We start from the raw sequence: 227,212 nt of genomic DNA, 5'->3' as shown, positions 1-227,212 counted from the left end.
GGCAGTTGACAAACTCATACGGACAGCATCGCGCTCTGGTATGAGGCTTCGTACGACAGACCGATAACCCGCTCGAGCAAGGGGACAAGAGCGGGAAATAATCGATCAACGCTGGTCACGAGCGGTCAACTCGACATCGGCCCGACGTCGCGAGGAGCAGGACGGCCCGGCCTCCCCGGCACGCCTTCGGCCGTCCGAAGCCGGCGGTCCGGGCGTGCCGGGCCGGACCCGGAGCACCTCAACCCGAACCCCAGAGAATCACTCACCGTAACAGTCAGACCAGGAAGGAGCGGGCGCCCCGTTCCCCACGCCGTTCAGATAGTGATCGCCGATGGCCCGCATGGTGGGACCGGTGGGGCCCCGGTCCACCAGCGTCAGGACGTTGCGCCAGAACCGGTCGACGCCGTCGGCGTCGGTGAGCGCCAGCACCCGCTCGCCGGCGAGGAGGGCGGCCCTGGCGGTGACCGCGCCGGCCATCGCCACCTGGGCGGCCGTGTCCGCGCACCGCTCGTGGTCGAGCCCCCGCCCCGCCGCGAGGGCGTCCGTCATGGCCGTCGTCGCCCGGTCGGCCACCGCCGAGGCGGTGTGCAGGGCGAGGGCGAGCTCCCCGTAGGCCAGCAGGAGGTCGGCGTCGTCGTACGGGGGCCGGGTGCGGCGCGCCGGGCGGCTGAGGTCCCTGGCCTCCGCCAGCGCCCCCTCGGCCACGCCCAGCGCGACCTGGGTCAGCATGAGCCCGAGCGCGTGCGGGGCGAGCGCGGCGTGGGGCGGGGTCATGTCCTCGTCGCGGCCGGCGGGGCCCAGCACGTCGGACGCGTCGACCGGCACGCCGTCGAAGTGGACGGTGCCGGCGCCGGCGAGCCGCTGGCCGAGCCGGTCGTGCGCCAGGCCGCGGCCGACTCGCGGATGCCGCGCGTCCACGACCACGACGACCGGTTCGTGCGTGACGGCGCAGACGGCGTCGAGCACCAGCCGGTCGGCCTCGTCCACCGCGGTGGGCAGGGCACGGTGCCCGTCGAGGACGAGGCGGCCGTCGTCGGCCGGGGTGAGCGCGGGGCCCGGCAGGTCGCCGTGGGGAAGCGGTCGGGATGCGGCGGTGTCCCCCGCCCACAGCCACTGCTCCCGTACCGCGCGCGCCTCCAGTTCGGCGGCGTGCTCCGGAGCGGCGAAGAAGCGGGCGCTCCAGGACAGCACGTAGTGGCGGCCGAGCAGTTCACCGATCGAGCCGTCGGCGGCGGCGATGCGGCGGACGACGGCGGAGGCGTCGCGCCAGCCCATCCCGCGGCCGTCCGGCACGGGCGGGGCGAGAACGGCCGGCAGTCCGGACTCCCGCAGCCTCGCGACCTCGTCGGAGGGCGGCTTGCCGGCCCGCTCGCGGTCGATCGCGTCCACGGCGAGATCGTCGGCGACCTCGTCGGTGACGCGCCGCCAGAAGTCCCCGGCGGTGGTGATCACCTCCATCTCCCCCACGATTCCCCATTTCCCTATTGGATTGATAGGGAATCATCCTGTGGGAGTGACCGGCCCGGGGCAAGGGAGCATTCAGCCATCGGACGTGCCCGTCCCAGGAAGCGGGACGGCTAGGGGTTGGTCCAGGCGGCGGGGGCGTCCGTCAGCCGCATAACGCCGTCGGGCAGCCGACCGGAGACGACGTCCGCGAGGGACACGCCCTCCAGGATCTGTCGCACATTGGCGCGCAGGGCGATCCACAGCGGGAGCAGGGCGGTAGCCGGGCCGGTGTACGACAGATCGGGGGGACGCACCCCCTGTACCGACACCAGCGGCCCGTCGACGGCCCGGATGACGTCCGCGATGCTGATGCCGTCCGCCGGCGCGGCCAGCCGGTAACCGCCGTTGGCGCCGCGCCGGCTCGTCACCAGGCCCTCCCGGCGCATGTCGTTGAGGATGCCCTCCAGGAACTTGTGCGGGATCTCCTGGGCGTCGGCGATCGACTCCGCGGTGAGCGGACAGGCCCCCGGGGCGGCGGCGAGCTGCAGCGCGGCACGCACCGCATAGTCCGCCCTGGCCGAGATCCGCATGCCCACATTATCCAGCACGGCCGTACGGCGCCGGACGGGGCGCGACAGCGGGCTCTCCCGTGTTAACGAAAATGTCGGACTTTATTAAATAACGGGTCGTCAGATCAGTCTTACCATGATCAAGGCGCGGAGATTCCGCCATGGTCATGAGCTTCCCCTCCACCCGGCCTGCACATGAGCCACGCATTCCGTTCATGCCGTGGACAAGGTGCTCTCCGCGCTCGGCAGTACCTCATCCGTTCGCCGGCAGCCGCGCCACCGCGCTACTCGACAGGGCCTCAATGAAACGTCAGGGCTGGTCCATCCGCCGCAAGTTCACGGCGCTTCTCCTGCTTCCACTGGTGTCACTGGCCGCACTCTGCGGCTACGCCGCCCACCTGGCTCTCGGCAACGCGCTGACCCTCTCGCGCGTCGACACCATCGGCAACCACCTCGCCGCCCCCCTCGGCCGGGCCGTGGTGGCCCTCCAGAGCGAACGGCGCGACGCGGTCGTGGCGGCCACCGCACCGGACGGCGACCCCGCGTCGCTGGCCGCCGGGCGTGCGGCCAGCGACGCGGCGATAGCGGCGTTCCTGAAGGAGGCGCACGACGAGGAGGTCCGCAGCGCGGAGAGCGACTCGGTGCGTGAGGGCGTCGACCGCGCCGAGAAGTCCCTCGCCACCCTGAGCGACATCCGGCGCGGAACCGACGCGGGCACCAGTTCGCCGGACCAGATCATGGCCGCCTACACCGGCATCAACGAGGACATCGCCGAGGCGCTGCGCGCCATGACGATCCTCCCCGACCAGGACGCCCAGGAGTTCGGCCAGGCCCTCTACACCCAGGTGCCCGCGGGCGACCTCCTCTCCCGGGAGGACGCGCTGATCTCGGCCGCCGCCGCCACTCCCGACCGCCGGCTGAGCGCCACCGCCTACCGCACCCTCGTCCAGACCATCGGCGCCCGACGGCTGCTGAGCGCCGAGGTGCTCGCCCGGCTTCCCGCCGCCCAGCGCAAGCCGTTCCTGGAACTCGCCGCCCCCGGCGGGGCCATGACCGAAGTAACCGCCCTGGAGGACAGCCTCATCGACGCGGGCCCGACCGCCCGCGCGCTCCCCTTCACCATCGCGCAGTGGCGTGCCGCCTACGACACGGCGGCCAAGGTGAACAGCACGACCGCCCTCGACTACATCGACCTGGTCTTCACCCGCACCGGCCCCCCGGCTCACCGCGCCTTCGTCGAACTCGTCGTCGCGGGAACGCTCAGCCTCGTCTCGCTGATCACCTCCGTCGTGATGTCGGTCCGGATGGCGCGCTCCCTCGTCGGCGACATCAACCGCCTCAACACCTCCTCACGCAACCTCACCGACGACAAGCTCCGTGACGTCGTGGGCCGATTGCGCCGCGGCGAGACGGTGGACGTCCGCACCGGCATGAAGAGCCCCGTCTTCGTCAACCGGGAGATGGCGGAACTCGGGGCCGCCTTCGACGCGCTGCAGCGCACCGCCGTGGAACTCGCCCAGGAGGACGTCCGCCTGCACCAGGGCATCAACCAGCTCTTCGTCAATCTCGCCCGCCGCAGCCAGGTCCTCATCCACCGGCAGCTCAGTCTGCTCGACGTGATGGAACGCCACGAGGAGGACGCCAACACCCTGGACCGGCTCTTCGAACTCGACCAGCTCGCCACCCGCATGCGGCGCTACGCCGAAGGCCTGCTGATCGTCTCCGGTTCCGCGCCGGGCCGGCTCTGGCGCCGGGCGGTCCCCGCGGTGGACGTCGTCCGCGCCGGCATCGCGGAGACCGAACAGTACGCGCGGGTCGTCGTACTGCCCGTGCCGACGGTGGGCATCCAGGGCCGTGCCGCCGCCGACGTCATCCACCTGCTCGCCGAACTCGTCGAGAACGCGGAGGTGTTCTCGCCCTCCGACAGCGAGGTCCGGGTCAGCGTGGGCAAGGCGGCCAGCGGTCTGGTCATCGAGATCGACGACCGCGGCCTCGGCATGCCGCCGGAGGAACTGGAGGCGGCCAACCGGCGCCTCGGCGCACCGCTGGACGTCACCACCCTGGACAGCACCCGCCTCGGCCTGGTCACCGTGGGCCGCCTGGCCCACCGCCACGGCATCGAGGTGACCCTGCGCCGCTCGCCCTACGGCGGCGTCAACGCGGTGGTCCTCATCCCGGACGACCTGCTGGAGTGGCCCCAGCCCTCGTCGGAGCCCCCGGCCCCCGAGGCCCTGGCCCCGGCGCCCGCAGACCCACCGGCGCCGGCGCCCACGGCCCCACCGGCCCACGCGGCTCCGGCACCGGCCCACGCGGCCCCGGCCCACGCGGCTCCGGCCCCGGTGACGGCTCCGTCCCGCCCGGCGCCGGCTCCGGCCCCGTTCCACCCGGCACCGGCACGCCCCCACCCGGCCCCCGCGCCGGAACCGGCGCAGGGCGGCATGATCGACGGCCTCCCGGTCCGCGTACCCCAGGCGAACCTCTCGGACCAGGCCACCTCCAGCGGCGACGCCGACGGTCGCGGACAGCTCATGAACTGGGGCCGCACCGACTACGAGCGGCGTGTCGGCCCACCGGCACCGGCCAGAACCGCGGCACGCGGCCCCGCCGTCCCCCAGCCCCACCCGGACGGACGGCTCCGCCACCCCGTGGCCGAACGCCCCGACCAGGTCCGCTCGATGATGTCCGCCCTCCAGGCGGGCGCGGCCCGCGCCCGGGTCGAGCAGTACGCGGCCCCCGGCGACCCGGCCGGCCGGCCGCGCGGCCACGACGCGCACGCCGCCTTCCCGGCCCACACCCCCACCCCCACCCCCAGAAAGCGTGGTTGACACCGTGGCTGACATGACCCACGTCGGCCCGTCCGAGACGGGCTCCTCCCTCGACTGGCTGCTGAGCGACATGGTGCGCAACGTGCCGGAGATCGGTCACGCCGTCCTGCTGTCCACGGACGGGCTGCTGCTCGGCGCCTCCGAGGCACTCGACCGCGACCAGGCCGAACGGCTCTCCGCGGTCGCCTCCGGGTTCCACAGCCTCGCCAAGGGCGCCGGGCGCCACTTCGGCGGCGGCGCGGTGCTCCAGACCATGGTGGAGATGGAGGGCGGCTTCCTGTTCGTGTGCGCGGCGGGCGACAACTCCTGTCTGACGGCGCTGACCCGCCGGGACGCGGACATCGGCGTCGTCGCCTACGAGATGGCCATGCTGGTCAAGCGCCTCGGCTTCCACATGTCGGTCGAGCCACGATGACCCACGCGCAATGGGTGGACGAGGCGGCCGGTCCGGTCGTCCGCCCGTACGCCATGGTGCGGGGACGGACCCGCAACGAGGGCTACTTCTTCGACCTGGTGGCCTTCGTGGTCGCGACGGTCGACACCCTCCAGTACGAGGTGGAGATGCAGCCCGAACACCGCGCGATCCTCGCCCTCTGCCGCAGCCCGCGCCCGGTGGGCGAGGTGGCGGCGCGCATGAACCTGCCGGTGGGAGTCGTACGCGTGCTGCTCGGAGACCTCTTCAACGCCCGGGCCATCCGGGTGCGGCAGCCCGCCGACCCGGCGGCACGGCCCAGCGTCCGGATGATCAGAGAAGTACTCGAAGGACTGCGCGCACTGTGAGCACGAAACCGAAAGGCAAGCCCGCCATGCCACAGACAGAGCTGCCGGACGCCGCGAAGATCCTGGTGGCAGGGGGCTTCGGGGTGGGAAAGAGCACCCTGGTCTCCACGGTCAGCGAGATCCTCCCCTTCCACACGGAGGAGACGCTGACCCGGTCCGGCATCGACGTGGACGACCTGTCGGGTGTCGAACGGAAGGGCACGACCACGGTGGCCCTGGACTTCGGCCGGATCACCATCCACAACCGTCTCGCGCTCTTCCTGTTCGGCACCCCCGGCCAGGACCGCTTCTGGTTCATGTGGGAGGAACTGGCCGCCGGTGCGCTCTGCGCGATCGTCCTGGCCGACACCCGGCGGCTGCCCGACTGCTTCCCGGCCGTCGACTACTTCGAACGCAGCGGCCTGCCGTTCGTGGTCGCCGTCAACTGTTTCGAGGGCGCCCGCCGGTACCCGGCGGAGACGGTACGCCAGGCGCTGGCGCTGGGCCCGCACGTACCGGTCCTGCTCTGCGACGCCCGCCTGCGCACCTCGGTCAAGGAGACGTTGATCCAGGCGGTCGAACACGTCCTGGCGGTGGAGACCCGGCGCGGGGCGGCGCTGTAGGTCCCGCCCCGCGCATCACGGACGTGGACGGCCCGGTGGCCCCGGCGGGTCGATGTTCCGGCCGCGCGCCGCCCTGTGGAGCGCGGGTCCGGAGCAGCCGCCCGGGCGGCTGCTCCGGACCCGCGGGCCGGTCAGTTGACGGCCAGGACCGCCGTGTTGTTCGTGAGATCCGGGTCGAAGCCGAGGGGGTACGCGCCGAACTCGCCGTACGGGGGGTAGATGCTCACGGCGCCGGTCGCGCCGGGCACCACGGTGTCGACGCGCACGGAGAACGCGAACGTGCGCCGGGTGTCCTCCAGCACCCAGTACCGCAGATCGCAGTCGTAGCGCGGGGCGCCCGTCCGCTTCGGGTGGTAGCCGCCCCCGAGGGTGCGCGGGGAGCAGCCGGACGGCACGCCGGTGACCGTGGTGCCCTCGGGCACGACCAGCCGGACCTCGGCGACGGGGTCGCCGGAGCCGAGGTTGCCGAGCCAGGCCGGCCCGTCGTTCCGGAACGTGAGCTCGGCCGTGACCGTCTCGCCCGCCACCGCGGAGACGGCGTCACCGGTCACGGAGAAGTCCGCGGTGTTCTCCGCGCCGAGCTGGAGGGCCAGGTAGTCGTTCTGGTGGTCGATGTCCTGGGCGCCGCCGCCCGGCTCCACGTCGATGTCGAGCCGCTCGTTCAGGGCGTGCGGGGCGAGTCGCACCGTCAGCGGCTCGGGCGGCTCGAAGGAGTCGCCCGGCGCCAGCACCTGGTCGAACGTGCAGTTCACCCTGGTCGACGGTGCGTAGTCGTCGCCGTCCGTCGTGGTGTGGGTGCAGGCGTCGTACCGGGTCAGCTCCGTCAGGCCGTACGAGGCGTACAGCTGGACGGTGAACCCGTTCGCGCTCTCGTTGCCGTTGTTGGTGACCTTGAACGGGATCGTCCGCTCGTCGCCGGGCAGCCCCTTCCCGACGTCGGCGACGGGGTCGATGGCGAGGTCGGGTCCGGAGCCGACGGTGAGCGTGGTGTCGAAGCTCTCGTGCGGCGCGGTGAGCGTCCCCTCGGGGCCGCCGGTGGCCGTCGCCTCGTAGGTGATCCTGCCCCGCGCGCCGACTTCGGCGCCGTCGGCCGCGCGCACCGTCAGGAACACCTGGTCCTCGTAGTCGCTCCCGATCGTGGGGACCACGGGGATGTCGCACACCGCACCGGCGCCGCCCGGCGTGCAGTTGTCGGACCAGGTCACCTCGGCGACCCCGGCGAGACCGGAGACGTCGATGACAAGTCTGCCGTCGGTCACCGTGAAGTTGTCGTTGTCGTGGTAGATGCCGACGCCGAGGGTGCGGGACTCCGGTTGACCGCCGTCGGTGCCGATCGGCAGTGTCTGCTCGTACGGCGGGTTGATCCACAGCTGGTCGGTCTGCGGCGGGTCGTCCGCGGCGAACGCGGGCGCGGCGAGGCCGGCCGTCAGCAGACCGGCCGCCACCGCCACGGCGGCTCCGGATCTGAGACGTACCGGGCGTCCAGCGGATAACAGGCTCATTGCTGCCCCCGAGGGTGTGGTGGGTCGATCGACGCGCCGGAAGCCCTGGCGCACCGAAAGGATCATCACATGACGGGGGAGCCCGCCGCGCCCGGTTTCCGGCCCCGCCGAAGAACGCTCAGCACCTCGCCACCCGTCCCGTGGCCGGCGCCCGGGGGCGCCCCGTACCGCCGGCACTCCGGCAGCGCTTTGGTGTTCCCCTGTCCAGGGAGGGCCTGGACGAGTGCGGCGGTCCGGGTCCCGGCCCGTGTTCCCCTTCCCGCGCCTTCCCGCGCCGCCTCCCCGCAGGTCGAGGGGGCCCGCGTTCCCTGGGCAGGCGTCAGGAGGTCGGGCGTCCTGCGAGGCGCCGGCGTCAGCCGTTCCTACCCGGGTTCATCGGCGCCGTCCTTCGCCGACGCCAGGTCGGCCAGAGCGCGTAGCGTCGCCTCCGCCTCGGTGATCAGCCGGTGGACGAGTTCGGCGGCCGGGGCGATGTCGTGGACGAGGCCGGCGGTCTGGCCCGTCAACGGGATCAGTTCGTGCGCCGTGCCGTCGCGCATCGACGTCATCACCTCGCTGCGCAACACCTCGGCCCGGGCGGCGGCCGCTTCGGGGCCGGCGTTCCCCTCCTCGACGAACCGGGTGCCCAGCGACCGGGGGACGGTCGTGTACCCGCCCTCGGTCGGCGGGGGCAGGATGTGCTCGGCGAACGCCACTTTGACGGCGTCCTGACTGGCGGCGGAGACGACGGCCGCCTTCCAGTCGTCGCTGACCCCGCATTCGACCGAGGCCAGGAATCGGGTGCCGATGTTCACGCCCTGCGCCCCCAGGGCCAGTGCCGCGGCGATGCCCCGCCCGTCGGCGACACCGCCGGAGGCGAGTACCGGCAGCGGCCGGACGACGTCGACGACCTGCGGCACCAGCGCCATCGTGCTGACATCGCCGCAGAACCCGCCGGATTCGGTGCCCTGCGCGCTGATCACGTCGACGCCGACATCGGCCGCGCGCACCGCCTGCTCGACCGTCGTCACCTGCTGCAGGAAGACCGCGCCGGCATCGTGGACACGGGCCACCAGGCCGTCCGGCTCGCCGAGCGCGAAGGAGAACACCGGTGGGGCCTCGGCGATCACCGCGTCGAAGACCTCGGGGTCGAACGGCCGCCGGGTCATGTTCAGGGCGAACGGCCGGTCGGTGAGGTCTCGCAGCCGGCGCACGTCGTCACGGACCTGCGCCGGCGTGCGCAGCGTGGTGGGGACACTGCCCAGCGCCCCGGCACCGCTGACCGCCGCGGCAAGCCGCACGCCCTGCTGCCAGGGCCCTCCGAGCGGTCCCTGCACGATCGGCACCTCGACGCCCAGTACTCCGCACACCCGTGTCCGCAGCATCGCGCCTCCATCCCACAGGACTCGAGACAGGGAGCTTCCGGACATCAAGCCTAGGCGTGAAGGTTCCCGGCCACCTGCCGGACGGTACGGACGGCCATCGCACCGGTCTGGGGGACTCGTCTTCCGGATCATGCCGGGTCCCGGTCAGGGCGCTTGGACTCCGGACCGAGGGAGAGCGTGACGGGCCGCCGGCGCGTGCTTCCGTGCACGGGTGCGCGTCCCGGACCGTCCCCCTACGATGCGGATATGCCGGACCTGGAACTGGTGTCGCGGCGACTCGGCAGCGGGCCGCCCCTGGTGGTCGTCCTCCAACTCGACCGGGACGGCTGGGCGCCCGTCCTGGAGCGTCTCGCCCGCGCACACGAGGTGGTGGCCGTCGACCTTCCGGGCTTCGGCGACAGCCCCCCGCTCCCTGAAGGGACCGCACCCACCGTCGAGGCTCTGGCAGCCGCCGTCGCCGAGTGGCTCCCCGGTGCCGGCCTCACCCGCCCGCCCGTCACGGGGAACTCCCTCGGTGGGGCCGTCACCCTGGAACTGGCCCGCAGCGGCGCGGTCGGCAGCGCCGTCACGCTGTCCCCCATCGGGCTGTGGACCCGCCCCGAGGCCGCCTACGCCCTCGGATCGCTCCGCGCCGCCCACGCGATGGCACGAGCCTGCGCCGGGCGCCCCGACTGGATCGCCGGACACCCCGTCGGGCGCACCATGGCCTTCTGGCAGCTCACCGCCCGGCCCTGGCGGATCCCGGAGGCGGCGGCCGCCGACGCGCTGCGCAACCTGGCCCGCTCTCCCGGCTTCGAGCCGACGCGGCGCGCTGCGCGCGCCTACCGGCTGCGGGGCTTCACCCCCGGGGTCCCGGTCACGGTCGGCTGGGGCACACGGGACCTGATGACCCCACCCCACCAGGGACTCAGGGCAGCACGGCTGCTTCCAGGCGCCCGGTACGTCTCGCTCAAGGGCTGCGGGCACTCACCGATGTCCGACGACCCCGAGCGGGTCACCCAGGTGGTGCTCGACGCCATCAGCGGCTGACTGTCGGAGGGCGCCGGACCGCCAGGGGCGGCAGCATCCGGACAGGACCGTCCGGACCCCGCCGCCCAGCCAGGCCCCTCCCGCATGCTCAGCGCTCCACGACGCGTGTTCGGACGACGACCCGGGGCTCCCCGTCCAGGGCCCGCGGCGCACGATCCTGCTCTTCGGCCGGAAGAAGCTCCCGTGTCCAAGCCGTCTCGCCGGGCTCGTCCCGAGCCGGCGTCACCGCTCGCCGGCGAGGTCGAGATCCCCCTTGCTCGTCCCGGCCGCCCCCTCGACGATCCGGGGACGCCGCCAGGGGTGCGCGATCGGACCGGAGACCGCCCGCCACCACGGCTCCACCGGCAGCCTCCCCGCCGGCTCGAACGGCTCGCCCGGCCGCGGGAACGCCACCGCCTGCCCGGCCTCCTCGGCCGCGTCCTTCATCCACTCCCCCGGCTCCGCCCACGCGTGCGGCGCCAGGTTGAACGTCCCCCAGTGGATGGGCAGCAGCACGCCGGCCGCCTCTGCGCCCTGCAGGTCGAGATGGGCCCGGACGCCCTCCTCGGGCGTCATGTGGATGTCGGGCCAGAAGTCCGAGTACGCGCCGACCTGGATCATCGTGGCGTCGAACGGGCCGTGGCCGGCGCCGATGTCCTTGAAGCCCTCGAAGTAGCCGGTGTCACCGCTGTGGTAGATCCGGTGCTTCTCACCCGCGACCGCCCAGGAGGCCCACAGGGTGTGCTGGGTGTTGCGCAGGCCCCGGCCGCAGAAGTGGCGGGCCGGGGTGGCGGTGAGGGTGAGGCCGCCCACCTGCGTCGCCTCGTGCCAGTCCAGCTCGCGCAGCCGCCCGGCGGACACGCCCCAGCGCTCCAGGTGGGCGCCGACGCCGAGGGGCACGGCGAACAGGGTGTCCGTGCCGGCCAGCGCCCTGATCGTGGGCAGGTCCAGGTGGTCGTAGTGGTCGTGGGAGATCACGACGACGTCGACCGGGCCGAGCGCGGCCAGCGGCAGCGGCACGGGGTGCAGTCGCCTGGGCCCGGCGAAGGGGAACGGCGAGCAGCGCTCACCCCACACGGGGTCGAACAGGACCCGGTGGCCGTCGATCTCCGCGAGCACGCTGGAATGGCCCGTCCAGGTCAGGCGCAGCCCGGTGGCCGGCGGACGGGAGATGTCGGCCAGGGTGGTCGGGTGCACCGGGACGGCGCCCTTCGGGGCGCGGCGGGAGCGGGAGTCCCTGTCGAAGTAGGTCTTCGCCAGGTCCCGCGTCGACCCCGACGGGCGGATCCGGGCGGCGCCCCCGGGGTTCTGGAACACGCCGTCCCTGAAGTGCGGGGATCTGCGGATGCGTGCCATGCGCTCGCCGCTCGGGTCCGCGCCGAAGGCCACGGGCCGCAGGGCGCGCGGCCCGGAGCTCTGGGAACGGGAACCGGCCACGGTGCCTCCAGGGAGAGTCGGTCAGACATTCCATTATGTGCGGCCGTCCCCGGCACCGCGGTGCCGGGGACGGCCGCGACCGGCGGAACGGCTCTCACGCCACCGCGGCGATCCGCCCCTTGATGTCGTCCGGCGACAGCGTCCCCTTGGCGATCACGTGATCGCCCGACGACTCCCCGCGCAGCCGGCGGCCGATCCACGGCACCAGGTACTCGCGGGCCCACTGGACGTCGTCCCGGCGGATCTCGAACGCGCCGCGGGGCGGCAGGGGCGGCCAGGGCTGTTCGGGATCGGCGGGGATCTCCAGGCCCAGGGCCTGCCCGGCGCGGAGCGCGACACGGGTGTGCCCCTCCGGCGACAGGTGCAGCCGGTCGGCGTCCCAGGCCCTGCGGTCCTGGACGCTCCTGAGGGACCACAGGTCGAGCACCGGGCAGCCGTAGCGGTCGGCGACGGCCCGCACATGCCCGTTGTACGTGGCGATCTTGCCGCGCAGATGCTTCAGCAAGGGCACGCCACGGGTGTCGAACCCGGTCGTCACCATCACCGTGCCGGACACGGCCGTGAGCGCGGCGACCGCCCTCTCGAACCGCTCGGCCACCTCGTCCGGATCACTGCCCGGGCGGAGGATGTCGTTGCCGCCCGCGCAGAACGAGACCAGGTCGGGGGCGAGTTCGACCGCCCTCGGCAGCTGGTCGGCCACGATCTGGTCCAGCAGCTTTCCGCGCACGGCGAGATTGGTGTACTCGAAGTCGCCCTCGGGCCGGAGGTCGGCGAGAAGCACGGCGAACCGGTCGGCCCAGCCGACGAACGCCCCGTCGGGGCCGGGGTCGCCGACGCCCTCGGTGAAGCTGTCCCCCACCGCCACGTACGACCCGATCACTGCTCTGTCGTCACTCTTCGAATCGTCTGCCACAACCGCTCATGATTCACCTTCGAATGTGACCTACGCGACCGTAAGGAAGGGTTGACGTGTGGTGAGATAAGCCACTCTCAACATGTCGGCCGATTCCGGAATACGCCGGAGGCCGGACCCGGGGATCGGGGTCCGGCCTCCGGCGCGCGCGTCGGGAAGGTCGCCGCGGGGGTCAGCCGATGGAGACGCCCTTCGAGCTGAGGTAGGCGACCGGGTCCACGTCCGAGCCGTAGTTCGGGGTGGTGCGGATCTCGAAGTGCAGGTGCGGGCCGGTCGAGTTGCCGGTCGAGCCGGAGAGACCGACCTGCTGGCCGCCCGTCACGGTCTGGCCGGCCGAGACGGAGAGCGAGGACAGGTGGGCGTACTGGGCGTAGTAGCCGTCGTCGAGCTTGACGACGACCTGGTTGCCGTACGCGCCGGCCCAGCCCGCGGAGACGACGGTGCCCGCGCCGACGGCCTTCAGTGAGGTGCCGGTCGGGACGGCGAAGTCGACGCCGGTGTGGTAGCCGCTGGACCACATGCTGCCGGCCACCTTGTAGGCGGTGCCGAGACCACCGGCGCCGGGCACCGGGGAGCTGTGACCGGAGGCGCTCGCGGCCTGGCCGGTGTTCGCGGTCTGGGCGGAGGCGTCCGGGGAGGACTGCTCGGCGGGCTGCTCGACGGGCTGCTCCGCCGGCTGCTCGGTCCTCCGCTCCGGGGCCTGCGGGACCTCGACGGAGGACGGCTCCTGCGGCGCGCCCGTGGCGGCCTCGCCGTCGACGGAGAGCTCCAGACCGGGGTGGATGAGTGACGGGTCGTCACCGATGGCCCCGCGGTTGTCCGCGTAGAGCTTCTTCCAGCCGCCGTCGACGTTCTCCGCCTCGGCGATCTTCGCGAGGTAGTCGCCGGCCTTCACGGTGTACGTGCGGGCCTCGTCGCCCTTCTCGGCGACGGCCGTCCGGCCGGCGGAAAGGGACTGGACGGCCTTCTCGGGGGCGGTCTGCGGGGTGGCGGCGTGCGCGCCGGCGGCGCCGAGAAGCGGCAGGGCGAGTGCGGCGCCACCGGTTCCGGCGATGGCGATGGAGCGGGTGAAACGCTGGGCCTTGGTACGGCGGTGCTTACCCTTCGCGGGCATGTCGAATTCCTCTCCGGCGCCTACGAGGTGAGCTGTCGGGTGCGGGCTGGAGATGCCCGGCCGCGCTGTCGCGCGGCTTAACCCCGAGCCGTTCCGGGAACCGGAACAGGCGGTCGTACCTGTGGGTCCCCCGTTCCTGCCGTGGACGGGTCAGTGTGTGCGGGCTCCGGGCGGCGGCAGGACTAGGCGTCCGTCCGGATCGGTGGCGAACGTAAGCGACCCGGACGCGGAGGGACAAGCGCGAGGTTCACCGCGAACGCGATTTTTCGTGATCGACATGCGGAAAAGAGGTCACCGAGCGTCAGCCGGGACCCCCTTCCCCGCGCGAACTCCCTTGCCGCTCCACGAAATTACGTGAACATGGCGACAACGCATCGTCACGGGTATGACGATGCTCACGCACCCTCCCCCATCTCCTTTCTTTCCAGGTCAGGTTGTGGCGAAGTGCACCAATCGGACAGAACGCTCTAATCGTGCGATCACAGGCGCCGCAGCCGGAACACCGCGGCGTCCAGATCTCCCCGCAGGCCTGTGTGCAGCCCGTGGTGCAGCAGGACGGCACCCCGGTGCGTTTCGCCGGTTTCGCGGCATTCGTACGACGCCTCCGGGTCGAGGCCGCGCAGCCGGAGGGCCGGGACGGGCTCCCCGTGGTGCTGGGCCTGGAGGCAGGCGAGAACGACGGTCTCGTCACCGAGGACGTACTGCACCGCGCTCAGCCCGCCCTCCGGAGGGCGCAGCCGGTACAGGTCGCCGCGTTGCACGAGGGGCCGGATCTCCTTGTAGAGCGCGACCCACTCCCGCGCCTCGGCGAGCTCCTCCTCGGTCCACCGCGCGAGGTCGCCGCCGACGCCGAGCACCCCGGCCATGGCGCTGACGAACCGGAAGCGCAGTGAACTGACCCGTCCGTTGAGCATCGCGTTGGGGCTGTCGGTGACCCAGGCGGCCATCACCCGGGCCGGATGGATCTGGCTGAAGCCGTGCTGGATGGCGAGCCGGTCGAGCGGGTCGGTGTTGTCCGAGGTCCACACCTGGTCGGTACGGGAGAGGATCCCCAGGTCGATCCGCCCGCCGCCGCCCGAGCAGGACTCGAAGGCCACGCCCGGATGGGCCGCCCGCAACCGGTCCAGCAGGGCGTACAGGCCGCGCACGTGGTCGGTCCACAGCCGCTGCGGATACGGGTCGCCCGGCCAGCCGGCGTCGCTGAAGCAGCGGTTGAAGTCCCATTTCACATAGTCGACGGGGGCGCCGGAGAGCAGCCCGTCCAGCCGCTCCCAGAGGTACTCCCGGACGTCGTCGCGCGCGAGGTTGAGCACCAGCTGGTTGCGGAACTCCGTGCGCCGCCGGTCCGGCTGGAACTGCACCCAGTCGGGGTGCGCGCGGTACAGGTCGCTGTCGGGGTTGACCATCTCCGGCTCGACCCAGATGCCGAACTCCATCCCGAGCCCGTGCACGTGGTCGGCGAGGGGTTTCAGGCCGCCGGGGAAGCGGTCGGGGTTGGGCGTCCAGTCACCGAGCCCGGCCCGGTCGCTCGTCCGCGCCCCGAACCAGCCGTCGTCGACCACGAACAGTTCGACGCCCATCGCGGCGGCCCGCTGCGCGAGCGTCCGCTGCTGCTCCTCGGAGATGTCGAACCCGGTGGCCTCCCAGGAGTTGAACAGCACGGGCCGGTCCCGGTCCGCGTCCGGGACGACGTACGTCCGCTGGTAGGCGTGCCAGGCGCGGCTGGCGCCGCCGAAGCCGCCGTCGCTCCACAGACCGGCGAAGACCGGCGTGACGTACGTCTCCTCCGTGCCCAGCATCAGCAGGCCGGAGTCGTCGTGTCCCGCGCCTCCGGTGATCTGCACGCGCGCGTCGGGGAGCTGGGCGACGCAGATGCGCCAGGACCCGGACCAGCCGAGGGCGCAGCCGTAGACCTCGCCGCGCTCCTCGGTCGCGTCGGTGTCGAGCGCGACCCAGGGCAGGTGCTGGTGTCCGGTGTGTCCGCGGCGGCTGCCGATGACCTTCTCGCCGTGGCCGATCGGGGCGCGGGTCAGCCGGGACTCGGCGGCCCAGCGGCCGTGCAGCTGGGACAGCCGCCAGTGCTCCCGCTCGGGCAGGGTCCAGGTGGCGGAGTCGGCGCGCAGGAGCTCGACCGCGGGGCCCCGGTTGTGCAGGGTCACCCGGCGTTCGATCACGTCGTCGCACATCCGGTAGTGCAGGGTGACGGTCAGATCGCCGTCGCGGAAGCGGAGGCGGAGTTCGCCGTCGTCGCTCTCGTGGCCCTCGAAGGTCCACTCCGTGCCGCGCCGCCCGTCGGCGGTGCGTACGGACAGGGCGGGCCGGACGAAGCGGGGTCCGCCCTCGACGGGGTACTCCTCGCGCCCGTCCAGGCGGGACTCGAACGGCCAGTCGTCCGGCAGCGGGCGCGCGGCGAGGGCTTCCGCGTCGGCGAGCGCGATCCGCGCGCCCCAGTGCAGGTGCACCAGCTCGTCGCGGTCCGTGACATGGACCGCGTAGCTGCTGGCAGGCCCCGACAGGAGCCATGTACGACCGTCTTGGGAGACCTGCGTCACCGAACCTCCAACAGACCCGAACAGATGCGATCAGACACCAACATCATCGGGGGTGCGGGGACGGCCGGGCAATGCCTGTGGAGAACTCATTGCCCCAGGCAGGCATGTCGTATCGTCGAGTGACGCCCGTCGACGAGACCCGCCGGCGGCGCCGAGTGGGAGGAGTCCTTCGTGACGCAGCAGGTGCCGTCGACCGAACCCGAGCTGGCCGGAGTGCGCAACTTCCGCGACGTGGGCGGACTGCCGACCGTCGACGGCCGGCGGGTACGCCACGGGGTGCTGTTCCGCAGCGGCCACCTCGCCCACGCGACCGCGGAGGACGCCGCCTTTCTGTCCTCGCTCGGACTGCACACGGTCTTCGACTTCCGCAACGCGGCCGACCAGAAGCTGGAGGGCCCGGACGTCGTGCTGCCGGGGGTGCGCAATGTGAACCTGCCGCTCAGCGACCCGGCGGACGGCGCCGAATTCTGGAAGATGGTCCGCGACGGCGATCTGGAGCAGCTCCGCTCGATCCTCGCGGACGGCAAGGGCGCGGACCGGATGATCAGCTCCTATCGGATGATCATCAAGGAGCGCACCGCCGAGCACGCCCAGGTGCTGCGCTCGCTCGTCGAGGACAGCGTTCCGGCGCTGATGCACTGCGCGGCGGGCAAGGACCGCGCGGGACTCTCGGTGGCGGTGACGCTGCTCGCGGTGGGCGTCGAACGCGACGCGATCCTCGACGACTACCTGAAGTCCAACGCCAAGCACCGCCGCTACAAGGTGCGCCGCAGCGGCAGCTCCGCCTCGGCCTACTCCCCCGAGGTCATGGAGCTGCTCGACCCGCTGTTCGACGCGCGCGCGGAGTACCTGTCGGCGGCCTTCGAGACCGTCGAGGAGACCTGGGGCGGCGTGGACCCGTATCTGGAGCAGGCGCTCGGGCTCACTCCCGAGGACCGGGAGCGGCTGCGCGAGCGCCTGCTCGACTGAGACGGGCGCCCGGGGCGCCTACTTCTTCGGCGCCATCTCGAACAGGAAGTAGATGAAGGCCGCGAAGAGGTGCCCCACCACCACGTAGACGAACAGCCGCACCCACAGGGCCCGGGGGAGCTTCTCTTCCATGTCTTTGCCGGTCATGTCGCTTCTCCGTGGATCGGGCCCAGGCACAGCGCGGCCGTGGGACTCTGCAGCAGGGTGTGGACGAACAGCAGCTCGACCCCGTCGGGGTCGGCGGCGGCGATGCGGTGCGGGGTCAGCGAGTCGAAGTGCGCGCTGTCGCCCGGGGCGAGCCGGTGCAGGGCGTCCCCGAGGCGCAGCCGCAGCCGTCCCTTGAGGACGTACAGCCACTCCTCGCCGGGGTGGACGCGCACGATGTCGCCCTGGGAGCCGTACGGCACCTGGACCCGCAGCGCCTGCATGCCGCGCCCGGCGGCGCCGGCCTGCCAGTACGTCCAGCCGCCCGCCGCCGTGGACTCCATGTCGGCGGCGCGCACCACGGCGTCCCGGTCGGCGGCCGACTCACCGAGCAGCTCGGAGACCGTCGTACCGTAGGTGCGGGCGAGGGAGAGCAGCATCGGCAGCGAGGGCTGGCGCTGTCCGGTCTCCAGTCGGGAGAGGTGGGCGGGCGACAGGCCCGCGTCGTGGGCGGCGGCCTCGAGGGTGAGGGAGGCCCGTCGCCGCAGGGCGCGCAGCTGCGGCGCGACCGCGGGGAGCGCACCGGCCGCGGCCGGTTCGGCCGGTGGCCCGGTCTCGGAGGAGCTCATGCCTCCATTGAGCCCCGGATTTGCCTCAGGGGCAATTTTCTTGTCTCTGAGGCAAATCCGGGACGGGTGCGGGGCTCAGCGGTCGGCGACGGCCTGTTTCATCAGCGTCCTGCCGAACTCCCACACCAGGCCGCCGTCGTGCGCGTCGTCCATCACCGCGGTGAAGGCGTCCACGAACCGGTGCACGTCCCGCTCGTCGACGACGAGCGGCGGGATCAGTTTGATCACCTCCAGGCGGTCGCCGGAGACCTGGGTGAGGATGCGGTGCCGCTGCAGCAGCGGGACGACCACCATCTGCGCGAAGAGTCCCTTGCGGGCCGCCTGGAGCATGGTCCAGCGCGAGCGCAGTCTCAGCGACCGGGGACGGCCGAACTCGATGCCGATCATCAGGCCCCGGCCGCGGACGTCGGCGAGCAGCTCGTACTTCTCGGTCAGCGCGGCCAGCCGGCTCCGCAGCAGTTCGCCGGTGCTCCGGACGCGGTCGACGATCCGCTCGTCCTCCATGACCGACAGCACCGCGAGGCCCGCCGCCATGGCCTGGGCGTTGGCCCCGAAGCTGGCCGAGTGGACCAGCACCCGGTCCATCGACGAGTAGACCTTCCTGAAGATCCAGTCCCTGCCGATCGTGGCGCCCACCGGTACGTAGCCGCCGGAGAGCGCCTTGGCCACGCACACCAGGTCCGGCTCGACCCCCGCCTCGTGCTGGTAGGCGTAGAAGTCCCCGGTCCGGCCCAGCCCGGTCTGCACCTCGTCGGCGATCAGCAGCGCCTTGTGCCGGTGCAGCAGTTCCTGCGCGGCCCGCAGGTAGCCGGGCGGGGCCTCGTGCACGCCCTTGCCCTGGATCGGCTCCACGATCAGGGCGGCCACGTCCCCCTTGCGCAGCTCCCGCGCCAGCGCGTCGAGGTCGCCGAGCGGTACGGCCGTGTCGGGCAGCAGCGGGGCGAAGCCGTCCCGGAAGCCGGACTCGCCGTTGACGGAGAGCGAGCCGGCGGTCAGGCCGTGGAAGGCGTGCTCGCAGTACAGGACGCGCGGTCTGCCGGTCGCGTACCGGGCGAACTTCAGGGCGCCCTCCACGGCTTCCGTGCCGCTGTTGCCGAAGAACACCCGGTCCAGGTGGGGGCTGTGCGCGAGCAGCTTCTCGGCCAGCAGGCCGGGCAGCGGCTGGCAGTCGAAGCGGGTGAGGTCGGCGAGGGAGGCGTCCAGGACGTCGTGCAGCGCCTTGCGGACCACGGGGTGGTGGCGGCCCAGGCCCATCACCCCGAAGCCCGCGAGCATGTCCAGGTAGTCGTTGCCTTCCGCGTCGAAGAAGTGCGCCCCCTCCGCGCGCTCGTAGACCTTGTCGAAGCCGATGGTGCGCAGCATGCGCGGCAGCTGGTGGTTGAGGTACCGGGTGTGCAGCTCGTAGCGCTCGGCTCCGCGCTCGGCCAGCAGTGCGCCGAGGTCGAACTCCCCGGTCTGCGAGGACTCCGCGGTGGTCATGCCTGGGGCTCCTGTGGGTCCGGTGACTGTTCCGCCGGCTCTTCGCCGACGGCGAGGCCCGCGCTGATCCGGCCGGCGATCTCGACCGGGGTGAGGCCGATGTCGGCGAGCACCTCACCGCGTTTGGCGTGGGCGAGGAACTGCTCCGGGATGCCGAACCGCCGTACGGGCACGTCGGTCCCGGCGTCGCCCAGCGCCAGCGCCACCGCCGAACCGACCCCGGCCGCACGGCTGTTGTCCTCCACGACGGCCACCATGCGGTGCCCGGCGGCCAGTCGCGGGAGGGCCGGGTCGACGGGCTTGACCCAGCGGGGGTCGACCACGGTGCAGCCGGTGCCGCGGGATTCGAGCAGTTCGGCGGCCTTCAGACAGACCGGCGCCATCACGCCCACGGCCACGAGGAGCACCTCGGGGGCGTCCGCCCGGTGGAGTACGTCCATGCCGCCGACGCGGTCCAGCGCGGGGACGGCCGGGCCCACGGACTCCTTGGGGAACCTGATCAGGGTGGGGGCGTCGTCGACGGCGACCGCCTCGCGCAGCTGGGCGCGGAGCTGGTCGGCGTCGCGGGGCGCGGCGATGCGCAGGCCCGGGACGACCTGGAGGACGGACAGGTCCCACATGCCGTTGTGCGAGGGTCCGTCGACGCCGGTGACGCCTGCCCGGTCCAGGACGAAGGTCACACCGCACTTGTGCAGGGCCACGTCCATCAACAGCTGGTCGAAGGCGCGGTTGAGGAAGGTGGCGTAGACGGCGACGACCGGGTGCAGTCCGCCGGTCGCCAGGCCCGCCGCGGACACGGCCGCGTGCTGCTCGGCGATGCCGACGTCCCACACCCGGTCCGGGAACCGCTCGGCGAAGGCGCCGAGGCCGACCGGGTGCAGCATGGCGGCGGTGATCGCCACCACGTCCTCGCGTTCCTCGCCGATCCGGACGATCTCCTCGCCGAAGACGGAGGTCCAGGACGGGCCGCCGGACGGGGCGAGGGGCGCGCAGGTGAGCGGGTCCATCACGCCGACGGTGTGGAAGCGGTCCTCCTCGTGGGCGAGGGCGGGTTCGTAGCCGCGTCCCTTCTCGGTGAGGCAGTGGACCAGGACGGGCCCGTGGAAGCGTCTGGCGCGGCGCAGCGCGGACTCCACGGCCTTGATGTCGTGGCCGTCGATCGGGCCGAGGTACTTCAGGCCCAGGTCCTCGAAGAGGCCCTGCGGGGCGAAGGCGTCCTTGAAGCCCTTCTTCGCGCCGTGCAGCGCCTCGTAGAGGGGTGCTCCGATCACGGGGGTGCGCTGGAGCACGTCCTTGCCCCAGGCCAGCACCCGTTCGTAGCCGTCGGTGGTGCGCAGGGTGGCGAGGTGGTCGGCGAGCCCGCCGATGGTAGGGGCGTAGGAGCGTTCGTTGTCGTTGACGACGATGATCAGCGGCCGGTCCCTGGCCGCGGCGATGTTGTTCAGCGCCTCCCAGGCCATGCCGCCGGTGAGGGCGCCGTCGCCGACCACCGCGACGACGTGCCCCTTCTCCCCCCTCACCTGGCGGGCCTTGGCGAGCCCGTCGGCCCAGCCGAGGGCCGTGGAGGCGTGGCTGTTCTCGACGACGTCGTGCTCGGACTCCTCGCGGCAGGGGTAGCCGGACAGACCGCCCTTGCCGCGCAGCTTGGAGAAGTCCTGACGCCCGGTCAGGAGCTTGTGGACGTAGCTCTGGTGGCCGGTGTCCCATAGGATGCGGTCCACGGGCGACTCGAAGACCCGGTGCAGGGCGACGGTGAGCTCCACCACCCCGAGGTTGGGTCCGAGGTGCCCGCCGGTCCTGGCGACCGCGTGCACCAGGAACTCCCTGATCTCGTGGGACAGCGCGCCGAGTTCCGCCCCGGACAGCGCCTTCAGGTCACATGGTTGCCGGATGTTCTCCAGGATCGTCACGCTCGGTCCCCCTTCGGATTCCGTGCTGCTCAGCTCACGGTGACGGCCGGTTCCCCCGGCGCGGTGCCGTCCTTCTCCATCCGCTCGGCGATCTTCATCGCCTCCTCGATCAGCGTCTGAACGATCCTCGACTCGGGCACGGTCCTGATGACCTCGCCCTTCACGAAGATCTGGCCCTTGCCGTTGCCGGAGGCGACGCCGAGGTCGGCCTCGCGGGCCTCGCCGGGGCCGTTGACCACACAGCCCATGACGGCCACCCGCAGCGGCACCTCCATGCCCTCCAGGCCCGCGGTGACCTCGTCGGCGAGCTTGTAGACGTCGACCTGGGCACGGCCGCAGGAGGGACAGGACACGATCTCCAGCCGCCGCTCCCTGAGCCCCAGCGCCTGGAGGATCTGGATGCCGACCTTGACCTCCTCGACCGGCGGGGCCGACAGCGAGACGCGGATGGTGTCGCCGATGCCCTGGGAGAGCAGCGCGCCGAAGGCGACGGCCGACTTGACGGTGCCCTGGAAGGCGGGGCCGGCCTCGGTGACGCCGAGGTGGAGGGGGTAGTCGCACCGCTCGGCGAGCAACCGGTAGGCGTTGATCATCACCACCGGGTCGTTGTGCTTGACGGAGATCTTGATGTCCCGGAAGTCGTGCTCCTCGAAGAGGGACGCCTCCCACAGGGCGGACTCGACGAGCGCCTCGGGGGTCGCCTTGCCGTACTTCTGGAGCAGGCGCCGGTCCAGCGAGCCGGCGTTCACGCCGATGCGGATCGGGGTGCCGTGGTCCTTGGCCGCCTCGGCGATCTCCTTGACCTTGTCGTCGAACCGCTTGATGTTGCCGGGGTTGACGCGGACCGCCGCGCAGCCGGCCTCGATGGCCGCGAAGACGTACTTGGGCTGGAAGTGGATGTCGGCGATCACCGGGATCTGCGACTTCTTCGCGATCACCGGGAGGGCGTCGGCGTCGTCCTGCGTGGGGCAGGCCACACGCACGATCTGGCAGCCGGACGCGGTGAGCTCGGCGATCTGCTGGAGGGTCGCGCCGATGTCGGACGTGCGGGTCGTCGTCATCGACTGCACGGACACCGGGGCGCCGCCGCCGACCGCCACCGGGCCGACCTGGATGCGGCGCGACGCGCGCCGCTCGGCGAGCGGCGGCGCGGGCACCTCGGGGATCCCGAGCGGGACAGCCGTCACGGCCTCACTCCCTGTTCCCGGAGTTCCCGGAGACCGTCTCGCGCAGGGCGCGCAGCGACTCCTTCAGGGATCCCATGGTGGCGAGGACGGCGGTGGGCTCGTAGCCGCAGTGCGCCATGCAGTTGGCGCAGCGCGGGTCCTTGCCGCGGCCGTACCGGTCCCAGTCCGTGTCCTCGATCAGCTCCCGGTACGTCGGCACGTAGCCGTCGCTCATCAGGTAGCAGGGGCGCTGCCAGCCGAAGAGCGAGTAGTTCGGGATCGCCCACGCGGTGCACGGGAAGTCGACCCTGCCCTCGAGGAAGTCCAGGAACAGCGGGGAGTGGTTCAGCCGCCAGCGGCGCCGGTTGCCGCCCGCGAAGGCCTTCCTGAACAGCTCCCGGGTCTGCTCCACTCCCAGGAAGTGCTCCTGGTCGGGGGCCTTCTCGTAGGCGTAGGCGGGCGAGATCATCATCTCGTCGACCTCGAGCTCGTCGTTGAGGTAGTCGAGCACCTCGACGACCGTCTGCGGGGTGTCGGTGTTGAAGAAGGTCGAGTTGGTGGTGACCCGGAAGCCGCGCCGTTTGGCCTCCTTGATGGCCGCCACGGCCTCGTCGAACACGCCCTCCTTCGCCACCGACTCGTCGTGACGCTCGCGCAGCCCGTCGATGTGCACGGCGAACGCGAAGTAGGGCGAGGGGGTGAACCTGTCCATCTTCTTGCGCAGCAGCATGGCGTTGGTGCACAGGAAGACGTACTTGCGCCTGGCCACCAGCTGGCGCACGATCTCGTCGATCTGCGGGTGCATCAGGGGTTCGCCGCCGGCGATCGACACCATGGGCGCCCCGGACTCCAGGACCGCGCCGACGGCCTGGGCGACGGGCATCCGCTGCTTGAGCACCCCGGCCGGGTGCTGGATCTTGCCGCACCCCTCGCACTTGAGATTGCAGGCGAAGAGCGGTTCCAGTTCGACGATCAGCGGGAACTTGTCCCGCCCGCGGAGCTTCTGTTCGGCCAAGTATGTAGCGACCTTGACGGACTGACGCAGCGGCATGGCCATCTGGCTCACCTCCTGGGGAGCAGCAAGGAACGGTGCCATTCATGGAAAGCCGGGAACAGGGACCGGAGAACGCGGAAAGCCGATATTCCACCGCGCACCGTGCCGATCCGGACGAGCTCGTGTTCAGGAGCGTCCACGACCACCCGGACGGCCGCAACCGGGCGCTCGCCCGCCCGGACGGCGCTCAGGAGCGTGGCGGCGGATTCCATGTCGACCGCGATCGCGCCGGTCGCGAGCAGATCGGACCGCTCGTGGCCGCGGACGACGTGGTCGGATCCGGTGAGCGGACCGGTGTGGACGGCGCGTCCGGGCGCCACCCGTCCCAGCTCCTTCACCAGCAGTTCGGTCCCCACGCACGGGACGCTGCCGCGCGGGTCCCGGGTCTCCCCGGCGACGACCAGGTCGCCGGGGTGCATCCCGGGGGCGAGCCCGGCACAGAAGCCCGTGGCGAGGACGGCCGCCCGGTCCAGGCCCGGGTCGGCGAGCATCCGGGTGACGGAGCGCTCGGCCGCCGCCGGCCCCATGCCCGTGCGCAGGACGGTGACCGGCCCGCCCGAAGCGCCCCGTTCGCGCCTGCGCAGGGCGAACTGCTCGATGCCGAGCGCGCAGGCGATCAGCAGCGGGACCGGGGCGGGCCGGGGGCTCATCAGCTTCCCTTCGCCTCGGCGAGCGGCTGCCCCGGCCCGGTCCTCGCCACGGCCGGTTTCCCGCCGGCCGGCTCCCCGTGCACGTACCGGCCGAGCGCGGTGAGCGGGAAGACCTGCCGGTAGAGGTGGTAGTTGATGGAGAAGTCCCAGGGGAAGCCGGTGCCGGTGAAGTACGGCTCGTCCCAGGAGCCGTCCTCGCGCTGGGTGGCCGCCAGCCACTCGATGCCGCGCTCGACGGCCCTGGAGCCCCGCTCTCCCGCCGCCAGCAGGGCCATGAGCGCCCAGGCGGTCTGTGAGGCGGTGGAGGCGCCGCGGCCGGCCCACTCCCGGACGTGGCGGTAGGAGCGCAGGTCCTCGCCCCAGCCGCCGTCGTCGTTCTGCACCTTCTCCAGCCAGGCCACGGCCCGCCGGATCGCCGGGTGCGAGACGGGGAGCCCGGCCGCGGTCAGCGCGGGGACGACCGAGCCGGTGCCGTAGAGGTAGTTGACGCCCCAGCGTCCGAACCAGGAGCCGTTCGGCTCCTGTTCGGCGAGCAGCCACTGGATGCCGCGCCGGGTGCGCGGGTCGTGGGCGAGGCCCTCCACGGCGAGCATCTCCACGACGTGCGCGGTGACGTCGGCCGACGGCGGGTCGATGACCTCGCCGAAGTCGCAGAAGGGCAGCCGGTTGGGGAACGGGCTGGTGTTGTCGACGTCGAACGCGCCCCAGGCGCCGTTCCTCGACTGCATGCCGAGGTTCCAGCGCACCCCGCGCCCGACGGCGTTGTCCAGCCGCTCGGGGTCGTGGTGCTTGACCCGGCGCAGCGCGAGGACCACCTCGGCGGTGTCGTCGATGTCCGGGTAGTTGTCGTTGTGGAACTCGAACGCCCAGCCCCCGGGCGGCAGGTGGGGCCGGCGCACGGACCAGTCGCCGGGCCGCACGACCTGCTCGCCGAGCATCCAGTCGGCGGCCTTGACCAGTTGCGGGTGGTCGGCGGGCAGGCCCGCGTCGGCCAGCGCGATGGTGGCGAGGCAGGTGTCCCACACCGGGGACTGGCAGGCCTCGATCATCCGGGCCCCGTCCTCGCGCCACACGGCGAACCGGTCCAGCGACTCCAGGCCCGCGCGCATCACCGGGTGGTTCAGGTCGTACCCGAGCAGGTGCAGCGCGATGATCGAGTACACCGCCGGGGGCTGGATGCCGCCCCAGCAGCCGTCGTTCTCCTGCCGTTCGATGATCCAGCGGGCGGCGGTGTTCATGGCCGCTCTGCGCAGCCGGCGCGGGACGGCTCTGCGCAGCGTGTGCAGGGCCCTGTCCAGCCGCTGGAAGGCGCCGTCCCAGCTGTTCGCCGGGGCGAGCGGCCGGGGAGGACTGGGGCGGTGCGGGTCGGTGTGCAGCTCGTCCAGCGGGAACGGGGCGGGGCGCACCGGCCGCTCGGCGGAGACGATGGTCAGTGGCACGATGGTCTGCCGGGCCCAGCAGCCGAAGTCGTAGATGTTGAGCGGCGCCCAGGACGGGAACCAGATCAGCTCGGGCGGGAGTTCGGGCAGGTCCTCCCACTTCCACCAGCCGAACAGGGCCAGCCAGATCCGGGTGAAGACGCGGGAGGCGGCGATGCCGCCCCGCCCGCGGATCCATGCGGAGGCCCTCGCCATGTGCGGGGCGTCGGGCGGATCGCCGGCCAGCCGCAGCGCGACGTACGCCTCGATGGTGGCGGAGAGGTCGCCGGGGCCGCCGTGGAAGGTGGCCCAGGTGCCGTCCTCGCGCTGCTCCCCGCGGACGAACAGGGCGGCGGCGCGGGTGATGTCCTCGTCGCGGATGCCGAGGAACTGCCGCAGCAGCAGGTCCTCGGCGTCCATCGTGACGTTGGTCTCGAGGTCGCCCTTCCACCAGCCCTGGTCGTCCTGCCGGGACAGCAGGAAGTCGGCGGCGCGCCGCATGGCACGGGCGGCGATGTCGGGAACCCCGGCCGCCTCGGGGATGTCGGTGTCGTTTTCGCTGGCCGCGGCCACCGCGGGCGGCAGGGCCGCCCCGGTGCTTCCGTCGGTCGTCGCTGTCATGGCTTCCCCTTCGTGCAGTCCTGCGAGTGGTGTCTGCTGTGGGTCCGCCGTCGGCCGGTGCCGCTCTCCCCTGGGGCGCCGGCCGGCGACTACGCGAGGGCTATTCGACCGATAGTGATCATCTCTTTCGTACGACGACGAAGTCCGCGAGCGCCGTGAACCGTTCCCGCACCGGGTCGGGCATGTTCACGGCGTGCAGGGCCTCGATGGCGATGGTGTGCTGACGGCGTGCCTCCTCGGCGGTCCAGTCGCGGCCGCCGGCCTCCTCGATGAGGGCGGCACGGGCCGCGAACTCCTCCTCGGAGAAGTTCGCGAAGTCGCTGCTCTTGGCGTCGGCGGCGAGGATCTCGCCGAGCCGCTCGGAGGCGGGGCCGCCCGCCGCGAGCGCGGCCACGACCGGGAGGGACTTCTTGCGCTGGCGCAGGTCGCTCCAGGTCTGCTTGCCGGTGGACTCCGGGTCGCCCCAGATGCCGAGGAGGTCGTCGACGGCCTGGAAGGCCAGGCCGAGGTGGTAGCCGTACGTCTCCAGCGCGTCGGCGGTGCGGTCGTCGGCGCCGCCGAGCACCGCGCCGATGGAGCTGGCGCAGGCGAGCAGGGCGCCGGTCTTGTTGCCCTCCATCTCCAGGCACTCCTCGACGCTCACGCGGTCGCGGTGCTCGTAGGAGATGTCCTGGGCCTGGCCGTCGATGAGCGAGCGGCTGGCGGTGGTCAGCCGGCGCGTGGCGCGGCCCGCCTCGACGGTGCCGAGTTCCAGCAGCACCTCGTTGGCCAGGGCGAACAGGGCGTCCCCGACCAGGATGGCCTGGGCGGGGCCGTGCACCTTCCAGACGGTGTCGCGGTGCCGGCGCTGTTCGTCGCCGTCCATCAGGTCGTCGTGCAGGAGCGAGAAGTTGTGGACCAGTTCGACGGCGACCGCGCCGGGCACGCCGGTCTCCGGGGCGGCCCCGGTGACCTCGGCGGACAGCACGGCGAGGGCGGGACGCACGGCCTTGCCGCCGTCGCCGTCCGCGGGCCGGCCGAGGGCGTCGATCCAGCCGAAGTGGTAGGCGGCGACCGTGTCCATGGGAGGCGCCAGGCGGTCGACGGCCGCCCGCAGTACCGGCGTGGCCAGGGTCCGCCCGCGCTCCAGGAGCGCGGACACGTCCACCGCGGTCCTTCGAGCGGCCTGCGAGGCCGGGGGCACAGTGGGCACAGTCTCTCCTCTTGTTGCGGTACCGGAAGTGCGGAGGTCCTCCGCGCCGCGTTCGTCAACCCTCACCGAGCCCACCTCGCAGTGCGACGCCGGTCTCCTCCGGATGGTGGCCGGAGGTCCGGGAGGTGTCCCCCGGGAAGGCGGGGTGCGCCGCCTCCTCCAGGGCGAAGAGACGGCGGGGGCGGGGCCGGCCGAGGGCGCTCAGCGCGGCGTCCGCCGCGCCGACGCCGCTGCGGACCGCACTCTCCATGGTCGCGGGCCACCCGGTGGCGGTCCACGCTCCGGCCAGGTACAGGCCGGGGGCCTTGGTGCGGGCGCCGGGCCTGAGGCGTCCGACGCCGGGTGCGGGAACGAACGTGGCGGTGCGCTCCCTGGTGACGAAGAAGTCCTCGACCCGGGCGTCGCGGGTGCGCGGCAGCAGCCGCCGCAGTTCGGGCAGGTAGCGCTCGCGCAGCGCGGCGACCGGCTCGTCGATGTCGTCCTGGGCGACCGACTGGGACAGCGCCAGGTACTGGCCGCGCTTCAGACCGGAGGCGTCGGTGCGGTCGAAGACCCACTGCACGGGGGTGCCGAGGGCGGCGAGGAAGGGCCGGGCGAGCACCTTGCGGTCGTAGACGACGTGCACGTTGAGGATCGGGGCGGTGCCGATGGCGAGCAGCCGTTCGGGGGCGTCGAGCGCGCCCGCGGGCAGCAGGTCGTACGCCTCGCGCTGCGGTACGGCCAGGACGACCGTGTCGGCGTGGATCGTCTCGCCCGGGACCCGGACGCTCCATCCCCCGTCCCCGCGCGCGGAGACGGAGGCGACCCGGGTACGGACCTCGGTGCGCACGCCCGCGGAGTCGAGCGCCCTGCGGGCGAGCCGGTCGTGCAGTTCGCCCAGCGGCACCCGGGCCCAGCCGATGTCGGCCGCCGAAGGGTCGGACAGCAGACCGGTCTTGAACACCATCGCGGCGAGCGACAGGGACGTGTCGCCCGCGACCGCGTTGAGGGTGGCGACCCCGACCAGGTCCCACAGGGCCTCGACGGCGCGCGCCGACTGGCCGTGCGCGGCCAGCCAGCTGCCGAAGTCCTGGGCGTCCAGGGCCGGATCGGTGAGGTCGAGTCCCTTCAGCGCGAGTGCGGCCCGGACCGTCCGGGCCCGGTCGGCGAGCGAGAGGTGCGGATACGTGGCGAGGCTGCGTCCCAGGTGCAGGGGGACCGGCAGCGCGTCGCGCCGCAGCCTGCCGAGCCGCCGCCCCTCGGGGCGCGCGACGTCGAGCACGGGCACGTCGAGGCGGTCCTGCAGCGGCGCCAGCGCCGCGCCGTCGATCCGGTCGAGGAACCAGCGGTAGGCGGTGCAGCAGCGCAGGTACACGTGCTGGCCGTTGTCGACGGTCAGGTCGCCGCGCCGGAAGGAGAAGGCGAGCCCGCCCAGGCGCGGCCGGCCTTCGAGCAGGGTGACGCCCACCCCGGCGTCGGCGAGCGCCAGCGCGGCGGTGACACCGGCCAGCCCGCCGCCGACGACGACGGCGTGCCGTCCCGCCGGGACGGGGCCGTCCGTGAGCGGCTCCCCGGAGCGTGTGCCGTGGCTCATGCGCCCTCCCCTGCCCGGCCGGCGCTCCGCTCGGACGGTGCGGGGCCGGTCGTCTCGGTAGGGGACGCGGCGTCGTGGCGGAGGGTTGCCCGCCGCTTTCCGCCGGGGTGCGGGGTGTCCATCAGGCGCGCCTCCTGACGGTGCGCCGGCTCAGGTGCCGGGTGTCCAGGCCGGACAGGCCGCGCACCGCGACGTAGGCCTTCTCGCGTCCGGGCAGGGAGACCCGGCCGCGCAGCACCGCCCCGGGGTCGCGCTCGATGCGGTCCAGGAGCCGGCGGTAGATCCCGGCCATGGCGGCGACGCAGGCGCCGCTGCGCCGGTCGAGCATGGGGAGCAGCCGGTAGCCCTCGGCGAAGAGGGCGCGGGCCCTGCGCACTTCGAAGTGGACCAGGCCCGCGAAGTCGGCGCCCTGCGGTGGGGTCGGCCCGCCGAACCCGGCCGAGCAGCCGAACTTGGCGAGGTCGTCGGCGGGCAGGTAGGTGCGTCCGCCCTCGGCGTCCTCGCGGACGTCGCGGAGGATGTTGGTGAGCTGGAGGGCGAGGCCGAGGGTGTCGGCGTACTCGGGCGCGCGTTCGACGCCGCGCGCGCCCGGTTCGGTGCCGAACACGCCGAGCGAGAGCCGTCCGATGGCGCCCGCGACACAACGGCAGTAGGCCTTGAGGTCGTCCCAGGTCTCGTAGGTCTCGCCGCGTACGTCCATCTGGACGCCGTCGATGAGTTCGTCCAGACCGCCGAGCGGGATCGGGAAGTGCTCGGCGGCGTGGGCGAGGGCGACCGCGACCGGGTCGGTGTCGTCCTCGTCGACCGCGCCGTCGCGGACCCGGGTGAGCAGCGCCCGGGTGTCCTCCAGCCGGGCCACCTTGACGTCGTTCGCCAGCGGGCCGTCGCCGATGTCGTCGACGCGCCGGGAGAACGCGTACAGCGCCGACATCGCGCGCCGCTTGGGCGTCGGCAGCAGCCGGATGCCGTAGGCGAAGTTGCGCGCCTGCTGTCCGGTGACGGCCTCGCAGTAGCTGTAGGCGGCGAGTACCGGTGCGGACGCGGGTGGTTGCGACTCCACGGTCCGGATCACTCCTTTTTTCCTCGCAGAGTCACGCCCGCCTCGCGCAGCAACTGGACCTTGCCGGGCTTGGGCGGGCCGGGAAGTACGTCGTACCCGGCGGCGGCGATCGCGTGGAGGGCCGCCCTTCCTCCCGCCACGAAGCCCGCGAGCAGCAGCCGGAGCCTGCCCTGGACGCTGCCCACGAGGGGGGCTCCCTCATCCAGCAGGTCCCGGGCGCGTTGCGCCTGGTACGCGACCAGCGCGCGCACCGATGCGCCGGCGGTGGGCACGGCGAGGTCCGCCTCCTGGACGTGGAAGCGCTTCATGTCCGTGGCGGGCAGGTAGACGCGGTCACGGCCGAGGTCCTCGGCGACGTCCTGGAGGTGCTCGACGATCTGGAGGGCGGTGCAGACCGCGTCGGAGCGGCGGACGCGCTCGGGCGTCGAGGTGCCGGTGACGGCGAGGACGAGGCGGCCGACGGGGTTGGCCGACAGTTCGCAGTAGGCGAGCAGGTCGTCGTAGGTCTCGTAGCGCTTGACGAGCTGGTCCTGACGGTTGGCGGCGATCAGGCCGCGGAAGGGCTCGGGGGTGAGCCCGTGGCGGCGGACCGTCGGCCGGAGCCGGCGCAGCAGTGGATGGCGCGGCGCGGGGCCGACCGGATCGAACACCCGGTTCAGGTCCGCCTCGAAGGCGTCCAGCAGCGTCAGCCGGTCCTCGGCCGCCTCTTCGGACACCCCGAGGAGGCGGGCGTCGGCGCCGCCGGGGGCCAGGTCACCGTCGCCGATGTCGTCGACCAGACGGGCGAACCCGTACACCGCCATGAGGTCGTCGCGCCAGGGCCGGGGCAGGAAGAAGGGGGCCACGGGGAAGTTCTCGGCGGCGGCCTTGTCGAGGGTGGCGCGCTCGGGGTCGACGGCACGTGCCGCGGCCGGGGGCGTCATCGCGGACTGCCATGGGCGGGGACGGCACACGCTGCGCCCAGCCGGGGAGTCTCCGTAGCCATTGCCGTCACATCTCCCGTTCTACACTGCTGACCCAATGCACACTATTTCGGACACGCCGCCCAGGCTTCCGCCCCGCGGCATCGCTGGATGATGTCGGGCATTATGGCCCTGATTGCCGCCTTTCGGGACCGGTACAGCTTACGTTGCACAACGCGGCGTGCGACCGCGGGGGTCTGCGCACACCACGACAACTCACCGGCCGGCGTCAGGGTTCCGCGCGGCGGCCGGAGTTGACGCCTCCTTCGCGGACGCCGGGCCCCGCCGGACGGTTCCGGCGGGGCCCGGCCCGCATCGGGCTACTTCCCCGTGAACTTCTCGTACTCCCTGAGCACCTCGTCGGTGGGCCCGTCCATGCGCAGCTCACCGCGTTCCAGCCAGAGCACGCGGTCGCAGGTGTCGCGGATCGACTTGTTGTTGTGGCTGACCAGGAACACCGTGCCGGCCTGCTTGCGCAGCTCCCGGATGCGCGCCTCGGAGCGCTTCTGGAACTTGCGGTCGCCGGTGGCCAGCGCCTCGTCGATCATCAGGACGTCGTGGTCCTTGGCGGCGGCGATGGAGAAGCGCAGCCGGGCCGCCATGCCGGAGGAGTAGGTGCGCATCGGCAGGGTGATGAAGTCGCCCTTCTCGTTGATCCCGGAGAAGTCGACGATCTCCTGGTAGCGGGCCTTGATCTGTTCGCGGGACATACCCATGGCGAGCCCGCCCAATATGACGTTCCGCTCGCCGGTCAGGTCGTTCATCAGGGCGGCGTTGACGCCGAGCAGGGAGGGCTGGCCGTCGGTGTAGACCTTGCCCCGCTCGGCGGGCAGCAGTCCGGCGATGGCCCGCAGCAGGGTCGACTTGCCCGAGCCGTTGGAGCCGATCAGGCCGATGGCCTCGCCCCGGTAGGCGACGAAGGAGACTCCGCGCACGGCGTGCACCTTGCGCACGCCCCGCTCCTCGCCCCGCCTCACGATGCGGCTGAGCGCCGCCGTGGCGCTGCCCTTGCCGGTCCTCGCGCCGTTGACGCGGTAGACGATGTGCAGATCGTCGGCGATGACCGTGGGGATCTTCTCGTCGGTGGTGTCAGCCACGGCCGTACCTCTCCTCAGCCTTCCAGAAGTAGACGAACCCGATCACGCCGGCCAGCAGCGCCCAGCCCAGCGCGAACGCCCACACGTGCGGGGGCAGGTACGAGGAGCCGTAGTCGTCGATCAGCGCGAAACGGACCAGGTCCATGTAGACCGCGGCCGGGTTCCACTGCAGCACGTCGGCCAGCCAGCCGGGCACGTCCTTGTCCCGCAGCATCGCCGGGATGCTGAACATCACGCCGGAGGCGTACATCCAGGTGCGCAGCACGAACGGCATCAGCTGGGCCAGGTCGGGCGTCTTGCTGCCCATCCGCGCGAAGACCAGCGCGAGCCCGGTGTTGAACACGAACTGCAGCAGCAGCGCCGGGACCACCAGCAGCCACGACCACGCGGGCAGACTGCCGAAGGCCATCACCACGGCGACCAGCACGATCATCGAGAACAGCAGCTGCTGCAGCTGCTGCAGCGCGAACGAGACGGGCAGCGAGGCGCGCGGGAAGTGCAGCGCCCGCACCAGCCCCAGGTTCCCCGAGATCGCCCGCACCCCCGCCAGCACCGAGCTCTGGGTGAAGGTGAACACGAACACGCCCGTCACCAGGAACGGCACGTACACGTCCTTCGGAATGCCCCGGTTGGCGCCCAGCAGCAGGCCGAAGATGAAGAAGTACACCGCCGCGTTCAGCAACGGGGTCGCCACCTGCCACAGCTGGCCCAGCTTGGCCTGGCTGTACTGGGCGGTCAGCTTCGCCCGGGAGAAGGCGACGATGAAGTGCCGCCGGTCCCAGAGCTGACGGACGTACTCGACGAGGGACGGCCGGGCACCGCTGACGGACAGCCCGTACTTGGCGGCGAGCCGGTCCGCCGTCAGGCCCTCGTCGGGCGGCACGGACGCGGTGGCCGCGGCCGTGCCGTCGTGCGTGGTCTCACTCACTGGTGGAAAACTTTCGTCCTCGAGATGCGCGGCCCGCGAAGGGCCTGGCCTGAGCCGGGGAGCCTGGTACGGCCCCGATGTTCCCGGATACGAGCTTGTCAGATGACAGGGGGCCGGCCCAGTCGGGTCAGCCGCCACACCGTACGCCACTTCATGGGCCGGCGGGGTCCGCAGGGGGTGGCCCAGCCCTCCCTGAATCCACCGAACCACGCCTTCAGGGCGGAGCGCGAGGGCCTGCGCAGGAGGGTGAGGAGCATCCAGACGCCCAGATAGGCCGGGATCAGGAGCGCGGGAAGGTTGCGACGGGCCAGCCAGACCCGGTTGCGGGCGACCATGCGGTGGTAGACCGCGTGCCGGGAGGGGGCGGTGGTCGGGTGGTACAGCACCATGTCGGACCGGTAGTCGATCATCCAGCCGGCGTCGAGGGCCCGCCAGGCGAGGTCGGTCTCCTCATGGGCGTAGAAGAACTCGTCCGGCAGTCCGCCGACCTCGGCGAAGACCTTGGTGCGCACGGCGTTGGCACCGCCGAGGAAGGTGGTCACCCGGGAGGAGCGCATCGGGTCGGAGGCGCGCAGCCGGGGCACGTGGCGGCGCTGGGTGAGCCCGGTCTCCGGGTCGGCGATGCGGAAGCTGATGATGCCGAGCGCCGGGTCGGCCGCGAAGGCCTCGCGGCACAGCTCGGCGGTGTCGTGGCCGGCGAGCAGGCCGTCGTCGTCCAGGAACAGCAGGACGTCGACGTCGGTGCCGCCGGGGCCGAAGGCCTCGATGCCGACGTTGCGGCCGCCGGGGATGCCGAGGTTCTCCGGCAGTTCGACGGTGCGTACGCCCTCGGGGACCTCGGGGACGGGCGAGCCGTTGCCGACGACCACGACCTGGACCGGGTCGCCGTCCTGCTTGGCGACCGAGTCCAGCAGGGCACGCAGCTCGTCGGGGCGGTTGCCCATGGTGATGATCACCGCGCCGACCTTCATGCCCGCGCTCACTTCAGCCTGCTGGAGGCGAGGACGGACACCAGGTGCAGCAGGGTCTGCAGCAGGGCGATGCCGGCCAGGACGGCGGTGCCCAGGCGGGTGAAGAACAGGTCGCCCCAGGCCGCGTCCGCGATCGCGAGGACCAGGATCAGCAGGGACGCCTCGATGCCGAGGATGAGGCGGTGGAACTTGAACGCGGCGGCGGCCCGGCGGGCCAGCGCCATGCCGGAGGAGCGCATCTCGGAGGCGGCCTCCTTCACCGGCGGCAGCCCGTTCTGGTGGCGGGCGACGCCGACGAGGTCGGTCTCGGCCTTGATCAGGACCGCGCCGAGGGCGGCCAGGGTGCCGAGGAAGGCCCAGAGCCAGTCGATCCGTCCGGGACCCCACGGGTCGGCGGCGCGCAGGCCGAGACCGACCAGGACGGCCGCGTCGGTGAGATAGGCGCCGACCCGGTCCAGGTAGACCCCGCCGAGCGAGTACTGCTTCCGCCAGCGCGCTATCTCGCCGTCGACACAGTCCAGCAGCAGGTACATCTGGACGGCGACCACGCCGAGGACGGCCCCCGTGATCCCCGGCACCAGCAGCGCCGGGGCCGCGAGGACGCCGAAGACGGTCATCAGGTACGTGAGCTGGTTGGGGGTGATCCTGGTGTTCACCAGGTAGCGGTCCACCCGCAGGGACACCTCGCGCATGTAGAGGCGCCCCATCCAGTGCTCACCGCTGCGCCGGTCCTTGACCCCCGGGGGGTGCACGACCGGACGGAGTTCAGCTACCGATGGCCTTGACATAGTCGGCGTAGACGTCCTTGATCTGTTCGGTCTTCAGGTCGAGATGTTCGAGGATGGTGAAGCGTCCGGGGCGGGTCTCCGGGGCGAACTCCACGGCCCGGACGAATTCGTCCGGCGTGAACCCGATCTCCTCCGGCAGCACCGGAAGCCCGTGCCGGCGCAGCACCTCGGCCATGTGGGCCGATTCCTCGTGGGCGCCGCGCAGGTACATCGCGAAGGCGGCGCCCAGTCCGCACTGCTCTCCGTGGGCGGCGGCCCGTTTGGGGTAGAGCAGGTCGAAGGCGTGGTTGATCTCGTGGCAGGCGCCGGAGGAGGGACGGGAGTCGCCCGACACGGACATGGCGATGCCGGTGAGGACCAGTGCCTCGGCCAGCACCTGCAGGAAGCCGTCGTCGCCGGCCCCGCCCGGATGCCGCAGCACCGCCTCGCCGGCCTGCCGGGCCATGGCGGCGGCCAGGCCGTCGATCTTCTCCCCGTTGATCCGATGGGCCAGTTCCCAGTCGGCGACCGCGGAGATGTTGGAGATGGCGTCGCCGATGCCGGACCGCACGAAACGGATCGGGGCCTCACGGATGACGTTGAGGTCGATGACGACCGCGATCGGGTTCGGCACGCCGTACGAGCCGCGGCCGGCGTCGTTGTCGAGGGTGGCGACCGGCGAGCAGAGGCCGTCGTGCGCGAGGTTGGTGGCGACGGCGACCAGGGGCAGGCCGACGCGCGCCGCCGCGAACTTGGCGCAGTCGATGATCTTCCCGCCGCCGAGGCCCACGACCGCGTCGTAGTGGCCGGCCTTTATGTCGCCCGCCAGCCGGACCGCGTCGTCGATGGTGCCGCCGCCGACCTCGTACCACTCGGCGCCGGGCAGCGAGGGCGCGATCCGCTCGCGCAGCCGGGCGCCCGAGCCGCTGCTGACGGCGATGGCCAGCCGGCCGGACTGCGAGATGCGCTCGTCGGCGAGGACGCAGCCCAGATCGTCGAGGGCGCCCGGGCGGATGTCCACGACGACCGGTGAGGGGATCAGCCGGGTCAGTACTGGCACGCGATCTCCCGTCCGCGGGCGAGGTCGTCGTGGTTGTCGATCTCCACCCACTTGACGTCGCCGATCGGTGCCACATCGATCCGGAAGCCGCGGTTCACCAGTTCCTGGTAGCCGTGCTCGTAGAACTGCTGCGGGTCGGTCTCCCACACGGTCCTCAGCGCGTCGGCGAGCTCGTCGGCGGCGTCGCCCTCGATGAGGGTGACGCCGATGTACTCGCCGGTGGCCTCGGCGGGGTCCATCAGCTTGGTGATCTTCGTCATGCCCTTGGCGGGGTCGACGACGACCTTCATCTCCTCGTCGGCGAGCTGCTTGACCGTGTCGAGGGCGAGGATGATCCGCTTGCCCTCGCCGCGGGCGGCGAGCAGGGTCCGCTCGACGGAGACCGGGTGCACGGTGTCGCCGTTGGCGAGGATCACGCCGTCCTTGAGGGCGTCACGGCCGCACCACAGGGAGTAGGCGTTGTTCCACTCCTCGGCCTTGTCGTTGTCGATGAGGGTGAGCTTGAGGCCGTACTTCGCCTCCAGGGCCGCCTTGCGCTCGTACACGGCCTCCTTGCGGTAGCCGACGATCACCCCGACCTCGGTCAGACCGATCTCGGCGAAGTTGCCGAGGGTGAGGTCCAGGACCGTCGGTTCGCCCTCTATGCCCGCGGGCCCCACCGGCACCAGCGCCTTGGGAAGGCTGTCGGTGTAGGGGCGCAGACGCCGTCCGGCGCCGGCCGCCAGCACGAGGCCGATCATGCGGTTTCTCCTTCATCGTGTACGGCGGGCGCCCCTGAGGACGCCCAGAAGCGGATGCTCTCGACGAGCACCACCAGGGCCACGGCCACGGCGAGGACCGTGAGCGCGACCGTGAACTGCGAGGCGGTGAGCAGGGCCGCCAGGACGGCGACCACCAGGGTGCGGCCCTCGTGCCCCCCGATCGCCCGCACCAGCCAGCGCGGGGACGCGCCCGCGTTGCCGCGGATGCGGTAGACCGTGTCGTAGTGATGGTAGGCGACCGCGGCCACCAGCCCGTAGGCCGCGGGCAGGGCTCCGTTCACGTCCGCGTCGGCCGCCAGTGCCAGGACGGTGCCGTACTCGGCGGCCCGGAGGAACGGCGGGACCAGCCAGTCGAGGGCGCCCTTGAGGGGACGGGCGACGGCGAGGGCGGAGGTCAGGACGTAACCGCAGGCGGCGACGGTCGTCCAGGGACCGCCGAAGCCGGTGAGCACGGCCGTGGCGACGACCGCGAGACCGCCCAGCAGGGCGACGGCGGGGGCGGTGAAGCCGGGCAGGTGCCGCGCGGGGTTCTTCAGCGGGCCGGTGAGGACCTGGGCGAGCGGGCCGGAGTCGGCGAGGTCCGCCAGCGCCCGCGCCGCCCGGTCGGTGCGGCGGGCCTTGCGGGTCAGCGAGCGCAGGACGCGGCCCGCCGTGGTGTACGCCGCGGCGAAGGCGCAGCCGACGAGAAGGGCGTAGAAGGTGATCCGGGGGGTGGTGACGGCCGTGAGGACGGCGATCATCGCCCAGCGTTCGCCGATGGGCAGGACGATCATGCGGCGCACCCAGACCGTCCAGCCGACGCTGTCGAGCCTGTCGGAGAGGGCGGCGGTGGGGCTGGTGTTGGCGGTGGCGTCAGCGCCCACGACGTGCGCCTCGTTGAAGGAGAAGTCCACGACGTGCCGGCAGGTCTGCAGGACCATCGCGCCGAGGGCGAGGGCCCACACGTCGTCGCCGCCGCGGGCGGCTCCGAGGGCGAGGCCCGCGTAGTAGGCGTACTCCTTGGCGCGGTCGAAGGTGGCGTCGAGCCAGGCGCCGAGGGTGGAGTACTGCAGGGAGTAGCGGGCGAGCTGGCCGTCGGCGCAGTCCAGCACGAAGGAGGCGATGAGCAGCGCGCCGGCGGCGGCGAAGCCGCCTCGGGTGCCGGTGGCGGCGCAGGCCGCGGCTATGAGCGCGGTGAGCAGGGAGGCGGTGGTGACCTGGTTGGGGGTCAGTCCGCGGCGGGCGCACCAGCGGGCGATGTAGCGCGAGTACGGGCTGATGAAGTGGGTGGTGAAGAAGCCGTCGCGGGCCTTGACGGCCGACTTCAGGCGTACGGCCTCGTCGTCGACGGCGGCGACGGCCTGCCGGGCCTCGTTGCGGGTCTGGGGGTCGCCGGGGACGGTGGCGACGAGGCTGCCGAGCTCGGGCCGGTGCACGTCGGCGCCGTCGGCGTCGAGGGCGGCGACGACCCGGTCGGCGAGGCCGTCGACCGGGGTGGTGCCGCCGGCCGGCCCGGCGGGGGCCGCGGAGCGCTCGCGGGCCAGCGCGCGGCTCAGGGCCTGGCGGCCGGCCGGCTGGGCGGTGACGGCGCCGGGGACCGCGGAGAGCGGGAAGCGGGGGTCGGTGAGACCGAGGCGCAGCGCGTGCGCGTGGCCCACGAAACGGGCGTCGACCACGGCGACCCGCTGCCCCGCGGGCACCCCCGCGAGCAGGGTCTCGGCCTCGGCGGCGCCGGCTGCGGTCCGTACGTCGAATCCGAGGGAGCGCAGATCGCCCTCGAGTGACGAACCGGGGACCGGCTGGCCGGTGAGGATGGCGGTCGACAACCGAATCTCACTCCCTGGGTGCCGACGCGTCGACGCCGGTCATGTACACGATGAGGCGCCCGTGCGGGTCCCCGGGCGGCATGTCGGCAGAGGTTATCGGATGCCCGGAAGTCCGCGTTCACCGCCCGTTCGACGACTGGATCGGCATGGTTCGCCCGCGCGCCGCTGCCGTGATCATCATCGGTGATGCGGGGCCCCGCCCACAAACCGTCGCACCACAGCGGGCATTCGCCCCATATCAGCACATGGGGGACCACCGAGTCCGCTCGGCATAGGGTGGGCCACCATGACATGGCTGATCACCGGCGGAGCCGGTTACATCGGGGCACATGTGGCGCGGGCCATGACCGGTGCCGGGGAGCGGGTCGTGGCGCTGGACGACCTCTCGGCCGGGGTGCCGGCGCGGCTGCCCGCCGACGTCCCGCTGGTCGAGGGCTCGACGCTGGACGGCGAGCTGCTGAAGCGGGTGTGCGCGGAGCACGGGGTGACGGGGGTGGTGCACCTCGCCGCGCGCAAGCAGGCCGGCGAGTCCGTGACGCAGCCGACCCGCTACTACCGGGAGAACGTGGGCGGCCTCGCGACGCTCCTGGACGCCGTGGCCGGCGCCGGGATCGAGCGCTTCGTCTTCTCCTCGTCCGCGGCCGTGTACGGCGACCCCGGTGTGGACCTCATCACGGAGGACGCCCCCTGCGCCCCGGCGAACCCCTACGGCGAGACCAAGCTCGCCGGTGAGTGGCTGGTCCGGGCGGCGGGCCGGGCGCACGGCATCGACACGGTGTGCCTGCGCTACTTCAACGTGGCGGGGGCGGCGGCGCCGGAGCTGGCCGACACCGGCGTCTTCAACATCGTGCCGATGGTCTTCGACCGGCTCACCCGCGACGAGGCCCCGCGCGTCTTCGGCGACGACTATCCGACGCCGGACGGCACGTGCGTCCGCGACTACATCCACGTGGCCGACCTGGCGGAGGCGCACCTGGCGGCGGCCCGCAGGCTGTCCGGGGGCGACGTCACGGGAGACCTGACGGTGAACATCGGCCGCGGCGAGGGCGTCTCGGTGCGCGAGCTGATCACGGTCATCGGCGAGGTCACCGGCGACACCCGGGCCCCGGTCGTCGAGGGCCGCCGCCCCGGCGACGCGCCCCGCGCGGTGGCCTCGGCCGCCCGCGCGGCCGAGCGGCTCGGCTGGACCGCCCGGCGCTCGGTGCCCGAGATGATCGACTCGGCGTGGCGGGGGTGGCGGCTGCACCACGGCCGCTGAGCGGCGCGCGGCACCCGTCCACCACCTGACCTGCACATCGTTTACGCAGGTCAGGGCAGATGACAACGGTGTTCAGTGCCGCGTTGCGGATACCCCCTCCCCGTAGTTCACTGTGCCCCGGACCGGGTCACAGGAAGGAATTCTCATGGGGGCTGGGCACGATCACGGACATGCTCACGGCGCGCCCGCCGGCGGTACCGCGAGCGCGGCGTACCGCGGCAGGCTGCGGGTGGCGCTGGCGATCACGCTCGGGGTCATGGTGATCCAGATCGTCGGCGGCCTGCTGGCGGACTCGCTCGCCCTGGTCGCGGACGCGGCCCACATGGCGACGGACGCCGTGGGCCTGGGCATGGCGCTGCTCGCGATCCACTTCGCGAACCGCCCGGCGAACGAGCACCGTACCTTCGGCTACGCCCGCGCGGAGATCCTGGCGGCGCTGGCCAACTGTCTGCTCCTGCTCAGCGTCGGCGGCTACGTGCTGTACGAGGCGGTCGAACGGTTCGTCACCCCGGCCGGCACCGACGGCGGCCTGGCGATGGCGTTCGGTGTGATCGGTCTGGTCGCCAACCTGGTGTCGCTGGCCCTGCTGATGCGCGGGCAGCGGGAGAGCCTGAACGTGCGCGGCGCCTTCCTGGAAGTGGCGGCGGACGCGCTCGGCTCCGTCACGGTGATCCTCGCCTCGCTGGTGATCCTGACCACCGGCTGGACGGCCGCCGACCCGATCGCCTCCCTGGTGATCGCGGTGATGATCGTGCCCCGGACCTGGAAGCTGCTGCGCGAGACCCTGGACGTGCTGCTGGAGGCCGCGCCCAAGGGCGTCGACATGCGGCAGGTGCGGGAGCACATCCTGGCCACCGACGGCGTGGAGGACGTGCACGACCTGCACGCCTGGACGATCACCTCGGGGATGCCGGTGCTCTCCGCGCACGTGGTCGTCAGCTCCGACGTCCTGAACGCCATCGGGCACGAGAAGATGCTGCACGAGCTGCAGAACTGTCTGGGCACCCACTTCGACGTGGAGCACTGCACCTTCCAGCTGGAGCCCGGCGGGCACGCGGAGCACGAGGCGCGCCTCTGCCATTAGGACGGGCCGGACGCGCCGCCGCGCGCCGGTGCGCCGGGGAACACGGCCTTCCGCCCCCGTGGGGACGGCCCTGGGACATGCGGGCATGTCAAGGAGTGCCGGGAGTGCCGGATCGGTGCGGCAGACTGGGGGCGCGAAGACCGAGTGAAGGATGGGTATGCCGATCACACCTGCCACCGCGACGAACAGCCCGTCGAGCGGTGCCGCCGAGCCGATTTTGCTGGAACTGGTCGACGAGGACGGCGTGACGATCGGCACCGCGGAGAAGCTCGCCGCCCACCAGCCGCCGGGGCGGCTGCACCGGGCGTTCTCGGTGTTCCTGTTCGACGAGCGCGGGCGGCTGCTGATCCAGCAGCGGGCACTGGGCAAGTACCACTCCCCCGGCGTGTGGTCCAACACCTGCTGCGGCCACCCCTACCCCGGTGAGGCGCCGTTCGCGGCGGCGGCCCGGCGGACCTTCGAGGAGCTGGGCGTGTCCCCGTCGCTGCTCGCCGAGGCCGGCACGGTCCGCTACAACCACCCGGACCCGGCCTCGGGCCTGGTCGAGCAGGAGTACAACCACCTCTACGTCGGCATGGTGCAGTCGCCACCGCGACCGGATCCGCAGGAGGTGGCGTCCACGGCCTTCGTGACCCCGGCGGAGCTGGCGGAACGGCACGCCGAGGACACCTTCTCGGCCTGGTTCCCGACCGTCCTGGACGCGGCCCGCCCGGCGGTCCGCGAACTGACGGGCCCCTCGGCGGGCTGGTGAGCCGGTGACGTGCGCCACTAGGGGACCCGCGAGGGCTTGAGCGGCAGGACGGCCCAGATCACCTTGCCGCCGGTGGCGGTGTGCTCGACCTCGCAGGTTCCGCCCGCCTCGCGGGTGATCTCCCGCACCAGGAGCAGTCCGCGGCCGCCGGTGCGACCGTGGTCGGTCTCCAGCGCGGTGGGCCGGTAGGGGTGGTTGTCCTCCACGGAGACCCGGACCCACTCGGCACCGACGGCGAGCTCGACGGCGAGCGTCGGGGACAGCAGCGCCGCGTGCCGTACGGCGTTGGTGACCAGCTCGGAGACGATCAGCAGCAGTCCCTGCACGACCTCGTCCGCGACCGGTACGCCCTGGCGCAGCAGCAGGTCCCGCACGGCGTGGCGGGCCTGCGGGACCGAGGCGTCGACGGCCGGGGCGGTGAACCGCCAGACACCTTCGTACGGCAGCGGATCGCCGCTGTCACGCTCGATTGTCACCACACGTCGAATGTTGGTACCGGTCGGCTCCGCACCTCGACCCTGAACAGAAGTCAGCGGATATCGAGCGTTTCCGACCGCCCGTGCACGGCCAGGTCCCCCGCGGGACCGTTCCGGTCCGCCCTGTGCCGGATCGGCGGACTATTCGGGTTGTACGGGTTTGGCGGACCGGTGGTCGCCGCCGTGCGGCCCCTCCTCCGGCGACCGCGCGGTCCCCTCACCGGCCAGCCGGTCGGAGACCATGCCGACGATCCGGCGTCCGCCGTAGCCGGTGGCGATCAGACCGAGCCCGTCGAAGAGCAGGGAGAGGGAGAAGAACGTACCGATGACGTACTGACTGCTGCTGGGCCAGGTGGCCAGCACCAGGACGCCGAGGAGCAGTCCGAAGGCGCCCTGCACCAGCGTCCAGCCGAACTGCGGCCCGCGCACCACCAGGCTGCCGACCAGACGGAACACCCCGCCGGTGAGGAACAGCAGCGCGGCGAACATGGTGAGCGCCTCGGCCGCGGCCTCGGGTGTCTTCAGGACGACCACACCGGCCGCGATGTTCAGGGCCGCGACGACCACCCCGAGCCAGAAGAAGTTGGTGTGCCGCGCCTGGACGGCGTGCAGCAGTCCGACCAGGCCGCCGATCAGCAGCAGCCAGCCGAACAGCACCATCGTGGTCAGGGTGGCGAGGGCGGTGTGGATCAGGCCGACCAGTCCCGCGACGACCAGGATCACGCCGAGCACGGCGAGCCAGTCGAAGCCGCGGCTCAGTTTCGCGGCCTCGCCCTGAGGCGTGGTGGACTTGGCCATGGCTGCCTCCTCGCTCCCGTTCCCCCTCCTTCCAGTCTCCGCCGTCCGCCCGTCCCCCGCCGGGTGGAGTCCCCGCCGGCCGGGGCGCCGACCGGGGCGGATAGCATCCGGCGCATGGAGCCCCAGCTGCTGCACGGCGTCACCGAGCACATCGCCACGGTCGTCATCCGCAATCCGGCGAAGCGCAACGCCATGACGGCCGCGATGTGGGGTTCCCTGCCGCCGCTGCTGGAAGAGCTGGCGGCCGACCCGGACGTACGGGTGCTGGTGCTCACCGGTGAGGGCGGGACGTTCTGCGCCGGCGCCGACATCTCCACGCTCCGGGGGTCGCCGCTCGAGGCGCAGCGGCTGGCCGTGGCGGCGGAGGAGGCCCTCGCCGCCTTCCCCAAGCCGACCCTGGCGGCGGTCCGCGGGCACTGCGTGGGCGGCGGGGCCCAACTGGCGGCCGCCTGCGACCTGCGGTTCGCCGAGGAGGGGGCGCGGTTCGGGGTGACCCCGGCGAAGCTCGGCATCGTCTACCCGTCCTCCGCGACCCGGCGGCTGGTGTCCCTGGTCGGTCCGGCCACCGCCAAGTACCTGTTGTTCTCGGGCGAGCTGATCGAGGCCGGACGGGCGCTGCGCACCGGTCTGGTGGACGAGGTGCTGCCCGGGGACGCACTGGAGAAGCGGGTCGCGGAGTTCACCCGCACCCTGGCGTCCCGCTCACAGCTGACGCAGGCGGCGGCGAAGGAGTTCGCGCACGGCCGCACCGACCGGGACGCGTACTGGGACGGGCGGGCCCGGGAGAGCGGCGACACCGCGGAGGGCGTCGCCGCGTTCCTGGAGCGCAGGCCGCCGCGCTTCACGTGGAGCGTGTCTACGTCAGGGTGAAACGGCTCTTCGCCCGGAACTCCTCGACGAGGTGCGCGGGCGCCTTGTGCGGGGAGCCCGCGTCGTAGGGCGGCTGCGGGTCGTACTCGGTGAGCAGCTGGACGGCCCGGGCGTGCTCGTCGCCGGCGATCCGGCCGAGCAGGGTGAGTCCCATGTCGATCCCGGAGGAGACGCCGGCCGCGGTGACGTACTTGCCGTCGGTCACCACCCGCTCCCCGGTCGGCTCGGCGCCGTACCGCTTCAGGTGGTCGAGCGCGAGCCAGTGGGAGGTGGCCCGGCGCCCCCGCAGGAGCCCGGCCGCGGCCAGCAGCAGGGACCCGGTGCACACGGACGTCGTCCAGGTGCTGGACGCGTCGGCTCCGCGCAGCCACTCCAGCAGGGCCTCGTTCTCCATCTGGGGCGTCTGGCCGCCATGCCCGGACGGCGTGCATGACGAAGCGTCCCCGAGGTATACGCAGTACTTCCGGCCGGAGAGGCCGGCCGACGAAAGGGGAGACACATGTTCCGTGCCATCGCGGATGTCCTGCGCCAGATCGGCGGGGCCGTCGCCACCGTCGTGACGCTGCCGTTCCGGGCGCTCGCCCGGCTGTTCGGCGGGGCCTCGTCCACCGCCCGGGGCCGTCGCGCCTGACGCCGCCCGTACGGTCCCCGGGCGAGTCGCCGCCCTGATCCCCGATTGTCGGCGCCACCTGCCACAATTGCCGCGCAACCTCAGTGGAGAAGGCGGTACGGGAACGTGACGACACCCCTCGCAGGGTCCATCGAAGGCAGGATCGCCGAAGAGCTCGGCGTACGGGAGCGGCAGGTCAGGGCCGCCGTCGAACTGCTCGACGGCGGTTCGACGGTGCCCTTCATCGCCCGCTACCGCAAGGAAGCGACCGAGATGCTCGACGACGCGCAGCTGCGCACGCTCGAGGAGCGGCTGCGCTATCTGCGGGAGCTGGAGGAGCGCCGGACGGCGATCCTGGAGTCGGTGCGCGAGCAGGGCAAGCTGACCGAGGAGCTCGAGGCCCGGATCCGGGGCGCGGAGACCAAGGCGCGCCTGGAGGACGTCTACCTGCCGTACAAGCCCAAGCGGCGCACCAAGGCGCAGATCGCGCGCGAGGCGGGGCTCGAACCGCTGGCGGAGGGGCTGCTCGGCGATCCGGGCGTCGAGCCCCTCGCCGCGGCCGCCGCGTTCGTGGACGCCGACAAGGGTGTCGCCGATCCGCAGGCCGCCCTGGACGGTGCGCGGGCGATCCTCACCGAGCGGTTCTCCGAGGACGCCGACCTGATCGGCGAGCTGCGCGAGCGCATGTGGGTGCGCGGGCGGCTGGCCGCGAAGGTGCGCGACGGCAAGGAGGAGGCGGGTGCGAAGTTCTCCGACTACTTCGACTTCGCCGAGCCGTTCACCGAACTGCCCTCGCACCGGATCCTGGCCATGCTGCGCGGCGAGAAGGAGGAGGTCCTCGACCTCGCCCTGGAGCCGGAGGAGCCCGCCGACGGGCCGTCGTCGTACGAGGGGATCATCGCGGGCCGGTTCGGGATCGCCGACAAGGGGCGGCCGGCCGACAAGTGGCTGGGCGACACGGTCCGCTGGGCCTGGCGCACCCGCATCCTGGTGCACCTCGGCATCGACCTGAGACTGCGGCTGCGCACGGCGGCCGAGGACGAGGCGGTGCGGGTCTTCGCGGCGAACCTGCGCGACCTGCTGCTCGCCGCCCCCGCCGGCACGCGCGCGACGCTCGGCCTGGACCCCGGCTTCCGTACGGGCGTGAAGGTCGCCGTGGTGGACGCGACCGGCAAGGTCGTCGCCACGGACGTGATCCATCCGCACGTCCCGGCCAACCGGTGGGACGAGGCGATCGTGAAGCTGGCGCGGCTGGCGAAGGAGCACGCGGTCGAGCTGATCGCGATCGGCAACGGCACGGCGTCCCGCGAGACCGACAAGCTCGCCGGTGAACTCATCGCCAGGCACCCCGAGTTGAAGCTGACCAAGGTGATGGTGTCCGAGGCGGGCGCTTCCGTGTACTCGGCCTCCGCCTTCGCCTCCCAGGAGCTGCCCGACATGGACGTGTCGCTGCGCGGCGCGGTGTCGATCGCACGCCGGCTCCAGGACCCGCTGGCCGAGCTGGTGAAGATCGACCCGAAGTCGATCGGGGTCGGCCAGTACCAGCACGACCTGTCCGAGGTGAAGCTGTCGCGTTCGCTGGACGCGGTGGTGGAGGACTGTGTGAACGGCGTGGGTGTGGACGTCAACACCGCGTCGGCGCCGCTGCTCGCGCGGGTCTCCGGCATCACCTCCGGGCTCGCCGAGAACATCGTGGCGTACCGGGACTCCAACGGTCCGTTCCGGTCGCGGGGCGAGCTGAAGAAGGTGTCGCGGCTCGGTCCGAAGGCGTACGAACAGTGCGCGGGCTTCCTGCGGATCCGCGGCGGTGACGATCCGCTGGACGCGTCCAGCGTGCACCCGGAGGCGTATCCGGTGGTGCGGCGGATGGTGAAGTCCTCCGGGACCGAGGTCGCCGCGCTGATCGGGAACACGGCGGTGCTGCGGTCGCTGCGGCCGCAGGAGTTCGTGGACGAGACGTTCGGTCTGCCCACCGTGAGCGACATCCTGAAGGAGTTGGAGAAGCCGGGGCGGGACCCGCGTCCGGCGTTCAGGACCGCCGTCTTCAAGGAGGGGGTGGAGAAGATCTCCGACCTGACCTCCGGGATGGTGCTCGAGGGTGTGGTGACCAACGTGGCCGCGTTCGGCGCGTTCGTCGACGTCGGTGTTCACCAGGACGGTCTGGTGCACGTGTCGGCCATGTCGAAGACGTTCGTCAAGGATCCGCGGGACGTGGTGAAGCCGGGGGACATCGTCAGGGTGAAGGTGCTCGACGTGGACATCCCGCGGAAGCGGATCTCGCTGACGCTGCGGCTGGACGACGAGGCCGCGCCCCAGGGGGAGCAGCGGGGGCAGCGCGGGGAGCAGCGGCAGGGGGGCCGGCCTCCCAAGCAGCGGCAGCAGCAGGGGCGGTCCGGTTCCGGCGGGAAGGGGCGGTCCGCGGCCGCGCCCGCTCCGGCGAACGGGGCGATGGCCGACGCGTTGCGGCGGGCCGGGCTGGCGTAGGCGCCAGGCGTCGTGGCTGGGCGGGGGTGGTGCGCGCGGGCCGGTGCCCGCCGGGTGCCTCCCCCGGCGGGGGCGCCCCCAGCGCCCGTCCGTGCCGCCCCGGGGGCCTCCCCCGGTCCTCGAGGCACGGGGGAGGCACGACAGGCCCGCGGTCAGGTACGGCTCTCCGTCACCCTGCCGTCGGCGACCTCCAGGCGTCTGGTCACCTTGACCGCGTCGAGCATGCGGCGGTCGTGGGTGATCAGCAGGAGGGTGCCCTGGTAGGTGTTCAGGGCTGATTCGAGCTGCTCGATGGCCGGCAGGTCCAGGTGGTTGGTCGGCTCGTCGAGGACCAGGAGGTTGACGCCCCTGCCCTGGAGGAGGGCCAGCGCGGCCCTCGTGCGTTCGCCCGGGGAGAGGCCGGCCGCGGGGCGCATGACGTGGTCCGCCTTGAGGCCGAACTTGGCCAGGAGCGTGCGGATGTCGGCCGGCTCCAGGTCCGGTACCGCCGGGCGGAACGCGTCGAGCAGGGTCTGCGGACCGTGGAACAGCGCGCGGGCCTGGTCCACCTCGCCGAGGAGCACGCCCGAGCCCAGCGCGGCGTGCCCGGCGTCGAGCGGGACGCGGCCCAGCAGGGCGCCGAGCAGCGTGGACTTGCCCGCGCCGTTGGCGCCCGTGACGGCCACCCGGTCCGCCCAGTCGATCTGCAGGGAGACCGGGCCGAGGGTGAAGTCGCCGCGGCGGACCTCGGCGTCCCGGAGGGTGGCGACGACCGCGCCCGAGCGGGGGGCCGACGCGATCTCCATGCGCAGCTCCCACTCCTTGCGCGGCTCCTCGACCACGTCGAGGCGTTCGATCATGCGCTGGGTCTGACGCGCCTTCGCGGCCTGCTTCTCGCTGGCCTCGCTGCGGAACTTGCGGCCGATCTTGTCGTTGTCGTCGCCCGCCTTGCGGCGCGCGTTCTTCACGCCCTTGTCCATCCAGGCGCGCTGCGTCTGCGCCCGGTCCTGGAGGGCGGCCCTCTTGTCGGCGTACTCCTCGTACTCGTCGCGGGCGTGCCGACGGGCCACCTCCCGCTCCTCCAAGTAGGCCTCGTAGCCACCGCCGTAGAGGTTGATCTGCCGCTGGGCGAGGTCGAGTTCGAGGACCTTGGTGACCGTGCGGGTGAGGAACTCGCGGTCGTGACTGACGACGACCGTGCCGGCGCGCAGGCCGGTCACGAAGCGTTCGAGGCGTTCCAGGCCGTCCAGGTCGAGGTCGTTGGTCGGCTCGTCGAGGAGGAAGACGTCGTAGCGGGCGAGGAGCAGGGAGGCGAGCCCCGCGCGGGCCGCCTGGCCGCCGGACAGCGAGGTCATCGGCTGGTCCAGGCCGACGGCCAGGCCGAGGGAGCCGGCGACCTCCTCGGCGCGCTCGTCGAGGTCGGCGCCGCCCAGGGACAGCCAGCGCTCCAGGCTCGTGGCGTACGCGTCGTCCGCGCCCGGCGCGCCGTCGACCAGGGCCCCGGTCGCCTCGTCCAGGCTCCGCTGGGCCTCGGCGACACCGGTGCGGCGGGCCAGGAACGCCCGTACGCTCTCGCCGGGCCTGCGCTCCGGCTCCTGCGGGAGGTGTCCGACGGTCGCGGTGGGCGGGGAGAGGCGCAGCTCGCCCTGTTCCGGCGCGGTGAGGCCGGCGAGCAGGCGCAGCAGCGTGGACTTGCCCGCGCCGTTGGCACCGACCAGACCGATCACGTCGCCGGGCGCGACGACGAGGTCGAGGCCGGTGAACAGGGAGCGGTCGCCGTGCCCGGCGGCGAGGTTCTTGGCGACGAGGGTGGCAGTCATCAGACCGCCGATCCTAATGGCCGCGCGCGCGGCCGGGCCCCGCAGGGGCGCGGCCGCCGGGGTTCCGTCAGTGTTTGCCGATGGGGTCGCCCTCCACGTCCGGGCCGCGGCCCGGGCCCACGCGGATCTCGAATTCGCCGTCGTACTTCTTGTGGCCCTCGATGACCGCGAGCTCCACCGCCTCGGAGCCCATCTCGCCCCGCACGATGAGCGGGTCGCCGCGCAGGTCGCGCATGAGCGCCACGCACATGAAGAGCATCACGACGACGAACGGGGCCGCCGCGAGGATCGTGAGGTTCTGCAGGCCGGTCAGCGCGTCGCCCTGTCCGCTGCCGACCAGCAGCATGATCGCCGCCACCGCGCCGGTGACCACGCCCCAGAACACCACCACCCAGCGGCTGGGCTCGAGCGCGCCCTTCTGCGAGAGCGTGCCCATCACGATGGAGGCGGCGTCGGCGCCCGAGACGAAGAAGATGCCGACGAGGGTCATCACCAGCAGGCTGGTGGCGGTGGCGACGGGATACTCCTGCAGCACGGCGAAGAGCCGGCCCTCGGGGGTCGTCTCGTCGCCGAGCCGGTTCTGCTCCTGCAGCTTCATCGCCGAGCCGCCGAAGACCGCGAACCAGACCAGGCTGACCGTGCTGGGGACCAGGATGACCCCGCCGATGAACTGGCGGATGGTCCGGCCCCGGCTGATGCGGGCGATGAACATGCCCACGAAGGGCGTCCAGGAGATCCACCAGGCCCAGTAGAAGACGGTCCAGCTGCCCAGCCACGCGGGGACGTCCTCGCCGCCGCTGATCTCGGTGCGGCCGGCCAGCTGGGGCAGGTCGCCGAGGTAGCCGAAGACCGAGGTCGGCAGCAGGTCGAGGACGAGGATGGTGGGGCCCGCGACGAACACGAACACGGCGAGGATCAGGGCCAGCACCATGTTGGTGTTCGACAGCCACTGGATGCCCTTCTCCACACCGGAGACCGCGGAGGCCACGAACGCCACGGTCAGCACCGCGATGATGCCGACCAGCAGCCCGGTGCCGGCCTCGTCCAGCCAGTCGAGCTTCTCCACACCGGAGCCGATCTGCAGCGCGCCGAGGCCGAGCGAGGCCGCGGAGCCGAAGACGGTCGCGATGATGGCGAGCACGTCGATGACCCGGCCGCCGACGCCGCCCGCGTTCCTCTCGCCGATGAGCGGGGTGAACACGGCGCTGACGGTCTGCCGGCGGCGCCGGCGGAAGGTGCTGTAGGCGATGGCGAGGCCGACCACCGCGTAGATCGCCCACGGGTGGAGCGTCCAGTGGAACAGGGTGGTGGCCATGGCCGTCTCCATGCGAGCGCCCGAGTCGGCCGGGTGGGTGCCCGGCGGGGGCGTCGTGTAGTGCGCCAGCGGCTCGCTCACGCCCCAGAACATCAGGCCGATGCCCATGCCCGCGCTGAACATCATGGCGATCCACGAGACCGTGCGGAACTCCGGCTTCTCGCCCTCGGCGCCGAGGTGGATCCGGCCGTAGCGGCTGGCCGCGAGCCAGAGGGCGAAGACCACGAAGCCGGAGGCGGCCAGCATGAACGCCCAGCCGCCGTTGTGCATCAGTCCGCCGAGCGCGCTGCTGGAGACGTCCTCGAGCGAGTCCGTCCCGATGGCGCCCCACAGCACGAACGCGAGGGTGAGCACGGCGGTGACGCCGAACACCACCCGGTCGGTCCGCGGGCGCTCCCGGCCCGGCAGGCCCGCTTCGGAACCCGGCAGCGGGCCCGCCGTGTCGTCTCTGTCGCGGTGCTGGTCGTGCGTCACAGGCGGCGCCTTTCCTCAGAGCCGTGGGGCGGAGAGCACTCCTCCCGTTACGCCCTTACCACCTTTGGCGCAAAACTCACCTCGGCGGCGGGAAGTAACGGCCCCTCCACCAGGTGAGACGCCGCGAGGACGCGTCTCACCGGGTCCCGGGGACGCGGTGGGCGGTGATTTCCGGCCGGTCCACGCCGTCCAGGAAGGTGTCCGGGGCCGTGGTGTGCGGGCCCGCCGTGGCGCGGGCGAAGGCGGCCGTTCCGCCGACGAACGGCACCCGTGCGGAGGTGCGGGCCAGGTCGAGGGTGAGCGTCGGGGTGTCGGCCGGGGGATCGATCAGGCCCCGGTCGGTGCCGGCGACGATCAGCGCCAGGCGGTGGCCCCGGGGGACGACGTGGTCGGTGGCCGCCAGGTCGAGGGTGAGGGTGTACCGCTCGCCGGGGGTGAGCGGCTCGCCCTTGCCGTCGTCGGCGTGGTCGCCGAGGTCGGCCCAGCCCCGGCTGACGATCGTGTGCTCCACGTCGGTGGTCGTGGCGCGGGTCTCCTGGAAGCAGGAGCTGTCTCCGGTGGTGCTCGCGCCCCAGCAGGTGCGTTCGGGGAGGGTGGTGATGCCTTCTCCGTCGGCGGCGTAGTCGCGGACGGTGTCGGGGCCGAGGTCCACGAGTACGGCGGAGAGGTGGGCCGTGGGCGTGCTGGGGGTGGCGGTGACGGTGACCCGGGAGGCGCCGGACAGGCGCAGGTCGCGGGTGAGCGGGCCGGTGACGAAGCCGGCCTTGTCCGGGGTCGGGGCGTCGACGCGGGCGGCCCAGTCGGTCTCGCTCAGCCGTGGGTCGTCGGTGAAGGCTTCGGTTCCCCCGCCCTTGCGCAGGCCGAGGGTGCCGACGCCGGCCTCGGCGCCCTGTGCGGGGCGCAGGGTCGCGGTCCGCGTGCCGCGCGGCGGCCAGCTCTCCGAGGTCACCCACCGGTCGGGCCGGCGTTCGATGTCGGCCATGGGTTCGCGGTCGATGCCGTTGTCGTAGCCGAGGAGTTCGTGGTCGAACCAGCGGTGCAGGGTGTCGACCCACTCGGCGCGGCGGAAGTCGAAGGGGTCGACGTGACCGGTCTGGGAGAGCCATATCTTGCGCTCGACGCCGTTTCGCGCGAGGGCGTCCCACCACGGACCGACGTGCTGCATCCGCACGTTGAGGTCCTGCATGCCGTGCACCAGGAAGACGCTGGCCCTCACCTTCTTCGCGGCGCGCACGTAGTCGCGTTCGGTCCACAGCGGGGTCAGGTCGCCGGTGCGCGGGGCGCCTTCGACGAGTTCGCGCTGGACCTCGGCGCACTGTGCGCGGGCCTCGGGGCTCTCGACGTACTGGGACAGCCAGTCGGGGCCGGAGTCGTAGAGCGGGGCGCCCCGGGTGAAGTAGTAGTCGTACCAGGAGGAGATGGCGGCGATCGGGACGATGGTCTCCAGGCCCTCGACGCCGGTGGCGGCGACCCCGTTGGCGATGGTGCCGTCCCAGCTCTTGCCGATCATCCCGGTGCGGCCGTCGGTCCAGTCGGCCCTCGCCCGCTCGGTGCCGGTGCGGGTGGTGTAGGCCTTGCCGCGGCCGTTCAGCCAGTCGACGACCGCCTTGGCGGACTGGACGTCGGAGCGGCCCCCGACGTCCACACAGCCGTCGGACCGGTTGGTTCCGGCCAGGTCGACGCCGACGACGGCGTAGCCGCGCGGCACGAAGTAGTTGTCGTAGAACAGCGGCATCTGGACGATGTCGCCGTTCGCGTCGTAGGTCTTCCTCTGGCTCTCGTTGCCGCGCCCGCAGCAGGAGTAGTACGGGCTGGCGTCCATGATGACGGGGACCTTCCGGCCCCGCTGTGCGGGTTCGCGGGGCCGGACGATGTCGACGGCGACCCGGTCGGTGCGTCCGTCCCGGTCCTCGTCGAGTCCGGTGTCCACCCAGACGGCCTCACGGACGGCGTCGTCGTAGGAGTGGACGGGCAGGCTCTCGCGCGGCGGCGCGGCGTGCGCCGCCGCGGGGGTGAGGAGCGTGGCCGTCAGGGCGGCGGTGGCCGCCGTCGCGAGCGGTCTCCGGATCGTGAAGCGCGTGCGTTTCGGCATGCGCGGGACGGTACAGGTGCCGACTCCACCGCATAAGAGGGCGCTTGACGGCCTGTGGGCACTTCGGTGGCCGGGAGCGCGCCCGGGACCGGTGGGTGACCGGTCCGCTCAGTCGCCGTGGTCGTACACCGTCACCGGTATCCCGCGCTTCACCAGCCGCTCGGTGATGAGCGGCTCGATCCGGGACCACGTGCCGCCGGCCAGTCCGCAGCCGATGCGGGGCATGTGGACCGAGGCGCCGAGGGTCCTCGCGTGGCCGGCGAGGCGGTCGAGGGCGGTGTCGATCGCCTCGTAGCGGACGGGGACGCCCTTGCTGCCCGTCCTGATTCCGCGCTGGCCGATCATGTTGGCCACCCAGACGTACCGCTCGACCCGGACCAGCTGGACCGCGCCCGGACCGAAGTCGTTCGCGGCGCGGTCCCGGTGCCAGGCCCGGTAGGCGGCCTCCGGTTCGGGCCAGCGGCGCGACACGGCCAGGACGAAACCCTTCCCCCACCCGCCGATGTCGTTGCAGACGTGGGCGATGACCTTGACGCCCTTCACCGACGGAACGGTGGCGTCACCCCGGACGTAAGTGATCCCCGACATGACGCCACCGTAGACGTTGCCACCGACAGCGGCTCCGGCCGCTACTTCGTCAGCCGCGAGAGCTCCTGGCCGGCGTTCCGCGCCACCCGGCGGCGGACGCCGTACCAGCCGCCGACCAGCATCACGGCGATCACCGGGACGAGCAGCAGCGTCCTGCGGCCGACCTCCGGGTCGTTCCACATCAGGCCGAGGACGGAGACCAGGAAGACGATGGTCGCGATCTCGGTGACCGGGGAGCCGGGGAGCCGGAAGGACGGGCGGGCGAGAAGTCCGGCGCGGGCGCGGCGGACGAAGACCAGGTGGCAGATCATGATGATCACCCAGGTGCTGATGATGCCGAGGGAGGCGACGTTCAGCACGATCTCGAAGGCCTGGGCCGGCATGAGGAAGTTCAGGCCGACGCCGAGGACGCACACGCCGCAGGTCAGCAGGATGCCGCCGTAGGGCACCTGGCTGCGGTTCATGCGGGCGGTGAACCTCGGGGCGGAGCCCGCCATGGCCATGGAGCGCAGGATGCGGCCGGTGGAGTACAGGCCGGAGTTCAGGGACGACATCGCGGCCGTGAGGACGACGAGGTTCATCACGTCGCCGGCGGCCGGGACGCCGATCTTCGACAGGACCGTGACGAAGGGGCTCTCGTCGGCCGAGTACGTCGAGCCGGGCAGCAGCAGGGCGAGCAGGACGACGGAGCCGACGTAGAAGAGGCCCACGCGCCACATGATGGAGTTCACCGCGCGGGGGACGACCTTCTCCGGCTCGGCGGTCTCGCCCGCGGCGACACCGACCAGTTCCAGCGCCGCGTACGCGAAGATCACGCCCTGCATGACGAGGACGACGGGCAGCACGCCGTGCGGGAGGATGCCGCCGTTGTCGGTGATCATGTTCAGGCCGGGGGTGCCGCCGCCCACCTCGTGCTGCGTGGCGAGCAGGAAGACGCCGACGAGCATGAAGGCGACGAGGGTGGCGACCTTGACGATCGCGAACCAGAACTCCATCTCGCCGAAGATCTTCACGGAGATGAGGTTCACCGCGAGGACCACGGCGAGGGCGATCAGCGCGAGCACCCACTGCGGGATGTCGGTGAACGCGCTCCAGTAGTGCGTGTAGAGGGCGATCGCGGTGATGTCGGCGATGCCGGTGGTCGACCAGTTGAGGAAGTACATCCAGCCGGCGACGTACGCGCCCTTCTCGCCGAGGAACTCGCGCGCGTACGACACGAAGGAGCCGGACGAGGGCCGGTAAAGGACCAGCTCGCCCAGGGCGCGGACGACGAAGAAGGCGAAGACACCGCAGACCAGGTAGGCCAGGGCGAGCGCCGGGCCGGCGTCGTGGAGGCGTCCTCCGGCGCCCAGGAAGAGGCCGGTGCCGATGGCGCCGCCGATGGCGATCATGTTGACGTGGCGGGCCTTGAGGTCCTTGCTGTAGCCGGCGTCGCCCGCGTCCGCGGGCGTCGGGGCCGCCGCGGCGGGTGCTGCGGCCGTTGCCGTGGGGACGGCGTCCTTGCTCACGGGTGGTTCCACTCTCTGGTGCGTCCGGGCGGGTCGCGCCCGGCTGTTCCGGATTGCCTCGGCCGGCGTGCTCGGATCACGGCACGGACCGGGGGGCAGCTTTCCGGAAGCGCGCTTCCTCATGCGATGGCGCACGTCACACCGCGGAACATCTCACATGCCCGCGCGGGACGAGGGCCGAGGTGTCACAGCGGTGGTGGGACAGCGATACTGCTGCACATGACGACCGAGACCGAGCAGCCGCTCACGATCGACGAACTGGCGGCCCGGGCCGGTGTCACCGTGCGCACGGTCCGTTTCTACGGCACCAAGGGGCTGCTGCCGCCGCCGGTGATCGGTCCCCGGCGGGTCGGCCACTACGGGCGGGAGCACCTGGCCCGGCTGGAGCTCATCGAGGAGTTGCAGCACCGGGGCATGACGCTGGCGGCGATCGAGCGGTACCTGGGACAGCTGCCGCCGGATCTGAGCGCCCGGGATCTGGCGGTCCAGCGGGCGGTGGTGGCCTCCTGGGCGCCCGAGGCGGTGGAGACGGTGTCGCGCGGGGAGCTGGAGCGCCGGGCGGGGAAGGCGCTGAGCGAGGAGGACCTGGAGCGGCTGGCGGCGATGGGCGTCGTCGAGCCGGCCGGCGGAGCACCGGACGGCGAGGCCTTCCGGGTCGACGCCGGGCTGCTGCGGCTCGGCGTCGAGCTGCTGGACGTACCGCTGTCGCACGAGACGGTCCTCGCCGCCCGTACCGCGCTCATCGAGCACTCCCGCACGGCGGCCCGCGAACTGTCGCGGCTGCTGCGTGACGCGGTGGCGGACAAGGACGCGCGGGATGTGCGGTCCCTGTCCGCCCGGATGCATCCGCTCGTGGTGCAGGCGCTGCTCACGACCTTCCAGCGGTCGCTGCGGGAGGAGCTGCGGGAGTGGCTCGACGAGGAGGGCGAACCGCGCTGAACGCCGTCAGCGCGCGTCCTTGAAGACCTCTCCCCTCTCCGCCTTCTCCACCAGCAGGGCGGGCGGGGTGAAGCGCTCGCCGTAGCGCTCGGCGAGTTCCCGCGCGCGGGCCGTGAATCCGGGCAGGCCGCCCTCGTAGCCGTTGATGTACTGCAGGACGCCACCGGTCCAGCCGGGGAAGCCGATGCCGAGGATCGACCCGATGTTGGCGTCGGCGACGGACGTCAGCACGCCCTCCTCGAGCAGCCGGACCGTGTCCAGCGCCTCGGAGAACAGCATGCGTTCCTGCATGTCCCGGAACGGGATCTCGTGGCCCGGCACGGTGAAGTGCTCGCGCAGTCCCGGCCACAGGCGGCCCCTCCTGCCGTCCTCGTCGTACTCGTAGAAGCCGGCGCCGCCGCTGCGGCCGGGACGCCCGAACTCGTCGACCATGCGGTCGACGACCGCTTCGGCGGGGTGCGCGGTCCAGGTGCCGCCGGCCTCCTCGACGGCCCGCTTCGTCTCGCTGCGGATCTTGCGCGGCAGGGTGAGGGTGAGTTCGTCCACCAGGGAGAGCACCTTGGCCGGGTAGCCCGCCTGGGCGGCGGCCTGCTCGACCGAGGCGGGCTCGATGCCCTCGCCGACCATGGCGACGCCCTCGTCGATGAAGTGGCCGATCACGCGTGAGGTGAAGAAGCCGCGCGAGTCGTTGACGACGATGGGGGTCTTGTTGATCTGCCGGACCAGGTCGAAGGCGCGGGCCAGGGCCTCGTCGCCGGTGCGCCCGCCCTTGACGATCTCGACCAGCGGCATCTTGTCGACGGGCGAGAAGAAGTGCAGTCCGATGAAGTCGGCCTGGCGCTCGACGCCCTCGGCGAGGGCGGTGACGGGCAGGGTGGAGGTGTTGGAGCACAGCAGCGCGTCGGGGGCGACGACGCCCTGGACCTCCTGGAACACCTTGTGCTTGAGGGAGGTGTCCTCGAAGACGGCCTCGATGACCGCGTCGCAGCCGGCGAGGTCGGCGGTCTCGGCGGTGGGCGTGATCCGGGCGAGCAGCGCGTCGGCCTTCTCCTGGCTGGTGCGGCCCTTGGCGACGGCCTTGGCGCACAGCTTCTCGGAGTAGCCCTTGCCCTTGACGGCGGCTTCCAGGGAGACGTCCTTGAGGACGACGTCGATGCCCGCGCGGGCGCACGAGTAGGCGATGCCGGCGCCCATCATCCCGGCGCCGAGGACGGCGACCCTGGTGACCTTGCGCGGTGCGACGCCCTTCGGACGGCCGGCGCCGGAGTTGACGGCCTGGAGGTCGAAGAAGAACGCCTGGATCATGTTCTTCGCGGTCTGTCCGGTGGCCAGCTCGACGAAGTAGCGGGCCTCGATGACCTGGGCGGTCTCGAAGTCGACCTGGGAGCCTTCGACGGCGGCGGCCATGATGCCGCGCGGGGCCGGGTAGGGCGCGCCGCCCGTCTGCTTGCGCAGGTTGGCCGGGAAGGCCGGCAGGTTGGCGGCGAACTTCGGGTGAGCGGGGGTGCCGCCGGGGATGCGGTGGCCGGGCCTGTCCCAGGGCTGGGCGGATTCGGGGTTGGCCTCGATGAAGGCACGGGCCCGGGCGAGCATCTCCTCGCGCGTGTCGGCGATCTCGTCGACCAGACCGTTCTCCAGGGCGCGGCGCGGGCTGTACTGGGTGCCCTGGAGGAGCACCTTCAGCAGCGCGTCGGTGATGCCGAGCATGCGGACGGTGCGGACGACGCCGCCGCCTCCGGGGAGCAGGCCGAGGGTGACCTCGGGACAGCCGATCCTGGAGCCGGGGGCGTCGAGGGCGATCCGGTGGTGGCAGGCGAGGGCGAGTTCGTAGCCGCCGCCGAGGGCGGCGCCGTTGATCGCGGCGACGACCGGCTTGCCGAGGGTCTCGATGCGGCGCAGGTGCCGCTTGACGGCCATGCCGCCGTCGAAGAGGTCCTGCGCCGTCTCGGGGGTGACCCGGACCAGGTCGCGCAGGTCGCCGCCGGCGAAGAAGGTCTTCTTGGCGGAGGTGATGATGACGCCGCGGATGGAGTCCTTCTCCGCCTCCAGGCGGTCGGTGATCACGGCGAGGGAGTCGCGGAACGCCTGGTTCATGGTGTTCGCGGACTGGTCGGGATCGTCGATGACGAGGGTGACGACGCCGGTGCGGTCCTGTTCCCAGCGGATGGTGGTGCTCTGGGTCATGTGGAGGTCTCCGTGAGTGAGGTGGCGGGTCGCCGGGGTTCAGAGGCGTTCGACGACGGTGGCGATGCCCATGCCGCCGCCCACGCACAGCGTGGCGAGGCCGTAGCGCTTGTCCTGGCGCTCGAGTTCGTCGACGAGGGTGCCGAGGATCATCGCACCGGTGGCGCCGAGCGGGTGGCCCAGCGCGATGGCGCCGCCGTTGACGTTGACCTTGTCCAGGGACAGCCCCATGTCCCGCGCGTAGCGCAGGACGACCGCGGCGAACGCCTCGTTGATCTCGACGAGGTCGATGTCGTCGACGGTCAGTCCTGCCTTGGCGAGCGCCTTGCGGGAGGCGGGGGCGGGGCCGGTGAGCATGATGGTGGGCTCGGAGCCGGACACGGCGGCGGAGACGATCCTGGCGCGCGGCCGCAGTCCGTGGCGCTCGCCGACCTCCCTGGAGCCGATGGCGACGAGCGCGGCGCCGTCGACGATCCCGGAGGAGTTGCCCGCGTGGTGGACGTGGTCGATCCCCTCCACCCAGTGGTACTTCTGCAGGGCCACGGCGTCGAAGCCGCCCAGCTCGCCGATGTCGGCGAAGGAGGGCTTCAGCTTGGCCAGCGAGTCGGCGGTGGTGCCGGGGCGCAGGTGCTCGTCGCGGTCGAGGACGGTGAGGCCGCTGCGGTCCCTCACCGGGACGACGGACCGCTCGAAGCGGTTCTCCTTCCAGGCGGTGGCCGCGCGCTCCTGCGACAGGGCGGCGTACTCGTCTACGTCCCGGCGGGAGAAGCCCTCGATGGTGGCGATCAGGTCGGCGCCGATGCCCTGCGGGACGAAGTCGGTGGCGAGGTTGGTCATCGGGTCGTTGAACCAGGCGCCCCCGTCGGAGGCCATCGGCACCCGGGACATCGACTCGACGCCGCCCGCGAGGACGAGGTCCTCCCAGCCGGAACGGACCTTGGCGGCGGCCAGGTTGACGGCCTCCAGACCCGAGGCGCAGAAGCGGTTCTCCTGGACGCCCGCCACCGTGTCCGGCAGTCCGGCGGCGAGGGCGGCGATGCGTGCGATGTCGGAGCCCTGGTCGCCGACCGGGCTGACGACGCCGAGCACGATGTCGTCGACGGCGGCCGGGTCGAGGCCGGGGAAGCGGTCGCGGATCTCGTGGATGAGGCCGACGACCAGGTCGACGGGCTTGGTGCCGTGCAGGGCGCCATTGGCCTTGCCGCGCCCGCGCGGGGTGCGGATCGCGTCGTACACGTACGCTTCGGTGCTCACGAGGGGGCCTTTCACTGAGGGTTCGGGGGCTACGGGGCTACGAGGGCTCCGGGGACGGGGACAGCAGTCGGGGCACGTCCCAGTCGCGGGCCACGTCGTCGGTGTCGGCGCCCGGCCGGGCGGGCCCGGTGCGGACGGTGGTGGGGGTCGCGGAGAACCGCGGGGCCGGTGCGGGCTGGGTGATGCCGGCGTGGTCCGTGAACGTGGAGCGGGCGGCGAGGTGCGGGTGGTGCGGGGCCTCGCGCAGGGAGAGCACGGGCGCCACGCACGCGTCGGAGCCGTCGAACCGGGCCGTCCACTCGTCGCGGGTGCGGGTCCTGAAGCGGGCGGCGACCCGTGCGCGCAGCTCCGGCCAGCGGGTGACGTCGGCGTGGGCCTCGGCCTGGTCGTCCAGGCCGAGCAGGCGCAGGAACTCGGTGCAGAACCGCGGCTCCAGCGCGCCGACCGCCATGTGCTTGCCGTCGGCGGTCTCGTAGGCGCCGTAGTAGGGGCAGCCGCCGTCGAGGAGGTTGGCGCCGCGCCGGTCCTGCCAGGCGCCGGCGGCGAGCATGCCGTGGATCATCGCGGAGAGGTGGGCGGTGCCGTCCACGATGGCGGCGTCGACGACCTGTCCGGCGCCGGTCGCGCGGGCGTGGTGCAGCGCGGCGAGGACGCCGACGACGAGGTAGAGGGAGCCGCCCGCGTAGTCGCCGAGCAGGTTGGCCGGGACGGCGGGGGGCCCGTCCGGGTCGCCGATCATGCCGAGGGCGCCGGTGAGGGCGATGTAGGCGATGTCGTGGCCGGCGCGGTCGGCGAGGGGGCCTTGCTGACCCCAGCCGGTCATCCGGCCGTAGACCAGGCGCGGGTTGCGGGCGTGGCAGTCCCCGGGGCCCACGCCGAGCCGCTCGGCGACTTTGGGACGGTAGCCCTCGATGAGGACGTCGGCGCGTTCGGCGAGGTCGAGGACGCGGGCGGGGCCGTCGGGGGCCTTCAGGTCGACGATCACGGAGCGCTTGTTGCGGTTGGTCACGTCGAGGGCGGGGTCGATCCCTGGTCCGGGGCCGCCCGGACGGTCCACGCGCACGACGTCGGCGCCCAGGTCGGCGAGGAGCATGGCGGCGAACGGACCGGGCCCGATCCCGGCCAGTTCGATCACGCGCACGCCGTCGAGCGGTCCGTGTCCCGGCGCCTTCGCCTCCGTCATCGAGCCCCCATCGGCTGTGACACTACTGGTGTAACACCTACGATGCTAGGAACGTGCCCCGCCCGGCACAAGACCGGGCGAGCAAGCGCTTGGCCACTCTACGGCGCGGCGCTGTTCCCCGCGCCGGTCCGCGCACCCGTCCGGCGTGCGCCGGACTCCGGGCCGCCTCCCCCGGAGCGCGGCCGTACGCTTTTTCCCGCTTCTTCGGGGCGTTCGGGGGCACGGTCACCGGTTTCCTCCGGGCTCGTCGTCGGGCGCCGTCCCCCCTCACGCTAGCCTCGGCCACCGACAGCGGCGCGGCTGCACGACCAAGGGGTGTCATGAGCAGGCTGAACAGGGCGGACCGTCCGTACGACGTCGTGCTCTTCGGAGCGACCGGCTTCGTCGGCGCGCTGACCGCGGAGTACCTCGCCGACCGCGCCCCCGCCGGGCTGCGCTGGGCGATCGCCGGCCGCAGCGCGCAGAAGCTGGAGCGGCTGCGGGAACGGCTGCCCGGCGGCGCGGGGGTCGGGCTGCTGCGGGCGGACGTGTCCGACCCGGCCTCGCTGCGCGCCCTCGCCGAGCACGCGCGGGTGGTCGCCACCACCGTCGGCCCCTACGTGGAGTACGGCGAGGAACTCGTCGCCGCCTGCGCGGACACCGGGGCGGACTACGTCGACCTCACGGGTGAGCCGGAGTTCGTGGACCTGACCTACGTCCGGCACGACGCACGCGCGCGGGAGACCGGGGCGCGGCTGGTGCACGCCTGCGGCTTCGACTCGGTGCCGCACGACCTGGGCGTGTACTTCACCGTGCGGCAGCTTCCGGAGGGGGTGCCGCTGACCGTGGACGGCTTCGTGCACGTCGACGCGGCCTTCTCGGGCGGGACCTTCGCCTCGGCGCTGAACCAGTTCGCCCGGCACCGCGGACTGCGCGCGGCGGCCCTGGACCGCCGGCGCCACGAACCGCGGCTGGTGGGCCGCCGGGCGTCGGCCTCGCCGGGCGCGCCGCGCTACGCGCCGGAGGTCGGCGCCTGGGCCCTGCCCCTGCCCACCGTCGACGCGCAGATCGTGCGCCGTTCGGCCAGGACACTGGACCGGTACGGCCCCGACTTCCGCTACCGGCACCACGCGGCCGTGCGGCGGCTCCCGGTGGCGGTGGGCGGGGTGGTGGCCGTGGGGGCGCTGGTGACGGCTGCCCAGTTCCCGCCCCTGCGGCGCCGGCTCTCCGACCGGCTCGGGCCCGGCGACGGGCCGGGCCCCGAGAAGCGCGCCCGGAGCCGGTTCACCGTCCGCTTCGTCGGCGGGGGCGGCGGGCGCCGGGTGTACACGGAGGTCTCGGGCGGCGACCCCGGCTACGACGAGACGGCGAAGATGTTGGCCGAGGGAGCCCTCTGCCTGGCCTTCGACGACCTCCCGCCGACGGCCGGCCAGGTCACGACGGCGGTGGCGATGGGCGACGCGCTGATCGGCCGCCTCCGCGCGGCGGGCATCCGCTTCCGCGTCGCCGCGACCCGGCCGGCCCTGAGCTAGAGCGGCCGTCCGGCCGGCGTGCGGGCCATCGCGACGATCCGGCCCAGCCCGGCCGGCACGGCGAGAGCGGCGGTCACGGGCCGTGGGGCCGCGGCGGCGGGCTCGGGCGCACGGTGCGTCGTCATGCGCGCCAGCCTGCCGGGGCGGGCGACGGCATCCGTACGGGTGCTCAGGAGCGGTACTCGGACCGCAGGGGCACGTCCCACGCCGGATTGACCCGCGCTTGAGACTTCCGCGCCTCGCACCCCGGAGAACACGATGAGAGCGCGGCCGAAAAAGCGACCGACTCTCAAAGGGAAGTTCAATGAAACACTTGAAGGCATGCGATTTCTCCTTGAAGTGGCCATGGACGACGACGCGTTGACGAGGGACCCGGCGGGTGAACTGGGCCGGATCCTGCGGTACTGGGGCGGGAACCTGCGGCACTACGCGATGGAGCCCGGGGACGGATCGGTGATCCACGACTCGGAGTACCGCGAGGTGGGGCGGTGGAGTGTCGAGGACGTCTCCTAGAGGGGGGCGGCCTCGGCGAGTGCGCGACGGCACAGGGCGTCGGCCCTGCGGGTGGTCTCCGGGAGGCGGTAGGCGGGGGTCAGGGCCAGGGTGTGGGCGCAGGCGTTGTCCAGGTCCACGCGGTGGCCGACGGAGACGAAGACCGGCTTGACGGCGTCCCTGGTGCGCAGGGCGCGGCCGACCTCCTCGCGGCCGGCGAGCAGCGGGGAGGCGCTGCCGCGCGGGGCGCCCGGTTCGTCGTGGGTGAAGGTGAAGGGGTTCTTGGCGACGCCGATCGTCGGCAGGCCGGTGAGGACACCGAGGTGGCTGGCCAGGCCGAAGCGACGGGGGTGGGCGAGGCCGTAGCCGTCGCAGACCACCAGCCCGGGCGGGCACGGCAGGGCGTCGAGGGCGGCCAGCACGGTGGGGATCTCGCGGAAGGCGAGCAGTCCGGGGACGTACGGGAAGGAGATCCGGCCGACGGCCGTGGACTCGGCGACGACGTCGAGGGTCGCCGCGTCGAGGACGACGGCCGCGGCGACGACGACGTCCCGCTCGTCGTCGTACGCCACGTCGACCCCGGTGACGTGGCCCGTGCCGGGCGACGGGCCCGGTTCGTCGAGCACCACCCGCGCGCGGAGCGCGTCCTGGACCGCGCGGGCCTCTTCCTCGGTCACGGGCCAGTCGGCCGGTGTGCGTACGGTCGTCATGGTGCCCCGAGCCTACGGGGCGCGTGCGCTCCGCGCGGAGGGCGCCCCGGGGTCCGTGCCCTCCGCGCGGAGCGGGCTCACTTGCCGAGCGCCCGCTGGAGCTGTCCCTTGTTCATGTGCGAACGGCCTTCGACACCACGCTTCTTGGCCTCCTCGTACAGCTGGTCGCGCGTGGGCCCCCGAGAGCCCTTGCCGGAGCGCTGGCCGCCGCGCTTCCCGGACGACATGTCCTGCGTGGAGGTGCGACTGGCCGTCTTCGACTCGCCGGACCGGGCGCGCTCCTTGTTCACCGTCCGGGCGGCGATCTCCTTGGCGCGCCCGGTGCTCTCGCCCCGGTCCTCGGCGCTGTCCTTGATGTGCTCGTACTGACGCTCCCGTTTGGGGCTGGAACCGCGTGGCATGTCCGCTCACTTCCTCTCGGGTACGGCGGACGGGTACCCACGTCGGCGGCGATCAGGGCACGCCGCACGCATCGATGCTCCGGCCGGGCGCGCGGTCGACCGTGTCGTACGAGCCGGTGTCGACGGTCCGCCGGGCGCGGCCCGCGCCGGTCGTCGGGTCGGTGCCGGTGGGGCCGGCCGCGAGGGCGGCGGTGCGGCTGTGCGGGCGGCGGGCGGCGCCGGAGCGGCAGGCCGGCGGCGGGGTGCCGGCCGGGCGCCGGGTGCGGTGCGCGCGACCGCTCGGGGAGAGCCGTGTCACTCGGGTGCATGAAGGCGGTGACAGAGGTCACTCGCTTTTCGTGTGCACGGATTGGCCGATTCCGTCGTCTCATCCCGTAGCCGACCCGATCCGCCCCGGAAGCCTGTCCAGCCGTCACGAGGGAGCAAGGCGTTGTCCACCGTCATCGAGCAGACCGTCGAGGCCCGTCTCGTCGCCGCCGCGCCGCGGATGCCGAGCATTCCCGCCACCCTGCACTACGACCGCGACGACCCGTTCGCCGTCCGCATGACCTTCCCCGCGCCCGCCACCCTGGAGGGCGTCGATGTCTGCTGGACCTTCGCCCGCGACCTGCTCGCCGCGGGGATGCAGGAGCCCGAGGGCGACGGCGACGTACGGGTGCGGCCGTACGGCTACGACCGCACCGTGCTGGAGTTCCACGCCCCCGAGGGGACCGCCGTCGTGCACGTCCGCTCGGGCGAGCTGCGCCGGTTCCTGGAGGCCACCGGCGAGCTGGTGCCGGTCGGTCTGGAGCACCTCCGGCTCGACCTGGACCACGATCTCGCGGAGCTGATGCGCGACGCCTGACGCGCACGGCCGGCGCCCGCCGCTCGACGGGGCGTCGCGCGTGGCGTGCGGGTGGCCGTCGTCCCGTGCGTCCCCGTGCCGGGCGGTTCCCGCACGGCGGACCGGGGCGGGCGGGGCCGGGCTTCAACGGCGGCGGGCGCGTGGTGCGCGTCGGCGGGATCCTCGCCCTTCCGGGTCGACGGCCCCGGGCTCCGGGCAGCGGGTCCGTGCGGGACGTGGTCCGCTCGCACCGGGGCGTGGCGCCGGCCGACAGTGCGGGGCGGGGGAGCACATGGCGTGCGCCCATGGGGCGCGTCCACATGCGGGAGCACCCCAGGGGCGGGCCCTCACCGAGCGAGGTCTCATCGCCCCCTGGTGAGCGAGGCCAGCGGCGCCTCGTCCCTCAGCCCCGCGCACAACTCGCGCAGGACGGCGGCGAACGCGGGCGTCGCCGCTCCGGCGCGGCGGGCCAGGGTCTCCGCGCGCCCGTCGCGCAGGGGACCGCCCGGGGCGGGCGGCAGGTCCGCGGCGGCGGCGAGGGCGAGTACGGTCGCGGTCGGCCCGGGAACGTCCTCCACCGGTGCGGATCCGGCCAGGATCCGGTGGGCCTCCCGGCGCAGGGCGTCCGCGCGGGCGGTGTCGGCCAGGACGTGCTCCACCGACGGGAACACCCCGAGGACCCGGTGCTTCTCGGCGCGCAGCACTCCCTCGGCCACCAGTTGCTCCCGGACCGCGTCCAGGGTGTACCGCGCGCGCAGCGTCACCCAGACGCGCCAGCGGTGCGGGCAGGACTCGCTGACCAGCTCCAGAAGACCGTCCAGGACCGGGTCACCGGTCCTGGAGTCGAGGTCGCGGGGGGTGGCGATGCCATCGTCGTCGATCAGCAGGCCCCGCCGGGCCAGCTCGGCGAGGGCCCCGGCCCGCACCGCGGGGGCCTGCCGGGACGGGTCGGCGTCCCAGGCCAGCAGGGACAGACGGGCCGGCAGCGAGAGCGGGCCGTTGGGCACGGGGCCTCCTCGGGGGCGGTGACGTCGTGACCGGAAAAGCCGTTGACAGCCGTTCCGGGCACTCCTACGGTGTACAGCGGTCCTGTTGCCGTCGATGGGAGAAGGACGTTGCTCGTCTGAGGTTCTGAGACACCGCGTCACACCGCTCAGGTGTGTACGTCGCGTGCGACCTCGGCGTTCGAGCCGTCCTTGCGGAACAGGGCTTTCTCATGCCCAGGCCTTCCCTCCCGGCTGCCGGTCCTCGTCCCGCGGTGTCTCGATACGCGTGTGCCCCTGATCGCCCCGAGCAACCGCGGAGGCCCGTATGACACCATCCATCACCTGTACGTCCCTCGTCTTCACCTGGCCCGACGGCACCACCGTCTTCGAGGACCTCGACGTCGCCTTCGGCCCCGGCCGCACCGGTCTCGTCGGCGTCAACGGGTCCGGGAAGTCCACCCTGCTGAAGCTGATCGCCGGTGAGCTCCGGCCGGCCGACGGCGCCGTCCGGGTCGTCGGCGAGGTGGGTTACCTGCCGCAGAACGTGACGCTCGACACCGCGCTGAGGGTCGACGAGGCCCTCGGCATCGCCGCCCGGCGGACCGCGCTGCACGCCATCGAGGCGGGCGACGCGGCCGAGGAGCACTTCGAGATCGTCGGCGACGAATGGGACGTCGAGGAACGCGCCCTGGCCACGCTCGGCGAACTCGGCCTCGGGCACATCGGTCTCGACCGCACCGTCGGCGAGGTGTCCGGCGGCGAGTCGGTGCTGCTGCGGCTGGCCGCGCTGCTGCTGCGCCGCCCGGAGGTGCTGCTGCTCGACGAGCCCACCAACAACCTCGACCTGTACGCCCGCAGACGGCTGTACGCGGCCGTCGCGAACTGGCCGGGCGTCATGGTCGTGGTCGGCCACGACCGTGAACTGCTGGACCTGGTCGACCAGATCGCGGATCTGCGCTCGGGGGAGGTCTCCTGGTACGGCGGCAACTTCTCGGCGTACGAGGAGGCCCTGGCCGTCGAACAGGAGGCCGCCGAGCGGATGATGCGCGTCGCCGAGGCGGACTTCCGCAAACAGAAGCGCGAACTGGTCGACGCCCAGGTCAAGTTGGCCCGTCGCAAGCGGTACGGACAGAAGATGTGGGACCAGAAGCGTGAGCCGAAGATCGTCATGGGGGCGCGCAAGCGCGCGGCGCAGGAGTCCGCGGGCAAGCACCGCATCATGCACGAGGAGAAGCTCGCCGAGGCCAGGGAACGCCTCGACGACGCGGTGGAGGCCGTACGGGACGACGACGAGATCCGCGTCGACCTGCCGTACACGGCCGTGCCGCCGGGTCGCGGGGTCCTCAACCTCATGGACCTGGAACTGGAGTACGGCGCCCGGGTGAACGGCGGCCTCGATCTGCGCGGCCCCGAGCGGGTGGCGCTGATCGGACGCAACGGCGCGGGCAAGACGACGCTGCTGCGCACGATCGCCGGGGAGCTGGAGCCGGTGTCGGGCGAGGCGGACGTCCATGTGCCCCTGCGGTTCCTGCCGCAGCGGCTCGACGTCCTCGACCCGGGGCTGACCGTCGCCGAGAACGTGGCCCGGTTCGCCCCGGGCGCCACCAACAACCGGGTCCGGGCCCGGCTCGCCCGCTTCCTGTTCCGGGGCGCCCGCGCCGACCAGAAGGCGGAAACGCTCTCCGGCGGCGAGCGGTTCCGGGCGGCGCTGGCGGCGCTGATGCTGGCGGAGCCCGCGCCGCAGCTGCTGATGCTGGACGAGCCGACCAACAACCTCGACATGGCGAGCGTCCGGCAGCTGACCACGGCGCTGGAGTCGTACGAGGGAGCCCTGATCGTGGCCAGTCACGACCTGCCGTTCCTGGAGTCGATCGGCATCACCCGGTGGCTGCTGATGGAGGAGGGGGAGCTGAAGGAAATCACGACAGAAGCTGTCGGGTATTCCGCCTAGCGTCGGCGGTATGAACCAGTCCAGCGAGTTCATCACCATCACCGGAGCCGGGGAGAACAACCTCAAGGACGTGTCGCTGCGCATCCCGAAGGGCCGGCTGACCGTGTTCACCGGCGTTTCGGGATCGGGGAAGTCGTCGGTCGTCTTCGACACGATCGCGGTCGAGTCGCAGCGCCAGCTCAACGAGACGTTCACCTGGTTCGTGCGCAACCGGCTGCCGAAGTACGAGCGGCCGCACGCGGAGGCCCTGGAGGATCTGACGCCCGCGATCGTCGTCGACCAGCGGCCCGTCGGCGGCCACTCCCGGTCGACGGTCGGCACGATGACGGACGTGTACTCGGTGCTGCGGGTGCTGTTCTCACGGCACGGCACGCCGAGCGCCGGACCGGCGACGGCGTACTCGTTCAACGACCCGTCGGGCATGTGCCGCGCGTGCGACGGCCTGGGCCGGACCGTACGGCCGGACTGGGACCGCATCCTCGACGCGGACCGCTCCCTCGCCGAGGGGGCGGTCCGCTTCCCGCCGTTCGCCGCGGGGACCTGGCAGGGTCAGGCGTACACCAACAGCGACGAGCTTGACCCGCACAAACCGGTGCGTGAATTCACCGCGGCGGAGCGGGAGTTCCTGATGCGGGGGCGCCCCGGCAGCAAGGTCACCGTGAACGGCACGGGCGGCACCTGGACCACCGAGTACGAAGGGCTCGCCGACCGCTTCGAACGGCTGTACCTGAAGCGGGACCTGGCGGGGATGAGCCAGAAGACCCGTGACACGGTGCGGGAGTTCCTGGCCGAGGGCGTCTGTCCCGCCTGCCGGGGCGCGAGGCTGAACGAGGCGGCGCTGGCGTCCCGGATCGGGGGCCGGTCCATCGCCGACTGCGCGGCCATGCAGGTCACCGACCTCATCGCCGCGCTGCGGGAGATCGACGATCCGGTGGCCGGCGCGGTCGCCGGGGCCGCCGTCGCCGCACTGGAACGGATCGAGACGATCGGGCTCGGCTATCTGAGCCTGGACCGGGAGACGAGCACGCTCTCCGGCGGCGAGGGGCAGCGGCTGAAGACCGTACGGCACCTCGGATCGAGCCTGACCGGGATGACGTACATCTTCGACGAGCCCAGCGTCGGACTGCATCCGCGGGACGTGCACCGCCTCGGCGAACTGCTGCTGCGGCTGCGCGACAAGGGCAACACCGTGCTGGTGGTCGAGCACGACCCGGACGTCATCGCGCTGGCCGACCACGTGGTCGACATGGGCCCGGGCGCGGGAGCCGGGGGCGGCCGGGTGGTGTTCGAGGGGACCCCGCGGGAGCTGGCCGCCTCGGGCACCCTGACGGGGCGGTGTCTCGGACGGCGCACGACGGTCAAGGACGCGGTGCGGGAGGCGACGGGCGGACTGTGGGTGAAGGGGGCCGACCGGCACAACCTGCGGGAGGTCACCGTGCGGTTCCCGACCGGGGTGCTCACCGCCGTGACCGGGGTGGCCGGTTCGGGCAAGAGCACACTGGTCGCCGAGTTCGCCGCCGTGCACCGGGACACCGTGGTGGTCGACCAGTCCTCGATCGGCATCTCGGCGCGGTCCACCCCGGCGACGTACCTCGGGATCATGGACACGGTACGGAAGGTCTTCGCGCGGGAGACGGGGGCGGAGCCGGGGATGTTCAGCTTCAACTCCGGCGGCGCCTGCGGCGCCTGCGAGGGCCGCGGGATCATGTACACCGACCTGGCCTTCATGGACCCGGTGACCACGACCTGCCCCGCCTGCGAGGGGCGGCGGTTCAAGGACGAGGTGCTGCGGCTGACCGTCGGCGGCCGCTCCGTCGCCGACGTGCTCGGGATGACCGCCGAGGAGGCGCTGGACTTCTTCCAGGAGACGGGCGTGCGGCGCCGGCTGCGCGCCCTGCGGGACGTGGGCCTCACCTACCTCACGCTGGGACAGCCGCTGTCCACCCTTTCGGGAGGTGAACGGCAGCGGATCAAGCTGGCCACCCGGTTGCACCGCAAGGGCGTGGTGTACGTGCTCGACGAACCGACGACCGGGCTGCACATGGCGGACGTGGACGGTCTCGTCGGACTTCTGGACCGGCTGGTGGACGCGGGCAACAGCGTGATCGTGGTCGAGCACAACCTCGACGTCGTCGCCCGTGCGGACTGGGTGATCGATCTCGGTCCGGACGGCGGGAGGGACGGCGGCCGGGTGGTGTTCGAGGGCACGCCGGCCGAGTTGCTCCACGCCGACGGGTCCTTCACGGCGGAGCATCTGCGGCGGGCCGGGCGCTGAGGCCGTCACCGGTGGTACACCCCCTCGCGGCCGGGGGTGGTCCTGTCCGGATCCGCCCCGCATGATGGTTGCGCCGGCGTCCGTGGGAGGCCGGCCGTCCTCGGGCTCCCGCAGTCCGGCCGAGCCGTGCCCGTCCCGTCCGAAAGGCGCACCCGTGCCCAGCAAGAAGGCCCTCGTCCGCCGTCCCTCTCCCCGCCTGGCCGAAGGGCCGGTGACGCACGTCGAACGGGAGGGCGTCGACGTCGGCCGCGCGGTGGAGCAGTGGGAGGCGTACACGGAGGCACTGCGCGCCCACGGCTGGGAGACGATCGACGTGGACCCGGCCGACGACTGCCCGGCCTCGGTGTTCGTGGAGGACACGGTCGTCATGTTCCGGAACGTGGCGCTGATCGCCCGCCCCGGTGCGGAGTCCCGGCGCGCGGAGACGCCCGGGGTCGAGGAGGCCGTGGCGTCGCTGGGCTGCTCGGTGAACCGGGTCCGGGAGCCGGGCACGCTGGACGGCGGCGACGTGCTGAAGGTCGGCGACACGGTGTACGTGGGCCGCGGCCGGAGGACCGACGCGGCCGGGGTGCGACAGGTGCGGGCCGCGTTCGAGCCGCTGGGGGCGCGGGTGGTCGCCGTGCCGGTCGCGAAGGTGCTGCATCTGAAGTCGGCGGTCACGGCACTGCCGGACGGGACGGTCGTCGGGCACGTACCGCACATGGACGCGCCGTCGCTGTTCCCGCGCTTCCTGCCCGTTCCGGAGGCGACCGGGGCGCACGTGGTGCTGCTCGGCGGGGACAGGCTGCTGATGGCGGCGAGCGCGCCGAGGACCGCGGAACTGTTCGCGGACCTCGGCTACGAGCCGGTCCCGGTGGACATCGGCGAGTTCGAGAAGCTCGAGGGGTGTGTGACGTGTCTCTCGGTGCGCCTTCGAGAGCTGCACGCCTGACCGGCGACCGTGTCACCCGTACGGCGTAGTGGCCTGCGGCTCCGGGGCAGGACGACACCCGGAGGAACCCCCGCTGATCAGCCTTCTTTACGACACCCTTAACCTACGGCTACGTAACCTACGGCTACGTAGCCTACGATTCCGTAGGTTCCCGGCGCCGCTCGCCGGACCTCCGCACGTCACCGTCCCCCTGGAGTCACCCGTGTCGCTCACTTCTCCCCACCTCGGCAGCCCCTCGGTCTGGACCGACGCCCGGCTGTTGTACGCGCTGGAGGAAGTGGTCGAGAAGGAGCTCAACCGGCACCTGAAGGTCACCAAGGACTGGATGCCGCACGAGTACGTGCCGTGGAGCGACGGCCGCAACTTCCCCGGCTTCTTCGAGGACGGCGAGGCCTGGGACAAGGAGCAGTCGAAGGTCACCGAGGTCGGCCGGATCGCGCTGGTGGTGAACCTGCTGACCGAGGACAACCTCCCCAGCTACCACCACGAGATCGCCACGCTGTTCGGCCGGGACGGCGCCTGGGGCACCTGGGTGCACCGCTGGACGGCCGAGGAGGGCCGGCACGGCATCGTGATGCGGGACTACCTGCTCGCCTCGCGGGCGGTGGACCCGGACAAGCTGGAGCAGTTCCGCATGGCGCACATGAGCGAGGGCTTCGAGTCGGACAACCGGCACTCGATGCTCCACTCGATCGCCTACGTCGCCTTCCAGGAGCTGGCCACCCGCATCTCGCACCGCAACACCGGCCACCAGTCCGGCGACCCGGTCTGCGACCGCATGCTGGCCCGCATCGCGACCGACGAGAACCTGCACATGGTCTTCTACCGCAATCTGCTCAAGTCGGCGTTCGAACTGGCTCCGGACCTCACGATGCAGGCGGTGCGCGATGTCGTGGTGAACTTCCGGATGCCCGGCCACGGCATCCCCGGGTTCGAGCGGGCGGCCGCGCAGATGGCCATCGGCGAGGTCTACAACCTGCGCATCCACCACGACGACGTGCTCCAGCCGGTGCTCCGCTTCCTGAAGGTCATGGAGATCGACGGACTGGGTCCCGAGGGCCTCAAGGCCCAGGAGGAACTGGGCATGTTCATGGGAGGCCTGGACGCGGAGGCCGCGAAGTTCGACGAGAAGCTGGCGGCCCGCAAGGCCCGGATGGCGGCCCGCGCAGGCAGCTGAGGCCCGGCCCGGGGCGCGAGGGGGCGGGCGGCGCGTCCGCCCGGGCAAGGCGGTGCGTCCGCCTCCGCGCGGCCGGACCGGTTCTCCGCGGACCGGCGACCGGCGACCGGCGACCGGCGACCGGCGACCGGCGACCGGCGACCGGCGACCGGCGACCGGCGACCGGCGACCGGCGGGGACTACCGTCCGGTGCGCCGCAGTTCCAGGCGCTCCTTCTCCGACATGCCGCCCCAGACACCGAAGCGCATGTCGTTGGCCAGGGCGTACTCGAGGCAGGCGGCCCGGATCGGGCAGAGACCGCAGATGCGCTTGGCCTCGCGGACCGAGCTGCCGGGCTCGGGGAAGAAGAAGTCTCCCCCCGTCTGCGCGCACAACGCCTCCTCCTGCCAGGCGAGGTCGGGCGACGGGATCGTTTCGGTGTGCATGCCCGAGAGCGTGCCGTGCGGCGAAAAACGTCCGATCAACGCGGAATCAACGGAGGGCCCTCGGGGCCTTCCGTGACCGCATGATGATGACTTCGGCGCGCACGGCGCGCACGGCGGCGCGCCGGGTGTGTCAGGTCTCGCGCGGATCGCCCTCGAGGACGGCGAACCGCGCGCCGTACGGGCCCTCCGGGCGGGCGGGCCGGCCGACGCGGGTGACGGAGGCGGCGGACATCCGCACCCCGCCGCCCGGTTCGACGGCCCTGGCGACGACGGTGTCCGTGTCGTCCACCCCGAAGCCGGGCGGCCAGGACCCGCCCCCCCCCAGGCCTTTGAGTCACCGGGGAGGCACGACTGCCCGCGGACGGCGGGGGCCTAGGCGGACGCCCGTCGGATCAGGGTCGTCGGGAAGATCACGGCGGACGGGGTGCCGTCGGCGTTCCCGTCGGACGTGGTGGTGCCGTCCAGGTCGCGCAGGAGGAGGCGGGCCATCAGCCGGCCCATCTCCTCGATGTCCTGGCGGACCGTGGTCAGCGGCGGTTCGGTCTGCTCGGCGATCGGCAGCATGTCGTCGAAGCCGACGACCGCCACGTCGTCCGGCACCCGCCGCCCGTGCTCGCGCAGCACGCGCAGGGCGCCCGCCGCCATGAGGTCGTTGCCGGCGAACACCCCGTCCAGGTCCGGGCAGCGCCCGAGGAGCCGCCGCATCGCCCGCTCGCCCCCGGCCGGGGTGAAGTCGCCCTCCACGACCAGGCGCGGATCGGCGTCGGCCATGACGTCCCGGAAGCCGTCGAGCCGGTCCACCGCCGCGGTCTGGTCCAGGGCGCCGGTGATGTGGGCGACACGGCTGCGGCCGAGGCCGAGCAGATGCCGCACGGCGTCGCGGGCGCCGCCCCGGTTGTCGCTGTCGACGTAGACGACGTCGCGCCGGCCGCCGTTCCCGTCGGGCCGGCCGCCGTACACGGTCGGCAGGCCGGCCCGCTGGATCAGTTCGGGCAGGGGGTCGTCGATGTGGAGGGAGAACACCAGCGCGCCGTCGACATGACCGCCGGCCAGGTAGCGGCCGACGCGGGCGTGGTCGTCGCGGTCCTCGGTGAGCAGCAGCACGAGCTGGTTGTCGTGGGCCGTCAGCTCCTTGCTGATGCCGCGCAGCTGCCGGGCGAAGAAGGGGTCGGCGAAGACCCGGGTCTCCGGTTCGGCCACGATGACGGCGACGGCGTCGTGGCGCTTGGTCACCAGGCTGCGGGCGGCCTGGTTCGGCACGTACCCGAGTTCCTCCACCGCCCGCCTCACCCGTTCGGCCAGCGGTTCGCGCACCCCGTCGGAGCCGTTGACCACGCGGGAGACCGTGGCCCGGGAGACCCCGGCCCGCGCGGCCACCGCCTCCAGCGTGGGGCGCGGCACTGTCTCGGTCACTTCGGGGCTCCTCACCTGCGGCTGCGGGAAAGGATAGCCCCGGCCCGGCCACGGGCGAGAGCGCTCCCGGATCACGTCCGGTGCGTCAGTGTCCGTGCTCGTGGTCCTCCCCGGCTGCCGCCCCGTGGGCGTGCTCGTGCGGGTCGTAGCCCGGGATGGTGCCGTCCGGCTTCTTCACCAGGAACAGGCCGACCATGCCCATGTCCGAGTGGCTCTGGACGTGGCAGTGGTACATCCAGGCGCCCGCCCCGACGCCCTCCCCCGCGATGATCTGGAAGCCGAAGGAGTCGGCCGGGCCGCAGATCTTGTTGTCGATGACCTGACTCGGGTCGTCGGGTCCGGTGAGCATGCCGGTGCGGTTGTCGGCCCAGCGGTGACCGTGCATGTGGAACGTGTGGTAGTACTCGCCGTGCGTGATCATGACGATCTCGACGCGGTCGCCCACGGTGGCCTCGAAGTCCGGGCCGGTGTGCGCCGGCCTGTTGTTGATCGACATGTCGTTGAAGACGATGGTGTGGGTCGCGTCGGGCAGGACGTCGCCCTTGCGGCGCACGATCACCGGGCCGTACAGCCCGCCCCGGATGCCGCCGGTGCCGTGCACCGTGCCGACGACGTGGTCGTGGTAGTGCCAGTAGCCCGCGCTGCCCTCCCGCCAGGTGCCGTCGGCGCGCCGGCCGGGCTTGTGGGTGCGCCAGGTGTAGGTGCGGGTGCCGCCGGGTTCGACGTCGCTCCTGTTCTGCTTGGTGCCGTCGCTGGAGATCTCGTAGTCCAGTCCGTGGACGTGCAGGCTCACGGGCACGTCCATGGTGTTCTCGAACTCGACGTGCAGGGTGTCGCCCTCGTTGAGCTCGATCAGCGGGCCGGGGATCGACGCCCTGCCCTTCTCGAAGCCGTAGCCCATCTGTCCGCCGGCCAGCCGCTCGGCGTACATCTTGACGCGCCGCACCTCGCCCCCGGCGGGGGCGGTCCTCGCCGGTGCGGCCGCGCTCACGGCCTCGGGCGCGACGGACAACGATGTCGCAACGGCAGCGCCGCCCAGCAGTACCCGCCGGTTGAAGCCGCGTCTGTCCATGCCGAACTCCCCACGTGGCTGTCATGAACCTGTGAAACCGTACTGGCCGCTCCTTCGTTTATCCACACTCAGGACAAAGTTCGTTTCATTGCTGCGATAGGTATTGGCGTGTGACGCAAAGAGGTCTAGCTTCCTTGACGCTGTTGCTGCGACCGAGGAGGGGTGGGTGGCCACGTGCGGTCCACATCGCATCACGAACCCGTGCGCTTACGGGGATTGAGCACGAGAAGCACGACGGGCGCGCCAAGGGCGGGAACGAGACGGCGCCTCTGGGCGGCCACCGTGACCGCCGGCGTCGTCGCCGGACTGCTGTCGGGTCCCGCCGCCGGCGCGCACCCGGCCCCGGAACCGTCCCTGACAACGATGTCGATCAAGTCGCCCCCGGGCGGCGCGAGCGTACGGGTGCTGCTGTTCCACGGCTCCGCGGCCGACGGTGACGAGTCACCCCTGGTGAACGCCGGGATCGCGGCGATCGAGAGGATCGGCCTGTCCGGCCCGGAGGACCAGCGGTTCACGGTCACCGCCACCGGCAACGCCTCGGTCTTCACCAACGCCGACAGGCTGAGCCGTTTCAACACCATCGTGTTCCTGACCGGCGGCGGGGACGTCCTCGATCCGGACCAGGAGGCGGGCCTGGAGGCGTACATGGAGGCCGGCGGCGGTTTCGTCGGCCTGCACGACGCGGCCCGCGCGGAGCCGTACTCGGACTGGTTCACCGGTCTGATCGGCGCCCGTCCGGCCGCGTCGAGCCCCGCCGCGGTGCAGCGGGCGACCGTCGAGGTCGGTGACCGCGCGCATCCGGCGACCAGGAACCTGCCCGCCCAGTGGAAGCGGCCCGACAAGTGGCTGAACTGGGTGAAGAATCCCTCCGGCGACGTGCACACGGTCGCCAGGGTCCGTGAGTCGACGTACGCGCCCGGCGCGGGTGCCAACGGCTGGGACCACCCGGTCAGCTGGTGCCGCGACTACGACGGCGGCCGGTCCTTCTACACCGGCATGGGCGGCACGGTGTCGTCGTACGACGAGACCGACTTCCGTGACCACCTGCGCGGCGCCCTGCTGTGGACGACCCGGCTGGTGCGGGCCGACTGCAAGGCGACCATCACCGGCAACTACGAGGCCGAGCGGCTGACCCGGCCCAACCAGCCGGGCCTCAACGACCAGATCGGTGAGCCGCACGGGCTGGTCACCGCGCCCGACGGCCGCGTCTTCTACATCGGCAGGGGCGGCGCCGACGCCTCGCAGCCCGTCGTCACGGACTGGAACGACCCGGACATCGGCAAGGGCACGGGCGAGATCCACGTCTACGACCCCAGGACCAAGCAGGTCACCCTCGCCGGGGCGCTCACCGTCTTCGGCAACAAGGGCGGCGGCGACGAGCTGAGGAAGGTCGAGGAGGGCCTGCTCGGCATCGAACTGGATCCGGCGTTCGAGCGGAACGGGTGGGTGTACCTGCACTACACCCCGCACTCCGGGATCGACCGGGACACCCGCATGGCCGAGCGGCGGGTCTCCCGCTTCACCTACGACGGGGCCACCGGAAAGCTGGACCTCGGCAGCGAGAAGGTGCTGCTGAAGTGGCCGGTGCAGATCCACAGCTGCTGCCACGCCGGCGGCGGGATGGCCTGGGACTCCAAGGGCAACCTGTACATCGCCACCGGCGACAACAACTCCAGTGGATTCAGCGACGGTTACTCGGGCAACAACCCCCAGCCCAACTTCAAGGGCGTGTCCTTCGCCGACGCCCGCCGCACCGCCGGCAACACCAACAACCTCAACGGCAAGATCCTGCGCATCCACCCGGAGCCGGACGGCACGTACACCCTTCCCGAGGGCAACCTGTTCACCGGGAAGGAGACGGCCGAGGGCGGCGGCAAGACGCGCGGCGAGATCTACGTGATGGGCGTGCGCAACCCGGCGCGCATCTCCGTGGACCGGAGGACCGACACCCTCTACGCGGGCTGGGTCGGCCCGGACGCCGGCGCCCCGTCGACGACCTGGGGCCCGGCGAAGTACGACACGTTCGCCGTGATCACCGAGGCGTCCAACCGGGGCTGGCCGTACTGCATGGGCAACAAGCAGCCCTACCGGGACCGCAATCTGCCGGACCCGTCGAAGCCGCTCGGCTGGTACGACTGCGACGCCCCGAAGAACGAGTCGCCGAACAACGACGGTCTGGTCAACCTGCCGCCGGTGACCGGCAACAACATCTGGTACTCGCCGCAGGGCGGCGGTCCGGACTTCCCGCGCGACGCGAACGGCGTCCCGTCGTACGAGCAGGACGAGGCCGCCTACCGGCTGCCCTGGCTCAAGGGCGGCGGCCAGGCCGCGATGAACGGCCCGGTCTACCGCTACGACGACGCGAACTCCAGTGACGTCAAGTGGCCGGCGTACTGGGACGGCAAGTGGTTCGTCGGTGACTTCTACGACGCCGACCAGCCGCGCAACGCGGTGCTGATGGACCCGAAGACGCAAGGGGACGGCGGTCTCCCGGTGCACTCGGAGTCCCTGAAGAAGATCGTGCCCGTCGGCAACGACGGCATCAGGAACCTGATGGGCTGGACGTTCGGCCCGGACGGCGCGCTGTACGTCCTCGACTACGGCCGCGGATTCTTCACCTCCGACACCAAGTCCGCGCTGTGGCGGGTCACCTACACGGGCGGCGGTCCCACCCCGGCCGCCGGCCAGTTGGCGAGGAAGGCCGGATGAGACCAGTGACACGGCGACGAAGAGCGTGGGCCGGCCTGCTGGCCGCCCTGCTGATGACGCTCGGCCTGCAGACGACGTCCGCGGCCGGCGAGTCCGGATCCACGGCGGCCGAGGCGGCGGAGCAGGTGCTCACCTGGACCGCCGGCGACAGCATCACCGAGTACACCTCCGCCCCGACGACCGCGGTGGCCGGTACGGCGACGATCGTCTTCGAGAACAGCGCGGCCACCGGCAACACCACCGGGATGCCGCACACGCTGACGTTCGTGACCTCCGACCCCGAGTTCAACGACGACGTCCAGCTGAACATCCTCGCCAACCCGGCCGACGCCCGGGGCGGCCGGCACACCGCCGAGGTGACGCTCACCCCGGGCCGCTACTTCTACCACTGCACCATCCCCGGCCACGGTGAGATGCAGGGCATCCTGACGGTGACCGAGGGCGGCGGCGACGACACCACGGCGCCCGAGGCCACGGCCGAGGTGACCGGCTCGCGGAACGACGAGGGCGCGTACGTCGGTTCGGCGAGCGTCGCGGTCGAGGCCACCGACTCCGGTTCGGGCGTGGACCGGATCGAGTACGCGATCGGGACCGACGGCGCCTGGCAGCCGTACACCGCCCCGGTCGTCGTCGACCAGGTCGGTGCGCACACGGTGCGCTACCGCGCGCTGGACAAGGCGGGCAACGTCTCGGCGGAGCAGCGCGTCGCGTTCACGGTCGTCCCGCCGCCGACGGACGACTCGACCCCGCCGGAGACCTCCGCGACGGTGGACGGCGAGAGGAACGGCGACGGGGCCTACATCGACATGGCGACGGTGACCGTCACCGCGTCCGACACCGGCTCCGGCGTCAACACCATCGAGTACGCGGTCGGCGCCGACGGCGCCTGGACGGCCTACGCCGGCCCGGTGATGGTGCACCGGGCGGGCGCCCACACGGTGCGCTACCGCGCCACCGACAGGGCGGGCAACACGGCGGCGGAGAAGAGCGTGGAGTTCACGGTCGTCTCCGCTCCCCCGCAGGACACCACCCCGCCCGTGACCGGCGTGACCCTCGGCGGCGTCAGGAACTCCGACGGCGCCTACGTCGGCAGGGCCGCGGTGACGGTCAGCGCCAGCGACGGGCACGACGGATCCGGCGTGGCCGCCGTCCAGTACTCGCTCGACGGCGGACCGTACCTGGCCTACACCGCGCCCGTGGTGGTCGACCGTGCGGGCCGGCACACCGTGGCCTACCGGGCGAGCGACAAGGCGGGCAACACCTCCCAGCCGCTGACGGTGAGCTTCACGGTCGTCGCGGACGGCGGGGTGCCCTCGCCCGGCTGCCCGGAGTACGACGAGCGGCGGACGGTGATCGTCGGCACGGTCGACTCGGGTGTGCCGAACCGGGTCACCGACAACCGGTGCCGGGTCGGCGAGCTGATCGAGGACGAGAAGCAGTGGACCTCGCAGGCGCTGTTCCTGAAGCACGTCGGCACCGTCCTGGACGGACTGAGGAAGGAAGGGGTCATCGACGAGCGGGAGCGTCGGGCCATCAACCGGGCGGCCCGCGAGTCCGGCATCGGCGCGCCCGGCCAGACCGACGGCTACCGGACGATCCTCGACGGCACCGAGGCCTCGTTCGCCAAGTGGGAACAGGTGGGCGGCGGTTCGTTCGCGCTGAATCCGGACGGGTCGATCACCTCCGGCACCACGAGGAGCGGGCTCGGCATGCTGTGGTTCCCCGAGCGCACGTACGGCGACTTCTCGCTGAAGCTCCAGTGGCGTGACGACGCCCCGGGCACCGGCAACGCCAACTCCGGTGTGTTCGTACGGTTCCCGCAGATCCACGACCACCCGGAAGAACCCCGGCCGGAGTGGGCCGCCATCAAGTTCGGGCACGAGATCCAGGTGTTCGACTCGCCCACCGGCGACATGTACAAGACGGGCTCGGTCTACGGCTTCGACCGGGTCGGCCTGGCCGGCGCGGGCGTGACGCAGAAGGGCACCTGGAACGACTACGAGATCCGGGTCGTGGACCAGCACTACTCGGTCTACCGCAACGGTGTGCTGATCAACGAGTTCGACAACACCGGCGGCCAGGACTTCACCCCGCCCCGCTCGGACGACCCGGGCACGGACGGGCGGCGGTTCGCCTCCGGCTACATCGGACTGCAGGTGCACGGCACGACGGACGTCGTCTCCTACCGGGACGTCCGGATCAAGGAGCTGTAGTCCTCACGGGCCAGCCCTCACGGGCCGGGAAGCCGGGGCTCCGGCTTCCCGGCCCGGTCCGGCCGCCCCGGCCGGATCCCCGGCTCCCGGGTCAGGGCTTGATCAGCACCTTGACCGCGCCGTCCTGCTTCTTCTGGAACATGTCGTAGGCCTGCGGCGCCTCGTCGAGCGGCACGCGGTGGGTGGCGAAGTCGTCGACGCCCAGGGGGTCCTCGTCGGTGAGGTAGGGGATGATCTCGTCGCTCCAGCGGCGTACGTTCGCCTGGCCCATGCGCATCTGGATCTGCTTGTCGAACAGGGTGAGCATGGGCAGCGGGTCGGCCATGCCGCCGTAGACGCCGCTGATCGAGATGGTGCCGCCGCGGCGCACCAGTTCGATCGCGGTGTACAGGGCGGCGAGCCGGTCGACGCTGAAGCGTTCCGCCATCGGGCCGCTGAGCTTGCGGGGCAGCAGAGCCGAGGCGTTCTGCACCATGCGGGCCGCCGCGCTGCCGTGCGCCTCGGTGCCGACGGCGTCGATCACGGCGTCGGGGCCGCGGCCGTCGGTCTGGTCGCGGATCGCGGCGACGAGTTCCTTCTCGTCGTCGAAGGAGCGCAGGTCGAAGGTCTCCACGCCCCGCTGCTTCGCCCGGTTCAGCCGTTCCGGGACCAGATCCACGCCGAACACCCGTCCCGCGCCCTGGACCTGGGCGATCCGGCAGGCCATGTCGCCGATGGGGCCGAGTCCGAGCACGGCGACGCTGCCCCCCTTCGGGACACCGGCGTAGGCGACCGCCTGCCAGGCGGTGGGCAGGACGTCGGAGAGGTAGACGAACCGGTCGTCGGACGGGCCCTCGGGCACCTTGATCGGGCCGTACTGGGCCTGCGGGACCCGCAGGTACTCGGCCTGGGCGCCCGGGACCGCGCCGTACAGCCGGGTGTAGCCGAACAGGGCCGCGCCCATGTTCTCGGCGCTGACCTGGGTGGTCTCGCACTGGGTGGGCAGTCCGGTCAGGCACATCCAGCAGTTGCCGCAGGCGATCTGGAATGGCACCACGACCCGGTCGCCGACCTGGAGGTCGGGCACGGCCGCGCCGACCTCCTCGACGATGCCCATCGGCTCGTGGCCGAGGATGTCGCCCGGGGTCATGAACGGGGTGAGGACCTCGTACAGGTGCAGATCGGATCCGCACAGTCCGGTGGAGGTGACGCGGATGATCGCGTCCGTCGGCTCCTCGATCCGGGGATCGGGCACGTTCTCCACCCTCACGTCCCGCTTTCCCTGCCAGGTCAGTGCCCTCATCGCCGTCCGCTCCCTCCGTGGTGGCCGGTGTGTCGCTCATGCGGTGGGCGTCCGGGTACCCGAGCCGCCGTGCGCCGAACCGCCGGCCACCGGGCCGGTCGGCAGAGGCCGCCGCGGGGAGGGCGGGCGGACGGGCACCGCGCGCGGTCGGGCGCGGGCGGTGTACGCGCGGGCCACCTGGTCGCCCCGGCCGGTCCGGTCAGCGCGGGGCGGACAGGGAGGGGGCCGGGTCGCGCAGCCCTTCGGCCGCGTCCGCCACCCGCCGGATGAGGTCGATGAAGAGCGCCTGCTCGCCGGCGTCGAGCGGGGCCAGGAGGACCTGGTTCATCCGCGCGGTGCGCACCGTCAGCCGGCGGTGGGTGCGCACGCCGTCGCCGGTGAGGCGCAGCAGGAAGCGGCGGCCGTCCTGCGGATCGCGGACCTTGTCCAGCAGCCCGCGCCGGGTGAGCCGGCCGATCACCTCGGCGATGGTGGACCGGTCGAGGCCGACCCGCTCCCCCACGGTGCGCTGGTCCAGGCCCGGCTCGGCGACGAGCGCGTTGAGGACCGCGAACTGCGGCGAGGTGATCTCCTCGGAGACCATCGTGTTCCACAGCAGGTGGTGCGCCTGCTGGAGCCGCCGGGCGAGGTGCCCGGGGTGGGTGGTGAGGTCCACCGCGACCATGCGCGCTCCCCAGTCGTTTTCGTTGGTGTACTGAACAATACCCGCACGGTGCGTCTTTCTCGTGACCTCATGTTCCGTTCGGTACGGACGTGAACAGGGTATTGACGCTCCACCCTCCTCGCTGGCAGCGTGTGGCCGACCTCGCGGAAATAATCAGTGTCCTGACTAACCCGGTCGGGTCGCCCGGAAAGGACGGGATCCCTCGGATGGACAAGGTGGTCGCCTCGGCTGCGGAGGCGGTGGCTGACGTGCCGGACGGCGCGTCACTGGCGGTGGGCGGCTTCGGCCTCAGCGGTGTGCCGAACGTGCTGATCCAGGCGCTGCACGAGCGGGGGGCCGACGGTCTGTCGGTCGTCTCGAACAACTGCGGGGCGATGGAGTCCGGGCTCGCGGTGCTGCTGGCGGCGGGCCGGATCGCCCGGGTGACCGGTTCCTACATCGGCGCGAACAAGGAGTTCGCCCGGCAGTACCTGGCCGGTGAGCTGGAGGTGGAGCTGATCCCTCAGGGCACGCTCGCGGAGCGGCTGCGCGCCGGGGGCGCCGGCATCCCGGCGTTCTACACCCCGGCCGGAGTGGGCACGCAGGTCGCCGAGGGCGGACTGCCCTGGCGCTACGACGGCTCCGGCGGGGTGGCGCTCGCCTCGCCCGCGAAGGAGGTCCGGGAGTTCGACGGCGCCCGGTACGTGCTGGAGCGCGGCATCCGCACCGACTACGCGCTGGTGCGGGCGGCCAAGGGCGACCGGCACGGCAACCTCGTGTTCAACAAGTCCGCCCGCAACTTCAACCCCCTCGCCGCGATGGCGGGCCGGGTGACGGTCGCGGAGGTGGAGGAGCTGGTCGAACCCGGCGCCCTCGACCCGGACGCGGTGCACCTGCCGGGCGTCTTCGTGCAGCGGGTGGTCGCCCTCACGCCCGAGCAGGCGGCGGACAAGAGGATCGAGCGGCGGACGGTGAGCGGCTGATGGCCTGGACGCGGGAGGAGATGGCCGCGCGGGCGGCCCGGGAACTGCGCGACGGCCAGTACGTCAATCTCGGCATCGGCCTGCCCACACTGATCCCCGACCACCTCCCGGCCGGGGTCGAGGTGGTGCTGGAGAGCGAGAACGGCATCCTGGGCACCGGCCCGTACCCCGCCGAGGAAGCCGTCGACCCGGATCTGATCAACGCCGGGAAGGAGACCGTCACGGTCCTTCCGGGCGCCTCCTTCTTCGACTCGGCGCTGTCGTTCTCGATGATCCGCGGCGGGCACATCGACGTCGCCGTCCTCGGCGCCATGCAGGTGTCGGACCGCGGTGACCTGGCCAACTGGGCGGTGCCCGGCAAGCTCGTCACCGGCATCGGCGGCGCGATGGACCTGGTCCACGGCGCCCGCACGGTGATCGTGGTGATGACCCACACCGCGAAGGACGGCTCGCCGAAGATCGTGACGGAGTGCTCGCTGCCGCTGACCGGCAAGGAGTGCGTGGACCGGATCGTCACCGACCTCGGCGTCCTCGACGTCACCGACGACGGACTCGTCCTCGTCGAAACCGCCCCCGGCGTGACCGCCGGGGAGATCACCGCCAAGACCGGAGCCGAACTCACCCTCGGGGAGGGCCTGTCGTGACCGACGTACTCACTCAAGCCGGCATCGACCGGGAGATCGCGGCCGAGCACGCCGCGTACGGGAAGCGGGTCGCCGGCGGCGCGCCCGTCGAGCACCACCCGCGCCGCGACTACGCGCCGTACCGCTCCTCGGTGCTGCGCCACCCGAAGCGGCCCCCGGTCGCCATCGACGTCACCAAGGACCCCGAGCTGGTGGAGCTGTACTCCCCCGCGTTCGGGGAACGGGACATCACCGGGATCGACCACGACCTCACCCGGCAGCACGCCGGCGAGCCGATCGGCGAGCGCATCACCGTCTCCGGCCGGCTGCTGGACCGCGACGGGCGGCCGGTGCGCGGCCAGCTCGTGGAGATCTGGCAGGCCAACTCGGCCGGCCGGTACGCCCACCAGCGCGAGCAGCACGACGCCCCGCTGGACCCGAACTTCACCGGCGTGGGCCGCACCCTCAGCGACGACGAGGGCCGCTACCACTTCACCACCGTCCGGCCGGGCCCCTACCCCTGGCGCCAGCACGTGAACGCCTGGCGGCCCGCCCACATCCACTTCTCCGTCTTCGGCTCGGCGTTCACCCAGCGACTGGTGACGCAGATGTACTTCCCCGGCGATCCGCTCCTCCTGTACGACCCGATCATCCAGTCGGTGACCGACGACGCCGCACGGCAGCGCCTGATCGCGACGTACGACCACAGCCTGTCGGAGCCGGAGTCCTCGATGGGCTACCACTGGGACATCGTGCTCGACGGGCCGCGGGCCACCTGGACGGAAGAGGGGCGCTGACCCGCCATGACGAAGATCGACACCACGCGTCCGGAGACCGTGCTGCCCACCCCGTCGCACACGGTGGGCCCCTTCTACGGCCACGCCCTGCCCTTCCCCGGCGGTGAGGACATCGCGCCCGTCGGGCATCCGGACACCGTCACCGTGCACGGGTACGTGTACGACGGCGAGGGCCGGCCGCTGCCGGACGCGCTGCTGGAGCTGTGGGGGCCGGACCCCGAGGGAAACCTGCCGACGGCGGACGGCTCGATGCGCCGGGACCCGGCGAGCGGCGGCTTCCTCGGCCGCAACGGGGTGGAGTTCACCGGCTTCGGGCGGATCCAGACCGACGCGGACGGCCACTGGTACGCCCGTACGCTCCGCCCCGGGGCCCGTGGCGGGAACGCGCCCTACCTCAGTGTGTGCGTGTTCGCGCGGGGTCTGCTGGTGCACCTGTTCACCCGGATCTACCTGCCGGGCGACGGGGCGGCGCTGGCGGCGGACCCGCTGCTGTCCCGGCTCGACGCCGGGCGCCGCGACACGCTGGTCGCGGGCGAGGAGGGCGCGGGCACGTACCGTTTCGACATCCGCCTTCAGGGCGAGGGCGAGACGGTCTTCCTGGAGTTCCAGTGACATCAGCCGATTCCGACACCGGCCTGCTCGCCCCCGGGTGGGCCGGTTCCCCGGCCGCCGCCGAGACGGCGGACGCGGCGTTCCTGCGGGCGCTGCTCGACGCGGAGGCCGCGCTGACCCGCGCCCAGGCCGCGCTGGGGCTCGCCCCGGCCCGGGCGGCGACGGCGGTGACGGCGGCGGCCGACCCGGCCGGCTTCGATGTCGCGTCCCTCGCCGTGCGGGCGCGGGGCGGCGGGAATCCGGTGATCCCGCTGGTCGCGGAGCTGACCCGGGCGGTCGGCCCGGAGCACGGCCCGTACGTGCACCGGGGGGCGACCAGCCAGGACGTGATGGACACGGCCATGATGCTGGTCGCCCACCGCGCCCTGGGCCCGGTCCTCGCCGACCTCGACCGCTGCCGGCGGGCCCTGGCCCGGCTGGCCGCCGAGCACCGTGACACGCCGATGCCGGGCCGGACGCTGACCCAGCACGCCGTACCGACGACGTTCGGGCTGAAGGCGGCCGGGTGGCGGTCGCTGGTGCTGGACGCGCGGGACCGGGTGACGGCGGTGCGCGGCTCACTGCCCGCCCAGCTCGGCGGTGCGGCCGGGACGCTGGCGGCCTTCTCCGCGTACGGGGCCGAGGACGCCACCGCGCTGCCGGGCGCGTACGCCCGTGAACTCGGCCTCGCCGAACCCCTGCTGCCCTGGCACACGCTCCGCACGCCGGTCGCCGATCTCGCCGGGTGCCTGGCCCTGACGGCCGGGGCCCTCGGCAAGCTCGCCGTGGACGTCCTCACCCTCTCGCGCACGGAGATCTCCGAGGTCGCCGAGGGCAGCGGCGGCGGCTCCTCGGCCATGCCGCACAAGGCGAACCCGGTGCGCTCGACACTGATCGTCGCTGCGGCGCGGCGCGCCCCGCAGCTCGCGGCGACGCTGTACGGCTCGCTGGTGGCCGAGGACGAGCGGCCGGCCGGCGCCTGGCACGCCGAGTGGGAACCGCTGAGGGACCTGCTCCGTCTGGTGGGCGGCGCCGCCCGGGACGCGGCCGAACTGACCGAGGGGTTGCGGGTGCGTCCGGAGGCCATGCGCGACCACCTCCGGCTCACCCACGGACTGATCGTCTCCGAGCGGCTGTCCGCCGAACTGGCGCCGGTCCTCGGTCGCGCCCGCGCGAAGGAGCTGCTCACGAAGCTGGCCCGGCGGGCGTACCAGGAGGGCCGCGACCTCGGCGAACTGCTCGCCGAGGAAAACGGGTCGGAGGAGATCGACGTCTCCTCGCTCGTCGACCCCGCCCGTGACACCGGCTCCGCCGGAACCCTCACCGACCGCGCTCTGGAGCGACGTTGACCTATACCCTCCTCAACCACCGTACGGAAGGCCCCGCTTCCGCTCCCCCGCTGCTGCTGGGCCCCTCGCTCGGCACCTCGTACGCCCTGTGGGACCAGGTGGCGCCCGAGCTGTCGGCCGCGCACCGCGTGGTCCGCTGGGACCTGCCGGGGCACGGCGGTTCGGCGGCGGGGCTGATCGGTGCCGGTGCGACCGTCGGCGACCTCGCCGGTCTGGTGCTCGCGCTCGCCGACGCGCTCGGCATCGAGCGGTTCGCGTACGCGGGCGTCTCGCTGGGCGGCGCGGTGGGGCTGCATCTGGCCGTGCACCATCCGGACCGGCTGTCGTCACTGGCCGTGATCTGTTCCTCGGCGCACTTCAACGGCGCGAGGCCGTGGGAGGAACGGGCGGCGCTGGTGCGCCGCGAAGGGCTCGCCGGCCTCGCGGAGGGCGCGGACGCCCGGTGGTTCACGTCCGGGTTCACCGTGCCGGGGCTGGTCCGGGACCACCGGGAGGCCGATCCTGAGGCGTACGCCGCCTGCTGCGACGCGCTGGCCGCGTTCGACCTGCGGGACCGGCTGGCGGAGGTGTCCGTGCCGACGCTGCTGGTGGCCGGCCGGGAGGACCCGGCGACGCCGCCCGAGCACCTGCGGGAGATCGCGGACGCGGTGCCGGACGCCGCGCTGGTGGAGATCCCGGGCGCCTCGCACCTGGCGCCGGCCCAGCGCCCGGAGGCGGTGCTGGCCGCGTTGCGCACGCACTTCGACGGGTCCGCCCGGCGCGGTACGGAGGTGCGCCGGGAGGTGCTGGGCGACGCGCACGTGGACCGGGCGCAGGCCCGGCAGACGCCGTTCACCGCACGCTTCCAGGACTTCGTCTCGCGCTACGCCTGGGGCGAGATCTGGACCGACCCGACCCTCTCCCGCCGCGAGCGCAGCATGATCACGCTCACGGCGCTGGTCGCGCACGGCCACCACGACGAGCTCGCCATGCACGTCCGCGCGGCGCGGCGGGGTGGGCTCGCCCCCGAGGAGATCGGGGCGGTGCTGCTCCAGACGGCCGTGTACTGCGGGGTTCCGGCGGCGAACTCGGCGTTCGCGACGGCCCAGCGGGTGCTGGCGGAGGAGGAGTAGCCGGGGACCTCCGCGGACGGAACGGCTAGCGCGGTCCCGCGCCCGCCCCGAGCTCCTCCCCGGCCCGCTTCACCAGGCCGTCCGCGCCGCAGGAGCGGGCCAGGGCGAGGCCGCGTTCGAGGTCGGGGACGGAGCGGGCGAGGATGCCGTACTCGACGCGGGCCGCGGCGTGTTCGTACTGGCAGGGGGAGGACTCCAGGTAGGTGACCGCCTGGGCGGCGAGCCGGACCGCGCGCTGGCCGGTCTCGAGGGCGGCGGCGACGCGCAGGGCCTCTCCCACGGCGGTGTCCGTGCCGAAGCGCTCGGCCTGCCGGCGGACGTCGACGGCGAGCCGGGCGGCGCGTGCGGGGTCCTCGGTGGCGAGGGCGCGGGCGAGGTCGGCGGCCCAGAAGACGTGCACCGGATTGTGGTGGCCGCGCGCGTCCGCCGCCTTCTGCGCCGCCTCCAGTTCGTTGACGCCCTCCTGGACGCGGCCCACGGAGAGCAGCAGCCGGCCGCGCACGGAGCGCGGGTCGGGCAGCACGATGGTGGACGGGTAGGGCGGTGCGAAGTCGTACCGTTCGGCCACCTTCCAGGCCTCGTCGACATGACCGCGCGCGAGCAGGGTGTCGACCAGGTTGCAGGTCGCCGTCCAGTACAGGGGCAGTCCGCGGCCGACGCGTTCGGCCAGGCGCAGGGACTCGCGCAGTGCCGCCTCCGCCGCCGCCAGCCGGCCCCGCCTGCGGTGCCCGAGTCCCACGTAGGCGTGGGCCAGGGCCAGGTGACCGCCGCTCCAGCCCGCCGTGTCGTAGGCCTGCAGGGCCTCGTTGTAGAGGCTCTCGGCGCGGTCGAGGCGGTCGGTGTACGCGTAGGTGTCGGCCAGCATCAGCAGCAGCTCGACACCCCACTCGGAGTCGGTCCAGCCGAGGCCGGGGGCGAGGCGGCCGTTGACGAGGGCGCGGTCGCAGATCTCGACGATCTCCTCGGCGTTCTCGCCGCGCATCATGGCGTCGAAGCCGCGCACGATGAGCAGCGCGCGCTCGGAGTTGTCCCGGCCGGTGCAGGTGGCGGCGAGTTCGGCCAGCCGTTCGGAGCGGCCGGGGGAGGCGGCCTCGCCGGCGTGGATGCCCTCCCACATGAACTGCACGGTCCGCAGCCGCATCTGCGCGGGGCCGGGTTCCAGCCGGGAGGCCTCCGCCTCGACGGTGCGCACGGCCTCCTCCATCTGGTCGTTGTGCAGCAGCGCCTGGGAGAGGCGGACCACGGCGTCCACCCGCCGGTCGCCGTCGAGGCCGGGCATGCCGAGGGCGGCCCGCAGGTGGCCGATGGTGCGGGCGGGTGCGGTGAGGAAGGTGGCGCAGCCCAGCTCGTAGAGGACCTGCGCGTGGACCTCGGGGCGGGGCGGTTCCTCCAGGGCGCGTTCCAGGCAGCGGCGGGCGGCGTCCGGGGCGCCGACGGCGAGGTGCTCGCGGGCGGCCTCGCGCAGTTGCCAGACGAGTTCCTCGTCGTCGTCCGGGTGCACTTCCAGGAGGTGGCGGGCCGCCGCGGCGGCGCCGCGTCCGGAGTCGGTGACGATCCGGGCGGCTATGCCGTGCATGGCGCGGCGCAGGGCGTCGGGGATGGAGTTGTAGACGGCGGTGGCGATCAGGGGGTGGACGAACTCGAGGTCGGCGGGGGCGGTGCGGCCCGCGGCGGACGGAGCGGGGACGGTGAGTATGCGGGCGCCGCGCAGGCGTTCGGCGCAGCGGGCGGCGTCGTCGGCCTTCAGGGTGGCGAGCCGGGCCACCAGGTCGACGGTGATGTCGTTGCCGAGGATGGCGGCGGCCCAGGCGAACCGGGTGGCGTCTACGCCGAGTTGTTCCAGGCGGGCGACGAGTCCGCCGCCGCGGGCGGAGCGGTTCAGGTCGCGCAGTTCGCCGGCGTGGGCCTCGACGGGTTCGAGTCCGGTGTCCTGGACCTTGGCGAGGAGTTCGACGGTCTCGTAGGGGTTGCCGCCGGTGACGGCCCAGACCTCGCGGCAGAACGCGGCGTCGGCGTTCTCGCCCAGGGTGGCGCGGGTGAGTCCGGCCGCGGCCTGAGGGGTGAGGGCGCTGAGGGTGGTGACGGGCCGGTCGGCGGCGACGGCGTCCAGGTGCCGGGCGCCGGGTCCGGAGATCCCGCCGGGCCTGCGGGCGACCACCACGAGGACGGAGACGTCCGCCAGGCGTTCGGCGAAGGAGGCGAGCCAGTGGAGGGTCTCCTGGTCGGCCCAGTGCGCGTCGTCGATCAGCAGGACCAGCGGCCAGTCCCGGCGGGCCAGTCGGCGCACGGCGACGACCAGTCCCTCGCACACGCCCTGCGGGTCGGCGTGGCGTTCGCCGGGGTCGGCTATGCCGAGGGCGGGGCCGGCGATGTCGTACCAGTCGCCGAGGTACTCGCGCGCCTCCTCCGGCAGCATCGACACCAGTGCGGGCTGGAGGAGTTGACGCACGACGTGGAAGGGGACGGAGCGCAGGGTCTCGCCGCCGCGGGCCGACCACACGGTGCAGCCGCGCTGTTCGGCGATGCGGCGGGTCTCGGCCAGCAGCGCGGTCTTGCCGAGTCCGGCCTCGCCCCGGAACACCAGCAGGCCGCCCGGTGAGGAGCGGTCCGCGCACAGGGCGTCGACGGCCTGTGCGATCACGGCGACTTCCTCGTCGCGCTCCCACAGCACGGCCGAGGGGACGGCCGGGGGCCGTACCTCCGTCATCCCGCTACCTCCCCGAGTCGCCCGAATGACGTACAGACCTCGAGCGTAGTCCTCCTGCCGCCCGGGCGGTGCCCGCTCGCGCCACGTGTTGCCGTGACGGGTGACACGGACGCGGGAAGTCGACGCGCGTCGCCCCTCACCAGGGGTCCTGATGGTCAACTGCTGTCAAGGGGAGGGGAGATGGAAATCGCCGGACGGCCCGTGCGGGGGTGTGACCGGGCTCTCTCATCCGGCTTTCACCGAGGCCTCATACGGTGGGGGCATGACGCAGGTGACTCCTCCCGGGTGGTACCCCGACCCCGGGCAGACGAATGAGGGGCCGGCCGCCGAGCGCTGGTGGGACGGCAAGGCCTGGACCGAGCAGGTCCGTCCGGTGGGGCCGGCCGCCGCCTGGGGTCCCCCGGCGCCGGACGGCACGGGTGGGCCGGCGTGTCCGGCCTACCCGGCGTACCCCGCTCCGGCGCCGCCCGGACGGAAGCACAGGCTGCGGAACGGGATAGCGGTGGCGGCGGCCGTCGCCGTCCTGACGAGCATCGGTGTGGGCGTGTACACGCTGACGGACGACGACGGGGGCGGCTCCACCAGGACCTCTCGGGGGCCGGGCGGGCCGTTCGGTGACCCGGACGGACAGGACGGGGGCTCCGGCGGTTCCGGTGGCGAGGAGCCCGCGCCAGACGGGTCCGGGGCTCCGAGGATCGAGAGCGGGTCGGTGACCGACGCGCTGAGCGGCATCAGCCTGCCCGTCCCGGACGGCTGGTACGGCCAGGAGTCGCGGGTGGGCGCCTCGGTGACGTCGGAGGACACGTACGACTGTCCCGGCGACACCTCCAGGACCTGCACCAAGGGCGGGGCGTACTCGGCGCCGGCCCTGGCGTTCGGCACCCGCGGGTCCACCGCCGAGGAGGTCGCCAAGGCGGACATCTCCGCCAACGCGGAGGAGAGTTACGGCGGTGCGGCGTACGGGAGGATCACCTCGCACGACGTCCTCGCGTCCAAGGCCGTGACCGTGGCCGGGCAGAAGGGCTATCTGGTGCGCTGGAAGGCGGTCACCAGCAAGGGCTCCGACGGGTACGTCCAGTCGCTGGCCTTCCCGTCGCCCGCGCAGCCGCAGCGGATCGTCGTGGTCCGCTTCGGGGTGGACACCGATCAGAAGCAGTCCCTCCTCGACGAGATCGCCGAGGGCATCGAGGTGTCGTCGGGCGGCGGCAGCGGCCAGGACGTCTGACACCGCGCGGTCGACGGCCGGGTGGGGCGCCCCTCCGCTCACGAGGTGCCCCACCCGGCCGGGGTGAGCGCCGCCCCCGTCCCCACGGTGCGGCGCCGTCAGGCCACCGTACGGTCGTCCCGTCGACGGCGGCCTGCGTTTCACTCGAGACCGAGGGCCGGCAGCACGGAGGCCTCCACGAAGCGGATCAGGTACTCCGCATCCGCGGTGCGGCCGTCCAGGACGGGCCGGACCCGCAGCGGACCGAAGATCCGGGTCCCCCTCCGGAGGAGGCGCCCCGCGATCGCCGGGCTGCGTGATCACCCCCGCCCGGCGCCGCCCCTCCGGCCCGCGGTCGGTCCGTGACGATCGCCGGGTCGCCGACGCCCGGCCGGCCGGCCGTTCCCGGCGTGCCCCGCGAAGCGGCGCGGGCAGACCGGCTCGGCCGGGAAGGTGACCGTCGGGTCGTACCAGCGGTGGCCCGCGCGCAGGCCGACGGTACGGCGCACGGCGGCGCCGGAGCCCTCGTCGACGGACGTCCGGTGGCGTCCGCGGGCTGAAGGAGTCGGCGCCGGTCGGCTTCGGGCCTGGGTGAGGGTCTCTCGTACGGTGCCGGACAAGGAGCGTTCCAGGAGCGGTGAACACCGCGGAAGGGCGCGGTGGCGCGGGTACGGAGGCCGCCGGTACGTGAGATGCGGCGACGCGTCGTGGACCGTCCCGGATCACCGCGCGGACCCGGCCGGCCCCGGGAATCCGCCGTGCCAGTGGTCCCGGCGCAGCGCCGCTTCGGTGCCGGTGAGGTACACGGCCGTGGCGAGCCACTGGGCCGCGTACCGGTCGAGATCGGCCGCGTCGAGGCGGCCGAACACGTCGCGGGTGCGGTCGGCGGCCACCGCGCCGAGCGCGGTGACCAGGGCCGCGCCGGTGACGAACCCTCCGCGGCGCAGCGCGGCGGCGTGGCCGCGCGGGCCGTCGCCGCGCGCGGGTTCGGCGGCGGCCCGGCGTCCTCCGGCGACGGCCAGTTCGACCAGCCGGCGGACGCGCCAGAGCGGCGGGTCGTCCGCGGGAGCGGCGGGGAGGGGCCCGGGCCCGGAGGGCGGGCCCGCCGGGAAGTGGTCGTCCAGGAGGCGGTCGTAGCCGAGATCGGCGCGGCCCTGCCAGTCGTCCGGCAGGCGCAGGGTCGCCTCCGCGCCGGGCAGCGGGGCGACGGCGAGCGGGCGGAGGGTGGTGACCCGGTCGGGGTCGAGGCGTCCGACGACCCGGAACCGCAGTCCGGGGTGCTCGCCCAGGCGCCGTAGGTTCGTGGTGTGGGCGAGGGAGGGATGGCGGTGCGCGGGGGCCAGCCGGACCGGTCCGTCCCCCCGCGCCGGCAGTACGCGGACCAGCAGGTCCTCGCCGTCGGTGGCGGCGACCTCCACGTCGCGGACGGTCAGGGGGCCGGTGTGCCCGGCCGCGCCGGGATCCGGCGGGATCCAGGGCCGTCCGGCGGCGGAGGTGGCGCGGACGCCCGGTTCCGGCAGCAGGCGGCCGTCCGGGGCGACGACCGCTCCGGTGACGATCAGGCCGCCGCGCGACACCCGGAAGTGGTCGCTCAGGAAGGACCGGAGGGCGACGTGGGCGGTACCGGCCCGGCGGGCGCGGGCGGGGCCGCCGGGCTTGACGTCGGGGAGCGTGTACGCGTGGCCGTCGTCGTCGACGAGGTGGGTGACCACGCCGCCGAGGCCGTCCGGTCCGATCACCGGTTCGCGGCAGACGCCGTACAGCCGCAGCGGCCCGTCGGGGCGGTGGTGGCGGCGGACGGCGCCGATGAGCGCCGGGTCGGGGTCGGCGGACCTCAGGCGGTGGGTGACGAGGAGGAGTTCGCGCAGGGCGTCGACCAGTGCGGCGAGGGCACGGGGACGGTGCGGGTCGCGCTCGTCGCGCAGATGGCGCACGACCTCCAGGGCGGCGGCCTCCGCACGGTGGAGACCCGCGAGGCGGGCGGTGTGGGCGGCACGCAGCACCTCTGCCTGGAGGACCGCTCCGGCCCCGGCGGTCCCGGCGGACAGCACGGCCGCCGCCGCCGTCCAGAGCCCGGAGGCCGCCCGTGTCCGGTCGGCGGAGGGGGCGCGGACGGACCGGCGCCCCGTCCCGGCGAGCGGCGTCTTCCGCGCGCCGGGACGGCCGGGGGCGGCCCGGCGGCCTTCGTCGGCGGGACGGTCGGCATCAGCCGGCTCCGGAGCCGGCGTCCGACCCGCATCCACGGGCCGGACCGGAACCGCCGGACGGTCCGCGTCGGCCGCGGGCGTCGCGTCGGCGACCGGGCAGGCGCCCAGGACCGCCGCCAGGTGCAGGCAGCGTGGGGCCAGGAGGCAGGTGCAGTGGGTCTGGCCGGGGTCGGTGACGGTGCCGGACGGGCCGGGGGCCAGGGTCACCCGGGCGTCCTCGCCGCAGCGGACGCGGACGGTGCCGTCCTCGGTGGTGACCGGTGTGCCGGCCAGGGCCTCGACGGCCGCGTCCAGTCTGCCGCGGAGCCTCGTGGTGAGGCTCTCCACCGCGGAGGCGAACACCTCCGCTGCGACGGGTGGAAGTGAGGAACGGCTCATCGGGCCGCTCCGCGGAGGCGCTCGCCCACCCAACGGGCGAGCGAGAGGGGGCTGAGGGCGGCCACCGGCATTCCGGCCGCGACGAGTCGCCGCGCGACCGGTACCGAGTAGCGGGGGGCTCCGTCGTCGTTCAGGGCGGCGCAGCCCAGCAGGTGGACGCCGGAGGAGACCAGGGACCCGACCTCGGTCAGCAGACCGTCGGCCGCACCGCCCTCCTCGAAGTCGCTGACGACCACCATCAGGGTGCGGTTCGGCACCGTCACCAGGGTGCGGGCGTGCGCGAGACCGGCCGCGATGCGGGTGCCGCCGCCAACCTTCACCTCCAGCAGCAGGGAGAGCGGGTCGTCGATCCGGTCGGTGAGGTCGACGACCCGCGTGCTGAAGGTGAGGAAGTGGGTGGAGAGCACGGGCACGCCACCGAGTACGGCGGCGGTCAGCGCCGACCAGACGACCGAGGACTCCATGGATCCGGACACGTCGACGACGAGGATCAGCCGCCAGTCGCTCTGCTGGGCGGTGCGGGTCCTGAAGACCGGCCGTTCGGGGACGATCCGGACGGTGCCGTCCTCCAGGCGGCGGCTGTGGACGAGGTTGGCCCGCAGGGTACGGGGCAGGTCGAGCCGGCCGCCGGGGCGCCGGGAGGGGCGTGGTGTGGTGAGGCCGGTCAGCGCGGGGCGCAGCCGGGTGGCGAGTTCCCGGGCGAGTTGCTCGACCAGCCGTTCGACCAGCGGTCGGAGGCGGGCGACCCGCTGTTCGGGCATTCCCCTGGCGAGCGACAGCACGGCGGACAGCAGTTCCACGGAAGGGCGTACCGCGTCCGGGTCGAGGTGGTCGATCACGTCCGTACGGCCCCTGGCCGCGGCGCGTCCCAGGACTTCCTCCCGGATGTCCGCGCCGAAGAGCGCTTCGAGGTCCTCGGCCCAGTGCCGAACGCTGGGGCGGCTCCGGCCGTGGCCGGAGGTGAGCTCGTCCGGGCCGCCGCCGGCCGGATCCGTGCCCTCCGCCCGGTCCACCGTGTCGCCGTCCGCGTCCTCGGCCCCCGTCCGCCCGTCCCGTTCGAACAGTTCGTCGAGGACCAGGGCGTAGGGCACCAGCTCCGGGGGGAGTTCCGCCGTGCCGCGGCCGAGCAGCAGCCGCCAGCGGTCGGCGGGGCCGAGGCGTGGGACACCGGGCTCCGTGCCCCGGGCGGGACGCCGGCCGCTCGCCGCGGACGTCCGCCCGTCCGGGACGGGGGCGTCCGGGACCGGACCGTCCGGGGGCAGAGGGCTCGCCAGGTCCGCCAGGCCCAGTTCCCTCAGCAGGGCCAGCCCTTCGTGGTCGGCCTCGGCCCACCGGCCGGCCGTCTCGGCGGGCACGGGGAGCCGGAGGCCGGGCCGGTCGCCGAGCCGGTCGGTCACGGCCGCCAGCAATCGCCCGCGTCCGTCCGGGGTGAGGGTCTGGAAACCGCCGCGCAGCGCGGGGAGCCGGTCGAGGAAGTCCCGGTCGTCCAGGGTCTCGACGCGCTCCAGCAGCGGGGCGAGGGAGGCGGGCAGGGACGCGATCAACGGTCCGGCGGCGACGAGCAGACCGGCGAGCCGGCGCTCCAGCCGGTGCCGGGTGTCCGGTGCCGTGGCCGAGTCGACCCAGTCGGCGAGTCTTCTGCCCAGCAGCTCCGAGCCGTCGAGGTCGAGCAGGACCCGGGCGGCCAGGGCCGCTCCCTGGACGAGCGGCGAACCGGTGTGCGCGAGCGCGTGCAACTCGCCGTCCAGGCGCAGCCCGAGCCGTTCCTCACCGCTGCGGACGGCCAGGGTCACGAGCGCGATGGCGTCCTCCGTCTCGTCACTGCCGGCCAGCCCGGGCAGGGCGCGGACGGCGGCTTCCAGCAGGAGGTCGCGGAGTGCCGTCGCCCGGAGGCGTGTCCGCCCGGTCGTGCCGGGCAGGTGCTCCCGGCGTATCGACTCCAACAGGTCCATGCACCGCAGCAGTTCGGGAAGCGTGGCGGCAGCGGGCAGGACCCGTGCGGCCTGCGTGAGACAGTCGCCGACCAGGTCCGGCAGGGCGCACCGGGCCGCGGCCCCCAGCAGGCCGACGACCTGCTCGGGGGTGGCTCCGCCGGACTCCGCCGCCCGGCGGTGGTGCTCGCGCAGGGTGCCCTCGGCCGCCTGGGCGGCGGTGACCCCTCTGACGCCCACCAGGTCGAGCCGGGCCGCGACCGACGGGGTCCAGGCCGCCCGCCAGCGTGTGGTGAGGGCGCTCCCCTCCCCCGCGGCGGACACCTCGACCGGCTCCGCGTAGCCCACTCCGCACTCCTTGAGCCGCTGGAGCAGGATCTCGCGCCGGGCGTCGAGGGCGGAGCGCAGCGGCGAGAGCCTGACCTCCCGGTGACCGGCGCCGCCCGGCCCCGGCAGCCGGAGCGAGGCGAGTTCCGCCTCCACCCAGGGGCCGAGACCGGACCGGGGTGTGCCGGGGGCGAGCCGGCCGCGGTCCGTGCCGACCAGCACCGTCTCCAGGGCCCGGCCGGGTGGTGGTCCCCCCTGGCCCAGTACGGACGTCACCGCCTCCAGCAGCTCGTCCCGGCCGGGTGCCGCCAGACCGCGCAGGGTGCCGAGGTCGCAGGCCAGTCGCAGGGTCTCGATCGCCTCGCCGGTGCCCGCGGGGTGGCCGGCCGCGCGGATCTCCCGGCACACCTCGGTGACGACGCGGGCGGCGGCGTCGCGTATCCGGCCGGGGGCGCCGCCCGCGCCGAGCACCGCCTGCCGCCAGCGCGGGTCGCGGATGCCGGCCGGGTATCCGGAGCGGGAGTCCAGCAGGGCGAAGGCGTACGGCACGAGGGAGGTGACGACCGGAGAGCCCGCGCCGGCCGCCTCCCCCTCGGCCGTGGCCCCGTCCTCGCCGGTCAGTCCGGGCGCGTGGAAGGCGCCGACCACCGCCGCGACCCGGCGCTTGCCGGCCCCGGCCGCGGCGACGGCCCGGCGCATGTGCGCCTCCCGGGCGAGGTCGACGGCCGCGATGCCGCCGCGGGCCGCCCGGTCCCGGCGCACGGCCAGGCCGAAGCCGAGGGCGGCGCGGCGCACGGCGTCGGGAGCGCTGCCGGGTGCGAGCGCTTCCACGGTGCGGTCCCACAGCTCGTCCGCGTCCGCCCCGGCCACCGGGGCGGGCGTCCGCTCCGGCGCCGTGAGGGGCAGGTCGCAGCAGATCACCTCCGCGCCCCGGTCCCGCGCCCAGCGGATCGCCGCCAGTTCCGGGGAGAAGTCGGCGAGGGGGTACAGGCTCAGCCGTCCGTCCTCGTACGCGCCGGCCAGGGCCACCGGCGCCGTGGTGCGCGGATCGGAGAGATACGGCAGCCAGGGCTGGAAGTCGGCCGGCAGCTCGACGCAGAGGACCTCGGCGCCCGCGGCGTCCAGCAGCCGGGGCACGGCGACGGCCAGTGCGGGACTGTGGTGCCGTACACCGATCAGATACGGCTCCGTGCGGGCCGCCGGCGCGGCCACCTCTGCTCTCGCGGTCATGGGTCCAGGTGGGCGGTTCGGCGGGGACGGCCGTACGGAACGGCCGTCCCCCTTCGTGACGGAACTCAGCGACGGCGCTTCCGCGGTCGCGGCACCTCCAGTTCCTCCAGCTGGGGCTCGTCCCCGTCCTGGATCCGCCGCCAGGCCTCGCGGTAGAGAGCGGCGACGGGCCGAAGGGGCACCACGACGCCCAGGGCGGGCCCCTCGCCGTCCAGCAGTCCGTACATCGGCAGCTTCCACCGCTCCAGCGGGAGGTGCGGATTGGCGAGCTGGGTCCAGCCGCCGGGCAGGAACAGGGAGCGTCCGGCCTTGGAGCGGTCGCCCTCGATGACGAGGCCGGTGGCGGCGAGTTCGGCGCGGGCCGCCCGCAGCCTGGCCGTCCCGCCGCGCTGCTTGCCCCAGCCGGTCCAGCGGGCGGTGTTGCGGTCGGTGGGGTCCGGCAGGGTGAGCAGCATCAGGTGGAGGACGGCGGCGTCCTCGCCGATGCCGTACCGCTCGGCGACCTCCGTGACGAGGTCGGGTACGGACCGGGCGGGGTCCTGCGGCCACCACGTCCCGTCCGCGTCGCGTTCGCCCGCCACCGGGTTGCCGGGATCGGCGAGCAGCTCGGCGAACCGCCGGTCGTGGACCAGGCGCAGCGCCGTTTCCTGGGCGTTGGGCCGCTCCCCGGTGAACAGGGCCGTCAGGTGCGGGTCGTTGCCGGTCGCGTCCAGCAGCGCGGGACGGATGGCGGGGACGGGTTCGGGCCTCCCGGTGCCCAGCACGACCGCGCCGTGGCACACGAAGTCGTCGCCGGTCCCGGTGGGCTCTCCGGCGGCCCGCCGGAAGGCCTCCCAGTCGGTCCGCCGGTCCACCTCGAGCAGCAGGCCCGGGTGGGCCAGCCGGTCGCGCAGCGCGGTGAGCACGCCGGGCAGGGTGGCGCGGATCGGGTCGCCGGCCGGGAGGCGGTGGGCGAGCCACGCGGCCAGGGCCACCGAGCCCTTCAGGACCGCGCCGTCGAAGCCGGGCGTCCGCTCGGTGCTCTCCGGGCGGTAGGCGCCGATCCTCCAGGTGAGGTCCCGGGACAGCCGGGGCTCGGCGGTCACGTCGAGGAAGCCGCGCAGCGCCTCGGCCGGCGCCCAGCCCGGGGAGACCACGCCGCGGACCGCGTCGTGAAGCACTTCCTCGGGCAGGGGCGCGCGCCGGCCGAACCGCTCGTTCCACACCTCGGCCGCGCGGGCGGCGTCGGGGCCGTCCGTCCACAGCCGGGACGGATCGGCGGGCAGCAGCGCCGCGACCACGGCCTGCCGGGCGTCCGCGTCGAGCTTCCTCAGCTCGTCCTTGGCCACGCGCGCGTCGGCCGACTTCACGCCGATCGTCCTCAGCGTCGCCGAGGGCACCGCCACGCGCTCGTCGTCGATCATGGGCAGTCCTGCGACCACCAGCCGGGCCATGGTCGGGATGACGCCGGTGAGCCGCGCGAACTCCTCGGCGGCCGCCGGGAACCAGGGCGCCGGACCGCGTTCGGCGAGTTCGGCGCGGAACGCCGTGGCCCAGCCGGGCGGCCGCGTCGGCTCCGCCACCAGTGGTCCGGAGGCGACCAGGGTGTACGGCGCGGGTGTCTCGAACCGGCCGGACGGGTCGTGGAAGAGCGCCCCGTAGTGCCGGCCGGCGGACTCGCCGCCGGGGTCCCGGTCCTGGAGGAAGCGGAACGCGTGCTCGGGGAAGACCAGGAACGCGCCGTCGCCGAGGTCGAGCACGGCCGCGCCCCGGTGCCCCTGGATGGCGCCGGGCCCCTCGAACAGGCTCTGGTCCAGCCGCAGCCGGACCCCCCGCCAGTGCCCGGGGTCCAGGTCCGTGAGCCCTTGCGCGTCGAACTCCTCGAGGTACGCGTCCAGCGCCTTCCGGTGTTCCTCCACGACGGCCTCCGAGCCGGCCCGCAGCGCCAGGATCGCGGGCAGCACGGGCAGCGCCGGGACGTGCAGGCACTCCAGGGACTCCTGCCTGGCCGCATCGAGGTGGGTCCGGCCCGTGGGAGCCGGCTCGGCCAGGCCCCGCAGGGAGCGGCCCAGCAGGGCCGGCAGGTCGTGGAGGTGGTGGTGGAAGTCGTAGAAGCGGCGGCGCCAGCCGATGGTGAGTCCGACGCCGTTCAGCGCCGCCCCGAGCACGGCGTCGCCCACCTTGGGCCGTGGCTCCCGCAACGTCTCTCCGGCGATCGCGGAGTCGAGCCGGGCCAGCGCCGCGTCCAGGACGCGCTGTTGTTCGGCGGCGTACCGCACGACGCCGGTGATGCCCGCCCGCAGCGCCTCGTGGCCGACCTCCGGCAGCAGCTTGCGGACCAGCCGGGGCACCAGGTCCCGGTCGTCCCCGACCGGCTCGTCCGGGTTCCCGGTGTTCCGCGGTCGCTCCGCCACGGCCCCGGCCAGCAGTGCCCGTGCGGTGTCCTCGCCGAGCCCGCGGAGCGCCGCCGAGCCCTGTGGGTCGCGGGGCCGGAGCAGATGCCAGTGGGGCAGGGGCGGCAGCAGCGCGGTGCCCGCGCTGAAGTGCCCGTGCGTCCGGTCCTCCGGGACCTCGGCGAGCACCGTGCCGTCCGGGTCGAGCAGCCGGACGCCGGCCCAGTCCCCGATCACGGCCAACGTCCGTTCGGCGCCGGGGAACCGCAGCGCGTGCCGGAGGAACGTCTCCCTGCCGGCCGGTACGACGACCGAGCGTCCGGCGAGGTCCTCGCCCCGCAGCCGGCCGTCCGGCAGCCTCGTCAGGCGCCAGCCGAGGAGTCCGTCCACGGGGGCGCACACCGGACCCGGTACGGCGGTGGGGGCCGGCCGCAGCCAGGAGTTCTCCAGGACGTGGTCCTCGGAGCCGGTGCCCGGTCCCCCGCCGAACCAGTCCGGCGTTCCGGGTTCGCCCACGGTGTCGCCGACCGGGTCGTACGCGCGCCAGGTGTGCCGCCTGTCCTCGGTTCCGCGGGCGGCCCACACCCAGTACGACGTCCCGTCGCCGATCACCCGCCGCCTCGCCCGGACCACCGTGTCCCCCCGGCGCAGCACGCCGTGGCCGGCGGTGCGTCCGCCCCCGGGCAGCGGGAGGGAGACGAGGAGCCGGTCCGCGTCGCGTCCGCCCGCCTTGGTGCTGGCGTTGGGGCGGCCTCCGACGGGCACCGGTGACGGGTCCGGAGCGTGGCTCCAGTAGCCCTCGGTGCCGGTGTGGTACGAGTCCCACGCGACGAACAGTGCGCCGTCCACGTACTGGCAGTCGACCCGCCACAGATGGTTCTTCATGTCCGGCGGGAGCCGCAGCTCATGGGTGAGCACGGTGCCTTCCGCGCCGATCACCCGGGCCTGGGTGCCGGCCATGACGACGAGGTACGGCCAGGCGTCGACGACCCGGACCTCCGGGGCGCGCTCCCCCGGTGCACAGGGCGGGAGTGCCTCCTCCCAGGCGGGCCAGCCCAGTTCGTCGAGGATGCCGGTGCGCAGCGCGCGGGCGAGCGCGGGGGCGATCCCGGTCCTCAGTGCGTCCCGTACCGCCTCCTCGGCGACCGCCAGCACCTCTCCGGGCAGCCGGTCCAGCGGGCGCAGCACGCCGGAGTAGCCGGAGAGCGCGGGCAGTTCGGCGGTGAGATACCTCCGGCTGACCTCGCCCACCCATTCGGCGAGCATGGGCCGCCCGCCGGGGGACTTCGCCAGGGTGAGGACGGTCTCCTTGTGGTTCGGCCGGCCGTCCTCGGGACAACCGCGCCGGAACGCGGGGCGGAAGCGGTGGTCGGCCGCCAGCGCGACGAGATCGCGCCGGGTGTCGCGGGCGGCCCAGTCGGTCAGGCCGAGCTGCTGGCCGTCCTGCGGTTCCGCCACCGGTATGCGCAGCGACAGGAGCTGGTCGAGGAGGTCCACGTCGCTGACCGGGGGCGGCAACGTGTCTCCGGCGGCGTGCAGTTCGGCGCGCAGCGTGTCGGCCATGCGGTCGACGAGCAGAGCGAGCTCCGGCGGGGCGAGGCGCCGGCGGTCGACCCGGCACAGGGAGAAGAACCTGCGCGTCCACCCGGCCGTGCCGTCGGGGGGCCGTACCTCGGCGGGCAGCTCGGCGTCGCACAGTCCGGCGGTGGCGCCGGACTTCTCCAACAGGTCCAGCCACTGGGACAGGTCCGCGCCCTCCCAGTCCTCGGGCATGAGGCCCAGCAGGGTGCCGCGGACGGCGGGCTCCCGCCGGGTCAGTTCCAGCAGGGCCTGCCGGTGCGTCTTCCACCAGGCGGGCGGCGCCTTGCGGGTGCCGGGCAGCGTCAGCATCTCGCGCAGGTGGGCCATCTCCTGCGCCTGCGCGTCCTTGCCCGCGACCGCCTTCGTCAGTTTGCGCAGTTCGGCCGCGCCCGGGCTCGACGGAGGCAGCCCGTGCGCCGCCAGCCGGGCGAACAGTCCGCGCAGGTGCCGGAGTGCCGTCGCGGCCGGTACCCGGGAGCTCAGCCCCTTGGCGTAGCTGGAGAGGACCTTCGTCGGCATGGCGTCAGCGAGGGCGAACTCCAGGAACACGGCGTCCATGCGCGCCTCGTCGAACGGCAGCGCGTGGGCCGTCTCGGCCTTGCGCGCGTTGACGAACATCTGGGACGCGTACGCCTTCTCGTCGGCGGCCAGGAAGACCCGGCCGGCCTGCTCGTAGAAGGTCGGCAGGAAGTGCGGTACGGACCCCGCGAGCCGTTCGCCGACCGACTCGTAGGCGGCGCGGGCCCGCTTCGGGCTCGATCTCGCCTTCCGCGCCACCTTGTTCATCTCCTCGACCAGGGACATGGCGAGGTGACCGTCCGAGGGGTGGTGGACCAGCACCCAGTCGGGGAAGCCCAGGGCCCGGGGCCGGCCGAGACCGACCTCCACCGGCTCGCCCTCGGGTTCGAGGCCGAGGAAACCGGTGGGCGGGCCCTCGGTCCGCCCGCCGGTGGTGAGGCGTACGACGGTCCGGCCGTCCAGGCCCGGATGGCGGTAGGCCTGGGTGTACACGGGCACGGCCCGGTCGCCCGCCCCGCTGGTGCCCGGCGGCAGCACCGCACCGGCGCGCAGCAGTTCCTCCGGGTCCGCCGGCGCGGTGTGCCGTGTCGCCGGGTCGTTCATGAGCGTGTGCCCTTCCTGGGTGTGCGCCGCCGTCGTGTCGTTCACGCGGCGCCGTCCTCGGTCACGGTGCGGCCCGCGTGCAGGGCCGCGGCCATGCGCATGCCCTCGGACCAGGCGACGGGGCCGACTTCGGTCAGCGGCAGGCTGCGGTGGCCGTCCTCGTCGCTCCAGCTGAGGTCTCCGGTCCAGGCCTTCTCCTCGGTGTAGGGATCGCTCATGCCGACCGATGCGGTGACGACGCGCCCGCCGTCCAGGATCCGGTCGACGGCGCTGCTGCCGGAGACCTTGTAGCCGAGGGACGTGATGCGGGAGGAGAGGTGGAACCACGAGCGGTACTCGGCGCCGGCGAACTCGCGGACCGAGTCGGCGGACCCGTCGAGGTCGGCGGGCTTGTGCCAGGTGGCGCGGTGGATCTGCTCGACGCCCTGCGTCACGCCCAGCTCGGCGGCGAACGTCCGCAGTTCCTCCAGGTCCGGGAGGAGGACGGGATGGGGCATGGTCACCGTGCGGGGTGCCAGGCGGACGGTCTCGCCGTCGAGGTCGACCACCCGCAGCTCACCCGAGCCGTCCGCGTCCCGCAGGAAGCCGGTCTCACCGGGGCCGTCGCCGACGACGACGATGTCGCGCAGCGCGGACCGCCATGCCTCGTCGGGCCAGAGCCGGGCCAGCAGACCGGTCGGCACCGGCAGCGAGGACACCATCCAGGCGTCGACCTGTGCGGCGCACTCGGCCGCGTGCCGCTCCAGCCACTCGGCGAACCGCTGCAGTTCCCGTACTTCGGGACGGTCCCGTATCTCCTCCGGCAGGGTCCTCGTCCGCCCTGCCGGGGACGCCCCGGCCGAGGGCTCCGCCGCGGCGGACCGGGGCCGGGCCACCACCCCGCCCTCCACCAGAGCGACCTCGTACGTGTCGCCCGCTGCCAGCCAACCCATGGGGTACTCGCCTCTCCCACCACTCGGAATTCGGCACAGCCCGTCCGGCAACGGCCTGATCGGCGTGCCTCGCTGTGACGACGGTCGAAAGACTAGGGGCCCCCACCGACAATCCACCGTCCCCTGCTCCGGGCCGAGTTGGCGGGGAAGCGGTGGGCAGCGCGGTCCGGGCGGACGGGTGGTGGGATTCGCGCCAGATTGGGCGACGGCTGTTTTCGGCCGCGTCCCGGACGGTGCGGGCCCGCCGTCCGGCGCCTCTCGTCCGGCGCGGTACGGCCGCCCGGACCGGCGATGTGCCGCCGTAACCAGGACAACGGGTCCGCCGGCGTGGGCGCGGGGGCCGGCTGCCGCGTTCCGCGCGGGCGGGCGCCGCCCCCCGGAGGACGTGCGGCTCCGCCGTTTTCGGCCGGGCGGGCGCGGCCGTTCCCGTTCCCCGAGGGGCGCCGGGAGCGGCGGATTGCGTCCGGTGCGGTTCGCACGTGCGTACGTGTTGTGTTCTTCCGGGACGGATCAGGGCACACGCCCCCTGGCTTGGGGGAAGTGTGTGGCCGGTCACCCTGGACGCAGCCACTGACATGAGGTGGGGGAGATGGTTCGTACTGTCGTGGTGCACGACGAGGAACTGTTGCGATCGGCACTGGTGCAACTGCTCAGATCCGATGCCGCGCTGGAGGTCTCGTCCATGTCACCCGGCGCCGGCCTGCCGGATCACGACGCGTTGCCGACGGACGTGTGGGTCGTGGACGGTGACTGCCTGTGGGGGCCTGGGCAGACGCACGGCGCCTCCTTCCGGGCGCGGTGCGGAGACCGGCTCGTCGTCCTGACGACCGCCAAGCGGCCGGGGATCCTCCGTCGAGCGTTCGACGGCGGTGCGCTCGGGCTGGTCGACAAGAACGCCCCGGCGCGCGGGCTGATCACGGCGGTGCACACGGTCGCCAAGGGGGAACGTTTCCTCGACCAGACGCTCACGGTCGCCCTGCTGGAGGGTGCGGAGATGCCGTTGACCACCCGCGAGCTGAGCGTGCTGTCCCTCGCCTCCCAGGGGGCGCCGATGGCCGAGATCGCGGCCCGTCTGCACCTGTCCCGGGGGACCGTCCGCAACTACATGGCCACGGCGATACGGAAGGTGGGCGCCCGCAACCGGGTCGACGCGATACGCATCGTCCAGAACGCCGGATGGACGTGACGGACCTGCGGTGAACCCGCCCCGGAGGGCCGGCCCCGGTCAGGGCCTCCGGGGCGGGCCGCCGTTCCAGTGGCCCGTCAGGTCGCGGTAGAGCGGTGAGCGTTCCAGCACCTCCTCGTGCGTGCCGCACACCGCCCGCGTCCCGTCCAGCACCAGGACCCGGTCGGCGCGGACGGCCGACGACAGGCGGTGCGCCACCACCAGCAGCGTTCCCCGGCGCCGCGCGAGGGCCTCCTCCGCGCGCGCCTCGGACGCCGGGTCGAGATGGCAGGTGGCCTCGTCGAGCAGCAGCAGGGGCGCGGGGGACAGGTAGGCGCGTGCGAGTGCGACGAGCTGCCGCTCGCCCGGGGACAGGTCGGCGGGCCGCACCAGGGCGTCGAGCCCGCCCAGGCGGTCGACCAGCGGCCGCAGGCCGAGGGCCCCGACGGCGGCGTCGAGGTCCGCGCGGTCCGCGTCCGGACGCAGGTACGCGAGGTTGTCCCCCACGGTCCCGGAGAAGACGTACGCCTCCTGGGGCACCAGCACCCGTAGCGCGGCGAGTTCGGCGGGGGCGCGCCCGGTCACCTCCCGTCCGGCCACCCGCACCTCGCCGCCGCTCGGCGCGAGCGTCCCCGCGACCAGGCGGGTGAGCGTCGACTTGCCGATGCCGCTCGGTCCGACGACGGCGAGGCGCTCGCCCGGGGCGACGCGCAGGTCGAGTGAGTCGAGGACCGGCTGCGCGCGGGCGCCGTAGGCCAGGGTCACGGACCGCAGCTCCACCGCCGCGGCCGGTCCCCCGCGCACCGGTGACCGGGCGCCGACGCCGGTGGTGCCGGCGCCCGGACGGCGCGCGGCCGGGTACGCGGGCTTCGGCCCCGCGTGGTGCCCGACCGCCTTCGCCTTCACCGGCTCCGGCTCCGGCTCCGGGCCGATGATCCGGTCGAGGACGACCAGCAGCCGGGCCCCCGCCGCGCCGAGCGCTGTCATCAGCGTGTGCAGGGCGGGCAGCAGCGACTGGACGAGGTAGGTGAAAGCCCCCAGCAGCGCGCCCGCCGTCACTCCCCGCCCGCGCAGCCACGGCACCGCCAGCAGCAGCGCCAGGACGGGCAGCTGACCCGCGACGCCGAGCGCCGCCGTGCGCACCGCCGCCCAGCCGGCCAGGGCACGGGCCGCCGCGGCGGCCCCCTCGACCAGCTCCGCGCCGCGCCGCGCCGCGCCGGGCCCGGTTCCGCAGGCCGTCAGGTCCCGGAGCGCCGCCCGTGACCGGGCCGCGTGGTCGCCCAGCGCCTCGTCGGCCGCCAGGGCGCGCCGCTGGGCCGCCGCCATGGGCCGCAGCGTCGCCAGGAACAGCAGCAGACCGCCCGTCAGCGGTGGCAGCACCACCACCAGGAGGGCGGGGTGCAGCGACAGCAGGCCCAGCAGCGCTCCGGCGGCGGTGAAGACGAAGGACCGCAGGGTCAGGACGAGGCCGGCGAAGCTGTCCCGGGCGATCTCGACCTGATTCGTCAGCCGGGAGACGGCCGCCCGGTCCGTCCCGCCGGCCCCGCCCCGAAGGGCCCCGGCCAGGGACCGGTCGACCGCGCGCCGCGCCAGGCCGTCGCGCAGCGGCTCCGTCAGCCCGGCCAGCTGGGTGAACACGCCCCGGATCACCGGGGCGCCGAACAGTACGGCGACCAGCGCGATCGCGAGCCACAGCAGCCCCCGGCGCACGTCACCTGCGAGGAACCCCCGGTCGACGGCCCGGGCGACGCCGTAGCCCACGAGGAACGCCTGTCCGGTCTCGGCCAGCGACCAGAGCGCGAGCCGCGCCAGCACCCCTGTGCGGCGGGCGAGGAACCGACGGGCGGGCGGCGCGACGCGACGCAGCGCCCCGGACCCGTCGTCCGTCTCCGCGGCGCGCGTCACGGCCGTGCCTCCTCGGGCTCGGCCCGGCGCGCGGTGCCCGCGCCCGGCGCCGAGGCCCCGGTGCCACCGGCCCCGAAGACCGCCCGGTAATCGGCCGTCTCCCACAGCTCGCGATGGGGCGCCACGGCCCGCACTCCCCCGTCCTCCAGCCAGATCACCAGGTCCGCCCGGGCCGCCACCGACGGGCGGTGCGCCACGATCAGCCTGGTTCCGGGCCGCACCGAGTGGCGCAGCGCCCGGTCCACCTCGTGCTCCGTGGCGGTGTCCAGGCTGGACGTCGCGTCGTCCATGATCAGCAGCCGTCCGGCGTGCGCGAACGCCCGGGCGAGCCCGAGGCGCTGGTACTCGCCGCCCGAGAGCGGCGCCGCGGACAGCGGGGTGTCGTAACCGCTCGGCAGCCGGCGGACGAAGCCGTCGGCGCCCGCGGCCCGGCAGGCCTCCCTGATCTGCTCGGGCGACACCTTCCGGGGGCCGGCGGCGACCATCTGGGCGACCGTGCCCGCGGTCGGCGCCGGACGCTCGAAGGCGTAGGCGACCTCGGTGCGCAGCGCCTGTCGGGTCAGCCGGTCGAGGGGGACGCCGTCCAGCAGCACCTGTCCCTCGTCGGGGTCGGTCAGCCGCCCCGCCACGGCGGCCAGGACGGACTTTCCCGCTCCGCTGCGGCCGACCACCGCGGCGGTGGCGCCGCCCGGCACCCGCACACCGTCGGCGCGCAGGACCTGCCTGCCGTCGCGCACCACCCGCACGCCGCGCAGTTCGAGTTCACCCGGTCCGGCCGGGGGAAGCCGCCGCGTCCCGTGGGCCAGCGCGGGCACGCGCGCCAGGGCCAGGGTCCGGTTCCGCGCCTCGCGGCCCCGCACCACCGCGCCCAGCAGGGACGCGGCGCCGCCGACGCCGGCCGTCAGCTGCGCGTACCGGCACACGGCGAGCAACTCGCCCACGCTCAGGGCGCCCGACGCGAGGCGCAGACCGCCGACGGCCGTGGCGGCCAGGGTGAGCAGGGGGACCAGGACACCGCTGCGGCCCAGGGCCCGTCCGTGCAGCGCCCACATGTGCCGGCCCAGGGCGGCGAGTCGCGTCAACGGGTCCAGCACGCGCGCTCGCTCCCGGGCTCCGGTCCCCGCGGCGGCGATCGTCGCCGCGCCCTCCAGGGCCTCCAGCAGCCGGGACGCGATCTGTGCCTGCGCGTCCTGGTAGGCGGCCACCGAGGCGCCGGTGTCGCGGGCGAAGGTCCGCAGCACCAGCGCCAGGGCGGGCAGTCCGGCCAGCACGCAGGCCGCCACCCACACGTCGACGAGGGCCAGCGCCGCGAGCGCGCCCAGCGGCGTGACCATCGACGCCGCCAGCGCCGCCCGGGCCGCCGGGGCGCCGCCCGCGTCGGCGGCGTTGAGGGTCAGGCGGGTCCCGACGTCCCCCGGGGTGAAGGGCCGCGCGCGGTCCGGTACGGCGCGCAGCAGACCGTCGAAGGCACGGGTGCGGAGGGACGCCGTCCACACGGCGTTGCAGCGGCCGGTGAACAGGGAGGTGAGGCTGTCGAGCAGCAGTTCGCCGACGAGCAGCGCGGCGCTCAGCGCCAGCCAGCGTCCCGCGGCGCCGCCGGTCCCGCCGTCGCGCAGGAGCAGATCCAGTGCGCGGCCGAGGGCGAAGGGCTGGGCCACCGTCGCCACGGCCGCCCCGACCGAGCACAGCAGCACCAGTACTTCGGGCGCGCGCCCCGGCTCCGCGCCGTCGGCTCCGCCCCGCGTCCTGCCCGCCCGCCGTGCCCGGGACCCGGTCGTCAGCACCGGCCGGCCTCCTTCCGTCCGTCCACCGTGACCGCGTACCGTCCGGCCCGCCGGGCGCCCGCCGGAACGTGCTCCGGCGCCCCGGGCCGGAACCCGGGGCGCCGGAGCCGGGCGACGTGACTCAGCACGCCGCCCCGGCGATCAGCACCGGTGTCAGTTGCAGGTGGTGATGCTCAGGCTGCTGTCGCCGCAGAGCAGCAGGCTCGCGCGGCTGCCGGTCTCGACGTCCCCCATGGCCTCTTCCTTCGGGGTCTCCATCGACTGCAGGTCGAACAGGTTCATGACATCTTCCCTTCGTAGGACAACGGGTTCTCTTGCATCACGACCCCGGAAGGGGCCGAGTCATGGGGCCGCGCCCGCGTGCGCGGCGGCGGGAGGAACGGCAGCCCTGCGGACCGGGCGCCGTGGACGGAGGCGACGGCCAGCAGGCACCCCGCCGTTCCGGTGGAGAGGTCCATGGACAGGCGCATCATCTGCTCACCGGGGAAGGCGAGCCGGTCGCGGTAGGACATGGCGTGCCAGGACAGCGCGTCCAGCTGGCGCCGGACGGCCCGCGGACCGGTGCCGGGCACGTCGGCCGTCGTGCGGCCGAGGTACAGCACCATCCCGGCCACGCCCCGGTACAGGCCCGGCTGGGCGTAGAACATGGCCTGCGCCGCGGCCACGATCTCGCCTCTCGCCCGCGCGAACTCCTCGTCCTCCCGGTGCGCCAGGTAGTCGTCGAGCACCATGCCGATGCCCACGCTGCCCGCGCCCAGGTAGGGCATGGTCCGCCAGCCCTCGTCGACCTGCAGCGCGCCGCCCGCGCCGCGGACGCAGCGGGAGAGGTCCTGGCGCAGCGCGTCCCGCGCGAGGTCGAGCAGGGCGGGGTCCCGGTCGCGTTCGTACAGCCGCAGGAAGAGCAGGGCGCGTCCCGCCGCGCCGTGCAGCAGCCCCGCGCGGCCCCGGCCGGTGCTCCCGTCCCCGGCCGTCGGCCCGCCCCGGGCGGTCAGCTCGGCGCAGCGCCGGGCCGCCGCGCGCAGGGCGGTCTCCCCGGTGGCCGCGGCCAGCGAGTCCAGGGCCAGGCCCACTCCGGCGGTGCCGCTGTGCAGGTCCGGGGCCAGCCGGTCGAAGGACTGGTCGAGGAGCAGCTCCGCGAGGTCGAGGGCGCGGTCGCGGTGGCCGAGGTGCTCCAGCGTCCAGGCGAGGCCGGCGAGACCGTCGTGGAAACCGGGCGGCATGCCCGAGGGCGGTTGCTTGGTCCGCTCCAGCAGCCACTGCTCCCCGTCCTCGTCCCGTCCCGCCCCGCTCTCGGCCAGGGCGTACAGCACTCCCGCCGCGCCGTGGCCGAAGGCCAGTCCGCCGCCGGCGGTGGCGAACTGCGCGATGTCGCCGGGGAAGAGGCGGTCGGTACGGGACGGTGTCGCCGACGCGCGGATGGCCGCGGCCATCGAGTCCCGGCTGCGGGGCCAGTCGTCCGGACGGACCGGCACCACCGGCCCGTCCGCCCGTCGCGCCGTCGGGGCGCCGGTGGAGACGGTGGCCGCGCCCGTGATCTCGTCGACCGCCGCGTCCAGGAAGGCCCGGTCCACCGGGAAGTGCCGGGCCACCACATCGGCGAGATGGGCCGCCTTGCGCCGGTCCAGCGCCAGCAGACTGGTGAGCGGGAGGAACAGCGCGAGCCGCAGACAGGCCAGTGCGTACCGGTCCACCGCGACGCCCCGCCGGTCGGGCGGCGCCACGAACCCCGGGTTGGCGACGGTCTGCCGGCCGGCCTCGTCGACCCGGTGGGCCGCCTCGAAGTCCAGCAGGGCGACGCTGTCGTCCTCACGGATCATGATGTTGAACAGGTGCAGGTCGTTGAAGACCACGCCGCGGGCGTGGACGGCCTCGACGGCGCGTTCCACCCGCGCGTGGACGTCGAGCGCCCAGGCGGTGTACTCGGCCAGCCGCTCCTCGCTCGGGTCGGCCTCGATGAGCGGGTGACGACGGGCGAAGAACGTGTTGAGCGGCTTGCCGTCGATGTGCTCCAGCACCAGGAAGTGGTGCTCCCCGACCGTCAGGTGGTCGAGCACCTCGGGTGTGCAGTCGAGGCCGGACAGCAGTTCCAGCGCCCGGCGTTCGCGGTGCAGCCTGGTCACCGCGTCCGCGCCGTCGGCCGCCAGACCGGCGTGCGGACGGGCCTCCTTGAGGACCACCCGCTCCCCGGTGCGGGAGTCGCGGGCGAGGTAGACACCGCCGCCGTTGGAGAAGTGCAGTGCCGACTCGACGGTGTAGGGCAGGTCGCCCACGGTCAGCGCTTCCCGGGCCTTCAGGTGCGGGCGCAGGAAGGCGGGCGGATCCACCCAGTCCGGTATGCGGAAGACGGGACCGCGCAGGTCGGGCACCAGCACGCCGTCGGGACCGGTCACGGCCGGCCGCAACTCCCCTTGCGCGTCGTAGCAGTCGCGCCGGGTGAAGCCGCCGTACCGGACGTGCACGGGTCCCTCGCCGAGCCGCAGATCGCTCAGGATGTACGGTCCGGGCTCGCCCGCCAGCAGCTCCGACAGCTCGCCCGTGAGCCGTTCGAACCGCGCCTCGTCCGCCGGGTACACGGTGATGAACTTGCCGCTGCCCGCCCGGTCCGCGTACTTGGCGTTGCGCTGGTGCAGCAGGTAGCGGCTGGGGACGAACTTGAAGGCCGTGCCGCCGGCGACACAGTGCCGCCACACGCGCTCGAGCACCGACTCGGCGTTGTCGAGACAGGCGGAGACGTGGATCTTCCACCCCTGGTCGGGCAGTTCGGCGTCGACCGGACGCAGGGCGAGCCAGTCCCCGCTCTCGTTGCGCCGCCACCCCTGCGGGACGGGCCACGAGGCCGCGGCGTACCGGGAGTTCCCGGCGCCGGCCGGGGAGACGGTGCGGTGCGGAGCGTCGTAGAAACACGGGTCCGCGTCGCAGTACACGGCATAGCCCTTGTTCACGCCGTCTCCCTCCCACCGATTGCTGACGGGGACGACAGTGTCACGCGGCGTACCGCCCGGCACAGTCACCGCTGTCATCACTCCGATGTGCGGAACGCACGGGTAACCTCGCGGGGGTTCCGTCCGGCGGAAGCGCCGTTGCCGGGACGGACGCGGCGTCGTCATGGTGGTGGCGACATGACGTCGAGGGATGGTCGAGGGATGACGGGAGCCGCACCGATGCCGCACCTCACCGCCTTCGCCAGGAACCAGTGGTACGTCGCCGCCCACAGTCACGAGGTGGGCCGGGAGCTGCTCGGCCGGACGGTGCTCGGGGAGCCGCTCGTGCTCCACCGGACCGAGGGCGACGGGACTCCGGTCGTGCTCGACGGCCGGTGCGTGCACCGCCGTTACCCGCTCCCCGAGGCGCCGACGCGGCTCGACGGGGACCGGGGGGAACAGCGGGCCTGCGGCAGGCGCTGTCGAGCGGCATCATCCTGATGGTGATCAGCGAGATGTTCGCCGCCGGCAACGGCCTCGGCTTCGCCGTCGCGCAGTTCCAGCGTTCCTTCGCGATCCCCGGCATGTGGACCGGGATCCTGCTGCTCGGTCCGCTCGGCTTCGTCCTCCCGGTCCTCTTCCGGCTGGTCGAGCGGCGGGTCGGGTGAGGCGTTCTTGTCGACCATGCAGCCGTCGCCGCCGATGGGGGTGCCTTCGCCGCCGGGCCGGGAACGGTCTCGGCGACGACGAGTCCGCCCTTGGCCTCGTACTCGGCCGGCCCGCCCAGCTCCTGTCCACCCGCGCCCACAGCCGGTGGGACCAGCAGGGCGAGGCCGGGGCCGGGCGCCTTGTCGGAGACGAGGAGGTTCCCCTCGCCCGCGCCGGTCGTGCCGCCGGCCGCGGGGCCCCGGTCCACCACGGTCACGGCGAGGCCCGCCCGGGCCGCGTACAGAGCGCAGGCGGCGCCCGTCATCCCGGCGCCCGCCACCACGGCGTCGCAGGTCAGCGGCTCGCTCACGCCAGTACCGTGTCCCACGTCACTGGCGCGGGGAAGAGTGCCGACCTCGTCGGCGAAGGGCCGCCTCAGTCGGCCGAGTGGACCACCCGCAGGTGGGAGGCGGCGCGTCGGGACCCGCGTCCCCCGGACGGGGTGCGGCGTGCCTCGCGCAGGACCAGCGTCAGCCGGGTGCAGTCCATGTCCCGGAGGGCCGGGGTCGTCTCCGCGACGATCCGGCAGTCCGTGGCGCCCCAGCGCGGGTCGGGGTGGAGCAGCGGCCGTACGGCGCCGTCGGGTTCGGCGGCCCGCTCGCCGACGGCCCGCAGCCAGTGCGGCAGTCCGTGCCGGTAGGCGGCGTCCATGAGGGGATCCTGGGCGATGTCGCGGCGGATGGCCTGCAGCCCGTGGTCGTGGCCGTACCGCTCGACGGTCTCGGCGAAGTGGGCCAGCATCGGCAGGCACCAGCTCGACTCGTGGTCGCCGAGCAGTGTGGCCGCGTCCGGGTGGAAGAGGACGAACCGGAGGAAGTTGTCGGAGGGCAGGGCCGTGGGGTGCGGTTCGACGCCCTGGAAAAGTGTCCGGAAAGCGGTGTTGGCGAGCAGCACGTCCCAGCGGTGGTCGACCACCAGGGAGGGGAAGGGGACCGCCTCCAGGAGTACGGCGTAGTCCTGGAGGTAGGCCTGGGCCTCGGGAGTCCCGGGGACGGGCCGCGGTGCCGGCCGCTGCCCTCCTGCCTGATGTGCCATCGGGAGGTCACCCCTCTTGCCTGTGCGGCCCTGACGCGGCGCCCCGATCCTGCTGCCCGCACACGAGGTATGTCAACTATCGTGGCATTCCATGCCGGTTGACGGCTGAAATTGGCCACAGTTGTGGCGAGACCTGGATGTGGGTTCGAGGCAACGGCTAGTCTCCGTGAAGTTCACGGCAATCGTCTGTGAGAAGCCTGTGAGAGACCTAGGAGATCTTTCGGTGACGGGTGGCTTCGAGGGTCCGGACGCCGTGCCGACGACCGCGCTGCCGGCCGTCGTCGCCCGCGTCACCGCACTCGCCGACCGGCTCGGCGTGGCGCACGCCGAGGTCTTCGACGTCGGCCGGCTGTCCGCCGCCTCCGGGGTCCCGGAGTCCGTGGTCAAGGCGCTGCTGGCCGGCCGGCCCGCGGGCGAGCCCGATGTGCAGGCACGGTTCGTGCAGCGGCTGGACCTGCTGCGCCGCACCCGGTTGAAGCCGAACGGCCGCAAGTACACGCAACAGGAGATCGCCGACGGCGCGGGCATGTCCCGGCAGCAGGCCGGCGCGCTGATCAACGGCGACCGGCGGCCGACCATGGAGCACTGCGACGCCATCCAGCGGTTCTTCCGGGTGCACGCCGGTTTCCTCACCGCCGAGGACCCCGAGGCACTCGCGGGCGCGCTCCAGCACACCGAGCAGGAGCTGCTGCAGAAACTCGCGGACCGGGAGCGGGCGGCGGGCGCGCCGGCCGACGACCCTCTGGAGCGGCTGCTGCAGGACCACGGGGTGCGCGGGATCGCCTGGCGGGCCGCCCAGCTGCCCACCGACCAGCACCGCGACAAGGTGGCGGAGTGGCTGGACATGCTCCTGGAGAGTGTCCAGCGGCCCAAGGCCTGACCCGGGGAGAACAGTGGGCATCGGCAGGGAGATGCGCCGCCTGTGCGGCGAGTTGTTGGCGGAGCTGACGCTTCCCGTCCCGGCGCGGCCCGCCGATCTGTACGCGGCTCTGTGCGAGGCGACGAGCAGGCGCCGCGGCCGTCCCGTGCTGTTCCGCACGGCGGTCTTCCCGCCCGGCACGGCGAGCGGGCTGTGGCTCGACATGGCGGACCAGGACCTCGTCGTGATCGAGGAACGCACGGCGCCGGACCACCAGCTGGTGATCCTGGGGCACGAGTTGTGGCACATGCAGGCCGGCCACCGCGGTCGCCACCACGTCCGAGGGGCCGAGGTGGCGACGCGCCTGCTGGGTCACGCCCTCGACGAGGACACCCTGCGGGCGACCGTCCTGAAGGTCGCCGCGCGCACCCGGTTCGACTTCGCCGAGGAGAAGGAGGCCGAGGCCTTCGGCCTGTTGCTGGCCAGCAAGTGCCGCACCCGGCTGGCCGGTTCGTCGCTGCGCGGGCCGGTGCGGCGGGACCGGCTGGCGGGGCGGATCGAGGCGTCCCTGGGGTATCTGGGGCCGCAGGGCTGAGGCGCGTGGGTCCGCCGTGCGGACGGACCGCACCGGGGCGACGTCCGATTGTCAGTGGGTGGCGGCAAGCTGGAGGTGAACCGTCACCGACCGCGACACGGGGAGAACCGAGCGATGTCCGCCGCCGTACTGACCGACCGCGAGCGCACCGCCGTCCAGGCCTACCTGCGACTGCTGCACACGGTGCGCGCCGCCCTCGACACCCGGCCGGGTCCGCCGGGGCCTCCCGGACCCCCGATGGTGCCGCCCTCCGTGCTCGCCGAAGCGGAGGCCGCCCTGGCCCGGGCGGGCCTGACCGGCAACGAGGAGGCGTTCTTCCGGATGCTGCGCGACTGGCACCCCGAGCCGTAGCCGGCGGTGTCCCGCCCGCGACGGCGGTCGCCGTCCCGCTCAGCCGTGCGGGACGGCGACCGCCGTCGCGACCAGGCCTCCCCCGGTGGTCCAGCGTCCGGTGAAGTGGCCGACCTCCTGGCCGCCCACGCGTGGGCCGGGGACGAGGAGGGTGGCCCGGAAGCCGCCGCGGGTGTGCTCGCCGGGGTCGGCGAAGAGGTCGAGGTCGGCCTCCAGGAAGTCCAGCCACTTCCCGGTGAGCGGGAACCACGCCTTGTAGACGGACTCCTTGGCGCTGAACAGCAGCCGGTCCCAGTGCACGGCGGGCAGCTCCTCGGCCAGTCCGCCGATCCGCGCCGCCTCCTGCGGCAGCGCCACGGAGGACAGGACGCCCCCGGGCAGCGGAGCGTGGGGCTCCGCGTCGATGCCGAGGGACGCCAGGTCGGCGGCGCGCACCAGGGCGGCGGCGCAGTAGCCCTGGCAGTGGGTCATGCTGCCGGCCAGCCCGTCCGGCCAGACGGGGGCGCCCCGCTCGCCGGGCAGCACCGGCCGCGCGGGCACGCCCAGCTTGTCCATGGCGCGGCGGGCGCAGGAGCGTACGGCGGTGAACTCCCGGCGGCGCTTGGGGACGGCGCGCTCGAGCAGCGCCTCCTCCTCGGGATACAGCGGAGCGTCCACGCCCTCGTCGCCGTAGGCCTCGACGGCGACCACCGTCTGCGGCAGCAACTCCTCGATCATCGTCCCTCGTCCTCCCCCGGCACGATCCGGCGCAGCCGCCCCGGCGGCTGCGCCCGCTTGCGCCATTCTCGCGGATAGCCCACCGACACCTCCTCGAAGCGGACACCGTCCTGCCGGGTGGTCCGGGGGATGTGCAGATGGCCGTAGACCATGGTGTGGACGGGGAACCGCCGGTGCCAGTCGTCGGTGAGCGCGGTGCCGCACCACATGGCGAACTCGGGGTACCACAGCACGTCCGTCGGATGGCGGTGCAGCGGCCAGTGGTTGACCAGGACCAGCGGCGGTCCGTCCGGCACCTCGGCCAGCCGGCGTTCGGTCTCGGCGACCCGGGCCCGGCACCAGGCCTCCCGGCTCGGGTACGGGTCGGGGTGCAGCAGCTGCTCGTCGGTGCAGACGACCCCGGTGCCGTGCGCGTACTCCAGCCCTTCGTCCTTGGTGGCGCACCCGGGAGGCAGGAACGAGTAGTCGTACAGCAGGAACAGCGGCGCGACGACGACCGGGCCGCCGGGGCCGTCCCAGACGGGGTAGGGGTCCTCGGGCGTGATCACCCCGAGGTCGCGGCACCGTTCGACCAGGTGGTCGTAGCGGGCGACGCCGCGCAGGGTGACCGGGTCGCTCGGGTGGGTCCACAGCTCGTGGTTGCCGGGCACCCAGACGACCTTGGCGAACCGGCCGGCCAGGGTCTTGAGGGCCCAGTGGACGTCCTCCACGGTCTCCGCGACGTCACCGGCCACGAGCAGCCAGTCCCCGTCCGACTCGGGCCGCATGCCGTCGACCAGGGCACGGTTCTCGGCGTAGCCGATGTGCAGGTCGCTGATGGCCCACAGCTGTCCGCCGCCTGTCCCCGACATCACCCGTCGCTCCTTCGGCCGTCGCACCCGCCATCACGAGATCACATCGGCTTCGCCAGGGCAAGCGTGGCCCGCCCTCCGCGTGTGGTACGGGAACAACCCGCGAAGCCGTATGATCTGCCCCGACACCACCGCCGTGAAACATCCTTCCGCAGGGCGGTTCGGTGACCCTCCGCACTCCTGCCCGGGCAACGGGCCGCCGAGCCCTGCCCGCGAACCCCGAAAGGCGGCCCGCATGCTCTCTCGCGTACGCGTCTGGCTCAACCGCACGTACGCGGAGAACGTGTTCTTCATGGATCAGCTGCGCAGGAATCCCGACGGCCGGGCCGTCGAGATCCACGCCACCCACGGCGACCCCGACTCCCCCGTGCCGGCCGCCGCCGACACCGCCGAACCGGAACCCGAGGGGCTGTCCCCGGCGGCGTACGTCGAGTACGCGCTCGCCCAGTGCGAGCGGCGCGGCATCGACGTGTTCGTGCCCCGGCTGCACCAGGCCGCGATCGTCGCGCACCGCGCCGAGTTCGAGGCGGTCGGTACGGCGCTGCTGGCGCCGCCGCCCGAGGCGGTGGCCGTGTTCCACGACAAGGTGATCGCCTACGAGGCGGTCCAGGCGGTCGGGGTGCCCGTGCCGCCGTGGTGGCGGGTCCGTACCGCGGACGAACTCGTCACGGCGGTGGAGGAGTTGGAGGCGCGCGGGTACCGGGCCTGCTTCAAGCCCGCCTCCGGCGCGGGCGGGGTGGGCTTCCGCGTGATCACCCGCGCGCCCTTCTCGCTCGCCCAGCTGAGCGGCTTCCCGAGCCCGTACGTGCCGCTCGGCACGGTGCTGGACGCCCTGCGGGAGGCCGACCAGCCGGTGGACTGGCTGGTGATGCCCCGGCTGGAGCAGCCCGAGGTGTCGGTGGACTGCCTCACCGGCACCGACAACCGGGTCCGGCTGGCGGTGGGACGCACCAAGAACGGCCGGCGCAGGGGCTTCACGCTGCACGAGCAGTGGCTGGAGCCGGCCCGGCTGATCGCGGAGGGCTTCGGACTGCACCACCTGTCCAACATCCAGTTCCGGATGCTGGACGGGCGGCCCGTGCTCATGGACGTCAACACCCGTCCGGCGGGCGGGCTGCACCAGCTGGCGCTGTGCGGGGTGAACGTCCCGTGGGCCGCCGTCCGGCTGGCGCTCGGCGAGGACCCCGGCGAGCTGACGCCGCCGTTCCTGGGCCGGGACTACACGGTGGTGTCGGGCCCGCGTCCGCTGCTGCCGGTGCCCCTGCCGCCGCAGCGGGCCGACGCGGACACGCTGGGGGCCGTACCGGCTCCGGCGCCGTCCGTGGAGCCGCGGACGGCGACCGGAGCCCCCGCGTAGGAATTCTCCGGAAGAAATTTCCGCCGGGGGTGTATCAGGGGCCGGGGTGCGTGCTCTTGATGGTGAGGGCGGCTTGGGGAAGCCGCCGGGGGAAGCACGGGGGAACGGGGGGCTCGGGTCGGCCGGCCGCTGTCACGGGGGGCGACCGGCCGGCCCGAAGCCGTGCCCGCCCGCTATCCGAGGTAGGCGAGGCCGGGGTGGACGGCGGTGTAGCCGTCGACGAGACGGCGGGCCACGTTCACGGAGTCGACGAGCGGATGCAGCGCGAACGCCTTGACGGCCGTCGCGCGGGAACCCGACCGGGCGGCGTCGAGCACCTCGCGCTCGACAGCCTTCACGGCGCAGACCAGACCGGTGGCGTGGCCGGGCAGCGGGTCGACGGAGACGGGGTGCGCGCCACTGGCGTCCACCAGACAGGGAACCTCGATGACGGCGTCCCCGTCCAGGGGTGACAGGGTGCCGCGGTTGCGGACGTTGAGGATCAGTGTGGCGCGTTCGTCGCGGGCGATCGCCCGCATCAGGGCGAGCGCCACGTCCTCGTAGCCGCCGGACAGGTCCTCCTCCTCCCGTTCGCCCGCTCCCGCCGTCTGCCGGTTCTCGGCCATGTAGGTGGCCTCGCGTTCGGCGCGGGTGCGGTTCCACAGCTCCAGGGCGGGGACGCCGGGCTCGGCCACCCCGGCGTAGAACCGTGCCTGCTGGTCGTGGAGGAACGCGCCCCGGGTCCGGTCCGCCTGCTGGTAGGCCCGCACGGCCTCACGGCTGAAGTAGTAGTAGTGCAGGTACTCGTTGGGGATCGCGCCCAGGGAGCGCAGCCAGTCGGCGCCGAAGAGCCTGCCCTCCTCGAAGGAGCCGAGCAGGACGGGGTCGGCGAGCAGGCGCGGGAGTTCGTCGCGGCCGGCGACCCGCAGACCGCGGACCCAGCCGAGGTGGTTGAGGCCGACGTAGTCGACCCACGCCTCCCCTGGCCGCGCGCCGAGCACCCGGGCGACGCGGCGGCCGAGGCCGACCGGTGAGTCGCAGATGCCGATGACGCGGTCGCCGAGGTGGCGGGACATGGCCTCGGTGACCAGTCCGGCGGGGTTGGTGAAGTTGATGACCCAGGCGTCGGGGGCGAGGCGGGCCACCCGCCGGGCGATGTCGACGGCGACGGGCACGGTGCGCAGACCGTAGGCGATGCCGCCCGCGCCGACCGTCTCCTGGCCGAGCACGCCCTCGGCGAGGGCGACCCGTTCGTCGTGCGCCCTGCCTTCGAGGCCGCCCACACGGATCGCGGAGAAGACGAACGCCGCGCCGCGCAGCGCCTCGTCGAGGTCGGTGGTGACGGTCACCTCGGGCGCGTCGGGCGCCCCGGCGGCCTGTTCGGCCAGCACCCGGGCGATCGCGCGCAACCGCCCGGCGTCCACGTCGTGCAGGACGACACGGGTCACCCGGCCCTCGGCGTGGTCCCCGAGCAGCGCCCCGTACACCAGCGGCACACGGAATCCCCCGCCGCCCAGAATCGTCAGTTTCACACCCGCACCTTCCCACCACGACGAACCGGGACGACCCTACTCGCGGCGCGACCGCGCCGGCTCCTCCCCGCCCGCCACCCGCGGATCAGCGACCGCCACGGGCCGGCAGGTGAACCCTGGCAGCGGAGGACGACGTCCACGAATCCCCTTGCCCGCATTCGCCTCGATCCGAGAACTGAACTCTCCACCTCTGCAAGTACTTTCCCGGTTACACCTCTTGACGGCGCCGGTGCCGCGGAGCACATTGGCGTCACTGTGAGAGCGCTCTCACGTGAGGTTCCGGGCTCTCGAGCACACCTCCCGCCACAGGCATCCGAACCCGAGAGGGCATCCCCACATGAGTGACACCTCCGGCACCCCCCGCACGCCCCGCAGACCCCGCCCGCTGCGGCGGGCGCTCCTCGCCGTCGCCGGCACGCTCGCCCTCGCGGCGGGCGCCGTCACCGCGGCCGGCTCGTCCGCGAACGCCTCCGCGCCGCCTCCGCCGTCGGGCTGGACCCAGCTCTTCGCCGACGACTTCGACGGTCCCGCGGGCAGCGGGGTCAACACCTCCAACTGGCGGTACGCGACCGGCAAGGGCTACCCGGGCGGCCCCGCCAACTGGGGCACCGGCGAGATCGAGACGATGACGTCCAACGCGGAGAACGTCTCCCTCGACGGCAACGGCAACCTGCGCATCACCCCGCGCCGCGACGCCTCCGGCAACTGGACCTCCGGCCGCATCGAGACCAACCGCACCGACTTCCAGCCCCCGGCCGGCGGCAAGCTCCGCGTCGAGGGCCGCATCCAGGTGCCGAACGTCACGGGGGCCGCCGCCAAGGGCTACTGGCCGGCGTTCTGGATGCTGGGCTCCCCCTACCGGGGCAACCACTGGAACTGGCCCGCCGTCGGCGAGCTGGACATCATGGAGAACACGCAGGGCAACAACACCGTGTTCGCCACCATGCACTGCGGCACCTCGCCGGGCGGCCCGTGCAACGAGACCAGCGGCATCGGCGGTTCGACCACCTGTCAGGGCACGACCTGTCAGGCCGGCTTCCACACGTACCGGATGGAGTGGGACCGCTCGACGAGCGTCGAGGAGATCCGCTTCTTCCTCGACGGCAACAACTTCCACACCGTACGGGAGAACCAGGTCGACGCGACGACCTGGGCGAACGCGACGAACCACGGCTACTTCATCATCCTGAACGTGGCGATGGGCGGCGGCTTCCCCGACGCCTTCGGCGGCGGTCCGGACGCGGGCACCCGGCCCGGGCACTCGATGCTCGTCGACTACGTGCAGGTGTTGGCCTCCGGCGGCGGAGAAGACCCGGGCGGCCCCGGCGCCCCCGGCAACCGCGACGCCTACGGCACCATCCAGGCCGAGTCCTACGACGGCCAGGGCGGCGTGATGACGGAGAACACCTCGGACTCCGGCGGCGGCCGGAACGTGGGCGCGCTGGCAGGCGGTGACTGGCTGCAGTTCAAGGGGGTCGCCTTCGGCTCGAACCCGGCCCGGCAGTTCTCCGCACGGGTGGCGAGCGGCGCCGGCGCCGGCGTCAGCGGGCTGGTCGAGGTGCGTCTGGACAGCCGGAGCAACGCGCCCGTCGGCAGCTTCGCCGTGGGCAACACGGGCGGCTGGCAGTCCTGGCGGACCGTCCCGGCGAACATCGGCGGCGTGACGGGCACCCACGACGTCTACCTGACCTTCACCAGCGGTCAGCCGTCGGACTTCGTGAACGTCAACTGGTTCACCTTCGGGCACTGATCCCACCCCCCACACCGGCCCTTCCGGCCGGGCAGGAGGGCTCCGCGCGCGCGTGGGGCCCTCTTTCGCATGCCCCGGCCGGAGATCGCATGGTCATGACGGTTCCGCGGTACCCGATGCCACGGGAGGAGGGCCGGACCGCCGGCTCCGAGGACACCCCGTCTGCCGGGAGTGGACCCGACACAGGAAAGGTCATACTTTTAAACATGAACACATGAAGGCATCGACGTTGCTTGAGCCGAGAACTTCTTGAAGTGATGCGGCGGGCCACCCGCCTCGCGCGGCGCCGTCCCGGCGACGCGGCCGCCGGGGAATCACCGGCCGCCGCGCACGGTTGCCATGACCACGAGAAAGAAGATGAGCACTGTGAGTGAAGCAACCGTGAGGGTCTTCTCCGGTGAGCGCCGGACGTCCGCCGAGGTGAAGGACCCGGCGGACAAGGACACCCTGGGTGGGGAGGCACCGGCCGCATCCGGCTCCGTACGCGGGGCGTCACCCTGCGACGAGGTGGTGCGGCAGCCGGCGAACGAGGGCGCCGCGACGTGCGAGGACGCCCGGCGCGAGCTGCTCGACGCGGTGACGAAGTCGCTCGACAGCAAGGGAGTTGACGCGGAATGACCGACGAGACGACCGAACCGACGACGGACGCCCCGGAGGAACGGGAGGAGACCCTCACCGCCCTCCCCGCGCCCCCGGCCGACTGGGCCAACCCGCTGCGCGACCCCCGGGACCGGCGCCTGCCCCGGGTGGCGGGCCCCTCCGGTCTCGTCATCTTCGGGGTCACCGGCGACCTGTCCCGCAAGAAGCTGATGCCGGCCGTGTACGACCTGGCCAACCGGGGCCTGCTGCCACCGGGCTTCTCGCTGGTGGGGTTCGCCCGCCGGGACTGGGAGGACCAGGACTTCGCCCAGGTGGTGCACGACGCCGTCAAGGAACACGCGCGGACCCCGTTCCGCGAGGAGGTCTGGCAGCAGCTCTCCGAGGGCATGCGGTTCGTGCCCGGCGACTTCGACGACGACCACGCGTTCGAACAACTGCGCAAGGCCGTCGACGAGCTGGACGCCTCCCGGGGCACCAGCGGCAACTACGCCTTCTACCTCTCCGTACCGCCGCGGTTCTTCCCGAAGGTCGTCCAGCAGCTGAGGAAGCACGGGCTGGCCGACGCCCCCGAGGGATCCTGGCGGCGCGCGGTGATCGAGAAACCGTTCGGGCACGACCTGAGGTCGGCCCGGGAGCTCAACGCGATCGTGCACGAGGTGTTCGAGCCGGAACAGGTCTTCCGCATCGACCACTACCTCGGCAAGGAGACCGTCCAGAACATCCTGGCGCTGCGCTTCGCCAACCAGATGTTCGAACCGGTCTGGAACCGGTCCTTCGTGGACCACGTGCAGATCACCATGGCGGAGGACATCGGCATCGGTGGCCGCGCGGGCTACTACGACGGCATCGGCGCAGCCCGTGACGTCATCCAGAACCACCTCCTGCAGCTGATGGCGCTCACCGCGATGGAGGAACCGGCCTCCTTCGACGCGGCCTCGCTGCTGACCGAGAAGCTGAAGGTGTTCCGGGCCGTGCGGCTCCCGGACGACCTGGGCCGGCACACGGTGCGCGGACAGTACGAGGGAGCCTGGCAGGGCGGCGCGAAGGTGCGCGGCTATCTGGAGGAGGAGGGCATCGACGCCTCCTCGAGGACCGACACCTACGCCGCGATCAAGCTCGGGGTGGACAACCGGCGCTGGGCGGGCGTCCCCTTCTACCTGCGCACCGGCAAGCGGCTCGGCCGCCGGGTCACCGAGATCGCGGTGGTCTTCCAGCGGGCTCCGCACTCCCCCTTCGACTCCACCGCCACCGAGGAGCTGGGGCAGAACGCGGTCGTCATCCGGGTCCAGCCGGACGAGGGCATGACGGTCCGGTTCGGCTCCAAGGTGCCGGGGACCTCGATGGAGCTGAGGGACGTGACCATGGACTTCGCCTACGGCGAGTCGTTCACCGAGTCCAGCCCGGAGGCGTACGAGCGGCTCATCCTGGACGTCCTGCTGGGGGACGCCAACCTGTTCCCCCGTCACCAGGAAGTGGAAGAGTCCTGGAGGATCCTCGACCCGATCGAGGAGTACTGGGCGGCGCACGGCCGGCCGGCGCGGTACACCTCGGGCAGCTGGGGGCCCGCGGAAGCCGACGAGATGCTCGCACGAGACGGACGGAGCTGGCGCAGGCCATGAAGATCGACCTGACCGACACCACGGCAAGCAAGGTCAACAAGGCGCTGGTGCGGGGCCGCCGTGCCCTCGGCACACCGGCCGTGGGCATGGTCCTGACGATGGTGATCGTCACGGACGAGGAGAACGCCTACGACTCGGTCAAGGCGGCCGAGGAGGCCTCGCACGAGCACCCCTCGCGCACCCTGGTCGTGATCAAGCGGCACGCCCGCAATCCGCGCGAGCGCACCCGCTCCCGGCTGGACGCCGAGGTCCGGGTCGGCTCGGAGGCGGGCACCGGGGAGACGGTGGTGCTGCGGACCTACGGCGAGGTGTCCGAGCACGCCGACTCGGTGGTGCTGCCGCTGCTGCTGCCGGACGCGCCGGTGGTGGTGTGGTGGCCGGCGGACGCGCCCGAGAACCCGGCGAAGGACCCGCTGGGCGCGCTGGGCCAGCGCAGGATCACCGACCTGTACGCGGTCGAGAACCCCATGGAGGTGCTCGAGGCCCACAGGCGCACCTACGCGCCCGGCGACACCGACCTCGCCTGGACCAGGCTGACGCTGTGGCGCTCCATGCTCGCGGCGGCGCTGGACCAGGCGCGGGCGACGGTGACCTCGGCGACCGTGGAGGCCGAGGCCGACAACCCGGCCGCCGAGCTGCTGGCGCGCTGGCTGGAGGCACGGCTGCGGGTCACCGTCGACCGGGTGGTGACCGCGGGGCCCGCCGTCACGGCGGTCCGGCTGGGCACCGCGGACGGCGAGGTCGTCATCGACCGTCCCGAGGGTCCGCTGGCCACGCTGACCCTGCCGGGGCAGCCCGCGCGCCGGCTGGCGCTGAAGGTCCGCGCCACCTCCGAACTCATCGCCGAGGAGCTCAGGCGCCTCGACGCGGACGAGATGTACGCCGTCGCCCTGCGCGGCGAGGCCACCGAGGAGATCCCCGCCCATGTCTGACGTCCCCGAGCCGACCCGGCGCTCCGAGTGGACCGCCCTGGAGAACCACCGCGCGGACGCGCTGCCGCAGCCGGACCTGCGCGAACTGTTCGCCGCCGACCCGTCCCGCGCGCAGCGGTACGTCGTGCGCGTGGGGGACCTGCGCATCGACTACTCCAAGCACCTCGTCAACGACGAGACGCTCGCCCTGCTGATCGAACTGGCCGAGGCCACCGATGTGTTCGGCCTGCGTGACGCCATGTTCCGTGGGGAGCGGATCAACACCACCGAGGACCGGGCCGTGCTGCACACCGCGCTCCGGGCGCCGCGGGACGCGGTGGTCGAGGCCGACGGGGAGAACGTCGTCCCGGCCGTGCACGCCGTCCTCGACAGGATGGCCGACTTCGCCGGCCGGATCCGCTCCGGCGAGTGGACCGGTCACACCGGCAAGCGCATCCGCAACGTCGTCAACATCGGCATCGGCGGCTCCGACCTCGGCCCCGCCATGGCGTACGAGGCGCTGCGCGCCTTCACCGACCGCGGCCTCACCGTCCGGTTCGTGTCGAACGTGGACGGCGCCGACCTGCACGAGGCCACCCGGGACCTGGACCCGGCCGAGACGCTGTTCATCGTCGCGTCCAAGACCTTCACCACCATCGAGACGGTCACCAACGCCACCTCGGCGCGCACCTGGCTGCTCGACGCCCTCGGTGACGAGAAGGCGGTCGCCAAGCACTTCGTCGCCCTGTCGACCAACGCCGGGAAGGTCGCCGAGTTCGGCATCGACACGGCGAACATGTTCGAGTTCTGGGACTGGGTCGGCGGCCGCTACTCCTACGACTCCGCGATCGGCCTGTCACTGATGATCGCCATCGGCCCGGACCGCTTCCGGGAGATGCTCGACGGGTTCCGGATCGTCGACGAGCACTTCGTCAACGCCCCCGCGGAGGCCAACGCCCCCTTGCTGATGGGCTTGCTGGGAGTCTGGTACAACAACTTCCTCGGCGCCCAGTCGCACGCCGTGCTGCCGTACTCGCACTACCTGTCGAAGTTCACCGCCTACCTCCAGCAGCTCGACATGGAGTCCAACGGCAAGTCGGTGGACCGCCAGGGCCGCCCCGTCACCTGGCAGACCGGGCCGGTGGTGTGGGGCACGCCGGGCACCAACGGGCAGCACGCCTACTACCAGTTGATCCACCAGGGGACGAAGCTCATCCCGGCCGACCTGATCGGCTTCGCCCGCCCGGCCGCCGAACTGAGCGACGCGCTCCGGGCGCAGCACGACCTGCTGATGGCCAATCTGTTCGCGCAGGGCCAGGCCCTCGCGTTCGGCAAGACCGCGGAGGAGGTGCGGGCGGAGGGCGTGCCCGAGGAGCAGGTGCCGCACCGCACCTTCCCGGGCAACCGTCCCACCACCACGATCCTGGCCACCGAGCTGACCCCCTCGGTGCTCGGCCAGCTGATCGCGCTGTACGAGCACAAGGTGTTCGTGCAGGGTGCGATCTGGAACATCGACTCCTTCGACCAGTGGGGCGTCGAACTCGGCAAGGTCCTCGCCAAACGGGTCGAGCCCGCCCTCAGCACAGGCGTCGACGTCCCCGGCCTCGACCCGTCCACGGCCGCGCTGGTGGCCGCCTACCGCGAACGCAGGAAGTGAACTGACATGCAGATCGGTCTCGTTGGGCTCGGCAAGATGGGCGGCAACATGCGCGAGCGCATCCGCAACGCCGGCCACACCGTCATCGGGTACGACACCAATCCCGAACTCTCCGACGTCGACCACCTGTCCGACCTGGTCGACCGGCTCGAGAGGCCGCGCGCGGTGTGGGTGATGGTGCCGGCCGGCGCCGTCACCCAGCACGTCGTCGACGAACTGGGGAGCCTGCTCGAGCCGGGTGACGTGGTCGTGGACGGCGGCAACTCCCGCTGGACGGACGACGAGAAGCACGCCGGGGAGCTGGCGGCCAAGGGCATCGGCTTCGTCGACGCGGGCGTCTCGGGCGGGGTGTGGGGCCTGAAGAACGGGTACGCCCTGATGGTCGGCGGCGACGAGGAGCACGTGGAGCGGCTGAAGCCGGTCTTCGACGCGCTCAAGCCGGAGGGTCCGTACGGCTACGTCCACGCGGGCAAGGTCGGCGCCGGGCACTTCGCGAAGATGGTCCACAACGGCATCGAGTACGCCATGATGCAGGCCTACGCCGAGGGCTGGGAGCTGCTGGAGAAGGTCGACTCGGTGGACAACGTCCGTGAGGTGTTCCGCTCCTGGCAGGAGGGCACCGTCATCCGCTCCTGGCTGCTCGACCTCGCGGTGCACGCCCTGGACGAGGACGAGCACCTGGACGGGCTCCGGGGTTTCGCGCAGGACTCCGGTGAGGGACGCTGGACCGTGGAGGCCGCCATCGACAACGCGGTCCCGCTGCCGGCGATCACCGCCTCGCTGTTCGCGCGGTTCGCCTCGCGCCAGGAGGACTCCCCGCAGATGAAGATGATCGCCGCGCTGCGCAAGCAGTTCGGCGGCCACGCCGTCGAGGCGGCGGAGAAGGCGTAACACCGGTGGGAGACCTGCTGCTGGCGCGGCACGGCGAGACGGAGTGGAGCAGAGCGGGCCGGCACACCGGCCGGACCGACCTCCCGCTGACTCCGGCCGGTGAGGCCCAGGCCGAATCCCTCGCTCCGCTCCTGGCGGGGCGGACCTTCGGGCTGGTCCTCACCAGCCCGCTGGTCCGCGCCCGGCGCACCGCCGGGCTGGCGGGGCTGACCGGGGCCGTGGAGGAGCCGGACCTTCGGGAGTGGGACTACGGCGGCTACGAGGGGATCACCACCGCGGACATCCGTCGCACCCGGCCGGGATGGGACCTGTGGACCGACGGGGTGCCGCCCGGCCGGGAGTTCCCCGGCGAGTCCCCGGAGCAGGTCGGCGAGCGCGCGGACCGGGTGCTGTCCCGGGTGGCCGGGGCGCTCGACGAGGGGGACGTGATGCTGGTGGCGCACGGCCATCTGCTCCGCGTCCTGACGGCCCGCCGACTGGGCCTGCCGCCGGCCGCCGGCCGGCTGTTCCGGCTGGAGACGGGCACCTTGAGCCGGCTGTCGCTGGAGCACGGCAACCCGGTCGTCGCGGAGTGGAACACCCGGCCGTGACCCGTGGGCCGGCCCTCCGGTGGGCCGCCGTCCCGTCCGCCCGGCCGGGGCCGTCGGCAGCGCGGTGACGGTGCTCCTCCGCCCGTGCGCGATGTCCACGGGCGGCCACCCGCCCTGCTCCCCGGGATCGCCGCGTCCGCCGTGGTCCACAGCGGACGCGAACGGTGTGCGGCCGTCCTTCCAGGGTGAGACGTCCCGACCAGGGGCCGGCTCCCGGGCGTGGCGATCGGCACGCGGACCGGCTCCGCGGCGGCCGGGTCCGCGGTCACGTCCGCCGCGCGGACCGCCGGGCCCGACGGCGACGACCGGACGGCGGTGGCCCTCTTCACGGCCGCGCCGTGCGCGCCCCCGGTCATCGCGGCGGTCACCGCCCGCGAGACCCGTCGCGTCCCCGCCGAACGGCTCGGGGGCCGCGCCGTCGAGGAGGGCGCGCGGCGGCCGGGGAAAACGACGGCCCGATCCGCTCGGAGGGCGTCCCCGACCGGTCAGGAATCGAGAAGCGCAGGTGAACACGGGCCGCCTAGCCTAGCCTTGCCGCGATGGGGACGCCGGCGGGAACCGCGCACGCGGTCCCCGCCCGACGGAGGAGAACGATGAGCATGGCCACGAGGACAGAGCAGCAGCCGGTCGAGCCGCACGCCGCCGACAGCCACGATCTGATCCGCGTGCACGGGGCGCGTGAGAACAACCTCAAGGACGTCAGCATCGAGATACCCAAGCGCCGGCTGACGGTGTTCACCGGCGTCTCCGGCTCGGGCAAGAGCTCCCTGGTGTTCGACACGATCGCCGCCGAGTCGCAGCGGCTGATCAACGAGACGTACAGCGCCTTCCTGCAGGGCTTCATGCCGAACCTGGCCCGCCCCGAGGTCGACGTCCTCGACGGTCTGACCACCGCCATCACCGTCGACCAGCAGCGGATGGGCTCCGATCCCCGCTCCACCGTCGGCACCGCCACCGACGCCAACGCGATGCTGCGCATCCTCTTCAGCCGGCTCGGCACGCCGCACATCGGCCCGCCCGCCGCGTACTCCTTCAACGTCGCCTCGGTCTCGGCGAGCGGCGGCTTCACCGTCGACCGCGGTACCGACAAGACCCGGACCGAGAAGGTCAGCTTCAGCCGCACCGGTGGCATGTGCACGCACTGCGAGGGCCGGGGCACCGTCTCCGACATCGACCTCACGCAGCTCTTCGACGACTCCAAATCGCTCTCCGAGGACCCCTTCACCATCCCCACCTACACCGGCGACGGCTGGGTGGTGCGGGTCATCACCGAGTCGGGCTTCTTCGACAAGGACAAGCCGATCCGCGAGTACACCAAGAAGGAGCGGCACGACTTCCTCCACCGCGAGCCGACCAAGGTGAAGATCAACGGGGTCAACCTCACCTACGAGGGACTGATCCCGAAGATCCAGAAGTCGTTCCTGTCCAAGGACCGCGAGTCGATGCAGCCGCACATCCGGGCCTTCGTGGACCGGGCGGTCACCTTCACCGAGTGCCCCGAGTGCGACGGCACCCGGCTCAGCGAACTGGCCCGCTCCTCGCGGATCGGCGAGCTGAACATCGCCGACGCCTGCGCCATGGAGATCCGCGACCTGGCCGAATGGGTCCGCGGGCTCGAGGAGCCGTCGGTGGCGCCGCTGCTGGCCAAGCTCCTGCACACCCTCGACTCGTTCGTGGAGATCGGCCTCGGCTACCTCTCGCTCGACCGGGCCTCGGGCACGCTCTCCGGCGGTGAGGCGCAGCGCACCAAGATGATCCGCCACCTCGGCTCCTCGCTCACCGACGTCACCTACGTCTTCGACGAACCCTCGATCGGCCTGCACCCGCACGACATCCAGCGGATGAACAACCTGCTGCTGCGGCTGCGGGACAAGGGCAACACGGTGCTGGTGGTGGAGCACAAGCCGGAGACGATCGCCATCGCCGACCACGTCGTGGACCTCGGCCCCGGCGCCGGCACGGCGGGCGGCACCGTCTGCTTCGAGGGCACCGTCGACGGCCTGCGGGCGAGCGACACCGTCACCGGCCGCCACCTCGACGACCGGGCCAGGCTCAAGGAGACGGTCCGCGAGGCCACCGGTGCGCTGGAGATCCGCGGCGCGAACGCCAACAACCTCCAGGACGTCGACGTCGACATACCGCTCGGCGTGCTCTGCGTCGTCACCGGCGTCGCCGGCTCCGGCAAGAGCTCCCTCGTCCACGGCTCCGTCCGGGCCGAGGGCGTGGTCTCGGTGGACCAGGCCCCGATCCGCGGCTCGCGCCGCAGCAACCCGGCGACGTACACGGGACTGCTCGACCCGATCCGCAAGGCGTTCGCCAAGGCCAACGGCGTCAAGCCGGCCCTGTTCAGCGCCAACTCCGAGGGCGCCTGCCCCGCCTGCAACGGCGCCGGCGTCATCTACACCGACCTGGCGATCATGCAGAGCGTGGCCACGGCCTGCGAGGACTGCGGGGGCAAGCGGTTCGACGCCTCGGTGCTCGAGTACCGCTTCGGCGGCCGGGACATCAGCGAGGTGCTCGCGATGTCGGTGACCGAGGCCGAGGAGTTCTTCCGCGAGGGCGAGGCGCGGCTTCCGGCCGCGCACCGGATCGTGGAGCGGATGGCGGACGTCGGGCTCGGCTACCTCACCCTCGGCCAGCCGCTCACCACGCTGTCCGGCGGCGAGCGGCAGCGACTGAAGCTGGCCGTCCACATGGCCGACAAGGGCGGGGTCTACGTCCTCGACGAGCCGACCACCGGTCTGCACCTCGCCGACGTGGAACAGCTGCTCGGTCTGCTCGACCGGCTCGTGGACTCCGGGAAGTCGGTCATCGTCATCGAGCACCACCAGGCGGTCATGGCGCACGCCGACTGGATCGTCGACCTCGGCCCCGGCGCCGGTCACGACGGCGGCCGGGTCGTCTTCGAGGGCACCCCCGCCGACCTGGTCGCCGCCCGCTCCACCCTCACGGGTGAGCACCTCGCCCAGTACGTCGGCGCCTGAGGCGCTCGCCGTGCGCGCCGGGGCGCCGTCCTACGCCCCGGCGCGGCGCGGGATGCCGTACGCCCGTTCCACCCGCAGTCGCAGCACCAGGCGCCGGTCGCGGACCATCGCGGCGCGGTAGGCGTCCCAGTCGGCGTGCTCGCCGTTGACGTCGCGGTACAGCCGGATCAGTTCCTCGACCGTCCCGTCGTACGGGTCACCGGCGACGGGCGACAGGTCGGCGGTGCCCTCGGCGACCGTGTAGGCCCACCGGTCGTCACTGGTGACGTGGTAGGAGGCGCGGGGGTCGCGCCGCAGGTTGCGGGTCTTGGCCCGGTCGTCGGTGAGCGAGACGCGGATGACCCGCTCGTCGGGGTAGTAAGCGTGCATGACGTTCGACAGCTGGGGCCGTCCGTCACGTTTCAGGGTGACGAGCACCCCGCCGTGCCGCTCGGAGAGCAGGGCGAGCAGTGCGTTCTGTTCGGCGTCCTGGGTCATGACTCGTTCAACGGCCCGCACCGGGCCGGCGTTCCCCGGAGGAGAGCGATGGCAGTGCTGCGGCAAGAGGCCGATCCCGCCGAGGCCGGGCTGGACGCGGGGGCGCTGGAGCGCCTGGACCGGCACTTCGCCCGTCTGGTCGACGAGGGGAGGCTGCCCGGGTTCCTGGTGGCCGTCGCCCGGGGCGGGCGCGTCGCGCACCTCACGGCGTACGGGGCGCGGGACGTGGCGGCGGGGCTGCCCGTGGAGGGCGACACGCTGTGGCGGATCTACTCCATGACCAAGCCGGTGACGGCCGTCGCCGCGCTCATGCTGATGGAGGAGGGCCGCCTGTCGCTGGACGACCCGGTCGGCCGCCACCTGCCGGCGTTCGCGCGCCCACGCGTGTACGAGAGCGGGTCGGGCGACGGGGTGCGGACCCGCCCTCCCGCCGGCCCCCTCCTCGTACGGCACCTGATGACGCACACCGCCGGTCTGACGTTCGCCTTCTACCACTCCCACCCCGTCGACGCGCTGTACCGCGCGGCCGGTCTCGATTCGTCGGTGGCGCCCGGCGCGGACCTCGCGGGGACGACGGAGGTGTACGCGCGGCTGCCGCTGCAGTTCGATCCGGGCACGCAGTGGAACTACTCGGTCGCCTCGAACGTGCTGGGGCGGATCGTCGAGGTCGTGTCGGGCCGGCCGCTCGACGTGTTCCTCGCCGAGCGGATCTTCCGTCCGCTCGGAATGACGGACGCCGGGTTCGAGGTCACCGACGAGCAGGCGGAGCGGCTCGCGGAGATGTACGGGGAGTCCGACGACGGCGGCATCGAGCCGATCGCGGGACTCCCGCTGCGGGGCCGGCCCCGGTTCCTGTCCGGCAGCGGCGGCATGGTGGCCTCCGCCCACGACTACCACCGCTTCATGGAGCTGCTGCGCCGGCGCGGCGAACTCGACGGCATACGCCTGCTCTCCCCGGCGACCGTGGACCTGATGACCCGCAACCACCTCCCCGGCGGCGCCGACCTGCGCGCCTTCGGCAGCCGCCCCGCACACGACGTGCCCGGCAACGACGGCGTCGGCTTCGGCCTCGGCGTCTCCGTCGTCGTCGACCCGTCGCGCACGCAGGCCCCGTCCGCTGCCGGCAGCTACGGCTGGAGCGGGGTGGCCACGACCACGTTCTGGGTCGACCCGGGCCGCGACCTGACCGTGCAGTTCCACACGCAGGTGCGGCCCAGGTCGTCCCACACCGTCTTCCGGGACCTCAAGCGGCTGGTGCACGAGGCGGTGACGGGCTGACCGGCGTCAGGACAGGTGGGCGACCGCGTCCAGGTGGGGCAGGTGGTGGTCGAGGCGTTCCCGCTTGGTCCGCAGGTAGGTGATGTTGTTCTCGCACGGCGGTATCAGCAGCGGCACCTGCTCGGCGACCCGGACGCCGTGCCGGACCAACGCCTCGTGCTTGCGCGGGTTGTTGGACATCAGCCGCACCGAGCGTACGCCCAGGTCCTGGAGGATCCCGGCGGCGACGCCGTAGTCGCGGGCGTCCACCGGGAACCCGAGCGCCAGGTTCGCCTCGACGGTGTCCAGCCCCTCCGCCTGCAGGGCCATCGCCCGCAGCTTGCCGAGGAGCCCGATGCCGCGGCCCTCGTGTCCCCTCAAGTAGACGATCACGCCCGCCCCTTCGGCGACGACCGCGCGCAGCGCCGACGCCAGCTGGTCGCCGCACTCGCAGTGCCGGGACCCGAAGGCGTCCCCGGTCAGGCACTCCGAGTGCAGCCGGGTGAGGACGCCGTCCGCGCCGATGTCGCCGTACACCAGGGCGACCTGCTCGTCACCGCGGTCGTGGTCCAGGTATCCGACCGCCTGGAACGTGCCGTACACGGTGGGCAGCGGCGCGTTCACGACGCGTTCCACGCCGGTCCGCCGCGAGGGCTTCTCGCCGAGTACGCCTACTTTTTCTGTCATGATTCCCGAGTTCCTAAGCAGAGACGAAAGGCCGTGACGATATGGGTGGTTCGCAAAAGCGGTCGGCGGCATACGGCCCGGTGCACGGTCTGTTGCCGGCGGATACACATGAGGATGTACGCAAGCGGGGAGCCGGCGTCTCACGGCAGATCGCGGTACTTCCGGTCGGAAGTTTCGAACAGCACGGCCCGTTCCTGCCGTTGGCGACCGACACGCTGGTCGCCTGTGCGATCGCGCGGGAGATCGCCGACGCCCACCCGGTGCACCTCCTCCCCCCGGTGACGATCTCCTGCTCCCACGAGCACGCGGCCTGGCCGGGGACCGTCTCCCTCTCCTCCGTCACGCTTCACGCGGTGATACGGGACATCGCCGACTCGCTCCGCAGGTCGGGCGTGGACACCCTGGTGCTGGTCAACGGGCACGGCGGGAACTACGTCCTGGGCAACGTCGTTCAGGAGGCCTCCGCCCGCGGCGAGCGGATGGCGCTGTTCCCGGCCCCGGAGGACTGGGAGACGGCGCGGGTGCGGGCCGGCGTCGCCACGTCCCTCCTCACCGACATGCACGCGGGCGAGATCGAGACCTCCGTTCTTCTCCACACCCATCCCGAATCGCTCCGTCCCGGTTACGAGACCTCCGATCACGTCGCGGACGACCGCCGTCATCTCCTCACCACCGGTATGTCCGCCTACACCGATTCCGGCGTCATCGGCCGCCCTTCCCTGGGCACGGCGGAAAAGGGCAGGGAAATCCTGGCGAGCCTGGCGGATTCGTTCGCCGCGTATTTCTCGCTGCTGACGTCGACGGACGGCGCCCCTTCCGGCCCGTCCGGACCTTCCAGCCCGTCCGGCGTCTGAGGACGAGGCCGAAGGCCGGCCGGGGGTCCGGGGGCTTTGCCCCCGGGGACGGGAAGGGAAGGGGCGGCGGGGGCGAAAGCACCACGTCCGCCACCCCGCACCCCCGCGTACCACCGGCCGACCAGCACCACCACACCCGGCAGGCTGGCCACCAGACTGAGCACCCCGTAGACGACCGCGACGGTCAGCCCTCTCCCCGCCCCGAGCCCCGCCGCCCCGAACGCCCAGGCGGTGACCCCCTCCCGGGGCCCCCACCCGCCCACGTTCAACGGCAGCCCCATGGCCAGCAGCGCCAGCACGGCCAGCGGCAGCAGCTCCGCCACGGACGCGCCCGCTCCGGCGACACGGGCGGCGAGGACGAACATGGCGACGTACCCGGCCAGTACGACCACGGACGAGACGAGGACGCCGGGCGCGTTGTGACGCGAGAACACCCCCTCACGCGCCTCGGCCGGCATCCCGCGCCCGGCCCTCCGCCGCCCCGGCGCCCGATTCATCCGCACCGCCAGCACCACCGCACAGGCCCCCACCGCGCCGAGCCCGGCCACCGGTGCGGCCTGCCGCACTTCGTCGAGCACCGGCGACGGCATGCTCACCAGCACCACCGCCCCCGCGGCGAACAGCGCGAGCTGCCCGGCGGTCCGCTCCAGCACCACCGCCCGCACCCCCCGTCCCAGGTCCCCGGCGCTCTGCCCGTGCCGTACGGCCCGGTGGACGTCGCCCCACACGCCCCCGGGCAGCGCCGCGTTGAGGAACAGGGCACGGTAGTAGTCCGCGACGGCCGCCCCCAGCGGCAGCCGGATCCCGATCCCCCGGGCGACCAGCGCCCAGCGCCACGCGCTGAACACGGTGGTCACCAGTCCGATCCCGAGTCCCGCGAGCAGCGCCGGCCCGTCGATGCGGCGCAGTCCCTCCAGCAGGACCCCGGTGTCGAGGCGCCACAGCAAGGCCGCGAGGATCGCGACGCCGCCGAGCGTGCCGAGCCGGGTGCGCACGGCAGGGGTGCCGAGCCGGGCGAGAGCGCCGCGCGGCCGCGTGCTCATGCGGCCCCGTCCATCGGCCGGCACAGCGCGAGCAGGTCACTGTGGTGGACGACGACCCGCAGCTCCCCCGCCGCGCACGCCTCCAGCCGCTCGGTCAGGTAACCGTCGGCACGCGAGGCCAGTTCCGGCCGCTCCTCCACCGCCGCGCCGACCCAGCCCCGCAGCCACTGCTCGGTCAGCGCGGCCTGCCCGGGGCCGAGCCGCCAGGGGCTCGGGGCGATCCGTACGGTCGCGCCGTGCTCGGCGAAGACCTCGGCGGCGACCGTGACCGCGTCCGGGCCGAGCAGCCCGTCCCGGCGCTGATGGGCGTCGAAGGCCTCCGCGATCTCCCGGTCCAGCGGGTGCGGTCCGGTCAGCTCCACCCGTCCGGCCACCGACAGCGTCAGCAGGGCCGGGCAGCCGGCTCCCGTGCAGGCGGCGGCGAGGGCGGCGACCTCCTCGCGGGTGAGGACGTCGAGCAGCGCGGACGCCGTCACCAGGGAGGCGCCGTCCAGCGCGTCCGGGGTGAGCCGGGCGACGTCGCCGCGCCGGGTCTCGGCGGTGACGTGGCTGCCGTCGGCGGCGGAGCGCGGGGAGGCGGCGGCCGCGAAGTGCAGGAGGTAGGGGTCCCGGTCGTGCAGGACCCAGTGCTGGGCGCCGTCGAGGCGGGGGGCGAGCCAGCGGCCCATCGAGCCGGTGCCGCAGCCGATGTCGTGGACGACGAGTCCGTCGGCCCGGCGCGGCGCATCGGCGAGCCGGATGCGCAGCGGGTCGAGCAGGTCGTACGAGCGGGCGGCGGCGTCGGCCGGTTCGCGCAGCTGGAGCCACTCGGGGGCGTAGCGGGCGGGTTCGTCGTCGCCGGTGTCCCGCAGCCGCAGGGTGGCCCGCTCGCCGGGGCGGGGCGCGGGGCCTGCGCCGGGGATGACGTCCCGGTGGCCGGACCGGTCCGGGACCGTCCCGCCGTGCCGGGTGGTGCCCGCCGGGACCGTCCCGCCCTGCCGGGTGGTGGCTGCCGGTTTCGTCATGCGGCCCTCCGGGGCTCGGTGGGAAGCCGGCGCAGTACCGCCGCCAGGCTCTGCGCGGTGCTCGCCCAGCCGCCGAGCGCGGCCCGCCGGCTGCGTGCGGCGGCCTTGAGCCGGCGCCGCACGTCCGCCTCGCCGAACCAGCCGCGCAGTTCGGCGGCGATGGCGGCGGGGTCCTCCGGCGGGACGAGGATGCCGGGCACTCCCCCGTCGGGGGCGCGGCCGACCGCCTCGGGCAGCCCGCCGACGTCGGTCGCCAGCACCGGGATGCCGCGCGCCAGCGCCTCGGTGACCGCCATGCCGTACGTCTCCGCGTACGAGGTGAGCACCATGAGGTCGGCGGCGGCGTAGCTCGCGTCGAGTGCGGCGCCGGACTGCGGGCCGGTCAGGTCCACCCTGTCCTCGAGGCCGTGTTCGCTGATGAGCCCGCGCAGGTGGGCGACGTACTCGGGGTCCTGCCCGAGCCCGCCGACGAGTGCGCAGCTCCACGGCAGGTCGGCCACCGCGGCCAGTGCCTCCACGAGCCTGTGCTGTCCCTTGCGCGGGGTCACGGCGGCCACGCACAACAGCCGCGAGACGCCGTCGGTGCCGGGCGCGAGGGGCGCGATGTCGGCGCCGGGGGCGGCGGCGTGGACGCGGTCGGGGGCCAGGCCGTGGTGGGACACCAGGCGCCGTACGGCCCAGTCGCTGGTGGCGATCACGGCGGGCACCGCCCGCAGCACCGCGCGCTCGCGGGCGTCCAGTCCGGCGGCGACGGCCGCGTCGAGCCCGGTCTCGTCACCGAGCGGCAGGTGCACCAGGACGGCCATGCGCAACCGCCCCTCCTCCGCCTGGGGGACGACGATCTCGGGCACCCCGCAGGCGACCAGTCCGTCGAGCAGGACGACGGCGCCGTCCGGCAGTTCGCGCAGGGTGCGGGCGAGTTCCGCGCGGGCGGCGGCGTCCGGCCGGGGCCAGTCACCGGCCACGGCGTGCCGGTGCGCCTGCCAGCCGAAGCCGGGCAGGTCCAGGCAGACGCGCCGGTCGTAGGCGTTGCCGCCACTGGGCGCGGCCGGGTCGTCGACGCCTCCCGGCATCACGAAGTGCACGGAGCGCAGCGACATGGGGATGATCCCGCCCTTCCTCGGAAAGGCCGCCTGCGCCGGAACGTAGTCCAGGCGGGTGGTGCCGGCCCGGCCGTCGGTCCCGTCGGTCCCGTCGATGACCGTGCCGGGCATGTCGATCGTCGTGTCGGTCACAGCGCACGCTCGTAACCCGCCCAGGCGATGTGCGACTCGTGCAGGGTGACGGCTATCTTCGCGATGCCCTTGGCGCCCTCTCCCAGGGCGCCCCTGTGGATGCGTTCGGCGAGCCGGTCGGCGATGACCTTGGCCAGGTACTCCGTGGAGGTGTTGACCCCCGCGAAGTCGGGTTCGTTGTCGAGGTTGCGGTAGTTCAGCTCCCCGACGACGGCCCCGAGTTCCTGCGTGGCCAGGCCGATGTCGACGACGATGTTGTCCTCGTCCAGCTGTTCGCGCCGGAAGGTGGCGTCCACGAGGAACGTGGCCCCGTGCAGGCGCTGGGCCGGTCCGAAGACCTCGCCGTGGAAGCTGTGGGCGATCATGATGTGATCGCGGACGGTGATGCTGAACAACGGACGACCCTCCAGGTGCGGCGCGTCTGTTCCCCGGCCGATCTTTGACGGGGATGCCGTGTAGTACGGCCGGCTTCCTTCCCCTGTTCAGGGTCCGCCACGTCTTTTCTCGGGTCAGGCGTGCGTGTTCCGCTACGGGGTGTCGTAGCGCACCCGGTGGCACAGCGCCGGGAGGTCCCCGGAGGCGAGGCGGGGCAGGACGTCGGGCAGGTCCTCGAAGGCGGACTCGCCGGTGACGAGGGCGTCGAGGGCGGGGTCGGCGAGCAGGTCGAGGGCGAGGGCGAGCCGGTCGGCGTAACCGCGGTGCGCGCGGGCCGGGGAGACGGTGCCGACCTGGCTGCCGCGGACGGTCAGTCGCCGGGAGTGGAAGGCCTCGCCCAGCGAGAGGCTCACCCTCCGGTCGCCGTACCAGCTCAGTTCGACGACGGTGCCCTCGGCGCGGAGCAGTTCGAGTGCCCGGCCGAGTCCCTGCTCGGTGGCGCTGGCGTGCACGACCAGGTCGCACTCGCCGAGGGCGTCCCCGGGCAGCGCGAAGCCGACGCCGAGCGCCGCCGCGGTCTTCGCGCGTGCCGGGTCGGTGTCGACGAGCTGCACCCGTACGCCGGGGAACCGGGCCAGCAGCGCGGCCACCGAGCAGCCGACCATCCCGCCGCCGACGACGGCGATCCGGTCGCCGACCAGCGGCGCGGCGTCCCACAACGCGTTGACGGCGGTCTCCACGGTGCCGGCGAGTACGGCCCGCCCGGCGGGCACGCCGTCGGGCACGGGCGTGACGGCGTTCGCCGGGACGACGTACCGCGTCTGGTGCGGGTACAGGCAGAACACGGTGCGCCCGGCGAGCGCCTTTGGTCCCTCCTCCACCACGCCCACGTTGAGGTAGCCGTACTTCACCGGGGCCGGGAAGTCGCCTTCCTGGAACGGCGCCCGCATGGCGGCGTGCTGACTTCGGGGCACCCCGCCCCGGAAGACGAGCGTCTCCGTGCCCCGGCTCACCCCGGAGTACAGCGAGCGCACCAGCACCTCGTCCGTGCCGGGCGCTGGCAGGCCGACCTCACGGATCGCCCCCCGGCCGGGCGAGTCGAGCCAGAACGCACGTGCGGTGCGGTTCATCGGAGTCCTCCTGAACGATCGGGAAGCCGCGCGCGTACCGAGTGGTGCACAGGCCGCGCACAAGGTAGCGGCGTTGATCGACTCTGTCACACGGCCGGAGGATGCTCGGTGGCCCTGAACAACGGTTACGACGCGAGGCTCGTACAGCAGGAGACCGCCGTGGGGGCGGGCGTACAGGTCCTGTTGCTGGCTCTGATCGGTACGGCGATCGGCATGGGCCCCGCGGGCTGGCTGACCGGCCTCGCGTTCGCGATCGCCACCTGGGCGGTGCTCTCCCGGGCCCTGTACCGGTCCCGGCTGCGCTCCTTCGGCGCGGCCAACCGGGTCACGCTCGGCCGGGCCGTCCTCGTCGGCGGGGTCACCGCGCTGGTCGCCGACTCGTTCCAGGACTCACCGCCCGTCCCCCTCCTCGTCGGCCTGACCGCCGTGGCCCTGATCCTGGACGGCGTGGACGGCGAGGTGGCGCGCAGGACCGGTACGTCGACGCCGCTGGGCGCCCGCTTCGACATGGAGGTGGACGCGTTCCTCATCCTGGTGCTGAGCGTGTACGTGTCGATGGCGATGGGCCCGTGGGTGCTCCTCATCGGCGGTATGCGGTACGCCTTCGTGGCCGCCGCCCGCGTCCGGCCCTGGCTGACCGCCCCGCTCCCGCCGAGCACGGCCCGCAGGACGGTGGCCGCGCTCCAGGGTGTGCTGCTGCTGACGGCGGGCGCGGCGCTGCTGCCGCACGCGGTCAACGTCGGTGTGGTGGTGCTGGCGCTGGGGCTGCTGGTGTGGTCGTTCGGCCGGGACGTGCTGTGGCTGTGGCGGACGTCCCGGGCGGGGACGGCTCCGGCCGGGCCCGGGGTGCGGCGGGAACCGGTCGCGGACTGACGACCGGCCGGGGGCACGGCGCACCGCCGCCGGCGGGGTGGACGGGTGGCCGGCCGGCACGGGCACGGCGCCGCCGTCCCACGGCTCGCGGCGCTCCGCCGGCCGCCTTCGGGGACACGGTACGGGGCGACCGTCGGTCTCCCCCGGGCGGCCGGTGCGGAGGAGGCGCCGGGCCTTCCGGGACCGCGTGCCGCCCGGTCGGGTGCGTCCGGGCCGGGAACGGACGGGCGGGCGCACCGCTCCCGTCACGCTCTTCGCGGCAGCAGCAGCACCGCCGCCCCCGTCGCAGCGGCCAGTGCCAGCCACGGCACCGCCGGCGGCAGCCCCGCGTCCAGCAGCAGGCCGGTCGCCGAGCTGCCGAGCAGGACGATCAGGCCGGAGACCGAGGAGAGCGCCCCGGTGTAGAGGCCGAGGCGGCCCTCCTCGGCGAGGTCGGGCACCCAGGCGCGGGCCACCGGCACGACCAGCATCTGGCCGAGGGTGAGCAGGACGACGAACCCGGCCGCGGGCACCAGACCCGCGGTCCCCGACCACCCGGCGGGACGTGCCGCCGCCACCGCGGCGAAACCGGCCGCGACGAGCAGCAGGCCGGCCGCCATCGACCGGCGCATCGCCAGCCGCTCCCCCACCCAGCGGGTGACCGGCAGCTGCGCGGTCACCACCAGCAGCGAGGACAGGGCGAACAGCCAGGCCAGCGCCGTCTGGGAGCCGGTGACGCGCTCCACCTCCACGGGGAGGGTGAGATACAGCTGGTTGTAGGCGAGCAGGTAGGCGCCGAAGGCGCAGCACAGGCCGAGGAAGGGCCGGTTGCGCAGCAGCGCCCGCAGTCCGCCCTTGACCGGCGTGCGGTCCCGCCCGGGTATGCGCTGCGGCAGCAGCCGGGCGTGACCGGCGAGCACGAGCACGAAGACCCCGGCGCCCGCCAGGCAGGCGGTGCGGAAGTCCACCGCCAGCAGCAGTGCGCCCAGCAACGGCCCGACGAACGCGCCGGCCTGCCCCGCCACGGTGAACAGCGCCAGCACGCGGGTGCGGGATCCCCCGCCCGCCTCCTCCCACACGACCGCCTGCCGGGCCACCTCCGATTCGACGGCCGGGGAGAACAGCGCGGCGGCGAACCCGATCAGCACCACCGCGCAGATCACCGCCCAGGTCCGCCCGGCGTACCCCAGCCACACGAAACCGGCGATCCGCAACGCGCACCCCGCGAGCACCACCGGCCGGATGCCGTACCGGTCGGCCAGCGCCCCGCCGACCACGAACAGCCCCTGCTGGCTGAACGTCCGCAGTCCCAGCACCAGTCCGACCAGCCAGCCCGCCATTCCCATGGCCTGCCCCAGATGGGCGGCCAGGAAGGGCAGTACGGCGTAGAACCCGAGGTTGAAGGCGAGTTGGGTGACGATCAGCAGCCGCAGCAGCGGGGAGAGCCGGGCCCGGCCCGTCTCCTTTCGCGCACTGGTGGACAGGACGGTTCTCATGCTTTCACCAGTTCTTCCGAGGGTTCCGAGGGCTCCGGGGGCGTCGACGGGCGTGTGGACAGGGCGCCGCGCGGCCGGCCGCCCGGTCCGCGCCGCCGCCCCGGCCACCGCACTCCGCCGGCCGCGGTCACCGCGAGCGCCCCGAGCAGGGCGAGGACGGCGGCCGGGGCGAGCACGGCCCAGGGCGCGCGTTCGGCGTAGGGCTGGTTCTCGGCGAGGAGCAGCCCCCATTCCGGCGACGGCGGCTGGGCGCCGAGGCCGAGGAAGCCGAGGGAGGCGAGGGCGAGGGCGATGCCGGGCAGGCGCACCAGCGCGTGGCGGGTGACGGGCGGCAGCACCGCGGGCAGCAGCTCGCGCCGCAGCAGGTACCAGGGGCCCGCCCCGAACAGCCGGGCGGCCGCGAAGTGTTCGGTGGCGCGTTCCTGGACCAGCAGCGCCGAGGTGTGCGCGGCGAGCGGGGTCCAGGCGACGGCGGTCACGGCGATCGCGGGCGTGGTGGCACCGCCCCCGACGGCGGCGGTGGCGAGCAGCGCGCCGAGTACCGGCGGTACGGCGTTCACCGTGTCGGCGAGCGGCCCGGACAGCCGGGGCAGCAGCCCGAGCGCCACTCCGGCGCACAGGGCCACGGCGCTGATCCCGAGGGCGAGCAGCAGGGTGTCGAGGGCGCCGTGCCCGACCCTGGCGAGCAGGTCCCGGCCGAGGGCGTCGGTACCGAACGGGTGCGTCAGGGACGGGGCCTGGAGCCGCTCCCCGGTGTCCAGCGCGAGCGGGTCGCGGGGCAGCCCGAACGCGACGACGGCGACCAGGAGGGCGCCGTGGACGAAGGGCTGGATGCGGCGGGCGGGCGGCGCCGGCCGGTGCAGCGTCGTCAGGGCGCCGTCCCTCAGCGCCGGCCCGGCGAGCAGCCGGGCCGCGAGCCGGCACGCCCCGGTGGCCGCGGCCGCGAGCAGGACCAGGGCGAGGGCGCCCGCCTGGAGCACGGGCAGGTCCTGGGCGAGGGCGGCCTGGAGGGTGGTGCGGCCGAGCCCGGGGATGTCGAAGACCTGCTCCACGGCGACGGCCCCGCCGGTCAGCCCGACGACGAACAGGCCGAGGTTGGGAAGCAGCGCGGGCACACAGCGGCGTACCGCCCGGCGGGCGATGCGCCGTGCGGGCAGTCCCTGGGAGGCGGTGGCCAGCGCCCAGGGCTCGGCGAAGGCGCCGGGCAGCAGGTCGTCAAGCAGCCGTCCCAGCACGGCCCCGGCGGGCAGGCCGAGGGCGAGCGCGGGCAGTACGGTCCACTGCGGCCCGTACCAGCCGAGGGCGGGCAGCCAGCCGAGGTGCACTCCGACGACGGTGGCGAGCACGGAGGCGACCAGGAACTCGGGCAGCGCGGCGAGCACCGCCGACCCGCCGCCCCCGGCCCGCCGGCCGTCGAGCAGCCGCCGGGATCCGAGGCGGAGGGTACGGGCGCAGACCAGCGCGGCGGTGACGAGGGCGAAGAGGAGGGCCACCGACATCAGCAGCAGGGAGGCACCCAGCGCCTGGAGCACGACGGGCAGGACCTCGTCGCCGGAGATCCACGACCGTCCGGCGTCCCCGCGCCACAGCCCGCCCAGCCACTGTCCGAGCAGGGGGAGCGGGCCTGCGTCCAGGCCCAGTTGGTCGCGGATGTCCGCCAGCGCCTCGGGCGTGGGGTCACGCTCGGCCGACCGTGCCTTGAGGACCGTCAGCGCCGGGTCGGTGCGCGAGAGCCAGGGCAGCAGGCCGATTCCGCACACGAGGGCGGCCGCGAGGGCCGCGCGCCACAGGAGCGCGGCCAGGGACTGTCGCACGGGGGTCAGCGCCGCGTTCCCGTACCGACGAGGGTGCGCTCGTAAGGGTCGAGCAGCACGCCCCGCACGGAGGCGCCGACACCGGTGATGATCCGCTGGTGCACCAGCGGCACCACGGCGTCGCTGCCGAGGACGGCCGCCTCGGCGGCCATGGAGGCGTCCTGCCGCTTGCCGGGATCGGCGGTCCGCTCGGCCTCGGCGATCGCACGGTCGACGTCCTTGTCGCACAGCTGGGCGATGTTGTAGCCACCGTCGCAGGTGTAGTCACTGGCGAGGACGGCGACCGGGTCGCCGGTGTCGAGGAGGGTGTTGCGGGCGAGTACGAACGCGTCGAACTCCCCGTCCAGCGCGTCGCCCTCGAGCCGCGAGTACTCCCGTGTCTCGAGCTTCACCGTGAAGCCGGCCTTCTCCAGCTGCTGCTTCACCACCTGCGCGACTTCGGGGAGTTCGGGCCGGTTGTCGTACGTCGCGAGGGTGATCGTGGCCCCCTTCGCGCTGCCGGCCTCCGCCCGTCCGACGGGCTCGACCCGCTTGCCCTCGGCCCAGGTCACGGCGGGCCCGTAGATCCCGGCGCCCGGGTCGGCGTATCCCTCGTACACCCCCTCGGCGAGCGCGGGGGTGTCGACGGCCGCGCGGGCGGCGGCGCGCAGCTCCGGGTCCTTGAGGGGCCCGGTGGCAGAGTTGAGCAGCAGGCTCGTGGTGCGGGTGGTGGCGGTGTCGCGCCGGGTCTCCCGGTCGAGGGTGGCCGCCTGCGCGACGGGCACCGCCTCGGCGATGTCGACCTCACCGGTGCGCAGGGCGTTGGCGCGTGCGGTGCCGTCGGCGATGAACCGGGCGTCGATGCCGGAGGCCTGGGCACGGCCGCCCCAGTAGTCGTCGAAGCGGTCGAGGGCGGCGGACGAGGCTCCGTCGGCCTCGGTGAGTTCGAAGGGCCCGGTGGCGGTGCCGACGGGGTCGACGCGGCCCTTCGCGTCGTACGCCCTGCCGGAGAACACGGCGAGGTTCGGGCTGGACAGCCGCAGCGGGAGAACGGGATCGGGCTCGGCGGTGCGGACGGTGACCTCGCGGCTGCCGTCGGCCTCGGCGGTCAGGTCGACGCCGGAGAGGGCGGCGGGCTCGGGCTCGGCCTCGGCGGCGTGCGCGAGCGCGTCGGCGACGGCGGACGCGGTGACGTCCGTCCCGTCCTGGAAACGGGCCTCGCGCAGCGTGAACACCCAGGTCCTGTGGTCCTTCTGACGCCAGGACCGGGCGAGCCCGGGCGCGGCGGCGCCGTTGGCGTCCATGGCGGTCAGGCCCTCGGAGACGCCGAGGCGACTGAGGAGCGTGGCGTCGGCGCCGTACGGCGAGAACCGCTCGGCGGGCGGGAAGGCGAGCGCGACCCGCAGCCGGGACCCCGCGCTCCCGCCGTCCGCCGGCTCACCTCCCCCGGAGGCGAAGCAGCCGGCCAGCAGCGGGGTGAGCACCAGGGCGGCGAGAAGCCGCGAACGAAGCGGGCGCACAGGTCACCGTCCCATCGGTATCTCGAAGTGGACGACGCCGTTGCCGCCGTCCGCGTCCTCTCGTTCGTCGTGCACGACCTTTCCGAGCGACCGCCAGAAGGCCTCCGCCCCCGGGACGGACGGATCGGTGTGCAGATACACGGACCGGTAACCTCCGTCGGCTGCCGCGAAGTCGAGCAGTTCGCCGACCATCCGTCGCGCCAGTCCGCGTCTGCGGTGGTCCGGCCGTACGTACACCCGCCGCAACTGGGCGGTCCCGCCGGAGGGGTAACGCTCGGCGAGCTCGCGCGGGTTCGGCGGATGGGCGGGCCCCCGGGAGTCGAGGGCCCCGGTGGCGACGACCTCGCCGCCGTCCGGATCGATCGCGACGAGCAGGGTGTGCCGGGGCGGGGCGAGGTAGGCGGTACCCGGATCGATGATGTCGCCGTGCCAGCGCGGCACGTACCCGGTGCCGAAATCGCGGTACACGGTGTCGAGCATCACGGCTCGCGCACGGTCGAGGTCTGCCGGGCCCGCGGCCCTGATGCTGTAGTCGCGCACCTGCAAAGCATAGGCAAGTAGCCTTTCGAGTCGATCAAGGGGGTGAGGGCCGGCCGGCACGCCCGAAAGTCGAACATATGATATTCATTTTCATCCCCGTCCGACCGGGCGCCCCGCCTCACCTGCTCGCCTACTCGACACCCGCCGCGTCGAGCAGCCGGACCAGGTCCTTGCGTCCGTAGCCGAGCCGACGGGCCCGGTCGGCCGCCATCAGCACCAGGTGCGCCACGGTCTCCGCCGCGCATCCGTTCTTGTGGTCGGCGTCGAACCACTCCTGGGGCTTCTCGACCCCCAGGCTGTTCACCACCAGCCCGTGCTCACGGCGGACCTCCGCGACGGTCCCGGCGACCGCGTCCAGGAGCGTCTTCCCCGGCCGCTCGCACTCCAGGGCGAAACGGCCCCGGTCGACCGGCACGCACCCCTCCGGCGGACGCGCCCGCAGCCCCGCGTACCGCTCGTCCGCGAGCCCCTCGTCGTCGAACTCCTCGTGCACCAGCGCGAACCGGTGGAACCCGGGTGGCGCCGGAGGCGGTGGCGGCGTGTACGCCCACCCCGCGTCCTCGTACAACTGCCGCTTCACCTCCTCCTCTTCGGCGTGCGTCACGGTGAAGCCGGTGGCCTCGTTCCGCCCGGTCGTCGTGCCGTCGGGGTTGTGGTGGAAGTGCAGGCTCATGATGCGCTCCGGTCGTCCGTGTCCTGGAAGGACGGGAGGTGTCCCGTCACCGGATCGAACGGGCCGCCCGTCCCGCACGTGCCCGCATCGCACAGCACCACCCGATCGTGTGAAGCCGCCCGCCCACGACGGCGCCACCGGCCACGGCTCACCGCCCCGACGGACCGCCGTGGCACCGGGGACGGTTGTCAGGGGTGGGAGTTATCCTCACAAGGCGCTTGCGACACATGTGTCTTACGACCACGGGGGGTGTCCATGCACGGCCGTGACCAGATTTTCCCTCAGGACTGCCCGGGCGATCACCCGGGCATGTCGACCGAGGCGGGGATCGACGTCCAGCGACAGCTGGAGTCCCTGATCCAGGACTTCCGGACCAGTGATCCCCCGATGCCGGTGATCGTGCTGCACGCCGAGGACCCCGCCGACGACGACCGGGTCACCGGACTCGTCGACGAGCTGAGCGAGGGGCAGCAGCGTCACGGCACCCGCCTGGCCGTCGCCCCGACCGAGCCGCAGCCCGGGGAGCTCGATCCCACCGCCCGGGCCGCGCGGCTCCTGGCCGACCTCGGCGACTCCAGGAAGTGGGGCGACCGGTCCGCCTCCTACCGCCCCTACTCCTTCCCCCGCCTCAACCTGGTGCGCGCTCTCCAGGAGGCCACCGACGATCCGGAGATGCGCGAGCACTGGCCGACCGCCCCCGGCGGCACTCCGGACGGGAACGCCCAGCGGGAGCGGGCCCAGACACATCTGCTGCGCATCCTGGCCCGGCAGCGCTGGCGCCCCCGCAGACCCTCGCGCCACAACCGGCAGGTGCTGCTCAACGACGTGCAGCAGTTCCTCCCCATGGGCGTCCTGGGCGCCTTCACCGCGCTGCTCACCCGCCCCGAGTGGTACATCGCCGTCCTGGCGGGCATCGGGCTGATGGTCCTCCTCGCCGGACTGAACCACGTCCCCGGGCGCGCTCCCCTCTTCCTGTGGCTGCGCAGGGAGAGCCGGTGGTTCCTGACCACGACGTTCCTCCAGTCCGCCGCCCGCCGTCAGTCGACCAGCGTGCGGCTGCTGCGGCCCGTCCGCTCCTGGCGGGCCATCGCGGCCCGCGCCTACGACGTGGCCGAGGCCATGCGCGAGGGCGGCCCGTTCCCCCTCCAGCTGTACGTGCTGGCACTCTTCGAGGACCTGCGGGACAACCACCGGCGCGGCAGCTGGGACCTGCGCGGATTCAAGCGGACACGGCCGCCGGTGCTGTTCCTGCGCCGGACAGGCCGGGAGAACGGCGGCATAGAGCTGATCCGGGCGGTCAGCGACGTCCGCAGCCGGCGCAGCGAACTCGACCCGCTGCTGATCGTGGCAGGCGTGGCGGCGGACGACGCGGCGCTGCTCGACCGGGGCGCGGACGCGCATCCCGCGCCCGACCGGCCGCAGCAGCCCCCGTCCCCGCCCTCGCGCCTCCCGCAGCGGTTGCGGCACTGGTACGACGAATGGGCCGGGAATCTCCGCGCCGACCAGTCGCCGAGCAGGACGAACGCCCTGCCCTGGGTGCTCAGGATCCCGCTGCCCCACGACGAGCTGGTCCAGCTGCGGCAGGCGGACTGGCGGTGCGTCAGGGCCAGGCACCGGCCGCCCCTGGCCCGCGTGGCGTGGTCGGCCCACAGCCTGCTCCTCGTCCTCGCCCTGGTCGTCACCGCGGGCGTCGTCCACGCCCGTGAACTGCACCGGACGTACTGTTCGGCGGGCCTGCTGACCGCCGACCGCGACACCGAGCGGCGTCCCGCGCCCGGCGGCGGCACGGAGTGCGTCGGCATAGCCACCGGGGACGTCCGGTTCGGCGCGCAGCTGGGCGGCGGGACCACCGGGGAGGGCAAGCGGCTGCAGGAGCTGGAGAGGCTGGTGAACGCCGAGAACACCGAGGTCCTGCGCGACCACCCCGACGCCTACGTCACCGTGGTGTACGCGGGTCCGCTGAGCTCCTCCTCGGTGGACCCGTCCCTGGTCAAGGGCGCCGAGGAGCTGACCGGCGTGTACCTCGCCCAGCGGGTGGTCAACGAGAACTACACGGTGAAGCTGCGGGTGCTGCTCGCCAACGGCGGTGCGGACATGGGGCACCAGCGCGTCACGGCCGACGCGATCGCCGAGTACGCCGACCGCGACCCGACCGTCGTCGGCGTGGTCGGCTTCGGCCGCGACCTGCAGAGCAGCCCCGACGTCACGCGCCGGCTCCACGCGGCGGGGCTGCCCGTGGTCTCCGGCACCAACTCGGCGACCTACCTGCCGAAGGAGTTCTCCAACTGGTTCAGCCTCGCGGCCCCCGACGAGCACCAGGCCGAGGCGCTCGGTCTCGTGGCCCGGCAGCTGCGCGCCGGGGGCGGGTCCCCGCACGCCCTGGTACTGGCCCGCGACACCAAGGAGTCGCAGGACCGCTACACCAGCGAACAGGCCCTGTACGGCGGCGAGATGCTGAAGCGAGAGGGCTTCCGGCTGCTGCCCGCGCAGCGCTACCGGGTGGCGAACGGCAAGCCCGAACTGCGGCTGCACGCCGAGAGCATCTGCCGGGGCGAGGACATCCCCTCGGTGATCTACTTCGCCGGACGGGTCGAGGACGTCGGACCGCTGATGACGCAGCTGACCACCGAACCGGGCTGCGCCGACCGGCAGATCTCGATCCTCACGGGCGACGACCTGAGCAAGGCCAGGTTCTCCGGAACCGGCGGCCGCGACGGTGTGGCCCCGCGGATCACGCTGTACCACGCGGCCCTGGCCGAGCTGAAGGAGGCCGCCTCCAGGACCGCCTTCTACGAGGACGCCGCCCACTACCTCCCCTGGCTGGAGGACGGGAAGGCCACGTACGACGCCGCCGACTTCGCGAGCGGGCAGACGGCCCTCTCCCACGACGCCACGCGCGCCCTGTACTGGGCGGCCAGCCTCGGGGACGTACGCCAGAGCCGCGCGGCGACCTGGGTCAACCTCAGACACGTCAGGCTCGACGGCATGGCCACCGGGACGATCGACTTCACCGACGCGCCCCTGTACGAGGAACGCCACGGTCACAGCATCGTCCTCAAGCGGGTCCGCAGGACCCCGGAGGGCCTCTCGGAGGCGGAGGTCCTGTGCAGCAGACCGGCCGGCAGCACCCGGCCGCTCACCGTACGGGAGTGCTCGATCGAGTGAGCGGGAGCCGGGCGGGTGCGGGCGACGACGGTTGTTACGCTCCCCGTGTGAGGATTCCGGGTCCCGAAGAGATACGCGCGCTGCACGAGAAGCACGCACCCAGCGCCGAGGCGTTCGCGCTCGTCCACACGCACTGCGAGGTCGTCTGGAGCATCGCCGAGCGGCTCATCCCGGCCTCACGCCTCGACGTCGACGCCGAACTGGTCCGCGCCGGCTGCCTCCTGCACGACATCGGCGTCTACCGCCTCTACGGGGACGACGGCCGGCTGGACCACGGGAACTACATCCGGCACGGGCTGCTCGGTCACGGGATCCTCCGGGACGAAGGGTTCCCGGAGCCCTTGCGCCGGTTCTGCTCCCACCACACCGGGGTGGGGGTCACGAAGGACGACGTACTGCGCCAGGGCCTCCCGATCCCTCCCGCCGACTACCTCGCGGTGACGCGGGAGGAGCGGCTGGTGATGTACGCGGACAAGTTCCACAGCAAGTCCCGGCCGTCGGCGTTCCTCTCCCCCGACGCGTACGCCGCCCACGTCCGCCGCTTCGGCGAGGAGAAGGTCGCCGCCTTCCAGGCCCTGCGCGCGGAGTTCGGCGACCCGGACCTCGACCGGCCGGTGCCGGGGGGCGGTGCGTCCGCCCGCCCGTGAGCGTCGCCGGACGCCGACCGCACCGCCGTCGCCACCGCCCGTACGCTCACCCGGCGGACGGGCTTTCCCCTTCCGCCCGCGCGGGCGGAGCCGGCCGACGCGGCCCGCGTGATGTGTGGACCGCGTGACGGGAGCGCGAGCCGCGTGTGAATCTTCCGCGACTTCGGATGGCGTTCGCCACAGCACCGGAGCAAAGCACCACGGTCGACGGGCACGGCACGGCCCGCCGAATGACCGGGATGGCGGCGGTTCACGCCAATTCTGCACACGAGCAGGGTGCGACGCGCGTCGACCCCGGCAACAGAACTCCCCCTCTCGTCTGCCCTATGATCGTTTAACAGTTGACTTCATCGCGCCTGCAACCCCTCCCCGGCGGTTCTCGGCGACCGCGGACACGTCCATCGGTGTGGGTCCCGCGGTGGTGACACGCAGGAAGAAAGGTGAACCGCATGGCCCTCGGACTGCTCCGGCGTCGGCGTTCCCGCAGCGCCCCCGGCGCCGCACCGGACCTCTCACTGCCCCTGCCGGCCGGCGCCGGCGCGTACGGCTGCGAGGTCGTCGATCCCATGGGACAGCCCCTGGGCGGCGCCGAGGTCACGGTGACCGCCCTGGACAGCCACCGGGTCGCCGCCCACGGCACCACCGATCCGTACGGTCTGTTCATGGCGGCGCTCCCGCCCGGCTCCTACAGCGTGATGGTCGCGGCGGAGGGCCTCACCCCGGCCCGCAACAACGTCGACATAGCCGCCGGCGCCGCCCTTCCCCCGGACCGCGTCGCGCTGCTGCCCGCGCGCCAGCTGGAACTGCCGCCGCCCGGCACCTGGCTGTTCGATCCGCCGCACACCGCGATCCGCTTCATCGCCAAGCACGTGGGCATGGCCCACGTCCACGGACGCTTCACCCGCTTCACCGGCGGCATCCACATCACGCCGGACATGGGCGACTCCCAGGTCTCGGTGCGCATCGACGCCGCCAGCATCACCACGGGCAACAGGACCCGTGACAACCACCTGCGCTCCGCCGACTTCCTCGACGTCGAGCACTATCCGTACATCGACTTCACCAGCACCCGGTTCGTCTACCGGGGCGGCTCCCGGTGGACGCTGAACGGCACGCTCACCATGCACGGCACCAGCCGCTCCGTGGGCCTGGACACGACGTACCTCGGCACGGTGAACGGCGGTTACGAACAGGAGCTGCGCTGCGCGGCCCTGGCCAAGGCGGAGCTGCACCGCGAGGACTTCACCCTCAACTGGCGCTCGATGCTGGCCCGCGGCATCGCGGTCGTCGGCCCGACCGTGCAACTGGAGCTGGACGTCCAGGCGATGTACCGCACCCCCGAGACCCCCACGCCCCCGGAGTAGACCGGCGCGGAGGGGGGGGCTCCCGAGCGGCCCCGGTTCACGCGTGGGGGCCGGGGATCACCTCGGTCGCCGACTCGAGGACCTTCTCCACCCTCAGCACCGCGCTGCGGACGGCTCCCTCCTCCGCGACCAGCACGTCGGGGACGTGGGACTCGTGGAAGCGGAGGTACCCGACGGTCCCCGCGGTCGTCGTGCGCGCGCCGAGCCACAGCACCATCCGGCGCAGGTCGTCGAACTCGTCGGGATGCGTCTCCTGCCGCACGGTCAGCGCCCACTGCGGCCCGTCGGAGCACAGTTCCCCGACCAGCGCGCCCCCGATCCGCAGCGCCGGCCCCCGGTCCGCCCAGAGGGGGTACGCGTAACCGTCGTCCTGCCGGCCGCCCTCCTCCCCCAGGTGCCAGCGGAGCAGGGCGAGGTCCTGCGGCGGGAACGAGCCCGGCAGGTCGAGCGTGAGCTGGAGTTCGTAGACGTCGGCCATGATCAGAAGGCTACGAGTCCGGGTGCCGGTGTCCTTCACGACAACCCGGCGAAGACCCCGAATCGTCACATCCGTTGATCTACTGTGACCGCATGACGAAGAAGTCCCTTCCCAGCCTCACCCCGACCGGCACCTGCTGGTGCGGCTGCGCCAAGAAGGTCGGAGCCGGATCGTTCTTCGCCCCCGGCCACGACAAGGTGGCGGAGGCCGCACTGCTCGCGGCCGAGTACGGTTCCTCCGTCGCCCAGTTGCTGCACGGACACGGATACGGCCCCGGCCACTCGGTGAGCGCGCGTGCCGTGGCCGAGGGCATGTGGCGGAAGTGCCCGGCCTGCGACTACGTCGGTGCGCCGGCGAGCATCGCCCACCACACGAAGAAGGCGCACGCAGCCGCCATCGGCGAGCAGGCACAGGGGGTGGAGCGTTGACCGACCCGACCTCCAGTCAGCGTGCCGACCTCGAGAGGGCGGTACGCACGTACGGCGGCCACTGGGACACCGAACGCGGCCTGCGCGCGCTCCGCGACGCGGGGCACGACCCGCAGGACAAGCACACCCGCCAGATCCTCCGCGACCTCGCGAGCGAGGGTCTGCTGGTGAAGGTGGAGGACTGGCCGGTCCGCTACCGCGTGGTGCGGGCCGGCTGAGGCGCAGCCGGCCCGCACCACGGTGCCTGCCGTCATCCCGGTCAGGGCGTCTTCAATGGCGACGCCCTGCGGATCCGGCGACGTTGGGTCTGCGTGGGTTGAACACCCAGACCCCCTGGGACTGGGTGGCGCCCAGCACCCTGCCGACGTCCAGAAGCCAGGGGCTGGCCTTCTGGAAGGGCGCGAAGTTGTCGTTGGAGACGATCACTCCGCCTACCTCTTCGGCGATGCTGATGACGAGGGCGTCTCCCCGGCCCTCGGTGCCCGCCGGCGGCTGCACCACGGTGCCGGCGGCGATCGCCTCCTCGACCGACGGACGCTCGTCGGCGGCGACGTCGTGCCGCAGTGTCGCGTCGACGACGACGTGGACGTCCCGGTCGGGATTCTTGAACCGCAGCGACTTGATCGCGGCCTGCAGCGCCTGGAAGCTCGGCCTTCCACCTGCGGAGCGTGGCGGACGGCCGTTCCACGCGAGGTTCGAACCGTCCACCACTAGGGCCGCCGCAGGCTGCTTGGCGGCCCTGCCCGACTGGGCCATCGACGCGGGAGTGGGCCGGACCGTCGTCCCCGCCGCTGCCGCGCCGTTCGGTCGATCCTGCGCCGGGACCGTCGGTGCGGACTGGGGATGTGTCGGCCGGGGTGCCTCGCGGCCGGTCGTGCGCAGCGAGAGGAGGTCGTTGAGCTCCTTCTCGATCTCCGGCGGGACGGTGCTGTCGCCGAAGACCCGGACCTCGCCCTCGAGGACGGGCTGCCCGGTCTTCTGCAGGGTGGCCCTGACCGCCAGCAGACCTTCCTTGCTGTAGGTGTACTCCAGGTCGAACGCGCCGTCCTCGGCCGCCCGGGAGTGGTGGGGCGGGTAGGTGAGGACGAGTTCGGTGAGCTTGACGTTGTCGGGGTGGTCGACGGGCCGGTCGGGGTCGCCTTCCCACACCTCTACGGTCAGTCTGGACACGCCGTCCCTGGACGGCTGGTAGGACTTCTTCCGCTGCTGGGGGAGGCGTTGGTTGCGGTCGATCAGCGCACTGAACTCACGCTTGCCGTACTGGTCCTTGGTGACCGTGCCGAGAGCGTGCGTGTTGACGACGCGGATGATGCTCTTCAGTTCGCCGTCCATGGCGGCCGCGCAGATCGCGGCGCCCTCGGCGACCGCGGTCATCGGGTGGCAAAGGTCCGCGCCGACGAGTTCGCAGTCCAGCGCTTCGGCCACGGCGTCGCGCACGGCGGGAATCTGGCTGCTGCCGCCGATCATCAACACGGCCTTAAGCTCGCTCGGATCGAGACGGGCCTGGGCGAGGCACTCCTCGACGGGGTCGAGAGCACGGCTGATCAGGTCCTGGATCGCGGCGGAGAACTCGTCCTGGCCGACCTCCACGGCGACGCCGTCCGGCGTGGTGATCCGCACGGACTCCTGGGAGGACAGCAGGATCTTGCTGCGCTCGATGTCGAGGGCGAACTGCCGCTGTTCGGACTCGGACCACTTCCTGCGCGCGGGTGCCCGGTCGAGCACCATGCGACGCAGTCGCGTGTCGATCTCCAGACCGCCGAGCTTGTTGACGCCGCGGCTGGCCTTTTCGTCGAAGAATCCGTCGTCGTGCAGGAGCAGGGTGGCGTCCATGGTCCCGCCGCCCCAGTCGAAGACGAGGAACTCCCCGTCCTCTTCCATGGTGTGCGCATAGGCGATGGCGGCGGCCGTCGGTTCGTTCAGCAGCGTCTTGACGGCGATGCCCGCCGCCCGCGCCGCCTCCCGGGTACGGAAGCGGGCCGCTCCCGTGGCGTTGGCCGGCACGGTGATCACGGCCTCGCCGATCTCCGTCGCGGCTTCCTCCTCGGCTGCGGTGGCCATGGAGCGGAACACCCCGGCGGCCGCGGTGGTGGCCGCGAACCGTCGCCCGCCGACCGTCACGAGGGGCTCTTCGCGCAGCAGCCGCTTGCACGCCTCGACAGCCTGCTCGGACCGCAGTTTGGCCTCCCAGCCGAACAGTGCTCCGGTGCGGAGGGAACTGGTGCCTACCACCGAGGGGTAGAGTTTCTCGAAGCCGGGCCGCTCCCAGTCCGCGTCGAGTCCCTGGCCACCGAGTTCCAGGATCTCGACGTACTCGCCGTTCCACTGGGCGGCCACCGAGTTGGTGGTGCCGAAGTCGATGCCCGTCGTCATGCTTCCTCCCCCAGTGCGGGACCGGGCACCCGCCGGAGGTGTCCGGCCAGAATGACCTTTCCGGTCACTTCGTCGACGTATGCCGGGCGCAGCACCTCGAACGCCTCGCCTTCGCCCTCGGTGACGACGAATCGGTCGCTCTCCTCGGGTTCGGCCACCCGAAGGATGCGCAGTGCCCGCAGGTGTTCCCGCATCGCCCCGCCCAGCAGGTCGCCACCGTGCGCCGTCTGCGCCCACACGAGGGCGTCGATCTCCGCGAGGCGTCCCGCGAACTGGGTACGGGTGCGGAACTCGTCGAGGACCGCCTTGCGCACCGCCACGTTCAAAGCGGTGGACGGCGGGGCCTCGCCGGCGTTCGCGTCCGCCAGGGCGGCGGGTACCCGCTCGACGACTCCCTGGATGATCGTCTTGGCGTCGATGGGCTCCGGCGCTTCGGGCGCGGCCTGTCCTCGTGCGACGACGGGCTGCTCCGCCGATTCCTGCCGCTTCTCCCTACGGCGCTTCAGTCCGCCGGGTTTGTGCGGCGCGTCCGCGGGACTCTTGCCCGGCTGTATCTGCCCGCAGTGCGGACAGGGACGATGAGCACGCTCGTTCTTGGGGATCTTCTCCCCACGGCGTGCCGTGGTCTTCTTCTTTGCGTCCATGGACTGGTTGCGCCTCGCTCACCGTCGTGCGTTCTGTCGGGATGGACCGTCAGCGGGTGAACCCGTGCCGGTCGAGATGCGGTGGTGTGCTGCGGAAGTCGTCGAGCAGTTCGACGGCCGCCAGAGCGCGGATGGACTCGAGGTCCGCGCCGCTCGTGAGGGCGGTCCGGCGTGCCATCGGCTCCAGCGGCGGCACCAGTCGCCTGGGCACGGTGTCGGGCAGGTCGTACCGGTACCGGTCGAGGGGCACCCGGAAGAAGACGTCGAACCCGGCCTCGTGACGCGCGGCCTCGTCGATCCGGCCTTCCGCCAGGTTGAGCCGGGCCTGGGCCGCCTGGTCCCCCTCCTGCTCGTACTCGCGGAAGAGGTCACGGCAGTGCCGCTCCCAGCCTTCCTCCCCGTGATCCAGGCCGAGCTCGAGGAACGGGTTCGTCATCATCCCCCGTTTGTTCTTCGTCGTGGCCCTCCAGGTGCGCACCTGCGTGAGATTGCGCTGGGCGACGGGGTCGCCGTTCTCCGCGGCCTTCTCGGCATAGGTCTCGGCGAGGGCCAGCTGCTCCCTCGCGGCACGGTCGTTGTCGGCCTCGGGTGAGGTGACGGCGGCGACGTACGCGGCGATGGTGTACGCCTCGTCCATGAGGTCGGCGGGCGGGGAAGGGGCGTTCCTGCGTTCCCGCACGAAGGACTCGGCCTGACGGCCCGCCCCTTCCAGGTCGCCGGACCTCAGCAGGTCGTAGGCCCGGTTGAGGGCGACCAGGGCGTAGAACTCGCTGCGTCGGGGATCGACGGGGACGGTAGGCCGCCACAGCGCGGCCATCAGTTTCCACAGCCCTCGGTCGCGGACGGTGTCGCCGTCCCACTGTCCGACGAGCGCCCCGGACCTGAGGTCGCGCAACTGGATCTGCTGGGCGCGCGGCAGCGCCGCGTCCAGAGCGTCCAGGGACGACAGCTGCCCGTCCCTGACGACGTCGTACAGCAGGTCCCACACGTCCTCGGGTTCCTGCCTCATGATCGTCTCGTCGGCCAGGAACGCCCTGCGGCGCAGCATGGCCTGCCATCCGAGCCTCTCGGCCTCCTGCGGGCCGATCGAGTTCGGGGCGAGGCGGGCCCGCAGGTAGAGCGCTTCCTCCTCGTCGCGCGCCTGCCAGGGTTCGTCCTCGGCCAGCAGGCCCCCGTGGTCCACGAGGTCGTCGAGGACGGACAGCGGAGCCCAGGGGAGGACGTGGGCCAGGACCGTGTTCGGCACGGGGATCGCGCCCCGGGTGGCCGCGGTGGCGAACAGGGAGAAGGCGGGCCCGCCCGAGACCGCGCGGGACCTCGTGCCGACCAGTTCGAGGCCGGGGGCGGTCGAGCACAGGATCCGGCAGCGTTCCGTTCCGGGCTCGTTGAGCCAGCGCACCTCGGCGGTCCACAGGCTTCGCAGGTGGCCGAGAACGCTCTGCGGCTCCAGAGCGGCGAGTCCCGCCCGGACCGCCGGGAGCAGGGTCTCGCGGTCCGGCGTCCCCGCGACGGCCCGGTCCAGCGTCTCCCGCTGGTCGTCCGTCAGCGTGGGCGCCTCCACGATGTCCCGCAGTACCGCCAGCACCGCGTCGACGGCCTCGCCGCCGTTGACGCCGAGCCAGCGCCACTTCCGCTGGGCGAAGCCGGTCGCGCCGGCCTGGCCCTGGCTAGACCGGCGCTCGCGCGCTCTGGCCAGGCGCTCCTTCTCAGCGGCTATCGCCGCGCGGCGGGCGGCGACCGGGTCCGTCATGTCGTACACGCCGACACTGTAACCGTGCACGAGAACTTCACCCACCCCTCCCCTGAACAGCGAATTCGCAGGTAGCATGCCCGCCGGGGCCCGGAGTGCGGCACCGGACGGAAGCACGCCCCGCACTGGCTCAGCCGACCCTCCTCCACTTCGTACGAACCGCGCTTTGGTCGGTCTCCCTTCGTGATAGCGAGGGAGCAGGCGTTCGAGGCGCTGATGAAGTGAGTCGGTCATGCGGGACTGATCCGGCTGCTGCGCGAGCAGCTCGACATCCCCGTGGAGGAGGCCGCCGTCACCGATCTGAGCGAGGTGGACAACGACACCTCCCTCGCCCGGCGTGCGACGGAGCGGTCGGTCCAGTCGGTGAGGGTGATCAGGGACAGGTCCCCGATGACGTCCTGGGAGCTGGCCTGCTGGCGAAGTGGTCCGCCCAGTAGCGGAACAGCTCGAAGTACGCCTCCTTCTGCTGTCCGAGACGCAGCGGCCCGGCGATGCGCTGCATGAGCTTGCGGTCGGCGGCCGGGACCTCGATCCGCCCGTCGCGGGCCTCGGCGGCGGCCCGGACGTGGGTGAACACCTTCTTGGTGTCGGCGGGCTTGACGGCGGTGCCGGTGGCGTCGGGGTCGAGGTCGGGGTGGGCCGGGTACTGGTGGGCAAGCAGCTTGCCCGCGACGTGCCGGATGCCGTCGTGCAGGCTCTGCCCGAAGGCCAGGGTGAGGCCGTCGACGTCGGGCAGCGCGACGAGATGGCCGTCGAAGTCGGGCACGACGTCGGCGGCCTGCTTCTGGGCAAGGCCGTACGCCTGCTTGAAGGCGCCCTTGACCTGCTTCAGCAGGGCCTCGCGCTGGGTCTCCAGGAGGCCCTTGGCGCGGCTGCGGTTGTCGGCGTTGAGGTGGCCGGCGTACTGGGTGTCGAAGCGGTGCTCGTCGGCGAGGGCCTTGTCGATGACGACCAGGCACCGGAAGTCGGCGGAGCGCGTCGCGGACAGGTGCGCGGGCAGCCAGGCGACGGTGCGGGACCGTTCGCCCTGCTGGCGTTCACGCAGCCGCCGGATGCGGTTGACGTCCTCGACCGGGCTCCACTCGCCCTCGTCGAAGGGGAGGTCTATGGCGATGCGCCAGCGGCCCTCCTCCTGCGGCATCAGGTCGTGGTCGGGCAGCTCGTCCTCGTCGGCGACGTTGCCGAAGACGATCTCGGCGGTGCGGGCGGTGCCGCGCCAGGTGAAGCCGAGCTGGTCGTTCAACTGGCCGTGCTTGACGCCCAGTTCCTCGAAGAGCAGGCGGCGGGCGAGCGCGACGCGGTTGCCGGGGTTGTCATTGGCCTGGGCGTTGGCGATGACGGAGTCCACGTCGACGCCGGAGAGTTAGAGGCGAACGCCGGAGTTGGCGTCGGTGCCGGGCTCCTTGATCGCGGGGAACCTGGCCGCCCACTCGGCGACCTTGTCCTTTTCGTAGCGGTCTTCTCCACCATGACGGGAGACAGGTCGACCCCCCGGGCGACGATGCCACGCTCGGCAAGGTGGGCGAGGGCGCAACCTGTGCCGCAGCCGATCTCCAGCACGCGGCGCGGGTCGCCCAGCAGCTCAGGGCCGGGGCCGTGCCCGGCGTACTGGGTCCAGCAGAAGCCCGGCTCCGCGTCTTCCTTGAAGGCGGAAGCGGCGAACGTGTCCCACAGCTCCGTCTCGGCGGCGATGTCGTGTCGTGCGGGCAAGGCGATTCCTCCTCGCAGGGGCCGGCCCCTCCGATGGGCCCGAGGACAGGGAGGTGGCATATTGATCAGAAACTCATTGGGTTCACTCGTCGAGGATGTAGCGGACGTGCGGGGCTTTGAAGTAGCCGGTAACGATGTGGGGCTGGCGTTGTCGACGGTGGAAGAACCTGCGGGTTTCGGCGGCGAGTTCGGCCTGGTTCCTGGCCCGGTGGGTGTGGGGCAGGCTGCGTTTGAGGTCGGCGTTGACCAGCTCGTCGGGGTTCAGCTCGGGTGAGTACGACGGCAGGAAGTGCAGCTCGACCTGGTCCTTGTGGTCGGCGAGCCACGCCCGTACCGCCTTCGAGCGGTGGGCCGAGTGCCGGTCGACGATCAGGTGGACCTTGCGGTCGAAGTGGCCGACGAGCCGGGCGAGGAAGCGGCACATGACCTTCGCGTCGAAGGTCCCGGTGAAGACCATGAAGTGCATCCGGCCGCGGGTGCTGATTGCGGACATCGCGTTCACGGAGAACCGGTTGCCGGTGCGACGGACCACCGGCGTCGCGCCTTTGGCGCCCCAGGTTCGGCCGGTGACCTGGTCCGAGCGGATCCCGACCTGGTCGCCGAAGAGGATTTCGGCGTTGTCGGCCTTCGCCCTGGCCCGGATCGCCGGCCAGGTCTCCTCGCACCAGACGCGGACGGCCTCCGGGTCCTGTTCGACAGCCCGCTTGTCCGGCCGCTGGAACGTCAGTCCCCAGCGTTTGAGGTACTTGCCCACGCCGGGCTCGGTGAACCGGACCCGGTACAGCTTGAAGATCAGTTCACCTATCAGCCCCCGCGTCCACAGCTGACCAGAAAGCCCCAGCTCGCAGGGGATGTGATCGAGGACCGCCTGCCGCACGGCAGCCTGCTCGGCCTCGGACAGCACCTGGTGCTCGCCTGTGCGGCGGCCTCGCGGCCGGGACAGCAGCGCGTCCCGGCCACCCGTCTGCCACCTCGCCCACCAGTTGTCCACGGCCCTGACCGACACCTTGAACAGGGCCGCGACCTCCGCCCTGTCCCGGCCCTCCACCAGCGCGGACACCGCCAGCAGCCGCACGGCCTCCTGCGCGTCCGGCGACCACGTCCGCGCATCCCCGACCAGATCACTCACACACCGACCAACGAACCCGAACCCAAAGCGTTTCGGATCAATAGGGCCGTCGGGGTGCCCGATGCCTGGGCTCCGGACATCGGCGCCTCAGCGTGCGGGACAGGGGTGAATCCGCTGAGGTGGACCATGGCGCGCGGGCTGTCGGCCGGTGCCCGGGGTCGACTCCTCTCAGACTGCGATGGCCTGCTGGGCCAGCAGCAGTGCCAGCGGTCCCCCTTGGAGCAGGAAGCGTCCCTCGGTGGCCGCCCGAATCGCGTCGGGTATCGGCCACCCCATGAGCCTGAAGCCCGACCGATTCACCGGACCAGCGGGACCAGGTCGAGCAGAAGATCTACGACGCGGTGAAGAAAGGCGAGATCGTCCGGTACAGCATCAAACCGAAATACGAAGGAACGAATCCCATTCCGGTCAGCGTCGAGTTCACCGCCTTCGGAAATCGCGGATTCACCTTCACGCACAGCCTCGAGAACCCCGCTTCCGGGGTTCGAACAGGCGTGTAGCATCCGCGTTGACCGGAAAGCGGGAGGGCCAAGTGACGCGCACCACGCCCGAGCGGCCCGTCGATGTGGAGGCGCTGTTCCCCGAACTCCGGGAACACCGTCGCACGAGCACTCGGCTGCACCCCCGGCAGGGTTCCCCGGAATCCGGGCACAGTTCGGTCGCGGGCCCGTTCCTGTGGCCGGCGAACGAGCCGTGGCCCGTGTGCGCCGTGCGGCACGACAAGCGCACCGGGCACCGGCTGGCCGATGTGCGCCTGGAGCGTCGGATCCTCGACGCGGCGTGGCGGCGGGACCCCCGGCGCGGACCCTCGGACACGGAACGCGCGACCCTGGCGGGGCTCGAACCGGGCCCGCACGCCTCCGGGATCCACGACGAGGATCCGATTCCGCTGCTGGCCGCCGCCCAGTTGTACACCCGTGACATCCCTGACCTGACGGGTCCCGGCGACTGCGACCTCCTTCAGGTCCTCTGGTGCCCGTTCGAGGCCCACGGCCCGGATCGCACGATCGACGTGGTCCTGAAATGGCGCCGTTCACAGGATGTGACGGAGACGTTGGCGGACATTCCCGAGCCGGTGGTCGTCGGCCGCGAGGAATGCGTGCCCAATCCCTGCGTGCTCGACCCCGAACAAGTGGTGGAGCACGAGTATGTCGGCCTGCTCGACCCCGAACTGCAGGAAAGGATCGAGCTCTGGGAAGAGGAACTCCTCGACGCGGAGGACGCCTCCGCCGGCCCCGGAAACCACGACAGCTACGACAGCTACGACAGCTACGAGGAGTACGAAGCGGCCATGGGCGGCGGTGGACCGGAGGGGGACGAGCTCACGTACCAGCACGACCTGTCCATCCCGCCGGGATGGAAGGTCGGCGGGTTCGCCTCTTGGCACCTGACCGACCCCGCTCCCGTCGTCTGCTCCTGCGGCGCCGGCATGCGGCCCCTGTTGACCGTCCACGACCGGAAGTGGGACAACGGCACACTCAGCTGGGTCCCCCTGGAGGACCGCGACGCACTGCACCTCCCGGGCGCGAACGTGCCGACCGGCGTGTATCTCGGGCGCGGTCTGATGCGTGTCTTCGTCTGCCCCGCGGACCCCGCACACCCGCACCGGCTCAGCTTCCAATGACACACGGGCCTTCTGTGTCGTACCGGGCGTACGCGTCGCGGCACTCACGAGGAATCCCGGCCCCGGCGCCGGCCCGTCACGGTGTCGGCGGCACCGTCGTCCCGCAGTCGGGCACGCCGTCGAGCCACGCCGGTCCCTTGATGTAGATGTTGGTCACCCACGCCCTGTAGTCCGGCAGGTACGACCACACGTCGTTGGTGTACCCCTCGGCGGTGACCGTCTCGGCGTGCTTCTGGCACTGGACGCGGATGGTGGTGGAGTGCGGGAAGGCGTAGACGCGGGCGGCGCCGAGGGAGGGCTCCGCCTTGGTCCACACGCCGGTGCCCCACGTCTGGTGGAGGTGGCCGGTGACGGGCCCGGTGTCGACGCGGACGGCGCCGAAGTAGCCGTTGAGGCGGACGTCGCTGACCATGAGCCTGGTGCCGGACTCCTTGGCCTCGACCATCTTGCCCGCGCCCAGGTAGATGGCGATGTGGTGCAGGTCCTTCGAGGTGCCCCAGGCGAGCAGGTCGCCCGGGACCAGCGGGGCCAGGCCCTGGGCGGCGGTGAAGCGGGCGGCGGCGCGGTGCGTGTAGTACTGCTGGCCGGCGACGCCGTCGAGGATGTCGGAGCCCGCCGCCTCGGCGTACGCGTGGCGGACCAGGCCCGAGCAGTCGAAGCCGAGCCGTTCTGGGTCGTGCTCGCTGTCCGGGTCGGTCGGGTCGACCTGGCCGTACGTGGGACCCGGCCGGGCGCCGTGCCCGCCGCCCCACGTGTACCAGGTGCCGGCCGCGACCTCGGCGCAGGCGGCGGCGATCGCGCGTTCGGCCGCCGCGGAGGCTCCGGGTGCGAGGACGCCGCACGCGTCGGCGGCCGAACGCTGGGCGGGCGCCGCGGTGTTCGCGGCGGCGGCGGACACCGGCGCCCAGAGGAGGAAGGCGAGTAACGCGATCAGTGTGCGGATGAGACCGGTCCGGCGGACCATGCCAGGACCCCCGTTTCCTGTGGCTGTGGGAAGAAGTGGTCGCACAGGAGCCTGCTGGCCGTGTCCCGCGCTTGTCGAGATCCGGGTGTCGCCCTCCGCCGATGGGCAACGGGAAACACCCGGGAAACACCCTCCGAGCAGGTGAGCCGCTCTCACCTCCGGCCGTCGCAGGCCGCCCCGTCGCGGGTGAGGCGGACACCGGGCAGGAGCTTCGCGCGCTCGTCCTCACCGACGCTCTCGTGCAGCCGGCAGATCCGCGCCAGCCGGGCCCCGGGATCGAGGTCCCACAGCCGTACGGTGCCGTCCGTGCCGGCGCTGGCCACCGTGCGCCCGCCGGGAGCGAAGGCCACGCTCCACACCGCGTCGGTGTGACCCGTCAGCGTCGCCCACGGGCGCCGTCCGGCGACGTCCCACAGGCGCACCGTGCGGTCGTTGCCGCTGCTGGCGAGCGTGCGGCCGTCGGGGGCGAAGGCGAGGCCCCGGACGGAACCGGCGTGGCCGGTCAGGACGGCCTCGGCGCGGCGTTCGCGGACGTTCCACAGCCGTACGGTGCCGTCGTTGCCGCTGCTGGCCAGCGTGCGGCCGTCGGGGGCGAAGGTCACGCCGCGCACCGCGCCGGTGTGGCCTTCCAGCGTGCCGAGCGGGCGGTGCGAGGAGACGTCCCAGAGGCGTACGGTCAGGTCGTCGGCGGCACTGGCCAGGACCCGGCCGTCGGGGCTGAAGGCGACGCCGTTGGCATAGTCCCGGTGGCCGGTCAGCGTCGCCAGCGGCGCGCGCCTCGCCACGTCCCACAGGCGCACCGTGCGGTCGGCGCCGGCCGAGGCGAGACTCCGGCCGTCGGGCGCGAAGGCGAGGGAGTAGACCTGCCCGGTGTGGCCGGTCAGGGTCGCCAGCGGTCCTCGTGCGGTCACGTCCCACAGCCGGATCGTGCCGTCGGAGCCCGCCGACGCCAGGGTCCGCCCGTCGGGGGCGAAGGCCACCGAGAAGACCGCCTCGGTGTGTCCCCGGAGCGTCGTCAGGAGCCGGCGCCGCCCCGCCTCCCACAGCCGTACCGTGTGGTCGGCGTCGGCGGTGGCCAGCAGCCGGCCGTCGGGGCTGTACCGGGCCTGCCAGACCTGCGAGAACGGACGGGCCGTCAGCACCGGGCCGCCGAGGTTCCACAGGACCACGGACCGGTCGAAACCGGCCGTGGCGAGCAGGGTGCCGTCGGAGGTCGCGGCCGCCCCCATCACGTAGTCGGTGTGACCGGCGAGCACGGCGGTCTGCCGGCCGCTGCGGACGTCCCACAGTCTGGTCGTCCCGTCGCCGACCGCGCCGACGACCGTGGCGCCGTCGTGCGTGTACGCGACGGCGTTGATGTCGTCGTTGCTCCCGGAGAGCGTCGCGCCGAGCCGGCCGGCGCGCACGTCCCACAGCCGTACGGTCCGGTCGACGCCTCCGGAGGCCACCTCCCGGCCGTCCGGGGAGAACGCCGCGCCCAGCACTTCGTCGGTGTGCCCCCGGAGCGCGGCGAGGGGCCGGGACCGGTCGGTGTCCCACAGCCGCACGGTCCGGTCGGCCCCGGCGGAGACCAGGGTCCGGCCGTCCCGGGAGTGGTCCAGGGCGTTGACCGCTCCCTCGTGTCCGCGGAGGGAGGCGGTGACGCGGGGCGTGCCCGCGGTGTCCCACACCTGGACCGGTCCCCGCACGGTCGCGACGGCGAGCCGGTGCCCGCGGGGGGCGAAGGACAGCGCCCGGGCGCCCTCCGTGCTGTCGTCGAGCACGGCCTTCCTGCGGCGCTCGGCGATGTCCCAGAGACTCACCGGTCCGCGCGCCGACGTCGCCGCGAGGGTAAGGCCGTCGGGGCTGAAGGCGATCGAGCGGACGGGCCCGGACACGGTGAACACGGCGGTCGTGCGGCGGTCCGACACCCGTCGCAGGGTCACCGTCCCGTCGGAGCTGGCCGTCGCCAGGGACCGGTCGTCCGGCGCGAAGACCACCGCGTTGACCGGCCCCCGGTGGCCGCCCAGCCGACCGGAGAAGGGCTGGGACTGCGTGCTCAGTAGCGCGCCGCGCGCCTCGACGGTGATGCGGGCCCGGTAGGCCTCCCCGGCCAGCAGCATCGACGCCTCCGGCCGGCCTCCGGCGAGCGACGCGGACAGCACGGCCAGCGCCTGGGAACGCGCGACGCGTTCCTGGTCGAGGGCGCTCTCGCGCTGCTGGTGGGCGAGGCCCCCGGCGGTCAGGGCGAGCCCCAGCAGGACGACGAGCGTGGCGAGCATCGACTGCCGGAGCCGGACCTGGCGTCTGGCCTGCCTCTCATGGCCCTCCTGCTCGGCCAGGCTCGCCCGGAGGAACGCTTCCTCGCCGGGGCCGAGCCGGCTCCAGCCGTCGAGTTCGTCGGCCCAGGAGCGCACGGTGCTCAGCCGGGTGCCGCGGTACAGCGCGGACGGGTCGCGGCCTTCGCGCTCCCATTCGGCGACGGCGTGCGCGAGCTGCTGGTGCAGGAGCAGTCCGGCGCGGTCGGCGTGGATCCAGTCCCGCAGCCGCGGCCAGGCGTGCAGCAGGGCCTCGTGGGTGATCTCGACGGTGTCGCTGTCCATGGTGATCAGCCGGGCCCGGACGAAGGCGTCGAGCGCGGCGGCCGCGCCGTCCGCGTCGGCGAGCTGCTCCCTCAGGGCGGCCCCGCTCGCCCGGCGGCGGGTCGCCCCGCCGCCGTCCGCGACGTACACCAGACGGGACAGGACGCGGCGGATCGTCTTCTGCTCGGCCGGGTACAGCCGGGCGAAGACGTTCTCGGCGGTCCGCGCGACCGCGCCCCGGATCCCGCCGGCCCGCTCGTACCCGGCGACGGTCAGCACGGACCCCTCGCGCCGCTGCCAGGTGGCCAGCAGGGCGTGGGAGACGAGGGGAAGCACGCCGGAGGGGGTCACGTCGGCTCCGGAACCGGCGCCCGGACCGCCGCCCGGCGGTGGGCCGTCCTGCTCGTCGCGCAGTCCCGCGTCGCGCAGGAGCAGGGACACCAGGCCCGGTTGGAGCGTCAGTCCGGCGAGCTGTGCCGGCCGGACGATGGACTCCCGCAGCTCCGCCACGGACATGGGCGGCAGGACGAACAGCCCGTCGGTGAGGACCGGGGCCAGTTCGGGAAGGTCCAGGCAATGGCCGGTGAAGTCGGCCCGGACGCCGAGCACCACGACGGCGGGGCCGTGGGCACTCTCCTCCGGCCGGGGGGCCGCCAGCCCGCGGAGCACCCGGACGAAGGAGCGCCGCTCGTCGTCGTCCGCGCAGAGGGTGAAGAGTTCCTCGAACTGGTCGACGATCAGCACCGGTCGGCAGGGCGGGGGCCGTCGTTCCCCGGGCGGTGTCGGCGGGGCGTCCACCACCGCGCGTACGGCGTCCAGCACCGCGCCGGGGTGGTCGCGCGCCTCCTCGACGGTGACGGCCAGGTCGCCGCCCACCGCCTTCGCGGTGCGTTCCAGGAGTTCGTCCAGGGGCCGTGAGGTGGGGGTGAACGTCACCACCGGCCACCGGTCGGCGCCCGGCATGGGGAGGTCGCCGCGCCGCAGGGCCGGCACCAGTCCGGCGTTGAGCAGGGACGACTTGCCCGCGCCCGAGGGGGCGACGAGCATCAGCGGGCCGCTTCCCGCCCGTTCGAAGACCCGTTCCACCAGTGCGGCCGTCGCGCGCTCACGGCCGAAGAACCAGTCCGCGTCCTGCGGGGTGAACGCCGACAGGCCGCGGTACGGACACGCCTCGTCGGACCGCCGTTCGGGAGCGGCGGCCTGGGCGCCGCTCCCGCTGCCGGCGGGCGGTCCCTCCCGCACGAGCCTGAGCAACTCCCCCTCGGCGTCCAGGACTCGGTCACAGATACGGGCGATGTCGGCGGTCGCCCGTTTCGCGCCGGTCTCGATCTTGCTGAGGTAGCCCTTGCTGTAGTGCGTCCGCCGCGCCAGATCGGTCAGCGACAGGCCGCGCGCCTGTCTGAGTCGTCTTAGTTCCGCGGGGAAGGAGGGCGTGGTCGGCGCGTCCCGGTCCCGCTCGTTCCCCTGGTCGGCTTCGTGCGCGTGCTGCGGATCTCCCACGGAGTCCCCCATGCGGTGCGGCCGTGAGACGGTGGACTCCCAGGCTACTGCCGGGGTGGTAAGGGCATCCAAAGCTTTCACCCGGTCCGGCGAAAACACGAACGTCCGGAACCATGGGGCGGTTCCGGACGTTCGCTTCTCCTTCGCGCGGACAGGGCGGACCGGATCAGGTCAGGAAGCCCCCGCAGGCGCTGCGGGCCACCCACTTGTGCGAGGAGATGGTGTCGTTCGCGCTGACACCGCTGGTGAGCCGGTTGTCGGTCAGGTTGTCGGCGTAGAGCTCGCCCGGTGCGAGGCAGCCGTGGCCGCCGCCGTAGTTGGCGTGCTCGTAGAACGCGACGTGGTCGAGGCCACCGGTGTAGCCGCGGTTCATGACGGACGTCGCCCTGTCCTGCGCGCCGCCCCACCAGCTGCTGTTGCCCGCGGTGCTGATCAGCTGGGCGCCCGAGCAGTCCAGGTTCTCCCAGGCGTACACGTTGCCGTTGCGCGGCCCCCACTTGCTGTCGCAGCCCGGTCCGGCGACGGTGCTCCCGGCCGCCTGCGAGGTGGCGGCGGGTACGACGACGCCCAGGGCGGTGAGCCCGAGGAGGGCGGCCGTGACGGTGAACTTGCGCATGCTGTTTCCCCTCGTTTTCTCTGATGATGCGGTGCGTTGGCGGTGGTGCGTCGGTGCCGGCGCACCGGGCCGGTGGCCCGGCGTGCCCTCACCGGGGGCGGGGCCCGCCCCGGAGCGGGAGGTGGTCAGCCTCGCTCCGGGACGATGCGCACCGCCCGGTCGTAGGCCCGCCGACCGAGGTGCCGGTAGGTGTCGATGTCCTTGCCGAACCGGTCGCGCAGGCGGTCCAGGTAGTACGTCTCCCGCGCCGTGGCCACGGCGCGCAGGGAGGTCTCGCGGGCACAGGTCGCGTCGGCGACGGCGGTCCTCCGCTCGGCGGCGAACGCCTCGTCGGCGCGGGCCGCGCCCAGCCGGGCGGTGTCGGCCCGGACGGCTTCGCGGGCGGCCCGGGGGTCCGCGTAGGCCCGGCCCGCCTTCTTCATGCACCGGGACCAGGCCCGTACCGCAGCGGTCAGCTGACGGTCCTTCATCAGCTCCTCGCCGTAGAGGGCGCTGAGGCCATTGGCGATCCTGCCGGTGCGGTACCACTCGGCCGGGTCGCCGTAGAGGGCGCGCTCGGCCTCCTCCGTGCAGCCGCCGACGCGTTTGCGCGTCTGCCCGCCGCCCGGCAGCGACGCCGTGAGCATGCGGGCGCCGGCGCCGCCGTCGAGCGCGGTGTCGAAGGCGGCGCGCCGGGACGGGGAGAGGCTCCGGCGGTAGGTTCCGTTGGGGTTGCGTTCGTGGACGCGCAGGCTCTTCGCCTCGATCCGGCCGCCGTACCCGTACGCACGGGCCCAGGCCACGTCGTCCTGCACGTAGCGCACCGGGCGGCTCTCCCGGAGCGTCAGGCCGCGGTCCTCCCGGTAGGCGAAGCCCTGGCGGTTCATGCACTGCTTGGTCAGGCGTTGCTGCGCGTCGGCGACGCGCAGTTCCTGTTGCCAGGTCAGTGCCGGGGGACGCGGACGCGGGTCCTGCCGCGCCCGGCCGTCGCCGCCGTCGCCGCATCCGGTCGTGACGGCCGCCACGACCGCGCACAAGGACACGAGCACCCGTCTCATGGACCCGACCTCCCTTCGCTGCCGCTCGCTGACGGATTCAGAGTCGCCCCGCTGCCGGCGGAGGTCGACGGGTTTCCCGTTGCCCGCCGGGCGGCCGACCGGGAAACAAGGCGTGAGCAGGGGGAGCGCGGGGAGGGAGGCAACCCGGTGGCCCCGGGGGAGCGGCCCTCCCCTCCCGTCCACACGGGCGCGCCGGTACGGGGGCCGCCCGTACGGCACGCGATCCGCGCCGTCCGTCGGCCCCGGGCGAGACGCGAAGACCTGACGGATCACGGGCCCGGAACGTACCCGCCGTGTTCAATCCATTGACACGTGCATTACATGGGCTTTACGTTCCGGCCATCTGAGAGCGCTCTCAGAACCTCCCCCCTGTCACGACTCGAGGTGACGCATGCCATCCCCACGCACCAGACCGGCAACCGTTCTGCTGCTGGCCTCAGCCCTCGCCGCCGTCGGCCTGGGCCCGGCCGCCGCACCGGCGGCCGCCGCCACCGTTCCGGTGGGCTCCGGCAGTTACTCCGACACCCGGCCCCCCGGCGCGTCGGGCCCCACCACCAACACGGGAACGCCAGTCGCGCCCAAGGTGACCGCGGCCGCCAAGGACCGGCCCGTGCCCACCAACGACTGGTGGTCCTCCCTGGCCTTCCAGCGCTACGGCGACAACCCGTACTCGACCCCCATGTACGGACACCCCCTCACCTACCAGGCCACGGCCGGCGGGCTGGACGTCGGTTATCCGACGACCCCCACGATCACCGGTGACGGCCGCCAGTACGAGTACGCCCACAAGCGCGACCTCACCATCGGACTGACCGGCCTCAACTCCCCCGACACCAAGGCCGACGACTGGTCCGACTGGACGGTCACCCCCTACTGGTCCGACGGCGCCCGCACCCTGCGCACCACCATCGGCCACGGCTCCCCGTTCGTGTACGCCAAGGGCTCCGGCGGCAACGCCCAGATCACCACCGCCGGCGCGCCCACCGTCTTCGCCGACCAGGGCAACGTCCTCGGCATCACCGTCGCCGGGCACCACTACGCCCTCTTCGCGCCGACCGGCAGTGACTGGAACGTCGCCGGGTCCACCGTCACCGCGGGCCTCGGCTCGAAGGACTACTTCTCCGTCGCCGTGCTGCCGTCCACCGGCGCGCTGGCGACGTTCAAGAAGTACGCCTACAGCTTCGTCACCGGCTCCAAGGTGACCTGGAGCTACACCGGGGGCACCGTCGGGGCCACCTACACGCTCACCACCGAGGCGAAGGAAGGCACCGAGCGCGGCACGCTCCAGGCCCTCTACCGCCACCAGTGGCTGCACACCACGGACCCCCTGACCTCCTACACCTACGTCTCACCGCGCGGCACCATGAAGGTCCGCGAGTCGGCCTCCTTCACCACGCGCCAGAAGGCGGCGGCGGTGCTGCCCGCGCTGCCCAGGTCGAACGGCGTGGACGCCGCCCGGCTGCGCGGTTACCTGAACGAGGTCGTGAACGCCTCCGACCCCTTCTCCGGAGCCGCCGACACCTACTGGACCGGCAAGGCCCTCGGCCGCCTCGCCCAGCTCGTCCCGGTGGCCGACCAGATCGGTGAGACCGCCGTCCGCGACCGGATGCTCGGCCTGATGAAGGGCAGGCTCCAGGACTGGTTCACGGCGGGAGGCGCGAACGAGTTCAGCTACGACAAGGGCTGGAAGACGCTCACCGGCTACCCCGCCTCCTACGGCAGCGACACCGAGCTGAACGACCACCACTTCCACTACGGCTACTACGTCTACGCGGCGGCGATCGTCGCCCAGTACGACCCGGCGTGGGCCGCCGACTCCGCCTGGGGCGGCATGGTCGAGACCCTCGTACGGGACACCGCCAACCCCAGCCGCACCGACACCGCCTTCCCCTTCCTGCGCGGCTTCGACGTCTACGCGGGCCACGGCTGGGCCTCCGGCCACCAGGGCTTCGCCGCCGGCAACAACCAGGAGTCCTCCTCCGAGTCCACCAACCTCAGCGCGGCCCTCGTCCTGTGGGGATCCGCCACCGGCGACACCTCGCTGCGCGACCTCGGCACCTTCCTGCTGACCACCGAGTCGGAGTCGATCGCCCAGTACTGGTTCGACGCCGACGAGCAGGTCTTCCCGTCCTCGTTCGGCCACGACACGGCCGGCATGGTGTGGGGCAGCGGCGCCGCCTACTCCACCTGGTGGACCGCCAACCCCGAGGAGATCCACGGCATCAACGTCCTGCCGGTGACCGGTGGTTCGCTCCACCTCGGCGGGGAGAAGGCCGCGATCCGGCGCAACATCGCCGAGATGGAACGGGAGAACGGCGGCCCGGCCGTCGAATGGCGCGACCTCCTCTGGGAGTTCCAGTCCTTCGCCGACCCCGGTGCGGCCAGGGCGAAGTGGGACGCGGGCCACGCCGGCTACACCCCGGAGGAGGGGGAGTCGAAGGCGCACACCTACCACTGGATCACCACCCTCGACACCCTCGGCGCCCCGGACGCCACCGTGACCGGCGACATCCCCACCTCCGCCGTCTTCACCAAGGGGACGACCCGCACCTACGCGGCCCACAACCACGGACCGACGGCCCGCACCGTCACCTTCTCCGACGGCAAGACCCTCTCCGTACCGGCCCGTTCCACCGCGACCGGCACGGGAACCGGTTCGGGGGAGCCCGACCCCGACCCGGAGCCGCCGACCGGCAACACCTTCCAGCTGCGCAGCGGCGGCGCCCTGACCACGGCGAGCGGCGGCACGGCGGGCAGCGACACCATCGCCTCCGCCGGCGGCGCCAACCACGACGGAACCCCGTACCAGCCCCTCGTCTACGAGGTCCGCGGCGTGAACGGCACGCTCACCCCGGGCGCGCAGACCGCCTTCCGGCTCCAGGTGGACGCGGGCACCACGGTCGGACTGGGCCAGCAGGCCCGGATCAGCTACGACCTCACCGGCGACGGCAGCTTCGACCGGACCGAGACATACCACTACTTCGCGACCGACCCGGTCACCGGATGGGAGGAGTACACGCAGGCACGCGGCCTCAAGGCGGCCACGGGCACGCCGGGCGACCTCAAGGGAGGCACCGTACGCCTCGAGGTGTGGAGCGCCATCGGGAACGGCGCCTCGAAGCTCCAGACGGGCACGGACAAGTCCGTGCTGGTGATCCCGTACGGCTGAACCGCTGAAGGCCGACGGCGGGCACACCCGGCACGAGCCGGCATGGTCGAGGGAGGACTCGCCGTCGTTCGCACCCGGGCCCTGCCCGCCCGGGGCACCCGGACCCCATCACCGACGGGCCGCGCGCCGGCGCAGTACGGTACGGAACGGGTGCCCCGGCGCCGGACCGGCGTGAACCGCGCCATGCACCTCGAACGGCGCTGTGAGGACTCCTGCGCGGATACCGGACGAAAGGTGAACCGACCACAACAGGCCGACGTCCCGTCACGCCCTCCTGTCCACTGCTCGCCCGCCCCCTCCGCGTCCACCAGCGCCCATGACGCGTCACGACGCTCACGCGCGACGGCGATTTCTCGCCAACCGGATGATCCACCCCACTCGATCCGGACCGAGTATTCATACTCGGTCCGGATCGAGTGGGTGCGCGGACGTCACACAGCACTCCCGCCCCCTACCGTCCGAAGCGCCGGCCTCGCAGGAAGCAGCTGGACACCGGTCGGTGATCTCCCGGGCGAACCGCCCGGGCCACGGGGAAGGACGACACATGGCGTGGGACGAGTGGGAACAGCTCAAACAGGACGCCGCACAGCGGCACGGCACGCAGATGCAGCTCGACCGGCTTCCGCCGGGTGACGGGCCGGGCCCGGCCACCAGCGGCGTCACCAAGGGACTCGTCTCCAGCAAGCGGGCGTGGAACAAGGCCGGAGAGGACGTCGGCGGGCTGAGGGACGACATCGGCAAGGCCCTGAACAGGTTGCGGGACGGACAAAAGGGGTTGGGTGACGAGGCCGGGTGCCTGTCGGCGGAGGCGCAGAAGGAGGTCTACGGTTCCTGGGCCTCCTATCTCGAAGGCGTCGACGAGCGCTGCGGCAGCATCAAAAGGGTCTTCGAGCGGATCGGGCACGACCTGCTGATGACGGACGAGGCCGTGCGGTCCGCGCTCGGCGCCATCGACACCCGGTTCGCGGACACGCCCGCCCTCGGCGGCCAGGGCACGGGGCGGTGACGGCTCGCCATGGACCTCGCGACGCTCAGAAGGCTGGAGCCCTCGGAATTCGAGCAGGCCGCCGACGGCTACCGTGCCGCCGGTGACATGGCCGACACGGCCAAGGACCACATCGACCGTGTCGTCATCACGGGCATGCGCAAGTCCCTCGAGGGCGAGGCTCTGGAGGCGGCCGTCGGAGAGCTGAGGAAGCTCTCGGCCAACTTCCAGTACACGCAGATCGAATGCGGCCTGGTCGGCACGGCGCTCAACGGATTCGCCCACGACCTGGACGCCGCCCGGAAGAAACTCCTGTCCGCGCTCGACGCCGCGGAGGCATCGGGGTTCACCGTCAACGCGGACGGCAGCGTCACCTACCCGGCGGGACGGGCGCGGGACGGATCCGAGTCGCCGGCCGAGGGCGGCACGGTCGGCGGCCCCACCGACCCGACGGCCCGGGCCGTGGCCCGCCAGGCCGCGAACGCCGATCCCAACCCCCACCACGCCGAGGCCCTGGCCATCGCGGACCGCATCGCCCACGCCCTCGAGGAGGCGACGGATGCGGACGCCAAGTGGGCGCCGAAGATCCGCGCCCTGAAGGCCGACGACGACCTGACCGTGTCCCACGAGGACCTGAGGGACGCCCACTCGGACATGGACGGGGTCCGCGAGGCGGGCAAGGAGTACCTGGCGTCCATCGGGGGACCGCCGAAGGACGCCACCCCCCAGCAGAACGCGGACTGGTGGAAGGGGCTCGCCCCCGAAGAGCGCGAGGCGTACCTCGCCACCCGTCCCGAGCTCGTGGGAAGCCTGGACGGTCTGCCCGCCGAGATCAGGGACGAGGCGAACCGGGTGGTGTTCGAGGAGAAACGCTCCGAGTACCGGCTCAGGCTCGACTCGATCCCGAAACCGCCCGCCAACGAGTGGACGTGGCTCACGGCGGGCCCGTACCCGGCCAAGGTCCACACGGACGAATGGATGGCGTGGGACAGGAAGCACGGTGACGAGTACCGCCGTCTCACGGCCTCCCTCAAGGGCATGAACGCCATCCAGAACCGCTTCGACGACACCGGCAAGGAGGGGCTTCCCGAGGCCTACCTGCTCGGCTTCAGCCCGGAGGGGAACGGCAGGGCCATCGTCGCGACCGGCAACCCCGACACCGCCCGGCACCAGGCGGTGTACGTACCGGGCACCACCTCGAACCTGGAGAAGATCGGAGGCGACATCAACCGGATGACCGAACTGTGGCGCCAGACCAACCAGACGTCACCCGACGCCTCCGTCTCGACCATCACCTGGCTCGGTTACGACGCGCCCCAGTCGATCGTCAAGGACGCCCCCTTCGAACACTACGCCTACGACGGCGCACCCGCCTACCGGCGGTTCATGGACGGCCTCGACGCTTCCCACTCCGGCCCCGGGGAACCGCACCGCACCGCCATCGGTCACTCGTACGGCACCACTCTCATCGGAGCCGCCGCCGAGACCGGAACCCTCAACGCCGACGACGTGATCTTCGCCGGAAGCCCCGGTGTCAAGGTCGGCCACGCCGACGAGATGGACGTCCCGAAGGGACACGTCTGGAACCAGGAGGCCGACGACGACCCCGTGCCCGACATCGGCCGCTGGGGCCACGGCGGCAGCAACTGGAGTCTCGGCGGCGGCGTCTTCCTCATTCCCAGCGACGAGGAGGCCTTCGGCGCGAACCAGATGAACACCGGCCCGGAGGGGGGCGGTCCCACGGGAACCACCGGGGCCACGGGCCACAGCCAGTACTGGGACCGGGGCACGACGGCGTTGAAGAACCAGGCGCTGGTCGTGGTCGGCAAGTACGGCTACGTGACCACTCCCGAGTAAGCGGCGGGACGGTGCCGAGCGCCGTTCCGCCACCGCCCCTTCCCCGAGGATCCTGGAATTCCATGTTCTGCGCACCACGCCCCGTACCGGCCCCGCACCACCGGGGCGGCTTCCCCCGGACCCTGACCCTGGCCCTCGTCCTGACCGGACTTCTCCTCAGCGGATGTGGCATGACCGACAACGACGGCAACGACTCCCCCGGCAGCACCGCCGGCGACTCCCAGGAGGCCCGTACGAGCCTTCCCGACGCGGGCACGGCGACGACCGAGGAGGCGGTCGCCGCCGTGAAGAAGGTGTCCAGCGAGCTCTACCGGTTCGCCGGCGTCCCCGGCAAGGCGTCCGAGCCCGGCCCCGGCGTCAAGGAGTGCGAGGGCAAGGACCCGGACACGTACTTCACCGTCCACCACCCCTGGAACTTCGCACCGGCCGAGCCCGGCGACCTCGAGGTGGCGATGGACAACCTGAGGAAGAGGCTGGACACGGGCGGCTGGGTGACCAAGCGGCTGTACCGCGACAACAGTCCCAACAAGGCGCTCAACCTGATCGCCGACAACGACGCGAGGAAGGTCAGCGTCTGGATCGTCCAGTACTCCGAGGACGCGGCGCCGAGTCTGGGGATCAACGTCACGTCCGGTTGCTACCGGGTGCCCGAGGGAGAGACGGTCGACCACTTCTGACCCCGGGGAACGGGCGGCGAAGGGCCGCGCGGAGCCCCCCACGCGCTCCGGGTGCTTCTCCGCGCCGTCGGCGCGGGCCCGGTCCCGGGGATCCGGCACGGCCCGGGTCACCGGCGCGGACGTCGGACGTCCGGTCCTCGGGGCGGGGGCGGGGGCGAGGGCGGGCCCGTGGTGACGCGCGCGTCGCGTGTCAGCCCCGTTGCAGGTCCGTCCGGTTGATCCGGGCCAGGAGCGGTGGCTCCGACTGCCCTTCGTGGCCGAGGCGGAGCTCCTGCCGTGCGCAGCGCGAGCGCCCGCACACTCTCGATGAAGACGTGCTCCGGGACGACACCGTCCACGGCCGCACGCCGCAGCCGCGCCAGCACCTCACCGAGCGCCGCACGCAGACCGGACGTTCCGGCGTCGACCGCAGACCACCGCACCATTAGTTCACCTATAAACTTCCCTCGACCACCCACGCCAAGTCTCGTTCGTTGATAATGTCAACACACTGCCGCCTATCACTTTGGTCGCCCTTCGTGTACGATCTCGCCTGCCGCCGCTTCCCCTCTGTCACGACGGGTGGGCGCAGCGACACATGAGGGGGTTCCCGTCCACCCGGGCAGGGCAGGACGCGGGGACGTGCGCGAGGGACGAAGGGGCGAGGGGCAGTGAGCCAGGAGCTGGTCGGCAACGCCTGTTCCCTCCACGACATGAGCCCCTCGCCCGCGACCTGGGCGACGAGGGCGAGCCGTTCCGCTGGGACGGGCCGCGTCCGACGCGGCCACGCGCCGAGCCGGATGCCTACTTCTTCCACCTGTACGGCATCTCCGCCAAGGACACGGACTGCATCCTGGAGACCTTCCAGCCGAAGTCGGGCGTCCTCAAGAACACCGAGACCGCCGAGTACGGCGAGTACCGCACCAAACGCATGGTCCTCGCCGAGTACCACCGCATGGCACAGGCCGGACTCGTCCTGGAGTTCCCCTCGTGGGCAGCGAGGCCTACGCTTCGCCTCTCACCCCACCTCCCGGCCACGGCTCCGCCACAGCACTTGACCACACACCACCATCGACATCCCAGGGGGGACCATGAGCAACCCGCACCAGCCCGATCCGATGCCCTCGAAGTACGAACTCGAGGCATGGAACTCCATCCAGCAGTTCAAGGGCCGCCCCCTGTCACAGGCGATGCAGAACGCCGGCGAGCACGTGGCCAACGGCGTCACACAACTCGGCAAGCACGTGGCGAAGCAGTTGGAGAAGCACCCGCGCGCCGCGTCGGCCGTGTCACGGGGGCAGGAGTTCGTCGCCAAGGGCGCGTCCAAGGCCGGAGCGAAGGCACGCAGCGCCGCCGAGGCCATGCCGGAATGGGGCGGCACCGCCGTGCAGTCCGTACGGAAGACGGTGGGGAAGGTCTCGCGCGCGGGACTCTCCCCCAAGCGGGTGGTGGCGCTCCACAACAAGCGCGGGCACGGCATCACCTCGCTCTCCGACGTGCGCCAACTCGACCTCGAACTGGTCGAAAAGGTCCGCGGTCGGGCTGCGAGCTGGTACTACCCCGCAGCGGCGGCGCTCTCGGGAGCGGGTGCGGGGCTTGCGATCACCGGGGGGCAGCTTGCCATCACCGTCTCCGCCGGCGCCGCGGCAGCGCCTTCGGCCGGTGCGATCGCGGGCGCGTTCACCGCCGATACCGCAGTCGTTCTCGGACTCTCCTCCCGGGCCGTCGGCCAGATCGCCCTGTCCTACGGATACGACCCCGAAGAGCCGTCCGAGAAGCTCTTCATCATGTCTGTCGTCAACTTGGGGACCGCGAGTTCGGCCGCTGCCAAGAACGCGGCGATGGCCGACATCTCGAAGCTCACCCAGGCGCTCTTCCGCGGCAAGACGTGGGACGTCCTCAACAACGCCTTCGTCACCAAGGTCGCCGAGAAATTCACGAATGCGTTCGGCGTCCGCCTCACCAAGATGGGTCTCGGTAAGGTCGTACCCGCGTTCGGCATCGTCGTCGGCTCCACCCTGAACTGGGCGACGCTGGAGGGGGTCGTCGACGCGGCCGAGATGGCGTACCGGCGCCGGTTCCTCCTGGAGAAGTACCCGCACCTCGCCGCCGAGGAGGCACCCGAACCGTTCACCGACATCGACACGGACGTCCCGGAAGACGCCGACGAGAAGATCAGTGTGCTCGACGAGATCGTCGAGGAGGGCGGCCCCGACCTCCGCTGACGTGGCGCCCCGGCGGTGCGCGTCACCACGCGGCCGCCGGGATGCCGGATCTCAGAACCCCGCCGCGAAGCCCACGAAGTGAGCCCAGCCCTCACGCCCCACGGCGAACGGCCGCCGTACCACGTCCTTGGAGTCTCGTACGTGGACCGTCTGCTCCGTGACGGCGACCTCCGCGCAGTCGTCTCCCTGTGCGCTGCTGCAGCTGGACTTGAACCAACCGAGTTCGGACGTGTCCACAGTGCTCCTCGAAGGACGCGTCCGGCATCCGCCGCCCCAACTCCACCGTGTGCTTGGAGTACCGGACCAGCTCCCCGAACTGCATCCTGCTCAGCCCCGCGTGCTCCCGCAGCGCCTGGACGACGACCCCGAACGTCCGCAGGCTGTCCGACGGATCCGGCTCCCGCTCGCACTCCCCGCCCGGCACCACCGACGCGCCGACCGCCTCACGGCAAGGGCATTTCCTGCTCGATCCAGTGCGTGATCGAGGGGCGCGAGGGGCGCCAGCCGAGGTCGTGAGCCCGGGTGGCACGTACGCGGCTGTTGGCGCCGAGGGCGTACCGGGAGAAACCCTCCCCCCACGCGGCCGCAGCGGAATCCAGGTCCCACGGCTCCACCGGCCCCAGGCCCAGCCGACGGGCGATCGCCTCCCCGATCTCGGCGAACGAGGCGTCCTCGCCGCCCTCCACGAAGTAGAAGCCCGTGGCCGCGGGGTCGGTGAGCGCCAGGTGATACAGGTCGGCCATGTCATCGAGGTGCACCGTCGACCAGCGGTTCAGGCCGCGTCCGACGACGCGGACGGTCTTGCCGGCCTGGGCCTGTGTGACCAGCGGCGGGATCAGCACGGTCTGCGGGCGCGGTCCCGTGCCGTTGCCGTAGATCAGTGAGTTGCACAGCACCACCGAACGCACTCCCGCCGCAGCGGCATCGACGACGGAGCGGTCGATGGCGTACCGGGCCCGCCGGATCTCGTGGTCCCCCGGGCCGAAGGGCTTCGCGTCGTCGAAGACCACCTCGGATGCGTACCGGCCCTGGGCGTCGTCACCGATGACGCTGGTCCCGCTGGTGTGGATCAACACCTTGCCCGAACCCCGCAGGGCGTCGACAAAGACGGCCACAGCGCCGCGGTGGTCACTGTGAGCGGCATTGACGACCGCGTCGGCGCGGTCGGCCTCCCGTTTGAGCAGCGCCGCGTCGTCGAGGTCCCCGACGACCGGTGTGATGCCGGCGGCGGCGAGAGCACCGACCACGCCGGGCGTGCGCGTCAAGCCGCGCACCGTGTGCCCCTCGCGGATCAGACGGCGGGCCACGGCTCCGCCGATATAGCCGCCGGCACCTGTGAGAAAGACGTCCATGATGACTCCTGGCAATGTCGGGGTGGTGGGGGTGTCAGCTACGGAAGCGGCCTGCGGCGCGCAGGGCTTCATCCAGCGGCAGGCGCTGCTGTCGGTCGCCGAACTCGCAGATGCGAGTGATGCGCCCCTCGTGGACCGTCACCTGGAGGCAGCGTGAAATGCGCACCGGGGTGCCGTTCTCCAGTTCGCCCGAAGCGGTGGCGGCCAGAGCGAAGCCGTGGTGGTCGACGTGGAGGGACCAGATGCGGTCAACGTGGTTTCTCACGAGGTCGGCGGTCGCACGGAGCATCCGCAGCATCGCACCCGCGAACTCCTCGCCGGGAAGTGACACGGTCTCGTGATCGAAGCTGTGCCAGACCTCCACGGTCTCGGCGAAGAGCAGACCGAACTCGGGGTCGACCCGCGTCAGGCCGTACGTCCCGGTGAACCGACTGGCGACCTGGCGCACAGCGGCCAAGCAGGCGGACGGCTCGGAGTCCTGCTCGTCGGGCCGGCCCGCAGCGGCTGCGGCTATGTCACTGCTGATCATCGATTGCCCTCTCGTACCTGCCCCCATGCGGTCAGGGGCGCTCGAGAACCAGCGTCCGCGCAACCGTGCCGATTCACGAAGGCGCCTTGCTGCTATGGCAAAAATTGCCGCGGTGGCCACCGCCATCGGCCTCTCCGTCTCCGCCCGGCTGCACGGGCGGGCAGCGAGTAGCCGTCAGGACGTGCGGTCCGGGTGACGCGTGGTCACGCGACGGCGATCTGCGGACGCTCGGCCAGGACGCCGCTTTCGAACTCCGCCCCGGCCCGCACCAGCGCCACCCGGGACGCACCGGTGACAGCCCGCCACCGCTGCCGGGCAGACTCGACGAGCTTCAACGTCATCACCAGTGCCGCCGCCGGGCTCCCCGCGCCGTGGGTGACCCGGGCTCGGAGTGACACTCAGGCCGGCAGCCGCCGACAAGGCCCGTCCGGGTCACCCAGCCGGACGACCTGATTCCATTTGGTGACCGTCATACCCGACGCGGACCGGTCGCGGCCCCCTCTCTTTCGCGCGCGTGGAGGGGGGAGCCGTCCACGCACGCGCGGGTCGTCAGCGGTGCGTACGCCCCGAAGGCACGGTGTCCTTCGGGGCGCGTGGCAGGGGTTCGGGTTCAGGCGTTGTAGCCGCCGTGGGCGTCCAGCACCGCGCCCGTGACGTACGAAGCGGCGGGGCTCGCGAGGAAGACGATCGCCGCGGCGATTTCGTCGGGGTGCCCCATGCGCTGCAGGGACAGCGAGCCGACCAGGACCTTGAGGGTCTCAGGGTCCGGCGGCTCCATACCGCCCTCCATCAGTCCGGCCTCCACGACGTTGGTCGTGATGTTCCGGGGCCCGAGGTCGCGTGCGACGCCCATGGTGTACCTCTCGATCCCGGACCTGGTCGCCGCGTAGTCGGCAAGGCCGGGGGCGCCGACCCGGGAGCCCGGTCCGGAACTCACCGTGCCGAAGACGGTTGCGCCATCTCCCGCTCCGGGGCCGGCTTGTCGGTCCGCGCTCACCATGACCGGGCGGCCTTCCAGGATCCGGTGCATGCCGGATCCCGAGCGATCGCCGACAAGGCGATCGCCGGCGCGGTCAACGAGCTGCGCATCGGCCAGGAGCACTCCACCACCCTGCACGTCCTGCTGGTACCGACCGATGCCCGCGTCCGCGAGCGCGTCGTGTTCAGCGTGGGGGACGGCGGTCTGTTCGTGCTGCGGGAGGGCCGGTGGGAACAGGGCAGTCCGGTGGACGACGGAAGTCTCCTGGGCACCCGTACCGAGGCCCTTCCGCACGCCTACCGCAGCGTCAAGGCCAAGCTGCTGCGCACCGGACCGGGCGAGGTCCTCCTCCTGGGCACCGACGGCATCACCAACCCGCTCGCCCAGCGGGATCCCGAGTTCGCCCAGCGTCTCGCGCACGCGTGGGGCGGGCCCGAGGTGCCTTCGCTGTCCGACTTCCTGTGGCAGGCGCGGACGCGGGCCAAGTCCTACGACGACGACCGGACCGTCATCTGCGTGTGGGAGAGGCCGGAATGAGCGCGGAGGACGGGACCGACGTCGCACGGTCGTCGCTCGCCCTGGGTGAACGGGTCGGCAGCGGCGGCCAGGGGGACGTGTACGCGATCACGGGCGGCCCGCTCCTGTTCGAGGAGTACAAGGACCCGTCCAAGGTCAACGGCACCGCCCTGGTCGACCTGGCCGGGCTGCGGCAGGGCCTCGTCCAGGCGGACCGGAGCCGCCTGGACGCCCTTGCCGCCTGGCCCCTGTGCCGTGTGGTCGAGGGCGGCCGGACGCTCGGCTTCCTCATGAGGCGGGCCCCCGCCCCCATGACGTGGCGCACCGCGACGGGGGCGACGAAGCTCCTCGAGCTGCAATACCTGGTCAGGCCGCCCAAGGCGGCCTGGCAGGACGTGGCCCAGCCGACCCCAAAGCAGCGCAGGGCCCTCGCGCTGGCCTGTGTCGAGGCCATCGGCTGGTTCCACGACGCCGGACTCGTGATCGGCGACATCTCGCAGGCCAACGTCCTGTGGTCGCTCTCCCCCGAGCCCGCCGTCCACTTCCTGGACTGCGACGGCTTCCGCCGGGTGGGACGCGCGGCGGTCCAGGACCGGGCCGCCGCAGTCCGGTGGCCGCGCCCACCGCCTGCTGGAGGTCAACGGCCCGCAGGGCATGCTCGCCACGCTCCACGTCGTCGGTGTCGACACCGACGCACACCCCGAGCAGGCGTGTGCGTGGATCGGGGACATGCTCTTCCGAGTCGGCGAGGTCACCTGTCCGGTCACAGCGCGCCACCGCCTCCGCGACGGAGCTTGGACTGCCGCTGCCGGAGGTGGAGAGAGGCGTGGCGAGCCCGGGTCGCACCGACTCTCGCGGACGCCGGCGCGTGCCGAAGGGTGCCTGTTCGACATGAACAAGCTCTTCGAGGACTTCGTGACCGCCGCCCCGCGGGAGGCACTGCGTGGGTCGGGTCCGCCCGCATCCGGGACGGCGGTCACCTCGACGAGATGTGACCGGACCCCGCGCGGTACGGGCCGGACGGCATCCCGTGCATCGTCGCGGACGCGAAGTGCAAGGCGGAGAAACGGGGCGGTCGCCCCGACGCCGATCCGTGTCAGATGCCGGCGTACTGCACCGCCCTCGGCCTGAGCGCGGGACACCTGGTCCACGCGAAGGGCAACGCCTCGCATGCGGAACGGCTGACGCGGCCTCCTGGTGCGGCTCCTGCCGGAAGGCTCGGGAAGAGCCTGCCGAGCCCTCCGTGCGTTACCGCAGCTTCCACTCGCCGGTCTTGTCGGCGAAGCCGGAGTCCATGGTGAACTGCACGGTGTCGATCTTCGCCGCCTCGGGAACCTCGAAGACGATCCAGCCGAGGCCCTTGGCGCCGGGCTTGAGCTTCAGGCTGGAGGCCATGGACGGCCCGGCCGTGATGTCCCCGAAGGTGGCGGCGAACTGCTGGCCCTCACTGTCCGCGACCTGCGCGCCGTTGGACGGGCTGTCGCTGTAGGCCACCTCACCGGTGTTGACCAGTTGGAACTGGACGCCGACGAGCCGCTTGCCGGAAGCGGGCTGCATGAACTCGTCGGCCGACTTGGCGGGATCGGCGACCTTGACGACGGTGACGTCGAGCTCGCTGCCCTCCTCGAAGCCCTCCAGGGTGAGGGTGTCCCCGACCTTGGCGGCCTTGGCGGCCTCAGGAGCGTCGGACTTCTCCTTCGCGGTGCCCTTGGCGCCGTCCGCCGGGGCGGCGGCGTTGTCCTTCGGCTGGTCGACGACGGTGCTGCCGGTGTCACAGGCGGCGAGGGTGAGCGCGCCGAGGGCGGCGGCTACGGCGGCGGCGGTTCTGATACGGGCGTGCATGGTTCCCCCAAGGGCAGTGCTGGGCGTTCACGGGCACACCCCGCCACCTCAGTCACGGCGGGGTGCATGCGTGAACCGTAGATGCAGTATGTTGATGATGTCAACGCGTATCGGACGTTGTTCACACGATGGGGTGACAGTCGGTCGGTGCGCATCCGTTGCGTGCGGCGCGGGTCCAGGAGTGGGTGGCGCGGGGCGTCCGCCCGTCGGAGACCGGCGTGTGCGCCCGGTTCGACGTCCTGCCCGACAAGGTCCGCGACAGGCTCGGTGCGAGCGCCGGTGCGATGCCGTTCGGCCGGGAGGCGACGCCGGCCTCGGTGGACGCCCTGCGGCACGAGTCGGATCCGCCGCGGGAGCGGTGCCCGCCGTTCGTGGTGTGCACGAGGGTGCGGGAGGCGCTCGCGGCGGCGTGGAGCGGGACGGCCGGCCCGTTCCCGGCACCGTGGGTCCTGGGCGTCCGGGCGCCCCCGTCACGTCGGTCGCTGCGGCCGGTCACCGGTCGGCCTCGTGAACAACTCTGCGGGACAGCATGCCTGGCGCAGGAGCGACTCCGGCTCCCGCGGGGCGTGCCACAGTCCCACCGCGAGCGGTACGGGTCAGGGCGGAGAAGACCCGGAACAGGAACTCGGCGCCGGGCGCGAGGTCGTGGACGGTGCCGTCCTCCCACTGGCAGCAGGCCCACGGCGGGAACGGGGTGGAGACTCCCCTGACCTCCCCGTCCCCGAGGACGCCCTCCCGCATCGGCTCCCCGGGGCAGGATGCGGTCTCCGGGAACAGGAAGGGGTCGTCCGCCGTCATGATCACGACCCAGGTCACGGCGCCGAGCGGCACCGCCCGGAACACCACGGTCCGCACCCGCAGCGGCAGCAGCGGATGCGCCGGCAGCCCGCGCAGCGCGACCCGGCCGACCACGAGCCCGACGGAGACCGGGAGCAACGTCATGACACCACCGCGGTCCTACGGGCGCGTGACCCGCGCCGACGGCGCGAACCGCGGCCAGGACCGGACCCAACGGCACTGCCGCCACTCCCCCTCCGGGCTCCGTGTCACGAAGACCCTAGTCCCGCGGGACGTCCCTGACGTACACCAGCCCGTCGGTCCGGGGCAGGTGGGCCGGGTCGAGCGGGGCGTAGCCGAAGTACGGGGACACCCGGGGAACGGGGCGCGCACCGGCGAGGGCGGCGGCCAGCCGGGACGCGTCCATGACGCAGCGGTCCTCGGGAAGGGTGTACAGGAGCCCTTCGAGGGTGTCCGGGGGCGGGGTGTCCACTCCGTGGTGCCGGAGCGTGCCGAGGGCCGTGGCCAGGAAGGCGTACCGCTCGCCGAGCCGGGCGCTCACGAGGGCGCCGGCGCTCCACCACTCCAGCGGCGGGTGGTCCCACATGCGCACCGTGCTCCTGTCCCGCTGGAGGTGGCTGTTGTGGGCGTGGACGAGTACCGGGCTCCGGTCGGCGAGGGCGAGGAGGTTGCCGGCCATCATCGCGTCCCGCGTGGCCAGCAGGCGGGTCATGCGGGCCGGTGAGGTGTCGGCCATCCAGGAGTGGTAGCGCAGCAGGCCGGTGGCGGTGCGGCCGTACAGGCGCGCGCGGTCCCGCTCGTCCCGCGAGGCCGCGGTGATCAGGTGCGGGGCCTGGGTGTCGAGCAGCGCCACCAGGTCGTCGGCGAGCAGCCGCAGTTCCCGGGCCTCGGCCGAGCGGCCCACGGACCGGGACGGGTCCGTCATGGCCGCCCGGTCCGTCCACGGCTCGTCGGGGCCGAGCAGGCGGTCGAGGGTCTCCGCGGTGCAGGGCAGCAGGTCCGCGTCGACGTGGGCCGCGAGGTGGTCGTGGAGCGCGGTGAGGGAGTGCCTCGGGCTCTCGGCTCCGGTGATCTCCAGCGGGCCGTCGAAGCCGGCGAAGCGGAGCCGCTCCGGCTCGGGGCGGCCCTGGTTGTACGCCCGCATCCAGCGCACGAGTTCGCGGTTGCCCGGGAACGCTCCCCACCCGTGGCTGAAGCCGTGTTCCATGACCTCGTCGAGGGTGCCCGTGCCCGAGGTGACGTAGGCGTCCACGACCAGGCCCCTCAGGCAGTCGATCTCGAGGGCGATCGTCCGGTAGCCCTCCTGCTCGACGAGCTGCCGGAAGAGTTCGTTGCGCAGGCCGAGCAGGGTGTCCTCGCCGTGGGTGGGCTCGCCCAGGGCGAGGACGCGCGGGCGGCCCTGAAGCAGCTCCATGACGGCCGCGGCCTCGACGGCGTGGGCGATGTCCGTGGTGTCGGTTGCCATGGCTTCAACGGTATCGTTGAACTTTCGGTGGAGACTTGGACGCGCTATCGTCCGGCAGGTGGGGCGAAACCTTCAAAACGGTGAGAAGCTCAGGCCGGTCGACCTGGCACGACGGCACGGTCTGTCCACCCAGGCGGTCAGGAACTACGAGGGGGCCGGCATCCTCCCCGCCGCCGACCGCACGGCGACCGGCTACCGCGCTTACACCCCACTGCACGCGCGGGCTCTGCGCGCCTTCCTCGCCCTGGTGCCCGGTCACGGTCACCCGACGGCGACGGCGATCATGCAGGCGGTGAACCGGGGCGCCGACGACGAGGCGTTCCGCCTGGTCGACGAGAGCCACGCCCGGTTGCTCGACGACCGGCGCACGCTCCAGGCCGTCGAGGGGGCCCTGCGCGGCCTCTCCCGCCGTACGGGCGCCGCACCCGACGCCGCGCCGCCCCGGCCCGGCCGTACGTTCATCGGGTCCCTGGCCGGGGAGCTCGGGATCCGGCCGGCGACGCTGCGCAAGTGGGAGGAGGCCGGGCTCGTACGGCCGCGCCGGGATCCGGTGACCGGGTACCGGGTCTACGACGAGTCCGACGTGCGCGACGCCCGGCTGGCGCACCAGCTCAGGCGCGGCGGCTACCGGCTGGAGCAGATCGCGCCCCTGCTCCGGCAGGTGCGGGCAGCGGGCGGGCTGGAGCCCCTGGAGGGCGCGCTGCGCGACTGGCGGGGCCGGCTGTCCGCCCGCTCGCGCGCGATGCTGACCGGGGCGGCGGAGCTGGAGGCGTACCTGCGCGCACGCGCGTGAAGACCCCCGGCGTCCCGGTGCCCGACGCGCACCGCGCGGGCGCGGGTGGTCCGACGCGGCCCGGCGGGTCGGGAAGAGCCCGCGGAGTCGTGCAGAGTTCAGCCCATGGCCCTCGTCCTCCTCCCCGTCCTCCTGCCCCTCCTGGTCTGTCTGTGGTTCTGGAGCCGCCCGCTGCTCTCCGGCACGTGGCGGCACAGTCCCGCGTGGTTCACCTGGAGCGCGGTGCTCCTCCTGCTGGGAGCCGGTGCCGGTTACCTCGCCGGCTCCCTCGCCGGGGCCTCCCTGGACCCGGAGGAGGCCTGCCACAGGGCGGGCCAGACCTACGACCGGGCGTACCGCAGGGCGAACTTCGAGGAGTACACGCGGTGGTTCCCGCTGCACGACAGGTGTCATGCGGGGTACGACCTGGTCCCGGCATGGGTGAACCCGGTGCTGGTCGTGCTCCCGGTCCTGGCGCTGCTCTGCCTGGTCCGTGCCGTGGGCCTGGCCGTCGTCCGGCTCCGTGCCGGCGGGAAGGGCGCTTCGTGACCGCTTCGGGCGGGCGCCGTGTGCCCGGTGCCACCGGGAGCCCGGCCGGGCCGGATGGCGCACGGGCGCGTCGGGACCACCCTCCCGGGGACGGTCACGACGAAGCGTCCGGGCCCGCCCCGCACGGCGGCGACCGGGAGCGCCGACGCGGAGAAGCCGGGTCCCCTGCGCGTCACGGGCGGTCGTGCCGCCCGGCTCCCCTGACGGGCGCCGGCGCGTCGCCTACAGCCCCGCCCGTGCCAGCAGCACCGGCAGGGCCTCCGGCTTCACCTTCTGCACCGAGCGCACCTGGCCCAGGCCCAGTTCCTCCCGGCTCACCGGGGCCCGGTACAGCTCCTTCGTCGCCTCGGTCAGCAGGGTGACGGGGACCAGGAAGGGGACGGCGGGGTCCTCGTCGTCCGGGCGGGGTTCCTCGTCGACCTCGGCCACCGCGGCGACCGCCGCCTCGGGCCGCGCGAAGTAGAACCAGAGGCGGTCGCCCGGCCCCATGCGGTTGCGGCGGCTGAGCCAGAGCTCCAGCTCCGGCTCCTCTTCGGCCAGTTGGAGCATCGTCTCCTTGTCGGACGGTTCACCGTCCAGCGTGTCCTTGCGCGGATCGAGGATGTAGATCCAGTCCGCCATGGAATCCCCTTCGGTCAGGACGCTCGGCCCGCGTGAAGACACTTCGACGCAGCGTCTCATCGTGCCAGACGTCCGGGGGGCGCGCGTACATGTTTTCGACGCGAAGGTGTCAGGCGCCGGGTCTCAGGGCCCCGTTGCCGAGTCCGTCCCGTGCCAGTGCCGTGATCTGCCGGCTGAGTTCCGCCACCCTCCTCGACCGCTCCTCGAACTCGCGCAGCGCGTGGAAGGCGGCCCCGTACCCGCGCTGTGCGGTGATGTCCATCTGCGGGATGCGGGCGCCCTTGCCGTCGAGCCGGAAGGTGCCGCTGGCGGTGGTGGAGCGGCGGCTGTTGGCGGCGCTGTGCAGGAAGCCCTGGAGGAAGTCCGTGTCGAGCTGGTCGCTGACCGAGACCGGTTCCGGGTCCGCGTGCTCGACCAGTCCGGCCCTGATCAGGTCGGCGACGCTGACGCTGGGACCGTCCAGGGCTCCGGCGCCCTCGCCGGCGATCAGGATGGGGAGCAGTTCGGCCAGGCACCGCACCTGTTCGGTCAGTTCCTGGCGCAGGGTGTCGTACTCGGTCGCGTAGTCGCGGTGGGACTCCTCGACGTGACGGCTCGGGGTGAGGTCGACCAGGTCGTCGAGCAGGTCGATCCGGGGGACTTCGGTGATCTGCTGGGGCCGCGGCTCCAGGGGGTCGTCCGGGTCGTTGGACGTGAGGTCCACCATGCGTACGGCGGTGGCCGCGTCGTCCGGGGTCCGCGGGCGGCGCAGGTGCCACAGGTGCACGGGGAGGGAGTGCGCGGCGGCCGTGCCCGGGGGCAGCGCGGTGACCTGGGTGAGGATGCCCCGGCGGACCAGCTCGGCCCGGATGCGGCGGCCGGCCTTGCGGTAGGCCACCGACGCGGGCATGACCATGATGAGACGTCCACCGGGCGCGGTGTGGGCGTAGGCGTGCTGGAGCCAGGCGAGTTCGCCCTCCGCGCGGGAGGGCGTGCCGAGCTCCCAGCGGGGGTCGAGGAGGAGGTCCCCCCGCCCCCAGTCGGTGTCGCTGACCGGCGGATCGCAGACGACGAGGTCGGCCCTGAGGTCGGGCCACCGGTCCGCGCGCAGGGAGTCGCCCTGTTCGACCTCCGTACGGGGAAGTCCGGCCAGGCCGGCCCGTGACTGCGCGAACCGGGCGCTGCGGGCGTCCGCTTCCTGGCCGTACCGCCGCACGTCCTGTCCGGTGCCGACGGTGAGCAGGAGCGTACCGATCCCGCAGGCCGGATCGAACAGCACCGCGTCGGCCGCCACGTCACCCGCGAAGTGCCGTACGGCCCGGACCACCCGGGGCGAGGTCACCTGGTCCGAACCCGCTCGCCGCACGGACTCCGTGAAGCGCTCGGCGAGGCCGTTCACCACGTCCGCGGCGGAGCCGCCGTCCGCCATGCGGCGGGCGAGCCGGACCGCCTGGTCGGGCAGCACGGTGGGCGCCTTCCCGCCGGGGGCGGCGAGGACGTCCGCGATGTCCGCGAGCCCGCCGAGGATGTCGTCGCCGTAGGTCCCCCGCAGCACCTGCCACAACTGGACCTCGTCGGTGACGTCCTGCCCCTTGCTCTGCTTGTCCAGCCAGGCCTGGACCTCGGCCAGGTCGAAGAGCGGGCTGTTGGCGCCGCCCCCGACCGGTGTCGGGAAGTCGTCGTACCGCCGTCGCCAGTTCGACACGGCTGCACGGGTGACACCCGCGATACGGGCGATCTCGGAACCGGTGACCAACGGGTTCGTCGGCGTGGCCGGGGTCTGTGGCATACCGACTACGGTACACAGCGCCCCGGCCGCGTATCAATGAAAGGCGGCCGTTGACGACGTCAACGGCGGCCGGTCCGTCCGCCGCCCCGTGCCCGATCCGCGTCGAGGGCGTTGTCAGTGGCCGCCGATAGCTTGATCCCGTCGCGCCGCTCTGGCGTCGACATCCCCTTTCGCATGCATGGGAGTGGTGTGTTGTCGGTCCGGGAGAAGTCGAGCACGGCACGGGTGGTGCCGTCCGCGCGGCCGCGGAAGCTCGCGAAGGTGCCGTTCGTGGAGCTGGCCGACGGCCGGTTGCAGGGTGTGGTGTCCAGCGGGTCGGACATCGGGCGGGTGTACGTGTCGTCGATCGAGGCGGGGACGTACGCGTTCGCGTGCAGCACCAACAACAACCGGCCCTGCGGCGGGGCGCGCGGGGGGTTCTGCAATCACATACGTGCCCTCGTCGACGAGGCGGTGCTGCAGTACGGCGTCGAGCGCGTGGCGCGGTATCTGAGGGTCGAGGTCTCCGGCGAGGACCCGGATTCCCACACCGTCTTCAGTGCCATGAGCTGCACGCGGCCCGCACAGGGCGACGGTTCGGCGGCGGCGCAGGTGTTCAGCCGGTTCCTGCGGCACCTGGCCTACCTCGAATTCGAGCCGACCACCGCTCCGTTGCCCGAGATGCAGTGGTTCCCGACGACGAGGGCGGTGGCGTGATGCGTGCCGATCTGCTGACCGACACCGTCGACGGGCTCGACGAGGCCCTCGCGGCCGTGGACGGGTTCGACGGGGTCCTCGTGGACGGCCTGCTCCGTCCGGGGCCCGTCCAGGCCGCCGGTCTTGCCGGGCTCGCCGGCGCCGTCGCCGGGTCACCGCTGGCCGGGCGGGTCGCCGAGGCTGCGGAGAAGACGGCCGCGGGGGCGGCCGGCGAGGACCACTTCACGGCGCTCGCCGCCGCGCGCACCGCGCTGCTCGGCTCCGTGCACGACGCGCTCGTCGCACGGGTCGGGGAGGCCCTCGGGCGGCCGGTGGCCGGGGAGAGCGGCACCGCGGCGGCCGGCGGTACGGATGACGCGGCCAACCTGCACGCCGCCGCCCGGAGTTGGCTGTGCGACCTGGCGCGGGCCGGGTGGCGCGGCATCGACCACGAACTGGTCGCCGGTGCCGCGCCCGTCGTGTCCGCGATGCTGCCCGACCCGGGCCTGCGCCGCCTGGCCGCGCTGCTCGACGGCTTCGCCGCCGAACTCGCCGCCTCCTGCCCCGGCGCGACCCTGGAGGACGTTCCCGTACGGCGGTGGGCCGACCTGTGGTCGCGCGCCGTGCTGCTGACCCTGCCCGGCGCGGCGTCCGCCCCCGTGGCCGACGAGGCGAGCGGTCGTCTGCTGCCGCTCGGGGTCGACGTGCAGGAGCACGCCACCGCCGTACAGGCGCAGGTGCACGCGGTGTTCGAGCCGGCGGACGGTGGCACGCCGCGGCTGGTGCGGGCCTCGGTGTCCGCGCCGAAGCCCGACACCGTCGTCGGGGCGGGGCTGTGGCAGCTGCTCCGGCCGCACCTGTCCCTGCTGGCCGCCGTGAGCGAGGGGCGGGCCATGGAGCTCGACGCGATGCCCGTCACCGGTGAGGGCGACCTGCTCTGGGACGACGCGCGGGCCCGTACGGGCGAGCCCGCCGAGGTCTTCGCCACCGCGCGGGTGGCGCTGCCCGCCGCCACGGCCTTCGCGACCGCTCCGCTCGACCGGCATCCGGCCCGGATCGCCGTGCCCGTCCTGGTGGAGGGGTACGCCGTGGAGGAGGACGGGGACGGGGTGGCGTTCCAGATCGCCGGGGAGCGGCTGGCCGTCGACACCGAACGGGTTCCGGTCGCCGGTCCGCTCACCTCCGAGGTCGTCGCCTCGTCCGGTGCGTGTGTCGGGCTGCTGCGGTGGGACGCCGGGGAGTTCCTGCTCCAGCCGCTCGCCGTGGAGAGGACGGTGCGGAAGAAGAGCGTCGCCGTGCACGCCGGGGCCTGGGCCGGGGGCACGACCGACAAGGCCGGCGTGCGCGCCGAGAAGGCCGCCACCGACGCCGTGAAGGTGCTGCGCGAGCGCGCCGGAAAGCTGCTGCGGAAATGAGCGGGCCGACCATCGCGGGGACCCCCGCGCCCGATCCGGACGAGAACCGGCGGCAGGTGCTGTACTGGCGCCTGCTGGCCCGGCTCTTCGACCCCGAGGAGCAGGCCGGCCTGGAATCGGCGAGCCTGGCCGTGGTCGAGGACGTCGGTCTGCCGGCCGCGCTGCTGGATCCACAGGCGTCCGTCGACTCCGTGGTGCAGCGGCACCCGGAGCTGGCCGCCGAGTTCGACGGGCTGATGACGCCCGAGCCGGACGAGGACGGTGCGCGTGACCGGGCCGCCGAGGTGCGGCGCGCGGCGCTCGTGTCGAAGGTGCTGCTGAACGTCTTCGCCTCCGGCTCCGGCACCGTCACCGCCGAGCAGCTGGCGCGCTGGCAGGCGGACGCGGGCTGGCTGGAGCGGGCACTGGGCTGCCGGCCCGGTGAGCTGCGCGGCGGACGCGGCGGTGGCAACCGCGCGGGAGGCGGGCAGGGCGTCAGTCCGACCGGCACCGGCTTCGGCGGCCCCGCGCCCGATCTCAGTCGTCTGATCCCCGAGATCGGGCCGGAACTGGGCTCCATCGAGGCCGGTCTCGTCAAGCGCATGCACCTGCGCGAGGTGCTCGCCGATCAGGCGCTGGCCTCCCGGCTGACGCCGAGCATGTCGCTGATCGAGCAGTTGCTGCGCGACAAGGACAACCTCTCCGGTGTCGCCCTCGCCAACGCCAAGGCATTGATTCGGCGTTACGTCGACGAGGTCACCGAGGTGCTGCGCACCCAGGTGGAGAAGGCCACGGTCGGTGAGCTCGACCGGTCCGTCCCGCCCAAGCGCGTCTACCGCAACCTCGACCTCGACCGCACCATCTGGAAGAACCTCACCAACTGGGACCCGGAGGAGGAGCGGCTCTACGTCGACCGGCTCTACTACCGGCACACCAGCCGCAGGACGACACCGCAGCGGCTCATCGTGGTCGTGGACCAGTCGGGCTCGATGGTCGACTCGATGGTCAACTGCACCATCCTGGCGTCCATCTTCGCCGGACTGCCGAAGGTGGACGTCCACCTGATCGCGTACGACACGCAGGCGCTGGACCTCACGCCCTGGGCGCACGACCCGTTCGAGACGCTGCTGCGGACCAAGCTCGGCGGCGGCACCGACGGCACCGTCGCCATGGCGCTCGCCCGGCCGAAGATCGCCGAGCCGCGCGACACCGTCGTGGTGTGGATCTCCGACTTCTACGAATGGCGCACCGACGAGCTGTTCGAGAGCATGGCCGCCGTTCACCGCTCGGGGGCGAAGTTCATCCCGGTGGGTTCGGTGACCAGCTCCGGGCGCGGCAGCGTCAACCCGTGGTTCCGGGAGAAGTTCAAGGACCTCGGCACGCCGGTGATCTCCGGCCACATCAAGAAGCTCGTGCACGAACTCAAGACGTTCCTGACCTGATCACCGGACGCACCCCGTCGTGATCACCACCGTACGGAAAGGCCTTCCCTCATGTCCGACCTGCTGCGCGCCCCCGCCGAGATCAAGTACGCCGAGGAGCTCGACTGGCTGGAGTCGATCGACGACAACCCCAAGCCGTTCTCGTGGCGGCTGTCCCCGAAGATGGTCCGGCTGTTCATCCTCGGCTCCGAGCGGGCCGACGGGCTGGACCGGGAGGTGGCGCAGAAGTGGTTCGGCGACCGCAGCTTCGTGGAGCGGTCGATCGTCACGCTCGCCTCCGACCGCGGTCTGCTGCTCATCGGCGACCCCGGCACCGGTAAGAGCTGGCTGGCCGAGCTGCTGTCCGCGGCGATCTGCCGCAACTCCACGCTGGTGGTGCAGGGCACGGCCGGCACCACCGAGGACCACATCAAGTACTCGTGGAACGTGTCGATGGTCATCGCCAAGGGCCAGTCGCGGGAGTCGATGATCCCCTCGCCGATCATGACCGCGATGGAGGCCGGCGCCATCGGCCGTTTCGAGGAGCTGACCCGGTCCACGAGCGACGTCCAGGACGCGCTGATCTCGATCCTGTCCGAGAAGTACATCTCCGTCCCCGAGCTGGAGAGCGGCGGCGGTGACGACAACATCGTCTTCGCCAAGCCCGGCTTCTCGATCATCGCCACGGCCAACAGCCGCGACCGGGGCGTCAACGACCTCTCCTCCGCGCTCAAGCGCCGCTTCAACTTCGTGCGCATCCCCGTGGTGACGAACAAGAAGAGCGAGGCGGAGATCGTCCGCTTCCGCACCGAGGAGCTGCTGCGCCGGCACTCGATCGACCTGGACGTGCCGCCGACCCTGCTGGACGTGCTGCTGCAGAGCTTCGCCGACCTGCGGGCGTCCGCCGCGGCGGCCGGCAGCGACGACGAGAAGCTGGAGTCCGCGCTGTCGACGGCCGAGCAGATCGGTGTGCTGGAGGACGCCGTGCTGCACGGCAACTTCTTCGGTGAGCGCACCCTGACCGCCCGCGCCCTCGCCTCCTCGCTGGTCGGCTCGCTCACCCGGCGCGAGCCCGAGGACCTGGCCATCCTCAACAAGTACCTGCACGGTGTCGTCGAGCCGCGCAGCAAGGAGGAGGGCGGCTCCTGGCCCGAGTTCCTCGAGGGCGGCCGCGACGCGATCGCCACCCTGTCATGAGCGGGCCTCGGGAGAACACGTCGTTCGCCGCGCTGCGCGGTCAGCTCCAGGAGGCGGCAGCCGAGTTCGCGGGCGGGCCGGACGCCCTGGAGGGCATCCTGCTCGGCATGGTCGACGACGTCGACCGGGCGGTGCGCGAGCCGCTGGAGATCTTCCCCGTCTGCCACCACTCCCCCGCCTCGGCGCTCGCCATGGCCCGCCGGCTGCGCGAGAAGCAGCCCAAGGTGGTGTACCTGGAGCTGTGCGAGGACATGGCGCCGCTCCTGACCGAGCTGCGCAACTGCCGGCTGCCGGTGGCGGTGCAGGCGTTCGCCGGCGACGTCGACGGCTTCCCGGCCGACTGGGCCCCGCTGTCGGTGGTGGCGCCGATCACGGAGGCGTCCGCCGAGTACCAGGCGATCGCGTACGCCCTGGACACGCCGGGCGTGGAGCTGGTCCTCGTCGACCGGTCCTCGGACCACGTGTTCCAGTGGGACAGGAGGGACGAGCCGGCCGAGGAGGCGACCGGGGCTCCGCAGGAGGACGGGACCGCGCTGCACGGTGAGGCCGTCGGCGTCGGGATCGGCGACCTGCGGCCCCGGTTCGCCGATCTGGAGGAGCACCTGCTGCGCCACGGCAAGGTGCGGCACTGGTCGGAGTGGTGGCACCAGTACGTCGAGGTCCCGCTCGGGGACAGCGACCACGACACCTACCGCCAGGTCATGTTCCTCATCGGCAGCCTGTTCCGGCGGCTCGCCCCCGGAGAGGGGTCCCGGCTCCGGGTGGACGAGGACCGCGAGCGGTACATGTGGACCCGGATGCGCGAGCACCTGGCGGCGAGCGGCACGGACCCGGAGGACTGCCTGTACGTGTGCGGGGCGTTCCACGCGGCCAGCCGGGTCGAGGAGTTCGGCGTGCACGGCAGCGCGGACACCTTCACCGTCTCCCCGCGCACCGCCACCACCTGGCAGTACGGGCTGATCCCGTCCAGCCACGCGGCGATCGAGGCGCAGTTCGGCCTCGCCGCGGGCTCGGTGTCGATCGCGGCGACGGAGTGGGCGAAGGGCCTGAGGCGGACCCGGGTGAAGCCGTACGTACTGGAGGGGCAGGCCGGAAAGAGGAAGCCCGCCGGCAGGCAGGCGGCCGTCGTCCCGGCCGCGCCGCCCGGGGCCGCCGCGGACAAGCTGTCCGGCTTCCTGCGCCGGCCGCCCGTGCTCGACGGGCTCGACGAGGCCGAGCTGCTCGGCTGGTCGGTGGAGATCGTGCGCGCGGCCCGGCGAGGCGGCTACCTCGCCTCCACCGCCGACGCCATCGCCGTCTTCGAGACGTCGATCCTGCTCGCCGGCATGCGGGACCGGGCCAAGCCGACGCCGTACGACTTCCAGGACGCGGCGGTCACCTGCATCGAGAAGGACAGCGTCCCGGGGCGGCGGGACGTGCGGCGCCTCGTCGAGATCATGATGGGCGGCGACCGGATCGGCCGGGTCGGGTACGACTCGCTGCCGCCGCTCGCCCGCGACGTGTACGACCGGCTCGCCCCGCTGGAGCTGAAGCTCGAGCAGCGCGGGGTGCGCCGGGCGCTGCTGGACATGGCCTCCCGGCCGGAACTGCGGGCGTGCTCCGACGTGCTGTGGATGCTGCGGCGCCTGCTGCCGCAGGGCGCGGCGCGGCCGATCATGGGTGAGCGGCGGCTCGGCGAGCGGTCGATCCAGGAGTCGTGGGACCTGGCGCTCGGGACGCACCAGCGGGCGCTGATCGAGCTGGGCTACGAGGGCGTGAGCCTGGAGCAGGTCCTGGAGCAGCGGCTGCGGCGCGAGGCGTACGGGCCGCAGGCGACCACGGCGACGGTGCTGGCGGCGGTCGAGGACACGCTCCTGTACCTGGGCGGCCGCCGGCTCGCCGACGAGCTCGGCACGCACGCGCTGAAGGTGCTCGCCGCCGAGCGCAGTGTCGACGGGGCGCCGGAGGTGCTGCGCCGGGTGCGTGCGCTGCTGGCTTACCACCGCACCAACGAGCCGGTGCTGCCGGGATGGATCGAGTCGTTCGTCAAGACCGGCTACGCCCACTACTGCACGCTGCTGCCGACGGCGTTCCGGGACGAGGACGCGACGGTGGGGCAGGTCGCGGCGATGCTCGGCTTCCTGTTCTCCATGGAGAGCCTGGCGCTGTCGCTGGGCTGCGACCGGACCCAGCTGGAGCTCGCGGTCGCCCAGTCCCACCCCGACGACCCGGCGAAGACGGCGCTGCTGTGGGCGGCGCAGGTGCAGCTGGGCACCCTGTCCCGGGCCGAGCTGCGGGTGCGGTGCGACGAGCTGCTGGACAACCCGCTGGTGGTGCCCGCCTACCCGCGCTACCTGAGCGGCTTCGTGCACGCGCTGGAGCCCGTGCCGGGGCTGGCGGACGTGGTCGTGGAGGCGGTGTCGAACGCGTTCGGCCGGCTCCCGGACCCGGTGCTGCTGCCGTGGCTGCCGCTGTTGATCACCACCCTGCGCTCCGGCGCGGCGGACCTCGCCCCGCTGATGGTCCGCGAGGCGGGACGGATCTTCCCGGGCCGGCTGGCAAAGCTGGACACGTGGGTGCCGCCGTGGCGGATGCCGGAGACGGATCCGTTCGCCGCCAGGCCCGTGGCCGCCGTCCCCCGCGGCGCGGCACTGCTCACGGCGCACCCGGCGACGTGCGACGCGGTGGCCGACCTGCTGGGCTGCACGCAGGGGTGGGCGCGATCCGGTACCCCGTTGCCGTCGGGTGCGGCGCTGCTGGCCGCGCACCCGGCGACGTGCGACGCGGTCGCGGGGCTGCTGGGCTGCGACGGCGGCTGGGTGACGGCGGCCGGTCCGTCTCCGGCGGGCACCGTGCTGACGGCCCGGCACCCGGCGACGGCCGGGGCCCTGGAGTCGCTGCTCGCCGCCAAGTGACGGCGGTGGCCGGGTCCCCGTCCGGGACCCGGCCATCCGGGCGCGTCACCCGTTCGCCGGCCCCTCAGCGAGGGGCGGGGGCCTGTGCGGTGCGCCGTACGCCGACGGCGGCGAGCACGGCGCCCACCACGCACAGCACGCCGGTGACGAGCACGGCGCTGTGGACCCCGTTCATGAAGGCCTGGCCGCTGCCCTCGACGACCGCGGCCCCCAGCCGGCCGGGCATGTCCGCGGAGACCGGGGAGACGCCCATCGCCACCGCGTCCTTGGCCTCCGCCAGGCCCTGCGCCACGGGGGCGGGCACTCCGGCGGCGGTCAGTTCCGCGTGGAGCGTCGAGCCGACACGGCTGCTGATCAGTGAGACGAGGACGGAGGTGCCGAGCGCGCCGCCGATCTGCAGCGAGGTGGCCTGCAGACCGCCGGCGACGCCGGCGTCCTTGACGGGGGCGTTGCCGACGATGGCGTCGGAGGAGGCCGCCATCACCATGCCGACGCCCAGGCCGAGGGCGATGAACGGCGGCCACAGCGCACCGTAGGAGGAGTGCGCGTCCCAGGTGAGCATCCAGAAGGACGCGGCGGCCTGGAGGGCCATGCCCAGCGGCATCGACAGCCGCGCGCCGAAGCGCTCGGTGAGCGCGGCGCCGATCGGCGAGGCGACGACGGAGGCGAGGCTGAGCGGCAGGGTGCGCACACCGGCCTCGACGGGGGTGAAGCCGCGGACGTTCTGCAGGTACAACATCACGAAGAAGATCACGCCGAGCAGGACGAAGAAGTTGACGGCGGTGATGACCGTGCCGATCGTCAGCGCGGGGCTGCGGAACATGCGCATGGGAAGCAGCGGGTGCTCGACGCGCGTCTCGTACCAGCCGAAGGCCAGCAGGATCACGATGCCCGCGGTGATGGTGCCCAGGGTGCCGGCGGAGGTCCAGCCCCAGGTCTCGCCCTTGACCACGCCGAAGACGACCGCGAGCAGTCCGAGTGCCAGCAGGACGACGCCGGGGATGTCGAAGCGGTGGTGACCGGCGGGGTTCTTGCTCTGCGGCAGGACGAGCGCGCTGAACACGAGCGCGGCGACGCCGATGGGGGCGTTGATGTAGAAGACCGACTCCCAGTTGACGTGTTCGACGAGCAGGCCGCCGACGATGGGGCCGAGCGCGGTCGACACGGACGACACCATCGCCCAGATGCCCACGGCCATGCCGAACTTCTTCGGCGGGAAGACCGCCCGCAGCATTCCCAGGGTGTTGGGCATGAGCAGGGCTCCGAAGAAGCCCTGCAGGGCGCGGAAGGCGATGACGCCCTCGATCGAGCCGGCCAGGCCGATCGCCACGGAGGCCACCGTGAAGCCGGCGACGCCGATCAGGTAGTACGTGCGCCGGCCGAAGCGGTCGCCCAGCTTGCCGCCGAGGATCAGCGCGGCGGCCAGGGCGAGGAGATAGGAGTTGGTGACCCACTGCAGATCGGCGGTGGACGCGTCGAGGTCGCGTCCGATCTCGGGGTTGGCGATGGACACGACGCTGCCGTCGAGCCCGACCATGAACAGGCCGAAGGCGACGGCGATCAGGGTCAGCCACGGATTGCTCCGGCGGCCGCGCCGGACGCCGTCGGGGGTGTCGGCGGACAGGGGTGAGTGATCCACGGCGGTGGAGGACATGAAGGTGATTCCCGGGTGCTCGGAGAACAGGTGACGGCGCCCGCCGGGCCGGATCGGCCGGGCGGGTTCCGCGGTGTTGCCGTCAGTGGGCGGGGTGGAGACGCCTCGCGAGGTTGCTCAGAGCGGCGAGAGCCGATCCGATGGCGTCGAGATCCCCGTCGGTGAGGGTGTGCAGCGCCTCGATGACGTAACCGTGCCTGAGGTCGTCCACCCGGGCCAGGTCCTGCCGTGCCCGTACCGTCAGGTGCAGGTGCGCCACCCGCTTGTCGCGGGTGTCCTGCCGGCGTTCCAGCAGTCCCTGCCGGGTCATCTGTGAGACCAGGGCACTGACGTTGTTCGGCTTCATCAGCATCATGTCGGCGGCTTCGCGTACGGCGATGCCGTCGCGCTCCGCGACGAGCCGCAGCAGCGCCAGCTGCCCCTCGGGGGGCCTGGGGATCGCGGCGTCCTGGGCGAGGCGCCGGTCCACCGCCCGGTTCAGCGTCGGCAGGAGCGCCGTCAGCGCACGGGCTACGTGGCTGAGGTCCTGGTCGGACGCGCGGGAACCGGGCATCCCCTCACCTTAGTACGTCTTCATACCTATGACCAAATATCCTTCCTGTCCGCCCGGACGGGGCGGCGCCCCGACCTGGACCGGCCCGCTCGACGAACCCCAGCCGTAACAGGCGGGCAGGGGCTCCGGACCGGAAGGACGGCGACGAGCGTCGAGCGCGTCCTCTTCGAGATGTCCGCGTCGTTCCGCCCTCCGCGGCGGGACGTGCCGTACCACCCCCGGTTCCGGGGCCGGGCGACGCGGGCCTCCGTGACGACGGCCGCGGACGCGCCGCGCCACCGGCGCCCGCGCGGTCCGGCCGGGAGCCGGACCGGCGTCTCCGGAGGGAACGCCTAGCCGACCCGCTGCATCGCCTTCCGGTGCCGCTGCGCCATCGTGGCCCCGGACTCCCGGCGGGCCATCCTGCGCAGGACGGACGGCGCGAGGAGCAACCCGGCGGCCGTCCAGGCGCCCAGCACGCCCACCGTCTCCAGATACCGCCAGGACGCGCCGACCTCGGCGGCGACCGCCTCGGCCGGCAGCAGTGCGGCCCGCAGGCCGAGGCCGAGCCAGTACACGGGGAAGACCTGCCCCACGATCTGCAGCCACTCGGGCAGCTCCGTCAGCGGGAAGTAGACGCCGGAGATCACGATCAGCCCCATCACCGGAAGCATCATCAGGTTGACGGTGCGCGGGCTGTCGACGAGCGAGCCGATGACGGCGCCCATGGGCAGGGTCGCCAGGAGGCCCAGCGGCACCACCCACACCAGCGTCAGCAGCGCTCCGCCGCCCTGCCGGGCGACCCCGTCCACCAGGAACACGCCGACGACGAAGGGGAGCGCCATGGAGACGAGGGCCGTGCCCGACACCATGACGATCTTGCCGACCAGGTGGCCGACCATGCCGTGGGGCACGGCCTTGGCCCGCAGCAGCGTGCCGTCCTCGCGCTCGGTCGCGAGCAGCTGTGCCATGGTCATCACCCCGGTGAACGCGAGCGTCATGCCCACCATGCTCGGCAGCATGAACGCGCCGGCCGAGATGCCCGCGCCCTCCAGCCGGTCGTCCCCGGCCAGGAACAGCGGCACCATGAGCAGGACCGTCCAGAGCACGTACCCGAACACGTCCTGGCCCGAGGTGAAGGTCTGCCGGAGTTCCGTCCCGCCGCGCCGCACCCCCAGCCTCGCCGCGTACCACACCGGACTCATCGCGGTCCCTCCTCGAAAGCCCGTGCCGCCCGCTCGCCGGGGCCGCTTCCCGTCTCCAGCTCCCGCACCATCGTCAGGTAGGTGTCCTCCAGGCTCGCCCGGCGCACCTCGAGACCGCCGATCGCCTCACCGTGCTCCTCGAACAACCGGCGGACGAACCGGGTGGGTTCGGCCGTGGCCCGCTCGAAGGGCCGCCCGTCCCGGGTCCAGCGCACGGTGGCCTCCCCCGACACCTGCCGGGACAGCTCCTCGGCCGAGCCGTCGGCGACGATCCGGCCACCGGCCAGGATGAGGATCCGGTCGGCGAGCTTCTCCGCCTCGGCGAGGTCGTGCGTGGTCAGCAGGACGGTGGTCCGCTCGTCCGCGAGCCCGCGCACCAGGCCGTGGAACTCGTTCCTGGCCTCCGGGTCCAGGCCGGCGGTCGGCTCGTCCAGGAACAGCGTCTCGGGCTTGCCCACGATGCCGACGGCCACGTCGAGACGTCTGCGCTGGCCGCCCGACAGGGTGCCGATCCGCTTGTCCGCCTGCGCGGTCAGTCCCACCGCGGCGATGAGTTCGTCGGTGTCCCACGGCCGTTGGACGAGGGCGGTGGAGTACGGCGCGTAGTACGAGCCGAGGTGGGCCAGCAGCTCCCGCACCCGCCACTTGCCGTGGTCGCGCCAGGACTGCAGCACGATGCCCAGGCGCGCACGCCACCGCTCGCCCCCGCGGGCCGGGTCCGTGCCGAGGACGGTCACGTCACCGGCCGATCGCATCCGGAAGCCTTCCAGGACCTCGATCGTGGTGGTCTTGCCCGCCCCGTTCGGGCCGAGCAGCACGAGGACCTCGCCCCGCCGGGCCGTGAAGTCCACGCCCTTCAGCACCTCGTGGTCGCGGTAACGCATCCGCAGGCCCCGTACGTCGATGACCGTGTCGCTCTCCGGCGGCGGACTGCTCCCCGCTCCGGACGAAGCGTGAGCGGTCGTCATCGGTGTTCCCCCGTCCGTCTCGTGAACCGTCCCCCGGAACCGGGGACCGGAGGCCCGGCCGGCGTCCCCGGTCATGGGACGTGTCCACGGCCGTGACCGGCCGTCACCGCCCGGCAGCGGCCCTTCCGGCCTCCTCTTGACGAACACATTACCGAACGGCTCGAGCGCCTCGTGCGCTCCCACCGGCCCGGCGAACCCTCCCTGCCACCGCACTGGTTCGAGTTCCCGCCCCGGCGGACGGGCCACCGGTGCTCCACGGGGCGGGAAGGGCGGGGCCGGGGTTTCAGCGCTTCCGGTCCCCCAGGGCCGCGGCGACCGTCAGCACGGTGCCGGCGAGAAGCGGCGTCGTCATCGCGGCGAACAGCCATCCGGGCACGTCCGGGTCGGACGTGGAACGCCACAGCACTCCGCAGCCCGTGAGCATGGTGAGGCCGATGCACGTGTTGAACAGCAACAGGGTCCGAGCGATCCGGCGTGCCGACGCACGGCTGCCGGGCCTGTTGAGCACGGACGAGGGCGACCCGGTGGCGAACGACGGCCCGTCCGCGTCCGGCAGTTCGTCGCGCGGCGTCATGCGCAGGGTCAGCTCGGCGCAGCCGGCCATCAGCACCGTCATGCCCGCGTACACGAAGACCAGGACGAACGCGCTGCCGATCGACCGGTCCGTCCAGGCGTCCACTCCGCCGGCGCCGATGTGCTCCGGTATCCGCTCCGGCAGGTGGGGGTAGCGGACCGCACCCCAGACGCCCATGGCGGCGAGGAGGACGACGTTGGGGAGCAGCCAGAACCGGAGCGGGAGGGAAAGCACCATGGCGCCGGTCATCCGGCGGGACGCGAGAAGGCGGGCACGGCAAAAGCCTCGCAGCGTCCCGGCTCGTGGGCAACCGGGTTCCCGGCCGGCGCCCTACCCGCCGTGGGCGATCTGGATCAGGTTGCCGCAGGTGTCGTCCAGCACCGCGGTGGTGACCGGGCCCATCTCCAGCGGCTCCTGGGTGAAGCGCACCCCGAGTCCGCGCAGCCGGCCGAACTCCGCCCGTACGTCGTCCACGGCGAAGGACGCGGCCGGGATGCCGTCCTGGACCAGCGCCGCCCTGTACGGCCGCACGGCGGGATGGCCGGAGGGCTCGAGCAGCAGTTCCGTCCCGTCGGGGTCCTCCGGCGAGACCACGGTCAGCCACCGGTCCGCGCCCATCGGGACGTCGTTCTTCTTCACGAAGCCCAGCACGTCGGTGTAGAAGCGCAGGGCCTTCTCCTGGTCGTCGACGAAGACGCTGGTGAGGTGGATCCTCATGGGGTGCCCTCCGGGGGGTCGGGCCTGAGCCATCGGGTGACGATGTGCTCGAGGGGTTCGGTGTTCAGGTCGTGGAACTTGTAGCGGCCCTGGCGCCTGGAGACGACCAGACCCGCGGATTCCAGCACGGCCAGGTGCTGGCTGATCGCCTGGCGGGACAGCCCCAGGCCGTACTTGGTCACCAGCCGCGCGCATATCTCGAACAGGGTCTGGCCGTCCCGTTCCACCAGCTCGTCGAGGATGCGGCGGCGGGTGGGGTCGGCCAACGCCTTGAAGACGTCCTCCTCCACGGCCACCAGCATAGGCAAGTGATGACTTGCCTATCAAGGCGAGGGCCGCCCCGGCCCGGAAGGGATCGCACGCGCACCGCGTTTGAAAGCGATCTGACGGTAAAGACGGTGCACTGACAGAAGCTTTATACGACGAGGTAGGAGACCTTTTTCATGGGCATCATCGCTTGGATCCTCATCGGCCTGCTCGCGGGCTTCATCGCCAAGGCTCTGATGCCGGGCAAGGACCCCGGCGGCGTCATCATCACGATGCTCATCGGCATCGCGGGCGGTCTCCTCGGCGGCTGGCTCGGCAAGGTGATCTTCAACGTCGACTCCATCGACGGCTTCTTCGACCTGTCCACCTGGATCGCCGCCATCGTCGGCTCCGTCATCCTCCTCTTCCTCTACCGCCTGATCACCGGCAACCGCCACTCCCACCGTCACGCCTGACCCGGCGCCCGCACCGCACGGAACGGCTCCTCGCCCCACGGGGCGAGGAGCCGTTCGCCTTCCGCTCCGGGAAAGCGGCCGGCACCGCTACGGCCGGTGCTTCGGCAGGCGCGCCGCCACCGGCAGCGCCAGTGCCATCAGGCCCGCCCCGCACAGCAGCGTCGCGCGGAACGCGTCCGTCGCCGTCAGCAGCGAAGCCACCAGCGCCGTGCCGGCGGAGGCCGCCACCTGGGAGACGATGTTCAGCGCCGTACTGCCGGCGGCCACCTCGGCGCCCACCAGGCCGCGTGTGGCGAAGGCCATGACGGGCATGTTCGTCATGCCGACCCCGGTGCCCATGACGGCGAGGGAGGCGACCAGGCTCCAGTACGGGGCGTCGGAGCCGGCCTGGACGGCGAAGGCGAGGAAGCCCGCGACGGCGACCAGGACGCCGGGGACGACGATCGCGCGCGGCGCCACCCGGTCCGAGATCCGGCTGGAGATCTGCATCACCGTGCCGCTGCACAGGAACTGGGGAACCATCAGCAGTCCGGTCTGGGTGGCGGACAGGCCGCGCTCCTGCTGCCAGTACAGCGGTACGAGCACCATCGAGCCGAAGTACGCGGCCGAGAACGGCACCATGGTCGCCACCGCACGGCCGACCGGCCCCCTCCGCAGCAGTCTCAGGTCGAGCAGGGGGTGGTCCGCCCGCAGCGCCCGCACGGCGAAGACGGCCACCAGCGCCGCACCGGCGACGACCGGGACGGCCGCCCCCGGAGTGCCGAAGCCGCCGCGTTCGCCGCCCAGCGTCAGCCCGTACAGCAGGGCGGCCAGGCCCGGGGAGAGGGTCAGCAGTCCGGCCAGGTCCAGCGGGCGGCCGGTCCGCTCGTCGTCGTCGCGCATGACCCGGGCGCCGAGCAGCAGGGCGAGGGCGCCGACCGGAACGTTGACGAAGAAGATCCAGCGCCAGGACAGCGCGTCGGTGAGGACGCCGCCGAGGACCGGACCCGCCATCGGACCGACGAGGACCGGGATGCCGAGGACGCCCATCATCGTGCCCTTGCGTTCCGGCGGGGCGGCGCGCAGGACGACCGTCATCGCGACGGGCACGATCATGCCGCCGCCGAGCCCCTGCAGCACGCGGAACACGATCAGCGAACCCGCGTTCCAGGCCAGCCCGGTGAGCCCCGAGCCGAGCGTGAAGAGCGCGACGGCGGTGAGGAAGACCCGCTTGGCGCCGTACCGGCCCACCGCCCACGCGGTGACCGGGATGACGGTCGCCAGCGCCAGCGAGTAGCCGGTCACCGTCCACTGGACGACGGACAGGGGCGCGTCGAAGGCGTGCGCCAGGTGGTCCAGGGCGACGTTGACGATGGTCATGTCGAGCACCGTCATGAACGAACCGAGCACCATGACGCCCGCGAGGGCCAGGACGTGCCGGGGGACGGCGGGCAGGGGCGGTCCCCCGCTGCCGCCGCTCTCCCCGGTCCGCGCCGGGAGGGCGGTGCTCATCGCTCCCCGTACGGGGCACGCTCGCGCCCCGCCCGCAGCGTCCGCCCCCACCAGACCAGCTGGTCCAGCATCGCCTTGCCCGCTCCTTCGGGTATCCCGGGCCGCAGCAGCGAGCCGTCCTCGGCGAAGTTCTCCCACGCGTTGTGGAAGCTCACCGTGTCCCGCACCGTGACGGCGTGCAGTTCGGCGAAGACCAGCCGCAGTTGCTCGACCGCGCGCAGACCGCCGGCCAGGCCCCCGTAGGAGACGAAGCCGACCGGCTTGGCCTGCCACTGGGTGTAGTGCAGGTCGATGGCGTTCTTCAGGGGCGCGGGAAAGCTGTGGTTGTACTCGGGGGTGATCACGACGAAGGCGTCGGCCGCCGCCAGGCGCTCCGTGACCTCGGCGGCCTCCGGGTGGGCCTGGGGGGAGACGACGTCGGGCAGGCGGTGCTCGGCCAGGTCGACGGGGTCCAGGTCGAGGTCGTCGTACTGGGCGGCGAACCGCAGGAACCAGTCGGCGACGACGGGGGCGAAGCGGCCCTCGCGGGTCGAGCCGATCAGGACGGCGACGCGCAGGGGGTCGTCCGCCCGGAGACCGCTCGAGGGGACACCGGCCGTGCGGGAGGCGTGCGAACGCGCGGAGGACGCTGATGAGTTGGTCATGCCGAGAAAGTACAACGCTCATGGCAATGAATGCAACGACCGTTGTACTTCTCCTGGTCCGGATACCGTGACCGGTGACAGGAAGGGGCAGGACGCGTGAGACAAGGGCTGGCGGAGAAGCGGCAGGCGATCGTGCGGGGAGCGCGCCGCGTCTTCGGGCGCGACGGCTACACCCGCGCCGGCATGGACTCCATCGCCAAGGAGGCCGGGGTCTCCACCCGCACGATCTACAACCACTTCCCGGAGGGGAAGGCGCAGCTCTTCCGCGTCGTCGTGGTGGAGGGCTCGGAGGAGGTCGTGCGGTCCCACCTGGACGCCGTGGACCGGCGGCTCCACAAGGTCACGGACCTGGAGGCCGACCTCGTCGGCTTCGCGCACGCCTGGATGTCGCCGATGCACCGGTACCACGACCACTTCGCCGTCGTACGGCAGCTGCGGGCCGAGGTCGGCCACATCCCGCGGGAGTTCCTGGACGCCTGGCGCGCCGCCGGCCCCGACCGCGCCCTCAAGGGGGTGGCGGACCGCTTCCGCGAACTGGCCGAGGACGGGCTGCTCGACGCCCCGGACCCGGAGCGCGCCGCGAGCCACTTCCTGCAGCTGACCGCCGGCGAGATCGGCGACCGCACCTACCAGGGGGGCCTGCCCCTTCCGGACGAGGAGCGGGACGAGCTGATCGCGTCCGGGGTGCGCGCGTTCCTGCGGGGGTACGAACGGCGCTGAGACCGCACGCGTACGGCGGTGCCGGGACCGCGACGCCGGACCGGACGGGCCGCGCCGGTGCTGCCGGCGGCGATGCGGGGGCGGGGCAGGCCGTGGACGCGTCCGCCGGGCAGCACCGGCGGCTGAGGTCAGGGACGCGGACGGCGGCCACTCGTCGGCCTCCGTCACGACTGCCCGCCCCGGGTGGGTGCGCGTCACCGCCCGTACCCACCCGGGGCGGCGACGGTCAGGCCGTCCGCCGGCCCCGCTCCGCGTGGCCGCGGATGATGTCCGCGTACCGGTGGCCGGCGCCCTTGACGGTGCGGGCCTGGGTGGCGTGGTCGACGTGGACGAGGCCGAAGCGCTTGTCGTAGCCGTAGGCCCACTCGAAGTTGTCCAGCAGGGACCAGGCGAAGTAGCCGGCCAGCGGGGCGCCCTTGCGGGCCGCGGACGCGCAGGCGGCCAGGTGCCGGGTGAGGTAGTCCTGGCGTTCCGGGTCGTCGATCGTGCCGTCGGGGCGGACGACGTCCGGGAAGGCGGAGCCGTTCTCGGTGACGTGGAGCCTGCGGGCGCCGTACTCGTTCGTCAGGCGCAGCAGCAGGGTCTCGATGCCGCTCGCGTCGATCTCCCAGTCCATGCCTCCAAGGTGGTGTCCTACCCCTGATCCCGGCGCCCGGGGGCGCGCCCCCGACCGACGCCGACGGTCGGGGCGTGCCCGTACGGCGGCGGTGGCGGCCCCTCCCGGCTTCGTCCGCGGGAGGGGCCGCCGTTCACGCCCTGCCGTTCACGCCCTGCCGCTCACCGCGCGGACGCGGGGGCCGGCGCGGGGGCGTGGCCGGCGGGCCGGGCGGTGAAGGTGCCGCGGCCCTGGGTGCGGCTGCGCAACCGCGTGGCGTAGCCGAACAATTCGGCCAGCGGCACGGTGGCGGTGACGACCGTCGCGCCGGTCCGGACGGCCGAACCGGTCACCCGGCCGCGCCGCGCGGCCAGATCGCCGAGCACCCCGCCCACCGCGTCCTCGGGCACGGTGACCGTGACCTCGGCGACCGGCTCCAGCAGCACCATCGCGCAGGCCCGCAGGGCGTCCCGCAGTCCGAGCCGGCCGGCGGTGCGGAACGCGGTGTCCGAGGAGTCCTTCACATGGGTCGACCCGTCGGTGAGCGTGACGCGGAGCCCGGTCACCGGGTGACCGCCCAACGGCCCCTCGGCCAGGGCGTCCCGGCAGCCGGCCTCGACCGCGCGGACGTACTCCTGCGGCACGCGTCCGCCGGTGACCGCCGAGCGGAACTCGAAGCCGGGCGCCTCCAGCGGCTCGACGTCCAGCACGACGTGGGCGAACTGGCCCGCCCCGCCGTCCTGTTTGACGTGCCGGTACACGAACCCGGACACCCCGCGCCCGACGGTCTCCCGGTGACTGACCCGGGGGCGGCCCACGTTGACGCCCAGTCCCCGCTCACTCCGGATCTTCTCCACCGCGACCTCCAGGTGCAGCTCGCCCATGCCGGACAGCACCGTCTGCCCGGTCTCCGGGTCGGTGCGCACGACCAGCGAGGGGTCCTCCTCGGCGAGCCGCGCGAGCGCCGACGCCAGGCGTCCGGTGTCCGTGCCCCTCAGCGCCTCGACCGCCACGGAGACGACCGGCTCGGCGATCCCCGGGGGTTCCAGGACCAGCGGGGCGTCCGGTGCGCACAGGGTGGAGCCGGGGCGGGCGGACTTGAGCCCGACCACGGCGACGATGTCCCCGGCGACGGCACGGTCCAGCGGGGCGTGCCGGTCGGCCTGGACGCGCAGGATGCGGCCGATGCGCTCGGAGCGGCGCGCGGTGGCGTCCCACACCGTGTCCCCCTTCCCGATCGTTCCCGCGTACAGGCGCAGGTAGGTCAGCCGCCCGGTGGCGGTGGCGTTCACCTTGAACGCGAGGGCGGCCAGCGGTGCCGCCGGGTCGGCGGGCCGCCGCCGTCCGGTGCCGTCGCCCTCGTGCGTGCCGCGCACCGGCGGCACGTCGAGGGGGGACGGCAGGTAGGCGACCACGGCGTCCAGCAGGGGTTCGACGCCGCGGTTGCGGTAGGCGGAGCCGCACAGGACGACGACGGCGTCACCGTCGCGGGTCAGGTCCCGCAGGGCGGCGGTGAGCGTGCCGGTGCCGAGCGCGCCCGTGGCGCAGAACTCCTCCAGCGCGCCCGGGTGCAGTTCGGCGACGGCCTCCTCCAGCAGCCGGCGCCGCCGGTGCGCCTCCTCCCGCAGGTCCTCCGGCACCGGTGCCGGCTCGCGGGCCTCTCCCTCGTCGGTCCAGGTCAGGGCCCGCATGCGCAGCAGGTCGACGACGCCGGTGAAGGCGTCCTCCGCGCCGATGGGCAGCTGCACCGCCAGGGGTGCGGGGTGCAGCCGCTCCCGGACGGAGGAGACGGCGGCGTCCAGGTCGGCGCCGGCCCGGTCCATCTTGTTGACGAAGGCGAGGCGCGGCACACCGTGCCGGTCCGCCTGCCGCCACACCGACTCGCTCTGCGGCTCCACGCCGGCGACCGCGTCGAACACGGCGACCGCGCCGTCGAGGACGCGCAGGGAGCGTTCCACCTCGTCGGCGAAGTCGACGTGGCCCGGGGTGTCGATGAGGTTGATCCGGTGGCCGTCCCAGGCGCAGCTGACGGCGGCGGCGAAGATGGTGATGCCCCGGTCGCGTTCCTGCGGGTCGAAGTCGGTGACGGTGGTGCCGTCGTGCACCTCGCCGCGCTTGTGCGTGGTGCCGGTGGCGAACAGGATCCGCTCGGTGACGGTGGTCTTGCCGGCGTCGACGTGGGCGAGGATGCCCAGGTTGCGGACGGTGGCGAGGGGGTTGGCTTTCATCGGGTCGCGCATGGCCCGTGGCCTTTCGGGTGTTCCGGGAAAGGACGGCGCGATTCCCCTGGCGCACGGCGTCGGACGCCCCGGTGCACGAGGCGTCGGCGATCGGACGGTCAGATGTGCGTCAGGGGCGTCCGGTGCCGGCCGCGCAGCGGGCACCGGGCGGACCGGGACACCAGGATCACCACGGACCGACGGGACCGGGAACGGGGAGCGGCAGCGGTGGCGTGGTCACGCACGGCGGTCTCCCCTCACTGGTCATGGATGCGCGGCCCGACGGCGGGCGGCGTCTGTGCGGTGAGTGTAGGGAGGAAGGAGCGGGCCGGGCCACGCAATATCGGTGTCTCACATAGTGGTACGAGATTTCTGGCCAGTGAGATGTCTGAGATCGTTGCATGGCCCACACGGTTCGCGCGGCCTCCCGCGAGGGGGGACGGGTGGCGCCGTGCGGGCGGCCGGCGTACGCCGCCGGTGACCGCTCCTCCCCGGAAAGACCGTGAAATGCCCGCACCAACCACCAGCCAGGCCCCGGTTCCCGTCAACTCCCGGTCCCGGGTCCTCGTCGCGAGCCTCATCGGCACGACGATCGAGTTCTACGACTTCTACATCTACGCGACCGCCGCCGTCCTGGTCTTCCCCAAGCTCTTCTTCCCGAGCAGCGACCCGACGACGGCGCTGCTGTCGTCCTTCGCGGTGTTCGGCGCCGCGATGGTCGCCCGCCCGATCGGCGCCGTGGTCTTCGGGCACCTCGGCGACCGGCTCGGCCGCAAGGGCACGCTGGTGGCGTCGCTCCTCACCATGGGCATCGCCACCTTCCTCATCGGCGTGCTGCCCACCTACGCGCAGGCCGGCTGGGTCGCCACCGCGCTGCTGGTGCTGATGCGGCTCGCGCAGGGCTTCGCGCTCGGCGGCGAGTGGAGCGGCGCGGCCCTGGTCGCCACCGAGAACGCCCCGAAGCACAAGCGCGCCCTCTACGGCACGTTCCCGCAGCTGGGCGCCCCGCTCGGCTTCATCATCGGCAACGGGCTCTTCCTGATCATCGGCGCGCTGCTGCCGTCCGCGGCGGGCGCCGACCCGTCCCAGCCCTCGGACGCCTTCCTGAGCTGGGGCTGGCGCATCCCGTTCCTGTTCTCCGCGGTGATGGTCGCGATCGGCCTGTGGGTGCGCATGCGCCTGGTGGAGGCGCCGGTCTTCTCGAAGACCCGCGAGGCCGGGCTGGTGCGCAAGCTGCCGCTGGCCACCGTCTTCCGCAGCCACTGGAAGCAGCTGGTCCTCGGCACCTTCTTCATGCTGGCGACGTACGTGCTCTTCTACCTGATGACCACGTTCTCGCTGAGCTACGGCCGTACGCCCGAGGACGACGCCGTGCCGGGCCTGGGGTACAGCTACACCACCTTCGTCCTGATGATGATCTTCGGGGTGCTGTTCTTCGCCGTGTTCACCCTGGTCTCAGGACCGCTCGCCGACAAGTACGGCCGGCGCTCCACGCTGATCGCGGTCACCGCCGGGATCCTGGTCTTCGGACTGGTGTGGGTGCCGCTGATCGGCCTGGGCACGCTGGGCGTGGTGCTGTGGCTGGTGCTCGGCTTCACGCTGATGGGCATGACGTTCGGCCCGATGGGCGCGCTGCTGCCGGAGCTCTTCCCGACGAGCGTGCGCTACACGGGCTCCGGGATCTCCTACAACGTCAGCTCGATCCTCGGCGCGGCCGTCGCCCCGTTCATAGCGGTGGCCCTGTGGGAAGCCGGCGACGGCTCGCCGTGGCTGGTCGGCGTCTACCTCTCCTCGATGGCGCTGCTGACCCTGGTCGCGCTGCTGCTGGGCAAGGAGACCAAGGACGTCGGCCTCGACGAGGGCGAGACCCCCGCCGCCCCCGAGCACGACGAGGCCCCCGCCGCCACCGCGGCCCCCTGAGGAGCCGTCCGGCGGCCACTCCGAGGCCCTCCGCCCCCGTGCAGCGGGCGCGGAGGGCCTCGGCGTCTTCGGCCCGGCCGGCCTGCCTCCCGCCGGACGGCACGGAAGCGTCCACGATCACCCGTCGACGAGCGGCGGAGGGAGCTTGATTCGGCGCCGGCGCTCACCGGCCGGGGCAGCTCGGTCCGCACCGACCCCGGCTTGCGCACGGCCGGGGTCGGCACGTCGAGCGCCTTGGCGAGCTGGGGCACGAGGCGGAAGCGGGCCGTGTGGTACTGGAACGCCGCCTTGCCTTCGCCGGTCCGGCACGGGGAGCCCGCCGGGACGGCGCAGGTGGACATCGGGCAGGCGTGCGCTTCCGCGCGCTTGAAGTCGTCGCTCACGACCCCGGGCTGCTTCATGAGGGCGTTTCAAATGCCCAGTCGTTTGCAACAACTCATGAAACATGATCGCCGCAGGTGGACCGTCGGGCGGGGCGCTGTCTCACAGACGACCACCTATGAAACGCGGGCGCTGCGCCTGGCCGCGGTCGGCGTCGGGTCACCACTGGGTGATGAGCGACGTGTCCGGTCCGTGCTGCCGCCAGGCTTCGGTGAGGCGGACGAGGCGGGCGGGGCGGCGATGCCGCGCACGGTTGCGATCTTGCCGCCTGTGATGTCGAACGTCACCGAGCCGACGACACGGTCGCCGACCACCGCGACGATGGCGGGGGTGCCGTTGAGGAGCGCGTAGTGGATGGCGGGAGCCCCACCGGCGAATCGCCGCTTCGCGGACGTGGGCTTGAAGCCGGCCCGCGCGATGGCGGCGATGCGCTGCGGAGTGCCGAACCGCAGCAGCTTCTCCGTCAGGCCGGCGCCGTCGGAGATCGCGGTCGCGTCGTCGGTGAGCAGCGTCACCAGCCGTTCGGTGCGGCCCGAGGAGGCAGCGGCGAGGAATTCCTCGACGATCCTGCGGGCGGATGCCGGGTCGGCTTCGCCGCCGCGGCGGCGCGCGGCGATGCGGCGCCGGGCCCGGACGGCTTCGACGCTGGTGTGCTCCAGGACGGTGATGCCCAGCCGGTCGCACGCCCGGCGCAGGTGGCTGCGGGCTCCGGCGGAGAGCCGGCTGCCCAGCTCGCCGCGGGCGATCAGCGCCACCGACAGGCCGGGCCGGGCTTCGGCGATCTCGGTGGCGGTCTCGATGCCGGTCAGCCCGTCGCCGACGACCACCACCCGCCTCCGCCCCGCCCGCCCAGGCCGTCCAGGCGCTCACGCAGACGCAGCGCCGAGGGCCTGGCGGCGACGTCGAAGGCGTGCTCGGCCACGCCGGGGACGGCGTGCTCGGCCACGCCGGGGACGGCGTGGTCGGCCACGCCGGGGACGGCGTGGTCGTCGCCGTGGCTGCCGAGCGCGTGCACGAGCGTGTCGTAGCCGAGGTCGCCGCCACCGTCGGCGTCGGCCACCGCAACGACCCGGCGCTCGGGGTCGACAGCGGTCACCAGGGCCACGCGCAGCCGGATCCCCGTGCCCGCGAAGACATCGGCGAGCTGCGGAGCCTCGATGTCCCGGCCGGCCGCCAGCTGGTTCAGCCGCAGCCGCTGGACGAAGTCCGGCACGGCGTTGACCACGGTGATCTCGGTGTCCGCCGAGGACAGCCGACGGGCCAGGTTCCCGGCCACGTAGGCCCCGGCATAGCCGGCGCCGAGCACGACGATGCGGTGCTTCATGTGATGCTCCTGTCGGTTCGCTTGCTCCCGGTGACTTGAGCGGAGCAGCGCCCCGATTGCTGACAGGAACCGCATGCGACACGGGTCACAGAGTGACAGGAGCGTCGCTCAACGATGCTCGCGACGCCGAGGCGGCGCAGATGCCGGCCGAGCTGAACGAGGTGATCTGACGCCGGTGACGGCACAAAAGCCGTCCGAACCTTCTGCCTGACGGCTCCTCAGCGACTTCCCGTATTCAGGTCTTCCCGGAATTCACTTGCCTAGTAGGGAAGTTGCTGCCGGACCTTGTGCACTCGGGTAGGGAAACAGTGGAAGTCTCACCATGGGGACGGGCCGTGAAAAGCGTCGTCCGCTTTCCCCGCAGAGCGGGTGAGGGCTGGCGGCGGCGGTGCGGACGGTGGCCGTGCCGGCCGGCACGGCGTCGTGGGACGCCGCGGGGGCTTCCGCCCGCGAGTGGCGCACGGCCACGGTGGCGTACCTGGCCGAGTTCGAGGCGCTGGCCGAGGCGTACGGCCGCATCAACGGGCCGACCGACGAGGCCGCCCGCGACTGCCGCGCCCAGGCCGCCCGCTGCCGCGGCGAACTCGGCCAGGTGACCGAGGCACTGGCGGAGCTCCGAGCCGTCCTCGAGGTGGAACGGGCCGTCGAAAGCGACCTCAGCGACGCGGCCGTGGAGCTGCGCCGTGACATCGGCGTGCTGCTGATCGGCCAGGGCGACCCGCAGGAGGCCCTGGCCTGCCTGGAGGCCCTGTACGAGGACGTCGTGCTCGTCCACGGCCCGCACCACGACGTGGCCGTCGAGGCCGCGGAGGTCCTGGACATGCTCCGCCGGGAACTCGACGGCGCGTGACCGGGCCCCGGAGCCGCGCCGGGAAGGCCGATCGGCGGAACCACCGCGGCGAACACCGCCGTCACAGCCTGCACTTCCTCGCTCCGGCCGAAGAACTGCCGCCTCGGGGAAGCCGTGTGGTGCCGGCCGACGTGGATCGGTGCGCCCGTTGTCAGAGGCTGCTGGCAGTATCACCGCCGTGAACGCCACCTTCACCACCCCGCCGCGGCCGGTCGACGTGACCGCGCTCTTCCCTCAACTGGCTCCGCTGGCACGCACGGCGACCCGGCTGCACCCGCGCCCCGGAGCGCCGACCGTGCACGACAGTTCCGTCGGCGGACCGTTGCTGTGGCCCGCCGACGAGCCGTGGCCGTACTGCGACGAGCCGCACGACAGGCACGCGACGCGGACGGTCCGCTCCCCGGACGACATCCGGCTCCTCCGCCGCGTCCATGCCGCAGCGGCCGAGCGGCTGCGCCTCGACCCCGAAGCACCCGAGCGGACCCCCGAGGAACTGGCGACCTGGGAGCGGATCAGGGTGGGCCGCCCGTGGTTCGACGGCCCGATCCCCCTCCTGCCCGTCGCCCAGCTCTACGCCCGCGACATCCCCTTCCCCCGCCCGACCGACGCCGACCTCCTCCAGGTCCTGTGGTGCCCCTTCGACCACGCGGAACACCCCCACCCCAGGACCGCGCTCTTCTGGCGCTCCTCCGCCACCGTCACCGACGTCCTCGACGCACCGCCCCAGCCGCCGGTCATCCAGGACGGCTCCTACCTCCCGGAACCGTGCCTGTTCTCCCCGGAGCAGGTCACCGACTTCCCCCACCCCAGGGAGCTGGACGAGGAGCTTCGGGCCGAGCTGGAAGACGCGAGCCGCTGGGGGACGATCGACCCCGCGCGGTACGGCATGGACGATCTGGGCGAGCTCTATCTGGGCGGCCTCTCCACCGCCCCCGGCTGGAAGACCGGCGGCTGGACCGGCTGGGGCGACATCGACCCCGTCGACCGCCCCTGCCCCGAGTGCGGCACCGAGGCGGTCCCGCTCCTCACCATCGCCTCCTCGGAATGGGACGGCATCGGCGCGTCCTGGATCGCCGAGGAGGAACCGGCGAACCCGGCCCCGCCTCCCCTGGGCGCCCGGGACGGCAACTTCACCCTGATCGACATCGTCGGCGGCTACCACCTCCAGCTCCACGCCTGCCCGGCCGACCCCTCCCACCCCCACATCGAACTGGTCCAGTGAGCCCTCGGGGAATCCCTCCGCGCCGCCGCGTGCGCCACGACCGGCACCGCGACCGACTCTTCCGCCGGCGGCCCCGGCCAACCACCAGACGGCCCAAAGACGCCTCCGGGCAGCCGGGAACTCGGCGGTGGGTGACCGGGGAACCCGGACGGCAGCCGCTGAACGAACGCCCGCGGCCCGAGGCCACGCCGGGACGGCCTGAAATCCCGGCATGCCGCACCTCGCCCTCGGCAAGGCCTTCTGCCAGCAGTTGGAGAAGCTCGAGAAGCACGTCAGGAACGGCGTCTTCGACGCCTGGGAGAAGTTCGAGCAGCTCACCCTCGACCAGCTCTTCAGGGACCCCGGCCGGAAGCCGGAATCCCTCAAGGGCGCCAGGGACCGCCAGATCCGGACCATCCGGATCACCCAGGGATACCGCGGCGTGGTCCTCGCGCCCGAGACCGGCGACATCTTCGTGCTGCTCCGGGTCGGCAGCGAGCGCACCTTCAGGAGGTCTTCTCGTGCCCCCGCTCCATGACTTCGCCACCTGACAACCCCTGCTGCGCCTGTTGCACGCCGCCCGCACGGAAACCCTCTCCGCTCCCGGCGGTGTCCGGCCGCATCTGATCGGTCCGGACCCCTCCGCGGAGCCGGGTGTCGCGACCGCGCACCGGGGCACGCTCCTCCTCGTGGACGGGGCACTGCCCGAGCCGGTGCGCCGCCTGCCCGATCCGATGCCGGGCGCGGTGCCGGCTCCGTCCGCGGACGGGGAGCTGCTGCAGCGCACTCTTCGCGAACGGCTCCCGGACGCGGTGGGCGCCTGTGCGGGGGCCGTGCCCACCGGACTTCTCGCCGCGGGCGTCGAGGCCCACCGGCAGCGGGACAACCCGTTGGAGACCATCGCCCTCGCCAACGAGGTCCCCGCCCCGTACGGCCGGCCGCCGATCACCGGCATCACGGTGCTGGAGGGAGCGGCGCGTACCGGAAACCGGAGCCCGTCTCCGGACTCCCGAGGGGCCTGGGGCGGTGAGGGGCACGGGGCGGCGGGGGCGCCCCGGGACCTACAGGATCTCGACGGCGCCCGGCGGGACCGGGCCCTCGCCCGCGTAGGAGTCGCCGCGTGGTGCGGACGGGGCGTCGTCCTCCGCGACGGTCAGCGTGGGCCAGGGGGCGGCCAGGGTCGCGTCGTCCAGGGGGAGGCCGAGGTGGTCGAGGACGAGGGCGACCACGGGGGCGATGCCGAAGCCCTCGTGCTCGGCCAGGACTTCCTGGACCCTGTCCCACCAAGGGCCAAAGTGTTCGGGCCGGGGTTGTCCCGGGCCGGGTTCGAAGTTCTCCAGGCACCGGCCGTCGCGCCAGTACTGGAAGACGGCGAGGCCCTCGGTGGACAGGACGCCGTAGGTCTCGGTACCGCGGGACAGCGCGGCGAGGACTTCGGGCCACGAGCCGATGACGCCGTCCTCCTCGACGCAGAACGTCCAGTCGCCGAGCTGTCCTGCCCGCAGGAGCGACACCGCTCCGTCGGCGAACTGACCTGTGGACAGGTCGGACGCGGCGTCCGCGTCGAGCAGGCGGGAGCGGTCCGGGTCGGCGCCGTAGCGGGTGAACACCTCGACGGGGTCCAGGCCCCGGGTGAAGGTGACGCACACCTGGTCGCCCGCCCAGTCGAGCGCGTCCGCTGCCATGTTCCGTCCCGTCTGCCGGCTCTGCCCACCGGATCGTGTCCACCGGGCCCCGGTCCGTCAAGCGAACGGCTCCGTCCCGTCATCGGTGGCAGCTGATGACCTGCGGCAGTTCCTCGAGCTGCTGGAGCGACCCCTGGCACGGCTCGTCGCCAACGGCGAGCAGGGACGCCTTTGACCAGTGCCTCAGCAGTTCATCGTGTCAGCCGCCACGACTCCGCAGCTGACAGCCCGGGAAATGGGGTGCCGTCGAATGAGCCGGGTGACAGGTAAGCGATATGACGGAGAGTCTTGAGTATTCCGCCCTGCTGCGACTGATCGACGAGCGGTCGGCCGCGTTCCGGAGTGCGGTCGCCGCCGCGCCCGGCCTTGACGCGCCGGTGCCGTCCTGCCCCGAGTGGACGTTGTCCGATCTGGTGCAGCACCTGGGCACGGGCCAGCGCTGGTGGGCCGCGATCGTCGCCGCGGGCCCGGCCGAGGCTCCGCCGGCCAAGGACGCCACGGAGGCGCCGCGCGAGCTCGAGGCGCTGCTGGCCTGGTACGCCGAGTCGAGCGAGCTGCTGCTGCGTACATTGCGTGAGGTCGGCCCGGAACGCGAGTGCTGGACGTGGTGGAGCGCCGGCGTGTCACCGGCGAACGCCCGGGGCGTAGCCCGGCGCCGGGTGCACGAGGTGCTGGTGCACACCTACGACGCCCAGCTCGCCGCAGGCGCCGTGCAGCCGATGCCGGCGGACGTCGCGCTCGACGGCGTGGCCGAGTTCCTCGACACCTGCAACTCCACCCCGGTGGCCTGGCCGCACGAGGCCGCCACCATCCACTACCACGCCACCGAGGGCCGCTCCTGGCTCCTCACGCTGGACGGCACCGGCGCCTGGCCCGCACCCCTCACGGACGACGCCGCACCCGCCTCCGCTTCGGCCACGGGCACGGCCGAGCAGCTGCTCCTCTTCGTCTGGGGCCGCCTCACGCTGAGCGATCTGAAGATCGAGGGCGACCAGCGGGTGTTCGAGCAGCTGATCGCCTGGGAGCCCGAGGAGTAGCCGGTCGATACCGCCGGCGGACGGCCTGCACAACCCGTTGAGCCGGTAGCGCAGTCGGAGCCGGCGGAGCAGTCGCCTCCGGCCCGAACGGAGCCCACTCCCAGAGCACGTTCTCCGACTCGCCAGGCCGACACGACGGGAGCAACTACGACAACCTCTCGCCAGAGGGGCAAGAGGCGCACGACACGCTGAACTGCGCCGATGTACCAGGCCACAAGAAGGGCAGCTGCGACGAACCCCACCGGAGGTGCAACCTGGACGGTGCTCAGATGGTCTCGTCCGGAGGGATCCGGTTGGCTTGTCAGATGGCCGACGACGCACGGTTGCGCTGGCTTCCTTGAGACCCCGTGAGCCCATGGTTCACGAAGTCGGCGCTTCTTCGGGAGAACTGTCGGCCTCGTGAACCGCCCTACGCCTTGACTCGACCAGCCGTGAGACGGCCGGCTCACGGAGGCACCGCACTCACGTGGCCTCGGGCAACGCCGACCATGCCTCCGAGCCGACCTCCAGCACAGACCCGCCCTGCGCCACGCGCCTGGAGTCACGCACATGCACACCGACAGCCGTGAGGGCCCTGACGGAGCCGGTGGATGATCTCGACGAGCTCCGGTCTCAGCCGCATCCAGGCACGGGAGGTACGGATCTCCTCATCGACCTGGTGCATGAACCAGCGCATGACCTCGTACGGGACGTCCTCGTGCCCTGCGTGCGGGTTGAAGCACACCGTCGGTTCCCGTGCCGGATCCTCGTCGGGGACGATCGCGGTCACGAGAGCCCGTCGCCCGGCCACGAGATCCAGTTCCAGATACCAGGCGTCGTCGGGCACGGAGTACATCGCGGTGATCGCGTAGTCGCCGGCGGGGTGTCGAAAGACCATTGCCGCATGCTGCCACGCCGGGCCGAGGAGGTGCCTCCCTGAAATATGCGGCCCGACGCCTCTACGCCCGGGCCGGGCAAGACCCTGAGGCCATGACGGACACCGCAACCGCACGGTCCGGCCGGGATGGCGTCCGACCCCGCCGACGCGACCACGTCCTCACCGTGGAGAAGACCGCGACGCGCTACGCGGACTCGGCACAAGCTCTGCTGGAGCACGCCGCCGAACAGCGTCTTCATCGAAACCGATCGACCGGGACGCACCGTGAAGGAAATCATGGGCGAGTGACGACGCCCGGAGCGGCGGCCGGCAGACACCAGGAGGCGCCATGACCACCGGGAAGCGGACGGGCACATGCCGAGGTTGTCACCAGGAGCGCGTGCTCACGGAAGACGGCACGGTCGTACACCACGAGCTCGCCCCCCTCGGGGCCTGCGACGGCTCCGATCACCACCCTCTCGGTCCCAACCCCCTCGGCTGCACCTGGGCCGCGAAGTACCGCGTGGATGGACGTGACCACTCACGCATCCCCTACTACGCGGATGAGGGCACCTACGCCCTGCGCGGAACCCTCTCCGAGGCACACGCCGAGGCCGAGCCCCACATCCGGGCTCGTCTCGCCGAGTTGAACAACACCACACCCGACAGGATTCACAGCCTGAGCTTCAGCATCCGCCCAGTCGCCCATCAGGAGGGGCCGAAAGACCCCTACGGTGTGTACACCAAGCCGGTTCCCGAGTACACGATCCGCAAAGGCTCCCGCGGCGACAACGGGATTGCGGCCCACTATTTCTGAACCGCGCTGAACCGTCGCGGCTCACGTCTACGACACGGGCCCGGGCTGTCCGTGCGCACACCGTGAACGGCGACGTCGAACGGGCGATGAGGCCCCGGAACAGTCCGGCGGCGCCCTCGGCGAGGCACCGGAGGGTCACGCGGGCGACCGCCCGGATGCTTCTGAAACCGTGACTCGGTCGAGGCTGCGGCCGAAGCCCTCCGTCTCGCGGCCCGGCCGTTTCCTCGGCGGTGACCACTTCCAGCTTCGTCGGGACCTCACGGGCTGGGCCTGACCGCCGGTACCCCGCCCCCGGTACGGGGAAGCCCGGGCCGGATCAGACGCCGGACAGGGTTGTCGCCACCGACTGGAACCAGGCTCCGTAGGAGAACGGCTCCGGCGGGCCGACCTCCATGCCGAGTTCCGCGGCCGCCAAGGCGTAGTCCGCTTCGTCCAAGGGGAGGGCGAGCAGCTCGTGGAGTTCGCCCACGAGGCGTGCGACCAGGTGGGGGTCGGTGGTGGCGGCGTAGTCGGCGACGGCGGCGTCATGGTCGGGGAACTCGTCGGCGATGTCCTGCGAGAACCAGCCGCCCAGCAGTTGCGCCGTTTCCGGGAAGCGCGCGTGCCACTCCCAGTGGGTCGCGGGCACGGCCGGGGACGGGACCGCTCCCTCGGTGACGCTGTGCTTGATGTGGTCGGCGAGACAGCGGAGCCACTGCTGGATGTCGCTCTCGGGCAGTCCCACGTCAGGGACCGCGTAGAACTCCCCCAGACTCAGGCGCAGCCGTCCGGGCGGGTGCTCCGCGTACTCGCGCAACTGCCGTTCGGCGACGGCCAGCGCCCACGGGCGGGTGTGCCAGGTGTGCCGTAGGTAAGCGGTCAGGGCCAGACTCGCTCGCTCCGGTGTGTCGTCGGCCTGCTGTCCGGCGTAGGCGCGGATCACCTGGTCCAGCTCGCCGTAGCGGCGGTCATGCTCGAGAGGGGTCAGGGGCATGGGTGTTCAGCCTCTACTGGGTCACAGATAGATGGGGAACGTGGAGTGCACCACGAATCCGTGGGGACGGGACGCGTCGCGTCTAAGGATCACTCGCGCGGCCCGCACGTCGACGGGATCCCGCCCTGCCAGCATCATCGCCTGGAGGAGTACCTGACCGACGGGCTCGGGACGGGAGGGCCAGGAAGCCTCGATGGTCAGTCGTGACCTCGTGGATCGCGCCAGCCAACGGTGAATGACCTGCTCATTCGCAGTGACGACCCGCTGGGTGGCCCACTGAGCCGTTTCGCGGTCGGGGTAGGTCGCGCTTCGGGTACGCATCACAGTGGGCCCCTCACCTGGCATCGAACGACCAGAAGACGCCGACCTCTTCCGATGAGACGACGACGAACCCGAAGTCGCCGATGAACTCGGTGAGAGGGTTCCAGCCGGTAACCCCGTTCGTGAGATCCGGTGACGGGGTTTTCCGCGCTTCGGAGACGTTGCTGTAGCAGGAGATTTGGTCTCCGTACCGGTCGAGCACGGTTCGGGCGTCAGCGAGTGCCGCCCTGGTCTGTTCCTCCGTTCCGGCCGGCCCCCATTCATATGTCATCTCGACCAAGAGGCGAACGGCTGTCTCGGCCGTTACCGAGTACAGCCGACTGCCCAGCCCCTCCTCGGACAGAGGGACGAAGGGATAACAGGGTCGGCTCCCGGTCCGTTCCTCTTTTTGCTTGTCCCAGTCCAAGGTGATCCATCCGCGAGGATCGTCGACCTCCCGGTTCATCACCGCCAGCGCGTCCCTTTGCCAGCCGGCGAGGGTCCTCGGGCCGGTTGCAGCGAAGGTGTACACGTCATCCAGCAGCCGCAGGACGGCGTCCTCCCATGTGGCTTGGGTCATGGTGCGCATTCTCTTTTCGAACGGATCGGTCATAGCGCCGGCATGGACGTGACGACAACGAACGGCGGATCAAGGTTGGGATCGTACTTCAGGCGCGTATCGATGTTCTTCACCTCAATGGATTTGACGTTCATTCCTCCCTCCTTGAAACCCGTCATGGGATCGGACGGGTCGTACGGCTGCTTCCTCACACTGATACCCGTGACTTCTCCGTTGGGTCCTGGGCCGACGAATTTCTTGTACGGACTACTGGGGTCGGGTGGACCGTCCAGCCACGCCTTGATCTCGGCGGAATGGGCGTCGATGTTGTACTGCGTGTACCGTTGCGCACTCTTCAGATCGGTGAAGCTCGAAGCCCCCCCGATGCTTGGTTTCCCGTGCACCCAGGTCCCGCCCGGAGGGTCGCCCTGGTCACGAAGGCGCTGAGCGAGTTGCTCCGAGCTCTTTCCGACGTGCCTGTCCAGGGTGTGTCCGTTCTCAAGCCATTCGCTGCTCGCCAGATCAATGCGGTAGACGCCGTTCTTGGTGTCCTCCGGTTCGGTCCAGCGATGTTCGGTCTTGAATTCGTTGAGCGCCCTCATGCCGAAGCCCTGTGCCCGCGCCTCCTGGGCCTCGAACTTCGGGGCGCTCCGGTGTGCCTCGTCCAGGGGGCCCATGAGCGCGTCGAGTTTCGGGACGAGCGCGTCGACCCGTCGGTTGTACTCGGTGACGATCGCGTTCAGCTTGGCGGTGTCCATGTTCAGGACGATGCCCTGGCCCAACTGGGACGCACCCTTCGCAATACTCTTGCCCAGGCCTGTGACCAGGCCCTTGACGTCGTCCATGCCGACGCCGTCCTTGAGGTTGACCTCGACCTTCGGTATCGCGTCGCGCACGGCCTCGATATAGACGTCCCACACCTCGCCGTTGAGGTAGACGGCCGCCTCGGCGAATTCGTAGAGGAGATCGCCGACTTTGCGGGCCGTGTCGAACAGCACGGTCATCACAGGGTGGGTGGCGGTCTGCGAGGAGGAGCTGTCGTGTTTCCACTCGTAGTTCTCGCGGTTTTGGCCCCAGGACGTCGTGCCCCACAGCGAACTGCAGAAGTGGCGCATCGCGTCGTACCACTCGCTGTGGCTCTGCCGCGTGATGCTGCCGACGTTCCCGGTCAGACCCTGCTCCGCCGTCGAGAGCGGAACGGTCGCCGCCATCCACGCCTGGGACAGCGAGTTCAGGTAGTGCTGCTGCGGAAACGGGTAGACCTCGGCGACCTTGCCCATCCGGAAGGCGTGTTTCACCACCGGTCTCAGTACGTCCCGGACCGGCTCGGGCACCCACTCGAGGACCCTGCGGATGAAGTCGTCGCCGCCGTCGTCGTCGCCCCACTTCAGGTTCGTCACGGGCCCGTAGACGGGTGCCTTCTCGATGACCTTCGGCGGCGGCTGGACGGCCGGTTTCGCCTTCCCCTTGGGGTCGTTGGCCGCCTCGGCCTTCGCATAGGTGTTGGCCGTCGTGGCGAAGCCGACCGCCGCGCCCCCGATGCTGACGACGCTCCTGGCCCACACTTCGAGGAAGCGGTTGCCCACCTTGACGTACGACGTCGCGAACGCCTGGGGCGAGGTGCCGTAACCGCCGGCGTCCGGGTACTTGCGCAGATCCTCGAGCAGACTCTTGGCGCCCCTGTCCATCACCGTCTGCTGGCTCGCCACACCGCCGGAGACGCGGTGGAGGTCGGTCGGCCTGACGTCGATGGTGCCGTTCTGGCCCGCCGGTGACGGTGTCCCCATCAGCCGGCTCCCCAGCCGCGCAGCACCGCCTGGTGTGCCGCCGCGTAGTTGACGTGGCTCGTGGTCACGCACTCGTGCAGCCACTTCTGGGCCGCCTGGAGGTCCTCGGCCGAGCGGTCCCACTCGTCGAGTTTGTCGACGAAGACCTCGCGGGCCTCCCCCTTCCAGGACAGTACGACCGGCAGGACCCGGTCGTGGAGGTCGTCCAGACTGCCGTTGAGTTTCTTGAGGATGTCCTCCAGTTCGGCGGCGAGCTCGCGGAGGGTGGCGAAGGAGACGGTTATGTGGCCGTCGTCCGCACTCCCGGTCGGCATGGTTCCCCGTTTCGTAGGTGTCGTCGCGGTCGCGGCAGGGAGCCTCGGAGGGGCGTCGGAATCAGAACGAGTCGAGGCTGCTGCGCGGGTGGGCGGGAGCAGTCGTCTCCGGGTTCGGTGTGGACAGTTTGTCGACCTCGCTGCCGATGTCCACCGGGATGCTCCGCAGCCGGGCCATCACGTCCAGTTCCCGCTCCGTGAATCCGTCCCGGCTCAGGCGTACGGCCTGCTCGAGGTGCCGGATCACTTCTCGGATGCGCACGGCGTCCTCGGCCGCCGCCCGGTGGAACTCCCGGTACGCCGTCGCCGCCGGGCCCCGCCAGCCCGCCTCGATGCTGTCGACGATCGCGTCCATGCGTTTGACCTGCTTGTTCAGGTAGTCCTGCATGTCGTCGAGGTCGTCAGCAAGTTTGGTGAGGTCCTGGCTCGACACCGCCAGGTCGACGCCGCCCTCCTGACCCGCGCCTCCCCCCTGCACGCCCATGCTCCGTCCCTCCGCCTCCGTGACCTCAGCATGACAATGCCGCGTGTACGCGGTGATCCTAACCATGCGCTTCCCCGGGGCCGGAGTCCGGGATCCGACCAGGTGGGCACCGTTGTCCGAGGTGGGCGGTACTTCTGATGCCGATCGTCACGGTGCCCTAGCCGGCTGTCACGGCGTCGCGTGCCCGGGGGGCGCGGTAACCGTCCTGTCCGAAAGGTCCTCGTGAAACCCACCCTGACCGCCGCGCAGCTGCGCGGCAGTCCGACGCAGTACCTCACGACGACGTACGCCCTGGCCCGTCCGGCGACAGATGTGTGCAGTCGCGCCAGCCGGGCAGGCCGATCACGAGCTCCAGGGCCTCGTCGACGCTGGAGCCGATGATCCCCGCGGCGCCCTCCGAGTCGGCGTAGGGCACCGAGCCGTCCGCACACACGAAGTACGTGCCGCCGGTGTCGTCCCCGGCCACAGGCTCCAGCGGCCCGCCCGAGGCGAGGCGGACCTCCTCGACATGGCCGTGCGCGGCACGGTCCAGGTCGAAGACGAAGGGAATGCCGGCCAGTTCGACCAGGCGGCGGTCCCGCCGCAGCAGCCGTAGCGCGCGATCGGTCATGTCACGGAAAGCAACACCGTCCACCGACCGCGGACTCGCGGCCTCTGCGGGAGGCCACGCGTACAGGCGTCATCGGGCACGGAGTGCATCGCGCGGACGAGGGTGCGGGCGGCGATGTCGGTCGCGCCCGTTCAGCCGGCCGAAGCGTGCTGTGTCGCCTCGCGTGCTTCGGTGAGGGCTCGCTGCCGGATGTCGCCGAACAACTGGATCGTGGTGGCGGCCAGGATGTCGTCCCCGCCGATGGTCCGCCCGTCCCCCCTGCGGGTGGACAGGGCCAGGAGGGGATCCTTGAGGGGCGGGGGCGGGACCGGTTCGCCCGGCATCACCAGGACGACCGTACCGAAACGTTTGACCCCGCCCTCACGGACGACCATGGCCGCGTCCCGGGCGAGGTCCGTCAGGAACACGCTCGCGATTCCGTCCAGGTCGCGGACCATCGCCGGAACGGCCGTCACCCCCCGGCCCCGCAGCAGCTTCCTGACCCCCGCCTCGAACCTGTGGGCGCCGACCACAGCACTCGGTCTGCGCGACCTGCTGCGCCTGGGAGGAAGCACGACGACACCCTCGGCGTCGTACCGGACACCGGTCAGGCCGCGGAACGTCGGGCTGTGGTCGTACCACTCGCTCCCCACCTCGACCTCGACGTTCCGGTCGATCGCCGAGAGGAGGTCGCCGGGAACCAGCTTCTTCCGGGCCTCCTCCGCCGCCGCTCCCCTCGCGCCGTCGATGATCTCCGTCAGCACCGTCCGCGTCACCGACGCGGCGGCCCACGCCGCCGACCGGGAGACGTGCATCGAGGTCACGTCCCTGAACACCGCTTTGACGAGAGGAGGCTTGAACGGCGGGACGTCCATGACCGAGCCGGTCCCGGGACCGCCGCGCTCAGGGCGTGCCGGCTGTGGTGTCATCGGAAGAACGCTCCCTGCCGTCGGAGTTGTCGCAGGCCCACACTTCACCACACGGGCCCGCCCTCTTCCCCCGTCCTCCGTCGAAGCGGCACCCGGTCCAGGGCCGTGTGTCCCGCGCATCCGATCGGCATGACCTGAATGACCACGTTCCGCTGTCGTGGCTGATCAAGGCCGGCCAGTTCAGGACCCCGGACCACACCGTGCTTCGCGCGGGCCTCGATCGTGCCGTTCCCGCCCCGGAGCTGGAGGTTGATCACGGTCGGACCCTGTGGTCTCGCGAACCGGCCCCGATGGCAACACCGCCACCCGGCACGTGCCCGGCGCCGTCACCGCACGCGGCGCGGACACCCGTTGGCGGGACCGTCGGCCCAAGGCCGTCCCGCACATGCCGAACCCCCACTGCACTCCCCATCGCCAGACCGTTGACCAGGACGCATACAGAAGTCCTGCTGGAGTATCAACCCGGCCGCACAATAAAATTCCAGGCAGTGAAGCCGGAACTTCACCTTTTGTTAAAACATCAAATTTAAGCCACCTTCTTAGGCTTAGTTGGCCATGGCATTCACTGGCCGGAAGTGATCGTTGACATCAAAATTTCCTCATGATTCCCTATCCGCTGTCATGTGCACGAACACGCATTGAGCGGAGCATCGTGAATCACAGACGTAGATGGTCCCTGGCGCTCGCGGGAGCGTTATCGCTCCTACTCCTGCATAATCCGGCGGCTGCCGGTATGCAAACACACAACGAATCTTCAGCACTCCCAGCGAGGACCAGCCCTGGCGATACAGGGACGCAACAAGCTCCCGTAGGGTCGGAAACCCTCAAGGTCAAACCAGTAGAGGAGACGTGCTCCCCGGTGACTCCGGAGTCACCGGATGCGCGCGCCGGGGCGGTGGAAGCCTGCACGGCCATCACGCCCGCCGCCTTGCCGACTCCCTCTGCCGCCAAGGCGCCCGGAATTGCGGCCACGCAAACGGACGGGGACGAGGGAGGGTCCTGCTCGGTCTCGAGACCTGGGTACTGGGCTTTCGAGCGGTTGACCAACTGCCTCCGTGAAATACAGATCACGTTCACCCTTCGTGGGGAGCAGCAGGAATTCCTGGGAACGGCATTCCTTTATGTCAGCTCGCACGCCGAGCTGAACCCTCGCTCGGGTACTTGGAGTGAGACCATATCGGTTGAGTTCGCCGAGCCCAAGGGGGAGGTCCAGAGCCTCAATGTGGTGGCTGATGTGACGTGTACCTCGCTGTGTGAAGCAACGCAGAAGCATCCGTGGCAAGGCGCAAAAACCTAGTTGACAACGGGGTGCTGGCCATCGGGTCGGTGACGTACCGAGATGTCCCCGCAGTCGATAAGGTCGACTTCACGACCACCAAGTACCACCTGTACATCACACACACCGGATCCACACCCACGAAGCCCAACGTGAACTGGGACCATCCGAAGCAGGTCCGCTGCAACACCCATCTCACGGAACTCGGAAATGAGAGCGCCGGGTGCGTGGACAACACCGCCCCGGAACAGCCGGCCCTCGAACTTCCGATCAGCGAGTGGGGCGCCGCGGCCGCCACATACGGGTGGGCACAGCACAACCTCCCGGGCAAAAAGGGCCTCGTTGGCGGCAACCCGCTGCACCAGACCAAGGACGGCGATGACAGGCGCAAGATAACGTGCGCGAAATTCGAGAAAAAGCCGGAGATTCCTGACGACTCCTGTGACGAGTACCCGTTCGCCTCGACCAAGGAAGGCGGACAAGAGGCAGTCTTGTGCGCCGAGATCCAGCCTGTGCGCCAGGAGGACGGCAAGTACAAATTTTTCGAGGCGTGGAATGACAGGACGGTAGCTTATACCGAACCCTGCGTGCGCAGCCACGTCAATCTTCTCGAGAACACGAATGCTGGTGGCGAGTACGGCCGGTATGTGTCAAAATGGCGCCTGATCGAGGGAGACGCATTCCACCTCGACATACCGGACTACTTCGACATGGTGGTCGACGCCACGTAACACCGCGTCCACACCGGACCGCTTCAACAGGGTTGAGAACCATGCCGGTCTCGCCTTTCATGAAAGGCGAGACCGGCAATCGCAATGAAAGGAAGAATGATGCCCAGTTCTTGGCGCCTTTCAGATTCTGAAAACTTCTGCCTGAGCCTGACCTTACACAAGAGCCCCGAAGAAGTGATGGAAATCTATGGGGCCGACTTGAACAGCGCTCGCTTGATGCACGCAAAAAACATTCCCGATGCCCCGCCGCTGGGTACCGTAATTTGCGCCGGACAGTTGGGTGAATGGTCCTTCTGCATCGAGTTCGAGGACTTCATTGGCTCCACAAACAAAGTCATGCGCGACCTGTCACATAAGACCGAATCGATAATATTGTTTCGGACCGCGAAGGCCCTGAAATCCTTCCAATACGTGACGGACGGAAGAATCGTCGAGCAGTTCGAGCCGGGATTCCCGTCCAGCGTTCACGGCGAGAGTTCTCATGCATTCGCGGAACAAGTGCACGCACTTACCGCCGCAAGTACGCGCCCGATAGCGGCCTCTCTAGAGGTCATTGCCCGGTATACTGGACACGAACTCACTGCGGAGCAGCTTCACGGACCGCTGCTCACCACGGTCATTGAAGAGCCTGACCGAGTTGCCCTCCGCTACCCGGATCCGCCCTTGCAATATCCGGAGGTTCCCCAAAGGAGTTCCCGACGGACCGGCCGACCGTTGGGCCGCCTGCCGTAGCCGTGGCGGTCCCGGCCCGCCGCTCGCCTACGCCCTCAGCCTCGGACCGTATGACTATCTGTGCGCCTTGGGGAAGAACGAGCGGGTTACCGAGCGAGACATCGTGGGCGGCATCAGGCAAGGCCGCACTCCACGCAGCCAATCTATCTGTGGTACCGGATCCCCACCGGAAATCCGGCCGGCTCGGTCCACTGCTATCCCTTTCCTGCGCTACACCGTGGTCAGCGGTGACGTCCACTCCATCACCAGGCAACAGCCCGACACAGCCACTACCGACGACGATCCGACCACGAACCTGCTGGATAGATCACGAAGTGACACTGGAGTACTAGGACCAAAGGCCGGTGGCGGTTCCGGCCGCGGGGGCAGGCAGGCCGGGACGGTGCGTCCGTACCGTGGAGGTATGCCTGAGATCGCACCGACGAAGTCATTCGACCTCGACGCCTACCTGAAGCGGATCGGGTGGGAGGGCGAGCGGCGGGCCGACCTCGCGACGCTGCGGGGCATCCACACGGCCCACGCGCTGACCGTCCCGTTCGAGAACCTGGACCCCGTGCGGGGTGTGGTCCCCTCCCTCGACCCGGCCGACCTGACGGCCAAGCTCGTGCACGGTCGCCGCGGGGGCTACTGCTACGAGCACAACACGCTGTTCGCGGACGCCCTGGAGGCGCTGGGCTTCCGGGTGACCCTGCTGGTCGCGCGAGTCGTGGTCGGCACCGACCGCTTCGAGAGCCGCCCGCGCACGCACATGGCGCTGCTCGTCGAGGTCCCCGGCGAGCAGCGGCCCCACCTCGCGGATGTGGGATTCGGCACGGTCGACGCCCTGCTGGAGCCGGTGCCGCTGGTGGCCGGCACGGAGTTCCACGACGCGGGCCGCCGGCACCGGCTGGTGCACGCACCGCATGACGGCCCACTGGAGATGTGGGTGCTGGAGGCGTACGGCACGACCGGGACAGACGGAGCGGACGGCTGGGAGGCGCAGTACGCCTTCACGGTGGAGCCCTTCAAGCAGCCCGACCTCGAGGTCGTCAACTGGCACATCGCCACCCACCCCCGCTCCCCGTTCAGCCGCCGTCCCTACGTCCAGCGCCTCACCCCCGGTCGCCACCTGCTCCTCGACGGCCGCCACCTCACCGAGACCCGCGCCGACGGCACGGTCACGGAGCGGGAGTTGACCGACGAGAGGGAGGCACGACGCCTCCTCGACGAGGAGTTCGGGATCGACGTACCGGATGGCGTCCGGCTGCTGGGCCGGCCTCGCGCTTCACGAGGCGGGGTGTCCGCGGCCTGATCGAACAAGCGGGGAGTGCTCCCGACCCGCAACCGTGGGACGTGTCGAGGGCCCTGTCGGCTGCGCGGAAGGAAGCACTCTCCAGGTGAAACACCGTGTCGGGTCGTACCCGCGTGTCCGCATCGAGGGCGGCGGCCGGGCAGTGGTCCCCCAGGCCGGGGGCGTGCTGCTGGTCGAGGCCGTCCGCGGGGCCGCCGAGACGTCGTTCCCGTCGGTGCTGACGGCCCCCGCCGGGGACTGCCCGGCCATCCGTCGGTCACGGGTGGGATGAGCCCGCACGGCTCAACCGACACCGGGCGCTTGGCTTTCCGGCAGTACAGGCAGTACACGTCTCGGCTGTCGCGGAGGCCCGCACGCGTCCTCAGTCGGCCTCCCGCACGCGGGCGGCGGTCCGCTCGGCGAGCTCGCGGACACCCTTGGCGGCGTTGTCCGAGAGCTCGCCGAGTACGGCGTCGGCGGCGGCGAGGAGGGCGCGGGCTTCCTCGGGGCGGCCCGCGTCGGCCAGGGCGAGGGTGAGCCGGTAGTGCTCCTCGGCGATGAAGCGGCCGAGGTTGACCCGTTGCCAGTGGCGCAGTGAGTCGTCGCCCGGAGTGGCCAGGGCGTCGCGCACGGCGGCCAGGCTGTCCACCGCCTGCGGCAGCCGGCCCGCCTCCCGCTCCAGGCGGGCGAGGGTGCGCCGGGCCGAAGCCCGGTCCCACGCCGTCTCCTGGAGGGCGGCGTACAGGCGCTGGGCGCGCAGCGCCTGGGGAAGGTCGCCGAGTTCCTCGAAGTCCTGGGCGAGCCCGCTCAGCGGAGCCGTGGCCAGGGTGTGGGGCGCCCCGGGGCGGCGCAGTCTGCTCTGGTCCATGACGATGTCGTCGAGTTCGCGGATCAGCGTCACCCGCGCGAGTTCCGTCATCCCCTGGTCCCGCGCCAGGTCGGTCCAGGTGGAGACCGGCTCGTCCGACGGGTCGGTCCCGAACATCGACTCGTCGAGCTCCCGCGCCCACTGTCGCAGCTCGTCCGCGCTCGCACCCGGTTCCGGCACACCGCCCAGGCCGCACGCCGTGTCGAAGTCCGTCTCCCGGACCTCGAGCAGCAGCGGCAGGTCTGCGGTGTCCCCGTGCAGCCCCACCAGCACGGCCGCGAGCCGCAGTTCGTCCGTCATCGAGGACCGTGTCTCGTGCCGCAGCAGGTGCCGCAGCAGCTCCAGGTCGCCCTCGGCGCGGTCGAACTGCGCGGCCCGCAGGGTGATCCGGCGCCGGACCGGGTCCTCGGCGATTTCACGCCATGCCGTGCGGTCGCCCTCGCGCAGGCGGGCGAGATCGGCGCGGCCCGCCGCGAGCACGG

General features: G+C 72.6%; 184 protein-coding genes, 17 pseudogenes and 1 riboswitch (1 of these 202 only partly in view). Of the genes and pseudogenes, 78 read left to right on the top strand and 123 right to left on the bottom strand.

The annotated features are described in order from the left end of the window. Window positions 1–258 precede the first annotated feature (258 nt). Both ACZ8ZB_RS30115 and ACZ8ZB_RS30110 read right to left on the bottom strand, forming a co-directional pair. Window positions 259–1,458: an acyl-CoA dehydrogenase family protein gene (locus ACZ8ZB_RS30115; RefSeq protein WP_470741613.1), complete on the bottom strand. Its 1,200-nt coding sequence runs from the start codon at window positions 1,456–1,458 to the stop codon at window positions 259–261. 119 nt (window positions 1,459–1,577) lie between these two features. Beyond that, window positions 1,578–2,036, bottom strand: coding sequence for an RrF2 family transcriptional regulator (locus ACZ8ZB_RS30110; RefSeq protein ID WP_470740758.1), 459 nt, complete (start codon window positions 2,034–2,036; stop codon window positions 1,578–1,580). Window positions 2,037–2,317: 281 nt separating this feature from the next. Between ACZ8ZB_RS30110 and ACZ8ZB_RS30105 the strand changes: the two genes are divergently transcribed. Genes ACZ8ZB_RS30105 through ACZ8ZB_RS30090 form a run of 4 tightly spaced genes read left to right on the top strand, consistent with a single transcriptional unit; the run spans window position 2,318 to window position 6,222 of the window. Further along, on the top strand, window positions 2,318–4,840 hold the full coding sequence (locus ACZ8ZB_RS30105; protein ID WP_470740757.1) for a sensor histidine kinase: 2,523 nt from the start codon (window positions 2,318–2,320) through the stop codon (window positions 4,838–4,840). A gap of 13 nt (window positions 4,841–4,853) precedes the next feature. After that, window positions 4,854–5,255 carry a roadblock/LC7 domain-containing protein gene (locus tag ACZ8ZB_RS30100; protein WP_470740756.1) on the top strand — a complete coding sequence of 134 codons (402 nt, stop codon included), beginning with the start codon at window positions 4,854–4,856 and terminating at the stop codon, window positions 5,253–5,255. Next, window positions 5,252–5,620, top strand: a complete 369-nt coding sequence (locus ACZ8ZB_RS30095; protein WP_352000490.1) for a DUF742 domain-containing protein — start codon at window positions 5,252–5,254, stop codon at window positions 5,618–5,620. The genes ACZ8ZB_RS30100 and ACZ8ZB_RS30095 overlap by 4 nt, the downstream gene beginning before the upstream one ends. A 26-nt stretch (window positions 5,621–5,646) precedes the next feature. Continuing rightward, complete coding sequence (locus tag ACZ8ZB_RS30090; protein ID WP_352000491.1) at window positions 5,647–6,222, top strand: GTP-binding protein; 576 nt, start codon at window positions 5,647–5,649, stop codon at window positions 6,220–6,222. 131 nt (window positions 6,223–6,353) lie between these two features. Here ACZ8ZB_RS30090 and ACZ8ZB_RS30085 read toward each other — a convergent pair whose 3' ends face one another. Both ACZ8ZB_RS30085 and ACZ8ZB_RS30080 read right to left on the bottom strand, forming a co-directional pair. After that, the gene (locus ACZ8ZB_RS30085; protein ID WP_470740755.1) at window positions 6,354–7,673 is read right to left on the bottom strand and encodes a COG1361 family protein; all 1,320 of its coding nucleotides are present in this window, start codon (window positions 7,671–7,673) and stop codon (window positions 6,354–6,356) included. 413 nt (window positions 7,674–8,086) lie between these two features. Further along, the gene (locus ACZ8ZB_RS30080; RefSeq protein ID WP_470740754.1) at window positions 8,087–9,088 is read right to left on the bottom strand and encodes an NAD(P)H-dependent flavin oxidoreductase; all 1,002 of its coding nucleotides are present in this window, start codon (window positions 9,086–9,088) and stop codon (window positions 8,087–8,089) included. A gap of 246 nt (window positions 9,089–9,334) precedes the next feature. Between ACZ8ZB_RS30080 and ACZ8ZB_RS30075 the strand changes: the two genes are divergently transcribed. After that, entirely contained in the window at window positions 9,335–10,117 is a 783-nt protein-coding gene (locus ACZ8ZB_RS30075; RefSeq protein WP_470740753.1) for an alpha/beta fold hydrolase, read from the top strand. A 222-nt stretch (window positions 10,118–10,339) separates the two neighbouring features. Here ACZ8ZB_RS30075 and ACZ8ZB_RS30070 read toward each other — a convergent pair whose 3' ends face one another. The 4 genes from ACZ8ZB_RS30070 to ACZ8ZB_RS30055 all read right to left on the bottom strand — a co-directional run bounded on the left by ACZ8ZB_RS30070 (window position 10,340) and on the right by ACZ8ZB_RS30055 (window position 16,112). Continuing rightward, window positions 10,340–11,533, bottom strand: coding sequence for an MBL fold metallo-hydrolase (locus ACZ8ZB_RS30070; protein WP_470740752.1), 1,194 nt, complete (start codon window positions 11,531–11,533; stop codon window positions 10,340–10,342). A gap of 94 nt (window positions 11,534–11,627) precedes the next feature. Next, entirely contained in the window at window positions 11,628–12,413 is a 786-nt protein-coding gene (locus tag ACZ8ZB_RS30065) for an SGNH/GDSL hydrolase family protein (RefSeq protein ID WP_470741612.1), read from the bottom strand. A 205-nt stretch (window positions 12,414–12,618) separates the two neighbouring features. Beyond that, window positions 12,619–13,560: a M23 family metallopeptidase gene (locus ACZ8ZB_RS30060; protein WP_470740751.1), complete on the bottom strand. Its 942-nt coding sequence runs from the start codon at window positions 13,558–13,560 to the stop codon at window positions 12,619–12,621. 4 nt (window positions 13,561–13,564) lie between these two features. Beyond that, a riboswitch (cyclic di-AMP (ydaO/yuaA leader) is annotated at window positions 13,565–13,719 on the bottom strand. A gap of 320 nt (window positions 13,720–14,039) precedes the next feature. Further along, window positions 14,040–16,112 (bottom strand): alpha-galactosidase, encoded by a 2,073-nt coding sequence (locus ACZ8ZB_RS30055; RefSeq protein ID WP_470740750.1) that lies wholly within the window; start codon window positions 16,110–16,112, stop codon window positions 14,040–14,042. Window positions 16,113–16,283: 171 nt separating this feature from the next. Between ACZ8ZB_RS30055 and ACZ8ZB_RS30050 the strand changes: the two genes are divergently transcribed. Next, on the top strand, window positions 16,284–17,081 hold the full coding sequence (locus ACZ8ZB_RS30050; protein WP_470740749.1) for a tyrosine-protein phosphatase: 798 nt from the start codon (window positions 16,284–16,286) through the stop codon (window positions 17,079–17,081). 18 nt (window positions 17,082–17,099) lie between these two features. Here ACZ8ZB_RS30050 and ACZ8ZB_RS30045 read toward each other — a convergent pair whose 3' ends face one another. The 20 genes from ACZ8ZB_RS30045 to ACZ8ZB_RS29950 form a co-directional block, all read right to left on the bottom strand. Further along, the gene (locus ACZ8ZB_RS30045; RefSeq protein WP_073935004.1) at window positions 17,100–17,228 is read right to left on the bottom strand and encodes a DUF6126 family protein; all 129 of its coding nucleotides are present in this window, start codon (window positions 17,226–17,228) and stop codon (window positions 17,100–17,102) included. After that, window positions 17,225–17,854, bottom strand: a complete 630-nt coding sequence (locus ACZ8ZB_RS30040; RefSeq protein ID WP_470740748.1) for a helix-turn-helix domain-containing protein — start codon at window positions 17,852–17,854, stop codon at window positions 17,225–17,227. The genes ACZ8ZB_RS30045 and ACZ8ZB_RS30040 overlap by 4 nt, the downstream gene beginning before the upstream one ends. 75 nt (window positions 17,855–17,929) lie before the next feature. Beyond that, a complete protein-coding gene (locus tag ACZ8ZB_RS30035; RefSeq protein ID WP_470740747.1) occupies window positions 17,930–19,333 on the bottom strand; it encodes an aspartate aminotransferase family protein in 1,404 nt (467 codons plus the stop codon). Beyond that, window positions 19,330–21,243 (bottom strand): 1-deoxy-D-xylulose-5-phosphate synthase, encoded by a 1,914-nt coding sequence (gene dxs / locus ACZ8ZB_RS30030; RefSeq protein ID WP_470740746.1) that lies wholly within the window; start codon window positions 21,241–21,243, stop codon window positions 19,330–19,332. The genes ACZ8ZB_RS30035 and dxs overlap by 4 nt, the downstream gene beginning before the upstream one ends. 29 nt (window positions 21,244–21,272) lie before the next feature. Next, on the bottom strand, window positions 21,273–22,430 hold the full coding sequence (gene ispG / locus ACZ8ZB_RS30025) for a flavodoxin-dependent (E)-4-hydroxy-3-methylbut-2-enyl-diphosphate synthase (protein WP_470740745.1): 1,158 nt from the start codon (window positions 22,428–22,430) through the stop codon (window positions 21,273–21,275). Window positions 22,431–22,434: 4 nt separating this feature from the next. After that, window positions 22,435–23,466, bottom strand: coding sequence for an adenosyl-hopene transferase HpnH (gene hpnH, locus ACZ8ZB_RS30020; RefSeq protein ID WP_470740744.1), 1,032 nt, complete (start codon window positions 23,464–23,466; stop codon window positions 22,435–22,437). Between the two features lie 5 nt (window positions 23,467–23,471). Then, entirely contained in the window at window positions 23,472–24,113 is a 642-nt protein-coding gene (locus ACZ8ZB_RS30015) for a 5'-methylthioadenosine/S-adenosylhomocysteine nucleosidase family protein (protein ID WP_470740743.1), read from the bottom strand. Further along, window positions 24,113–26,152, bottom strand: coding sequence for a squalene--hopene cyclase (gene shc / locus ACZ8ZB_RS30010; RefSeq protein WP_470740742.1), 2,040 nt, complete (start codon window positions 26,150–26,152; stop codon window positions 24,113–24,115). Before shc ends, ACZ8ZB_RS30015 begins: the two co-directional genes overlap by 1 nt. 118 nt (window positions 26,153–26,270) lie before the next feature. Then, window positions 26,271–27,335: a polyprenyl synthetase family protein gene (locus tag ACZ8ZB_RS30005; protein WP_470741611.1), complete on the bottom strand. Its 1,065-nt coding sequence runs from the start codon at window positions 27,333–27,335 to the stop codon at window positions 26,271–26,273. 64 nt (window positions 27,336–27,399) lie between these two features. After that, the gene (gene hpnE / locus ACZ8ZB_RS30000) at window positions 27,400–28,917 is read right to left on the bottom strand and encodes a hydroxysqualene dehydroxylase HpnE (RefSeq protein ID WP_470740741.1); all 1,518 of its coding nucleotides are present in this window, start codon (window positions 28,915–28,917) and stop codon (window positions 27,400–27,402) included. Next, complete coding sequence (locus tag ACZ8ZB_RS29995; protein ID WP_470740740.1) at window positions 28,914–29,039, bottom strand: DUF6380 family protein; 126 nt, start codon at window positions 29,037–29,039, stop codon at window positions 28,914–28,916. Before ACZ8ZB_RS29995 ends, hpnE begins: the two co-directional genes overlap by 4 nt. Further along, window positions 29,039–29,989, bottom strand: a complete 951-nt coding sequence (hpnD, locus tag ACZ8ZB_RS29990) for a presqualene diphosphate synthase HpnD (protein ID WP_470740739.1) — start codon at window positions 29,987–29,989, stop codon at window positions 29,039–29,041. Before hpnD ends, ACZ8ZB_RS29995 begins: the two co-directional genes overlap by 1 nt. Beyond that, window positions 29,986–30,900 (bottom strand): squalene synthase HpnC, encoded by a 915-nt coding sequence (gene hpnC, locus ACZ8ZB_RS29985; RefSeq protein WP_470740738.1) that lies wholly within the window; start codon window positions 30,898–30,900, stop codon window positions 29,986–29,988. The genes hpnD and hpnC overlap by 4 nt, the downstream gene beginning before the upstream one ends. A gap of 359 nt (window positions 30,901–31,259) precedes the next feature. Then, on the bottom strand, window positions 31,260–32,036 hold the full coding sequence (locus tag ACZ8ZB_RS29980; protein ID WP_470740737.1) for an ABC transporter ATP-binding protein: 777 nt from the start codon (window positions 32,034–32,036) through the stop codon (window positions 31,260–31,262). Then, the gene (locus ACZ8ZB_RS29975; protein WP_470740736.1) at window positions 32,029–32,964 is read right to left on the bottom strand and encodes an ABC transporter permease; all 936 of its coding nucleotides are present in this window, start codon (window positions 32,962–32,964) and stop codon (window positions 32,029–32,031) included. Before ACZ8ZB_RS29975 ends, ACZ8ZB_RS29980 begins: the two co-directional genes overlap by 8 nt. 98 nt (window positions 32,965–33,062) lie before the next feature. Beyond that, entirely contained in the window at window positions 33,063–33,935 is an 873-nt protein-coding gene (locus ACZ8ZB_RS29970; RefSeq protein ID WP_470741610.1) for a glycosyltransferase family 2 protein, read from the bottom strand. Window positions 33,936–33,943: 8 nt separating this feature from the next. Beyond that, entirely contained in the window at window positions 33,944–34,723 is a 780-nt protein-coding gene (locus ACZ8ZB_RS29965; RefSeq protein WP_470740735.1) for a CDP-alcohol phosphatidyltransferase family protein, read from the bottom strand. After that, complete coding sequence (locus ACZ8ZB_RS29960) at window positions 34,701–35,762, bottom strand: iron-containing alcohol dehydrogenase family protein (protein ID WP_470740734.1); 1,062 nt, start codon at window positions 35,760–35,762, stop codon at window positions 34,701–34,703. Before ACZ8ZB_RS29960 ends, ACZ8ZB_RS29965 begins: the two co-directional genes overlap by 23 nt. Continuing rightward, window positions 35,750–36,502: a phosphocholine cytidylyltransferase family protein gene (locus ACZ8ZB_RS29955; RefSeq protein WP_470740733.1), complete on the bottom strand. Its 753-nt coding sequence runs from the start codon at window positions 36,500–36,502 to the stop codon at window positions 35,750–35,752. The genes ACZ8ZB_RS29960 and ACZ8ZB_RS29955 overlap by 13 nt, the downstream gene beginning before the upstream one ends. Beyond that, on the bottom strand, window positions 36,499–38,328 hold the full coding sequence (locus ACZ8ZB_RS29950) for a DUF5941 domain-containing protein (protein ID WP_470740732.1): 1,830 nt from the start codon (window positions 38,326–38,328) through the stop codon (window positions 36,499–36,501). Before ACZ8ZB_RS29950 ends, ACZ8ZB_RS29955 begins: the two co-directional genes overlap by 4 nt. A gap of 286 nt (window positions 38,329–38,614) precedes the next feature. On the opposite strand from ACZ8ZB_RS29950, the gene galE reads away from it, so the two are divergent. The 3 genes from galE (at window position 38,615) to idi (ending at window position 41,421) form a co-directional block, all read left to right on the top strand. After that, window positions 38,615–39,586: a UDP-glucose 4-epimerase GalE gene (galE, locus tag ACZ8ZB_RS29945; protein ID WP_470740731.1), complete on the top strand. Its 972-nt coding sequence runs from the start codon at window positions 38,615–38,617 to the stop codon at window positions 39,584–39,586. Between the two features lie 145 nt (window positions 39,587–39,731). Next, on the top strand, window positions 39,732–40,670 hold the full coding sequence (locus ACZ8ZB_RS29940; protein ID WP_470740730.1) for a cation diffusion facilitator family transporter: 939 nt from the start codon (window positions 39,732–39,734) through the stop codon (window positions 40,668–40,670). 157 nt (window positions 40,671–40,827) lie between these two features. Beyond that, window positions 40,828–41,421, top strand: a complete 594-nt coding sequence (gene idi / locus ACZ8ZB_RS29935) for an isopentenyl-diphosphate Delta-isomerase (RefSeq protein ID WP_470740729.1) — start codon at window positions 40,828–40,830, stop codon at window positions 41,419–41,421. Window positions 41,422–41,438: 17 nt separating this feature from the next. Here idi and ACZ8ZB_RS29930 read toward each other — a convergent pair whose 3' ends face one another. Both ACZ8ZB_RS29930 and ACZ8ZB_RS29925 read right to left on the bottom strand, forming a co-directional pair. Then, window positions 41,439–41,900 (bottom strand): ATP-binding protein, encoded by a 462-nt coding sequence (locus ACZ8ZB_RS29930; RefSeq protein ID WP_470740728.1) that lies wholly within the window; start codon window positions 41,898–41,900, stop codon window positions 41,439–41,441. Window positions 41,901–42,038: 138 nt separating this feature from the next. Continuing rightward, on the bottom strand, window positions 42,039–42,695 hold the full coding sequence (locus tag ACZ8ZB_RS29925; protein ID WP_470740727.1) for an HdeD family acid-resistance protein: 657 nt from the start codon (window positions 42,693–42,695) through the stop codon (window positions 42,039–42,041). Window positions 42,696–42,809: 114 nt separating this feature from the next. Here ACZ8ZB_RS29925 and ACZ8ZB_RS29920 point away from each other — a divergent pair, with 114 nt between their 5' ends. Next, window positions 42,810–43,565 (top strand): enoyl-CoA hydratase/isomerase family protein, encoded by a 756-nt coding sequence (locus tag ACZ8ZB_RS29920; RefSeq protein ID WP_470740726.1) that lies wholly within the window; start codon window positions 42,810–42,812, stop codon window positions 43,563–43,565. Here ACZ8ZB_RS29920 and ACZ8ZB_RS29915 read toward each other — a convergent pair. After that, window positions 43,552–43,983, bottom strand: a pseudogene (locus tag ACZ8ZB_RS29915) (DJ-1/PfpI family protein); the annotation flags it as partial. The gene ACZ8ZB_RS29920 and the pseudogene ACZ8ZB_RS29915 sit on opposite strands and share 14 nt — an antisense overlap. An 81-nt stretch (window positions 43,984–44,064) precedes the next feature. Here ACZ8ZB_RS29915 and ACZ8ZB_RS29910 point away from each other — a divergent pair. Together ACZ8ZB_RS29910 and ACZ8ZB_RS29905 are read left to right on the top strand one after the other, a co-directional pair. Beyond that, the gene (locus ACZ8ZB_RS29910) at window positions 44,065–44,196 is read left to right on the top strand and encodes an LPFR motif small protein (RefSeq protein WP_251100090.1); all 132 of its coding nucleotides are present in this window, start codon (window positions 44,065–44,067) and stop codon (window positions 44,194–44,196) included. Between the two features lie 105 nt (window positions 44,197–44,301). Beyond that, window positions 44,302–46,659: a Tex family protein gene (locus tag ACZ8ZB_RS29905; protein WP_470740725.1), complete on the top strand. Its 2,358-nt coding sequence runs from the start codon at window positions 44,302–44,304 to the stop codon at window positions 46,657–46,659. 152 nt (window positions 46,660–46,811) lie between these two features. On the opposite strand, the gene ACZ8ZB_RS29900 is transcribed toward ACZ8ZB_RS29905, so the two are convergent. The 5 genes from ACZ8ZB_RS29900 to ACZ8ZB_RS29880 form a co-directional block, all read right to left on the bottom strand. Next, the gene (locus ACZ8ZB_RS29900; protein ID WP_470740724.1) at window positions 46,812–48,458 is read right to left on the bottom strand and encodes an ABC-F family ATP-binding cassette domain-containing protein; all 1,647 of its coding nucleotides are present in this window, start codon (window positions 48,456–48,458) and stop codon (window positions 46,812–46,814) included. Window positions 48,459–48,525: 67 nt separating this feature from the next. Further along, window positions 48,526–50,247, bottom strand: coding sequence for a BCCT family transporter (locus tag ACZ8ZB_RS29895; protein WP_470740723.1), 1,722 nt, complete (start codon window positions 50,245–50,247; stop codon window positions 48,526–48,528). Window positions 50,248–50,383: 136 nt separating this feature from the next. Then, entirely contained in the window at window positions 50,384–52,339 is a 1,956-nt protein-coding gene (locus ACZ8ZB_RS29890; RefSeq protein ID WP_470740722.1) for a Xaa-Pro dipeptidyl-peptidase, read from the bottom strand. Between the two features lie 108 nt (window positions 52,340–52,447). Further along, a complete protein-coding gene (locus ACZ8ZB_RS29885) occupies window positions 52,448–52,927 on the bottom strand; it encodes a macro domain-containing protein (protein WP_470740721.1) in 480 nt (159 codons plus the stop codon). Between the two features lie 41 nt (window positions 52,928–52,968). Beyond that, complete coding sequence (locus tag ACZ8ZB_RS29880; protein WP_470740720.1) at window positions 52,969–54,435, bottom strand: amino acid permease; 1,467 nt, start codon at window positions 54,433–54,435, stop codon at window positions 52,969–52,971. A 219-nt stretch (window positions 54,436–54,654) separates the two neighbouring features. On the opposite strand from ACZ8ZB_RS29880, the gene ACZ8ZB_RS29875 reads away from it, so the two are divergent. Further along, a complete protein-coding gene (locus tag ACZ8ZB_RS29875; RefSeq protein WP_470740719.1) occupies window positions 54,655–55,374 on the top strand; it encodes a MerR family transcriptional regulator in 720 nt (239 codons plus the stop codon). 6 nt (window positions 55,375–55,380) lie between these two features. On the opposite strand, the gene ACZ8ZB_RS29870 is transcribed toward ACZ8ZB_RS29875, so the two are convergent. Genes ACZ8ZB_RS29870 through ACZ8ZB_RS29860 form a run of 3 tightly spaced genes read right to left on the bottom strand, consistent with a single transcriptional unit; the run spans window position 55,381 to window position 59,995 of the window. Beyond that, window positions 55,381–57,558 carry a 3-hydroxyacyl-CoA dehydrogenase NAD-binding domain-containing protein gene (locus ACZ8ZB_RS29870; protein WP_470740718.1) on the bottom strand — a complete coding sequence of 726 codons (2,178 nt, stop codon included), beginning with the start codon at window positions 57,556–57,558 and terminating at the stop codon, window positions 55,381–55,383. Between the two features lie 39 nt (window positions 57,559–57,597). After that, window positions 57,598–58,812 carry an acetyl-CoA C-acetyltransferase gene (locus ACZ8ZB_RS29865; RefSeq protein ID WP_470740717.1) on the bottom strand — a complete coding sequence of 405 codons (1,215 nt, stop codon included), beginning with the start codon at window positions 58,810–58,812 and terminating at the stop codon, window positions 57,598–57,600. A gap of 37 nt (window positions 58,813–58,849) precedes the next feature. Then, window positions 58,850–59,995 (bottom strand): CaiB/BaiF CoA transferase family protein, encoded by a 1,146-nt coding sequence (locus ACZ8ZB_RS29860; RefSeq protein WP_470740716.1) that lies wholly within the window; start codon window positions 59,993–59,995, stop codon window positions 58,850–58,852. A 320-nt stretch (window positions 59,996–60,315) separates the two neighbouring features. On the opposite strand from ACZ8ZB_RS29860, the gene ACZ8ZB_RS29855 reads away from it, so the two are divergent. Then, window positions 60,316–61,506, top strand: a complete 1,191-nt coding sequence (locus ACZ8ZB_RS29855; protein ID WP_470740715.1) for a saccharopine dehydrogenase family protein — start codon at window positions 60,316–60,318, stop codon at window positions 61,504–61,506. On the opposite strand, the gene ACZ8ZB_RS29850 is transcribed toward ACZ8ZB_RS29855, so the two are convergent. Beyond that, window positions 61,503–61,631 carry a morphogenic membrane protein MmpA gene (locus tag ACZ8ZB_RS29850; protein WP_470740714.1) on the bottom strand — a complete coding sequence of 43 codons (129 nt, stop codon included), beginning with the start codon at window positions 61,629–61,631 and terminating at the stop codon, window positions 61,503–61,505. The genes ACZ8ZB_RS29855 and ACZ8ZB_RS29850 overlap by 4 nt on opposite strands. Before the next feature lie 196 nt (window positions 61,632–61,827). Here ACZ8ZB_RS29850 and ACZ8ZB_RS29845 point away from each other — a divergent pair, with 196 nt between their 5' ends. After that, a complete protein-coding gene (locus ACZ8ZB_RS29845; protein ID WP_470740713.1) occupies window positions 61,828–62,019 on the top strand; it encodes a hypothetical protein in 192 nt (63 codons plus the stop codon). Here the strand turns inward: ACZ8ZB_RS29845 and ACZ8ZB_RS29840 are convergent. From ACZ8ZB_RS29840 to ACZ8ZB_RS29830, 3 genes and pseudogenes are all read right to left on the bottom strand, one after another. Next, the gene (locus tag ACZ8ZB_RS29840) at window positions 62,016–62,708 is read right to left on the bottom strand and encodes an endonuclease V (protein WP_470740712.1); all 693 of its coding nucleotides are present in this window, start codon (window positions 62,706–62,708) and stop codon (window positions 62,016–62,018) included. The genes ACZ8ZB_RS29845 and ACZ8ZB_RS29840 overlap by 4 nt on opposite strands. A 77-nt stretch (window positions 62,709–62,785) precedes the next feature. Continuing rightward, window positions 62,786–63,109, bottom strand: a complete 324-nt coding sequence (locus ACZ8ZB_RS29835) for a plasmid stabilization protein (RefSeq protein ID WP_470740711.1) — start codon at window positions 63,107–63,109, stop codon at window positions 62,786–62,788. Window positions 63,110–63,161: 52 nt separating this feature from the next. Next, window positions 63,162–63,389 (bottom strand): annotated as a pseudogene (locus tag ACZ8ZB_RS29830) (oxidoreductase); the annotation flags it as partial. Between the two features lie 150 nt (window positions 63,390–63,539). On the opposite strand from ACZ8ZB_RS29830, the gene ssgD reads away from it, so the two are divergent. Then, window positions 63,540–63,953, top strand: a complete 414-nt coding sequence (ssgD, locus tag ACZ8ZB_RS29825) for a spore wall synthesis regulator SsgD (protein ID WP_470740710.1) — start codon at window positions 63,540–63,542, stop codon at window positions 63,951–63,953. A gap of 341 nt (window positions 63,954–64,294) precedes the next feature. On the opposite strand, the gene ACZ8ZB_RS29820 is transcribed toward ssgD, so the two are convergent. After that, window positions 64,295–64,939 (bottom strand): GOLPH3/VPS74 family protein, encoded by a 645-nt coding sequence (locus ACZ8ZB_RS29820; RefSeq protein ID WP_470740709.1) that lies wholly within the window; start codon window positions 64,937–64,939, stop codon window positions 64,295–64,297. Between the two features lie 304 nt (window positions 64,940–65,243). On the opposite strand from ACZ8ZB_RS29820, the gene ACZ8ZB_RS29815 reads away from it, so the two are divergent. The 4 genes from ACZ8ZB_RS29815 to ACZ8ZB_RS29800 all read left to right on the top strand — a co-directional run bounded on the left by ACZ8ZB_RS29815 (window position 65,244) and on the right by ACZ8ZB_RS29800 (window position 71,252). Then, entirely contained in the window at window positions 65,244–66,869 is a 1,626-nt protein-coding gene (locus tag ACZ8ZB_RS29815; protein WP_470740708.1) for an ABC-F family ATP-binding cassette domain-containing protein, read from the top strand. A 10-nt stretch (window positions 66,870–66,879) separates the two neighbouring features. Next, window positions 66,880–69,144 carry an ATP-binding cassette domain-containing protein gene (locus ACZ8ZB_RS29810; RefSeq protein WP_470740707.1) on the top strand — a complete coding sequence of 755 codons (2,265 nt, stop codon included), beginning with the start codon at window positions 66,880–66,882 and terminating at the stop codon, window positions 69,142–69,144. 154 nt (window positions 69,145–69,298) lie between these two features. After that, window positions 69,299–70,075: a dimethylargininase gene (gene ddaH / locus ACZ8ZB_RS29805; protein ID WP_470740706.1), complete on the top strand. Its 777-nt coding sequence runs from the start codon at window positions 69,299–69,301 to the stop codon at window positions 70,073–70,075. A 202-nt stretch (window positions 70,076–70,277) separates the two neighbouring features. Further along, window positions 70,278–71,252, top strand: a complete 975-nt coding sequence (locus ACZ8ZB_RS29800; RefSeq protein WP_470740705.1) for an acyl-ACP desaturase — start codon at window positions 70,278–70,280, stop codon at window positions 71,250–71,252. 179 nt (window positions 71,253–71,431) lie between these two features. On the opposite strand, the gene ACZ8ZB_RS29795 is transcribed toward ACZ8ZB_RS29800, so the two are convergent. From ACZ8ZB_RS29795 to ACZ8ZB_RS29780, 4 genes are all read right to left on the bottom strand, one after another. Further along, window positions 71,432–71,677: a WhiB family transcriptional regulator gene (locus ACZ8ZB_RS29795; protein WP_470740704.1), complete on the bottom strand. Its 246-nt coding sequence runs from the start codon at window positions 71,675–71,677 to the stop codon at window positions 71,432–71,434. A gap of 130 nt (window positions 71,678–71,807) precedes the next feature. Then, complete coding sequence (locus ACZ8ZB_RS29790; RefSeq protein ID WP_470740703.1) at window positions 71,808–71,966, bottom strand: hypothetical protein; 159 nt, start codon at window positions 71,964–71,966, stop codon at window positions 71,808–71,810. Window positions 71,967–72,049: 83 nt separating this feature from the next. Next, window positions 72,050–73,090, bottom strand: a complete 1,041-nt coding sequence (locus ACZ8ZB_RS29785) for a LacI family DNA-binding transcriptional regulator (RefSeq protein ID WP_470740702.1) — start codon at window positions 73,088–73,090, stop codon at window positions 72,050–72,052. A gap of 85 nt (window positions 73,091–73,175) precedes the next feature. Further along, window positions 73,176–74,162 carry a multicopper oxidase domain-containing protein gene (locus ACZ8ZB_RS29780; RefSeq protein ID WP_470740701.1) on the bottom strand — a complete coding sequence of 329 codons (987 nt, stop codon included), beginning with the start codon at window positions 74,160–74,162 and terminating at the stop codon, window positions 73,176–73,178. 201 nt (window positions 74,163–74,363) lie between these two features. Between ACZ8ZB_RS29780 and ACZ8ZB_RS29775 the strand changes: the two genes are divergently transcribed. Both ACZ8ZB_RS29775 and ACZ8ZB_RS29770 read left to right on the top strand, forming a co-directional pair. Next, window positions 74,364–76,871: a ThuA domain-containing protein gene (locus ACZ8ZB_RS29775; protein ID WP_470740700.1), complete on the top strand. Its 2,508-nt coding sequence runs from the start codon at window positions 74,364–74,366 to the stop codon at window positions 76,869–76,871. Then, complete coding sequence (locus ACZ8ZB_RS29770) at window positions 76,868–79,084, top strand: OmpL47-type beta-barrel domain-containing protein (RefSeq protein ID WP_470740699.1); 2,217 nt, start codon at window positions 76,868–76,870, stop codon at window positions 79,082–79,084. Before ACZ8ZB_RS29775 ends, ACZ8ZB_RS29770 begins: the two co-directional genes overlap by 4 nt. A 91-nt stretch (window positions 79,085–79,175) precedes the next feature. Here the strand turns inward: ACZ8ZB_RS29770 and ACZ8ZB_RS29765 are convergent, their stop codons facing one another. Together ACZ8ZB_RS29765 and ACZ8ZB_RS29760 are read right to left on the bottom strand one after the other, a co-directional pair. Next, entirely contained in the window at window positions 79,176–80,366 is a 1,191-nt protein-coding gene (locus tag ACZ8ZB_RS29765; RefSeq protein ID WP_470740698.1) for a zinc-dependent alcohol dehydrogenase, read from the bottom strand. Between the two features lie 199 nt (window positions 80,367–80,565). After that, entirely contained in the window at window positions 80,566–81,030 is a 465-nt protein-coding gene (locus tag ACZ8ZB_RS29760; protein ID WP_470740697.1) for a MarR family winged helix-turn-helix transcriptional regulator, read from the bottom strand. A 206-nt stretch (window positions 81,031–81,236) separates the two neighbouring features. Here ACZ8ZB_RS29760 and ACZ8ZB_RS29755 point away from each other — a divergent pair, with 206 nt between their 5' ends. The 6 genes from ACZ8ZB_RS29755 to pcaDC are packed head-to-tail and all read left to right on the top strand — an operon-like array spanning window position 81,237 to window position 86,464. After that, window positions 81,237–81,992 (top strand): CoA transferase subunit A, encoded by a 756-nt coding sequence (locus tag ACZ8ZB_RS29755; RefSeq protein WP_470740696.1) that lies wholly within the window; start codon window positions 81,237–81,239, stop codon window positions 81,990–81,992. Further along, entirely contained in the window at window positions 81,992–82,636 is a 645-nt protein-coding gene (locus tag ACZ8ZB_RS29750) for a CoA transferase subunit B (RefSeq protein ID WP_470740695.1), read from the top strand. The genes ACZ8ZB_RS29755 and ACZ8ZB_RS29750 overlap by 1 nt, the downstream gene beginning before the upstream one ends. Beyond that, entirely contained in the window at window positions 82,633–83,412 is a 780-nt protein-coding gene (gene pcaH, locus ACZ8ZB_RS29745) for a protocatechuate 3,4-dioxygenase subunit beta (protein ID WP_470740694.1), read from the top strand. The genes ACZ8ZB_RS29750 and pcaH overlap by 4 nt, the downstream gene beginning before the upstream one ends. Before the next feature lie 6 nt (window positions 83,413–83,418). Beyond that, the gene (gene pcaG, locus ACZ8ZB_RS29740) at window positions 83,419–84,024 is read left to right on the top strand and encodes a protocatechuate 3,4-dioxygenase subunit alpha (protein WP_470740693.1); all 606 of its coding nucleotides are present in this window, start codon (window positions 83,419–83,421) and stop codon (window positions 84,022–84,024) included. Next, entirely contained in the window at window positions 84,021–85,352 is a 1,332-nt protein-coding gene (gene pcaB / locus ACZ8ZB_RS29735; RefSeq protein ID WP_470740692.1) for a 3-carboxy-cis,cis-muconate cycloisomerase, read from the top strand. Before pcaG ends, pcaB begins: the two co-directional genes overlap by 4 nt. Continuing rightward, on the top strand, window positions 85,349–86,464 hold the full coding sequence (pcaDC, locus tag ACZ8ZB_RS29730) for a bifunctional 3-oxoadipate enol-lactonase/4-carboxymuconolactone decarboxylase PcaDC (protein WP_470740691.1): 1,116 nt from the start codon (window positions 85,349–85,351) through the stop codon (window positions 86,462–86,464). Before pcaB ends, pcaDC begins: the two co-directional genes overlap by 4 nt. Window positions 86,465–86,489: 25 nt before the next feature. On the opposite strand, the gene ACZ8ZB_RS29725 is transcribed toward pcaDC, so the two are convergent. Next, window positions 86,490–89,171: an ATP-binding protein gene (locus ACZ8ZB_RS29725; RefSeq protein ID WP_470740690.1), complete on the bottom strand. Its 2,682-nt coding sequence runs from the start codon at window positions 89,169–89,171 to the stop codon at window positions 86,490–86,492. A gap of 262 nt (window positions 89,172–89,433) precedes the next feature. On the opposite strand from ACZ8ZB_RS29725, the gene ACZ8ZB_RS29720 reads away from it, so the two are divergent. Further along, window positions 89,434–90,396 carry a DUF2510 domain-containing protein gene (locus ACZ8ZB_RS29720; RefSeq protein WP_470740689.1) on the top strand — a complete coding sequence of 321 codons (963 nt, stop codon included), beginning with the start codon at window positions 89,434–89,436 and terminating at the stop codon, window positions 90,394–90,396. Window positions 90,397–90,536: 140 nt separating this feature from the next. On the opposite strand, the pseudogene ACZ8ZB_RS29715 reads toward ACZ8ZB_RS29720, so the two are convergent. The 5 genes and pseudogenes from ACZ8ZB_RS29715 to ACZ8ZB_RS29695 form a co-directional block, all read right to left on the bottom strand. Beyond that, window positions 90,537–90,650, bottom strand: a pseudogene (locus ACZ8ZB_RS29715) (TetR family transcriptional regulator); the annotation flags it as partial. Window positions 90,651–91,097: 447 nt separating this feature from the next. Continuing rightward, complete coding sequence (locus tag ACZ8ZB_RS29710) at window positions 91,098–92,960, bottom strand: hypothetical protein (protein WP_470740688.1); 1,863 nt, start codon at window positions 92,958–92,960, stop codon at window positions 91,098–91,100. Then, window positions 92,957–96,448, bottom strand: a complete 3,492-nt coding sequence (locus ACZ8ZB_RS29705) for a DUF5682 family protein (RefSeq protein ID WP_470740687.1) — start codon at window positions 96,446–96,448, stop codon at window positions 92,957–92,959. Before ACZ8ZB_RS29705 ends, ACZ8ZB_RS29710 begins: the two co-directional genes overlap by 4 nt. 65 nt (window positions 96,449–96,513) lie before the next feature. After that, on the bottom strand, window positions 96,514–101,523 hold the full coding sequence (locus tag ACZ8ZB_RS29700) for a DNA-binding protein (protein WP_470741609.1): 5,010 nt from the start codon (window positions 101,521–101,523) through the stop codon (window positions 96,514–96,516). Between the two features lie 41 nt (window positions 101,524–101,564). Beyond that, entirely contained in the window at window positions 101,565–102,455 is an 891-nt protein-coding gene (locus tag ACZ8ZB_RS29695) for a DUF4132 domain-containing protein (RefSeq protein WP_470740686.1), read from the bottom strand. A 589-nt stretch (window positions 102,456–103,044) separates the two neighbouring features. Here ACZ8ZB_RS29695 and ACZ8ZB_RS29690 point away from each other — a divergent pair. Next, window positions 103,045–103,641, top strand: a complete 597-nt coding sequence (locus tag ACZ8ZB_RS29690) for a LuxR C-terminal-related transcriptional regulator (RefSeq protein ID WP_470740685.1) — start codon at window positions 103,045–103,047, stop codon at window positions 103,639–103,641. Window positions 103,642–103,680: 39 nt separating this feature from the next. Here ACZ8ZB_RS29690 and ACZ8ZB_RS29685 read toward each other — a convergent pair whose 3' ends face one another. The 4 genes from ACZ8ZB_RS29685 to lanKC form a co-directional block, all read right to left on the bottom strand. Further along, window positions 103,681–105,525, bottom strand: a complete 1,845-nt coding sequence (locus ACZ8ZB_RS29685; RefSeq protein ID WP_470740684.1) for an ATP-binding cassette domain-containing protein — start codon at window positions 105,523–105,525, stop codon at window positions 103,681–103,683. Next, a complete protein-coding gene (locus ACZ8ZB_RS29680; RefSeq protein ID WP_470740683.1) occupies window positions 105,522–107,309 on the bottom strand; it encodes an ATP-binding cassette domain-containing protein in 1,788 nt (595 codons plus the stop codon). Before ACZ8ZB_RS29680 ends, ACZ8ZB_RS29685 begins: the two co-directional genes overlap by 4 nt. A gap of 153 nt (window positions 107,310–107,462) precedes the next feature. Next, a complete protein-coding gene (gene ramS / locus ACZ8ZB_RS29675; protein ID WP_003972313.1) occupies window positions 107,463–107,591 on the bottom strand; it encodes a mycelium formation morphogenetic lantipeptide SapB in 129 nt (42 codons plus the stop codon). Then, window positions 107,588–110,251 carry a class III lanthionine synthetase LanKC gene (gene lanKC / locus ACZ8ZB_RS29670; protein ID WP_470740682.1) on the bottom strand — a complete coding sequence of 888 codons (2,664 nt, stop codon included), beginning with the start codon at window positions 110,249–110,251 and terminating at the stop codon, window positions 107,588–107,590. Before lanKC ends, ramS begins: the two co-directional genes overlap by 4 nt. A gap of 219 nt (window positions 110,252–110,470) precedes the next feature. Here lanKC and ACZ8ZB_RS29665 point away from each other — a divergent pair. Both ACZ8ZB_RS29665 and ACZ8ZB_RS29660 read left to right on the top strand, forming a co-directional pair. After that, window positions 110,471–110,683 (top strand): annotated as a pseudogene (locus ACZ8ZB_RS29665) (Rieske 2Fe-2S domain-containing protein); the annotation flags it as partial. An 8-nt stretch (window positions 110,684–110,691) separates the two neighbouring features. Beyond that, window positions 110,692–110,898: pseudogene (locus tag ACZ8ZB_RS29660) on the top strand (ABC transporter permease); the annotation flags it as partial. 47 nt (window positions 110,899–110,945) lie between these two features. Here ACZ8ZB_RS29660 and ACZ8ZB_RS29655 read toward each other — a convergent pair. After that, window positions 110,946–111,248, bottom strand: a pseudogene (locus tag ACZ8ZB_RS29655) (FAD-dependent oxidoreductase); the annotation flags it as partial. Between the two features lie 65 nt (window positions 111,249–111,313). Further along, a complete protein-coding gene (locus ACZ8ZB_RS29650; protein WP_470740681.1) occupies window positions 111,314–111,973 on the bottom strand; it encodes an MmyB family transcriptional regulator in 660 nt (219 codons plus the stop codon). A 223-nt stretch (window positions 111,974–112,196) separates the two neighbouring features. Between ACZ8ZB_RS29650 and ACZ8ZB_RS29645 the strand changes: the two genes are divergently transcribed. From ACZ8ZB_RS29645 to ACZ8ZB_RS29635, 3 genes are all read left to right on the top strand, one after another. Next, window positions 112,197–112,853 (top strand): helix-turn-helix domain-containing protein, encoded by a 657-nt coding sequence (locus ACZ8ZB_RS29645; RefSeq protein WP_470740680.1) that lies wholly within the window; start codon window positions 112,197–112,199, stop codon window positions 112,851–112,853. Between the two features lie 31 nt (window positions 112,854–112,884). Then, on the top strand, window positions 112,885–113,427 hold the full coding sequence (locus ACZ8ZB_RS29640; protein WP_470741608.1) for a toxin-antitoxin system, toxin component: 543 nt from the start codon (window positions 112,885–112,887) through the stop codon (window positions 113,425–113,427). A gap of 114 nt (window positions 113,428–113,541) precedes the next feature. Further along, a complete protein-coding gene (locus tag ACZ8ZB_RS29635; protein WP_470740679.1) occupies window positions 113,542–113,778 on the top strand; it encodes a hypothetical protein in 237 nt (78 codons plus the stop codon). 39 nt (window positions 113,779–113,817) lie between these two features. On the opposite strand, the gene ACZ8ZB_RS29630 is transcribed toward ACZ8ZB_RS29635, so the two are convergent. Together ACZ8ZB_RS29630 and ACZ8ZB_RS29625 are read right to left on the bottom strand one after the other, a co-directional pair. Beyond that, window positions 113,818–114,495: a 4'-phosphopantetheinyl transferase family protein gene (locus ACZ8ZB_RS29630; RefSeq protein ID WP_470740678.1), complete on the bottom strand. Its 678-nt coding sequence runs from the start codon at window positions 114,493–114,495 to the stop codon at window positions 113,818–113,820. Then, a complete protein-coding gene (locus ACZ8ZB_RS29625) occupies window positions 114,492–115,346 on the bottom strand; it encodes a metallophosphoesterase family protein (RefSeq protein WP_470740677.1) in 855 nt (284 codons plus the stop codon). Before ACZ8ZB_RS29625 ends, ACZ8ZB_RS29630 begins: the two co-directional genes overlap by 4 nt. Before the next feature lie 235 nt (window positions 115,347–115,581). Here ACZ8ZB_RS29625 and ACZ8ZB_RS29620 point away from each other — a divergent pair, with 235 nt between their 5' ends. Then, entirely contained in the window at window positions 115,582–116,703 is a 1,122-nt protein-coding gene (locus tag ACZ8ZB_RS29620; RefSeq protein WP_470740676.1) for an ATP-grasp domain-containing protein, read from the top strand. Between the two features lie 173 nt (window positions 116,704–116,876). Here the strand turns inward: ACZ8ZB_RS29620 and ACZ8ZB_RS29615 are convergent, their stop codons facing one another. Then, window positions 116,877–118,214, bottom strand: a complete 1,338-nt coding sequence (locus tag ACZ8ZB_RS29615) for a 6-phospho-beta-glucosidase (protein ID WP_470740675.1) — start codon at window positions 118,212–118,214, stop codon at window positions 116,877–116,879. 337 nt (window positions 118,215–118,551) lie between these two features. Here ACZ8ZB_RS29615 and ACZ8ZB_RS29610 point away from each other — a divergent pair, with 337 nt between their 5' ends. From ACZ8ZB_RS29610 to ACZ8ZB_RS29575, 8 genes are all read left to right on the top strand, one after another. Next, window positions 118,552–119,964, top strand: a complete 1,413-nt coding sequence (locus ACZ8ZB_RS29610; protein ID WP_470740674.1) for a glycoside hydrolase family 16 protein — start codon at window positions 118,552–118,554, stop codon at window positions 119,962–119,964. A 366-nt stretch (window positions 119,965–120,330) separates the two neighbouring features. Beyond that, window positions 120,331–120,582 carry a hypothetical protein gene (locus ACZ8ZB_RS29605; RefSeq protein ID WP_470740673.1) on the top strand — a complete coding sequence of 84 codons (252 nt, stop codon included), beginning with the start codon at window positions 120,331–120,333 and terminating at the stop codon, window positions 120,580–120,582. Then, window positions 120,579–122,183, top strand: a complete 1,605-nt coding sequence (gene zwf / locus ACZ8ZB_RS29600; protein WP_470740672.1) for a glucose-6-phosphate dehydrogenase — start codon at window positions 120,579–120,581, stop codon at window positions 122,181–122,183. Before ACZ8ZB_RS29605 ends, zwf begins: the two co-directional genes overlap by 4 nt. After that, entirely contained in the window at window positions 122,180–123,115 is a 936-nt protein-coding gene (gene opcA / locus ACZ8ZB_RS29595; protein WP_470740671.1) for a glucose-6-phosphate dehydrogenase assembly protein OpcA, read from the top strand. Before zwf ends, opcA begins: the two co-directional genes overlap by 4 nt. Further along, on the top strand, window positions 123,108–124,751 hold the full coding sequence (gene pgi / locus ACZ8ZB_RS29590; RefSeq protein ID WP_470740670.1) for a glucose-6-phosphate isomerase: 1,644 nt from the start codon (window positions 123,108–123,110) through the stop codon (window positions 124,749–124,751). The genes opcA and pgi overlap by 8 nt, the downstream gene beginning before the upstream one ends. A gap of 6 nt (window positions 124,752–124,757) precedes the next feature. Continuing rightward, window positions 124,758–125,642 (top strand): phosphogluconate dehydrogenase (NAD(+)-dependent, decarboxylating), encoded by an 885-nt coding sequence (gnd, locus tag ACZ8ZB_RS29585; RefSeq protein ID WP_470740669.1) that lies wholly within the window; start codon window positions 124,758–124,760, stop codon window positions 125,640–125,642. Window positions 125,643–125,647: 5 nt separating this feature from the next. Next, complete coding sequence (locus tag ACZ8ZB_RS29580) at window positions 125,648–126,232, top strand: histidine phosphatase family protein (protein WP_470740668.1); 585 nt, start codon at window positions 125,648–125,650, stop codon at window positions 126,230–126,232. A gap of 593 nt (window positions 126,233–126,825) precedes the next feature. After that, window positions 126,826–129,216 (top strand): ATP-binding cassette domain-containing protein, encoded by a 2,391-nt coding sequence (locus ACZ8ZB_RS29575; RefSeq protein ID WP_470740667.1) that lies wholly within the window; start codon window positions 126,826–126,828, stop codon window positions 129,214–129,216. Window positions 129,217–129,246: 30 nt separating this feature from the next. Here the strand turns inward: ACZ8ZB_RS29575 and ACZ8ZB_RS29570 are convergent, their stop codons facing one another. Further along, window positions 129,247–129,693 (bottom strand): PPOX class F420-dependent oxidoreductase, encoded by a 447-nt coding sequence (locus tag ACZ8ZB_RS29570; protein WP_470740666.1) that lies wholly within the window; start codon window positions 129,691–129,693, stop codon window positions 129,247–129,249. A gap of 48 nt (window positions 129,694–129,741) precedes the next feature. Here ACZ8ZB_RS29570 and ACZ8ZB_RS29565 point away from each other — a divergent pair, with 48 nt between their 5' ends. Continuing rightward, window positions 129,742–130,971 (top strand): serine hydrolase domain-containing protein, encoded by a 1,230-nt coding sequence (locus ACZ8ZB_RS29565; RefSeq protein WP_470740665.1) that lies wholly within the window; start codon window positions 129,742–129,744, stop codon window positions 130,969–130,971. A gap of 6 nt (window positions 130,972–130,977) precedes the next feature. On the opposite strand, the gene ribA is transcribed toward ACZ8ZB_RS29565, so the two are convergent. Next, entirely contained in the window at window positions 130,978–131,637 is a 660-nt protein-coding gene (ribA, locus tag ACZ8ZB_RS29560; RefSeq protein WP_470740664.1) for a GTP cyclohydrolase II, read from the bottom strand. Between the two features lie 41 nt (window positions 131,638–131,678). Here ribA and ACZ8ZB_RS29555 point away from each other — a divergent pair, with 41 nt between their 5' ends. Beyond that, entirely contained in the window at window positions 131,679–132,491 is an 813-nt protein-coding gene (locus ACZ8ZB_RS29555) for a creatininase family protein (protein WP_470740663.1), read from the top strand. Between the two features lie 197 nt (window positions 132,492–132,688). Here ACZ8ZB_RS29555 and ACZ8ZB_RS29550 read toward each other — a convergent pair. The 5 genes and pseudogenes from ACZ8ZB_RS29550 to ACZ8ZB_RS29530 all read right to left on the bottom strand — a co-directional run. Next, window positions 132,689–133,534: pseudogene (locus ACZ8ZB_RS29550) on the bottom strand (lysylphosphatidylglycerol synthase transmembrane domain-containing protein); the annotation flags it as partial. Beyond that, on the bottom strand, window positions 133,531–134,538 hold the full coding sequence (locus tag ACZ8ZB_RS29545; RefSeq protein ID WP_470740662.1) for a methyltransferase domain-containing protein: 1,008 nt from the start codon (window positions 134,536–134,538) through the stop codon (window positions 133,531–133,533). The pseudogene ACZ8ZB_RS29550 and the gene ACZ8ZB_RS29545, both read right to left, overlap by 4 nt. Next, entirely contained in the window at window positions 134,535–135,773 is a 1,239-nt protein-coding gene (locus tag ACZ8ZB_RS29540) for a glycosyltransferase family 4 protein (protein ID WP_470740661.1), read from the bottom strand. Before ACZ8ZB_RS29540 ends, ACZ8ZB_RS29545 begins: the two co-directional genes overlap by 4 nt. Beyond that, window positions 135,770–136,168: a 6-pyruvoyl trahydropterin synthase family protein gene (locus ACZ8ZB_RS29535; RefSeq protein ID WP_470740660.1), complete on the bottom strand. Its 399-nt coding sequence runs from the start codon at window positions 136,166–136,168 to the stop codon at window positions 135,770–135,772. The genes ACZ8ZB_RS29540 and ACZ8ZB_RS29535 overlap by 4 nt, the downstream gene beginning before the upstream one ends. A gap of 132 nt (window positions 136,169–136,300) precedes the next feature. Further along, complete coding sequence (locus ACZ8ZB_RS29530; RefSeq protein ID WP_470740659.1) at window positions 136,301–137,278, bottom strand: zinc-dependent alcohol dehydrogenase; 978 nt, start codon at window positions 137,276–137,278, stop codon at window positions 136,301–136,303. A gap of 108 nt (window positions 137,279–137,386) precedes the next feature. On the opposite strand from ACZ8ZB_RS29530, the gene ACZ8ZB_RS29525 reads away from it, so the two are divergent. Next, window positions 137,387–138,151, top strand: a complete 765-nt coding sequence (locus tag ACZ8ZB_RS29525; RefSeq protein WP_470740658.1) for a CDP-alcohol phosphatidyltransferase family protein — start codon at window positions 137,387–137,389, stop codon at window positions 138,149–138,151. Between the two features lie 245 nt (window positions 138,152–138,396). Here ACZ8ZB_RS29525 and ACZ8ZB_RS29520 read toward each other — a convergent pair whose 3' ends face one another. From ACZ8ZB_RS29520 to ACZ8ZB_RS29500, 5 genes are all read right to left on the bottom strand, one after another. Then, window positions 138,397–139,626 (bottom strand): MDR family MFS transporter, encoded by a 1,230-nt coding sequence (locus tag ACZ8ZB_RS29520; protein WP_470740657.1) that lies wholly within the window; start codon window positions 139,624–139,626, stop codon window positions 138,397–138,399. Continuing rightward, window positions 139,623–141,440: an ABC transporter permease subunit gene (locus tag ACZ8ZB_RS29515; protein ID WP_470740656.1), complete on the bottom strand. Its 1,818-nt coding sequence runs from the start codon at window positions 141,438–141,440 to the stop codon at window positions 139,623–139,625. The genes ACZ8ZB_RS29520 and ACZ8ZB_RS29515 overlap by 4 nt, the downstream gene beginning before the upstream one ends. Window positions 141,441–141,445: 5 nt before the next feature. Then, on the bottom strand, window positions 141,446–142,939 hold the full coding sequence (locus ACZ8ZB_RS29510) for an ABC transporter substrate-binding protein (RefSeq protein WP_470740655.1): 1,494 nt from the start codon (window positions 142,937–142,939) through the stop codon (window positions 141,446–141,448). A 3-nt stretch (window positions 142,940–142,942) separates the two neighbouring features. Beyond that, window positions 142,943–143,479, bottom strand: a complete 537-nt coding sequence (locus ACZ8ZB_RS29505; RefSeq protein WP_470740654.1) for a GNAT family N-acetyltransferase — start codon at window positions 143,477–143,479, stop codon at window positions 142,943–142,945. A 130-nt stretch (window positions 143,480–143,609) separates the two neighbouring features. Continuing rightward, window positions 143,610–144,152: a hypothetical protein gene (locus ACZ8ZB_RS29500; protein ID WP_470740653.1), complete on the bottom strand. Its 543-nt coding sequence runs from the start codon at window positions 144,150–144,152 to the stop codon at window positions 143,610–143,612. Window positions 144,153–144,461: 309 nt separating this feature from the next. Here ACZ8ZB_RS29500 and ACZ8ZB_RS29495 point away from each other — a divergent pair, with 309 nt between their 5' ends. The 3 genes from ACZ8ZB_RS29495 (at window position 144,462) to ACZ8ZB_RS29485 (ending at window position 149,328) form a co-directional block, all read left to right on the top strand. Beyond that, window positions 144,462–147,317, top strand: a complete 2,856-nt coding sequence (locus ACZ8ZB_RS29495; protein ID WP_470740652.1) for a type 1 periplasmic-binding domain-containing protein — start codon at window positions 144,462–144,464, stop codon at window positions 147,315–147,317. A 47-nt stretch (window positions 147,318–147,364) separates the two neighbouring features. Continuing rightward, window positions 147,365–147,964, top strand: a complete 600-nt coding sequence (locus tag ACZ8ZB_RS29490) for an HD domain-containing protein (RefSeq protein WP_470740651.1) — start codon at window positions 147,365–147,367, stop codon at window positions 147,962–147,964. 449 nt (window positions 147,965–148,413) lie between these two features. Further along, window positions 148,414–149,328 carry a YceI family protein gene (locus tag ACZ8ZB_RS29485; protein ID WP_470740650.1) on the top strand — a complete coding sequence of 305 codons (915 nt, stop codon included), beginning with the start codon at window positions 148,414–148,416 and terminating at the stop codon, window positions 149,326–149,328. A gap of 37 nt (window positions 149,329–149,365) precedes the next feature. Here ACZ8ZB_RS29485 and ACZ8ZB_RS29480 read toward each other — a convergent pair whose 3' ends face one another. Then, window positions 149,366–149,806 carry a hypothetical protein gene (locus ACZ8ZB_RS29480; protein WP_470740649.1) on the bottom strand — a complete coding sequence of 147 codons (441 nt, stop codon included), beginning with the start codon at window positions 149,804–149,806 and terminating at the stop codon, window positions 149,366–149,368. Between the two features lie 92 nt (window positions 149,807–149,898). Between ACZ8ZB_RS29480 and ACZ8ZB_RS29475 the strand changes: the two genes are divergently transcribed. Continuing rightward, window positions 149,899–150,234: a hypothetical protein gene (locus tag ACZ8ZB_RS29475; protein ID WP_470740648.1), complete on the top strand. Its 336-nt coding sequence runs from the start codon at window positions 149,899–149,901 to the stop codon at window positions 150,232–150,234. After that, window positions 150,231–150,452, top strand: coding sequence for a hypothetical protein (locus ACZ8ZB_RS29470; protein WP_470740647.1), 222 nt, complete (start codon window positions 150,231–150,233; stop codon window positions 150,450–150,452). Before ACZ8ZB_RS29475 ends, ACZ8ZB_RS29470 begins: the two co-directional genes overlap by 4 nt. A gap of 52 nt (window positions 150,453–150,504) precedes the next feature. On the opposite strand, the gene ACZ8ZB_RS29465 is transcribed toward ACZ8ZB_RS29470, so the two are convergent. From ACZ8ZB_RS29465 to ACZ8ZB_RS29440, 6 genes and pseudogenes are all read right to left on the bottom strand, one after another. Beyond that, window positions 150,505–152,607 carry an Hsp70 family protein gene (locus ACZ8ZB_RS29465; protein ID WP_470740646.1) on the bottom strand — a complete coding sequence of 701 codons (2,103 nt, stop codon included), beginning with the start codon at window positions 152,605–152,607 and terminating at the stop codon, window positions 150,505–150,507. Beyond that, window positions 152,604–153,251, bottom strand: a complete 648-nt coding sequence (locus tag ACZ8ZB_RS29460) for a hypothetical protein (protein ID WP_470740645.1) — start codon at window positions 153,249–153,251, stop codon at window positions 152,604–152,606. Before ACZ8ZB_RS29460 ends, ACZ8ZB_RS29465 begins: the two co-directional genes overlap by 4 nt. Before the next feature lie 49 nt (window positions 153,252–153,300). Next, entirely contained in the window at window positions 153,301–155,001 is a 1,701-nt protein-coding gene (locus ACZ8ZB_RS29455) for a hypothetical protein (protein WP_470741607.1), read from the bottom strand. A 347-nt stretch (window positions 155,002–155,348) separates the two neighbouring features. Further along, window positions 155,349–156,448 (bottom strand): annotated as a pseudogene (locus ACZ8ZB_RS29450) (BREX-2 system ATPase PglY family protein); the annotation flags it as partial. Next, a pseudogene (locus tag ACZ8ZB_RS29445) lies at window positions 156,448–156,711 on the bottom strand (class I SAM-dependent methyltransferase); the annotation flags it as partial. The pseudogenes ACZ8ZB_RS29450 and ACZ8ZB_RS29445, both read right to left, overlap by 1 nt. A gap of 82 nt (window positions 156,712–156,793) precedes the next feature. Then, window positions 156,794–157,840, bottom strand: coding sequence for an IS630 family transposase (locus ACZ8ZB_RS29440; RefSeq protein ID WP_391891122.1), 1,047 nt, complete (start codon window positions 157,838–157,840; stop codon window positions 156,794–156,796). Window positions 157,841–158,372: 532 nt separating this feature from the next. Here ACZ8ZB_RS29440 and ACZ8ZB_RS29435 point away from each other — a divergent pair. Further along, complete coding sequence (locus ACZ8ZB_RS29435) at window positions 158,373–159,464, top strand: hypothetical protein (protein ID WP_470740644.1); 1,092 nt, start codon at window positions 158,373–158,375, stop codon at window positions 159,462–159,464. Between the two features lie 76 nt (window positions 159,465–159,540). Here the strand turns inward: ACZ8ZB_RS29435 and ACZ8ZB_RS29430 are convergent, their stop codons facing one another. The 4 genes from ACZ8ZB_RS29430 to ACZ8ZB_RS29415 form a co-directional block, all read right to left on the bottom strand. Next, window positions 159,541–160,428: an NlpC/P60 family protein gene (locus tag ACZ8ZB_RS29430; protein ID WP_470740643.1), complete on the bottom strand. Its 888-nt coding sequence runs from the start codon at window positions 160,426–160,428 to the stop codon at window positions 159,541–159,543. Between the two features lie 152 nt (window positions 160,429–160,580). Further along, window positions 160,581–164,489, bottom strand: a complete 3,909-nt coding sequence (locus tag ACZ8ZB_RS29425) for an nSTAND1 domain-containing NTPase (RefSeq protein ID WP_470740642.1) — start codon at window positions 164,487–164,489, stop codon at window positions 160,581–160,583. Between the two features lie 166 nt (window positions 164,490–164,655). Further along, window positions 164,656–165,105 (bottom strand): peptidase inhibitor family I36 protein, encoded by a 450-nt coding sequence (locus ACZ8ZB_RS29420; RefSeq protein ID WP_470740641.1) that lies wholly within the window; start codon window positions 165,103–165,105, stop codon window positions 164,656–164,658. Between the two features lie 125 nt (window positions 165,106–165,230). Further along, window positions 165,231–166,142: a hypothetical protein gene (locus ACZ8ZB_RS29415; protein WP_470740640.1), complete on the bottom strand. Its 912-nt coding sequence runs from the start codon at window positions 166,140–166,142 to the stop codon at window positions 165,231–165,233. A gap of 391 nt (window positions 166,143–166,533) precedes the next feature. Between ACZ8ZB_RS29415 and ACZ8ZB_RS29410 the strand changes: the two genes are divergently transcribed. The 5 genes from ACZ8ZB_RS29410 to ACZ8ZB_RS29390 all read left to right on the top strand — a co-directional run bounded on the left by ACZ8ZB_RS29410 (window position 166,534) and on the right by ACZ8ZB_RS29390 (window position 175,034). Beyond that, window positions 166,534–169,311: a glycosyl hydrolase gene (locus tag ACZ8ZB_RS29410; RefSeq protein WP_470740639.1), complete on the top strand. Its 2,778-nt coding sequence runs from the start codon at window positions 166,534–166,536 to the stop codon at window positions 169,309–169,311. A 544-nt stretch (window positions 169,312–169,855) separates the two neighbouring features. Continuing rightward, a complete protein-coding gene (locus tag ACZ8ZB_RS29405) occupies window positions 169,856–170,317 on the top strand; it encodes a hypothetical protein (RefSeq protein WP_470740638.1) in 462 nt (153 codons plus the stop codon). Window positions 170,318–170,326: 9 nt separating this feature from the next. Continuing rightward, window positions 170,327–172,153: an alpha/beta hydrolase gene (locus ACZ8ZB_RS29400; RefSeq protein WP_470740637.1), complete on the top strand. Its 1,827-nt coding sequence runs from the start codon at window positions 170,327–170,329 to the stop codon at window positions 172,151–172,153. A 170-nt stretch (window positions 172,154–172,323) separates the two neighbouring features. Beyond that, on the top strand, window positions 172,324–172,830 hold the full coding sequence (locus ACZ8ZB_RS29395) for a hypothetical protein (protein ID WP_470740636.1): 507 nt from the start codon (window positions 172,324–172,326) through the stop codon (window positions 172,828–172,830). 1,070 nt (window positions 172,831–173,900) lie between these two features. Further along, window positions 173,901–175,034 (top strand): EcsC family protein, encoded by a 1,134-nt coding sequence (locus ACZ8ZB_RS29390; RefSeq protein ID WP_470740635.1) that lies wholly within the window; start codon window positions 173,901–173,903, stop codon window positions 175,032–175,034. Between the two features lie 51 nt (window positions 175,035–175,085). Here ACZ8ZB_RS29390 and ACZ8ZB_RS29385 read toward each other — a convergent pair whose 3' ends face one another. From ACZ8ZB_RS29385 to ACZ8ZB_RS29360, 6 genes and pseudogenes are all read right to left on the bottom strand, one after another. Continuing rightward, on the bottom strand, window positions 175,086–175,271 hold the full coding sequence (locus ACZ8ZB_RS29385) for a DUF397 domain-containing protein (RefSeq protein WP_470740634.1): 186 nt from the start codon (window positions 175,269–175,271) through the stop codon (window positions 175,086–175,088). A gap of 4 nt (window positions 175,272–175,275) precedes the next feature. Continuing rightward, window positions 175,276–175,461, bottom strand: a pseudogene (locus ACZ8ZB_RS29380) (helix-turn-helix domain-containing protein); the annotation flags it as partial. A gap of 16 nt (window positions 175,462–175,477) precedes the next feature. Beyond that, window positions 175,478–176,386 (bottom strand): NAD-dependent epimerase/dehydratase family protein, encoded by a 909-nt coding sequence (locus tag ACZ8ZB_RS29375; RefSeq protein ID WP_470740633.1) that lies wholly within the window; start codon window positions 176,384–176,386, stop codon window positions 175,478–175,480. A gap of 34 nt (window positions 176,387–176,420) precedes the next feature. Then, the gene (locus ACZ8ZB_RS29370; RefSeq protein ID WP_470740632.1) at window positions 176,421–176,915 is read right to left on the bottom strand and encodes a nuclear transport factor 2-like protein; all 495 of its coding nucleotides are present in this window, start codon (window positions 176,913–176,915) and stop codon (window positions 176,421–176,423) included. Between the two features lie 203 nt (window positions 176,916–177,118). Then, window positions 177,119–177,313 (bottom strand): annotated as a pseudogene (locus tag ACZ8ZB_RS29365) (IS256 family transposase); the annotation flags it as partial. A 212-nt stretch (window positions 177,314–177,525) separates the two neighbouring features. After that, window positions 177,526–177,852 (bottom strand): SDR family NAD(P)-dependent oxidoreductase, encoded by a 327-nt coding sequence (locus ACZ8ZB_RS29360; RefSeq protein ID WP_470740631.1) that lies wholly within the window; start codon window positions 177,850–177,852, stop codon window positions 177,526–177,528. An 87-nt stretch (window positions 177,853–177,939) separates the two neighbouring features. Between ACZ8ZB_RS29360 and ACZ8ZB_RS29355 the strand changes: the two genes are divergently transcribed. Next, entirely contained in the window at window positions 177,940–178,431 is a 492-nt protein-coding gene (locus ACZ8ZB_RS29355; RefSeq protein WP_470740630.1) for a protein phosphatase 2C domain-containing protein, read from the top strand. A 1,227-nt stretch (window positions 178,432–179,658) separates the two neighbouring features. Here ACZ8ZB_RS29355 and ACZ8ZB_RS29350 read toward each other — a convergent pair. The 3 genes from ACZ8ZB_RS29350 to ACZ8ZB_RS29340 form a co-directional block, all read right to left on the bottom strand. Beyond that, the gene (locus ACZ8ZB_RS29350) at window positions 179,659–180,252 is read right to left on the bottom strand and encodes a DUF4352 domain-containing protein (protein WP_470740629.1); all 594 of its coding nucleotides are present in this window, start codon (window positions 180,250–180,252) and stop codon (window positions 179,659–179,661) included. Window positions 180,253–180,744: 492 nt separating this feature from the next. Beyond that, window positions 180,745–181,194 carry a hypothetical protein gene (locus ACZ8ZB_RS29345; RefSeq protein WP_470740628.1) on the bottom strand — a complete coding sequence of 150 codons (450 nt, stop codon included), beginning with the start codon at window positions 181,192–181,194 and terminating at the stop codon, window positions 180,745–180,747. A gap of 115 nt (window positions 181,195–181,309) precedes the next feature. Beyond that, a complete protein-coding gene (locus ACZ8ZB_RS29340; protein WP_470740627.1) occupies window positions 181,310–182,515 on the bottom strand; it encodes an erythromycin esterase family protein in 1,206 nt (401 codons plus the stop codon). Between the two features lie 58 nt (window positions 182,516–182,573). Between ACZ8ZB_RS29340 and ACZ8ZB_RS29335 the strand changes: the two genes are divergently transcribed. Then, window positions 182,574–183,308, top strand: coding sequence for a TioE family transcriptional regulator (locus tag ACZ8ZB_RS29335; RefSeq protein ID WP_470740626.1), 735 nt, complete (start codon window positions 182,574–182,576; stop codon window positions 183,306–183,308). 105 nt (window positions 183,309–183,413) lie between these two features. Continuing rightward, window positions 183,414–183,836: a hypothetical protein gene (locus ACZ8ZB_RS29330; protein WP_470740625.1), complete on the top strand. Its 423-nt coding sequence runs from the start codon at window positions 183,414–183,416 to the stop codon at window positions 183,834–183,836. 222 nt (window positions 183,837–184,058) lie between these two features. On the opposite strand, the gene ACZ8ZB_RS29325 is transcribed toward ACZ8ZB_RS29330, so the two are convergent. Both ACZ8ZB_RS29325 and ACZ8ZB_RS29320 read right to left on the bottom strand, forming a co-directional pair. Continuing rightward, entirely contained in the window at window positions 184,059–184,457 is a 399-nt protein-coding gene (locus tag ACZ8ZB_RS29325) for a hypothetical protein (RefSeq protein ID WP_470740624.1), read from the bottom strand. A gap of 109 nt (window positions 184,458–184,566) precedes the next feature. Continuing rightward, window positions 184,567–186,225, bottom strand: a complete 1,659-nt coding sequence (locus ACZ8ZB_RS29320; RefSeq protein WP_470740623.1) for an N-6 DNA methylase — start codon at window positions 186,223–186,225, stop codon at window positions 184,567–184,569. Window positions 186,226–186,399: 174 nt separating this feature from the next. Between ACZ8ZB_RS29320 and ACZ8ZB_RS29315 the strand changes: the two genes are divergently transcribed. Genes ACZ8ZB_RS29315 through ACZ8ZB_RS29295 form a run of 5 tightly spaced genes read left to right on the top strand, consistent with a single transcriptional unit; the run spans window position 186,400 to window position 193,806 of the window. After that, complete coding sequence (locus ACZ8ZB_RS29315; protein WP_470740622.1) at window positions 186,400–186,921, top strand: hypothetical protein; 522 nt, start codon at window positions 186,400–186,402, stop codon at window positions 186,919–186,921. After that, a complete protein-coding gene (locus ACZ8ZB_RS29310; protein ID WP_470740621.1) occupies window positions 186,921–188,315 on the top strand; it encodes a hypothetical protein in 1,395 nt (464 codons plus the stop codon). Before ACZ8ZB_RS29315 ends, ACZ8ZB_RS29310 begins: the two co-directional genes overlap by 1 nt. Beyond that, window positions 188,312–189,736 carry a VWA domain-containing protein gene (locus tag ACZ8ZB_RS29305; protein WP_470740620.1) on the top strand — a complete coding sequence of 475 codons (1,425 nt, stop codon included), beginning with the start codon at window positions 188,312–188,314 and terminating at the stop codon, window positions 189,734–189,736. The genes ACZ8ZB_RS29310 and ACZ8ZB_RS29305 overlap by 4 nt, the downstream gene beginning before the upstream one ends. 51 nt (window positions 189,737–189,787) lie before the next feature. After that, window positions 189,788–190,912, top strand: coding sequence for an ATP-binding protein (locus tag ACZ8ZB_RS29300; protein ID WP_351995926.1), 1,125 nt, complete (start codon window positions 189,788–189,790; stop codon window positions 190,910–190,912). Next, window positions 190,909–193,806 carry a DUF5682 family protein gene (locus ACZ8ZB_RS29295; protein WP_470740619.1) on the top strand — a complete coding sequence of 966 codons (2,898 nt, stop codon included), beginning with the start codon at window positions 190,909–190,911 and terminating at the stop codon, window positions 193,804–193,806. Before ACZ8ZB_RS29300 ends, ACZ8ZB_RS29295 begins: the two co-directional genes overlap by 4 nt. Before the next feature lie 64 nt (window positions 193,807–193,870). Here the strand turns inward: ACZ8ZB_RS29295 and ACZ8ZB_RS29290 are convergent, their stop codons facing one another. The 7 genes from ACZ8ZB_RS29290 to ACZ8ZB_RS29260 all read right to left on the bottom strand — a co-directional run bounded on the left by ACZ8ZB_RS29290 (window position 193,871) and on the right by ACZ8ZB_RS29260 (window position 199,746). Further along, window positions 193,871–195,460 carry an MFS transporter gene (locus tag ACZ8ZB_RS29290; RefSeq protein WP_470740618.1) on the bottom strand — a complete coding sequence of 530 codons (1,590 nt, stop codon included), beginning with the start codon at window positions 195,458–195,460 and terminating at the stop codon, window positions 193,871–193,873. A gap of 82 nt (window positions 195,461–195,542) precedes the next feature. After that, a complete protein-coding gene (locus ACZ8ZB_RS29285) occupies window positions 195,543–196,013 on the bottom strand; it encodes a MarR family winged helix-turn-helix transcriptional regulator (protein WP_470740617.1) in 471 nt (156 codons plus the stop codon). 332 nt (window positions 196,014–196,345) lie between these two features. After that, complete coding sequence (locus tag ACZ8ZB_RS29280; RefSeq protein WP_470740616.1) at window positions 196,346–197,197, bottom strand: ABC transporter permease; 852 nt, start codon at window positions 197,195–197,197, stop codon at window positions 196,346–196,348. Continuing rightward, window positions 197,194–198,165, bottom strand: a complete 972-nt coding sequence (locus tag ACZ8ZB_RS29275; RefSeq protein WP_470740615.1) for an ABC transporter ATP-binding protein — start codon at window positions 198,163–198,165, stop codon at window positions 197,194–197,196. Before ACZ8ZB_RS29275 ends, ACZ8ZB_RS29280 begins: the two co-directional genes overlap by 4 nt. 283 nt (window positions 198,166–198,448) lie before the next feature. Then, a complete protein-coding gene (locus ACZ8ZB_RS29270; RefSeq protein ID WP_470740614.1) occupies window positions 198,449–198,976 on the bottom strand; it encodes a DUF1648 domain-containing protein in 528 nt (175 codons plus the stop codon). Between the two features lie 93 nt (window positions 198,977–199,069). Next, window positions 199,070–199,456, bottom strand: coding sequence for a VOC family protein (locus tag ACZ8ZB_RS29265; RefSeq protein ID WP_470740613.1), 387 nt, complete (start codon window positions 199,454–199,456; stop codon window positions 199,070–199,072). Continuing rightward, a complete protein-coding gene (locus ACZ8ZB_RS29260) occupies window positions 199,453–199,746 on the bottom strand; it encodes an ArsR/SmtB family transcription factor (RefSeq protein WP_217130857.1) in 294 nt (97 codons plus the stop codon). The genes ACZ8ZB_RS29265 and ACZ8ZB_RS29260 overlap by 4 nt, the downstream gene beginning before the upstream one ends. 153 nt (window positions 199,747–199,899) lie before the next feature. Here ACZ8ZB_RS29260 and ACZ8ZB_RS29255 point away from each other — a divergent pair, with 153 nt between their 5' ends. After that, window positions 199,900–200,178 (top strand): GlsB/YeaQ/YmgE family stress response membrane protein, encoded by a 279-nt coding sequence (locus tag ACZ8ZB_RS29255; RefSeq protein ID WP_470740612.1) that lies wholly within the window; start codon window positions 199,900–199,902, stop codon window positions 200,176–200,178. Between the two features lie 87 nt (window positions 200,179–200,265). On the opposite strand, the gene ACZ8ZB_RS29250 is transcribed toward ACZ8ZB_RS29255, so the two are convergent. Then, complete coding sequence (locus ACZ8ZB_RS29250) at window positions 200,266–201,669, bottom strand: DHA2 family efflux MFS transporter permease subunit (protein ID WP_470740611.1); 1,404 nt, start codon at window positions 201,667–201,669, stop codon at window positions 200,266–200,268. Further along, entirely contained in the window at window positions 201,666–202,313 is a 648-nt protein-coding gene (locus ACZ8ZB_RS29245) for an NADPH-dependent FMN reductase (protein WP_470740610.1), read from the bottom strand. Before ACZ8ZB_RS29245 ends, ACZ8ZB_RS29250 begins: the two co-directional genes overlap by 4 nt. 96 nt (window positions 202,314–202,409) lie before the next feature. Here ACZ8ZB_RS29245 and ACZ8ZB_RS29240 point away from each other — a divergent pair, with 96 nt between their 5' ends. Next, a complete protein-coding gene (locus ACZ8ZB_RS29240; RefSeq protein ID WP_470740609.1) occupies window positions 202,410–203,033 on the top strand; it encodes a TetR/AcrR family transcriptional regulator in 624 nt (207 codons plus the stop codon). 226 nt (window positions 203,034–203,259) lie between these two features. Here the strand turns inward: ACZ8ZB_RS29240 and ACZ8ZB_RS29235 are convergent. Together ACZ8ZB_RS29235 and fusA are read right to left on the bottom strand one after the other, a co-directional pair. After that, window positions 203,260–203,721, bottom strand: a pseudogene (locus ACZ8ZB_RS29235) (family 1 glycosylhydrolase); the annotation flags it as partial. An 89-nt stretch (window positions 203,722–203,810) separates the two neighbouring features. Then, entirely contained in the window at window positions 203,811–205,856 is a 2,046-nt protein-coding gene (fusA, locus tag ACZ8ZB_RS29230; RefSeq protein WP_470740608.1) for an elongation factor G, read from the bottom strand. A 498-nt stretch (window positions 205,857–206,354) separates the two neighbouring features. Between fusA and ACZ8ZB_RS29225 the strand changes: the two genes are divergently transcribed. Then, complete coding sequence (locus ACZ8ZB_RS29225; protein WP_470740607.1) at window positions 206,355–207,767, top strand: MFS transporter; 1,413 nt, start codon at window positions 206,355–206,357, stop codon at window positions 207,765–207,767. Window positions 207,768–207,991: 224 nt separating this feature from the next. Here ACZ8ZB_RS29225 and ACZ8ZB_RS29220 read toward each other — a convergent pair. After that, window positions 207,992–208,168: pseudogene (locus ACZ8ZB_RS29220) on the bottom strand (zinc finger domain-containing protein); the annotation flags it as partial. A gap of 139 nt (window positions 208,169–208,307) precedes the next feature. After that, window positions 208,308–209,472: pseudogene (locus tag ACZ8ZB_RS29215) on the bottom strand (FAD-dependent oxidoreductase). Window positions 209,473–209,869: 397 nt separating this feature from the next. Here ACZ8ZB_RS29215 and ACZ8ZB_RS29210 point away from each other — a divergent pair. The 3 genes and pseudogenes from ACZ8ZB_RS29210 to ACZ8ZB_RS29200 all read left to right on the top strand — a co-directional run. Then, window positions 209,870–210,322 carry a hypothetical protein gene (locus ACZ8ZB_RS29210; protein WP_470740606.1) on the top strand — a complete coding sequence of 151 codons (453 nt, stop codon included), beginning with the start codon at window positions 209,870–209,872 and terminating at the stop codon, window positions 210,320–210,322. 178 nt (window positions 210,323–210,500) lie between these two features. Next, a complete protein-coding gene (locus ACZ8ZB_RS29205; RefSeq protein WP_470740605.1) occupies window positions 210,501–211,544 on the top strand; it encodes a hypothetical protein in 1,044 nt (347 codons plus the stop codon). Window positions 211,545–211,755: 211 nt separating this feature from the next. After that, window positions 211,756–212,013, top strand: a pseudogene (locus tag ACZ8ZB_RS29200) (DNA helicase UvrD); the annotation flags it as partial. 571 nt (window positions 212,014–212,584) lie between these two features. Here the strand turns inward: ACZ8ZB_RS29200 and ACZ8ZB_RS29195 are convergent. Further along, window positions 212,585–213,208: a DUF6461 domain-containing protein gene (locus ACZ8ZB_RS29195; RefSeq protein WP_470740604.1), complete on the bottom strand. Its 624-nt coding sequence runs from the start codon at window positions 213,206–213,208 to the stop codon at window positions 212,585–212,587. Between the two features lie 275 nt (window positions 213,209–213,483). Between ACZ8ZB_RS29195 and ACZ8ZB_RS29190 the strand changes: the two genes are divergently transcribed. Next, entirely contained in the window at window positions 213,484–214,245 is a 762-nt protein-coding gene (locus tag ACZ8ZB_RS29190; RefSeq protein WP_470740603.1) for a maleylpyruvate isomerase family mycothiol-dependent enzyme, read from the top strand. Window positions 214,246–214,819: 574 nt separating this feature from the next. Here the strand turns inward: ACZ8ZB_RS29190 and ACZ8ZB_RS29185 are convergent. Then, a pseudogene (locus ACZ8ZB_RS29185) lies at window positions 214,820–215,122 on the bottom strand (hypothetical protein); the annotation flags it as partial. Between the two features lie 379 nt (window positions 215,123–215,501). Between ACZ8ZB_RS29185 and ACZ8ZB_RS29180 the strand changes: the two are divergent. Further along, window positions 215,502–215,918, top strand: a complete 417-nt coding sequence (locus ACZ8ZB_RS29180) for a hypothetical protein (RefSeq protein ID WP_470740602.1) — start codon at window positions 215,502–215,504, stop codon at window positions 215,916–215,918. A 316-nt stretch (window positions 215,919–216,234) separates the two neighbouring features. On the opposite strand, the gene ACZ8ZB_RS29175 is transcribed toward ACZ8ZB_RS29180, so the two are convergent. From ACZ8ZB_RS29175 to ACZ8ZB_RS29140, 8 genes are all read right to left on the bottom strand, one after another. Further along, the gene (locus ACZ8ZB_RS29175; protein WP_470740601.1) at window positions 216,235–216,891 is read right to left on the bottom strand and encodes a contact-dependent growth inhibition system immunity protein; all 657 of its coding nucleotides are present in this window, start codon (window positions 216,889–216,891) and stop codon (window positions 216,235–216,237) included. 21 nt (window positions 216,892–216,912) lie between these two features. Then, a complete protein-coding gene (locus ACZ8ZB_RS29170; RefSeq protein WP_470740600.1) occupies window positions 216,913–217,212 on the bottom strand; it encodes an RNase A-like domain-containing protein in 300 nt (99 codons plus the stop codon). A 13-nt stretch (window positions 217,213–217,225) separates the two neighbouring features. Next, window positions 217,226–217,804 carry a hypothetical protein gene (locus ACZ8ZB_RS29165; RefSeq protein ID WP_470740599.1) on the bottom strand — a complete coding sequence of 193 codons (579 nt, stop codon included), beginning with the start codon at window positions 217,802–217,804 and terminating at the stop codon, window positions 217,226–217,228. After that, entirely contained in the window at window positions 217,801–219,537 is a 1,737-nt protein-coding gene (locus ACZ8ZB_RS29160) for an RNase A-like domain-containing protein (RefSeq protein WP_470740598.1), read from the bottom strand. Before ACZ8ZB_RS29160 ends, ACZ8ZB_RS29165 begins: the two co-directional genes overlap by 4 nt. After that, window positions 219,537–219,851, bottom strand: coding sequence for a WXG100 family type VII secretion target (locus ACZ8ZB_RS29155; protein ID WP_470740597.1), 315 nt, complete (start codon window positions 219,849–219,851; stop codon window positions 219,537–219,539). The genes ACZ8ZB_RS29160 and ACZ8ZB_RS29155 overlap by 1 nt, the downstream gene beginning before the upstream one ends. Before the next feature lie 61 nt (window positions 219,852–219,912). Next, a complete protein-coding gene (locus tag ACZ8ZB_RS29150; RefSeq protein WP_470740596.1) occupies window positions 219,913–220,335 on the bottom strand; it encodes a WXG100 family type VII secretion target in 423 nt (140 codons plus the stop codon). A gap of 274 nt (window positions 220,336–220,609) precedes the next feature. Continuing rightward, window positions 220,610–220,945 (bottom strand): hypothetical protein, encoded by a 336-nt coding sequence (locus tag ACZ8ZB_RS29145; RefSeq protein ID WP_470740595.1) that lies wholly within the window; start codon window positions 220,943–220,945, stop codon window positions 220,610–220,612. A gap of 131 nt (window positions 220,946–221,076) precedes the next feature. Further along, window positions 221,077–221,853 carry a hypothetical protein gene (locus ACZ8ZB_RS29140; RefSeq protein WP_470740594.1) on the bottom strand — a complete coding sequence of 259 codons (777 nt, stop codon included), beginning with the start codon at window positions 221,851–221,853 and terminating at the stop codon, window positions 221,077–221,079. Between the two features lie 1,275 nt (window positions 221,854–223,128). On the opposite strand from ACZ8ZB_RS29140, the gene ACZ8ZB_RS29135 reads away from it, so the two are divergent. The 4 genes and pseudogenes from ACZ8ZB_RS29135 to ACZ8ZB_RS29120 all read left to right on the top strand — a co-directional run. After that, window positions 223,129–223,860 (top strand): NucA/NucB deoxyribonuclease domain-containing protein, encoded by a 732-nt coding sequence (locus ACZ8ZB_RS29135; protein ID WP_470740593.1) that lies wholly within the window; start codon window positions 223,129–223,131, stop codon window positions 223,858–223,860. Between the two features lie 99 nt (window positions 223,861–223,959). Continuing rightward, on the top strand, window positions 223,960–224,592 hold the full coding sequence (locus ACZ8ZB_RS29130; protein WP_470740592.1) for a DUF6461 domain-containing protein: 633 nt from the start codon (window positions 223,960–223,962) through the stop codon (window positions 224,590–224,592). Window positions 224,593–224,995: 403 nt separating this feature from the next. Next, complete coding sequence (locus ACZ8ZB_RS29125; protein ID WP_470740591.1) at window positions 224,996–225,883, top strand: arylamine N-acetyltransferase family protein; 888 nt, start codon at window positions 224,996–224,998, stop codon at window positions 225,881–225,883. 85 nt (window positions 225,884–225,968) lie between these two features. Then, a pseudogene (locus tag ACZ8ZB_RS29120) lies at window positions 225,969–226,106 on the top strand (IS1380 family transposase); the annotation flags it as partial. Between the two features lie 138 nt (window positions 226,107–226,244). Here ACZ8ZB_RS29120 and ACZ8ZB_RS29115 read toward each other — a convergent pair. Beyond that, window positions 226,245–227,212, bottom strand: the 3' portion of a protein-coding gene (locus ACZ8ZB_RS29115) for a hypothetical protein (protein ID WP_470740590.1). The gene runs 559 nt beyond the window's last position; 968 of the gene's 1,527 nt are visible here — the last part of the coding sequence; the start codon falls outside the window, past its right edge — the gene reads right to left on this strand; the stop codon is at window positions 226,245–226,247.

This window comes from Streptomyces sp. 12E, assembly GCF_055633275.1.
The sequence above is the reverse complement of the archived record's forward strand: the minus strand, read 5'-3'. Positions and strand labels throughout refer to the sequence as shown.

Excerpts from the sequence above, each read along its gene's own strand:
- ACZ8ZB_RS29770 (WP_470740699.1), top strand. The coding sequence starts at position 76,868 with ATGAGACCAGTGACACGGCGACGAAGAGCGTGGGCCGGCCTGCTGGCC.
- ACZ8ZB_RS29495 (WP_470740652.1), top strand. The coding sequence starts at position 144,462 with ATGTCGACCGAGGCGGGGATCGACGTCCAGCGACAGCTGGAGTCCCTG.
- ACZ8ZB_RS29725 (WP_470740690.1), bottom strand. The coding sequence starts at position 89,171 with ATGACGGAGGTACGGCCCCCGGCCGTCCCCTCGGCCGTGCTGTGGGAG.
- ACZ8ZB_RS30095 (WP_352000490.1), top strand. The coding sequence starts at position 5,252 with ATGACCCACGCGCAATGGGTGGACGAGGCGGCCGGTCCGGTCGTCCGC.
- zwf (WP_470740672.1), top strand. The coding sequence starts at position 120,579 with ATGACCGACGAGACGACCGAACCGACGACGGACGCCCCGGAGGAACGG.
- hpnC (WP_470740738.1), bottom strand. The coding sequence starts at position 30,900 with ATGACGCCCCCGGCCGCGGCACGTGCCGTCGACCCCGAGCGCGCCACC.
- fusA (WP_470740608.1), bottom strand. The coding sequence starts at position 205,856 with ATGAAAGCCAACCCCCTCGCCACCGTCCGCAACCTGGGCATCCTCGCC.
- ACZ8ZB_RS29350 (WP_470740629.1), bottom strand. The coding sequence starts at position 180,252 with ATGCACGCCCGTATCAGAACCGCCGCCGCCGTAGCCGCCGCCCTCGGC.
- ACZ8ZB_RS29845 (WP_470740713.1), top strand. The coding sequence starts at position 61,828 with ATGCGATTTCTCCTTGAAGTGGCCATGGACGACGACGCGTTGACGAGG.
- ACZ8ZB_RS29370 (WP_470740632.1), bottom strand. The coding sequence starts at position 176,915 with ATGATCAGCAGTGACATAGCCGCAGCCGCTGCGGGCCGGCCCGACGAG.
- ACZ8ZB_RS30100 (WP_470740756.1), top strand. The coding sequence starts at position 4,854 with ATGACCCACGTCGGCCCGTCCGAGACGGGCTCCTCCCTCGACTGGCTG.
- ACZ8ZB_RS29170 (WP_470740600.1), bottom strand. The coding sequence starts at position 217,212 with ATGCGTACCCGAAGCGCGACCTACCCCGACCGCGAAACGGCTCAGTGG.
- ACZ8ZB_RS29575 (WP_470740667.1), top strand. The coding sequence starts at position 126,826 with ATGAGCATGGCCACGAGGACAGAGCAGCAGCCGGTCGAGCCGCACGCC.
- idi (WP_470740729.1), top strand. The coding sequence starts at position 40,828 with ATGCCGATCACACCTGCCACCGCGACGAACAGCCCGTCGAGCGGTGCC.
- shc (WP_470740742.1), bottom strand. The coding sequence starts at position 26,152 with ATGACAGCGACGACCGACGGAAGCACCGGGGCGGCCCTGCCGCCCGCG.
- ACZ8ZB_RS29890 (WP_470740722.1), bottom strand. The coding sequence starts at position 52,339 with ATGCCGAAACGCACGCGCTTCACGATCCGGAGACCGCTCGCGACGGCG.
- ACZ8ZB_RS29650 (WP_470740681.1), bottom strand. The coding sequence starts at position 111,973 with ATGGCACATCAGGCAGGAGGGCAGCGGCCGGCACCGCGGCCCGTCCCC.
- ACZ8ZB_RS29480 (WP_470740649.1), bottom strand. The coding sequence starts at position 149,806 with ATGGCCGACGTCTACGAACTCCAGCTCACGCTCGACCTGCCGGGCTCG.
- ACZ8ZB_RS29130 (WP_470740592.1), top strand. The coding sequence starts at position 223,960 with ATGCCCAGTTCTTGGCGCCTTTCAGATTCTGAAAACTTCTGCCTGAGC.
- ACZ8ZB_RS29530 (WP_470740659.1), bottom strand. The coding sequence starts at position 137,278 with ATGAACCGCACCGCACGTGCGTTCTGGCTCGACTCGCCCGGCCGGGGG.
- ACZ8ZB_RS29245 (WP_470740610.1), bottom strand. The coding sequence starts at position 202,313 with ATGACCAACTCATCAGCGTCCTCCGCGCGTTCGCACGCCTCCCGCACG.
- ACZ8ZB_RS29630 (WP_470740678.1), bottom strand. The coding sequence starts at position 114,495 with ATGATCGAGGAGTTGCTGCCGCAGACGGTGGTCGCCGTCGAGGCCTAC.
- ACZ8ZB_RS29835 (WP_470740711.1), bottom strand. The coding sequence starts at position 63,109 with ATGCCACGCGGTTCCAGCCCCAAACGGGAGCGTCAGTACGAGCACATC.
- ACZ8ZB_RS29690 (WP_470740685.1), top strand. The coding sequence starts at position 103,045 with ATGGTTCGTACTGTCGTGGTGCACGACGAGGAACTGTTGCGATCGGCA.
- ACZ8ZB_RS29155 (WP_470740597.1), bottom strand. The coding sequence starts at position 219,851 with ATGCCGACCGGGAGTGCGGACGACGGCCACATAACCGTCTCCTTCGCC.
- ACZ8ZB_RS29635 (WP_470740679.1), top strand. The coding sequence starts at position 113,542 with ATGTCCGCCGCCGTACTGACCGACCGCGAGCGCACCGCCGTCCAGGCC.
- ACZ8ZB_RS29160 (WP_470740598.1), bottom strand. The coding sequence starts at position 219,537 with ATGGGGACACCGTCACCGGCGGGCCAGAACGGCACCATCGACGTCAGG.
- ACZ8ZB_RS29125 (WP_470740591.1), top strand. The coding sequence starts at position 224,996 with ATGCCTGAGATCGCACCGACGAAGTCATTCGACCTCGACGCCTACCTG.
- ACZ8ZB_RS30090 (WP_352000491.1), top strand. The coding sequence starts at position 5,647 with ATGCCACAGACAGAGCTGCCGGACGCCGCGAAGATCCTGGTGGCAGGG.
- ACZ8ZB_RS29195 (WP_470740604.1), bottom strand. The coding sequence starts at position 213,208 with ATGGCAGCGGACGCGCTCGACTGGGCGGGCGACCAGGTGTGCGTCACC.
- ACZ8ZB_RS29795 (WP_470740704.1), bottom strand. The coding sequence starts at position 71,677 with ATGCACACCGAAACGATCCCGTCGCCCGACCTCGCCTGGCAGGAGGAG.
- ACZ8ZB_RS29310 (WP_470740621.1), top strand. The coding sequence starts at position 186,921 with ATGCGTGCCGATCTGCTGACCGACACCGTCGACGGGCTCGACGAGGCC.
- ACZ8ZB_RS29475 (WP_470740648.1), top strand. The coding sequence starts at position 149,899 with ATGACGAAGAAGTCCCTTCCCAGCCTCACCCCGACCGGCACCTGCTGG.
- ACZ8ZB_RS30080 (WP_470740754.1), bottom strand. The coding sequence starts at position 9,088 with ATGCTGCGGACACGGGTGTGCGGAGTACTGGGCGTCGAGGTGCCGATC.
- ACZ8ZB_RS29995 (WP_470740740.1), bottom strand. The coding sequence starts at position 29,039 with ATGGACACCCCGCACCCCGGCGGAAAGCGGCGGGCAACCCTCCGCCAC.
- ACZ8ZB_RS30105 (WP_470740757.1), top strand. The coding sequence starts at position 2,318 with ATGAAACGTCAGGGCTGGTCCATCCGCCGCAAGTTCACGGCGCTTCTC.
- ACZ8ZB_RS29255 (WP_470740612.1), top strand. The coding sequence starts at position 199,900 with ATGGGCATCATCGCTTGGATCCTCATCGGCCTGCTCGCGGGCTTCATC.
- ACZ8ZB_RS29695 (WP_470740686.1), bottom strand. The coding sequence starts at position 102,455 with ATGGGTTGGCTGGCAGCGGGCGACACGTACGAGGTCGCTCTGGTGGAG.
- ACZ8ZB_RS29225 (WP_470740607.1), top strand. The coding sequence starts at position 206,355 with ATGCCCGCACCAACCACCAGCCAGGCCCCGGTTCCCGTCAACTCCCGG.
- ACZ8ZB_RS29455 (WP_470741607.1), bottom strand. The coding sequence starts at position 155,001 with ATGACGGACCCGGTCGCCGCCCGCCGCGCGGCGATAGCCGCTGAGAAG.
- ACZ8ZB_RS29900 (WP_470740724.1), bottom strand. The coding sequence starts at position 48,458 with ATGACTGCCACCCTCGTCGCCAAGAACCTCGCCGCCGGGCACGGCGAC.
- ACZ8ZB_RS29700 (WP_470741609.1), bottom strand. The coding sequence starts at position 101,523 with ATGAACGACCCGGCGACACGGCACACCGCGCCGGCGGACCCGGAGGAA.
- ACZ8ZB_RS29420 (WP_470740641.1), bottom strand. The coding sequence starts at position 165,105 with ATGCGCAAGTTCACCGTCACGGCCGCCCTCCTCGGGCTCACCGCCCTG.
- ACZ8ZB_RS29710 (WP_470740688.1), bottom strand. The coding sequence starts at position 92,960 with ATGAGCCGTTCCTCACTTCCACCCGTCGCAGCGGAGGTGTTCGCCTCC.
- ACZ8ZB_RS29315 (WP_470740622.1), top strand. The coding sequence starts at position 186,400 with ATGCATGGGAGTGGTGTGTTGTCGGTCCGGGAGAAGTCGAGCACGGCA.
- opcA (WP_470740671.1), top strand. The coding sequence starts at position 122,180 with ATGAAGATCGACCTGACCGACACCACGGCAAGCAAGGTCAACAAGGCG.
- ACZ8ZB_RS29465 (WP_470740646.1), bottom strand. The coding sequence starts at position 152,607 with ATGACGACGGGCATCGACTTCGGCACCACCAACTCGGTGGCCGCCCAG.
- ACZ8ZB_RS29855 (WP_470740715.1), top strand. The coding sequence starts at position 60,316 with ATGAGCAGGCTGAACAGGGCGGACCGTCCGTACGACGTCGTGCTCTTC.
- ACZ8ZB_RS29405 (WP_470740638.1), top strand. The coding sequence starts at position 169,856 with ATGGCGTGGGACGAGTGGGAACAGCTCAAACAGGACGCCGCACAGCGG.
- ACZ8ZB_RS29765 (WP_470740698.1), bottom strand. The coding sequence starts at position 80,366 with ATGAGGGCACTGACCTGGCAGGGAAAGCGGGACGTGAGGGTGGAGAAC.
- ACZ8ZB_RS29520 (WP_470740657.1), bottom strand. The coding sequence starts at position 139,626 with ATGAGAACCGTCCTGTCCACCAGTGCGCGAAAGGAGACGGGCCGGGCC.
- ACZ8ZB_RS29430 (WP_470740643.1), bottom strand. The coding sequence starts at position 160,428 with ATGGTCCGCCGGACCGGTCTCATCCGCACACTGATCGCGTTACTCGCC.
- hpnH (WP_470740744.1), bottom strand. The coding sequence starts at position 23,466 with ATGGCCATGCCGCTGCGTCAGTCCGTCAAGGTCGCTACATACTTGGCC.
- ACZ8ZB_RS29620 (WP_470740676.1), top strand. The coding sequence starts at position 115,582 with ATGCTCTCTCGCGTACGCGTCTGGCTCAACCGCACGTACGCGGAGAAC.
- gnd (WP_470740669.1), top strand. The coding sequence starts at position 124,758 with ATGCAGATCGGTCTCGTTGGGCTCGGCAAGATGGGCGGCAACATGCGC.
- ACZ8ZB_RS29390 (WP_470740635.1), top strand. The coding sequence starts at position 173,901 with ATGAGCAACCCGCACCAGCCCGATCCGATGCCCTCGAAGTACGAACTC.
- ACZ8ZB_RS29870 (WP_470740718.1), bottom strand. The coding sequence starts at position 57,558 with ATGACCCAGAGCACCACCATCCGCTGGGAACAGGACCGCACCGGCGTC.
- ACZ8ZB_RS29920 (WP_470740726.1), top strand. The coding sequence starts at position 42,810 with ATGGAGCCCCAGCTGCTGCACGGCGTCACCGAGCACATCGCCACGGTC.
- ACZ8ZB_RS29850 (WP_470740714.1), bottom strand. The coding sequence starts at position 61,631 with ATGACGACGCACCGTGCGCCCGAGCCCGCCGCCGCGGCCCCACGGCCC.
- ACZ8ZB_RS29910 (WP_251100090.1), top strand. The coding sequence starts at position 44,065 with ATGTTCCGTGCCATCGCGGATGTCCTGCGCCAGATCGGCGGGGCCGTC.
- galE (WP_470740731.1), top strand. The coding sequence starts at position 38,615 with ATGACATGGCTGATCACCGGCGGAGCCGGTTACATCGGGGCACATGTG.
- ACZ8ZB_RS29925 (WP_470740727.1), bottom strand. The coding sequence starts at position 42,695 with ATGGCCAAGTCCACCACGCCTCAGGGCGAGGCCGCGAAACTGAGCCGC.
- ACZ8ZB_RS29965 (WP_470740735.1), bottom strand. The coding sequence starts at position 34,723 with ATGTCAAGGCCATCGGTAGCTGAACTCCGTCCGGTCGTGCACCCCCCG.
- ACZ8ZB_RS29165 (WP_470740599.1), bottom strand. The coding sequence starts at position 217,804 with ATGACCGATCCGTTCGAAAAGAGAATGCGCACCATGACCCAAGCCACA.
- ACZ8ZB_RS29345 (WP_470740628.1), bottom strand. The coding sequence starts at position 181,194 with ATGACGTTGCTCCCGGTCTCCGTCGGGCTCGTGGTCGGCCGGGTCGCG.
- ACZ8ZB_RS29190 (WP_470740603.1), top strand. The coding sequence starts at position 213,484 with ATGACGGAGAGTCTTGAGTATTCCGCCCTGCTGCGACTGATCGACGAG.
- ACZ8ZB_RS29565 (WP_470740665.1), top strand. The coding sequence starts at position 129,742 with ATGGCAGTGCTGCGGCAAGAGGCCGATCCCGCCGAGGCCGGGCTGGAC.
- ACZ8ZB_RS29395 (WP_470740636.1), top strand. The coding sequence starts at position 172,324 with ATGACCGACAACGACGGCAACGACTCCCCCGGCAGCACCGCCGGCGAC.
- ACZ8ZB_RS29415 (WP_470740640.1), bottom strand. The coding sequence starts at position 166,142 with ATGAGACGGGTGCTCGTGTCCTTGTGCGCGGTCGTGGCGGCCGTCACG.
- ACZ8ZB_RS29705 (WP_470740687.1), bottom strand. The coding sequence starts at position 96,448 with ATGACCGCGAGAGCAGAGGTGGCCGCGCCGGCGGCCCGCACGGAGCCG.
- ACZ8ZB_RS29570 (WP_470740666.1), bottom strand. The coding sequence starts at position 129,693 with ATGACCCAGGACGCCGAACAGAACGCACTGCTCGCCCTGCTCTCCGAG.
- ACZ8ZB_RS29290 (WP_470740618.1), bottom strand. The coding sequence starts at position 195,460 with ATGTCCTCCACCGCCGTGGATCACTCACCCCTGTCCGCCGACACCCCC.
- ACZ8ZB_RS29325 (WP_470740624.1), bottom strand. The coding sequence starts at position 184,457 with ATGGCGGACTGGATCTACATCCTCGATCCGCGCAAGGACACGCTGGAC.
- ACZ8ZB_RS29955 (WP_470740733.1), bottom strand. The coding sequence starts at position 36,502 with ATGATCGGCCTCGTGCTGGCGGCCGGCGCCGGACGGCGTCTGCGCCCC.
- hpnE (WP_470740741.1), bottom strand. The coding sequence starts at position 28,917 with ATGAGCCACGGCACACGCTCCGGGGAGCCGCTCACGGACGGCCCCGTC.
- ACZ8ZB_RS29305 (WP_470740620.1), top strand. The coding sequence starts at position 188,312 with ATGAGCGGGCCGACCATCGCGGGGACCCCCGCGCCCGATCCGGACGAG.
- pcaG (WP_470740693.1), top strand. The coding sequence starts at position 83,419 with ATGACGAAGATCGACACCACGCGTCCGGAGACCGTGCTGCCCACCCCG.
- ACZ8ZB_RS29875 (WP_470740719.1), top strand. The coding sequence starts at position 54,655 with ATGACGACCGAGACCGAGCAGCCGCTCACGATCGACGAACTGGCGGCC.
- ACZ8ZB_RS29375 (WP_470740633.1), bottom strand. The coding sequence starts at position 176,386 with ATGGACGTCTTTCTCACAGGTGCCGGCGGCTATATCGGCGGAGCCGTG.
- ACZ8ZB_RS29720 (WP_470740689.1), top strand. The coding sequence starts at position 89,434 with ATGACGCAGGTGACTCCTCCCGGGTGGTACCCCGACCCCGGGCAGACG.
- ACZ8ZB_RS29280 (WP_470740616.1), bottom strand. The coding sequence starts at position 197,197 with ATGAGTCCGGTGTGGTACGCGGCGAGGCTGGGGGTGCGGCGCGGCGGG.
- ribA (WP_470740664.1), bottom strand. The coding sequence starts at position 131,637 with ATGACAGAAAAAGTAGGCGTACTCGGCGAGAAGCCCTCGCGGCGGACC.
- ACZ8ZB_RS29810 (WP_470740707.1), top strand. The coding sequence starts at position 66,880 with ATGAACCAGTCCAGCGAGTTCATCACCATCACCGGAGCCGGGGAGAAC.
- ACZ8ZB_RS30110 (WP_470740758.1), bottom strand. The coding sequence starts at position 2,036 with ATGCGGATCTCGGCCAGGGCGGACTATGCGGTGCGTGCCGCGCTGCAG.
- ACZ8ZB_RS29750 (WP_470740695.1), top strand. The coding sequence starts at position 81,992 with ATGGCCTGGACGCGGGAGGAGATGGCCGCGCGGGCGGCCCGGGAACTG.
- ACZ8ZB_RS29145 (WP_470740595.1), bottom strand. The coding sequence starts at position 220,945 with ATGACCGATCGCGCGCTACGGCTGCTGCGGCGGGACCGCCGCCTGGTC.
- ACZ8ZB_RS29265 (WP_470740613.1), bottom strand. The coding sequence starts at position 199,456 with ATGAGGATCCACCTCACCAGCGTCTTCGTCGACGACCAGGAGAAGGCC.
- ACZ8ZB_RS29640 (WP_470741608.1), top strand. The coding sequence starts at position 112,885 with ATGCGCCGCCTGTGCGGCGAGTTGTTGGCGGAGCTGACGCTTCCCGTC.
- ACZ8ZB_RS30075 (WP_470740753.1), top strand. The coding sequence starts at position 9,335 with ATGCCGGACCTGGAACTGGTGTCGCGGCGACTCGGCAGCGGGCCGCCC.
- ACZ8ZB_RS29250 (WP_470740611.1), bottom strand. The coding sequence starts at position 201,669 with ATGAGCACCGCCCTCCCGGCGCGGACCGGGGAGAGCGGCGGCAGCGGG.
- ACZ8ZB_RS29330 (WP_470740625.1), top strand. The coding sequence starts at position 183,414 with ATGGCCCTCGTCCTCCTCCCCGTCCTCCTGCCCCTCCTGGTCTGTCTG.
- ACZ8ZB_RS30045 (WP_073935004.1), bottom strand. The coding sequence starts at position 17,228 with ATGACCGGCAAAGACATGGAAGAGAAGCTCCCCCGGGCCCTGTGGGTG.
- ACZ8ZB_RS29400 (WP_470740637.1), top strand. The coding sequence starts at position 170,327 with ATGGACCTCGCGACGCTCAGAAGGCTGGAGCCCTCGGAATTCGAGCAG.
- ACZ8ZB_RS30060 (WP_470740751.1), bottom strand. The coding sequence starts at position 13,560 with ATGCCCGCGAAGGGTAAGCACCGCCGTACCAAGGCCCAGCGTTTCACC.
- ACZ8ZB_RS29755 (WP_470740696.1), top strand. The coding sequence starts at position 81,237 with ATGGACAAGGTGGTCGCCTCGGCTGCGGAGGCGGTGGCTGACGTGCCG.
- ACZ8ZB_RS29610 (WP_470740674.1), top strand. The coding sequence starts at position 118,552 with ATGAGTGACACCTCCGGCACCCCCCGCACGCCCCGCAGACCCCGCCCG.
- ACZ8ZB_RS29295 (WP_470740619.1), top strand. The coding sequence starts at position 190,909 with ATGAGCGGGCCTCGGGAGAACACGTCGTTCGCCGCGCTGCGCGGTCAG.
- ACZ8ZB_RS30035 (WP_470740747.1), bottom strand. The coding sequence starts at position 19,333 with ATGACCACCGCGGAGTCCTCGCAGACCGGGGAGTTCGACCTCGGCGCA.
- ACZ8ZB_RS29340 (WP_470740627.1), bottom strand. The coding sequence starts at position 182,515 with ATGGCAACCGACACCACGGACATCGCCCACGCCGTCGAGGCCGCGGCC.
- ACZ8ZB_RS29270 (WP_470740614.1), bottom strand. The coding sequence starts at position 198,976 with ATGGTGCTTTCCCTCCCGCTCCGGTTCTGGCTGCTCCCCAACGTCGTC.
- ACZ8ZB_RS30115 (WP_470741613.1), bottom strand. The coding sequence starts at position 1,458 with ATGGAGGTGATCACCACCGCCGGGGACTTCTGGCGGCGCGTCACCGAC.
- ACZ8ZB_RS29840 (WP_470740712.1), bottom strand. The coding sequence starts at position 62,708 with ATGACGACCGTACGCACACCGGCCGACTGGCCCGTGACCGAGGAAGAG.
- ACZ8ZB_RS29140 (WP_470740594.1), bottom strand. The coding sequence starts at position 221,853 with ATGACACCACAGCCGGCACGCCCTGAGCGCGGCGGTCCCGGGACCGGC.
- ACZ8ZB_RS29555 (WP_470740663.1), top strand. The coding sequence starts at position 131,679 with ATGGGTGGTTCGCAAAAGCGGTCGGCGGCATACGGCCCGGTGCACGGT.
- ACZ8ZB_RS29485 (WP_470740650.1), top strand. The coding sequence starts at position 148,414 with ATGGCCCTCGGACTGCTCCGGCGTCGGCGTTCCCGCAGCGCCCCCGGC.
- ACZ8ZB_RS29860 (WP_470740716.1), bottom strand. The coding sequence starts at position 59,995 with ATGACGGAGGCGAAGGCGCCGGGACACGGACCGCTCGACGGCGTGCGC.
- ACZ8ZB_RS29285 (WP_470740617.1), bottom strand. The coding sequence starts at position 196,013 with ATGCCCGGTTCCCGCGCGTCCGACCAGGACCTCAGCCACGTAGCCCGT.
- ACZ8ZB_RS29275 (WP_470740615.1), bottom strand. The coding sequence starts at position 198,165 with ATGACGACCGCTCACGCTTCGTCCGGAGCGGGGAGCAGTCCGCCGCCG.
- ACZ8ZB_RS29940 (WP_470740730.1), top strand. The coding sequence starts at position 39,732 with ATGGGGGCTGGGCACGATCACGGACATGCTCACGGCGCGCCCGCCGGC.
- ACZ8ZB_RS29970 (WP_470741610.1), bottom strand. The coding sequence starts at position 33,935 with ATGAAGGTCGGCGCGGTGATCATCACCATGGGCAACCGCCCCGACGAG.
- ACZ8ZB_RS29320 (WP_470740623.1), bottom strand. The coding sequence starts at position 186,225 with ATGCCACAGACCCCGGCCACGCCGACGAACCCGTTGGTCACCGGTTCC.
- ACZ8ZB_RS29885 (WP_470740721.1), bottom strand. The coding sequence starts at position 52,927 with ATGTCGGGGATCACTTACGTCCGGGGTGACGCCACCGTTCCGTCGGTG.
- ACZ8ZB_RS29410 (WP_470740639.1), top strand. The coding sequence starts at position 166,534 with ATGCCATCCCCACGCACCAGACCGGCAACCGTTCTGCTGCTGGCCTCA.
- ACZ8ZB_RS29500 (WP_470740653.1), bottom strand. The coding sequence starts at position 144,152 with ATGAGCCTGCACTTCCACCACAACCCCGACGGCACGACGACCGGGCGG.
- ACZ8ZB_RS29625 (WP_470740677.1), bottom strand. The coding sequence starts at position 115,346 with ATGTCGGGGACAGGCGGCGGACAGCTGTGGGCCATCAGCGACCTGCAC.
- ACZ8ZB_RS29545 (WP_470740662.1), bottom strand. The coding sequence starts at position 134,538 with ATGACGAAACCGGCAGCCACCACCCGGCAGGGCGGGACGGTCCCGGCG.
- ACZ8ZB_RS29780 (WP_470740701.1), bottom strand. The coding sequence starts at position 74,162 with ATGGACAGACGCGGCTTCAACCGGCGGGTACTGCTGGGCGGCGCTGCC.
- ACZ8ZB_RS29150 (WP_470740596.1), bottom strand. The coding sequence starts at position 220,335 with ATGGGCGTGCAGGGGGGAGGCGCGGGTCAGGAGGGCGGCGTCGACCTG.
- ACZ8ZB_RS29815 (WP_470740708.1), top strand. The coding sequence starts at position 65,244 with ATGACACCATCCATCACCTGTACGTCCCTCGTCTTCACCTGGCCCGAC.
- ACZ8ZB_RS29460 (WP_470740645.1), bottom strand. The coding sequence starts at position 153,251 with ATGGACGCAAAGAAGAAGACCACGGCACGCCGTGGGGAGAAGATCCCC.
- pgi (WP_470740670.1), top strand. The coding sequence starts at position 123,108 with ATGTCTGACGTCCCCGAGCCGACCCGGCGCTCCGAGTGGACCGCCCTG.
- ACZ8ZB_RS29175 (WP_470740601.1), bottom strand. The coding sequence starts at position 216,891 with ATGCCCCTGACCCCTCTCGAGCATGACCGCCGCTACGGCGAGCTGGAC.
- ramS (WP_003972313.1), bottom strand. The coding sequence starts at position 107,591 with ATGAACCTGTTCGACCTGCAGTCGATGGAGACCCCGAAGGAAGAGGCC.
- ACZ8ZB_RS29300 (WP_351995926.1), top strand. The coding sequence starts at position 189,788 with ATGTCCGACCTGCTGCGCGCCCCCGCCGAGATCAAGTACGCCGAGGAG.
- ACZ8ZB_RS29760 (WP_470740697.1), bottom strand. The coding sequence starts at position 81,030 with ATGGTCGCGGTGGACCTCACCACCCACCCCGGGCACCTCGCCCGGCGG.
- ACZ8ZB_RS30040 (WP_470740748.1), bottom strand. The coding sequence starts at position 17,854 with ATGAGCTCCTCCGAGACCGGGCCACCGGCCGAACCGGCCGCGGCCGGT.
- ACZ8ZB_RS30015 (WP_470740743.1), bottom strand. The coding sequence starts at position 24,113 with ATGAGCCCCCGGCCCGCCCCGGTCCCGCTGCTGATCGCCTGCGCGCTC.